Genomic DNA, 226232 nt, shown 5'->3' with positions numbered 1-226232 from the left:
CGAGCCTGCGCGGGCGGGCCTGAGCATCGCCGAGGCCGCCCGCCGCACCGGGGTCAGCGTGCACACCCTGCGCTACTACGAACGTGCCGGCCTGGTCGTCACCGCCGTCGACCGCACCGCCGGCGGCCGGCGGCGCTACCAGCAGCTCGATCTGGACTGGATCACCGTCTGCACCAGGCTGCGGGCCACCGGCATGCCGATCAAGACGATCCGGCGCTACGCCCAGCTCGTGGCCGCCGGTCACGGCAACGAGGAGGAGCGGCTCGCGCTCATGGAGTCCCACCGCGCCGACGTGCTCACCAAGCTCGCCGAGCTCCGGGAGAACCTCCAGCTCATCGACCACAAGATCGACGTCTACCGGGGGCGGCTCGCCGCCGGCGACGCCGACCGGCTTTGGGCGCCCGTGCGCTAGGCGTTCGGACGGCTCAGGCGGCTCTGCCTCGGTGCGCGGCGCGACGGCGCACCAGGTCGGTGACGGAGGGCAGTTCGGCCGGGGGTTTGAGCCGTGAGTGGTCGGCCAGCAGGCGGTGTTCGAAACGTTCGAGCACGACGGCGGCGGCCAGCAACGCGGGCGCGAACAGCAGGACGAACCACACCATGGCCGGGCTCCTCACTCGCGCGCGGCCGGATGGCGCGGTGCGCGACCAGTGATCACGATCGACATGACCCGCCAGTACCCCGGTCGGGCCTGGGCTATGCGCTCGGTGACCAGGTACGCCCGGACGGGTGGCGCCCAAGTGAGGCTTTTGACGAAGGCGGGCGATCCTCTCCTTACGGTTTGCGCTCGCACGAGCAAACCGCCTGTTCAGAGCCCGTGAGTGGTTAGCGGTGCTATGACACCGCTAACCACTCACGGGTTCTGACCTGCGGATACGTCAACGGTCTGGTGCTGGTCGGACGTCGAGCGGGACGCCAGTCCGGTAGTTCCTTGATCGAAAACGGACTTGCGTCCCGTTCGACGATCAGCTCAGGCTTTTGGTGAAGAAGACGCGGTTGAAGCCGTCCTGCGCGGCGCGATGGGTCTCGACGTAGCCGCGTCGTGGGTAGTAGGCGAGGTTCTCCGTCATCGCCTCGTTCGTGTAGAGCCGGATCGCGTTGAGCCCGAGCGACCTGGCCTGGGTCTCCGCGAGTGCGAGCAGCTCGGCGCCCACGCCGGTGCCCTGGAAGTCCGGGTCGACCGCCACGTTCTCCAGCAGCAGGTGGTCGGCCTCCGGGATCAGCACCAGCAGGCCGGCGATCCGGTCACCGTCCTCGGCGACCCAGACGTGTCCGTCGGCCACCGCGGCGGCGTAGTCGGCCGCCATCGGCGCTGGCTCGCGGCCGATCCTGGGGACGTATGCCGCGTACGCTCGCCGGGCCAGCTCGCGCAGCGCCGGCACGTCCTCGGTGTGGGCAGGTCGATGAGGCATGGTCACACGCTACGACGAGACCCGGCGTGGCGGCGGCGGAACGCGGCCGCGCGGGCACGGTTCTGGCAGGTCGTGGAGCAGTAGCGGCGGTCACGGGTGGGCGAGGTGTCGATGTAGACGTCGGCGCAGCGGCTGCCGGCGCAGGTGCCGAGCCGGGTGAAGCCGTGCCGGTCCAGGTGGTCGCGCAGCGTCAACGCCGCCGAGGCGAGCAGCGCATCGCCCGGCCGGTCGACCGCCCAGAGCGCCTCGGGCCGGCCGTCGGCGAGGACGACGAGGGGGACCACGGCGGTCTCGGTGAGCAGGACGTTCACCAGCTCGGCGGCCTCAGCGGCGGTGGCCGAGGCGAAGATCGGATGGACCCGGTCGGCCACCCGCCGCGGCGCGTCGTCGTCAAGGCCTCGGCCCGATGGATACGGCCGGTCCCGCTCGCCGGCGACCTCGCGGGGGACGGTCCCCCACTCGTTGACGATCTCCACGAGCGTCGCGGGCGCCATCGCCCGAACCGTGACGGCCACGCCGACACCGTAACGCACTGGCTCCATCTTGCGCGTTGCGACGGGCGCTCGATAACGTACAGATGACGTCTAGTGCGTTACTTGGAGGGCCGTCATCCTCGACCCCGCGGTGTTGCCCGGATTCCTCGCCGCCGTGCTGGTGATCGCGATCGCGCCGGGGCCGGACATGGCCTACATCGTCGCGGTAGCCGCCGACCGCGGCCGGCGGGCCGGGGTGGTCTCCGCGGCGGGCATGGCGCTGGGCATGGCGGTGCACGTGACGGCGGCGGCGCTCGGCCTCGCCGCCCTGGTCTCCAGCGCCTCCTGGGCTCTCGACGTCATCCGACTGGCCGGCGCCGGGTATCTCGGATGGCTCGCGGTCGACACCCTGCGGTCGGCCAGGCGCGCCGGGCTGACCGCCCGCACCCCGCCGGCCTCCCGGCGAATCCTGCGCCGCGCCGTCCTGACCAACCTCGCCAACCCCAAGATCATCCTCTTCTTCGCGGCGTTCCTACCGAGCTTCGTCAGGCCCGGTCACGGCCCCGTCACCGGGCAGCTGTTGACGCTCGGCCTGCTGTTCCTGCTGGTCGGGTTGGCGGTCGACAGCGTCATCGGCCTGGCGGCGGGGCGGCTCGCGGCGACCCTGGCGCCCGGCGGCGCCGCCGCGACCGTCGTGAGCGTCGGGGCGGGGGTCGTCTTCGGCGGGCTCGCCGCCGTGCTGCTGGCCGACGTCCTCGCCGGCTGAGCCCGGGCGCAGCCCTTGACACCCCTGCAACCCGTCCTCAAAATGTAAACTGTTTACACTTTGCGGCCTCTGGAAGGAGCACGATGGCTCAGCTCGGCGGTGTGATAGGCGCGTTGTCGACCCCGTTCACCGAGAACGGCGAGCTCGACCTGGCCCGGCTGCGTGACCACGTCGACTTCCTGATCGACAACGGCGTGCACGGCCTCGTGCCAGGCGGCAGCACCGGCGAGTTCGCGGCGCTGACCCTGGACGAACGCAAGCGGCTGCACGAGGTGGTGCTGGAGCACACCAACGGCCGGGTGCCGGTGGTGCCGCAGACCGGGGCGACCAGGACGGCGGACGCGGTGGAGCTGTCCCGGCACGCGGGCGAGCACGGCGCCTCGGCGGTGCTGGCCGTGCAGCCGTTCTACGAGCCGCCGACCCGTGACGAGGTGATGGACTACTTCGAGGCGGTCGGCCGGGCGGCGGGCGTGCCGGTGGTCGCGTACAACCTGCCGGCGGTGACCGGCATGAACCTGGATAGAACGTTCTATAACGATCTTCTCGCCCGCACCGACGCCGTGCGCTACGTCAAGGACACCTCCGGTTCCCTGGAGCAGGCGTTCGACCTGATCTTCAACCTGGGCGACCGGCTGTCCGTGTTCGTCGGCTGGGACACGCTGGTGCTGCCGGCGTTCGCGGCGGGGTCGGACGGCACGATCCTGGGCGCCGTCAACTTCGCGCCGAAGGAGTGCGTGCGGCTGTGGGAGCTGGCCAGGGAGGGGCGGCAGGCCGAGGCGCACGAGCTGTTCCGGCGGCTGTGGAACGTGCTGGACTTCCTGGGCAAGGAGGGCTACGCGGCCAGCGCCAAGGCCGCCGCCGAGCTGGTCGGCGTGCCGCTGGGGCCGCCCCGCGAGCCCTACCGCCGGCTGCCCGAGCACAAGATCAAGGTGCTGACCGAGCTGCTGGAGCGGGCCGGCCTGCGCGGCTGAGCGGCCCACCTGCCAGGCCGTGTTGAGGAAGTCCAGGTCGATGGGCTTCGTGATCCAGGTGGTTCCTGGCAAGGCGGAGGTGAGCCCGGGTACCGGGGTTGTACCCGGGCTTGCCGACAACGCCGCCAGGGGCCGCCTGGGCGCGAAGACCGCGATCAGGGGCTTTCTCAACACGGCCTAGCTCCGCCGCAGCGAGATGGTGATGTCCCCACCGAGCGGGTCGGCGGAGCTGAGCAGGTCGCTGGGGACGCGGAAGACTCGGCCGGGGGAGGCCGGCCAGGGCAGCACGCGGTGCGCGATCCGGCGGCCGCCCTGGTGCAGCTCGACGCGCGGCAGGCGCACGTGCTCGTCGGTCCACAACAGCAGCCGGTGCCTCGGCGGCGCCGGGTCGTTCGCGCGCAGCAGGCTGGGGGCCACCCAACGCAGCGGCCGCTCCGCCCGGATCCCGATGGCCGGTGCGGCGAGCTCGCCGGGACGGTGGAGGTAGCGCAGCACCTGGTCGGCGACGTGCCGGCCGTCGAGGGCCGCCACGTCGGCGGTGTCCACGGCGTGCACCAGGTTCCCGGCCGCGAAGACCCCCGGCCGGCTGGTGCGCAGCGCGGTGTCCACCCGGGGGCCGAGGGTGGCCCCGTCCAGTTCGAGCCCGCCGAGGCGCACCAGCTCGTGGTCCGGGATCCAGTCGCCGGTGAACACCACGATGTCGCACCCGACCCGCCGGCGCGCCCCGGTTGCCAGGTCCTCCAGCTCGACCGCCTCCACCGAGGAGCCGCCGATGATCCGCGCGACCCGGCTCCGCGCCGCCACCGGCGTGCGCAGGCCGACCCGTCCGAGCAGGGTGAACGCCGCGTAGGCCTTGGGCCGGCGGTGGCGGCTGACCATGAGCACCGTCCGGCACCCGGCCGCCCGCAGCGTCAGCACCGCCGACCAGCTGACCAGCTCGGCGCCGACCACCACCGCGCGCTCGCCCACCCGGCCGTGGTGCAGGTGCACCAGGTTCTGCAGCTGGCCGGTGGTGAGCACGCCGCTCGGCCGGTCACCGGGTACCAGCCGCGCCGCGCGGGGCCGCTCGCGGGCGCCGGTGGCCAGCACGATCGCCTCCGGTGTGAGCAGCGCGCGCCCGTCAGGGCCGGTCACCTCGAGGGTCCGCTCGCCCGCCCAGCCGGTCACGCTGGTCTCGGTCCGTATCGTCGCCCCGGCCCGGACGGCCGCGCGCACCAGCCGCCGCGCGTACGCCGGCCCGCTCAGGAACGTCCGCAGGTCGCGGATGCCGTAGCCAGGGTGGTCGCTGTGCCGGGGGATGCCGCCCGCATGGCGTTCCCGGTCCAGGACCAGGACCTCGCCGCCCACCCGACCGGCCAGCCGGGCGGCGGCGGTGAGTCCGGCCGGCCCGGCACCGACGATCACCACGGCGGGTCCGGTCACCGGTGCCCGCCCGCAAGCTCGGCCACCCGGGCGGCGCAGTAGAAGCCCTGGCAGCGCCCGTTCATGGCCCGGGTCCGCCGCCGCAGCCCGCCCAGCGTGGCCGGCGGGATGGTGGCGGCGTAGGCGTCGCGGATCTCGCCCTCGGTGACCCGCTCGCAGAAACACACCAGCCGGCCGTACGCCGGGTCGGCGTCGATGCGGTCGGCATCCTGGTAGGGCCGGGTGGACGCCTCGCCCAGGTTGGGCATGGCCGGTGGCGGCGGGAGCCCCCGGCGCGGGCGCAGCGGCAGGCCCGCCCCGGCGAGCAGGTCGCGCACGTGCTCGCCGATGGCCATCGACGCGGTCAGCCCGGTGGAGCGGATCCCGCCGACCAGCACGTACCGCCGGGCGGGGTCCGCCTCGACGAGGTAGTCGGGGCGGTCGATCGCGGCCCGCACCCCGGCGTAGCTCGCGGTCACCTCCTCGTCGAGCAGGGTGGGCATCAGGGCGCGTCCCTTTCCGAGCAGGAACTCGACGCCGCGCTCCGAGGTCGCGGTGTCCGGGCCGCCGGTGAGGTCCTCGGAGGTGGGGCCGAGCATCACGTTGCCGTAGATCGTCGGGCTGATCAGCACGCCCTTGCCCCGGGAGCTGGGCACCGGCAGCACGATGCGCGGGGCCAGCGGGCGGGCCAGCTTGTCGAACACCAGCAGCTCGCCCCTGCGGGGGGTGACGGTGAACCTGCCGTAGCCGAACATCCGGTCCAGCTCGGCGCCGGCCAGCCCGGCGGCGTTGACCACCCACCGGGCCCGCACCTCGCCGCCGGTGGTGGCCAGCACGGTGGCGTGCTCGCCGACCCGAGCCGAACCCACCGAGTGGCGCGTCAGCAGCGCGGCGCCCCGGCGGACCGCGTCGGTGGCCAGCGCCAGGGTGGCGGTCCAGGTGCAGGTGATGGACTCGTCGGGCACCGTCAGCCCGCCGAGCGCGCCCGGGCCGAGCGCGGGCACCTGGCGGTACACCTCGGCGGTGTCCACGATCACGCACTCGCGGTAGCCGTTGCGGATCGCCTTGGCGCGCAGCTCGGGCAGGGCGGCCAGCTCCTCGGTGGTCCAGGCCACCAGCAGCGCGCCGGTGCGCTCGACGGGGATGCCGGTGCGCTCGGCGTAGCGGCTGAGCAGGTGGAACCCGTCGCGCACCAGCCGGGACTCCAGCGTGCCCGGGGTGGCGTCGAACCCGGTGTGCAGGATCGCGGTGTTCGCCTTGCTGGTGCCGTCGCCGACGTCCTCGCGGGCCTCGACGAGCGCGACCGTCAGGTCGTGGCCGGACAGCTCGCGGGCGATCGCGGCGCCCACCACGCCGGCGCCGACCACCGCCACGTCGTAGGTCGTGGCAGCGCTCATCGGCGCACCGGCAGCGTCGCCTCGGCGGTGGCCAGCCAGCGCTCCCGGAACTCCCGCGTGCGCCGCTCCGGCCACCGGGGTTCGAGCACCCGCGATGGGCTCCACCCGGGCACGGCGTCGGCGAGGGCCAGCCCGGGTTCGACGGCCAGCCTGGCCAGCGCGGCCGCACCGAGCGCGGTGGCGTGCGGCGAGGGGTACACCTCCACGGGTATCCGCAGCAGGTCGGCGATGGCCTGGGAGACGGCGGCCGAGCGGGTCAGCCCGCCGTCCACCCGCAGCCGGTCCGGCGGCGTGCCGAGGTCGCGCGCGACCAGGTCGACCAGCTCGGCGATCTGGGCGGCGATGCCTTCGACCACGGCCAGAACCAGGTGTTCGGCGCGGGTGCTCAGGCCCATCCCGACGAACGCCGCCCTGGCGTCGGACCGCCACCACGGCGCGGCGAGGCCGGCCAGGGCGGGCACGCAGAGCACGCCGTCGGTGTCGTCGACGCCCAGCTCGTCCAGGTCGGTCAGCCGGTCGAGGAGGCCGAGCTGGCGCACCCAGTCCAGCGCCGAGGCCGCCGTGTACACCTGCCCGTCCACACACCGCGGCGTGCTCCCGCGCGCCCGCCAGGCCACCGAGGTGGTCAGCCCCGTCGCCGAGGGAACCGTCCGCTCACCCACGTTGACCAGCAGAAACGCACCCGTCCCCAGGGTGCACTTGGCGTCGCCGGCCGTCGTGCAGCCCTCCGCCAGCAGCGCGGCCTGCTGGTCCACGACGAGCCCGGCCACCGGAACCAGGTCACCGAACGCGCCGGTCTCGCCGACCACCTCGTCGCAGCCGACGATCCGCGGCAGCCGCTCGTCCGCGAGCCCGAACAGCTCCAGCAGCTCGCCGTCCCAGTCCGCCGTGTCCAGCCCGGTGAGCAGCGAGCGGCTCGCGGTCGCCGCATCGGTGACGAACTCGCCGGTCAGCTTGTGCACCAGCCAGGTGTCGGTGGTGGTGACCACGCCCCGGCCGGTCAGCGTGCGCCGCAGCCAGGCCATCTTCGGCGCGGAGAAGTAGGGGTCCAGCACCAGGCCGGTGCGCTGGGCGATCCGCTCCGCGTGCGCGGACAGCTCGGCGCACACCGCCTCGGAGCGCCGGTCCTGCCAGACGATCGCGGGCGACAGCGGCTCGCCGGTGGCCGGATCCCAGGCCAGGACGGTCTCGCCCTGGTTGGCCAGCGCCACCGCGCGCACCTGGCCACCGGCCCGCGCCAGCGCCCGCCGCCCGGCGGTGAGCACCGAGTCCCACAGCGCGCCAGGATCGTGCTCGACGCCGCCGCCCGGCAGGTACCTCGGCCGCACCGGCTCCTCGGCCACCGCGAGCGCCGCGCCGGCGTCGTCGACCACCACGGCCTTGGTCGCCGACGTGCCCTGGTCGATCGCGAGGATGCTCACGAGCCCACCGACCCGGCGTGCACGGCCGCCCCAGCCCGCTCCAGCGCACGCGCAAGCTCATCGTCCGGCGGTCCGTCGGTGATCAGGCCGGCCAGCGCGTCCAGCCCGCACACCCGGTGCGGCGCCACCCGGCCGTGCTTGGCCGCATCGGCCAGCACGAACGCGCGCTGCGAGTTCGCCAGGATGGTCCGCCGGGTGGCCACCTCGTCGAGGTGGTAGTCGGTCAGCCCGTGCGCGGCGTCCAGCCCGCCCGAGCCCAGGAACGCCACGTCCGCGTGCAGGTCGGCGAAGAACCCGACGGCGTGCGCGTTGGACAGCGCCAGGTCACCGCCCCTCAACCGGCCACCGGAGACCAGAACCGTGAGACCCGGCCGGCCGACCAGCTCGGTGGCCGCCAGCAGCGAGCACGTCGCCACGGTTCCGTGGAAGTCGGCGGGCAGCGCCCTCGCGACCTCCAGCGCGGTGGTGCCCACGTCGATGATCACCGTCTGGCCGGGGGAGACCAGCCCGGCCGCGAGCCGCCCGATGACGACCTTGGCCTCGGTCCGGGTGACCAGGCGCTCGCCGAACGAGGCCTCCTCGCCGGTCGCCGCCTTCGCCTCGACCGCCCCGCCGTGCACCCGCCGCAGCTCGCCCCGCCGCTCCAGCTCGGCCAGGTCGCGCCTGATCGTCTCCGGTGACACGTCCAGCCGTTGCACCAGGTCGTCGGTGCTGACGGTGCGCATCGAGCGCAGCAGGTCCAGGATCCGGCTGTGCCGTTCGGCGGGTAACACGCGGCCGGCCTCCGTGGGTTTTCGACGTTTTCTGCCTGAATTTGCCTGGAACTGTGGACTATCGAGGACTTGGCTGTCAAGCTGTGGCCGCTTGCGTTGACAGCCGCCCGGCCACCGGACACGATCCGCTGTCAACAGTTTGCACTTACGTCCCGTCCCCGGAGGGCTCTCGGCACAAGGCCAAGGGAGAATCATGAAGTCGTCGAAGAAGACGTCGCTGCTGATCCTGGCGATGATCGTCATCAGCCTGGTCTGCGGATATCTCGGAGCGGGGGCCCGAGGCGGCGGTGGCGGTGGCGGGTCCGAGTCGCCGAGCGGGGACTGGATCGCCCAGGTCAAGCAGCGGGGCGAGCTGCGGGTCGGGGTCGCGGCCTTCCCGCCGATGGTCACCCAGAACGCGGACGGCTCGTGGAGCGGGCCGATGCTGTTGCCGCTGCAACAGCTCGCCGGCCAGCTCAAGGTCAAGCTGACCCCGGTCAGCGCGACCTGGGGGACCATCGTGGCCGGCCTGCAGGCGAACCGCTACGACATCGCGGCCGGCCTGGACGTGACCCTGGAGCGCTCGCTGTCGATCCAGTTCGCCGACCCGTTCTACAAGGACCCTGGCGTGTTCGTGGTCCGCAGGGACTCCGAGTTCGCGACCAGCGAGCAGATCCTGGGCGCCAAGCAGCTCATCGCCGCCTCGCAGGGCTCCGCGCACGAGGCCGCGGTCAAGGCGGCCGGCGCCACCACCCTGAGCGTGGACACCTGGCCCAACGCCATCCAGGCTGTCAAGGACAAGAGGGCCATCGCCGAGTTCACCGACCTGGGCACCGCCGAGGGCCAGGCCAGGGCCGACAACGCGCTGGCGATCGTGCGGGCCGACCCGCCGGTCTGGCTGGCCAACGTGGGCTTCGGGCTGCCCGCCGGGGTCGACCGCCGCTCGCTGGACACCATCAACGCGGCGATCCTGATGGCCCAGGACAGCGGCCAGCGTGACCGCGCCTTCGAAGAGGTCGGGTACGTCGGCGAGCACAAGCTGGGAGGCCTGGCGAAATGACGCTGCTGCTCGCCGCCGGGGACTACCGCCCGGACTGGTCGGTCGCGGCCGACGCGCTGCCGTTCATCCTCGAGGGCCTGCGCACCACGTTCCTGCTCACCGTGATCACCGTCGCGATCAGCATGGTGGCGGCCGTCCCGGTGGCGATCGCCCGGATGTCCGACTTCGAGCTGGTGCGCTGGGTCGCGCAGGGCTACATCGAGATCTTCCGCTGCACGCCGCTGTTGATCCAGCTGTTCTGGATCTTCTACGCGCTGCCCAGCCTGGCCGGCATCACCATCCCCGGGTTCACCGCCGCGATCATCGCGCTGAGCTGCAACCTGACCGCGCAGATGGCCGAGGCCTACCGCAGCGGGTTCCAGGCCGTTCCGGTGGAGCAGATCGAGGCGGCCCGGATGCTGCGGATCAGCCGGGTCGACCAGATACGCATGATCATCGTACCGCAGACGCTGCGCCAACAGCTGCCGGTGATCCTGTCGTTGAACATCAACTCGTTCAAGGACACCGCGCTGGTCTCGACGATCGGCGTCGCCGACCTGATGATGGCCGCCAACACGCAGGCCGTGCAGTCCTACCGGTCCCTGGAGATCCTGACGGTGGCCGCCGCGATGTACTTCGTGGTCGCGTTCCCGGTCTCGCTCGTGGTCAGCGCGCTGGAGCGGCGCCGGTCCGGCGGCGAGCCACCGCCGCGCGGTCGGTTCAAACTGCCGACCCTGGCGCGCGCGGGGGCCGGGACATGACGCCGCTGGTGTCGCTGCGGAGCGTGACCAAGTCCTTCGGCGAGCGGCCGGTGCTCGACGACGTGTCCTGCGAGCTGCGCGCCGGCGAGATCACCGTGGTGGTGGGCCGCAGCGGGTCCGGCAAGAGCACGCTGCTGCGGGTGATCGCCGGGCTGACCGAGCCGGAGGACGGCGTGATCGAGCTGGCCGGCGAGCGCGTCTTCGCCGACGGCGAGCACACCCCGGAGTGGGCGCGGGCGCGCGCGGTCATCGGCATGGTGTTCCAGAGCTACACGCTGTGGCCGCACATGACGGTGCTGGAGAACCTGGCGCTGGCGCCGACCCGGGTGCTCAAGGAGTCCCGCAAGGCGGTGCGGGCGCGGGCCACCGAGGTGCTCGACGAGGTGGGCATGAGCGGGCACCTGGAGAGCCGCCCGGCGCGGCTGTCCGGCGGCGAGCGCCAGCGGGTGGCGATCGCGCGCGCCCTGATGATGCGCCCGAAGCTGCTGCTCTGCGACGAGATCACCTCCGCGCTGGACCCGCCGGTGGCCGCCGAGGTGCTCGGCGTGCTCAGCCGGCTCAAGCGCGACGAGGGGATCAGCGTCGCGCTGGTCACCCACGACATGGCCTTCGCGGCGAAGGCGGCGGACCGGGTGCTGCTGTTCTCGAACGGCTCGATCGCGGTGGACGCCGACCCGAGGGAGGCGTTCGAGGCGTCGGAGAACCCGGAGCTGCGGTCGTTCGTCGACGCCGTCCGGTTCTGAGCGGAGGGACGCCTTGCACGACAGGGTGCACGACGTGGCGGTGATCGGTGGCGGGCCGGCCGGGATGGCGGCGGCCTGGCACCTGCGGGACCTGGACCTGGTGCTGCTGGAGGAGCGCCGGCGCCTCGGTGGCCGGCTGTACTCCGAGCCGCGCGGCGAGTACTGGCTGAACCTGGGCGGGCACCTGTTCCCGTCCGGCCGCTCGCACGTACAGGAGATCATCTCCGCGCTCGGGCTGCGGACGGTGGCCATTTCCGGTTCGAAGACGTCGCTGGAGTTCGGCGGGACGGTCTACAGCCCGCGCCGCGTCGAGTCGTACCCGTTCGTGCTGCCGATGACCGTGCGCGAACGGGTGGCGCTGGCACGGGCGGGGCTGCGGCTCGCCGCCGGCGTACGCGGGCGCCGGCCGCCCCCGGACGGCAGCTTCGCCGAGCTGCTCGGCCCGCTGCCCGCCCGGGTGGACGCGATCCTGCGCGCCGCCGGCCGCCGCGCCTGCGCCGAGCTGGAGCAGCAGAGCGCGAGCGTGGGGCTGTCGCTGTTCGGCACGCTGTGGGGCGACGGGGCCGACGGCGTCTCGCTGTCGGTGAACCTGGACGGCGGCTCCGGGCGGTGGGCCGAGGCGATGTCCGGGCTGCTCGGGGAGCGGGCGCGGCTCGGCGCGCGGGTGGTGTCGGCGGCCGAGCGGGACGGTCACCAGCTCGTGGTGTACCGGCGCGACGGGCGGGAGGAGAGGCTGCGGGCAAGGCAGGTCATCCTCGCGGTGCCCGCCCCGGCCGCGGCGGCGATCGCGAGCGAGCTCCCGGAGCCGGTGGCCCGGTGCCTGGCGGGAATCGGCTACGGCGCGTTCGTCTGCGCCGGAGTGATCACGAAAGAAACCGGCGCCATGCCGTGGGACGACATCTATGCCCTGGTGTCCGCCAGCTCGTGTTACGACATGTGGTTCAACCACGCGAACCCGCTTCGGACCGGTGGACATCGGGCGGACGGCGGCAGCCTGATGTGTTATGCCGGTGGCGCCCCGGCGGCCGCTTTCCTGGAAATCGAGGAAAGCGAGATTGCCTCGCTGATGCTCGCCGACATGCTCCGGATATTCCCTCGGCTGGACGGGAACATCGACGAGGTAAAGGTACAGAAATGGGAGCGCGGAAACGTCTATCGTCGCCCGGGTGAGGACCGTTCCGCGTTGCACGACTACGCGAACGCCCCCGGGCGGGCCGTGCACCTGGCCGGGGACTACTTCGGCGACCTCGGCAACATGGAGGTCGCGGCCGGCGCTGGTGCGGCGGCCGCCGGAAAGGTCCGCCACGAGCTGTCCCGCGCGAGCTGACATGGACGGGTTCGACCTGAACCTGCTGCGGACGCTGGATGTGCTGCTGCGCGAGCGCAACGTCAGCAGGGCCGCCGCCCGGCTCGGGCTCAGCCAGTCCGCGATGAGCGCCTCGCTGGCCCGGCTGCGCGCGGCGTTCGACGACCGGCTGCTGGTGCGCCGGGGCCGCGAGATGGTGCTCACCCCGCACGCCGAGCTGCTGCGCGAGCACGTGGCCGAGGTGGTGTGCGCCGCCTCCCGGCTGCTCGCCCTGGACCCCGCGTTCGAACCGAGCACCGCGCGGCGCACCTTCACGATCATGACCAGCGACTACGCCGCGCTGGTCGTGGTCCCCGCGCTGCTGGCCCGGCTGCGCACCCGGGCGCCGGGGGTCTCCGTCGACGTCCTGCCGCTGCGCGACGACCTCGCCGACGCGCTGCGCCGGGGCGCCGTCGACGTGCTGTTGATCTCGGAGTCGATCCGCCGCAAGGACGTGCCGGACACCGCCCGGCGGCCGCTGTTCACCGACCGTTTCGTGTGCGCCAGGTGGCGCGAGCACCCCACCGTGTCCGGTGACATCGACGCCGCCCAGCTCTCCGCCCTGCCCTACGTGGAGTACCGGCCCGGCGGCCTGACCAGCGCCGTCGACCGCGAGCTGGACGAACGGCGGATACCGCGCACGGTCGTGGCCCGCGCCGAGAGCCAACTGCTGGTGCCGCACCTGCTGCGCGGCGGGCCGCTCATCTCGATCATGCCGGAGCAGGTGGCCCTGCTGGCCGAGAGCGCGGCGCAGATCCGCTGGTCGCCCTGCCCGGTCCCGCTGCCGCCCATCGAGCAGACGGCAGCCTGGGACGCGCGCCGCGCCGACGACCTCGCCCTCGGCTGGCTGATCGACCAGCTCTGTGCGGCCTAGGCCGACTCGAGTTGTCGGACCGGCACCGCACAATGCCGGTGGCAACGAGAAGGAGGCCACGATGGCGGAGAACGTCCGGGACACGACCAACGACGTCGACAGCATCAACAGGCTCACCGGGAGCAGGAAGGCACGCCGCCCCCAGATCCCCGACAGCCACGCCGACCTGCTCGAGAAGAAGGGCTTCGCGCATGTCTCGTCGCTCGGGCCGGGCGGTGAGCCGCAGTCACATCCGGTGTGGTTCGACGCCTCCGGTGGACAGCTGCTCATCTCTACCGGCACCGACCGGCAGAAGTACCGCAACATCCGGCGGGACCCGCGAGTGTCGGTGTCGATCCTCGACCCCGACAACCCCTACCGCTACCTCGAAGTACGTGGCCGTGTGGTCGAGGTTGAGCCGGATCCGGACACAGCGTTCCTCGACCGGTTGGCGCGCAAGTACCTCAACCAGGACACCTACCCGTACGAGGAGAGGCGAAGTGTCGAGCGGGTGATCATCCACATCCAGCCCGATCATGTGGTGGCGGGCTGACCGTGCTAGAGCTGGTCGAGCCTGCGGTGGGCGGTCTCCTTCAGGGTCAGTGAGGCCGCCAGGGAGACCAGCGCGAACGCCACCAGCAAATACCCGGGCGCGATCGGGTCGGACAGCCGGTCGGCGACCCAGGTGGACAGGTACGGCGCCGTCCCGCCGAAGGCGGCCGAGGCCAGGCCGAACCCGAGCGACATGCCGGCGTAGCGGCGGCGGGTGTTGAACTGCTCGGGGAAGGTCGCGGCCGCCGCGCCCATGAACGCCCCGAGCGGGACGGTCAGCACGGCGGCGGCCAGCAGCGCCAGCGCGAACGCCCCGGTGGCCGCCACGTGCATGAGTGGCACGGCGGCCACCGCGAGCGCGACGCACGACCAGACCAGCACCGGCCGGCGCCCGACCCGGTCGCTGAGCGCACCGAACGGCGTCACCACCACCATCGCCACCACCACCGTGAGCATCGTGACGGCGGTCCCCGCCCCGGCCGAGAAACCGGCCTGCACCTGCAGGAACGAGGCCAGGTACACGAAGATCGTGTAGAAGCCGAACTGCTGCACGGCTGCCACCAGAAGGGTGCGGACGACGGCGCCGCCGTCGCGGCCGAGCACCTCCCTGGCCGGCGCGGCGGCCGTCTCGGACGCGGCCTCCAGGCGCCGGAACTCCGGGGTGTCCTCCACCTTGAGCCTGATGTACAGGCCGATGAAACCGGCCGGCAGCGCGAGCAGGAACGGCACCCGCCAGCCCCAGGCGAGCATCTGCTCCGGCGTCGTCACCGCGGTGAGCAGCAGCACCAGCCCGGACGAGCAGATCAGCGCGGCGAAGCTGGAGACGTGCCACATGCTGGCGTACCTGCCGCGCCGCCCGGCCGGCGCGTACTCGGTGAGGAAGGTCGCCGCGCCGCCCGGCTCGCCACCCGCCGCGAACCCCTGCACCAGCCGCAGCGCCAACAGCAGCAGCGGCGCGGCGACGCCGATGTCGCGGTAGCCGGGCAGCAGCGCCACCAGGAACGTCGCCCCGGACATCAGCAGGATCGTGACCACCAGCACCCGGCTGCGCCCGATCCGGTCGCCCACCGAGCCGAAGTACACCGCGCCGAGCGGACGGACTCCGAACGCGGCGGCGAACACCGCGAACGTCGCCAGCAGCCGCGCGACCGGGTCCTCGCCCGGGAAGAAAACGCTGGCGATCGTGGTGGCCAGATATCCGTAGAAGCCGAAGTCGAACCATTCGACGAAATTGCCGACGGAAGCGGCCAGCGTGGCCCTCTTGGCGTCCGCGCGAGACGGCGCCGAGCGGACGGAATCGTCACTGACTGCCACGACCGTCATCGTAGGGCGCGCCGAACACTCGCGGAACAGGCGTGTGATGGATAGCAGGTATTGACCGGACAGGAGCCTTTACGGATCGGAACCCTTTCGTCCAATAATGTGAGAATGCGGATGGACGCCCGGACATATGTGGCTCGATGGCTGGTCGACGGGCTCGGCGAGCGGGTGCGCGAGCATGGGCTGGTCACGGTCGAACGGGGGCGGATCGTCGAGGTGGGATCCGCCCGCTCGGGCCGGGTGTCGTCCAAGCACGACGTCGACCTGGGGGAGTGCACGCTGCTGCCCGGGCTCGTCGACGCGCACGTGCACCTGGTGTGGAACGCCGGGCCGACCCCGCACGAGGAGGTCGCGCTGGAGCCGTCCCCGGCCCGGACCGTGCTGCGCATGGCCCGCCGCGCCCGCGCGATGCTGCGCTCCGGCATCACCACCGCGCGCGACCTCGGGGCGACCGACTCGCTGTCCATCCCGCTCGCCGACGCCATCGACGCGGGCGACGTCGAAGGACCCACCGTGCTGGCCGCCGGCCGGGCCGTCGCGATGACCGGCGGCCACGCCTGGCACATCGCCAGCGAGGCCGACGGCCCCGACGCGGTCCGCCGCGCGGTGCGCGAGGAGATCAAGCGGGGCGCCCGGGCGATCAAGCTGATGGCCTCCGGCGGCGTGTACGACAGGACGGCGCGGATCGACCAGCCGCAGCTCACCGCCGACGAGCTGGCCGCCGGGGTGGCCGAGGCGCACCGGGCGGGGCTGGTGGTCGCGGCGCACGCCTACACGCCCACCGCGATCAACCTCGCCCTGGACGCCGGCGCCGACACCATCGAGCACGGCAGCTACCTCGACGAACCGACCGCGCTGCGGATGCGCGACGCGGGCCGCTACCTGGTGCCCACCATGATGGCCGCGCACCTCATCGCGCGGCGCGCCGAGCGCCTCGGTACGCCCGAGTACATGCGCCGCAAGGCCGAGCGGGTGCGCGACGCCGTCCGCGCCGCGGTGACCGCCGCACTCCGGATCGGCACCCCGATCGCGGGCGGCTCGGACTCCGGCGGCGCCGGCATCGACCACGGCCGGCTCGCGCACGAGGCACGCCTGCTCACCGAGTGCGGCGCCACGCCGCTCCAGGCCGTCGCCATCTGCACCAGCCACGCCGCCACCGCGATCGGCCTCGGCGACAGCCACGGCTCGCTGGAGGAAGGCAAGGCCGCCGACCTGCTGGCGGTGCGCGGAGACGTCTCGGCCGACATCGGCGCGCTGGCCGACGTCGTCCTGGTCGTCAAGGGCGGCTCGCCGACCGACCCGTGACGTGCGAGGCCGCGACGAGTGCGACGCGGTTCGGGCGCGAAGAGCGCCGCAATCGTGTGGCGTCGACGGGCTCCGACGCGACAGACTGCACGGCGCGACGCCGCACCTGCCGTCGAGGGGGACGATGGACGCGACAACACCCGAGGGCACCCGGTACCACCGGCTCGGAGTGGACCTCCGGTACCGCTGGTGGTCGCCCCTCGTCGAGCTCGTCATCGTCGGCGCGGTCGGGCTGGTGCTCTACGCGGTGGTCCTGTTCCTGGCCTTCGTGGCGTCCGGCATGGGCCCGCCGCCCGGGCCGTTCACGCAGTTGATCTTGGCCGTGGGATGGCGCGTCGTCCTGCTGCCGGCCGTCCTGGTGGCCGTGCTCGGGGTCAGGCGGCGCCTGGACACCGTGATCGGTGTGGCGGGCCACATCCGCTGGCGATGGCTCGGGTCCTGCGCCGCGCGGGCGCTGGTCGTCGTCGCGCTCGTCGCGCTCGCAAGGGTGTGGACGACCGGCGGTTGGAGACCGGAGAAATGGCCGGGCGACGCGGCCTTCGCGGCCTCGGTCGTGGTCACGCTCGTGGCCGCGCCGCTGTCGGCGGCGGGTTGGGAGCTCGCGCGCGGCTGGCTGCTGCAGGTGTTCGGCGCGTGGACCGGCCGGCTGTGGCCCTCGGCGGCGCTTGCGACGGCGGTGCTGATGGCCACGATGACGAGCACGTGGACGTGGGACGCACCGCTGGTCGCCACCAACCTGGTCGTGGGCCTGGCGATGTGCTGGCTGGCGTTTCGGACCGGTGGCCTGGAGGCCGCGGTCGGGCTGTACGCCGCCCAACAGGTCGTCTTCGCGCTCCTGCGGCAGAGCCAGGGAGTGCCGGCCCTGGCGGAGCTGGATCCCACCTTCCTCGAGCTGCTGCCGTTCGTGCTCGGGGTCCTCGTCTACGTGTGGTGGACAGCCCGTGCGGCCCGCCCCGCGCCGGCACCGTTCGGTGTGTTCAGCCGCTGAAGGCCACTCACGGGTCCGGTTTCAGCCAGGTGTCGGACAGCCGGTAGCCCTCGGGGAAGGGGTCGCTCGGGTCCAGGCCGACCTGGCTGATGTCGGTGATCCACGCGCTGCCGGCCACGCTCGTGATCGTCGCCGGGTAGCTGCCCACCGCGGTCGTCTCCTCCACGCGCGCCTCGAACCGGCTGCCGATCACGGACTCGTGGACGAACTCCTCGCCGGCACGCAGCTCGCCCTTGGCGTGCAGCACGGCCAGCCGCGCGCTGGTGCCGGTGCCGCAGGGGGAGCGGTCCAGCCGGCCCGGCGAGACGACGACCGCGTTGCGCGAGGTCAGCACCCCGTCCTCGCGGCGCAGCGGACCGGTGAACTCGGTCTGGGTGATGCCGGCGTGCCGAGGGTTGTCCGGGTGCGACACCTCAAGCTGCTCGGCGGCGGCGCGCTTGACCCGCTCGCCGACCACGCACAGGTCGCGGCCCTCGTCGGGGGTGAGCCCGAAGCCGAGGTCGGCCGCGTCGACCAGCGCGTAGGTCATGCCGCCCCAGGCCACGTCGACCCGGACCGTGCCGTGGCCGGGCACCTCGACGTGCGCGTCCAGGTGGTAGGCGAACGAGGGCTGGTTGGTGAACCGGACCGAGAGCACCTTGCCGTCCTGGCAGCGGCAGCGCAGCCGGATCAGCCCGGCCGGGGCCTCCAGCGCGAGGTCCGTCCACGGCTCGGTCATCGGCAGCATGCCGGTCTCCAGCAGCACGGTGGCCGTGCAGATGGTGTTGCTGCCGGACATCGCCGGGTACTCCTCCGACTCCGCGATGACGTAGCCCAGGCTCGCCTCCGGATGCTGGGTGGGCAGCACGAAGTTCACCACCTGCACCACGCTGCCGCGCGGCTCGTTGAGCAGCATCCGCCGCAGCTCGTCCCGATGCCGCTCCAGGTAGAGCTTCTTGTCGAACATCGTCTCGCCCGGCACGTCGCCCACCCCGCCGGTGACGACCCTCCCGACCTCACCGGCGGCGTGGCAGCCCACCACCGTCAACGTCCGCGACCAGCGCACCCGTCCTCCTCCCTCGTCGAACCCGGCCCCACTACGCCTTGCACAGCACCCCGCCGTCGACCACGAACGCGGTCCCGGTCATCGCCGACGAGCCGTCCGAGAGCAGGAACGCCACCGGCTGGGCGATCTCGACCGGCTCGATCGGCCGGCCCAGCGGCTGGAAGTCCGGCAGCGCCGCGTCCAGGGCGGCGCGGCCGCCGAGCCTGGTGTAGTGCGGCACGTTCAGGTCGGTGTCCACGAACCCGGGGCACAGGCAGTTCGCCCGGATGCCCTGCTCAGCATGGTCCAGGGCGATCGCGCGGGTCAACATCAGCACCGCGCCCTTGCTCGCGGTGTAGAGCGCGAGCTGCTTCTCGGCGGCCAGCGAGTTGATCGAGCCGAAGTTGACGATCGACCCACCGCCGTTGGTCGACACCATCGCCGGCACCGCGTGCTTGCACCCCAGGAACACGCCCTTCACGTTGACGTCGAACGTCGACTCGTACTCCGCCAGGTCGGCCGACACCGTGTCGTTCGGGATCAACACACCGGCGTTGTTCACGATCCCGGTCAGCTTGCCCCACCGGCCGACGGCCGACGCCACCGCGGCGGCCACGTCGTCCTCGACGGTGACGTCCGAGGGCAGCGTGCCGAACCGCTCCGAGTCCCCGACGGCGGCCGCCAGGTCGGCAAGGCCCTCCTTCGAGCGCCCGGTGGCCAGCACCGCCGCGCCCTGGTCGTGGAGGTGGGTGGCGATCGCCGCGCCGATGCCCCTGGTCGCGCCGGTCACGATGACGACCTTCCCGTCAAGCAGCCTCATCCCACGCCCTTCGCCTCGCTAAAGTGCAAACTGTTTACACTTCTTGATAGTGCCCAGCCGGGGAGGGCCTGTCAACAGAGGGGGCTAGTCGTCCAGGTCGCGGGCGATCTTGCTGGCGTGCACGGCGGCCCTCTCGACGTGGTCGGCCACCTCGCGGGAGATCTCCTGGAGGTCACCGTCGAGCAGCAGGGCGGTGAGCCGCTCGTGGGCCTTCACCAGGTCGTCCAGGCTGGTGAAGGTGGACGCGTCGAGCGCGAAGTAGACGCGCAGCTGCGACTCCCAGGAGCGCCAGCTGTCCAGCAGCAGCTTGTGCCCGGCGCGCTCGTAGAACATGCGGTGGATGCGCAGGTGGCAGTCGATGCAGGCGGCCACGTCGGCGGTCCGCGCGGCGGCGGTGAGGTCGGCCAGGCTCTCCGACAGCGCGGTGCGGCCGGCGGGGGAGCGCAGCCAGGGCAGGGCCAGCTCGATCGCGAAGGGCTCCAGCCGGACGCGCAGGGAGGCGATCTCCGCGATGGCCCGGGAGCCGACCTCCGCCACCACCGGGCTGCGGTAGGGCCGCCGGACGACCAGCCCCTCCTCCTCGAGCGCGCGCAGCGCCTCGCGCAGCGGGCCCCGGCTGAAGCCCAGCTCGGCGGCGACCCGCACCTCGTTGATGCGCGAGCCGGGCGCGAGGCGGCCGTCCAGGATGGCCGTGCGCACCGCATCCGCCGCCCTGGCCGAACGGGACTCGTGGTCAGCGGGCCCCACGCTGGTCACAGCCTCACCCGAATCAACTCCAGCCGGTGTCCGAACCGAGCCTCAGGGTAGCTGTCAACTGTTTGCTATCTCGCGGGGCCTGCCCCGGCTCGCGCCGGTCAGGTGTCGAGCAGCTCCTCGGCGGAGATGTCCTCGCCGAGGCGATGCGCGCGCGGTCGGTGTCGCTCAGGTCCGCGTTCTGAAGGAACCGCCGGGCGCCACCCGCGGGCGCGAACTCGAACGGGTAGTCCGTCGCGAACAGCAACCGGTCGACGCCGACCAGTTCGCGCGCCCAGCGCAGGTAGCGTTCGCTGAGCATTCCGCCGGGGTGAGCCCCACGTTGTGCCGGAAGCAGTCGGCCAGCGGCCGCCGCAACGTCACGAACGCGTCCAGCTTCTGGAGCCGCTCCAGGTAGAACAGGACCACCTCGCCCCAGTGCCCCACGATGACCCGCGGCCCGGGGAACCTCGAGGCCGACCGTGCGCACCGGGCCGCCCTACTCAATCCGGACGTTTTCCTCCGCATAATCTACCACCACGGAGGCCAGCTCGGCGAAGTCCTCGACCTGCAGGTCGGGGGCGTACTTGTCGTTGCCGAACGGGCGCCGTCGGCGGTTCACGAACGCGGTGCGCATCCCCGCCGCCTTCGCCCCGACGCAGTCGAAGGCATGGTTCGCCACGAACAGCACCTGATCCGGAACAAGATCTACCAGTTTCGCGGCGGTGGTGTAGGTGTCGCGGTGTGGCTTGAAGGACCGCGCCTCGGCGACCGAGATGACGCGGTCCCACAGGTGGTCGGTGCCCGAGTAGGGCACGCCGGTGGCCAGCATGTCCGGGTCGCCGTTGGAGAGAATCACCAGGCGCATGCCGTGCCTCTTGATCGCGGTCAGGGCCTCCACCACGTCCGGGAACGGCCTGAGCCGCTGGATCTCGGCGACCAGGTCCCTGACCTCGTCGTCGGTGTGCTCGATGCCGGCGCGCTCGAGCGTGTAGTGCACGGTCTGGCGGCCGATCTCCCGGTACGGGGTGTGGTCGCGGTGCAGCAGCGCGTCGATCATCGAGTTCTCGAAGTGGTTGCGGCGCCACCAGGTCACCACCCGCGACGGTGGGTTGTCGGTGTAGTTCTTGGCCCGCAGGTACGGTGTGATGGCCTCGGTCAGGCCGCCCTGCATGTCGACGACCGTTCCGTAGAAGTCGAACATCAGGGCTTTCGTCCCGGCGATGGTGTCCACTGCGCGCGCTCCTTAGGTTGATCTCGGCGGCCACGCTAGGTTCGGCGTCCGGGCCGGTTCATCGGACGATCGCCAGAACCCGCCGCCCCGGCATTGGGGGACCGCACATCGCCGCGCGGCGACTGGGCGGGGGAGGCTGCGGGGCGTGTCAGATGACGACAGCGCGCGGCGCGCCGCCCGGTCGGCGGTGGGCACGTTCCGCGCGACCGGGGCGCCGCCGCTCGCCGCCCTGCTCGGCACCGAGCGGCTACGGCCGGGCGGGGGCGACCTCGAGCTCCGGTTCGATCCGGGCCGGCCGGAGGTGGCGCGCCCGCTCGGTGTGCTGGACGCGGCCATGCTCGCCGATCTCGCGCTCGGGGGAGCGCTGCGGTCGCGCCTGGGCGGCGGGTTCACCATGCCCACCGTGTCGCTGACCGTCGGGCTCGACCTGGCCGGGGTGCCCGACGACGTCCGGTTCAGGGCGTGGGGCCACGACCCGGTCGACAACCTCGCCGATGCGCACGGCCAGTTCCTCTCCGGCGAGCGGGTGGTCGGGCGCGCCGATGCGACGTTCGGGCTGGCGGCGAACGCCACGGCGGCCGGCGTGCTGCCCTGGGAGCGCCCGTCCGGTTCGTACCCGCCGCGCCGGTTGGATCAGCTCGACATGCCGTTGCTCGCCGAGCTGGACGCGGCCGCCACCGCCCTGCTCACGAACCCGGCAGGGCGGTCGTGGAGCGAGGAGATCCTCGCGCGGGCCTGTTCGGGCTCGGCCGGCACCCTGCTGTGCACCCCGACCGAGGCGATGGTCAACCGGGCCGGCTACGTCCAGGGCGGCGTGCTGTTCGGACTCATGTGGGCGTGCGCGCGGCCGGGGCGGCTGGTCCGCGGTCACGCGGTGTTCATGGCTCCGGCGAGCGCCCGGGAACCGGTGGAGGTCTCGGCCGCCACCACGGCCACCCGGCGACTGGCGTTCGTGCACGTCGAGGCGCGGCAGGCGGGGCGGCCGGTCGCGATGGCCACCTTCACCCTCGGCCGTGCGCCAGCGCGCGCAGCTGCAGGGACAACGCCAGCCGCTGAGCCGGTTGCCCGAGGTCGATCCCGGAGAGCTCGGTGAGCCGCGCCAGCCGGTGCCGCAACGTGTTCGGATGCAAGACCAGCTCGTCGGCCGAGGCGGAGATGGAGCCGAACTGCTCCAGGTACACGCGCAGCGTCTTCACGAACTCGGTGCCGTTGCGCTCGTCGTGCACCAGCAGCCGGTGCAGGCGCCCGCCCAGCTCGGCATCGAGGGCCTCGACCGCGCGTTCGGCGGGCAGCACGACCAGCTCCGCCCACAGCGAGCCCCGGGTCCCGACCTGCCCCGGGGCGCCCCGCCGTTCCAGCACCACCAGCTGGTCGTCGACGTCGCGGCGCGAGTCGGGCAGCCGCGCCAGGTCCGTCACCCGCCGCCCCACCGCCGCGCGGGCGTCGATGTCCAGCCGCACGAGCTGCGCCAACGCCGGGGCCAGCCGCCCGGCAAGCCGTTCGTGGATCGCCTCGGTGCGGGTCGGGACGACCGCGTAGTAGGCGCCGTCGGTGTGCACCACGCCGGCCGCCGGGTCGAGGCTGCCCATCTGCAGCGACAGCAGGTGCACCAGGCGCTCGGCGAACACCTCGCGCACGGTGGCGTCGGCGCGTTCGTCGGCGTGCACGGCGAACCCGACGACCGCCAGGCCCTTCTCCGGCGCCAGCCCCGCCTGGGTGGCCTGGCTCGCCACGCCCGGATCGCCCGCCAGCAGCCCCCGCAGCATCCGCCACCGGGTGCTCCGGTCGGTGTCCTCGGCGGTCCGGTGGCGCAGCATGAACGGCACGGCCAGCGCGGCGGCCCGCTTGAGCGCCTCCTCGGCCTCGCCGCCCAGCGGATGCCGTCCCTCCGCCACCGAGATCTCGCCGAGGATCTCCCCGCCGGCGTGGATGGCGATGCGCAGCCGGGTGCGCAGGTTCGGGTACTTGTCGACGCGGATCACGTCGTCCGGGTTCTGGTAGGTCTGGTACGCGGAGCGGTCGACGGTGAACCGCTTGATCCACTGCTCCGGCGTCCGTTTCCCCAGGATGGCGTCCCGGCGCACGTCGTCGATCTCGTGGCCGCGCACCGAGTACGCGATGACCCGGTGCGCCCGGTCGTAGAGCACCACCGTGCCCCCGACCATCACCGCTATCGCGTCGGCCAGCCCGTGCATGCTGCTCGGCGGCGTGCGCTCGGGGGTCTCGGCGAGCTGGTCCTGGGCCGCCGAGGTCAACGTCCGCAGCAGCACCAACAGCTGCGCCCAGCCGATGTGATCCTCGGCGAACAGCACCGAGGTGCCGCCCAGCCCGGTCACCTGGCGGCCGCCCGGTGACCGGAACACCACGGCCGCCACCCCGGCCCGGCCCGCCTGGTCGAGCACGTCACGCGCGGCCGAGGTGCACGCGTCGACCCCGACCGCCAGTACCAGCTGGCCGGGAGCCATCGGGCAGGCCGCGTCGGTGATCACGACGTCGCCGACCGTGGCGCGGCCGCCGTCGAGGAGTAGGTGCGTCCGCAGCGGCGCGGGCCCGACCGCGGCCAGCAGCTCGCTGAGGTTCACCCGCCCATCCTTCGTCCGGCACACCGTCCTGGCCGGCCAGGCTAACCCACCCGGCGCGCACCCGGCGTCGTCGAGAACCCCAACCGCGCGCCCGATACGTCGTGGGATCGCCCGAGGACTCCCGGGAGGCCGCGTTCCTAGCGTTGCCCCACACCCGATCCCCGACGAAGGGCGCCGCCACGATGGTCCCCGACCCCGGTGCGCCGCCGCTGCACGGTGTGCGCGTCATCGCGCTCGAACACGCGGTGGCCGCGCCGCTGTGCTCGCGCCACCTCGCCGACCTCGGCGCGGACGTGATCAAGATCGAGAAGCCGGACGGCGGCGACCTCGCCCGGCACTACGACTCGGTGGTCGAGGGCCGCTCGGCGTACTTCGTGTGGGCCAACCGGGGCAAGCGCAGCGTCGCGCTCGACCTCAAGGGCGACCGGGGCCGCCGGGCGCTCGACGCGCTGCTCGGCACCGCCGACGTGTTCGTCCACAACCTCGGCCCCGGGGCCGTCGAGCGGCTCGGGTTCGGCCGCGACGCCGTGCGGACCCGGTACCCGCGCCTGGTGACCTGCGCGATCTCCGGCTACGGCGACGGCGGCCCCTACCGCGCGCGCAAGGCGTTCGACCTGCTCATCCAAGGTGAGGCCGGGCTGCTCTCGGTCACCGGGGAGCCGGACCGGCCGGCGAAGGTGGGCATCTCCGTCGCCGACATGTGCGCCGCCGTCTACGCCCTGTCGTCCATCCTGGCCGCCCTGCTGCGCCGCGACCACACCGGGGAGGGGACGTTCGTCGACGTCTCGATGCTGGACTGCCTCAGCGAGTGGATGATGGCCCCCGCCTACCACCAGATGTACGCCGGCCACCAACTCCCGAGGGCCGGGGCCAGGCACAACATGATGGTTCCCTACGGCGTCTACCCGGCCGGCGACGGCGGCCAGGTCAACTTCGCGGTCCAGACCGACCAGCAGTGGAACGATCTGTCTACTCGGGTGCTGGACCGGCCGGACCTGGCCTCGGACCCTCGGTTCGCCACCAACGAGGCCCGCGTCGCCCACCGCGACGAGCTCGAACCCTTGATCGAGGAGCGGCTCGCCGAGCTCGGGGCGCGGCGCGCGACCGAGCTGCTGCTCGCCGCCGGCATCCCCACCGGTGACGTCAACACCCTGGCCGACCTGGTCGCGCACCCGCAGCACCGGGCCCGCTCGCGGTGGACGCGGGCGGCCACCTCGACCGGCCCCGTCCGCGTGCTGCGCGCTCCCTTCAACCTCGACGGCGTCGACGAGCACGCCACCGCCGTCCCGGACCTCGGCGAGCACACCGCCGAGGTACTCGCCGAGATCGCCCGGCCCTGACCACCGACCGGAAAAGAGCCCGCCCATGTCCCTCGACGAAGAGGCCACCGTGCAGCCCGCGACCGGTCGTTGGTACCGGGAGGTCACCCGCACCAACTGGCGCACGCTCGGCGCGGCGTTCCTCGGGTGGGGGTTCGACGGCTACGAGACGTACGCGCTGGTCGTCGTGCTCATCCCCATGCTCGGGCAGCTGCTGCCCGCGCACGAGCTGGCGAACCTGCCGCTCTGGGGCGGCATCGCCGTCGGCATCACGCTGGTGGGATGGGCGGTCGGCGGGGTCGTCGGCGGGATGGTCGCCGACCGCGTCGGCCGCAAGCGAGTCATGATCGCCTCCATCGCGGCGTACTCGGCGTTCGCCGGCCTGACGGCGCTGTCGTTCAACCTCGAAAGCCTGCTGGTGCTGCGGTTCCTCACCGGGCTGTCGCTGGGCAGCGAGTGGGGGACGGGGACCGCGCTCATCGCGGAGACCTGGCCGACCCGCGCGCGGGCCAAGGCCGCCGGGTTCATGCAGTCGGGGTTCGGGTTCGGCGCCCTGCTCGCCTCGGCCACCTGGCTGCTCCTCGGCGGCCTGGGGCCGTCGGCGTGGCGGTGGGTCTTCCTGTGCGGGGCGGTGCCCGCGTTGTTCACCCTGTACGTCCGTCGCAACGTCAGCGAGTCCGCCGTCTGGTCGGACGCGCGGACCGCCCGGCCCTCGCCTCGACGGGTCTTCGCCGAGCCCGCGCTGCGTTCGAGGGTGCTGCTCACGCTGGTGCTGTCGCTGTTCTCCATCGGCGCGTACTACACCGTGTCCACCTCGCTGCCGCTGTTCGTCAGGCAGCTCGCGGCGGCCGGCGGGCGCTCCGACGTCAACCACCTGATCAGCCTGTCCGGCGCCAACTACAACCTCGGGTCGATCGTCGGCTACATCGTGGGCGGGTTCGTCGCAGACAGGATCGGTCGACGCAGGTACATAGCCGTGTACCTGGTCGGCTCGGTGATCTCCACGCTGGTGCTGTACCTGGGTGTGCACGACGTCGGGCTCGCGCTGGCCGTCGCGGCCGTGAACGGGTTCTTCACCCTGGGCATGTTCGCGGCGTTCGCCATCTACCTGCCCGAGCTGTTCCCGTCCGGGCTGCGGGCGACGGCGATCAGCTTCGTGTTCAACTCCACGCGACTGGTCGCGGCGGCCGGCCCCGTCGTGTTCGGCACCCTGGTCCTCGCCCTGGGCGGTCCCGCGCAGGCCGCGGCGATCATCGGATGCCTCTATGTCGTCGGCGTCGCCGTCCTGCCGTTCCTGCCCGAGACCGCCGGGCGTCCGATCCCGCGATGAGGACGCGCGCGCGGTGCGTCAAGGAATGTTCGCTGGTCGGCAAGGCATCCGGCGGTGCGGCTGCGATGCTCGCCGGATGGAGCTGGGGCTGCGGGGCAGGGCGGTGGTCATCACCGGGGCGGCGTCGGGGATCGGCCGAGCCTGTGCCAGGGCGTTCGCCCAGGAGGGCGCCAGGCTGGGCCTGCTGGACGTCGACGTCGAGGGTGGCCGCGCGGTCGAGGCGGAGCTGGTCTCCGAGCTCGGCGCGCGGGCGGTCTTCGTCGCGGCGGACGTGACCGTCGAGGACGAGATCGCCTCCGCCGTGCGGTCGGTGGCCGGGCGCTACGGCGGGCTGGACGTGGCGGTCGGGTGCGCCGGGGTGTCCGGTCCGTTCGGCCTGGCGATCGAGGACATCACCGCGCAGGCCTGGGACGCGGTGATGGCGGTCAACGTGCGCGGGCCGTTTTTGCTGGTCAAGCACGCCAGTCGGTACCTGTCCGGCTCCGAGGTGGGTTCGGTGGTGCTGCTGGCCTCGGACTCCAGCTTCGTCGCCGCCCCGGGCATGGTGCCCTACAACGCCTCGAAGGGCGCGGTGCTGCAGTTGACCCGCGCGCTCGCGGTGGACCTCGCCGAGCGGGGCATCCGGGTCAACTGCGTGTGCCCGTCCATCGTCGACACCCCGATGTCCCGCGCGGACCTGGGCACCGGGCCGGACGGTTTCGCCGGCGCCGACTTCCCCGTCCAGTCGCCGGCTCAGGTCGCCAACCACGTCCTCTACCTCGCGTCGCCCGGATCGGGGCCGGTCAACGGCACCAGCCTGGTGTCCGACTTCGGCTACCTGAGCCGATCGTCGTTCCCCGCCTAGGCGGCCTAGCCTAGCGTGGCCCGGACGGTGTCGCGGTGCTCGCGCATGGTCTGCTGGCCGTCCAGGCCGGGCTGCCGGCCGAAGCCGCAGTACATCGCCACCCCGAAGTCGTCCAGGTAGCGCGACGCGGTGGCCCGGCGGCGGCGCAGGCCGGGGACGCCGTCGATCGGCAGCACGATGCCCAGGAACACACGGGTGGCGTCCACCTCGAGGTCGGTGAGCGGACGGAAGAAGCGCCTGTCCTCGCTGCGCAGGTATCGGGGGCCGGCCAGGTGCAGCCAGTCCACCGGGCGGCCCGACTCCGCGACCGCGTAGTTGGCCATCCGCACCAGCGTGCTCATGTCGTGCGCCTCGAACATCGGCCACTCCGGGAATGTTCCGTAACAAAGGTGGTAGCCGACCAGCACCTCCTCGGGGATCAGCCGGGTCAGGGTCCGGACCGGGCGGGCGAAGCGCTCCCACGCACCTTCCGGCGTCCACGCCAGCACGCCGCTGATGTCCTGCGTCTCGTAGGCCATGTCCCACTGGATCGCCAGGTCGCGGACCGGGATCGCGTCCAGCAGTCGCGCCAGCTCGCGCCTGACCAGGTCCTCGAACGCCCGCTCGGCGATCGGGTAGTCGCGCGCGAAGTCCGCCTTGAACGCGTTCAGGGCGCTGGACGGGAACGGCAGCCCGACCTGGAAGCGCAGCCGGCTGGGGATCACGCCCCGCTCGCGCAGATCGCGGAACACCGCGTAGGAGGCGATGGCGTCGTCGATGCGCGGCCAGGTGTCCCAGTGCAGCTCGCGGACGCCCTCGCGCACCGCGAACACCGGCGTCTCGTAGGCGTGGCGGGGGATGCCGGTCGGCGACGCGGTCTCCTCGACGACGACCACGCCCGGGTTCGGCCGCGCCAGGTGCTCACGCTCGTACCCCACCCACGCCGCGCGCGGCCCGGTCTCGCCGTCGGGCAGCGCGAACACCAGGTCGCCGAAGAGGTCCGCGCCGGCCCGGAACGCCGCCTCCGTCGAGTCCGCCGGCAGGCTGCCGACCAGCAACAACTCGCTGTCCACCCGACGCGTCATGTCGTATTACCGTCCTCTCGTCCGAGCCCCGCCACATCGTGTCGAAACCGTCGACATGTCGCATCCCGAGGTCACATTCCTCCAAGCCGGGGGCGATCACCGCCGCGTAGCGTCCGGAGCGTGGCGGGAGTCGACCATCTCATCGTGGGCGCCGGGACGGCCGGCTGTGTGCTGGCGGCCAGGCTGTCGGAGGACCCGTCGCGGCGGGTGCTGGTGCTCGAGGCCGGGCCGGACTTCCCGGACGAGGCGTCGCTACCGGCGAGCCTGCGCGACGGCGCCGGCCAGGGGTTCGACGCCGGGCTGACGGCGAGGATCTGCGCCGGTCGGGTCGCCGAGGTCGCGCGCGGCCGGGTGGTCGGTGGTTCGTCGCAGGTCAACGCGTACGGCGCGGTCCGGGCGCTGGCGGCCGACTTCGACGCCTGGGCCGCGCTGGGCCTGCCGGCCTGGGAGTGGCCCGAGGTGCTGGAGTCCTACCGGCGGCTGGAGACCGACCACGACTTCCCGGACGGTGAGTACCACGGCGGGCGCGGCCCGGTGCCCATCGTGCGCCCCCGCCGCGACGAGCTGACCGCGCCGATGGACGGCTTCCTGACCGCCGTGCTCGCCGCCGGCCACCCCTACCGCGCCGACATGAACGCCCCGGACGCGACCGGCATCGGCCCGTACCCCCAGAACCGCCGAGGCCGGGTGCGGATGTCGGCCAACCTCACCCACCTGGCCCCGGCCCGGGGGCGGCCGAACCTGACTGTCCTCGGCAACTGCCCGGTCGAGCGGGTCCTGGTCCGCGACGGCAGGGCGGTGGGGGTGCGGGCCGGGGGCCAGGAGATCACCGCCGGCGAGGTGATCCTCTGCGCGGGCGTGCCGATGACGCCGGCGCTGCTGCTGCGCTCCGGGATCGGGGCCGCCGGGGACCTGCGCGCGGCGGGCGTGCCGGCGCTGGTGGACGTTCCCGGGGTCGGGCGCGGCGTGCGCGACCAGCCCGGCGCGGTCATCCCGGCGCGCCCGGCCGAGGGCTCCGTGTCCGGCGAGGCGATGCTGAACCAGCTGATCGCGCGGCTGGAGGCGATCCCGGGCCATGCGACGGACGGTGCGTTCTACCTGAACCTGTTCACCGGGCCGGACCCCTACGCGGGCCAACCGGTGAGCGCGATCATGGTCGGCGACATGCGCCCCGGCTCGCTCGGCACCGTCCGCGTCGCGGGTCCGAGCCCGGCCGAACCGCCCGTCGTGGACCTGGGCTTCTACCGGGAGGCCGGCGACCTGGAGCGGATGGTGGCGGCCTACCGGCATGCCTGGGCGATCGCGCAGCACCCGGCCTTCACCAGGACGATCAGCGGGTTCGAGATGGTGGACGACGCCCTGGTCGCCGACGACGACCGGCTCCGGGAGGCGCTGCGCGCGATGACGTTCAGCCGCCTGACGCTGCACGGCGGCGCCGCGATGGGTCCGCCGGGAGATCCCGAGGCGGTGGTCGACGAGCGGTGCCGGGTGCACGGCGTCGGCGGGCTGCGGGTGGTCGACCTGAGCGTCGTGCCCGTGCCGCTGCGCGGTCCCACGGCGCTGGACGCGATGATGCTGGGCGAGCACGCCGCCGGGTGGATCGCGGCCGGCGGATAGCGGCCCCCGATGCATCCGGGGGCCGCTACCGCTACGTCCGGCTCACCGGCGAGGTTGGCTCGCGGTGATCAGTACGACGCGCCGGGAGCCGCGCCGCCGCCGTTGGCGCCGGCGTTGCACTGCGAGTTGCCGTCGGCCGAGCCGTTGCCGAGGATCCCCAGCCCGGCGGCGATCGGGATCGCGCACCAGGACTGGGCGGTCCCGCCGCCGCCGGCGGACCCGCCGCTGGTGTGGTTGCTCCCGTTCTGGGCCGCCAGCGCGGTGGCCCCGAACAGGACGGTCCCACTGGCCGCGAGGGCGGTCGCGGCGAGGGTCAGCGCGGCGCGCTGACCGTACTTGCGAATCATTGCCCTTCCTTCCTTTTCAGCGGTCGTTGCGTGTGTTCGCATCGACCGGGGCACAGATTTAGTCCTATTCGAACCGGGTTGTCCAGCGCCGCCGGAGGGGTCGGGCGAAAGCACCTTTCGGGGTGATCTCTATCAGGTGAGAAGGCGATCCCTTGCCACGCCTGATTGACGCGTCGAATGCGCGCCCGGACCTGGAATTATCTACCTCAATCCAAGATGGAACGATAGGCGCGACGCCCGGCCGCCGCCGCGACACCAGTTTGTCGTGACGGCGAATTACGGCCTGAATAGGGTGAAATGCGAGCATTCGGTCGGCGGGAGTCCAAGGCGGTAAATATGGCCAGATTGGTAGACTTTCGGCTCGGTGCGTGTTAGCGTCGCCACATGGGTGACGGTGGGTGGGTGCCCGGGCGGCCGGGTGTCGCGCCGTTGCACGTCACGCTGTTGCGCAGCCGTCGCCATGTCGATCTCTGCCGCACGGCCACCGCGCTGTGTCGGCCCTTCTGAGCTCCGTCAGCCCACCTCACCGGACGGGCCTGGCCGCTGGGCAAGCGCGCTCGGCATCGGCATGAGCGCGATTGGCGGTCACCGGTCCCGCTGACCGAAGGACCCGAGATGACTACCGCACCAGAGCTCACCGACCTGTCCATCCGCCCGGTCGCCGGCCACATCGGCGCCGACATCGACGGCGTCGACCTGTCCAGGCCGCTCGACCCGGCGACCGTCGAGCGGCTCACCGCCGCGCTGCACGTCTACAAGGTCATTTTCTTCAGGGACCAGGACCTGGATCACGCCGCGCAGATCCGGTTCGCCCGCCACTTCGGCGAGCTGACCTATGCCCATCCGCACGACGACGCGCCGCCGGAGGGCCATCCGGAGATCTTCACGGTGGATCCTCGGCGCTACGAGCAGCGCTACGGCAAGGACAACCCGGTCAGGACCCGCCGGCGCTACAGCTACTTCGCCGGCTGGCACACCGACGTGACCGCGGCGGTCAACCCGCCGGCCGGGTCCATCCTGCGCGCCGAGACCGTCCCGGAGTTCGGCGGCGACACGACCTGGACCAACCTGGTGGCCGCCTACCAGGGCCTGTCCGCGCCGCTGCGGGCGTGGCTGGACACGCTGCGCGCCGAGCATCGCTACGGCGGCAGCGAGCAGCCGGCCGGCGGCGACAGCTACAGCCGGCGGGTGAACGACAACCTGCTGGTCGCGGTGCATCCGGTGGTGCGGGTGCATCCGGTCACGGGGGAGCGGGCGCTGTTCGTCAACCCCGGCTTCACCGGCCACATCCTGGACCTCACGCCGAGGGAGAACCGGGCGTTGCTGGACCTGCTCTACGCCGAGCTGACCCGGCCCGAGTACACGGTCCGGTTCCGCTGGCGCCCGGGCAGCGTGGCGTTCTGGGACAACCGGGCCACCGCGCACCTGGCGCCCACCGACCTGGACCACCTGGACGTCCAGCGGACCCTGCACCGGGTGACCCTGATCGGCGAGCGCCCGGTGGGGCCGGACGGCAGGGCGTCCGAGCTGATCGCCGGGCGGGAGTTCACCGCCGACCACCGGGTAGTGGTCGGTTGAGGGCCACGGCCCCGGTCGTCGTCACGGCTGTCGTCACGGTTGTCGTCGCGGCTGTCACCGCCGCGCTGCTCGGCGCCTGCGCCGGCCCGAACGCGGCGGCCGGCACGCTCGCGGCCGACGCCCCGCTGCCCACCCAGGTCCCGCCCGGCACCAGGCTGGTGATCGCCGACCAGGCCGAGTACCAGCAGGTCGCGCTGCGCGAGTCCGGGGAGCAGGCGCGGCTGCCGTTCGCTGCCGAGTTCGCCAACTTCACCGGCGGCCCAGCCATCCTGGAGGCGTTCCGGGCCGGTGCCGCCGACGTGGCCTGGGTCGGGGACACCCCGCCGATCCAGGCGCTGGCCGCCGGCGAGGACGTGCCGATCATCTTCGCCCGGCAGACCGCGCCGGCGAGCAGCCAGCTCGCGGTCACGCCCGGCAGCCGAATCCGGCACCTCGCCGACCTGCGCGGCGCGAAGATCGCCTACGCGGAGGGCACCGCGCAGCAGGTGATGGTGCTGCGGGCGTTGGAGAAGGCGCGGCTGCGCACCTCCGACGTGCGGTTGGTGCGGCTGCAGCTCGGCGACTTCAACGACGCGGTGCGCACCGGTCAGGTCGACGTGGCCCCGCTCAACGAGCCCCGGTTGACGCGGTTCCTGGCCGAGGCGGCCCCGCGCGGCGGCGGGGTGATCGACCCGGCGGAGACGGCCGACGTGGCCACCGGGCTGAACTACCTGTACGCCCGGCGGGCCGCGCTGGCGGACCCGGCCAAGGCGGCGGCGTTGCGCGCCTACGTCGGGCACTACCTGCGCGCGCTGCGCTGGGTGGACGAACACCCGGCCGAGTGGGTGCGCGGCTACTACGTCCGCAACCAGGGCGTCAGCGCCGCGGACGGCCAGCGGATCGTGGACTCGCTCGGGCGCTTCGGCTTTCCCAGGTTGGACGCAGCGCTGGTCGACCGCCAGCAGGGCACCGTCGACGTGATCGACCGGGCCGGCGAGCTGCCGCGCCGGGTGAGCGCGGCGCGCGGCTTCGACCTCCGGTTCGACCAGGTCACCGCGGACGCCTCGGGCGGGGGTGGGTGATGACTGACCTGTCGGTGCGGCGGGCGCGCGCGGTCGCCGACAACGACGCCCGGCTGGCGGCTCGCCCGTCGGCCAGACGCCGCCTCGGGCCGGGCCCGCGGGTTCCCGGCGCGCTGGCGCTCGGCCCGCTGTTGTTGCTGCTGGCCTGGCTGGTCGCCTCGGCGACCGGCGTGCTCGACCCGCGAACGCTGTCCGCGCCCTGGACGGTGGTGACCACCGCGGCCGAGCTGGTCGCCGACGGCCGACTGCAGTCGAACCTGCTCACCTCGCTGCGCCGCGCCGGCCTCGCCCTGCTGCTCGGGGTGGGCGCCGGCGTGGCGCTCGCCCTGGTCGCCGGGCTGAGCCGGATCGGGGAGGCCGTCGTGGACGGGCCGATCCAGGTCAAGCGGGCCATCCCGACCCTCGCGCTGATCCCGCTGGCCATCGTGTGGTTCGGCATCGGCGAGGAGATGAAGATCATCCTCATCCTGACCAGCGTGTTGGTGCCGATCTACCTGAACACCCACGCCGGGCTGCGCGGCATCGACGAACGCTACGTCGAGCTCGCCGAAACCGTCGGGCTGTCGCGGTGGCGGTTCATCCGGCGGGTGGCGTTGCCCGGCGCGCTGCCCGGGTTCTTCACCGGCCTGCGGCTGGGCGTGACCATGTCCTGGCTGGCGCTCGTGGTGGTGGAGCAGGTCAACGCCACCAGCGGCATCGGCTACCTGATGACGCAGGCGCGCACCTACGGCCAGACCGACATCATCGTGGTCGGGCTGGTGGTCTACGCGGTGTTCGGCCTGGTCGGCGACGCCGCGGTGCGGATGGCGCAACGGAGGGCGCTGGCGTGGCAGCGGACGTTGGGCGGCTGAGCGCGGTCCGCGCCGGCGGGCTGACCCGGGGCTACCACGGCCGGGCGGTGCTCGACGGGATCGACCTGGACATCGCGCCGGGGGAGTTCGTCGCGCTGCTCGGCCGCAGCGGCTCGGGCAAGACCACGCTGCTGCGCGCCCTCGCCGGGCTCGACGCGGGCGTGGCCGGGTCGGGGGCGCTGCGGTGCCCCGAACCGTCGCGGGTGGCGGTGGTCTTCCAGGACTCCCGCCTGTTGCCGTGGGCGCGGGTGCTGGACAACGTGATCCTCGGCCTGGACGGACCCCGCGCCCGGGAGCTGGGCCGCGCCGCGCTGGCCGAGGTCGGGCTGGCCGATCGGGAACGGGCGTGGCCGTCCGAGCTGTCCGGAGGCGAACAGCAACGGGTCGCGCTGGCCCGCTCGCTGGTCAGGGAGCCGCGGCTGCTGCTCGCCGACGAGCCGTTCGGCGCGCTGGACGCCCTGACCCGGATCCGGATGCACGCGCTGCTGCGCCAGTTGTGCCGGCGCCACCGCCCGGCCGTGCTGCTGGTGACCCACGACGTGGACGAGGCGGTCCTGCTCGCGGACCGGGTGCTGGTGCTGGACGCGGGCAGTATCGTCGTCGACCGGCGCATCGACCTGGGCCAGCCCCGCGCCCACGGCGACCCGGCGTTCCTCGCCCACCGGGAGAAGCTGCTCGACGCGCTGGGGGTGGACGGGAGCTAGCCGGCGCGCAGCGCCTTCTTGTCGACCTTGCCGAAGGCGGTGACGGGCAGGGAGCCGAGCAGGCGGTAGGCCTTGGGGCGCTTGTAGGCGGCCAATTCCGCCCGGCAGCGGGCTACGGTTGCCGGCTCGTCGAAGTCCTCGCCGTCGGCGGGCACCACGAACGCGACCACCGCCTCGCCCCAGTCCGGGTGCGGGACGCCCACGACCGCGACCTGGCCGACGCCCGGGCAGGCCTGCAGCACGTTCTCGACCTCGGTGGAGTACACGTTCATCCCGCCGCTGATGATCATGTCGTTCTTGCGGTCGAGCAGGTGCACGTAGCCGTCGTCGTCGAGGATGCCGAGGTCGCCGGTGTGCAGCCAGCCGCCGCGCAGCGTCTCGGCGGTCTTGGCCGCCAGCCCGTGGTAGCCGGCCATGACGTAGGGCGCCCGGGCGCAGATCTCGCCGGGCGTGCCGGGTGGGACGGGCTCGCCGGCCTCGTCGAGCACCGCGATCCGGACCATCGTGGCGGGCCGGCCGCAGCTGGTCAGCCGGTCCGGGCGGGCGAGGTCGTGCTCCTCCCTGGTGAGCCTGGTCAGGAAGTTCGGCGCCTCGGTCTGCCCGTAGAGCTGCATGAACACCGGGCCGAGCCGCCGCAGCCCCTGCTCCAGCCGCTCCAGGGTGATCGGCGCGGCGCCGTAGAGGATGGTCCGCAGCGAGGACAGGTCCACCGTGCGGCGCTCGGCGGCGTCGAGCATCCGGTAGATCATGGTCGGCACCATGAACAGGAAGGTGGCGCGGTCGCGTTCGATGCGGTCCAGGACCAGGTCGGCGTCGAACCGGGGCTCGATCATCGCCAGCGCGCCCTTGAGCAGCCCGGCCTGCGCGAGGAAGCCGGCCGAGTGCGGCAGCGGCGAGGTGAGCAGCAGCCGCTCGTCGTCGAGCAGGCCGGTCTCGACCACGTGGGCGAGCAGGTTCACCGCCAGGCCCCGCTGGGTGTGCACGACACCCTTCTGCCGCCCGGTCGTCCCGCCGGTGTACATGATCAGCCCGACGTCGGACTCCGCGACCTCGACCTTCGGCGGCCCTCCGGTCGGGGCGGCGGCCAGCGCGGCGTCCCAGTCCGGACCGACGGCGATGACCCTGCGCACGCCGGCGGCCCTGGCCGCGTCCGCCATCCCCTCGTCGGCGAGCGCGACGACCGCCCCGGAGTCGCGCAGGACGTAAGCGATCTCCGGGGCGGAGAGCATGTCGTTGACCGGCACCTTCGCCCCGCCGGCCCGGATCACCGCCTGGTCGGCGACCACCCATTCCGCGCGGTTGGACATCATGATCGCGACCGGGGCGCCGGGCGTGACCCCGGCGGCGACGAGCACGTGGGCCAGCCGGTCGGCGTCGGCGACCAGGTCGGCGTAGCTCGTGACCCGGCCGTCGAACCGCAGCGCCGGCCGGCCGTTGAACCGGTTCAACGCGGGTACGAACAGCGACCTCAGCGTGAGCGACATCCGCGTCAGTATCCGGTGCTCAACGGCTCGGCCTTGACGCCGGGCACCACGCGCTGGCGCAGCTCGCCGAGGTGCTCCACCACCAGCCGCACCTCGTCGCCCGGCCGCAGCCAGCCCCGGAAGTTGTCGCGGTCGATCGAGTAGTGCTCGAACAGGCAGCCGGTGTCCACCGTGCCCGACCCGATCACGTCGCCGACCCGCAGCGTGGTGCCCCGCGAAGTGTAGGTGATCATGTCGGGGAAGCCCCAGTCGATCGTGTTCCACCGGCCCCTGCTGACCAGCTCGCCGTTGACGTAGCCGGTCATCTCCAGGTCGAACGCGTTGCGGCTGCGGTAGGGCTCCAGCTCGTCGGGGGTGACCAGCATCGGGCCGAGCGTGTTGGCGGTGTCCTTGCCCTTGGCCGGGCCCAGCCGCAGCGCCATCTCGTTGACCTGCAGGTCCCGTGCGCTCCAGTCGCACAGCAGCAGGTAGCCGGCGATGTGCTCCTCGGCGCGGTCCAGCGGGATCGTCGAGCCGGCCCGCCCGATGACCGCGGCGACCTCCAGCTCGTAGTCGAACATCTCGCTGTTCGGCGCGATCGGCACGTCGTCGTGCGGGCCCACCACGGCCGCCGGGTTGGAGAAGTAGAACACCGGGAACTGGTGGTGGCGCTCGTCCACCGGCAGGTCGGCGGCGCCGGCGCAGTTGCGCAGGTGTTGCAGGAAGCCCATGCAGTCGCGGATCGAGCGGGGTTGCAGCGGGGCGCGCAGGACCAGCCCGTCCAGCGGCACCGTCTCGGTCGGCGAGGCGAGGGCGCGCTCGCCTGCCTCGCGCAGCTCGCCCCTGTCCAGCACGTCGAGCAGGGTGTCGCCGGGTGCGAACCCGTGGACGCGCTCGCCGGCCACGATGCCGACCCGGTCGCCGCCGGCCGGCGAGGCGTAGGTGACGAAGCGCATCAGCCCGCCACCTCCTCCGGAGCGCCGAAGCCCTCCAGCACGGCGATCCGCTCCAGCACGGTCAGCCGCTCCGGGCGGGGCAGCGCCGGGTCGAGCTGCTGGTAGACGTTGAGCACGTTCTGCGCCAGGCGCCCGTGTTCGGGCATGCCGGCCCAGCGGCCCAGGTCGATGGAGGCGATCGCGTCGTCGACGGACATGCCGTCCTCGAACCGCTTGCGGGCCTCGGCGCGCACGAACACCAGGTACTCCCGCATCGCCGCGACCTCGGGCTTCCCGCTGACCGGGCCGTGACCGGGCACGATGGTGGTCACGTCCATGTCCAGGATGCGGTCCAGCGCGCCGATCCAGCGCTCGATCGGGCCGGCCCAGGCGATCGGGGTGCCCCCGACGAACAGGATGTCCCCGGCGTAGAGCAGCCGCGCGTCGGGCACGTGCACCAGGGCGTCGCCCGGGGTGTGCGCCGGCCCGACCTGGATCAGCCGCACCTCGCGCCCGCCCACGTCGAGCGCCGTCTCACCGGTGAACACCCGGTGCGGGCCGGTCGCGGTGATGCCCTCGAACTCGAACGGCGCGAAGATGTGCCTGGCGAACTCCCCGATCACGCCGCCCAGCTTCTTCTGCCTGGCCAGCGCCTCCACCGCGTCCTGGGTCATCAGCTCGGCGGCCGCAGCGGAGGCGATGATCTCCACGTCGCGCTCGGCGAGCAGCTCGTTGCCGAACACGTGGTCGCCGTCGGAGTGCGTGTTGACCAGGGCCCGGACCGGATGGGCATCGGTCACCGGCGCGATCCCGGCCAGCATCTCCCGGGTCAGCGCGAGGTCGAACAGCGTGTCGACCATCAGCGAGGCACCCGAGCCGGTGACCAGGCCGGAGTTGCTCCAGCCCCAGCTTCCGTCCGGCAGCAACCAGGCGTGACAGCCGTCGCCGAGGTCGTGCAGGCCCTTGCGGTAGCTCATGACGGCTCCTTCGAAAGGGTCGAATATCGGCGTTATTGGTACGATTAATGCCGATATCAATGAGTGTCACGGGCCGAAGTCGGGGGTGTCAAGATGGCCGGGCGGATCCGTCGCAGCGAGCTCGACGAGGTGGACCGGGCGCTGGTGGCCGCGTTGCGCCAGGACGGGCGCGCGTCGAACGTCGAGCTGGCCAGGCGGGTCGGGATCTCGGAGAAGACGGTGCGCGCCCGCATCGCCCGCCTCGCCGAGGAGCACGGGCTGACCGTGACCGCGGAGCTGGACGACCCCCGACACCGCAGCCGGATGGTCTACCTGGTCGAGACCGAGCCCGGGCAGCGCTTCCCGGTTGCCGAGTCCCTGGCCGACCGGCCGGAGGTCACCCGGGTGCACCTGGTGACCGGGTCGGCCGACGTGCTGGTCGCGGCGTCGTTCCCGGACGATGCCGAGGCGCTGCGGTTCCGGGCGCGGGCGCTCGACGCGCATCCCGGCATCCGCGCGGCCCACCCCTGCCACCTCATCCACGAGGTCGGGGCGCCGGCTCGGGGCGGCCGTCCGGCCGGGCCGAGCGTCGACACCGAGACGCTGGCCGCGCTGATGATCGCCCCGAACCCGCACGGGGGGTTCGACGAGCTCGCCGAGCGGATCTGCGACGCCGTGACCGACGGCCTCGGCGCGGACCGCGCGATGATCACCACCGCCCGGCCGGGGGACCGCGACCGGCCGGCCGCCCCGGCCAGGCGCCGCGGCATCTCCGAGCCCTACTTCGAGGCGCTGACCGCCCGCATCCGCGACGGCCGGATCGAGGGCGTCATCAAGCGGGTCTGGGACACCCGCCAGCACGTGCTGGTCGCCGACGCCCGCGTCGACCCGCTGATGGCGGCCGCGCACGACCTGGTGGTGGCCGAGGGATACGTCACGCTGCTCACCCTGCCGATGCTCTACGGCCCCACCCTGCTCGCCACCGTGAGCCTGTACTACGACCGCCCGATGTCGGTGGGCGACGAGTACGTCGCCACCGCGCAGGGCGTGATCGACCACTTCGCGGTCGGCATGGCCCGCGCGCTGGGGCTCGCGCCGTCCCCGTTCCCGGACGCCCAGCGGTGACTCAGCGGTGACTCAGCCGTGACTCAGCGGTGGTGCAGCGTCGCCAGCGCGGTCCGGCAGGCGGCGTCCATCTCCGGACGGTGCCGCTCGGTCGACTGGCAGTTGAGCGTGTACTCGGTGGCGCCGTCGAACATCGACACGTACCGGCTGCGGATGGGCGGGGGCGAGGCGAGCGAGATCATGTACTCCAGGCCAGGGAGCCCGGCCACCTCGACCTCGGTTCCGTGCACGACCGTGCCCGCGAGCTGGGAGACGACCTGGTCGCTCTCCAGCCTGACCCGGTTCAGGTTTGCGTCGGTGACGGCGTACCGAAGCTCGCGCCGTTCCACCATGATCGCATTGTCGTCGTCGAGCATGAGCGCGACGAGGGCGTCCGGACTCGCTCCCGCCGTCTCGTCGTATCCGACGTCCGTGCGCATCTGGAGATGCCGCGGATAGTCGAAACGGACGGCATAGTCCGGCCGGTCGAACCGGGCGTTTCCCGGCGCCGGGGGCGCTGTCGAGGTGGACGGCGGGACTCCGTACGTCGGTCGCGAACTGACCGGGGTGGACGGGCCGGTGGTCCAGACCGAGAACGAGCAGCCCGACAACGTCAGCGAGAGCATGAGGAGCACCGCCGCGAGCGCACGGACGGAACTGGTCACGTTCGACATGGCGCTCATCCCCGCACCGCGTAGTCGTCACCGTCGGATAGTGTGGACGGTATTCCGCGCCGGTCGGGAGAGGTCCCCGTCGGGCGGCCCGGTGGCGGGGAGGCCCGCCGGGCGGGGGACACGTCTTTCGTCACCCAAGAGTGCCTTATCGCCGATGCCGCGCGCCGTTGACCAGCTCCTTCACGAGACCTACTAAAGTATGCCTATCCTAAGTTGATCGATGCGGGGAAGGTCGATGGTGCGCGGTAAGGCGCCGCGCCATCGAGTGAACCAGGAGGATCTGTGCACCGTATCGTTCGTACCACCGTGACGTCCGTCGCCGCCGTTGCGGCGGCGCTGCTCATCGGGGCCGGCACCGCGAGCGCCGCCACCCCGGACGCCGCGGTCACCAGCGCGGCGGTCGCCCCCGTTGCGGCCGCCGCGGACGCCGGTGGGGCCGCCGGAGGAGCGGCCGGCGGCGGCTCGGCGGGCGCGGCCGGCGGCGGTGGCGCCGGCGGCGGACTGGTGGGTGGCGTGAAGAACTTCGTCACCGGACTGCTCGCCCTGATCGGTATCTGACCCCCGACCCCGTTCGGCGGCGCGGCGCGCCGGGGCCAGCCTCGGTGCGCCGCGCTCCGGCGTGACGGTGTGACGGTGTGACGCCGCCGACTCCGCCGCGCGGCCCTTCCGCGCACTATCTGATTAGGTTAGCCTAACTTACCGCTGCTCATTCGTGATGTCCGATTACTCAGGGTGACGTCAAGGCAATGACCGGGAAGAGGGGCTGGCAGTTGTCGTTCGAGATCACGGCGTGTGCATCGGCTGATCAGGGGCATGCGCGTACGGGGTGGCTGCCGACGCTGTCCGTGCGTTGATGGTGACCATCGCCGATGGGCGCGCCGAGACGGTCACGGCGCTGCCCGCGCCCTCGGTGCTCGCCGCCCGGTTCGATGTCGATGCCGAGACGCGGCGCCGGGTCGCGGCGAACCGCCGGGCCGTGCGGGACATCGTCGAGGGGGTCGACGACCGCCTGCTGGTCGTGGTCGGCCCGTGCTCGGTGCACGACCCGGTGGCCACCTTGGACTACGCGTCGCGGTTGTCGGTCGCGGCGGCCGGGCATGCCGGCGAGCTGCTCCTGGTGCTGCGGGCCTATCTGGAGAAGCCGCGCAGCGAGCTGGGCTGGAAGGGGCTGTTGCACGATCCCGGCCTGGACGGGCGCGAGGACCTCGCGCTCGGGTTGGAGGTGGGCCGGCGGTTCCTGACCACCGCCGCGTCGACCGGCCTCCCGCTGGCCTACGAGTTCGTCGACCCGTTCCTCGCCCCGTTCGTGCTCGACCTGCTGTCCTGGGGCGCGATCGGCGCGCGGACCGTCGCCAGCCAGCCGCACCGGCAGCTCGCCTCGGGCGTGCCCATCCCGGTCGGGATGAAGAACACGCTGGACGGTGACGTCGGCGTGGCGGCGTCGGCCGTGCGGAGCGCCTCGGCGACGCACACCTACCCCGGGCTCGGCGCCGACGGCACGCCGGTGGTGCTGGCCGGGCACGGGAACCCGGCCTGTCACGTCGTGTTGCGCGGCGGGCGCGAGCCCAACTACGACGCCGCCTCGGTCACCGCCGCGGTGCGGGTCCTGGAGGCGGCCGGGTTGCCGGCGCGGGTGGTGGTCGACGCCTCGCACGGCAACAGCGGCAAGGACCACCGCCGGCAGCCGCTGGTCGTCGCGAACCTGGCCGAGCAGGTGGCCCGGCGGCAGCGGGGCCTGTTCGGCGTCATGATCGAGTCCTTTTTGGAGCCCGGCTGCCAGCGGTTGGCCCCGGGCGGTGGCGAGCTGCGCTACGGCGTGAGCGTCACGGACGCCTGCCTGGGCTGGGCGGAGACCGAGCGCTGCCTGGACGCCCTCGCGCACGCCGTGCGGCGGCGCCGGGAGCGCACCGACAACGGGGGATGGGGGTGACCGCGTGGCGGGCTCGTGGGGGGAGCCGTTCCCGCTCACCGCGCTGCAGCAGGCGTACGTGGTGGGCCGGGGGGACGGGCTGGAGCTGGGCAACGTCTCCACGCACCAGTGCATCGTGGTCGAGGGTCCGCTCGACGTGGACCGGCTCGAGTCGGCCTGCCGGCGGCTGGTGGAGCGGCACGACGCGCTGCGCCTGGTGATCGATCCCGACTCCGCCACCCAGCGGGTCGGGCCGGTGCCGCCGGCGCCGCTGGTCGAGCGGGTGGACCTGACGAGGGCGGGCGATCGGGAGCTTGACGCCCTGTGGGAGCGCCTGTCGCACGAGGTGATCCCGCTGGACGGGCGCCCGCTGTTCCACCTGGTGGCGGCGCTGTTGCCGGGCGGGGTGACGCGGCTGTTCGTGAGCGTGGACGCGCTGGTCATGGACGGCGCGAGCCTGCAGAGGCTGATCGACGAGGCCGCGGTGCTCTACCGGGATCCTGGGGCCGAGTTGCCGGAGTGCGGGATCGGGTTCGCCGAGTACGCGCGCCTGGCCGCCGGGCAGCGGGCCCCGGTGGAGCACGAACGGTACTGGGAGCGGCGGCTGGCAACGCTGCCCAGGGCGCCGGCGCTGCCCGCCGGGCGGCCGGCCGCCGAGGTGCGCCGCCCCCGGTTCACCCGCCGGCTCCAGCGGGTGCCGGCCGAGGACTGGGCGCGGTTGCGCAAGCGGGCTGCCGCGCACCGACTGATGCCGGTGGGGCTGCTGGTGAGCGTGTTCGCGGAGGTGCTGGTGCGCTGGTCGCGCGAGCCGCACCTGCTGCTGAACGTGCCGAGGGGCGGCCGGCGGACCGGGCTGCACCCGGGGGTCGGCGAGCTGGTCGGCCCGCTGTCGACGTTCTCGCTGCTGGAGGTCGACCACCGGGACGAGCGCTCCACGTTCGCCGAGCGGGCCGCGGCCCTGCAGCGACGGCTCTGGACCGACGTCGAGCACGGCGGGGTGGACGGCGTCGACGTGCTGCGCGGGCTGGCCAGGGCGCGCGGCGAGCTGGGGACCGCGCTGGCGCCGGTGGTGTTCACCAGCATGCTCTCCTGGGGCGGCGGCGAGCCGGCGTGGTCGGGGCTGGCGCGCCGGGTCGGCGGCGTGGCGCAGACCCCGCAGGTCGGCCTGGACCTGCGGGCGAACCTGGACGGCGGCGGCCTGGTCCTGGAGTGGGATTCGGTCGACGAGCTGTACGCGCCGGGGCTGGTGGACGAGCTGAGGTCCGCGTTCGGCGCCGCGCTGGACGCCCTCGGCGCGGACGACGAGGCGTGGCGGCGCGCCGAGCTGGTGCGTGTGCCGGAGGCGATGCTCGCCCGCCGCGCCGCGCCGGAGCCCGATCCGCCGCCGGGGCCGGCGACGCTGACCGAGCTGGTCGAGCGGGCGCTGCGGGCGGACCGGTCCGAGCCCGCCGTGGTGTGCGGCGACACCACCCTGAGCTACGCCGAGCTGGGCGAGCGTGCCGCCCGGGTGGCGAGCGGGCTGCGCGCGAGGGGCGTCGGGCCGGGGGACACGGTGGCCGTCCTGCTGCCGCCGGGGGTGCCCCGGCTGCTGGCGGTGTTGGGCACGGTGCTCGCCGGCGCGGCGTACCTGCCGATCGACCCGGCCGCCCCGGCCCCGAGGGTGGCGGCGGTGCTGCGGGCCGGCTCGCCTCGCCTTGTTGTGTCTGACGCGGACGAGCTGCCGCAGGGCCGGGGGTTCGAGCCGGTGCGTCCCGATCCGGGCGACCCGGCGTACGTGCTGTTCACGTCCGGGTCGACCGGGCGGCCCAAGGGCGTGGAGGTGGGCCACCGGGGCGTCGTCTGCTGCCTGCTCGCCACGGTGCGGCGGTGGGGGATCGGCCCCGGGGACCGGGTGCTGGGGGTGACGGCGCTGCACCACGACATGTCGGTGTTCGACGTGTTCGGCACGCTGGCCGCCGGCGCCACGCTGGTGCTGCCCGAGGCCGAGGCGGACCGCGACGCCGTCGCGTGGGCGGAGCTGGTGCGGACCCGGGGGATCACGGTGTGGAACTCGGTGCCGGCGATGATGCGGATGACGCTGGACGTCGCCGCGCCCGGTGACCTCGCCTCGCTGCGGCTGGTGTTCCTCGGCGGCGACTGGATCCCGCGCTCGCTGGTCCGCGAGCTGGCGGGGGCGGTCGGGCTTGTCACGATCGTCTCGGTCGGCGGCCCCACCGAGACGACGCTGTGGAACATCTGGGCGCGGGTCGACCCGGACGCCGACGGCCCGGTGCCCTACGGGCGGCCGATCCCGGGCAACGGCTACCGCATCCTGGACCATCGCGGCCACGACCGCCCCGACCTGGTGCCGGGGCGGATGTACTGCGTCGGCGCCGGCGTGGCGCTGGGTTACCGGGGCGACGCCGCGCTGACCGCCGAGTCCTTTGTGGACATCGACGCAGCGGGTGGCGGGCGGGTGCGGGCGTTCCGGACCGGCGACCTGGGGCGCTACCTGCCGGACGGCACCATCGAGTTCGTCGGGCGGACCGATGCGATCGTCAAGGTGCGCGGGATGCGCATCGAGCCGGGCGAGGTCGAGGGCGTCCTCACCCGGCATCCGGAGGTGACCGCCGCGGTGGTGCTGCCGGTCGGTGGCGCGGAGGACGACCCCTCGCACGACGGCCTGGCGGCGGTGCTCACCGTGCGCGGGCGGGTCGAGGACGACGAGCTGGCCGGGCACGTGCGCCGCGAGCTGCCCGAACACATGGTGCCGCGAGCGTGGGTGCGCGTGCCGACGGTCCCGCTCAACGCCAACGGCAAGCCCGACCGCGCCGAGCTGGCCGCGCTGGTGTCTGAGCGGCGGGCATCACCGAGGGTGCGCGGACTGCGGGGCCGGGCGCCGGCGCTGCTGCGCCTGGTCACCTGGGCCTACGGGGAGGCGCTCGGCCGTCCGGTCCGGCCCGACGAGGACGTGCTGGTCGCCGGGGCCGGGCCGGCGGCGCTGCGGCGGGTCGCCTCGGAGCTGCGGGAGCTGCTGCCCGGCGTGCGGGTGAGCGAGGACGACGTGGCCGCCGGCGACGCGGTGGGCACCTGCGAGCGGCTGCTGGACGGACGCGGGAACGCCGAACGCGTCGCGGCCGTGGCGGTCAAGGTCATCGAGATGAGCGAGAACGAGGTAGACGCCATGTTGGCCGGAACGGGAGACGTTTGATGGGGGAGTTCGGCGACCGGAGGCGTCGGCTGATGGCGCTCATGCTGGAGCGGGAGGGCCTCACCACCGATGCCGCCCCGACCGAGCCCGAACCCGACCCGGAGACGCCGAACGCCGGCACCGAGGTGCTGTCCCCCGCCGAGGAGCGGCTGTGGATGCTGCACCAGCGCGACCCGCTGGGGGCGGCCGGCGCGTTCACCGCGGCGCTGCGGCTGACCGGCCCGCTGGACGCCGCGCGCCTGCTTCGTGCGCTGCGGGCGCTCGCCGAGCGGCACCCGGCCCTGCGCACGGTGTACCGGTTCGACGGCGAGGGCGAGCTGCGGCCGCACCTGCTCGACCCGGACGCGGTCGAGGTGCGCCTGGTGGAGGCCGACGGGCCGGACCTGGAGGACGCCGCGCGGTCGCTGGCGCGGCGGTGGGCCCGCGAGCCGTTCGACCTCGCCGAGCACGCGCCGCTGCGGGCCCGGGTGGTGCGCGGCGGCGAGCGGGACGCGGTGCTGGTGCTCACCGCGCACCACATCGCCGTCGACGACGCGTCCTGGCCGACGATCTTCCGGGACCTGTCCGCGCATTACGCCGCCGCCGGTGGGGCTGCCGCCGCGCCCGCCGACTACCGGGCGTACGCCGCCGTGCGAGCCCGTGTGGTGGGGGAGCGGTCGCCGGGGCAGCTCGGGTACTGGCGGGAGAGGTTCCCCGAGCCGCCGCGCCCGCTGCCGCTGCCCACCGCGTGGGCACCGCTCACCGCCACGGAGACCGCGGACACGGCGGGAACCTCGACCGTGGACGTCCACCGGCACCGGATCACGGTCCCGGACGGGGAGGGGCTGCGCGAGCTGGCCCGGCGGCTGGGCGCGAGCCCGTTCCATGTGCTCACCGCCGGGTTCTGCCTGCTGGTCAGGGCCGCGACGGGGGCGCGGCGCTGCACGGTGGCCACCCCCGTGGTGGACCCGGAGGTGATGCGCGAGGCCACCATGGTCGGGGCCACCGGGAACACGGTGCTGCTGGCGCTGGGCCTGGACGACGGCGACACGTTCGCGGGCCTGGTCGGGCGGGTGCGGGCCGAGGCGGCCGGCGCCCTGGCGCACGCCGACGTCCCGTTGGAACGGGTGCTCGGCGCGGTCGGGGCGGCCGGCGCGCGCCCGTACAACCTGATGGTGCTGCAGCGCCAGGACCTGGTCTCCGAGCTGAGCCTGCCCGGTGTGGAGGTCGCCGAGCTGGCCCTGCAGCCGATCGCGACCGACGCGGACCTGACGTTCGCCGTCGCCGTGACCGGGGACAGCCTGGTCTGCGACCTGACCCACCCGGCGACGATCACGCCCGCCGTGGGCCGGCTGCTGCTGGAGGACGCGCTCAGGCTGCTGCGCCGCGCGGGCACCCACCCGGACGACGACCTCGCGACCCTGCTGCGCGGCGCCGACCTCGCGCTGGCCCGGAACACCTCGGCGCCGGTGCTCGATCCGGCAACAGAGCCCGCCGAGCCGACCGCCCGCGCCGAGGAGTCCACCGCCGACCCGGAGACCGTCCAGGCCATCGTGGACGTCTTCGCCGAGGTGCTCGGCGGTGTCCCGGTCCGGCCGGGGGACGACTTCTTCGCCCTCGGCGGGCACTCGCTGCTGGCCACCCGCGCGATCGGCCGGCTCACCGCGCGGCACGGGCTGAACCTGCGCATCCGGGACTTCTTCGACGCGCCCACCGCGCTGGCGCTGGCCGCCCGGTGCGCCGCGCCGGCCACCCGTGAGCGCCCGGCCGTCCGTTCCCCGCAACCGGAGCCGGAGACGCCGTACCGGGTGCCGCTGTCCCAGGCCCAGCGCGGCCTGTGGTTCCGGATGAGCCTGGAGGACTCGTCGGCGGCGTTCACCATCCCGTTCGCGCTGCGCGTCGCGGGCGAGCTGGACCCGTCCACCCTGTCCGCCGCCCTGGAGGACGTGCTGGCCCGACACGACGCCCTGCGCAGCCGGGTCGTGGCGGCCGACCCGGAGCCGATGCTGGAGGTGACCGCCCCGGCCGCCCCGCCCGTCGCCGAGCACTCTGCGAGCGAGGCCGAGCTGGACGGCCTGATCGCCGCGCTGGTGGCCGAGCCGCTGCCGCTGGACCGCGAGGTGCTGCGCTGCGCGCTGGTCCACCTGACCGACTCGGGCGACCGCGTGCTGCTCCTGCTCGTGCACCATCTGGTCTGCGACGAGGAGTCGGTCGGCCCGCTGGGCCGCGACCTGGCCGAGGCGTACCGGTCCCGCTCGCGCGGGCAGCGACCGCCGTGGGACCCGCCGCCGATCCGGGCCGCCGACGCGGCGCTGCTCGTGGACAAGCGGGCGGCGGACGCGCGGCCCGCGCTGGACTACTGGCGCGACCGCCTGGCCGGCGCCCCCGAAGAACTTGTCCTGCCCACCGACCGGCCGCGCCCGGCCCGCCCGAGCGCGCGCGGGGCCGCCCTGCGGTTCACCCTCGACCGAGACGTCCGCGCCGGGATCAAGCGCCTGGCCCGCCGGCACGGCGCCACCGAGTTCATGGTGGTGCATGCCGCGACCGCCGCGCTGCTGTCCCGGCTGGGGGCGGGCGAGGACGTGGTGCTCGGCTCGCCGGTGTCGCTGCGCGAGGACGAGGAGATGGCCGGGCTGGTCGGGTTCTTCGTCAACTCCGTGGTGCTGCGCACCGACCTCACCGGCGACCCGACATTCGCCGAGCTGCTGGCCAGGGTCCGGGAGACCGACCTGGGGGCGTTCGAGCACCAGCGCGCGCCGTTCGAACGGGTGGTGGAGGCGGTGAACCCGCCGCGCTCGGCGGCCCGCCACCCGCTGTACCAGGTGATGATCGCCTACCAGCACGCCGAGGGCTCCGGCATCGGCGAGGGCGGCCGGTTCGCCGGGCTGGCGGCCGAACCGGTGTTCCCGACCATGGCCAACGTCCGCTTCGACCTGGAGCTCAAGCTCGCCGAGTACGCCGACGCGCAGGACGTCGAGGGCGTGTGCTGGTACTCGGTCGAGCTGTTCGACGAGGCCACCGTGCTGGCGCTGCTGGAGCGGCTGCGGGCGGTGCTCACCCAGGTCGCGGCCGACCCGGACGTCCGTGTCGGCTCGCTGCGGGTGCTGCTCCCCGGCGAGGAGGGCGGGATGCGCGGGCCCGCGCCGGTGACCGCCCCGGACGCGTTCCCGCTGGACCTGATCGCCCGCACCGCCGAGCGGTTCCCGGACCGGCCGGCGGTGGACCAGAGGACCTACCGCGAGCTGCTCGCCGACGCCCACCGGCTGGCCCGGTACCTGGTCGAGCGCGGCGCCGGGCCGGAGACCCACGTCGGCATCGCCGTGGACCGCGACGCCGACCTGGTGGTGGCGATGCTCGCGGCCTGGGCGGCCGGCGCGGCGTACCTGCCGCTGGACCTGGACCTGCCGGACGAGCGGCTGCGGTTGATGGTCGAGGACACCCCCGTCACGCTGACGCTGGTCGCGCCGGGCAGCGCCGAGCGGCTGGCCGGCATCACCGGGACGCCAGTGTGCGAGCCGGCCACCGATGAAAGCTGGTCCGCGACCCCGCTCACCGATGCGGACCGCCGGGCACCGCGCGACCTCCGGCATCCCGCCTACACCATCCACACCTCGGGGTCGACCGGCCGCCCCAAGGGCGTGGTGATCACCGCGCGGTCCCTGACCGGGTTCCTCACCGGCGCGGTGGCGCGGCTCGGCCTCACCGAGCGGGACCGGGTGCCGGCGCTGGCCACCACGGCGTTCGACGTGTCCGTGCTGGAGATCTTCGCGACGCTGCTGGCCGGCGGAACCGTGGCCGTCGTGCCGAGGTCGGTGGTCCGGGACCCGCGCGCGCTGGTGGCCACGCTGCGGGAGCTGGCGCCGACGCTCGTGCAGGCCACGCCGTCGTTGTGGCAGATGATCGCCGAACGGCTCGCCACCTCCGGCGACGCCGACCCCCTCGGGGACGCCACCGTGCTCACCGGCGCCGAGCCGCTGCCGTTGCCGCTGCTGCCGACGTTGCACGGGGGCGCCCGGCGGCGGGTGCTGAACCTGTTCGGGCCGACCGAGACCACCGTCTGGGCGGCGATGGCCGAGGTCGAGCCCGGGCGCACCCGCCCGCCCTCGGCCGGCGGCCCGCTGCCCGGCGTCGTGTTCCACGTGCTGGACGCGCGGCTGCGCCCGGTGCCGCCCGGGGTGGCCGGCGAGCTGTACATCGGCGGCCCCGGGCTCGCGCGGGGCTACGCGTCGGCGCCCGGCCGCACCGCGGAGCGGTTCGTGGCCGATCCGTTCGGCGCGCCCGGTGCCCGGCTGTACCGCACCGGCGACCTGGTGCGCTACCGCCGCGACGGCGAGCTGGAGTTCCTGGGCCGGGTCGACTTCCAGCTCAAGGTGCGGGGCTTCCGGATCGAACCGGGCGAGATCGAGTCGGTGCTCACCCGGGTGCCGGGCGTCCGCAGGGCGCTGGTCACCGGCGTCGAGTCCTCGGGCCGTACCAGGCTGGTCGCGCACCTGGAGTGCGATCCGGACGCCGTGGACGCGGCCGCCGCGCGAGCGTTCGTCGCCGACGCGCTGCCCGAGTACATGGTGCCCTCGGAGCTTGTCGCCCACCGGGCGTTCCCGCTCACCCCGACCGGCAAGGTGGACCGCGCCGCGCTGCCCGCGCCGGACCGGCCCGAGGACAGTACGAGAGCCCCGATGACGGACCGGGAACGGGCGCTGGCGCAGGTCTTCGCCGACTGCCTGGACCGCGCGCCGGTGGGCGCCGACGACGACTTCTTCGCCCTGGGCGGGCATTCGCTGATGGCCGCCCAGCTGGTGGCCAGGGCGGGCGCGCTGTTCGGGGTGGACCTCGGGGTCCGCGACCTGTTCGACGCCCCGTCGGTGGCGGCGCTGGGCGCGCGCATCGAGGAGCTGCTCTCCCAGGGCGCCGCAACTGCCCGGCGCCCGTCCCGCCCCGAGCCGGCGCCGCGCGCCGAGGGTACCGAGATCGAGCTGTCCCCGGCCCAGCGCCGGCTGTGGTTCCTGGACCAGCTCGGCGGCCCGAGCCCGGTCTACAACATCCCGCTCGCGCTGCGGATCGACGGGCCGCTGGACGTGGACGTGCTGCGTGCGGCGCTGGCCGATGTCGTCGGCAGGCACGAGGCGCTGCGCACCCTGGTCGGGGAGGAGAACGGCCGGCCCCGGCCCGTGATCCTGACCGCCGCCCAGGCCCGCCCCCTGATCCAGGTGACCGAACACGGCGCGGGCACCGTCGACGACGAGGAGCGGGTGCGACAGGCCGCCCGCCGCCCGTTCGACCTGGCCACCGACCTGCCGGTGCGCGCCGACGTGTTCAGTGCCTCACCCGACCGGCATCTCCTGCTGCTGCTTCAGCACCACCTGGTCAGCGACGAGGCGTCGTTCCCGCCGTTCCTGCGCGACCTCGCGGTGGCGTACCGGTCCCGGTTGACGAAGAACGAACCGGACTGGGCGCCGCTGCCCGTGCAGTTCGCCGACGCCGTGCTGGCCGACCTGCGCGCGCAGCGGGAGGACCCCGGCTTCGGCGGCTCGCTGGCCTACTGGCGCGGCGAGCTGGCCGGCCTTCCCGAGGAGACCCCGCTGCCCACCGACCGGCCCCGCCCGGCCCGGCCCACCGGCGAGGGAGGCCTGGTAGAGTTCGCCCTGCCCGCCGAGACCGCCATGACCCTGCGCGCCCTCGCCGCCCAGGTGGGCGCCACCGAGTTCATGGTCGTCCACACGGCCGTGGTGGGGCTGCTGAACCGGCTCGGAGCGGGTACGGACATCGCGATCGGCACGCCGGTCACCGGCAGGTGGGACGAGTCGCTGGCCGAGCTGGTCGGCTTCTTCGTCAACACCCTGGTGCTGCGGGCCGACGCCTCCGGCGACCCGTCGTTCCGGGAGCTGCTGCGCCGGGTCCGCGACCGGGACCTGTCCGCGTTCGAGCACCAGCGGGTGCCGTTCGACCGGGTCGTGGAGGAGGCCAACCCGGTGCGCTCGCCGGCGCGGCACCCGCTGTTCCAGGTCATGGTGGCCTACCACTACCGCGACGCGTCGCTCACCCCGCTGCCCGACACCACCGTCGAGCCGGTGATCTGCGACCCCGGAGTGGCGAAGTTCGACCTCGACCTCAACGTCGGCGCGGACCCGGACGGCAGCCTCGCCGGCACCCTGGAGTACTCGGCGGACCTGTTCGACAGGGCCACCGCGCGGGAGCTGTCCCAACGGCTCACCGCGCTGCTCACCCAGGTCGCGGCGCAGCCGGACCTGGCCCTGTCCGAGCTGGACATCCTCCTGCCCGGCGAGGCCGCGCCGCTGCGCGAGGGCGGGCTGCGGCGGGTGGACGTGCCCGAGCTCTCGGTGGCCGACCTGTTCGACGCCCAGGCAAGGCGGACCCCGACCGCGCCCGCGCTCAGCGACCGGGACACCGGCATGGACTTCGCCGAGCTGGCCGCGCGCTCGCACGGCCTGGCCAGGATGCTGGTGGCCCGGGGCATCGGGCCGGAGTCGGTGGTCGGCCTGGCGCTGCCCAGGGACGCCGAGCTGGTGGTGGCCCTGTTCGCGGTGCTCACCGCGGGCGCCGCCTACCTTCCGCTGGAGCCGGACCTGCCGGCCGGGCGCGTCGAGGCGATGCTCGCCGACGCCAGCCCCGGCCTGGTCCTCACCAAGGGCCGGCCGCCGTGGCCGCCGCCGACCGACACCGCGGTGCTCGACCTGGACGACCCCACCGTCCGGGCGGAATGGGACGCCGCCGACGGCGCCGAGCTCACCGACGCCGACCGCACCGCGCCACGCCGCCCGGAGCACCCCGCGTACGTGATCTTCACCTCGGGCTCCACCGGCCGGCCCAAGGGCGTGGTGGTGCCCTACGGCGGGCTCACCAACATGGCGGTGAACCACGACCGCGAGGTGTTCGCCCCCACCCTGGAGCGGGCGGGAGGGCGCACTCTCCGTATCGCGCACACCACCGCGTTCTCCTTCGACGCCTCGTGGGAGCAGCTGCTGTGGCTCATCGCCGGGCACCACGTGGTGATCGTGGACGAACGCACCCGCCGCGACCCGGACGCGCTGCTGGAGCTGTTCGACCGCGAGCGCATCGACGCCTTCGACGTCACGCCCACCTACGGGCTGCGGCTGCTGGAATGGGGGCTGCTCGACGAGGGCCGGCACCGTCCGGTGCTGATGTCGCTGGGCGGCGAGGCGGTGCCCGACGCGCTGTGGCAACGGCTGCGGGAGGCGCCGCACACCTGGGGCTACAACCTCTACGGCCCCACCGAGTACACCATCAACGCCCTCGGCGCCTCGGTGGACGACTCGGACACCCCGGTGGTGGGGATCCCGGTCACCAACACCCGGGCGCTGGTGCTGGACGCCCGGCTGTGCCCGGTCCCGGACGGGGTGATCGGCGAGCTGTACCTGAGCGGCGCGGGCGTGGCGCGCGGGTACGTCGGCCGGCCGGCGCTGACCGCGGAGCGGTTCGTCGCGACCGGCGCGGGCGAGCGCATGTACCGGACCGGTGACCTGGTGCGCCGGCGCCGGGACGGGCTGTTGGAGTACCTCGGCCGCGCCGACGACCAGGTCAAGCTGCGCGGCTTCCGGATCGAGCCGGCCGAGATCGAGTCGGTGCTGCTGGAGTCCGAGCACGTGGCCCAGGCGGCGGTGGTGTTGAGCGCGGACGCCGACCGGCTGCTCGGCTACCTGGTCGCCCCGACCGGCGGCGCCCCGAACGACACAGCCGACGACACGGCGGTGCGCGCGCTGCTGGCGCGGCGGCTGCCCGCGCACATGGTGCCGTCCACCCTGAGCTGGGTCGACGAGCTGCCGCTGACCGTGAACGGCAAGCTGGACAGGGCGGCGCTGCGGGCGCGCGAGCCCGAGGCCGGCCCGGCGCGCCCGGCGGACCGGGCCAGGCTGCCGGACGACCCGGCCGCCAGAGAGGTCGCGCTGGTCTTCGCCGAGCTGCTCGGCCTGGACGTGGTCGGCGCCGACGACGGCTTCTTCGACCTCGGCGGGCACTCCCTGCTCGCCGTGGAGCTGGTCGCCAAGCTGCGCGCCCGGGGAGCCACGCTCGGCATCCCGGAGGTCATGGTCGGCCCCACCCCGCGCGAGCTGGCCGGCCACCTCGGGCACATCGCCGACAAGCCGAGGAACACGCCGAAGGACATCGGCGGCGGGCTGAGCCCGATGCTGGCGCTGCGGTCGAAGGGCGAACGCACCCCGCTGGTCTGCGTGCACCCCGCGCTCGGGTTCGGCTGGCCGTTCGCTGGCCTGGCTCGCGGCCTGGCCGCCGACCAGCCGCTCTACGCCCTGCAGTCGCCGCTGCTGAGCGACCCGCACTGGCACCCGGCGAGCCTGCGCGAGGTGGCGGAGGAGTACCTCGACCGGGTCCGCCGGGTGCTGGGGAACCGCCCGGTGCACCTGCTGGGCTGGTCGTTCGGCGGGGTGGTGGCGCACGCGATGACCGCGATCGCCCACGAGCGCGGCGAACCGACCGGCCTGCTGGCCGTCATGGACGGCTACCCGCCGCTGTCCGGCACCCCCGACGACTCCCACGACCCGGTATCCGCGCCCGGCCCCTCGCTGTTCACCGACCGTCCGCCCGAGGACGCCGACGCCGAGGTCGCCGCCCTGCTGGGCGGGCTGGACCGGGACGACTCCCTGCTCGGCCCCGAGCTGCGCACCGCCGCCGTGGCCGGCTACCGCACCGTGCACCGGCTGCTGGCCGCGCCATGGGACGGAACCGTGCGCGGCGACATGCTGTTCTTCACCGCCACCACCGGAGGACTGGTCACCGGCGCGCACAAGCTGTGGGAGCCGCAGGTGGACGGCGTCATCTGGAACACCGACATCGACTGCGGCCACTACCAGATGGCCGACGAGAAGCCGCTGGCCACGATCGCCGCGAGCCTCGCGCCCGCGCTGGCCGGCTACGAGGCGGGGGTGACGCCATGACCTGGCCCGAGGAGCTCGCCGAGCGCTACCGGCGCGAGGGCTACTGGCGCGGGCTGACGCTGGGCGAGGCGTTCCGCGACTGGGCACGTGCCCGGCCCGCCGCCACCGCGCTGGTGGCGGGCGCGCGCCGGTGGACCTACGCCGAGCTGGACCACGCCGCCGACCGGATGGCGGCCGGCCTGGCCGCCAGGGGCATCGAGCCGGGGGACCGGATTGTGGTCCACCTGCCCAACACCGCCGAGTTCGTGCTGGTGCTGCTGGGCGCGGTGCGCCTGGGCGCGCTGCCGATCCTGGCGCTGCCCGCGCACCGCTCGGCGGAGATCGTGCACCTGTGCCGGCACGGCGAGGCGGCGGCCTACGTAGCCCCGGCCTCGTTCGGCGGCTTCGACTACCTGGCGCTGGCCGACCAGGTGCGCTCCGAGGTGCGCCAGGTCCTGGTCGCCGGGCCGACCGAGGACCTCCCGTCCTGGGCGGTGGACCTCGCCGAGGTCGACGCCGAACCGCGCGACCTACCGCGACCCGACCCCGGCGCGCCCGCGCTGCTGCTGCTCTCCGGCGGCACCACCGGCCTGCCCAAGCTCATCCCGCGCACCCACGACGACTACCTCTACAACGCCCGGGTCAGCGCCCAGCTCACCGGTCTCGGCCCGCACTCGGTCTACCTTGCCTCGCTCCCGGTGGCGCACAACTTCCCGCTGGCCTCCCCCGGTGCGCTCGGCACCTGGTCCGAGGGCGGCACGGTGGTGCTGGCCCGCAGCCCCGGCCCGCCGGAGACGTTCCCGCTGATCGAACGCGAGGGCGTCACGCACACCGCCCTGGTGCCCGCGCTCGCGCTGCTCTGGATGGAGGCCGCCGCGTACACCCGCCGCGACCTGTCCAGCCTGACGCTGCTCCAGGTGGGCGGCTCGCGCATCAAGGACGAGGACGCCAGGCGGGTCACCCCGGCGCTGGGCTGCGCGCTGCAGCAGGCCTTCGGGATGGCCGAGGGCCTGATCTGCTTCACCCGGCTCGACGACCCCGAGCACATCGTGCACACCACCCAGGGCAGCCCGGTCTGCCCCGACGACGAGATCCGCGTCGTGTCTCCCGATGGGGCCGACGTACCGGACGGTGAGGTGGGCGAGCTGCTGGTGCGCGGCCCGTACACCATCCGCGGCTACTACCGGGCGGCCGAGCACAACGCCACCGCGTTCACCACCGACGGGTTCTATCGCACCGGCGACCTGGTCTCCCGCACCCCGTCCGGGCAGCTCGTCGTCCAGGGCCGGGTGAAGGACACGATCATCAGGGCGGGCGAGAACGTCTCCGCCGAGGAGGTCGAGGCCGGGCTCTGCGCGCACCCCGCCGTGCGCGAGGCCGCCGTGGTCAGCCTCACCGACCCGGCGATGGGCGAGCTGGTCTGCGCGGCGGTGGTGTTCGGCGGGCCGCCGGTGGAGCTGTCCGAGCTGCGCGACTTCCTACGTCACAGAGGGCTGGCCGAGTTCAAGCTCCCGGAACGGCTGGCGGTGCTCGGCGAGCTGCCGCTGACCGCGATCGGCAAGTACGACAAGAAACGACTCCAAGCCCGCATCGGCCAGGACTAGACGAGCAAGTCCGAATCCGATCAGTCCGGCAGCGTGATCCGCTGGCCATCCGGTCCGACTGCGACCGTCCAGTCGGTGACCGTCGGTTCGCCGGCCTCGCGCCACCACCGGTAGGCGTCGGCCACCTCGTCGAACAGCCGTCGCGGGCCGCCCTGCCGCACCCGGTACGGGGCGGTTCCTCTCCGGCCTCGACCGACGCCCACGACCGGCTAGCAGGGTCGAACAGCCACACCGTCCCTTGCCCTGGCGCGGTGCCCTTCTGCCACTGCAACCGCACCCCGTCGCCGAGGCGCTGGCCGATCGCCATCGCCGCGTCCCGTCCGCTGCCCCATAGCCGCGGGTGCAGGTCGGTCTCGCCGGTGACCGCCGGTTCGCCGACGATGCTCGCCGGGGCGACACGGGGAACCCGGGCGGCGCGTGTTCCCATGAACGACAGCGGCCAGCTCAGCCGCCCGGACGCGGTGCCGTCGCCGTTGGCGGCCAGGGTGAGTAGACCGGGTTGGTGGTAGCTGTTGTAGAGCGGAGCGACCAGCCTGCCCCCGGGTGCTGTCTGCGCTACCCATGCGTAGGGCACCTCTCGGATGCCAACGGTGGCGATCACCCGGTCGTACGGCGCGGCGTCCGGGTAGCCGAGGGTGCCATCTCCGGTCACGACGGTGACCTTGCCGAGCCCTGCCGCGGCCAGCGACCCACGGGCCTGAATCACCAGCTGCGCATCGATCTCGACGGTGGTCACGTTCTCGGCGCCCACCTTCCATGCCAGCAGGGCGGCGTTCCAGCCGGTGCCGGCGCCGATCTCCAGCACCCGCATGCCCGGCTCGGCGTCCAGGGCGTGCAGCATCGTGGCGACCACGCTCGGCGCCGAGGTGGACGACGTGACCTCCCATCCGCCCTCGACCGGTGGGTTGCCATCATCGACCTGCGTGTGGACCGGCTCGTTCCGGTAGGCCAACTTCGACCAGGTGTCGGGGTCGGTGTCGCGGCGCAGCGGCAACAGCCGCCCGCCCGCCGCCTCGCTGACCTGCCACACCGTGCCCGGGATGAACTCGTGGCGGGGCACCTGCTCGAACGCCGCCCGCCAGTCGTCGCCGAGCGACCCGGCGGCCACCAGATCGGTGACCAGCCGGGCACGCTCCCGTTCGAGGGTCACTTATAGGCGGGCTGGCTCTGGCGGAGGCTTGGGGTCGTTCGGTCCACGCATGGCGAACGCTGGAGCGTGGTTGCTCATGGTGTGCACCTTCCTCCTGTGTTGTTGAACTATCTATCCGGCTCGCGCGCCGTCTGCCGCGTGCGAGACGCCTTCCAGCCGGTTAGGCGGCACGGGGCCACCCCGTTTCCACAGCGACACGGATGCGGAGGTCAAACTGCCGCACCAGGCGCCTGCGCCAGAACTCCAACAGCGGCCACGGGACGTAGCCCGGCTGCGCGGCCTCGTACCGGTGCCGGGCAGCGGCTGCCGGGTAGACCTTGATCTTGCCCGGGGGAAGGTTGTGGATCGCCCGGCCGCAGTACCGACACAACCTGGCCGGGCCGGCCGCGGCCGGCAGCCAGTACGCCGGCTGGATCGCAAGCCCACACACGGGATTCGGGTAGGGCTTGCTCGGGTCGTCGACCGCGTGGACACAGAAGTCAGTCAGACACGGCAACAACCCAAACGTGGCAACCGTCGAGGAGATCGACGTGGGTTCGTGGTCCCGTCCTGGTCCGCTTCCGTAGTCGATCACCACGAACCGTCCCCTGACGGGTACAGCCGTGCCATCTGTCCGAGTAGCGGGTTACCGGGGCCGGGACGGGGCTCCACGGCCCCGGTCAGGCTCTCCAGCGCGGTGACACAGCCACCGTGCAGCTTCGCGTTCCTGGCCGGGAGGTGCCCGATCGGGTGCACTCTCGCGCCGCGGACCGCCGGTAGGCCCTTGCCGAGCGTGCCTTCGTAGAAGGCGTTGCGGATGATCCCGTCAAGGACGGCATGCACACCGCCTGTTCTGGACGGGATGACGCTGTACGTCTGCGGTGGCAGTTGGCGGTCGACATAGCGATGCACCTAACAAGCATGATCACCAACTCGGCGGCCAACCCATCCCATGACAGGTATCTCACCGTGAGATGTAGCTTTGTCGGGTGGCTGACGTCGCGGTGCCGCTTGCGCTGCCAGACTGGGCATGGGGTCGACCCGAAGTGCGGCGGGCGTTGCGTGAACGTGACGTGGCCGGCCTTTTCCGCGCCGCCCAGCGGTACGCGGGGGCCAGCCAGAGCCGGATAGCGACCGCCACCGGCGTCCTTCAGGGCCGGGTATCCGAGATCATGCGCGGTAGCCGCTCGGTCACGACGTTGGAGCTGTTCGAGCGCATCGCGGACGGTCTTGGCATGCCGGACGACGCACGGATGCAACTCGGCCTAGCTCCGCGACACCCCGCTGGGCTGGACCACCTCGGCGCGTCCGGGCGAGCTGAGATCCTGGCCGTGTACCCCTCGCAGTCCACCGCATTGAACGACATCCACGGCTTGGCACCCACCGCCCGCGAGATCGAGGTGCTGGCGGTCCGTGGCCTGGGCATCCTGGGCTTGTGGTCATCGGTCTGGACTCCACGATGTTCGTGTCCGCGTTCGGGGAAAGCCACGAGGGCCACACCAGCCCGATGTACCGGATAACCGGATCTCCCCATGGGGCGCTACACCGGGGCTTCCGCCGGTTCATCGAAGAGTTGCGCCGTACCGCCCGCCGGGTCGTTTAGGGTCCCGACCGTGGCGACGATCGAGGCGGAACTGAAGGCCGTCGTGCGTGACCCCGACCGGCTGAACCGGCTGCTGGCGAACCGCGCCGACAGCATCCGGTCCACCTATGCCGACCGGTATTTCGACTTCCCTGACCGGCGGTTCACCGAGCAGGGCCGGGAGCTACGGGTCCGCACCGTCACCGACGACACCGGCGAGCGTCGGGTACTGCTGACCTACAAAGAACCCGCGGTGGACGACGACAGCGGCTCGAAACCGGAGCACGAGACTACGGCGGCCGAGGCCGACGTGTTGGTGACCGTATTAACGACTCTCGGTGTGGAAGAGGTCATCTCGTTCGAGAAGCGTTGTGTGAACTACCGGTTCTCCGCCCGGGGATGGGAGCTGTTGGCCACCGTGGTGACCGTGCCGGAGCTGGCCGGCAAGACGTTCATCGAGCTAGAGACGGCCGCGCATCCGGATGACGTGGACGCCGCGCTCAGAGCGGTGAAGGCGGTGCTCGGTGAGCTGGGCATCGGCCCCGGCGATTACACGCGCGAGGCGTACACCGACGCCGTGGCTGCGCAGCGCGGCTAAGACCCGCTCACCCGCCCCGCCGAGGCCCCCATCGGACTAGTTCGCGAGGAGAACCTAGACGGCCTCCGGGACGACGTAGGGGGCCACGCTGCGCAGCTTCTCGCAGCTCTCCTCGTACTCGCGGAACGGGTCGGAGCCGGCCACGATCCCGGCGCCGGCGCGCAGCCAGGTGCGCTCGTCCTTGTCGTAGATCGCGCGCAGCACCAGCGCCGCATCGAGCGCCCCGTCCGGCTCGGCCAGCAGCACCGCCCCGCCGTAGAGCCCGCGCGGTTGCCGTTCCAGCTCGCGCAGGTGCCGCATCGCCGACGCCCGAGGAATCCCGCAGCAGGTCACCGCCGGGAACACCGCGGCCAGGCCGTCCCAGCCCGAGCGCCCGGACGCCAGCCGGCCGCGCACCGTGGAGGACAGGTGCTGGGCGCTGCCGCGCTCGATGGGCACCATGAAGTCGCTGACCGACACCGAGCCGGGCTCGCAGATCGGCACCAGGTCGTCGTGGGCGAGCTTCACCGAGACGGCGTGCTCGTAGATCTCCTTCGGGTCGTTGCGCAGCTCGTCGCGGTGCCGGGAGTCGCGCTCGGTGCCCTGGCCGTTGGCCCGCGTCCCGGCCAGCGGGTGGGTGACGATCCACCCGTCGCCGTCGATCTCGGCCACGGTCTCGGGGGAGAAGCCCGCGCTGTGCCAGTCGCCCAGCCGCAGCAGGTACGACCGCGCCGGGGTGTTGCCGGCCCGGCCGCGCCGGTACGTCGCCGGCAGGTCCGCCCGCAGCGGCAGCGGCACCGCGCGGGACAGGATCAGCTTGGCCAGCGCGCCCTCGTTGATCGATTCGACCACCCGCCGCACGTCGGTCCGGTAGCCGCCCGGGTCGCCGGCGTCGGTGCTCACCGCCATGCCCGGCCTGTCGTCCGCCATGATCGGCCCGCGCGCCAGCTCGCGCAGCCGCTCCAGCCGGTCCCGGCCGGTGGTGCTGATCCACACCGTCGAGCCGGTGATCCGCACCACGGTGGCGGGCAGCATCAGGTGCGCGAGCGTGGCCTCGTCGAGCAGGTGCCGCTGCCCGGCGAGCGCGTAGCCCAGCTCGAACGTGGCCCAGCCCAGCATCGGCCGGCCGGGCGACATCAGCTCGCCCACCACGCCGCCGAGCACGCCCAGCGGGTCGTCCGTCCAGGTCACCCGCCGGGTGCCGGCCGACCCGTGCACCCGGACGCCGTCGCGATCGAGGACGACCTCGGCCGACGGATCCGCGGCCAGGATGATCTCGCTGTCCCGCTCGTACACGACGTACTGCCCGAACTCCCCGCTGGCCGCCAGGTGCGCCGCCAAACCGACCGGATCGTCGTGCCCGTCCAACGTGACCTCGTGGCTCGTCGCCATCTTCCCGGCGTCCCCCTCCGCTGTGTCCGCCCTTGTAACTAAAGTAAGCCTCGCCTAATCTCTTGGGAAGTGTGCAACGACTGGTTCCCGCTGAACGAACAGCAACAGGCCTATCTGATCGGCCGGGGCACCGCGTTCCCGCTCGGATCGGTGTCGACCCACGGCTACTACGTGTTCGAGGGCCGACTGGACCTGGACCGGTTCCGGGCGGCGTGGCGGCGGGTGATCGAACGGCATGACGCGCTGCGGCTGGTCATCGACCCGGTCGCGATGCGCCAGCGGGTGCTGCCCGAGGTGCCGGAGCTGCCCATCGAGGTCGACGACGCGCGCGGACTGGGCGAGCGGGAGCGGGCGGCGCTGCTCGACGGGCGGCGGGAGCGGATGTCGCACGAGGTGCGCCCGCCGGACGCCTGGCCGCTGTTCGGCGTCGCGGTGACCCTGCTGGACGAGGACACCAGCCGGGTGCACATCAGCTTCGACGGCCTGACCCTGGACTACCTGAGCTGGAAGCTGCTCGTGGCGGACCTCACGGCGTACTACGACGACGCCGACCTGCCGCCGCTGGGGTACACGTTCCGGGAGTACGTGCTCGCCTCCGACGAAGGCGCGCGCCCTCGGAGCGAGCGCTACTGGGCCGACCGGGTGCCCGTGCTGCCGCCGCCGCCCGCGCTGCCGCACCGCACCGCCCCGGAGCTGGTGCGCCGGCCGAGCTGGTCCACCCGGCCGTTCACCGTCGATCCGGAGCGCTGGGCCGTGCTCGCCCAGCGGTGCGCCGAGCGCTCGCTGACCCCGACCGCGCTGGTGGTCACCGTCTTCCTGGAGACGCTCGCGCGCTGGGCGGACCGGCGGCGGCTCACCGTCAACCTGCCTCGGATGAACCGGCAGCCCCGGCATGCGGACGTCGACAGGGTGCTCGGTGAGTTCGCGTCGTTCACCCTGCTCGCCGTGGAGCACGAGCCGGGCGCCGACCTCCTCACCAGGGTCAGGGCCACGGCGCGCCAACTGCTGCGCGACCTGCAGCACGGCGACGTCTCGGGTGTCGAGCTGCTGCGCCTGCTCGGCGGCGCCGGCAGCACGATGATGCCCGTGGTGTTCACCAGCACCATCGGGTTCGAGTCCGGGCCGGACGCGCTGCTGGGCCAGCGGCTGCGGCCGGTCTACGCGATCTCCCAGACGCCGCAGGTGTACCTGGACGTGCAGGTCGAGGTAGACCCGCGCGGGGCGCTGGTGGGCAACTGGGACTTCGTGACCGAGGTGTTGCGCCCGGAGCTGGTGGACGACATGGCCGAGGCGTTCGTGAGCAGCCTGCACGCGCTGGCCGAGCCGGACCCGTCCGGCTGGTCCGCCGCCGACGTCGTTCCCGGCGGCGGGAGCGGGCTGGCCGGGCCGCCGCTGGGCATCCCGGACGCGCTGGTGCAGGACGGTTTCCTGGCGCGCGCGGTCGCCGATCCTGATCGGGTCGCGGTCCTCGCCGGTGACGAACGGATCGGGTACGGGCGGCTGCGCCGCTACGCCGACCGGGTCGCGTGCTGGCTGCGCGAGGCCGGCGTGCGGCCCGGCGAGCCGGTCGCGGTGGTGCTGGACAAGGGCTGGGAACAGGTGGCCGCCGCCTACGGCGCGCTGTTCGCCGGCACCCCGTACGTGCCGATCGAGGCCGGCCAGCCCGCCGCGCGCGTTCGCTCCCTACTGGAGCGGGTGGGCGCCCGCGCGGTGCTCACCCGCTCCGGCCTGCATGAGGAGCCGGGCGGACGACCGGTGTTGGACGTCGACCAGGTCCGCGACGGCGGCGCCCGCGACGACCTCGCCGACGTCCACCTGCCCTGCCCGGCCGGCCCGGACGACCTCGCCTACGTGCTGTTCACCTCCGGCTCCACCGGCGAGCCCAAGGGCGTCATGATCGAGCACCGGGGCATGGTCAACTGCCTGCGCGCCACCGCCGAGGAGTTCGCGCTCGCGCCCGCCGACCGCGCGCTCGCCCTGACCGCGCCGCACCACGACATGTCCACGTTCGACCTGTTCGGCGTGCTCGGCGCCGGCGGCAGCGTGGTGATCCCGGACCGCGATCGCGCGCGCGACCCGGCCCACTGGGCGGAGCTGCTGGAACGGCACGAGGTGACGCTGTGGAACTCGGTGCCGGCGATGACGGAGATGCTGCTGGCCCACCTCGGCGACGACGGCGCGCCGCTGGCGTCGCTGCGGCTGCTGCTGCAGGGCGGCGACTGGATCCCGGTCCGGCTGCCCGGACGGCTGCGCGAGCTGGGCTGCCCGGCCGAGTTCGTCAGCGTCGGCGGGCCCACCGAGACCACGCTGTGGAACATCTGGCACCGGGTGCGGCCGGACGAACCGAGCACCGGCAGCGTCCCCTACGGGCACCCCATCGCCAACACCCGATACCACCTGCTGGACGAGCGGCTGCGCGAGCGCCCGCTCTGGTCGGTGGGAGAGATGTACTGCGCCGGCCCCGGGGTGGCCAGGGGCTACTGGGGCGACCCCCGGCGGACCGCCGAGCGGTTCGTCTGCCACCCGCGCACCGGCGAGCGGCTCTACCGCACCGGCGACCTGGGCCGGCTGCTGCCCGGCCAGGTGATCGAGTTCGTCGGCCGCGCCGACAGCCAGGTGAAGGTGCACGGCCAGCGCGTCGAGCCCGGCGAGATCGAGGCGGCGCTGCGTACGCACCCAGCGGTGGCCGATGCGGTGGTCACCCCGCTGGCCCGCGAGGACGGCCCCGGCCACGACGGCCTTGCCGGGCACGTCATCGCGACCGGTCAGCCGCCGCCGGACGAGGAGCTGCGAGCGCACCTGCGCGAACGGCTGCCCCCGCACCTGGTGCCGGCCCGGATACGGGTGCTCGACAGGTTCCCGCTGACCGCGAACGGGAAGGTGGACCGTGCGGCGCTCTCGGCGGTGGCCGACGGGCCGCGCGAGGTCGAGCCGCCGGACACGACGCTGGAGCGCGCGGTGGCCGACGTGTGCCGGCGCACGCTGGGCATCGACGAGATCGGTCGGCACGACGACTTCTTCGCCCTCGGCGGGCACTCCGTGCTGGCCATGCGCGCGATGGCCGAGATCCGCGACGCCCTGCTGCTGCCCGACCTGCCGATGACCGCGCTGTTCGCCGCGTCCACGGTGGCCACGCTCGCGGAGGCGGTGGCCGAGGCGGCGGGTGACCGGGCGCGGCTGGACCGCGTCGCCGAGGTGTACCTCGAGGTGTCCGGCCTCAGCGAGGACGAGCTGGCCGGCCGGCTGGAGTCGACAGTTTGGGGGGAAGCGCGTGGGCAGACCGGATGAGCTGACCATCGACGGCGTGCGCCGGGCCGTGGCGGAGCTGCTGTCCGAACGGCCGGAGGGCCTCGGCGACGGCGACAACCTGTTCGCCAGGGGGCTCAACTCGATGGCCATGATGCGCCTGGCGTCGGTGTGGCAGCGCCACGGCGTGGAGGTCGACCTGGTCGCGATGTCCGAGGAGCCGACCCTGTCCGCCTGGGCGCGCCTGATCGACGAGGCGTATCCCTCATGACCGAGCCGCCGATGGTACGGGCGGAGCGGCTGGTCAAGACCTTCGGCGACACCCGGGCGCTCGACGGCCTCGACCTGACCGTCGAGCGCGGCGAGATCGTCGGCGTGCTCGGCCCGAACGGCGCCGGCAAGACCACCGCGCTGAGCATCCTGAGCACGCTGGAGCGCCCGGACTCCGGGCGCGCCGAGGTGGCCGGCTTCGACGTGCTCACCCACCCCGCCGACGTCCGCGCCCGGATCGCGCTGACCGGCCAGTACGCCGCCGTGGACGAAAAACTGACCGCCCGGGAGAACCTGGTGCTGTTCGCCCGCCTGCTGGGCCGCCGCCCCGCCGACGCCCGCGCCCGGGCGCGGGAGCTGCTCGACGAGTTCGACCTGACCGAGGCCGCCGACCGCCGGGTCGAGACCTACTCCGGCGGCATGCGGCGCCGGGCCGACATCGCGGTGAGCCTGGTCGGCGCGCCGTCGCTGCTGTTCCTCGACGAGCCGACCACCGGCCTGGACCCGAGGAGCCGGCTGGGCATGTGGGAGCGGGTGCGCGCGCTGCGCGACGGCGGCATGACCGTGCTACTGACCACCCAGTACCTGGAGGAGGCCGACATGCTGGCCGACCGGGTGGTGGTGGTCGACCATGGCCGGGTGATCGCCGAGGGCACGCCGGACGCCCTGAAGGACAAGGTCGGCGGCACCCAGTGCGAGGTCCGGCCGCTCGCCGCCACCGAGGTCGAGGACGCAGCCCGCGCCCTGTCCGCGCTGGCCACGCCGTTCGTCCGGGACGGCGTGCTGTCGCTGCCCGCCCCGCGCGGCGCCGAGGACCTCACCGAGGCGGTGCGGCTGCTCGACGCCGCCGGCATCCGGGTCGCCGACATCGCCCTGCGCCGCCCGACCCTGGACGACGTGTTCCTGCGCCTGACCGGCCACCCCGCGTGAGCGCGCCGGCGCAGTGCCGCGCGCTGGCCGGGCGCGGCGTCCAGCAGGCCGTCCGAGACCGTGGCCAGGTGGTGTCCGCGCTGGTCATCCCGCTGGTGTACCTGCTCGGCTTTTACGGCCCGATGCACCGGGTGATGCAGGCGCGGGGCATCGACTACGCGCAGTACTTCCCGGTCGTGATCGTCATCCAGTCCGCGTTCTTCACCGCGATCGGCTCCGCGCTCGCGGTCGGGGAGGACCGGCGCCTGCTGCGGCGGATCCGGACGATGCCGGTCGCCGGGATCGCCCCGCTCGCCGGCCGGCTCGCCGCGGACCTGGCGAAGTTCGCCGCCGGGCTGGTCGTGCTGCTGGCCGCCGCCTCGATGCTGGGCTTCCGGTTCCACAACGGCCTCGCCGGCGCGGTCGGCTTCGTCGCGGTCGCGGCCTGGTTCACGGTGGCGACGTGCACGGCGGCCTCGGCGCTCGCGGCCGGGCGGGCGCGGGCCGAGGCGGTGGCCCAGGCGCTGATGGCCGTCCAGATGGTGCTGGTCCTGCTGTCCACCGGGTTCGTCCCGGCGACCGACTTCCCGGCGTGGCTGCAACCGCTGGTGCGCTGGCAGCCGGTCTCGGTCGCGGTGGACACCATGCGCGGGCTGGCGTCCGGTGTTCCCGCCGCCGGTGCCGTGGCCGCGACGGCGTGCTGGCTCGGCGTCGGCACGCTCGCGGCGGCGCTGCTCGCGGCGCGGTCCTTCCGGTCGGGCGGGTGGTCCGGGTGACCGCACCCTCCGAGCGGGGCCTGCACAGCGCCGTCGGGCATGCCCTGATCCAGGCCGGCCGGGTGCTGCGCCGCTGGTCGCGGGAGCCCGAGGTGGTCATCCAGACCGTCGTCTTCCCGATCGTGCTCTTCGTCGTCTTCCGCGTCGTGCTCGGCACAGCGCTCGACCAGGTCACCGGCGCCGGCAGCGTGACCGGCCACCTGGTGCTCTGCGTGCTCATCTCGGTGATGTTCGGCGGGGCGTCGGCGGCGCAGTCGCTGCTGGCCGAACGCCGCTCCGGGCTGCTCGGCAGGTTCCGCTCGATGCCGGTGCACCGCGCGTCGGTGCCGCTGGGCTGGCTGCTCGCCGAGGTCGCCAGGGTGCTCGCCGGGGCGGTCGTGCTGGCCGCCGTCGGGCACGGGTTCGGCTTCCGGTTTGCGGGCGGGCCGCCGGGGGCGCTGGTGTTCCTGCTGGTCGCGGCCTGGGTGGCGGTCGGGCTCGGCGCGCTGGTGTTCGCGTTCGCGCTGGGCGCCCGCTCGGCGCAGTCGGTGGCCGGGGTCACGATGGTGTACCTGCTGCTGATGTTCTACAACACCGGCTTCGTCCCGGCGCAGTGGTACCCCGACGCGCTGCGCTGGCCGGTGCGGGTGATGCCGATCAGCATGGCGGTGGACGCGATGCGCGGCGGGGCGCAGGGCGCGCTCGACACCGGCGCCCTGGCCGGCACCGCGCTGTGGTTCGGGGCCATGGCCGTCGGCGGCGTCGTATGGGGAGCCCGCCGGTTCGCGAAGGTCAGCCTTGCCTAATTGCTAGGGTCGGCGTGCCGAACCGAGGGGAGTCGCGTGCTGGGGAGACGTTGTCGGGTTCTGGTCGGTGTGTTGGCGGCCCTCGTGCTCGCCGGTTGCTCCGCCCGCGAGCCGGCCGGGGGCCAGGCGGCGCCGGACACGGACGGGGGCCGGTTCCCGGTGACGGTGTCCACCGGCCAGGGCGAGGTCACCATCCCCGCGCGGCCGAAGCGGGTGGTGGCGCTGGGCTACGGCGACGTGGACACGGTGGTGGCGCTGGGCGTCGCCCCGGTCGCCGTCTCCAAGGACTTCTACAGCCCCGACGGCATCCCGGCCTGGCTCGCGGGCCAGCTCGACCCGGCGCGGACCACCGTCCTGGACATCGCCCAGGGCGCGCCCATCGAGCGGATCGCCGCCCTGCGCCCCGACCTCATCGTCGCGACCTCCGCGCTGAGCCTGACCGACAGCTACCAGCGGCTGTCCGCCCTGGCGCCGACGATCATGGGCCTGCCCGGCGAGGGCGACAACATGGACCGGCGCACCATGCTGATCGGCGAGGCCCTGGGCAAGGAGGACGCCGCCCGCGTCGCGCTGGAGCAGACGAACCGCCGCATCGACCAGGTGCCGGAGGCGATCCCCGGCCTGCGCGGCAAGACCTACGCCTACGGCTACGTGCGCGCCGCCGACGACATCGGCCTGGTCACCGCGAAGAACGGCTTCACCGGGCGGCTGTTCAGCCGGTGGGGGATGAACGTCGTGCCCGCGCTCGCCGACGCCCCCGTCACCCCGGCCGGCTACACCCAGATCAGCCGGGAACGGGTCGGCGACCTCGACGGCGACCTGCTGGTGCTCGGCTACGTCAACGACGGCCTGCGCGGCTCGCTGGAGGCGTCCCCGCTGTTCCAGAAGCTCAACGTGGTGCGCGGCGGGCACTACACGGCGATCTCGCAGAGCGTGACCGTCGCGCTGCAGGTCCCGAGCATCGCCAACGTGGGCTGGGTGCTCGACCAGCTCCAGCCGTTCCTGAGCCGGAGCTTCCGATGACCCTCACGCTGGCCGCCACGCTGGTCGCGCCCGCCTCCAGCGGGGTGGGCGGGGACTGGTCGGGGCCGAGGTCGAGCCCGGAGCGGCTGCTGGACCCGTCCTTCTACCTGGAGCTGGCGCTCAAAGCCGAGCGCGCCGGGGTGCACTACGTGTTCCTGCCCGACAAGTACACCCTGCACGACGCGAGCAGGGCCGGCCTGCGCGGCGCGGTGAACGTCTGGCCGGAGCCGATCACGCTGATGTCCGCGCTGGCGATGGTGACCGAGCACATCGGCCTCGCCGCCACCGTGTCCACGACGTACCACGAGCCGTTCCACCTGGCGCGCATGTTCGCCTCGCTTGACCACCTGAGCCGGGGCAGGGCGGCGTGGAACGTGGTCACCTCGCTCGGCGACATGGACGCGCACAACTTCGCGGTGAACCACCGCCCGCCGCTGGCCCGCCGGCACGAGCACTCCGACGAGTTCCTGGGCATCGTCCGGGCGCTGTGGGACAGCTGGGAGGACGGCGCGCTGGTCGTCGACAAGGACGCCGGCGTCTTCGCCGACCCCGACAAGATCCGCACCCTGGACCACGAGGGGGAGTGGTTCCGGGTCCGGGGCCCGCTGACCGTCCCGCGCCCGCCCCAGGGGCACCCGGTGATCATCCAGGCGGGCGCCTCTGAGGAGTTCCGGGAGCGCGCCGCCCGGACCGCCGATGTGATCTTCACCCGGCTGACCTCGATCGACGAGGCCCGGGCGTTCGGCGACGACCTGCGCGACCGGCTGCGCCGCCACGGCAGACAACCCGAGGACGTGCTGGTCATGCCCGGGCTGAACCTGATCGTCGATGAGACCGAGGCGCTCGCCGCCCGGAGGCTGCGCCGGCGGTTCCGCGACGCGACGCCGCCCCACCTGGTCGTCGCCGGCACCCCCGAGTCGATCACGGAGCGGCTGGCCCAGTGGCACGACGCCGGCGTGGTGGCCGGGTTCACCCACATCCCGCACGTGCTGCCCGGCGACCTCGAGGACCTGACCGACCTGGTCGCCCCGCACCTTCGCCGGGCCGGCCTGCTCGAACCCGTCCGCCGCGGCGGAACGCTGCGCGCACGGCTGGGGCTGCGTCGCCCCCAGAGTCGCCCCCAGAGTCGCCCCCAGAGTCGCCCTCAGTAACGCAGCGCCTGGATCGGGTGCAGCCGGGCCGCCCGCAGCGCCGGGTAGCCGCCGGCCCCGAGGCCGATGAGCAGGCTGGCCCCGAACGCGACGGCGATGGCGACCACCGAGATCTCAGGCGCCCCGAACTCCGGCGCCACGGTCGGCACCACCCAGCCGCCGGCCAGCGTGAGCCCGATCCCGACCGCGATGCCGGCCAGCCCGCCGAACGCGGCGAGCATCGTCGACTCGATCAGGAACTGTTTCATGATCGCGCTGTCCCGGGCGCCGATGGCCTTGCGGATGCCGATCTCGCCGGTCCGCTCGGTGACCGTGACCAGCATGATGTTGGCCACCCCCAGCGCGCCCACGAACAGCGAGATCCCGGCGACCCCGGCCACGAACAGCGTCAGCAGCGACAGGAACTTCCTGACCTGTTCGAGCTGGATGAGCATGGCCTGGGTCTGGTAGTCGCGCACCCCGGGGTCCTTGACGTCGTGCTGTTTGTCCAGGACCTGGTTGATCTCCTGGATCGCGGCGGGGACCCGGTCAACGCTGGCCGCCACCACACCGATCCCGTTGATCGTGTTCGCGCCGGCGAACAGCGCGCGCGCCGAGTTCAGCGGCACCAGCGCCGTCCCGTCGGCGTCGTCGCCGGCGGACTTGAGGATGCCGATCACCTTCATGGTCAGCCGGCCGACCTTGACCTCGGAGCTGAGTGCGGTGGCCACGTCCCCGTCGAACAGGGCGTTGAGCACCTTCGTGCCGATCACGATCACCCTGGACCGGCTCTCGTTGTCCTGCTGGGTGAACATCTGGCCGGCCATGATCTCGCGGTTGCGGACCTGCAGGTAGCTCGGGAACGCCCCGCCGATCGCGGCGCGGAACTCCTTGGTGCCGTACCGCATCACGGCCTGGCCGTTGCGCAGCGGCGTGACGTGGGTGATGCTCGGCGCCGCGCCCGGCTTGGACAGCGCCTCCAGGTCCTGCTCGGTCAGGCTCTTCGCCGCGTGCGCGCCCGGCAGTGACGTGTTCGCCTTGGTCACGATGATCGCGGTGCTCAACGGCCCGAACGACTCGTCGAACCCACTGCGAATCCCGGTGCCCAACCCCACCAACAGGATGACCGCCGCGACACCCACCACGATGCCCAACGCCGTCAACGCCGTACGCAACCGCGCCACCCGCATGCTCTGCAACGCAATGGCGAGGGCTTCCCTGAGGTGCATCGACGCGTTCTCCCTTGAAGGTCCGAGGCGAGAGCCGACTAAGGTCAGGCTTACTTTACTTGGTGGCCTCGGCGAGCGCCGACCGGCAGACCACACCATCCTGGAGCCATGACCGAGCCCGCAGCGCCGAGCACCGGCTACCTCGACGAGCTCTACGCCGCGACCGGCCGGCGCGCCGAGCTGGCGAGCCCGCCTTCGTCGCCGTACCGGGGCGCGGAGGACGGCCTGGTCGCGGCGGTCACCGCCTCGGTGGAACGCCGGCGCGCCGCGCTGCTCGCGCTGAGCCATCGGGTGCACGACCATCCCGAGACCAGGCACGAGGAGCACCGCGCCGCGGCGGCCGTCGCCGAGCTGCTGCGCGCCGAGGGCCACGCCGCCGAGGTCGGTGCGTTCGGGCTGCCGACCGCTGTGCGCGCCACGGTGGGCACCGGCGCGCCCCGGCTGGCGATCCTGGCGGAGTACGACGCGCTCCCGGAGATCGGCCACGCGTGCGGGCACAACATCATCTGCGCCGGCGCCGTCGGGGCCTGGCTCGCGGTCGCCGACCACGCCGCGTCACTGGGCGGGACCGTCGAGCTGATCGGCACGCCGGCCGAGGAGGGCGGGGGCGGCAAGGAGCTGATCGCACAGGCCGGCGGCTTCGACGGCGTCGACGCCGCGCTGATGCTGCACCCGTTCAGCTACGACGTGGCGACGCATGCGTTCCTCGGCCGCCGGGTGGTCGACGTCGTCTTCCACGGCGTCGCGGCGCACGCGGCGGTCATGCCGTTCATGGGCCGCAACGCGTTGGACGCCGCCGTCGCCGCCTACACCGGGATCGCCGCGCTGCGCCAGCACCTGCCCTCCACCGACCGCGTGCACGCCACCTTCACCGACGGCGGCGGCCGGCCGAACGTGGTGCCCCGGCGCGCCGCCCTGCAGTGCTACGTCCGCTCGGCCCACCCGTCCACGCTGATCGACCTCAGCGCCCGGCTCGACGACGTGTTCGCCGCCGCCGCGCTGGGCACCGGCACCGGCGTCGAGGTGACCTGGGACCCGGTGCCGCCGTACCTGCCGATCCGGCACAACCGCGCGCTCGCCGCCCACTGGTCCCGGCACCTCACCGGCCGGGGCCGCACAGTGCTGCCCGACGGGGTGGTGCCGGACACCCTCACCGGCTCGACCGACCTGGGCAACCTCAGCCTCCGGCTGCCCGCCATCCACCCCATGCTCGCCGTGGCACCGCCCGAGGTCTCCCTGCACACCGAGGACTTCGCGGCCTGGGCGCGCGGCGAACGCGGCGACACCGGGGTCATCGACGGCGCGGTCGGCCTGGCCGCGACCGCCGCCGACTACCTCTCCGACGCCGAGCTGCGCGCCGCCGTGCGCGAGGAGTTCGAGGCCGACGGCGGCGTCGTCGACGTCCCCGCGATCTTCCGCCGCTAGCCCCCTTTACCAGAGAAGTACGCTGCTCGCGAGTTGTTGAGTGGTCAATCACACTTCTCGAGCTAGGGAAAGGGCGCGTCATGCCCGACGTCACCGACGCCGTCGAACGACCACCGGAACGGACCATCTTCGGCCACCCGATCGGCCTGGCCAACCTGTTCGGGGTCGAGCTGTGGGAGCGCTTCTCGTTCTACGGGATGCAGGGCATCCTCACCTACTACCTGTACTACACGGTGACCGACGGCGGCCTGGCGCTGCCGCAAAGCACCGCGACCAGCATCGTCGGCGCGTACGGCGGCGCGGTGTACCTGTCCACGGTGTTCGGCGCGTGGATCGCGGACCGGCTGGTCGGCATGGAACGCACGGTGCTCTACGGCGGGGTCGTCGTGATGCTCGGGCACATCTCGCTGGCGGTGGTGCCGGGGCTGGCCGGCGTCGGCCTCGGACTGGTGTTGGTGGCGCTGGGCTCCGGCGCGCTGACGGCGAACATCACCTCCCTGGTCGGCACCCTCTACGCCGAGGGCGACACCCGCCGTGACGCCGGCTTCACCTTGTACTACCTCGGCATCAACGTCGGCGCGTTCGTCGGGCCGCTGCTCACCGGGCTCGCGCAGGTGCAGCTCGGCTTCCACTACGGGTTCGGGCTGGCCGCGATCGGGATGGCGGTCGGCCTTGCGCAGTACGTCGTGTACCGGCGGAACCTGGGGGCGGCCGGTCGCGCGCCGACGAACCCGCTGCCCGAGTCCGCGCGGGTGGCCACGGCGGCGATCGTCCTGGTCGTCGCGGCGGCCGTGGTCGCGACGCTGTTCACCGGCGTGGTGACGCTGGCCAACCTCGCGTGGGTGATCACCGGGGTGATCGCGGCCGCGTCGGTCGTCTACTTCGCCGTGATACTGGCCAGCAAGAAGGTCACCGGTGTCGAGCGCGGCCGGGTGTGGGCGTTCGTCCCGCTGTTCATCGCGAACGCGGTGTTCTGGACGATGTTCCAACAGATGTTCACCGTGCTCGCGGTGTACTCCGACGAGCGGATGGACTGGAACATCCTCGGCTGGACCGCGCCACCGACCTGGCTGCAGTCCGAGGAGCCGATCTGGATCATCCTGCTGTCCCCGGTGTTCGCCCTGATCTGGACCAAGCTGGGTACGCGGGCGCCGACCACGCCGGTCAAGTTCGCGCTCGGGGTGATCGGCATGGGCGCGGCGTTCCTGCTGTTCCTGCCGTTCACCGGGGGCACCGGTAAGAGCACCCCGGCACTGGCCGTGCACGGGATCCTGGCGGTGTTCGCGATCTCCGAGCTCATGCTCTCACCGATCGGGCTCTCGGCGACCAGCAAGCTCGCGCCGGACGCCTTCCGCGCCCAGATGATGGCGCTGTACTTCTTCTCCATCGGCGTCGGCAGCTCGATGGCCGGCGTGCTCGCCAGGTTCTACTCACCGACCGACGAGCTCGCCTACTTCGGCACCTGCGGCGTCGCCACCATCGTCGTCGGACTGGCCGTCTACGCGCTCAAGCCGTGGATCTCCCACCGGATGCAGGGCGTGCACTGAGGTCAGGCCTCGTCCAGGTGCGGGCGGCCGGGGGGTTGGTAGAGGTAGAGCAGTGCGCGGCGGTCGGTGTCCGAGCGGTTGGGGTCCGAGCGGTGCAGGAGCCGGCTGCGGAAGAAGATCACGGTGCCGGCGCTCGCGGTGAGGGTGACGGGCGTCGGGTCGGGCGCGGGGTCGTCGAGGTGGCTGCCCGGGACCAGGGTGAGGGCGCCGTTGCCGGCGTGGGCGTCGTCGAGCAGCACCATCGCCGTCACCACCTCGCGCGCGGCCGCGCCGAGGAACCGGGCCAGGAACGTGTGGTCCCGGTGCCAGTCGAACTCCGAGCCGACCCGCGCGCGCTTGAAGCTGATCTTGGAGGTGAGCGGCGCGACGGCGGGCGTGCCGAGCAGGTCGGCGGCCACGGCGGTCAGCCGGGGGTCGTCCCAGCGGGCGGCGAGCCGGTCGTCGAGGTGGGTGACCGGGCGGAGGTTGCGCAGGGTCGGGCGCTCGGTCTCGGGCTCCCAGTGCACGGACGTCGGCGGGTCGCCGGGGACCGTGCGGAGCCGGTGGCCGTCCGGGGTGATCGTGTCGGTTCCGGCGGTCGAGGCGAGCGCGGTGGCGCGGCGGGCGGCGGCCTCGACCCCGGCGCGTAGCGCGTCGACCTCGGCGGCGTCGAAGCAGTCGTGGGCCACCGCGTAGCCCGTCGCGCCGGTGACCGATGCCATTGCGTCCCTTCGTAGCGGTTCTGGACCGGTGAGCCGGCCCTGTTGCAGGATAGTTGCGACAGCGACAGGGTTGCGGGCGACGAGAGTGAGAGTGTTGGTGCGCCGATTCGTGGCGTTGGTGATCGCCCTGTTGTCGATCGGTGGCTGTTCGTCGGGTTCGGGCGCGAGCGACGACCCGTCCACGCTCACCCTCGCGGTGTCCAGGATCAACGCCAGCCTGGACCCGACCGAGCCGCTGGTGACGAGCTTCCTGCGGGCCTACGGCGCGGGCGAGTCGCTGGCCAAGATCCGAGCGGACGGCACGGTCGCGCCCGAGCTCGCGGGCTCGGTGCGGCAGAGCGCGCCCAACCGGTGGACGGTCGAGCTGCGCGCGAACGCCGCCTTCCAGTCCGGTGTCCCGGTGGACGCGGCCGCGGTGCGCGCGTCGCTGGAGCGGTCCAGGGAGCGCAACCCGCTGGCGGCGAACCTGCTGGCCGGGGTGCGGATCGCCGAGGCGGGGCCGAGGAGCCTGCTGTTCGACACCGACGGCCCGTCGCCGTTCCTGGACTACACGCTGGCCCACTACGAGCTGCAGATCCACAACGTGGCCGGCTACGCGAACCAGGCCACGCCGCGCGAGGTGGACCTCACCGGGCCGTTCCGGGTGACCGGGTTCAGCTCGGAGCGCGAGCTCACCCTGGAGCGCAACCCGCGCTGGTGGGGGCCGGCGCCCTCGGTGGCGCGGATCGTGGTGCGCCAGGTCGCCGACCCGCAGGCCCGCGCGCAGATCGCGCTGTCCGGGCAGGCCGACGTGGTGGACCTGCTGCCCAGCGCGTCGGTGGCCGAGCTGCGGTCGGCGGACGGGCTGACGCTGTCCGGGGCGCCCGCCGCGAACACGGTGGCCGTCTACCTGAACCCGGCCACGCCCGCGCTGGCCGACCAGCGGGTGCGCCAGGCCCTGGCCTGGGCGGTGAACCGCGAGGAGGTCGCCGAGGTGGCCGGCGAGGGGCTGTCCGAGCCGTCGCCGAGCTGGCTGGCGTCCAACCCGGCCTACCCGCAGGCCGACCGGCAGGGCTTCACCCACCACGATCCGGCGCGGGCCGCGCGGCTGCTGGACGAGGCGGGCTGGGTGGCCGGTCCGGACGGCCGGCGGGCCAAGGACGGCCGGCCGCTGCGGCTGCGCCTGCAGACCTGGGGTACCGAGCAGCCCACCGGCGAGGTGCTGCAGGCCCAGTGGCGAGAGCTCGGCGGCACCGTCGAGCTCTCCCACGTGGACAACGCGCTCGCCCAGCAGGCCCGCCAGCGCGGCGACTGGGACGCCCAGACCGCGGCGTTCACCACGCTGGGCAACGTGCCGAGCCTGATCGCCGTGCAGGTCGGGCCGGACGGGTCCGCCAACTACGGCCGCTACCGGATCCCGGCGGCCGGTCCGCTGATCGACAAGGCCAACGCGGCGCCCACCGCCGAGGAGCGCACCGCCGCGATCCTGGAGCTGAACGCGCTGATGGCCGAGGTGGTGCCGTCGATACCGGTGCATCCCCGGCCACAGGCCACCGCCGTGTCCAAGCGCCTCACCGGGTTCGTCCCGCACCCGCTGCAGTACGAGAACCTGGTGCAGCCCGGCTACCGGCTGGACGGCGGTCCGTGACGGTGGCCCGGGCCGCGCTCCGGGCCGCGGCCGGCGCCCTGGCCGTGCTGCTGATGGCGTCGATGTTGGTGTTCGCGCTGGTCCGGACCGCGCCGGGGGATCCCGTCGACGTGCAGCTCGGCGAGGCCGGCGGCATCGGGCTGAGCACCGCCGACGAGGCGCGCATCCGTGCCGAGCGGCTGGCCGAGCTCGGGCTGGACCGGCCGCTGCCCGAGCAGTACGCCCGGTGGCTGGGGCGGATGGCCACCGGCGACTGGGGCGTGTCGTACCTGAGCGGACTGCCGGTGAGCACCGAGATGGCCGGCCGGTTGCCGGCCAGCCTCGCGCTCGGCGCCGCCGGGTTCGCGGTCGCCCTGGTGGTGTCCGGGGCGCTGGCGTTGCTGGCCAGCCGCCGGCCGGGGGCCGCCACGGACCAGGCGGTGCGGCTGGCCACGCTGGTCAGCATCACCGTGCCGTCCTTCCTGCTCGGCACGCTCGCGCTGCGGGCCGGCACCGACCTGGTCGGCTACCCGATCGCCGGGCCCGCCTCGGCGCGGCGGCTGTGGCTGCCCGCGCTGGTACTCGGCGTCGCCGTGTCGCCGACCATGTCCCGGGTGCTGCGGGCGTCGCTGATCGCCGAGCGCGGCCGGCTCTACGCGGTGGCCGCGCGGGCCAGGGGAGTGCCGCCGGGGCGCACGCTGCTGCGACACGTGCTGCGCCCGGCGCTGAGCCCGGTGCTCACCCTGGGCGGGCTGGCGTTCGCGTCCCTGGTCACCGGCTCGATCATCACCGAGGCGGTGTTCTCCTGGCCGGGGATCGGCAGGTACGCGGTGGAGGCCATCGCCGCGCAGGACTACCCGGTCATCCAGGCGTACGTGGTGCTGGCCACCGCGCTGGTGGTGCTGGTCAACAGGGCGATCGACGTCGCACAGCGGCTGCTGGACCCGCGCGAGCGGGCCAGGGCGGAGGCCGTTGCGTGACGGTTCTGGGGCTGCCGCGCTTGTTGACCACCGGGCGGGGGCGCGGGCTGCTGCTGGTCGGGGCGGCGCTGCTCGGCGGGGTCGTGCTGGTCACGCTGGCGGCGCCGGTACTGGCCGGCTTCGACCCGACGGCGCAGCGGGTCGGGCCGAGGATGGCGTCCCCGGGCGGCGGCCACTGGCTGGGCACCGACAGGTTCGGCCGCGACCACGGCTCGCGGGTGCTGTACGGCGGCCGGCAGACGCTGCTGCTCACCGGGGCCACCATGGCGCTGACGGTGGCGATCGGCACCGGCGTCGGCGCGGCGGTCGGGCTGGCCGGGCGCCGGCTGGACGACCTGGGCCGCAAGGCCATCGACACGGTGGTGGCCTTCCCGGCGGTGATCGTGATCCTGGCGTTCGTGGGGCTGCGCGGGCCGTCGCTGGTCACGGTGCTCGGCGGCGCGCTGCTGGTGTGGTGGGCGCCGTTCGCGCGGCTGGCCCGGTCGCTGGTGCGCGCCGCGCTGGCCGAGCCGTCGGCGGTGACCGCGCGGGCGCTGGGGGCGTCGCGGCCCCGGCTGCTGGTCACCGAGGTGGCGCCGCGCCTGGCCGGGCCGCTCGGGGTGCTGGCCGCCGTGGAGACCGGCCAGCTCGTGTCCACCGTCGCCGGGCTGTCCTTCCTCGGCCTGGGCGCCCAGCCGCCGGCCGCGGAGTGGGGCGCGATGCTCGCGGACTCCCGCGCGTCGGCGCTGTCGCACCCGCACCTGATGCTCGGGCCCGGGATCGCGGTGCTGGTGACGGTGTTCGCGCTGACCTGCGTCGGCGAGGGGCTGCGCGACGTGCTCGACCGGTCCGGCCAGGTGGTGGCGTGACGGCGCTGCTCCAGGCGCGCGGCCTCACCGTCGATTACCGGGGCGCGGTGGTGCTCGACGACGTCGACCTGGACGTGACGGCCGGCGACCTGCTGGTGGTGCTCGGCGGCAGCGGCTCGGGCAAGAGCACGCTGCTGCGCGCGCTGCTCGGGCTGGTGCCGGCGCCGGGGCGTATCCGGGCGCGGCGGCTGGAGCTGCGCGGTGACGCCGGCCCGATCGACCTGGCCGCCGGGCACGAGCGGGTGCGTGGGCGCGAGATCGGCATGGTGTTCCAGGACCCGGCGCTCGCGCTCACCCCGCTGCGGCGGGTCGGCTCGCTGGTCGCCGAGGCCGGCCGCGTCACCGGCGCCGGCGGGGACGTCGAGGCGCTGCTGGCCGAGTGCGGCTTCGCCGACCCGGCGGCGATCGGCCGGCGCCGGGCGCACCAGCTCAGCGGCGGGATGGCGCAGCGGGTGGGGCTGGCGCTCGCGGTCGCCGGGCGGCCCCGGCTGCTGCTGGCCGACGAGCCGACCACCGCGCTGGACGGCCCGGCGCGCGAGGAGCTGTGCCGGCGGCTGGCCGAGCGCGCGGCCGCCGGCCTCGGCATCGTGCTGGTGACCCACGACGTGGGGCTGGCCGCCCGGCTGGCCGATCGGGTGCTGCTGCTCGACGCCGGCCGGGTGGCCGACCACGGCCCGCCGGCGCGGGTGCTCGGGAAACCGTCGAGCGTGCTGGCCCGCTCGCTGGTGCGCAACGTGCCGTGGTCGCTGCCGCCGCGCCACCCGACCGCGGTCGGGTCCCGAGAGGTGTCCGTGCGGGTGCGCGGGCTGGCGAAGGCGTTCCCGGGCGGTGGTCGGGTGCTGTCCGGCGTCGATCTCGACGTCGCGGCCGGCGAGGTCGTCGGGGTGGTCGGCCGCAGCGGCGAGGGCAAGACCACGCTGCTGCACTGCCTGCTCGGCCTGGAACGCCCGGACGCCGGGGAGGTCCGGCTGGCCGGGCTCGACCCGCGCGCCGACGGCTGGCCGGCCGTGCGCCGCCGGGTCCAGCTGGTCCCGCAGGACCCGCGCGCCTCGCTCAACCCATGGCGCACCGCCGCGCAACTGGTCGCCGACCCGCTCGACTTCCACCGGATCGGCGACCGGGCGTCCCGGCGCCGCCGCGCCGAGGAGCTGCTGGACCAGGTCGGCCTGACCGGACTGGCCCGGCGGCGGCCCAACGAGCTGTCCACCGGCCAGTGCCAGCGGGTCGCGATCGCCCGCGCGCTGGCCGTGCGCCCAAACGTGCTGGTCGCCGACGAGCCGGCCGCCGCGCTCGACGTCGCGCTGCAGGCCGAGGTGGTCTCGCTGCTGGCGACCCGCGTGGCCGAGCGGGACATGAGCGCGCTGGTGGTGTCCCACGACCTGCACGTGCTGGAACGGCTGTGCGACCGGATCGTGGTGCTGCACGGCGGCCGGCTGGTCGAGCAGCTCCCGGTGGACCGGCTGCGCACCGACGCCCGGCACCCGGTGACCCGCGAGCTGCTCGCCGCCTACCCCACCGACCCGCTGGCCGCCCTGTCCACCCTGGCCGGCTGAGCCGCCACGCCGAGGGTCGAGAATCCGCGGCATGCGGGTTCGGCTGTCCATCGGTGACTTCTCCCGGATGACCCACCTGAGCGTGAAGGCGTTGCGGCACTACCACGACGTGGGGGTGTTGGTGCCCGACGAGGTCGACCCCGCGTCGGGGTACCGCTTCTACGGGCCGGGGCAGGTGCCGATCGCGCAGGTGATCCGCCGGTTCCGGGATCTCGGCATGCCGCTGGAGGAGATCCGCCAGGTGTTGCGGACCGATGACGTGGATGCTCGCCAGAAGCTGATCGCCGCGCACCTGCGCCGGATGCGCGAACAGCTCGCCGAGACACGCTCGATCGTCATGTCATTGCGTTCGCTGTTGGAGCGCCCGCCCGCGTCGATCGCCGTCGAGCACCGGTCGGTGGGCCCGATCCGTGCCGCGGCGATCGCCGAGCGGGTGTCGGCGGCGGAGCTGGGGGAGTGGTGGGACGCGGCGTTTCGAGCCCTGGAGACGGCCGCCGGTCATCAGGCCGCCGGGCCTCGGGGCGCGTTGTTCTCGGCCGAGTATTTCGAGCTGGGGGTCGGTGAGGTGGTTGCCTACCGCCCGGTCGCGGGTGAGGTCGGCGGCGACGGTCGGGTCGGCGTGACCGAGATTCCCTCGGCGGAGCTGGCGGTGGCCGTGCACCTGGGCAGCCAGGCCGACCTCGACCGGGCCTACGGCGCGCTGGGAACCTATGTGGCGGAGCGGGAGATCGGTGTCGCCGGGCCGATCCGCGAGGTGTACCTGGTGTCCGGGTTCGACACCGACGACGAGGCCCGCCACGTGACCGAGGTGTGCTGGCCGGTGTTCCGGCTGAACGGTTGACCCTCCGGTAACGGGAGGCTCGACGGTGGGGCGCGTGGACCGACCGCGACTGCCCGGCACGCTGTGGTGCGTGGTGCTCGGGATCTTCGTGAACTACCTCGGCTACGGCGCCGTGCTCCCTTTCGAGATCATCTACCTGCACGACGGTCGCGGCTTCGGCCTGGGGACCGCCGGTGTGGTCGTCGGGTTGGTCACCGGGGTGGCGGTCGCGAGCGTGCCGCTGGCCGGCCCGCTGATCGACCGCTTCGGGGCACGTGCGGTCGCCTCCGGCGCCGGGGTGGCCCTGGCCGCCGGGTACGCGGGCCTGGCGTTGGCCACCTCGCCAGGGCCCGCGCTCGTGGCCGCCGCGGTCGCAGGCGCGGGGAACGGCGCGCTCAACCCGAGCCAGTCGACCCTCGTGACCACGCTCGCCCCGGCGCGGCTGCGGCATCGGGCCACCGCCGTCTCCCGGGTCGCCGGCAACGTGGGCATCGGGATCGGTGGTGGTGTCGGGGGGCTGGTGGCGGCCACCGGCCTGCCCGGGTTCGTGGCCCTGTTCCTGGCCAACAGCCTCAGCTACCTGGCGTTCGCGGGCATCCTGGTCGCCGTGGTCCCGGCGGACGCGCGCGCGGAGCCGGTCGCCGGCGGGTACCGGGTCGTCGTTCGGGACCGGGCGTTCGTCCGGCTCGCGCTGCTCAACGTGGCGCTGATCTCCGTCGGCTGGGGTGTCTTCACCTGGCTGCTCCCGCCGTTCGCCGGCGCCGAGCTCGGCCTGCGCCCGGAGTTGATCGGGTTGCTGCTGCTCGCCAACGCCGCCACCGTCGCGGTGGCCCAGGTGCCCATCGCCAGGATCGCCGAGGGCCGCCGGCGGGCCGTGCTGATGGCCGTGGCGGCCTGGCTGTTCGCCGCGGCGTGCCTGCTCGTGCTGGTCGGCGCGTACCCCGCGCTGCTCGCCGCCGTCATCGCGGTGGGCGTCGGCGAGTGCTGCCACACCACCGTCCTGATGCCGCTGGTCGCCGATCTCGCCCCGGACGGCCTGCGTGGGCGGTACATGGCCGCGATGGGCCTGTCCTGGTGGGTCGGCCTGGCGATCGCGCCGGCGCTGGGCGCGACCCTACTTGGTGTCGCACCCGAGGCGGTGTTCCTGACCGCGGCGGGAACCTCGCTCGCGGCCGGCGCCTACGCCATGCTGCTGGAGCGCCGGCTGCCCGCCGCGACCCGGCTGACCCCGGCGTGAACCGGCGTCAGGTCCTCGGCCGGCAGGCGTTCGCGTCGGTGATGAACCGTTCGATGGTCCGGCGCAGCCAGACCCGCACGCCGCCGATGTGCCCGTCCGGCTCCGGCAGGTCGTCGACGGCCGTCACGGCGACGGCCTCGGGCAGCAGCGTCCGCAGCAGTTCGACGGCGTCATCGAGCGTCACCAGGTCCTGGACCTGCCCGGGAGGCGTCCAGCCCTCGGCCACTAGCTCGGCCGCGGTCTCACTGTCCATTCCATGCGCGGTCCCGCCGCTAGGAGACGTGCCAGACAACTCGGGTTCTGCTCCTAGTCGAGACGTACTACGTGTGACTCACGACGCTAGCGAGGCGGAAGTGGCACGGGGAATACGTCATCTGACCCATCCCGTCACCCCAGGGTGACGAGTCCGTGCGTCACCGCCAGCACGGCCGCCGAGGTCCGAGACGTGCATCCGAGCTTCTCCAGGACGTGCTCGACGTGCTTGGCCACCGTCTTGGTCGACACGAACAGACCCGCCGCGATCTCCGGGTTGGACCGGCCGGCGCACAGCGCGGTGAGGACGTCCAGCTCGCGCGCGCTGAGCCCGCACGGAAGCGGGCACTCCCGCTCGATCACCAGCACGCCGCCGCCGACGGTCGTCGTGTCGATCCGGTGCCAACCGCCCTCCCCGTCGACCCACCGGAACCGCGAGGGCAGCTCGCCGCGCCGCACGGCGTTCGCGACGGCCGTGACCAGCGCCCGTCCTGGCTCAAGGTGCGGCCCGGGGTCCCGGCCGGCGACGGGGGTCACCGACGCGTCCTCGGTCACGATCGCGGCGTGTACGCCCGCGCCCGCCGCGAGCAACGCGCGCAACGCCGGGCGCAGCAGGTCGCCGAAGCCACCGAGCAGTTTCTGCAACCGGACCATGTCCGTGATGTCACCCGGGAACCTCGCCTCGTCCGTGCTCAGATGCAGGTTCCCCGTATAACGGTGGTCGCCACGGGTGTGCATGCAGATCGTCACGCCCTCGCGGTATCCGTCCGGGAGAAACACCTCCCGCGCGGAATACATGTAGCGATACTCGAAAGGCGCGTCGGACCAGCGAAGCGGAGTCTGGTTCACGGTACGCATGTAATGGTAGGCGGCGTCGTTGGCAATGAACCACGTGTCCAGGTGGTCCACCACCCGGTCGCTGTAGCCGGCGCGCGCGATCGTCCGGTGGCCGCCCTCGACCGGGTCGAACACCGACAGGCTCGCCGCCGCGTACGGCACGACACGGTGGATCAGCCTCAGCACCTCGTCCGGGGCGCCGGGTTCCTCGGCGGCGGACGAGCCGAGCAGTGCACCGATCTCCAGGAGTGCGTCGACGTTCGTACCCGCGGCGACCATCTTGCCTCTCTTCACGACTGCCCATACCGGCCACAGGAGCCACACAGCATCGTCGTCCACGCTCGTCGGCCGGCCGACCTCGGGGGGATGCCCGCCGCTACGCCCGCCGGGTCGTGCTCGCCCTGACGATCAGCTCGCCAGGGATGACCCTGGTCGACGCCGTGCGATCGCCCTCCACCCGGGCGAGCAGCAGCTCCGCCGCCGCGCCGCCGCGCAGCTCCGGACGCAGGTCCAGCGCGGTGATCGGCGGGTCGTGCTGTACCAACGGGTGGCTGTCGACGCCGCTGGCGATGAGCAGCTCCCCGGGCACCCGGACGCCCAGCTCGCGGGCGGCCCTGGCCGCGGCGGCGGCCTGGTGCTCGGCCAGGGCGAGGATCGCGTCGGGTCGACGCGGGCTCCGCAGCAGCGCGCTGGCCCGGTCGTGCGCGCTGCGCTCGAGGTCGCTCATGCTCGTCTGCTCGACGATCACGTCACGACCGCGCCGGGACGCCCACTCCGAGTAGGCGTCGGTGGCCTCGGCCGCCCACGCCCAGTCCGGCTCCGGCGCGAGCAGCGCGATCCTTTCCGCGCCGGCCGCCGCGAGGTGGTCGAGCAGCCGCCCGGTGTCGTTGCGATTGTCGCCGGCGACGAACCAGCCCGCGTCCGGCCGGCCCTGGTCCCGCTCAACAGTAACGACCGGTACTCCCCATTCGGCAAATGCGTCGACCCTCGGGTCCGCCCGCCCGGGATCGCAGATGATGGCTCCGTCGGTATTGAGCTGGCGAAGCTCACGCAAGTTTGTCGGCCGGGGCGCCAACAACAGCGAGCAGCCGGCCAGGAATGCGCGCTGCGCGGCGCCGATCGCCAGGCGCATGTAGTAGTCGAGGCTCAGCATCTCGATGTCCGCCGGGTCCGAACCGGTCGCCGGCACCATCAGCGTGATCGTCCCGGAGCGGCCGCCGCGCAGGGCGCGCGCCGCCGCGCTGGCCCGGTAGCCCAGCCGCTCGGCGACGTCGACCACGCGCCGCCGGGTCGCCGGGTCGACCTCGCCCTTGTCGTTGAGCGCGTGCGACACCGTGGTGATCGAGACGCCCGCCTCGTTGGCGACCTCCCGGATCGTGACGCGCTGGGCAGCCATGGCCGAACCCTAGTCGTTCGATGGACGCCCAAAACGTTTTGGGTTACAGTCCGTCGCCATGTCCTGGAACCTTGGCGGCCCCGCGGACCTGGTCGTGCTGGGTGCACGGATCCGGACCCTCGATCCGTCGCTGCCGGCCGCCGAGGCGCTGGCCGCGCGGCGGGGCCGGATCACGGCGGTCGGGGACCGGGCGGAGGTCCGTGCCCAGATCGGCCGGGGCACCGAGGTGCTCGACGGGCGCGGCATGTGCCTCGTCCCTGGCCTGATCGACGCGCACGCGCACCCGGTCTGGGGCGCGGAGCTGGCCGTCGGGGTGGACCTGGGCGAGATCACGGACATGGCCGAGCTGGTGGCCGCGCTGGGCGCGCACGCGCGGCGCCTCGGCCCCGACGAGTGGGTCCGGGGCCGCAACCTGCGCTACGAGGTGTTCGGCGGCCGGCCGATCGACAACGAGGCCATCGACCGCGCCGTGGCCGGGCGCCCCGCGCTGCTGCTCTGTTACGACCTGCACACCGCCGTGGCCACGCCGAGGGCGCTCGCGCTGGCCGGGCTGGACGCGCCCCGGGACTTCGGCGACGCCTCGACAGCGGTGTCCCGGGACGGCGGGCTCACCGGCGAGCTGCGCGAACCGAGCGCCTACCGGCCCGTCCTGGCGGTGGCCGGCGAGCCGGGCGAGGATCCGCCCGCCCGGCGCGTGGCGCGGGTGCTGCGCGACTTCGCCCGCGCCGGCCTGACCGGCGCGCACGTGATGGACGGCACGGAGTCGACGCTGCGGCTGCTGCGCGAGCTGGAACGGTCCGGCGAGCTGTCCAGCAGGCTGGTCGTGGCCCTGTGGCAGGAACCGGCGGCCAGCGACGAGGACATCGCCCGCGCCGTGGACCTGTCGCGCGAGCACGGCAGGCGCTGGCGCTGCGGCATGGTGAAGCTGTTCGTCGACGGCGTGGTGGAGACCGGGACGGCCTGGCTGGCCGAGCGGGACTGTTGCGGCGGCGGCCGCGCCTCGTTCTGGCCCGACCCGGCGCGCTACCGCGAGGTGGTCGGGAGGTTCGCCTCGGCCGGGATCGCATGCGCCTCGCACGCCATCGGCGACCGGGCGGTGCGGGCCGCCCTGGACGCCTACGAGGCCGCCCCGGTCGGCAGCCCGGACCGAGACCGAGCACCGCATCGCATCGAGCACCTTGAGATCGTCGCCGACGACGACATCGAGCGGCTCGCGGCCGACGGCCTGGCGCTGTCGATGCAGCCGGTCTACCTGCGCTACCGAGCGGCCGACGGCCGCGACCCCTGGACCTCGCGGCTGCACCCGCACCAGGTCACCCGAGGGTTCCGGCTCGGCGAGATGCTCGCGGCCGGCGCGCGGATCGCGCTCGGCTCCGACTGGCCGGTCGCCCCCTTCGACCCCCGTCTCGGCATGGCGTGGGCCCGCCTGCGGCGCCCGCCCGGTGTGCCGGACGCACCGGTCCTCGAACCCGAACAGCGGCTCACCGGGCTGCAGGCGCTGCACGGCTACACGACGGCCGCAGCCGCCGCGGCGGGGGAGACCCGGCTCGGCCGCATCGTCGTCGGCCACCGCGCCGACCTCACCGGCTTCGCCGCCGACCCGGTACTGACCGGCGCGGACGAGCTGGTCGACCTACCGGTCCGGCTGACCGTTGTGGACGGCGAGGTCGTCCACCACAGCGACTGAGAAACCGAGGTGCGAGATGACCCCCAGCGATGTGGATCAGACCCCGACAACGCGACTCCGACGCGGTTCCATCGGCATGTGGGACCTGGTCTTCTTCGTGGTGGCCGCGGCGGCGCCGCTGTCGGTGATGTCCGGCGTCGCGCCGCTGGCCATCCAGTTCGGCGGCATCGGCGCCCCGGCCGGCTACCTGGTCGCCGGGCTGGTGTTCGTGATCTTCGCCGTCGGCTTCACCGCGATGAGCCGGCAGGTGCCCGACGCGGGGGCGTTCTACGCCTACATCGGCGTCGGGCTCAACCGGAGGATGGGCGCCGGCGCGGCGGTAGTCGCGGTGGTCTCCTACAACGCGATAGCCATCGGCTTCCTCCCCGCGGTCGGGGTGTTCGCCCAGGCCACGCTCGCGGACATGCTCCATGTCGACGTCGCGTGGTACTGGTGCGCCGCCGTCGCCCTGGTCGTCGTCGGGTTCCTCGGGTACAACCGGATCTCGCTGAGCGCGAAGGTGCTCGGCGTGTTCCTCGTCCTGGAGGTGCTGGTCCTCCTGGTGCTCGCCGTTCCGGTGATCGTCCAGGGTGGGGCCGAGGGGCTGAGCGCGCTCAGCTTCGAGCCGTCCCAGCTTGTCGGGCCGGGCACCGGCGCGCTGTTCGTGCTGTCGTTCGGGGCGTTCCTCGGCTTCGAGTCCACCGCCATCTACAGCGAGGAGGCCCGCGACCCGGTTCGGACGGTGCGGCGCGCCACGTTCGCGGCGGTCGGCTTCATGGCGGTCTTCTACGCACTCATCGTCTGGTCGGTGCTCATGGCGTTCGGCCCGGAACGGGCGCTCGCGGAGGCGGTCGCCGACCCCACCGGGATGTTCTTCACCGCGATGAGCCGCTGGGTCGGGACGCCGGCCACCGACGCCATGCACGTCCTGATCGTGGTCAGCGCGCTGGCCTGCACGCTCGCCTTCCACAACGCCTCGGCGCGGTACCTGTTCGTGCTCGGCAGGTCGGGCCTGCTGCCGTCCTGGTTGGGGCGGGCACGGGCCGGGAAGGGCGGTCCCGCGAACGCCAGCCTGGCCCAGACCGTGTTGACGGCCCTCGTGGTCGCCGTGCTCAGCGCGGCGGGGCTGAAACCCTACGAGCAGACGTTCCTCTGGCTCAACGGCATCGGGATCGTCGGCGTCATCGCGCTGCAGGCCGTGTGCTCGCTGGCCGTCGTCGCCTACTTCCGCCGCCGGCGCGGGCTGGTGCACCCGCTCCAGGGCCTGGTCGCGCCGACGGCCTCCGGGCTCGCCCTCGCCGCCGTCGTCGTCCTCATCCTGCGCAACTTCGAGCTGCTCACACAGGCCGGGCCGCTGGTCAACGTGCTGCTCCTGCTGCCGTTGCCCCTGGCGTTCGCATACGGCGCGCTGCGCGCCGGACGGAGGTGATCCCGTGAGACACATCGTTCCGGCCGGTGGCGGCCTGGCGGTGCCGCTGGCGAAGGGTCAGGTGCTGCGCGTGGTCAACACCCACGGCGGCCAGGTCGTCGACCTCTGGGCGTTCGCCCGCGCCGGCGGCGACGAGCACCTCTCCATGGGGCACTGCCGTGAGCTGCTACAACGGGTGTACTTCGCCCCCGGAGACCGGTTGGTGACGAACAGGTACCGCGCGGCGCTCACGTTCACCGCCGACACCTCACCCGGCCTGCACGACACGCTGATCGCGGCCTGCAGCCCCGCCATGTACGCGCACCTGGGAGCCGACCCCGCGCACCGAAGCTGCACCGCGAACCTGGAGGAGTCGCTGAACCGCCCGCTGCCGTTCGTGCCACAGCCCTGGAACCTGTTCATGGTCGCCCGCCTCGACGACCGAGGGCGGATCGAGTACGAACGCCCGGTGTCACGGCCCGGTGACCACGTCGAACTCCGCGCCGAGATGGACCTGCTCGTCGGCCTGTCCTCGTGCCCGGACGACGTGTATCCCACCAACGGCGGCGACGGAAGCCCCCGGGACGTGGCGGTCGAGGTCGTGCGCCTCTAAGAGGGTTGTTCACGCTCCTGGCGCGAGGGCGGGCCGGAGGCTCGTCCGAGCGGCTGGATCAGGCGGTTTGATCGCCGGAGGCGATTCGTGAACAACGCTCTGAGCAATGCTGCTAGTCCACACGCAGGCCGTGGGCGGCGGCGAAGGCCACGGCGGTGGCCAGGTCGACCCGGGCGCCGGCGAGCTTGGCCTGGACCAGCGCGTGGGCGTCGATGCGGGCGCCGCGCAGGTCGGCGTCGTGAAGGGTGGCGTTCAGCAGCCGGGCGCCGGTCAGGTCGGCGTCGGTGAGGTTCGCGCCGCGCAGGTTGCTGTCGGTAAGGTTGGCCTCGCGCAGGTGCAGACCGGTCATGTCGACCTTGCAGAGGTCGGCGCCGCCGAGCGCGGCCAGGGTCAGGTCCGTCTCGCGCACGGTCAGCGGGCGCAGCCGGCACTCGACGAGCGTCGAGCCGAGCAGGCTGCAGTTCTCCAGCGTGGCCCCGGCCAGCGGGCCCGGTAGAAGACGCACGAACGGAACGCGGTAGTGGTGTGGCGCGACTCGCCGATGTCGGCCCGGGTGAAGTCGCAGCGGGTGAACGTGCAGCCGACCGTGACCAGCCCGCGCAGGTCGGCCTCGGTGAAGTCGCAGTCCTCGAAGGCCCTGCGCTGCCAGTGCTGTCCGCCGAGCCGCGCGTCGGTGAAGTCCTCGCCGACGACACTCTCCATCTCGTCCGTGCCCACCGCGCGATTCTGTCGCACACCCCCGACTCGACAGCACCGGCGGCCCGGGCATACCGTGGCCGAGGCGCGATTCCAAGGTGCGGCGGTGACAGCCCGCCGGTTCCTCCCCGCGAGGAACGATCCGGCGCGATTCCGGAGCCACGCGGTGACACCCCGCCCCTTCTCGGACCCGATGTGGGTCCCTGCCCTCCTCAGCGGATGAAGGGTGCCGGGCATGTACACGGGGAACATCGACGAGATCGGGCTGATCGAGTCCGCCGACGGCGACCGGGTGGTCGTTCGCGCCGCCAAGTCCTCGGGGCGGCTGGTCCCGGGCGGCTCGTTGAGCGTCGCGGGCGTCTGCGTCACCGCCGAGCGGCTGGACCAGGACCTGGTCACCGCGTCGGTCAGCACCGAGACGCGGCGGCGGAGCACCTTCGACGACGTGCTGGTCCCCGGCCGCCGGGTGAACCTGGAGACCCCGCTCGCGGTCGGTGACCCGCTGGACGGGCATCTGGTGCAGGGCCACGTCGACGCCGTCGGGAAGATCGTCGGGGTGGACGACCTCGGGGCGGGGCGGCGGCTGTGGATCCGGCCCCCGGCCCGGTTCGTCCCGCTGGTGACGCCCAAGGGCTCGATCGCGGTGGACGGGGTCAGCCTGACCGTCGCCGAGGTGATCAAGGACAGGTTCTCGGTGGCGTTGATCCCGTCCACGCTGGCCGAGACGACGCTGTCGGACCTGGCGGTGGGGGACCGGGTCAACCTGGAGTCCGACCTGGTCGCCCGGCTGGCCGGCGACCGGGCCGCGACGGCCGGCGCGCGGGTCGCCGGGGCGGTCTCGGCGCTGGGCTGGGCCGGGCACGTCTCCGGGCGGATCGGCGTGGAGAAGGTGGTCAGGCAGCTCGCGGCGGGCGGCGCGGTGGTGGTCTGGGACGGCGACCGCGAGGTCGAGGGCGACGTCATCTTCGCCGGCGCCGAGCTGCGTCCCGCCGCGTTCACCTTCCTGCTCACCGAGGTGTACGGCTACCCGTGCGTGCCGTGCGCGCCGGAGGTCCTGGAACGGCTGGAGATCCCGGCCCTGCCCGGCCGAGGCGACCGCCAGGGCACCGCGTTCCACGCCCCCGTGGACCTGGCCTCGGTCGATCACAGCCCGGCGACCGGCACCGGCGTCAGCGCCGCCGAACGCGCCGCCACCGTCCGGCGCCTCGCCCGGCCCGACGCGCGCCCGGCCGAGTTCACCTCGCCCGGCCACGTCATCCCGGTCGCCGCCCGCCCCGGCCTCCTTGCCGAGCGGGCCGGCCACACCGAGTCCACGGTGGCGCTGTGTCGGGCGGCCGGCCTGGCGCCGGTCGGCGTGTGCTGCGAGGTGATGAACACCGACGGCACCATGGCCGACGCCGCCGACCTGGAGGCCTCCGCGCTGCGCTGGGGCCTGCCCATGATCGACGTGCGCGACCTGCGCACCTTCCTCTGAACGGGTGGCGTCAGCGGGACAGCCGCTCGGCGGCCTCACGAGCGGCCCGCCACGCCCGCCAGGCCTGCTCCACGGCCCGAACGTAGGCGTTGGCGGACGCCTCGGCCGGCTCCTGATCCTCGTGCTCGCCGTGCAGTGCCAGTGCCTCGGCGAATGCATCCACGAACCGCCCGGTGGAGGCCACGGTGACGTCGGCGAGCGCCGGAAGCCGCAGCACCGCCGACGGATCGCACTCGTAACCGGCGTACTCGTCGCGGAGCTCGCGGAACCGCTGCCTGGCCGCCCGCCACTCGGCAAGCCAGTCCGGCGGGCTCGGACGCGGTATTCGCCGACGACGAATACGGTCGGCCAGCAGTTCGAAGAAGATGAATATGGCGATCATCCCGGCCAGCACCACGAGCTGACCGCCCACGAACACCAGCAGCAAGAGGAATCCGCCCATCACAGCACCGCGTCCTCCGGTCCGATCGGGACGTCGCGGCCCCAACCATGCCGCGCGGAGCTCGGGACCGGTCCCGGATGCCGTCCTCCCTCAGCCCGGCATCGAGGCCCCTTTGGACACGCGTCCGAGATAGTCACGAACCGTCTGTACGGACTCGGTGATGACGCCGATGTAGCCGTCCGGCCGGACCAGCACCAGCGCGGAACCGGCCACGTCGTACGCCTCGGACCTGGCCACCCGTACCACCGGCAGGTCGAACCCGTCGGCCGCCGCGCCGCCGAACGCGAGCAGCGTGAAGTGCGGCCCCCGGAACACGTCGAAGAGCCGCCTGCCGTCCTCCAGCGGAGCGTCGGGCGCGCGGTCGCCGGCCCGGAGCCGCCCCGGCTCGGCCCGATCGTCCACGGCGAGCGGGCCACCCCGGTAGGTGACGTCGAGCTGGTGGATCGCGGGCGTCGGGTCCGTGGAGGGGAGGAAGTCGCGGCGGTGCATCTCGGTGGTCATGCCGAGCACGTGGGCGGCGACCGGCATCCGCTCGGCCTCGTAGGTGTCGAGCAGCTCGTCGGGGGCGCCGGCGAGCACGGCGGCGAGCTTCCAGCCCAGGTTGTAGCCGTCCTGCACGCTGGTGTTGAGCCCCTGCCCGCTGGCCGAGGAGTGCACGTGGGCGGCGTCCCCGGCGAGGAACACCCGCCCGACCCGGAACCGGTCGACCATCCTGACGTTCACCTGGTACAGCGAGATCCAGCGCAGGTCGTGCAGCCGGATGTCGTCGCGGCCGGAACGCTGGACCATCAGCTCCTGGACGCCCGCCAAGGTCAGCGGCGGCACCTGGTCGGTGGGCATGGTCGCGACGAACTGGTAGTAGGGGCTGTTCGGCAGGTTCCACAGCCCGAACCGCTCGGACAGGTCGCCGGCCCTGGTCAGCATGTGGCAGAAGACGCCGTCGAGGCCCTCGGCCCGCACGTCCCCGATCAGCGTCCGCTCGGTCTCGAAGGTCTCGCCGGCGAAGCCCACCCCGAGCGCCTTGCGCACCGCGCTGCGCCCGCCGTCCGCGCCCACCAGGTAGTCCGCGCGCTCCCGCCGCTCGACACCGCCGCGCACCACCGTGACCGTCACCCCGTCCGCGTCCTGCTCGAAGCCGGTGACCTCGGCCCCGAACTCCACGGACCCGCCCAGCTCGACCAGCCGGTCCCGCAGGATCTCGTCGGTGCGCCACTGCGGCAGCAGCCAGATGCTCGGATACGGCACGTCCGGACCGCTGGGCAGCTCGGCGCCGAGCATCTCGGCGAGCGTGCGCTCGGCGACGATCTCGCGGCCGGAGTACATCCGGAAGGACGGGAACGGCATCCCGCCCGCGCGCACCGCGTCCCCGACCCCGAGGTCGTCGAAGACCTCCTGGGTACGCGGGGACAGGCCCTTGCCCCGGGATCCGGGGAAGAGCCCCGGCGCCTTGTCCAGGACCCGGCACGGCACCCCTCGGCGAGCCAGCTCGCAGGCCAGCGTGAGGCCCGTGGGCCCCGCCCCGGCAACGATCACCGTCACGACTTCCCCTTCTCGATCAGGACCATCAGCACGTCGTCGACCAGCCGATCGACGAACGCGTCGTCCAACGAAACCCTGAGCCGCAGCCGGTGGACGATCATCGCCTCGGCCACGTCGTGCACCAGCTCGCCGTCCACCTCCCGGCGAACCTCACCCCGCTCGACCGCGCGGGCGAGCGGGGCGTGGAACGGCGAGAGCTCCTCGTCGGCGAGGTGGCGGCGCAGGGCGGCGGCCAGCTCGGCGTCGTGCTCCATCAACCGCAGCATCTCGACCGCCACGTCCGGCGGGAACTCGCGCGCCTTGCGCCGCAGCATCTCCAGCACCGCGACCAGGTCACCGCGCAGCGAGCCGGTGTCGGGCACCTCGTCGTTGAAGGCCGCGTCGTGCGCGTCCAGCGCCGCCTCGACCAGCTCGGCCTTGTTGCGCCAGCGCCGGTAGATCGTGGCCTTGCTGGCGTGCGCCTCGGCCGCCACCGCGTCGATCGTCAACGCCTCGTACCCACCGCCCGCGAGCAGCCGCATCGCGGCACCGAGGATCGCGTCCTCCCGCTCCTTACCCCGTGCGATCACGTCCGTAAGTGTACGGTACGCGTACCGTACACATCGCCGCCGCATACCTACCTGGGGTTCCGCACACTCCAGACCATGCGCGACATCCCAACAAGCTATGCGGCGCCCGAAAAACATCGCGTATAGCGATCGAATCGATCGAGAACTATCGCTTTTTCTTTATGACTGTGCTGCTTAGCGTCTCGGTCATGACTTCCACACTTTCCCGGCCGCGCCTGCGCCTGCCGGGTCTGATCGGGGCACTGGCGACGGTGCACTTCGTGAGCCGGGCCGGCGGGTTCGCCCAGACGTTCCTCGTGCTGTACCTGACGCAGGACCGGCAGCTCTCGCCGGCGACCGCCGGTGCGGTGGCCGCCGCGGTGGGCGCCGGCACGGCGGGGTCGCTGTTGCTCGGTGGCTGGTTGAGCGACCGGATCGGCCGCCGGCACACGATGCTGGCCGGGTTCCTGGGGACCGCGTTCGCGCTGGTGGCGCTCGGCTCGGCGGACACGCTGCCGGCGATCGTGGCGTCGGCGGTCGGGGTCGGCCTGGTCTCGGAGTTGGCCCGGCCGGCGGGGACGGCCTCGGTGGCGGACCTGCCGGGCGCGCGGGAGCGAATGCGCGCCTTCGGGCTGCTGTTCTGGGCGACCAACCTGGGCTTCTCCGTCTCCGCGATCATGGGTGGGGTTCTGGTCCGCTACGGCTACGGGCTGCTGTTCTGGCTCAACGCCGCCGCCTCGGCCGGCGCGGCGCTGGTCGTGTGGCTGCGGGTGCCCGAGACCCGGCCGGCGGCATCGGGGGCGAGCAGGCGGGCGCTGCTGCCGGTCGTGCTCCACGACCGCCTGCTGATCACCACGGCGTTGATCTTCGTGGCGTACTTCTCGCTGTTCTTCCAGGCGTTCTCGACGCTCCCGCTGGCCATGACGGCCGACGGGCTGCCCTCGGCGATGTACGGGACGATCCTGGCCGTCAACGGGGTCGTGATCCTCATCGCCCAGCCGCTTGCGGTGCGGCTGCTCGCCGGCCGCGACAAGTACGTGGTGCTGGGTGCCTCGATGCTCCTGGTCGGGCTGGGGTTCGGGCTGGGAGCTGTCGTGCACGGCGGCGTGGGATACGCCGGGGCGGTTCTGGTGTGGACGGCGGGCGAGGTCGGCATCGCCGTGATGTTCGGTGCCATTTTCGCCGACCTGGCTCCGGCCGACCTGCGCGGCGGGTACATGGGGATCGCCGCCACCACCTGGGGCGTGGGCGGTGCGCTCGGGCCGCTGCTCGGCACCGCAGTGCTGGAGCGGGCCGGCGCCACCGCGCTGTGGCTGGGGTGCGCGGCGGTCGGGGTCGCGCTGTTCGCCGTCCTGCGTGCGGCCGCTCCGGCGCTGCGCGTGCGGGCCTCGGTGCGCGGGGGTGACCTGTGATGGCTCCGACGAACCTGCCGACGAGCGTGTCGCGCGAGGTATGGGTGGCCGCCCGCAAGCGGCTGCTCGCCAGGGAGAAGGAGTTCACCCGCGCCCGGGACGAGCTGAACGCCGAACGGCGCAGGCTGCCGATGGTCAGGATCGACAAGGAGTACGTCTTCGAGGGAACGGAGGGGCGGGTCACCCTGGCCGACCTGTTCGACGGGCGCCGGCAGCTGATCGTCTACCACTTCATGTTCGACCCGAGCTGGGACGCGGGCTGCCAGGGGTGTTCCCTGCTGGTCGACAACATCGGCCACCCGGCGCACCTGCACGCCCGGGACACCTCGCTGGTCCTGGTCTCCCGCGCCCCGCTGGCCACGCTCCTGCCGTTCAAGGAACGGATGGGCTGGACGGTGCCCTGGTACTCCTCGTACGGCGGCGACTTCAACTACGACTTCCACGTCACGCTCGACGAGTCGGTGGCCCCCGTCGAGTACAACTACGAACCGCTAGCTGGCAACGAGGCCCACGGCGAAGGGCCCGGTATCAGCGTCTTCCTCCGCGACGGCAGCGACGGCGGGGACGTCTTCCACACCTACTCGACCTACGCGCGGGGTACGGACCTGCTGAACGGCACGTTCAACTACCTCGACCTGACCCCGCTCGGGCGCCAGGAGCCCTGGGAGGAACCGCCCGGGCGCTCCCACCTGCCCGATGGTGTCTGGTGGTGGCGGCTGCACGACGAGTACGAGTAGCTCAGATGGTCATCTCCGGCTGGGGGACCGGCCCCTCGGCGAACCGGGCGAGCCGGAACTCCTCGATGTCGCGCGCGGTGCGGCCCTCGGTGGCCAGGTCGGCGGCGATCTCGCCGAGCACCGGCCCGAGGGTGAAACCGTGCCCGCACAGCCCGGTCACCAGGGTGAGCCCGCTCGGGCCGGCGCCGCCGTCGATGATCGGCAGCCCGTCCGGGGTCATGTCGACCACGCCGCCCCAGTACCGGGACACCGCGACGCCGCGCAGCGCGGGCACCACCGACGCGAGGCGGGCCAGCGCGGAGTCCACCAGCGGGCGGTCGCACGGCGGTTCGGGCGAGACGTGCGGGACGTGCTCGGGGGACAGGGTCGAGCGGGTCCTGACCTGGTGGGCGATGCGCGCGAGGTCCACGGACAGGCGCAGGTTGCGGCGGAAGGCCAGCGCGCGGGGCAGCCAGTAGCGCAGGCCGTGCAGGTCGGCCAGCGAGACGCCGTGCGCGACCCTGGCGTTGAGCCCGGCGCTGACGATCAGCTTGCCGTTGGGGCGCTGCACGGCGCCGAACCCGAACGCCCGGATGCTCTGGGCGAACAACGGCTCGGCGGGCTCGGTCTCCAGCTCGGACATCACCACCGGCATGATCGGCACGGACAGCCCGACGGTGCGGGCCAGGTGCGGCGTCCAGATCCCGGCGGCGACCACGACGGCGCCGGCGCGGATCGAGCCCTCGGTGGTGTCCACGCCGGTGATCCGGGCGCCGGCCGCGAGCAGCCGGACGGCCTTGACGCCGTAGGCCGGGTGCGCGCCGGCGGCCCGCGCCCGGCGGGCGTAGAGCTCGGTGCCCTTGCGGGGGTGGCAGTGCGCGTCGCCGGGGCTGCACATCGCGCCGAGCAGCGGGCCGGTCGCGGACGGCATGACCTCGCGGGTGGCGTCGGCGTCGAGCAGCTCCACTCCGGTAAGGCCGGCGCGGTGTGCCTCGGCGACAAGCGCGCGCAGCCTCGCCAGCTCCTCCGGCCTGGTCAGCAGGTAGAGGTTGCCGCCCGTGACCAGCTCGAAGTCGCCGTCGGCGGCGGCCTCGGTCCACAGCCGCAGGGCCTCCTCGGCCAGCCGTAGCTCGGCGCCGTGCCGGCCCTGAACACGCAGTGAGCCCTGCGCCCGCCCGGACGCCTCGCGGGCGGGGCCGTCCTCCTTGTCCAGCAGCACCACGGTGGCGCCCCGGGCGGCCACGGCGGCGGCGGTCGCGGCGCCGGTGACGCCGCTGCCGACGACCACGACGTCGGCGCTCGCGGGCAGGCTCATGAGCTTCTCCTGGCGTCCAGGCGGGCCAGCTCGCGTTCGTCGACGGTCACGCCGAGCCCCGGACCCTGGGGGACGGCGACGTGGCCGTCGATCACCTCCAGCGGCTCCTCGGTGAGCCGCTCGCGGTACTTCAGCGGGCCCATCAGGTAGGACGGATAGGCGAGCCGGGGGAGCGCGGCGGCCAGGTGCAGGCCCATCGCGGTGGCCAGCTCCATCTCGATGACGCTGCCGACCATGACCTCCAGCCCGGCGCCCAGCGCGATGTGCGCGGCGTGCAGCGCGGCGGTCGGGCCGCCGAGCTTGGAGTGGCCGAGGTTGACCACCGTCGCGGTCCGGTCCCTGGCCACGGCGGCCGCGTCGGTCACCGTCCGCACGCTCTCGTCGGCGGCGACGTCCACCCGCAGCTCGCCCACCAGCCGGCGCTGGAAGTCGGCGGCGGCCGGCGGCAGCGGTTGTTCGAGCATGCGCAGCCCGATCTCCTCGACCCGGGGCAGCGCCCGCACCAGGTCGCTGGGCGTCCACATGCCGTTGACGTCGACGAACAGCCCGATGTCCGGGCCGACCGCGTCGCGCACCGCCGCCAGCCGGTCCAGGTCGGCGTCCAGCTCGCCTCGGCCGGCGTAGAGCTTGAGCCAGCGGTAGCTCGCGGCCTGCTCGCGGGCGGTGTCCGCGACCTTGCCGGCGTCCGCGTCCCAGCCCACCGAGCCGTGCACCTCCGTCCGCTCCCGGTAGCCGCCGCCGAGCAGCACGTGCACCGGCACGCCGAGCGCGCGCCCGAGCAGGTCCAGCAGCGCGGTGTCCACCGCCGCGGTGGTGAACGGCGCGAACCTCAGCGCCCGGCCCAGCTCGTCGAGCAGCGGCAGCCGCCGCTCCGGGTCCTTGCCGACCAGCACCGGCGCCACCCTGGACTCCACCAGCTCCACGATGGACGCCTGGGTCTCGCTGGTGAACGCCGGCACCGGGCAGGCCTCGCCGTACCCGGTGACGCCGTCCTCGGTGCGGACCACGACCACGACGTTCGGCGACGTGGTGCGGTCGGTGGTGCCGAACCGGAACGTCGAGCGGAACGACGCGGCGATCGGGACGGCCTCGACAGATTGGATCTTCATAGCGGTGCGGCGGCTCCTCTCGGTCTGGGTTCGGTGACACCGTAGAATTGGGTCACCCAATTGTCCAGTGCCGGTTCACTGGACGGGGAGCTACCGTCATGTCCTGTTGATCATCGGCAACAGGCACGCGCGTCCCCCGAATCGGACAGTTCGCGGGATGAGTCCGGTGATCCAGGCGCCGGCCTCGGCTCGTGCCGAGGGGAGTCGGCCTGGGTGCCAGCCGCGTGGCGTCCTAGTCCGTGTCGTCGGCCGACGTGATGACGGATCGGGTGCGTTCCAGGTGTCGCTCGACCAGTCGCCGGGTTTGGGCCTCGTCTCGGGCGGCGATGGCCAGCGCGATTTCGTGATGCTCCGTGCGCATCCGTTCGAGCTCGTTGTGGTCGTCATAGCGATCCCGGGGATGCAGGGCGCCCTGTAGCTCGGCCTGCTGGCGGCACATCCGTTCAAGCGCGAAGTTGTGGCTGGCGGCCGCGATCGCGGTGTGGAACTCCAGGTTGTCCTCCCACGAGGAGAGCGTGGCGGCCAGCTCGATGAGCCGCTGCGCCTCGTCCCTGGTGCGCCGTTGGCACGCGAGCACGGCGACGTGAGCTTCCAGGATGATCCGCGCTTCGAGCAGGTCCGCGATCGAGGCGACCTCGAGGGCCGACGAGCTCACCCCACGCTCGGATCCGCTCACGTCCCGGAGGTACCGACCGGCGCCACGTCGCGAGACAACGATGCCGCGCTCCTCCAGCACGCCGAACGCCTGGCGCAGGACGTTCCTGCTGACCCGCAGGGTCTCGGCGAGCTCGCGTTCGGTGGGCAGCGCGCCGCCGGGCTGGATGCCCCGGGACTCGACGACCTCGAGCACCCGGTCCACGACCGACTCGTACAGGCGCGGGAGGCGCTCCGCGGCCGCCGGCGCGGGGGCGAGCGAACCGCGGTCCATCAGCGCTCTCCGATCCGTGGTGGTGCCGACAACCCGAGAACAACGTAACCCACTGGGGGCAGCTGGGAGGTCCGCGTGGCTCGGCAATCGAGGTCCGAACGTCAGACCTGGACATGTGGGTGACCCAATTTGTAGGCTTCGGCGGACCGATCGGGATTACCGGGGCACCTCCCAGCGACGCGAGGAAAGAGGCGATCATGGAACTTCTGGCCCGGCTCGAACGGTTACCGCGCTCGGCGGTGCAGCGCAAGATTCTCACCCAGGGCGGCCTGGGCTACATGTTCGACTCCATGGACTCCGGGATGGTGGCCTTCGTCCTGCCCGTAATCACCGCGACCTGGGCGCTGAGCTCGGGTCAGACCGGTGTGCTGGGCTCGGCCCTGTACATCGGCTACATGTTCGGGGCGCTGTGCGCCGGCCTGCTCGGGGACAGGTTCGGGCGTCGTCGGGTGATGATGTACGCCCTGGGCATCTACACGCTGTCGAGCCTGGTCGCCGCCTGCGCTCCGACGTGGGAGTTCATGTTCGCGTTCCGGGTGATCGGGGGGTTCGGCACCGGCGCGGAGAGCGCGATCATCGCGCCGTACGTCGCGGAGTTCTTCGCCGCCCGGTACCGGGGCCGGTACCTGGGGCTGCTGTCGGCGTTCTTCGCCTACGGCTTCATCCTCGCCTCGGTGATCGGCTACCTGGTCGTGCCGGCGTTCGACGCGGGGTGGCGGGTGGTGCAGGTGGTCACGGCGGTACCGATCGTGCTGCTGCTGTGGTGGCGGCGGGGGCTGCGCGAGTCGCCCCGGTTCCTCATCGCGCGCGGTCGCTTCGACGAGGCCGAGCGGGTGGTCGCGGGGCTGGAGGCGGACGTGCGCGCCGCGACCGGTCGCGAGCTGCCGCCGGTGGACCCGCTCGCGGGGCAGGTACGAGGGCCGGGGCCGGCGGGGGCGAGCGACCGGAAGTCGATCATGCAGACGGCCCGGGCGCTGTGGGGTCCGAAGATGGCGAGGACCACGGCGCTGTCCTGGGTCGTGTGGATCACGACGAACTATTGCTACTACGGCTTCCTGACGTTCATCCCCACGCTCCTGGTGAACGAGGGCTTTTCCCTCACCCGCAGCTTCGGCTATTCGATCTTCGTTTATGTGATGCAACTGCCCGGCGTATTCGGGCTGTCGTACCTGGCGGATCGGATGGAACGCAAGACGGCGCTGCTGATCTTCGGCGCCGGCGCAATCCTCGGCGCAGGCTGGCTGGCGCTCGCCGGCGGGCCGGTGAGCATCCTGGTCGCCTCCGGCGTGCTGTCGATGTTCATGAAGGGGGTGTTCGCGCTGCTCTATATCTACACCCCCGAGGTCTACCCCTCGGCGATCCGGGCCAGCGGTATGGGCGCGGCCTCGGCGGTGGGTCGGGTCGGCAGCATCGCCGCCCCACTGGTCATCGGTTTCTCGTACCCGCACCTGGGGTTCGCCGGGGTCTTCGCCGTCACCGCCGGCGTGCTGCTGCTCGGTGTGCTTGCCGTCGTCGCGCAGGGCAGGTCAACCACCGGGCGCGCCCTCGAGGAGATCAGCGAGGGCGCGCCCCCACTCACAAGGAGGTCCGAACGATGAGCGTCAGCCCGGAGAAGGTCGCCTACTCCGCGTCCAGGGTGCTCCCCGACGCGCACGCCGAGCCGATGGTGGATGCCTCGGTCGTGGTTGAGGACGGACGGGTGGTCGCGGTAACCCGGCGCGCCGGGATTCCGAGCGGCTATCCGGAGGTGGACCTGGGGGACAGGTGGCTGCTGCCCGGCATGATCGACCTGCACGTGCACCTGGTGTGGGACGGCAGCGCCGAGCCGTTGCGGGCCATGCAGTCCGAGTCCGCCGAGCTGACCGCGATCAGGTGCGTCCAGCGGGCGCATCGGCACCTCGTCAACGGCGTGACGACGGTTCGGGACGTGGGCGGACCTCACCGGATGGTGCTCGCGGCCCGGAGCGCCATCGAGGACGGCGTCGCCAGCGGGGCGCGGGTGCTCGCGGCGGGCAGCCCAATCGTGATGACCGGCGGTCACGGTCATGAGATGGGTGTGATCGCCGACGGTGTCGACGGCGTGCGGTGGGCGGTGCGCTCGATGCTCGCCGAGCACGTCGACCTCATCAAGGTGATGGCCGGGGGCGGGGTGTTCCCCCGGGGCGAGCGCCTGGACAGCGTCCAGCTCGGGCTGGACGAGTTGACCGCAGCGGTGACCGAGGCGCACAACAACGGCCGGCGGGTGGCGGCGCACGCGCACGGGCTCAGGGCGATCAAGAACTCGATCGTAGCCGGGGTGGACACGATCGAGCACTCGTGCTTCCTGGATGCGGAGGCGGCGGCCCTGGCCAAGGAGAACGACCAGGTCATCGTGCCGACGCTGGTGGCCTTCCACCGCTACGTGGAGCTCGGCACTGAGAACGGCCTGCCCGCGCACCCGGTCGAGAAGGCCGGCCGGGCGCTCACGGGTGGGTTCGAGGCCGTCGGGCACGCCCGCGCGGCCGGGGTGCCCGTCGGTGCCGGCACCGACGCCGGAGGCCGGGGCAAGCCCCACGGCTGCCTGGCGGCCGAGCTCGAACTGCTGGTCAAGGCCGGGCTGACCCCGCGGGAGGCGCTCGCCGCCGCGACCACCGTCGCCGCCTCCGCGTGCGGACGCGACGACCTGGGCGCCCTGCGCGCCGGCGCGGCTGCCGACCTCATCGCCACCGAGGCGGACCCCACCGCCGACATCGGCGCGCTCACCCGGATCGACACGGTCATCGCGGGCGGCACGCCGGTCGTTCGGGACGGTCGGCCGGTCCTCGGCACGGTCGGGGGGTGACCTCCGCGCGGGTCAATCCTCGCGGCCGCCGACGACCGCACGCGCCGATTCTGGTCCGCCATACGCCGGCCACGAAGCGATTTGGGAGGCGCAGGGTCAGGCGCGTCCGGCGTCGGGTGCGGCGGACCCGACGAGGGCGGAGATGTTGCCGAAGACGTCCTCGCCCCGGCCCATGGCGGCGTGGGCGGCGCCGATCTGGTCGAACGCGATGGTCCGGCCCAGGACGGGGTCGATCTTGCGGTCGCGGACCAGGTCGTTGTACGCGGTCGCCTGGGCGTCATTGGTGCCGTGCGAGCCCTGCAGGCGCTTCTGGCGCGTCCAGTGGTAGCGCAGGTCGACCATGGCGTCGTAGCCGGTGGTGCCCGCGCAGATGACCACCATCCCGCCGGGGCGGCAGACGAAGATGCTGGTGGGGATCGTCGCGGCACCGGGGTGCTCGAACACGATGGCCGGGTCCTTGCGTTCCCCGACGATGTCCCAGATCCTCTTGCCGAAGGCGCGGGCCTGGCCGGTCCACTGCTTCTGGCCGGCCTTGTCGTCGACCAGCGGCGGGATGCCCCAGTGGTCGAACTCGCGGCGGTTGATCCAGCCGGCGGCGCCGAACTTCTCGGCGTAGGCGCCCCGGTCGGGGTCGGAGACCACGGCGACGGGCGTGGCGCCGGCGAGGCGGGCGAGCTGGATAGCCTGGGTGCCGAGGCCACCGGAGCCGCCCCAGACGAGCACCACGTCCCCGGGCTCCACGGTGTTGCCGGCGAAGCCGTGCAGCATCCGGTAGGCGGTGGTGCCGACCAGGGTGGGGGCGGCGGCCTCGGCCCAGGACAAATGCTCGGCCTTGGGCAGCACCTGGTGCGCCTGCACGCGGGTGAACTGGCCGAACGAGCCGTAGTTGGTGTCGTAGCCGTAGATCCGGGCGGAGTTGGCGATCATCGGGTCGCGGCCCTCACGGACCCACGGGTCGTCGGCCTCCCACCAGCCGGGATGGGTGACGACGTGCTGGCCGACCTCGACGCCGGTGACGTCCTCGCCGACGGCGTAGACGATGCCCGAGGCGTCCGAGCCGCCGACGTGGAAGTCCTCGGTCTCGCCGCGCTTGCGGCGCACGGCGACCTGGTCGACGGGGTAGCCGCGGGCGGCCCAGACGTTGTTGTAGTTGATGCCGGCGGCCATGACGGCGATCAGCACCTCGTCGGGGCCGATCGGCGGGGTCGGCACCAGCTCCGGGGCGAACGCGGTCGCCGGGTCGCCGTAGCGGTCCGGGCGCACCACCTGCGCGTGCATGTGCGAGGGGACCCGGCCCACCGGGGGCAGCTCTCCCACCGGCACCGCCTCCACACCGGCGGTCACCACGGGACGACGCTCAACGGCTGACACCACAAACCTCCATCTTGTTCTTCATGTTGGCCAGGCGGACCCGGCCGAGCGCGGCGATCGCCCGGTCGACGGAGTCGAGCAACGGGACGCCGTGCGCCGCCGCCTCCGCGCGCAGCGTCCGGACCAGGGCGTCCTGCTCGGCGCTGAGGCCGCTGCGCAGGACCAGGGCCAGCGGGACGGCGCCCCGGTCGGCGGTGAGCAGGTCGTTGGTGAGCGTCCGGACCAGCTCGGCGGCGGCCTCGCGGGTCGCCATGTCGTAGACGGTGCCCAGGTCGAGGTACGCGCACAGGCAGTCGACCGCCGGGTCGGCGGCCAGCGCCTCGACGAGCGCTCCGGTGAACGGGCCGGCCTCGTCGTAGAGGGACCAGATCGGGATGTCCACCGGGTTGGACAGGCTGGTGCCGGGGGCATCGAACCGCGCCAGGGCGCTCGCCGTGGCCGGCGAGACCGAGGGCAGCCGCAGCCCGTGCTCATGCGCGGTGTCGGAGCCGACGACGGCCACCCCGCCGCCGCTGCCGACCAGCCCGAGCCCGGCGCCGGCCAGCTCCGGCGCGTACTGCGCGACCAGCAGGGTGTCGAGCAGCTCGTCGAGGCTCTCGACCAGCACCACGCCGGCGGCCGAGGCGGCGTCGCGCGGCAGCCGGGGGTCGCTGGCCAGCGCGCCGGTGTGCGAGGCCGCGGCGGCGCCACCGGCCGCGCTGCGCCCGCCCTTGAACAGCACCACCGGGGTGGTCATGCTCGCGGCCAGCCGGAAGAAGCGCCAGGCGTCGCGGTCGTCCTCCAGGTAGAACGCGGCCAGGGTGGTGCGCGGGTCCGCCTCGCAGAACGCGAGCAGCTCGGCGGGGGACACGTCGTCGCAGTTGCCGACCGAGCTGACGAAGCTGAACCGCAGCCCCAGCTCGGAGCCCCGGCGGACGACGTCCCCCGCGTAGGTGCCGGACTGGGAGATCACCGCGATCGAGCCGGGTTCGTCGGCGGAGGCGTCCGGGCCGATCATCGTCAGCCGGGAGTGCGGGGAGTAGTGGCCGATGCAGTTCGGGCCGAGCACCCGCATCGACGTGCCCGCGACCACCTCGGCGAGATCGGGGGTGTCGGCGGTGTAGACGTGCGCGGTGCGGGTGCCGAGGGCGGCCAGCTCGCGCAGCGCCTCCGGGACCGCATCGGCGGGCAGTGCGACTACCGCGCGGTCGACGTTCTTCGGGAGTTGAGCGACGGCCGCGACGGCGGGGCGGCCGAGGATCTCGGTGGCCGAGCGGCTGACCGGGTAGAGATCGCCGCCGAAGCCCTGTTCGAGGGCGGTGCGTACCGCCCGGTGGCCCATCTTGCGGGGGTCGGCGGACGCGCCGAGGACCGCGAGCGAGGTCGGGTAGATCGCCGGCCGCAGCTGGTCGTACGCGTCCTCGGGGCGGGGGAGCGCGGCCGGTGTGCCGCCGGAGCGGGCGACCGCGCGGGCGTCGACGGCGACGATCCGCTCGGGCCCGACGACTATCGGGTTGAGGTCGACCTGGTCGACGTCCTCGGACAACAGCAGGTCACCCAGGCGCACCAAGAGATCGGCCAACGCATCGCGGGCCGAGGGAAGCCGGCGCCGCAGCACGGCGCCGATCCGGGTGCTGTCGATGAGCGCCTCGGCGGCCGCGCGCGCGAGCGGTACCAGGCCGAACGCCACGTCGCCGAGGACCTCGACGTCCACACCCCCCGAGCCGACCATCACGATCGGCCCGAACCCCGGGTCGTGCAGGGCGCCCGCGACGACCTCCAGCCCCGGCGGGACCATCGGCTCAACGGTCACACCGCGCACCTCGACGCCGCGCGCGCGTTGCTCGGCGAACAGCCGCTCGACGGCGCCGCGCACGTCGCCGGGCTCGACGCCGAGCAGGACACCTCCGGCCTTGCTCTTGTGCACCACTCCGTCGGCGACCAGCTTGATCGCGACGGGCCCGTCGAAGGCGGCGCGTTCGGCCTGCTCGGCGGTCTCGGCGAAGGTCACCGGGTTGGCCGGGATGCCGTGGCGGATGGCCAGCTCGCGGACCACGTCCTCGCGCAGCCGAGTGCTCACGCCAGCACCTCGCCGAGCCGTCGGTGCAGGTCCTCCGGCGGGTCCGGGTAGGCGGGCGGGCGCCGCTGGAGGAACGACTCGACCCCTTCGGCCCCGTCCGGCAGCTCGCGGACCACCGCCGCCAGCGCAGGCTCGGCGGCACGGCCGGCGTCCAACCCGTCCGACAGGGTGTGCGCCAGCCCGGCCTTGATCGCCGCCACCACGGCGGGGGACACGGCGGCGATGGACCCGGCGAGCGCCAGCGCCCCGTCCAGCGCGTCGTCGTGGACCTCGGTGACGAACCCGTGCCGCAGCGCCTCGGCCGCGTCGAACGGGGCCGCCGTGGCCAGCCACCGAAACGCCACCGGATAGCCGACCACCCCGAGCAGCCTGCTCAGCTGCCCACCCACCGGCACCAGCCCGATCGCCGCCCCAACCGCGCAGAACCGGGCGCCCGGCGACGCCACCCGCAGGTCGCAGTTCAGCGCCAGGATGAACCCCGCCGCGTAGGCGGGGCCGTCCACCGCCGCGATCACCGGCGTCCGGATCTCGGCGGGCCGGGTGAACGCCGCGTTCGCGACCGGGTCGCCGGCCGTCTCCGGGTCGTCCAGCACCTCGCGCAGGTCGTGCCCGGAGGAGAACGCCCCCTCGGCGCCGGTCACGACGATCACGCGCACCGCCGGGTCGGCGTCCGCGCGGTCCAGCTCGCGCAGCAGTGAAGGGGCCATCTCCCCGGAGAAGGCGTTGCGCTTGGCCGGGTTGTCGATGGTCAGGACGCGGACGGCGTCCCGGTCACGGACACGGATTCCTGGAGGCACTGTCTCTCCCTTCTTCTGGTCGGCGGGACGGCCCTGGCCAGCACGCTGCCCACGACGGTCACCAGTAGGTTGAGCACCAGCGCCGAGATGGCGATGTAGATCGGGCTGGTCAGCGGGTAGGCGACGGCGGTGGACCCGCCGAACGGGGCGCCGCTCGCGGTCTTCACCTGGTACGCGGCCCATGTCCCGTACGCGACGCCGGCCAGCAGCCCGGCGAGCAGCGCGCGGCGGTCCGCGAACCGCGTGGTGAACAGCCCGAACAGCACGGCCGGCAGGGTCTGCAGGATCCAGATGCCGCCGAGGAGCTGCAGGTTCAGCGCAAACCTCGTGTCCAGGGTCAGCACGAACACCAGGGCGCCGACCTTCACCAGCACCGACACGACCTTGGACACCCGCGTCTCGGACTCGACGCTCACCGGCCGGCGGGCGAACTGGCGGTAGAGGTTGCGGCTGACCAGGTTCCCGGCGGCGATGGCCATGATCGCGGCGGGCACCAGCGCGCTCATCGCGATCGCGGCGAAGGCCAGCCCGACGAACCAGGGCGGGAACATCTGGGCCAGCAGCTGGGGCACCGCGTACTGCGGGTTGCCGCCGACGGGCTTGATCCCCGCCGCGAGCGCCATGACGCCGAGCAGCGCCACGAACCCGAGCAGCACCGTGTAGACCGGCAGCACCGACATGTTGCGGCGGACGGTCTTCGCGCCCCGGGAGGCGAACACGCCGGTGATCGCGTGCGGGTAGAGGAAGAACGCCATCCCGGAGCCGAGGGCGAGCGTCAGGTAGACGCTCGGGTTCACGGCGACGGCCGGGTCCAGGTTGGGCGGCGCCGCGGCCGCTGTGGCCCCAGCCCGCAGCGCGTCGGACGCACCGCCGAAGATCGCGCCGAACCCGCCGAGCCTGATCGGGATGACCACGACCGCCGCGATCACCACGACATACGTGAGGCCGTCCTTGACGAACGCGATCAGCGCCGGCGCCCGCAGCCCCGAGGAGTACGTGTAGGCGGCCAGCACGCCGAACGCCACCAGCAGCGGCAGGTCACGCAGGAACCAGTTCGTGGCCGCCGACCCGCCGATGCCCAGCGAGCCGAAGATGACCTCCAGCCCGACCAGCTGCAGCGCGAGGTACGGCAGCGTCGCCAGCAGGCCGGTGAGCGTGATCGCCAGCCCCAGCGCCCGGGAGCCGAACCTGTCGTTGACGAAGTCGGTCAGGGTGACGTACCCGCGCCGGTGCGCCAGCGCGACCAGCTTGGGCAGGAACAGGAACCCCAGCGCGTACAGCACGATGGCGTTGGGGATCGAGTAGAACCCGAACGCCCCCATGCTGAACACCGCCGCCGGGACCGCGATGAGGGTGTACGCGCTGTACAGGTCGCCGCCCAGCAGGAACCAGGTGACGAACGGCCCGAACGCGCGGCCGCCCAGCGCCCATTCGTCCAGCTCGTTGCCGCCCGTGGCGCGCCGCCACCTGGACGCCACGAAACCCATCCCAGTGATCAGCAGCAACAGCGCGACGAAGACGGCGAACGTGACGGCGTTGAAGCTCATCCGTCGTCCTCGCCGGTGAACAGCAGCCGGTAGACGGTGCCGGTGCCGACGGCCGCGAGCACGGCCATGGCCATCTGGAACCAGTAGAAGAACGGGATGCCGCCGAGCGTGGGCTCCGTGCGCTGGTAGAGCGGGACGGCGAGCCCGAGGCCGACCGGGATCGCGATCAACGCGGCCGAGACCGTGAGCTTGAGTGCGTTCTCACCCATTGTGGACTCTCCTATGAGTCGAGGCGTCGGAACGCTAAGGCCGGCGGGCAGCCGGCGACATGAGGAATTGCGAGAACTTTGACCGTGAGAACTCGCGATATCCGCGAAGGGTCAGGCCAGCGGCGCGGTGGTGTCGTGCAGCCGCAGCCCGAGCGCGAGCAGCAGCAGGTCGTCGACGACGGCCGGGTCGCGCCCGGTGAGCGCGTGGATGCGGCGCAGCCGGTAGACGACGGTGTTGGGGTTGACCGACAGCCGGGCCGCCGCCTTCGTCAGGTTGAACCCGGACGTGACGTAGGCGCGCAGCGTCGCCAGCAGCTCGGCGCGCCTGCGCTCGTCGTACTCGGTGAGCGGGCGCACCGTCTCCTCCAGCAGCGCGTCGGTGTGCTGGGTGCCGCGCAGTATCTGGTCGAGCAGCACGTCGGCGAACCTGATCGCGCGCCCGGGCTGGCGGGTCGAGGAGCCCAGGTCGGCGGCCTCGCGGCCCTCGGCGTAGGACCTGCGCACGCCCGGCAGCCCGTGGTGCGCCCGGCCCAGGCCCACCGTCCAACCCCGCCCGGAGGCCACCAGCTTGTCGGCGGCCAGGGCCAGCTCGCGCACGTCCTCGTCGGTCTCGGCCGTACAGATGCAGACGACCTCGGTGTCCCTGGCGCCGACCAGGCAGTTCCTGGACAGCGGCGCGAGGGTGTCCCTGGCGACGCGCATCGCGGCCCGGGCGCCGGAGAACTCGTCGTCGCGCCGGGGCAGCTGGATGACCACGACGACCAGCCGGGCACGCAGGTTCACCGCGAGCACCGCGCTCTGCCGGCGGGCACGCTCGTTCACCGGCTCGCCGCGCAGCAGCGTCTCCAGCACGTCGGCCCGCAGGGCGAACCCGTCGGTGGAGACCATCGAGGACTCGCGGATGTACGCCTCGGTGACCGCCGCCGACACCCGGTCCACATAGGACATCACCTCGCCGGCCATGTCGATGGCCAGCGCCCGTCCGACCTCGTCGTCCCCGGCCAGCTCGGCCATGGTCCGCCACAGGTGGTTGCCCCACAGCCGGAAGGTCCGCAGCAGCGACGGCAGGCTCACCTGCTGGTGCACCCGGCGGGTGGCGCTGCGGCGCAGCCACTCGTCCTCGTCGATCGGCTCCTCGACCCGGTCCCGGAACGCGCGCACGAGCTGCTCGATGTTGAACACCGCGGACTCGGTGACGTCGCGGGTGAGCACGGCCTCGGGCAGGTCCCGGTACTCGGGGACGACCGTGCGGTACTCCTCGACGAGGTGCCGGGCCAGCTCGTGGCGGCGCGCCAGCACCTGGCGCAGGACGTCCTGCCGCCGCGACTCCGGTGTGGCTGCCATTCGAGCACTGTAGCTTCCGAAACAAACCCCGGATCGTCTCTTCGTTATCCGCAATGACCTGGGTGGCCGCGCGGACCTAGCTTCGCCGCGTGATGTTGACCGCCGGGGTTCAGCGGGCCGCCGTTGCGCTGGTCCAGGTGTTCGGTCTCGCCGTGTGGTTCTCGATCTCGGCGGTGGTGCCGAGCGTGAGCCGGGAGTGGGGCATCGGCGCCTCGGCGGCCGTGTGGTTGACCGGCGCCGTCCAGCTGGGCTTCGTCGCAGGCGCGGTCGGGTCCACGGCGTTCAACCTCGCGGACCGCCTCCGCCCGCACCGGCTGCTGGCCGCCTGCGCGGCCGCCGCGGCGGGGTGCACGGTGTTGGTGGCGCTGTTCGCGGACGGCATGGGCGGCGCGGTGGCGCTGCGGTTCCTGACCGGGGTGTTCCTCGCGGGGGTGTACCCGGTCGGGATGAAGCTGATGGCGTCGTGGGCGCCGCCGGCGGCGCGCGGGCGCGCGCTGGGGATCCTGGTGGGGGCACTCACCCTCGGCTCGGCGCTGCCCCACCTGATCGGCGGGCTCGGCGAGCTGCCCTGGCGCGGGGTCCTGGTGGCCGCGGCGGTGGTCGGCGTCCTGGGGGCGGCGGTCGCGGCCACGGTGGTCAGGCCGGGTCCGTACCTGGCCGCCGCCGCGCCGGTGACGAACGCCCGCTACGCGCTGACGATGTTCACCCAGCGCGGCCCTCGGCTGGCCAACCTGGCCTACTTCGGGCACATGTGGGAGCTCTACGCGCTGTGGACCTGGATCCCGACGTTCCTGCTCGCCGCCGCGTCCGGCCGCTCCTTGCCGGCCTCCACCGGCGTCGTCGTGTTCGTCGCGATCGGGGTGGCGGGGGCGGCCGGGTGCCTGGCCGGCGGGTGGGCGGCGGACCGCTACGGCCGCTCGGTCGCGGCGGTCACCGCCCTGGTCGTCAGCGGGGCGTGCTGCCTGCTCTCACCGCTGGCGTTCCGGGCGGGGCCGGTGGTGCTGGTGGCCTTCTGCCTGGTGTGGGGGGCGTCCGTGATCGCCGACTCCGGGGTGTTCTCGACGGCCCTGAGCGAGGCCGCCGACCAGCGCTTCATCGGCACCGCGCTGACGGCGCAGACCGCCATCGGCTTCGCCCTGACCGTGATCAGCATCCAGCTCGTACCCCTGCTCGCCGCCGTGACCGGCTGGCGCTACGCGTTCCTGCTCCTCGCGCCGGGCCCGGTGGTCGGCGCGCTCGCAATGCGAGCCCTCGGCGCCCGGTCCGCCGTGTCGAAGGAGGCCAGATGAGCACATGGACGCAACGGATGCCGGCGGTGGGCGAGACCGCCGAGCTGTCCCGCACCGTCACCGACGAGGACATCACCGCGTTCACCGCGATCAGCGGCGACCGCAACCCGCTGCACAGGACTTACCGCCAATGACGTTCGTAACGTTGCATTCTTAAACCCTCGACGCGCAACAGCCGCCGGACGGCCACGCTCCGCCGTATCCGCAGGTCAGGATCCGTGAGTGGTTAGCGTCGTCATAGCAACGCTAACCACTCACGGGGTCCTGTCTTGGGTAACGGACCGACCTTGTCCGCGGCGGGAGATCCAGTACCGGGTCGCGGCGGCGATCAGTACGAGCGCCAGGATGGCCAGCGGTAGGAAGGTGGCGGCGGCCGCGAGGAACCGGTAGGCCAGGCCGGTGGCGGCGGCGGTGGCCAGGTACGCGGTGACCACCAGCGCCTGCAGTTTCAGCGAGCGGTCGGCCCGGCGGGCGAGCAGCGGGCCGATGCTCGCGCTCACGGTGGTCCACGTCCCGGTGATGTACGTGGTGGACACGGCCACCCCGAGCGAGCGGGTCATGGCGCTCTGCGCGCCCATGGTCGTGCCGGCCAGCGCGATCAGGCCGTAACCGGCGGCGCCGTCCGGTGCGTCGACGCGAAGCCACAGCCACCACCCGGCGAACGCGGCCATCAGCACGACCTCGACCGCGACCACGGCGAGGAGCATCCGGTCGGGACGGCGGCGGTGCCCGGACGCCACCGCGCCCACCACCGCGGCACCGAACACGAACGCGCCCAGCGCGGTCGCCGACCGGGCCGCCGCGGTGAGGTCGCCGGTCGCCAGCCCGATCCCGAGCAGCACCGTGTTGCCCGTCATGTTCGCCGGGAAGACACGGCCCAGCCCCAGGAAGCTGAGCGCGTCCACCGAGGCGGCGACCACGGTGAGCCCGAGCAGCAACGCGCCATGGGGCTGCCTCGCCACCGGCGCCTCACCCCCGATCCGGTCCCGGTCCCGCACAACTACCAGGAAACCAGGGCCGGACGGGGGAGGCGCGCGCCTCAGGACGAGAGCACGCGGGCGATCCGCGCGGCGGCGTCGGTGAGCACCTCGGGCTGGGTGGCGTAGTTCAGCCGGACGAAACCGGCACCGCCGGCGCCGTGGTCGGGTCCGGGTGTGGTCGCCACGCCGGCGGCGAGCAGCGGGCGCGAGGGGTCGTCCAGGCCGAGCCGGCGCAGGTCCAGCCAGGCCAGGTATGTCGCCTCGGAGGGGCGGTAGACCTCGTCCAGCCCGGCCTCGGTGAACAGCCGGGCGAGCAGCTCGCGGTTCGCTGTCAGGTATCCCATCGCCCGCTCCAGCCACGGCCCGCCGTGCTCGAACGCCGCCGCCGAGCCGACCATGCCCAGCGGGCTGATCCCGCCGGTCGCGGCGCCGGGCAGGGCCGCCCACCGGGTGCGGTCGTCGGGGTTGGTCAGCGCGATGAAGCCGGCGCGCAGGCCGGGGATGTTCCAGGCCTTGCTGGCGCTGAACAGCGTGACGGTGTGCGCCCTGGTCTCCTCGGACAGCGCGGCGTACGGGGTGAACTCCTCCTGGTAGCGCAGTGGTGCGTGGATCTCGTCGCTGATGACGCGCGCGCCGTGCCGGGCGACCACCCTTGCCAGCGCGGCCAGCTCGTCGGGCCGGAACACCCGCCCGACCGGGTTCGCCGGGTGGCAGAGCAGCACGCAGCGGGCGCCGGCGGCCAGCGCGGCGTCGATGCGGTCCAGGTCGAGGCGGTAGCCGTCGGGGCCGGTCGCCATCGGCGCCTCGATGGCCTCGCGGTCGGCCAGCTCGATGGCGCCGAAGAAGCTGCGGTACGTCGGCGTCGGCACCACCACCGGCGAGCCGGGCGGGGTGAATAGCCGCAGCGAGTTGGTGATGCCGCGCATCAGCTCCGGCAGCAGCCCCACCCCGTCGGGCTCGGTGGCCAGCCCGTGCACGGTGGTCAGCCACTTGGCGGCGACCTCGGGCAGGCCGGACCTGGCGGGCGGGACGGGGTAGCCCATCGCCTGGCGCTCGACGGCGTCCCGCACCGCGTCCATGATCGGCTCGGCGACCGGGAGGTCCATCTCGGCCACGGTGAGGTCGAGCACGTCGGGCCCGTACACCGACCAGCGCTTGGTGCGCCGCGCCCGGGAGCGGGTCACGTCCCAGTCGAGGTCCGGGTAGGGGCTGTCGGTCATGCGGGTACTCCTCGTGGTTGTGCCGTTTCCGTGGTGTCCAGCTTGTGCCGGTACGCGATGCCGGAGCGGTGCGCCAGGACCCAGGCCCAGGCGCTGGCCACGCCGGCGAGCAGCGTGTCGTAGGGGGCGGGGACGATCCGCAGGCCGCCGAACGAGCCGAGCAGCGACAGCGCGCCCAGCACCACCATCCAGCCGAGCAGCCAGCCGCCGAGCAGCGCGGGGATCGGCTCGCGCCCGGCCATGGTGTGCCGGCGGACCAGGAAGATCACCACGCCGATCAGCAGCAGCGGCAGCGCGATCCGGACCTTCGACCAGCCCGACCAGTACAGGATCAGCCCGGACAGCACGAACGACGCCGCGCCGACCGGCACCGTCCAGCGTCCCAGCCAGCCACCGGCGCCGCCGTCGGACCGGGACAACACGGTCGCGGCCACCGAGACCGCCGCGTAGCTGAGCCCGTAGAAGAAGCTCAACGCGCTCGCGATCGACTCCCAGCTGCCGAACGAGAGGATCACCACCACCCCGACCACGACGTTGAGCAGCAGCGCCGTCCACGGCACGCCCCACCGCGAGCTGACCCGGGTGAACAGCCGGGGGAGCAGCCCGATCTGCGCGGCGCCGTAGGTGTAGCGGGCCTTGATCGAGGTTCCCATCAGCATGCTGCCCGACGGCGAGAACACCGCGTCCGCCATCAGCACGGTGGCCAGCCAGCCCATCCCGAGCAGGCCCGCGAGCTGGGCCAGCGGGGACGACATGTTCAGCCCGTGCCAGCCCGACCCGAGCAGCCCGGTGGGCGGGGTGAACAGCATCGCGGCCTGCAGCCCGAGATAGAGCAACAGCGACCCGGCCAGGACGATCAGCGTGGCCCGGGGGACCGAGCGCCGGGGGTCGCGGGCCTCGCCGGACATGACCGCGGCGCCGTTGATTCCGGTGAAGGCGTACACCACGCCGCCGCCGACCACCGCGGAGAGCGCGGCGGAGATCCCGTAGGGCGCGAAGCCGCCGCCGGCGGTGTAGTTGGCGGTGTCGAAGCCGCTGGCCAGCAGCAGGATCACGGTCGCGGCGGGAATGATCAGCTTCACCGAGGTCACCACGTTGTTGATCCGGGTGATGAACACGACGCCGAAGAAGCTGGCCGAGCAGAACACCACCAGCAGCGCGGCGGCGAACGCCCGCCCGGCCCAGCTCAGCGTGTCGCCGGTGAGCAGCACCGGCCACCAGGTGCCCATGTAGTGGGCGACCGCCGTCGACTCGCTGGGTCCGGCGAACACCGCCTGCAGCAGCACCGCCCAGCTCACCGCCGTGCCGACCAGCGGCCCGCCGGACATCCGGGGCCACCGGACGTTGCCGCCCGACAGCGGGTTGCGAAAGGCCAGGTCGATGAAGACCAGGCACACCAGCAGGGTGGCGAACCCGCCGATCACCCAGGTGAGCATCGCCGCCGGGCCCGCCGCCTTGGCCACCGTGTACGGGGAGAGCAGCCAGCCCGACCCGATGACGCTGGAGAAGGTGAGCATGGCCAGCGACGGGGTGCCCAGGGCACGGCGGAGGCGGCGGTCGTCGGAGGCGGAGACGGTGCCCTCGGCCTCTCCGCGCGGCTTTGCGGGCGCGTCGTTGCGGTCCATGGCTCCACGGTCGGTCACCTGGCGGCCTTTCGGAACCCCGAAGCTGGCTGGCGCTCGCGTTAGGCCCTGCCTATGGTTCCGCCTATGACCCGGACGCTGTCGACCCCGCCGATCGAGACCGCCGACCTGGTCGTCTTCGCGGCGGCGGCCCGGCTGGGGAGCTTCTCGGCGGCGGCGGTGGAGCTGCGGCTCAGCGGGCCGTCGGTGAGCACCCGGCTGGGCGCGCTGGAGCGTCGGCTGGGCGCGCGGCTGTTCGAGCGCGGCGCCCGGGGCAGCGTGCTGACCCCGGCCGGCGAGCGGCTCGCCGACTATGCCCGCCGGTGTCTGGGCCTGCTCGACGAGGCGGCGGTCCAGGTCGGGATCGAGCGGGCCCAACGGATGGTGCTGGCGGCGCCGGCGAGCCTGGCGGCCACCGTGTTCCCGCCCGCGCTGCGGCTGTTGGAGGGGTGCTCGGTTGCCGTGCACTGCCGGGTCGCGCACAGCGACGAGATCGTCGGCGCCCTCCGGGACGGCACCGCGCACGCCGGGTTCCTGCTCGCCAACCCGCCCGGCGACGGCGTGCGCTCGGTGCGGGTGCTCTGGTCGCGGATGGTGATGGTGGGCCGCCCGGACCACCCGCTGGCCGCCCGGCGGCGGGTGCGGCTCGCCGAGCTGGCCGAGGAGCCGGTGGTGGTCTACCGCTGGGGGCCGGAGGCCGACGCGGTGCTCGCGCACGTCGAGGACCCTCGGCGCGGCGGCGGCCACCCGGTGCACACCGTGGGGCTGCCGGCCGCCGCCGTGGACCTCGCGCTCGGCGGCGACTACCTGGCGGTGGTGCCGAGGTTCGCGGCCGCCCGGTACCTGGACGAGCGGCGGCTGCGCGCGATCCCGGTGCCGCTGGGCGACCGAGGCGTGGAGATCAGGTTCGCCCACCCGGCCGGCGCCGGGCGGCGCGACGGCGTGCGCGTCCTGCTGGAGCGGCTGCCCGCGATGCGCGCGGCAGTGGACGGCTCAGGCGCGTGACCGGCGCCGGGTCGCGGCGATGCTGCCCAGCAGGCTCAGCGCCGTCGCGCTCGGGCCGCCCGGCTCGGCGTGGTACACCACCAGCTCCTGGCCGGGCGCGGAACGGACGTCGAAGGTCTGCATCGCCAGGGTGATCCGCCCGACCTCGGGGTGCTCGAACGTCTTGGTCTCCAGCGCCTTGCCGCGCGCGTCGTGCCGCGCCCACAGCTCCCGGAACTCCTCGCTGCGTTCCAGCAGCTCGGCGAGCACCGACCGGATGCGCGGGTCGCGCGGGGCCGCCCCGTGGCCGAGGCGGAAACCGGCCACCGAGTTGGCCGCGACGCCCGGCCAGTCGACGTAGAAGCCGCGGGCGCGCTCGCTGAGGAAGACCAGCTTCATCAGGTTGCGCTCGGGCCCGTAGTCCTCGAACAGCGCGTCGGCGATCTCGTTGCTGGCGAGCACGTCGTACGCGCGGTTGTAGACCAGGGCGGGGTTGTGCGGCCAGGCGTCCATCAGCTGCAGCAGCGACGGGTCGACCCGGTCGGTCACGGCGGCCGCGGACGCCCGGGGCGCCAGCCCGGCCAGCCGGAACAGGTGCGCGCGCCCGTCCTCGTCGAGCCGCAGCGCCACGCTGAGCGCCTCCAGCACCTGCGCGGACGGGTTGCGCTCGCGCCCCTGCTCCAACCGCACGTAGTAGTCGACGCTCACCCCGGTGAGCATCGCGACCTCCTCGCGGCGCAGGCCGGGCACCCGCCGGTGGCCCACGACCGGGATGTTCGCCTCGGCCGGGGTGACCCGGGCCCGCCGGCCGCTCAGGTAGTCGCCCAGTGCCGACGTCATGACGACCATGCTGCCACCCGCGCGGCCGGCGAGAGGGGGTGTGGCACTCCCAGGAACACGGCGTCCTGCCATCCCTCCCGCCACGGCCAGACCCTGGATCACGTCAACGAGTGATCGGGAGGTCGGGATGTCGGATCGCAAGGTCGTGCTCGTCACCGGGGCGAGCAGCGGGATCGGGGCGGCCGTCGCGGCGCGCCTTGCCGACCAGGGACACCACGTCGTCGCCGTCGCCCGCCGCGCCGACCGCCTCGCGCGGCTCGCCGACCGGACCCGGGACGCCGCCGGGACCGTGGCCGCGGCGCAGGCCGACGTCACCGACCTCGCGGCCCTGACCTCGGTGGTGGCGCGAACTCAGGACGAGCACGGCCGCCTGGACGTCGTCGTCAACAACGCCGGCGTGATGCCGCTGTCCCGGCTCGACGCACTGCTCGTCGACCAGTGGAACCGCATGATCGACGTCAACGTGCGCGGGCTGCTGCACGGCATCGCCGCCGCGCTCCCGATCTTCCAGGAGCAGGGCGGCGGGCACTTCGTCACCGTCGCCAGCATCGGGGCACACCAGGTCTCGCCGTCGGCCGCGGTGTACTGCGGCACCAAGCACGCGGCCTGGGCGATCACCGAAGGGCTGCGCCAGGAGGTCGACCCGTCCATCCGGGTCACCACCATCTCGCCCGGCGTCGTCGAGTCCGAGCTGGCCAGCACCATCACCGACCCGCACGCCGCCGAGGCGATGCGGACCTACCGCGCCGCGACCATCCCGGCGGCGGCCATCGCGGGCGCCGTGTCCTACGCGCTCGACCAACCCCCGGACGTCGACGTCAACGAGATCGTCGTGCGCCCCACCCGGCAACGCTGAAAGGACCACATGAACACCAACACTTGGGACCTGGGCGGTCGCGTCGCCGTCGTGACCGGCGCCGCGCGCGGCATCGGCGCGGCCACGGCGGCGCTGCTGCGCGAACGCGGCGCGAGCGTGGTCGCCACCGACCGGTCCGAGTCGGTCGACGACCTCGCCGGCGACGGCGTGGCGACGCTGGTCGGCGACGTCGCCGACGAGGACACCGCCCGGGCCGCGACGAAGCTGGCCGTGGACCGTTTCGGCGGGCTGGACATCCTGGTCAACAACGCCGGCCGCACCCTCAACAAGCCGATCACCGAGACCACCGTCGCCGACTTCGACTCGATCCTGGCCGTCAACGCTCGCGGCAACTTCGTGCAGGCCCGGGAGGCCTTCCGGATCATGGAGGCCCGCGGCGGCGGGGCGATCGTGTCCGTCGCGTCCATCTCCTCGGTGGTGGCGTTCGCGACCCAGACCGCCTACGCCGCCTCCAAGGGCGCGATCGCGCAGATCACCCGCGTGCTGGCGATCGAGGGCGGCCCGAAGGGGATCCGCGCCAACGCCGTGCTGCCCGGCGTGGTCGACACCGACGTCATGGAAGGCGTCGTCGAGAACGGCCGGGAGATGCTCGCCGGCTTCGGCGACGCCCACCCCATCGGCCGCATCGGGCGCCCCGAGGAGATCGCCGAGACCATCGCGTTCCTCGCCTCCGACGCGGCGAGCTTCGTCACCGGCGCCCTGGTCGCCGTCGACGGCGGGTGGACCGCCCAGTGATGGCGTGACGCCCAAAGCTTGCGTCGCGGATGGTGCGTCCGCACAACGGCTCGGCATTGTTACTGGTCAGACGGACGACGCCGCTCCGACGCGGTGGCCGGGCGGATGCGAGGATGGCCGGGTGAGCGTGGCACCCGGCGACCGTGGCCCGGCCTGGATCGAGCTGTCCGTGCCGGATCCGGAGTCGCTGGCCGCCTTCTACGGCTGGCTGTTCGGGTGGAAGACCGGTGACGGCCGGCTCCCGGACGGCGCGACCGGGTTGTACGACGAGTCGGGGCGCCTGGTCCTGCTGCTGCGCCGCGGCCGGGGTGAGGGCGCCTGGATCCCGGTGTTCCAGGTGCCCGACCCGGCCGCCGCGAGCGCCCGGGCCGTCGAGCTGGGCGCGACGGCGCACCGCGAGACGTCGGTGGCGGACTGGCGAGCGCGGATACTGCGCGACCCGGCGGGCGCGCTGTTCGGCATCGGCGGGCCGGCCGGGGGCGCGGGCGCCGAGCTGGGACTGCCCGAGCGGCTGCTGGTGTGCGAGCTGGGCACCAGGGACCTGGTCGGGGCGGCGGACTTCTACCGCGAGGTCCTCGGGGTGCGGGCGCTGGGCCTGCGCCCGGACCCGTTCGACTACCACCTGCTGGTGCGGGGAGGAGCCGCGCTGGCCTCGATCCTGGACATGACCTCGTTCCACGACGCGTCGACGCCCCAGCACTGGGTGGCCTACGTCGACGTCGCGGACGTGAGCTGGGCCTCGGCCCGGGCCGCGGAGCTGGGCGCGCTGGTCAGGGTGCCGCGCGCGGACTCGCCGTTCGGTGAGTACGCGGTGCTGGAGGACCCGGACGGCCTGCTGTTCGGGCTCGGCACCCGGCCGGCGCCCGAGCGGCTGGCCGGGCTGCGGCTGCAGGACCTCGCCGGCGGCCCGCCCATCGACATCGACGAGGTCCTTGCCATCGAGCCGTGACCGCCCGGTCTGCGTTCGCAGAGCGCGTGGTCCACGAGTGCGGTGGCGGCCCGCTGCTGGTGGAAGCCCTTGCTCTCCAGCACGGGCTCCTCGGCGGCGAGCGCGGTGGTGGACGAGACGACGACGCCGCGGCGCCCGTCCTCGGTGACGCCGTCGTCGATGCCCGACGCTGGTTACGGCAGGAAGACGAGCTTGCCGAACTTTCCGGGGCCGGCGAGGCGTTTGTATGCGGCGACGTGATCGTCTAGCCCGTAGGTGGAGTCGACGGGAACCCGGACCTGGCGCTGGCTCAGGAGCGGGACGACGGAGTCTCGAACCGATCGCGCGAGCACGGCCTTCTCGGCGTGGCTACGGCCGCGGATCGTGGTCCCGATGATCGTGCCTCGGCGCAGCATCAGGTCGAACATGGGCAGCGGGGCGGACGTCCCGCCCTGGACGCCGACGATGACGTACGTGCCGCCGGTGCGCAGCAGCGCGATCCGTTCCAGGCAGTCCGCGCCGCCGACCAGCTCGACGATGATGTCGAACGGCCCGTGTCGGTTCTCCTGGTCGGGGGTGACGGCGTCGAGCGTCCGTCCGGCGGGCGCGAGCGACCTCACGCGGTCGTGCAGCTCGGGCCGCCGGACGCTGGCCACGACCTGGGCGCCGGAGGCGAGCGCCACCTGCACCATGGCCGTTCCGACCCCGCCCGCCGCCCCGGTGACCAGCACCCGGTCGCCCGCGCGCACGCGAGCCTGGAGAACCAGCGCGTCCCACGCCGTGCTGAAGATCTCCGGGAACCCACCGGCCTCGGCCCAGGCGAGCCCGGGTGGGACCGGCATCAGCAGATCGGCGGGGACCACCACCCGCTCCGCGTGACCACCACCGCCGATCAACGCCATGACCCGGTCGCCGGGGGCCGGGTCGCTCACCCCGTCGCCGACCGCCAGGATCTCCCCGGCGATCTCCAACCCCGGGACGTCGGGCGGCCAGCCGGCCGGGGCGGGGTAGTCGCCGCGCGCCTGTTGCAGGTCGGCCGCGTTCAACCCCGCGGCCCGGATGCCGACGAGGGCCTCGCCGCGCCCGGGCACCGGCTCGGCCCGCTGTGCAACTGTGAATCCTCCGTCGGGCTCGATCACCACGGTCCGCACGGGGCGAGTCTAGGAGCGGCTGGCGTTCGCGACGCGGAGGTGGTCAGAATGCGCCGATGGAGCACGGTGGGTCCGCCGAGTGGCTGGCCAGGACGCTGGGCGAGCTGGCACGGGCGACCCGCTCGCAGGCGCGGCTGCAGGTCCTGGTCGAGGTGCTGCGGCGCCGGCTGTGCTGCGAGGTCATGGTCATCGACCTGCGGGGCAGCATCCTGACCTCGTCGCCGCCCCGGATCTCGTCCAAGCCGAAGGCGGTGCTCGGCGCGTACCGCGAGGGCGGCGGCGCGGACGGCTTCCGGATCGCGCCGGTCGAGATGGCCGGGGAGGTGCTCGCGCTGGTCGCCGCGAACACCGCCGAGCCGGTCCAGGAGGTCCTCGAGTTCGCCGCGTCGCTGATCTCGCTGGAGCTCGGCAGGCTCCAGGCCCGGCTGGTTGGGCGCCGCGAGATCGCGGGGCGGGTGGTGGAGGACGTGGTGCGCTCGCGGGTCCCGGACACCGAGGCGGTCGCCCGCCTTCGCTCGGCGGGTGTGGACGTCGAGGTGCCGTTCCGGGTCCTGGTCGGGCGGGTGGACTGTTCGGTGGAGCGGCTCACCTCGATCCCGTGGAACCTGCACGCGCTGCTCACCGACCACGGCGACCCACAGCTGCGGGTCGTGCTCGGCGAGGAGATCGTGATGGTGCTGCCCGACGACCAGCTCGCCGAGCGCACCGCCCGGCTGACCCTGGACCACCTCAACCGGCTCGGCCCCAACGGCCGGGTCGGCCTGGGCAACCGGCGCAGCGGGCCGGTCGGCCTGCGCGTGGGCTACTTCGAGGCGGCCGCGGCGGCGCGCCTGGGCAACGGCGTGCAGCACTCCGGCGCGTTGCGGCTGAGCAGCGTGCTCGCGTTGTCCGCCCCGAGCGTGCCGCTGCGCGACCTGAGCCGGATGTTGCTGCGGCCGCTGCTGGACTACGACGAGGAGAACGGCGGCGAGCTGGTGCGGTCGCTGCACGCCTACCTGCGCCTGGACCGCGCGGTGAACCCGACGGCGGAGCAGCTGTTCGTGCACCGCAACACGCTGCGGTACCGGTTGAACCAGATCGAGGAGCTCACCGGCCTACGCCTGGACTCCACCGCCGACACCGTGGACCTGTGGATCGCGCTGGAGGCGCTCTCCGGCCACTGAGCCGGGTCAATGTGCTCGGGCCTAACGGCCGGGGTCGACGTTGTTCGCCGAGCCATGGGATCGGGGCGCCGGGTGACCCAGGCTACATCGCGTTGCACCGAGTGAGGCCCCGGCGGGGTTCTCCAGTCCAACGGAGGGCACGATGGCGAACCTGACGTCGGAGCAGACCCGGCTCACCCTCGGTGCCCGGGGGCTCGGCCTCACCGACGTCGTCGCCCAGGCGCTGGGGGCCGTCGGCCCGGTGTTCGGCGCGCTGACCTTCCTGCCCCTCATCGCCGGCGGCGGCGGGGCCGGGGCGGGCGGGGCCGTGCCGTTGTCGATCCTGTTCTCGGCGGCGGCCGTGTTCGGGGTGGCCTGGACGCTGTCGCGGTTCGCGCGGCGGCTGGACACCACCGGCTCGGTGTACGACTACATCAGCCGGTCGTTCGGGGACCGCGCCGGCACCGCGTTCGGCTCGCTGTCCTACTTCGCCACGATCCTCGGCATCGCCACCACGCCGCTCATCTTCGGCGGTTACCTGGAGGACTTCCTCGCCAGCCGGTTCGGGCTGACCGCCCCGTGGTGGCTGATCAGCCTCGGGTTCGTCGTGGTCGTCGCCGTGGTGCTCGCCCTCGGGGTGAGCATCTCCACCCGGGCGCAGCTGGCGTTGACGCTGCTCTCGATGCTGACGGTCATCGCGTTCTCGGTCTCGGTGATCGTGCGGGGTCTCGCCGGGGGAGCGGTGCCGGCGCAGGCCCCGTTCGACGTCGGCTCCTCGACCGGCGGCTGGCTGGGGGTCTGCTGGGGCCTGCTCTACGGGCTGTTCATCTTCTCCGGCTTCGAGTCCGCGGCGAACCTGGCCGAGGAGACGCCGAACCCGAAGCGGTCGGTCCCGCGCGCGATGTTGATCACCGTCGGACTGGTCACCACGTTCCACCTGCTCGTCGCCTACGCCACGGTGGTCGGCTTCGGGCTCGACGGCGGCGAGGTCGCCCGGTACCCGGTGCCGCTGCTGGCGCTGGCCGCGCCCGGGTCGTTCGGCGCGGCCTGGCTGGTCGACCTGCTGACGGTCATGGTCCTGCTGGACATCTTCGCGCTGACGGTGGCCATCTGCGTCGGCGGCAGCCGGGGCCTGTTCGCCCTGGCCCGCGACGGCCGGCTGCCCGCCGCCTTCACCAAGGTGAGCCGCACGCGCAACATCCCGGTGCTCGGCGTGACGGTCCCGGTGGTCTGGATGGCGGTGGTGGTGATCGCCGTGCACGTCACCGGCGGGCTGCTGTCCCGCGCCCAGGAGGGCAGTGACCAGCTCGCGCCCGAGTACATGCCGGTGTTCAGCTGGCTGGGCGGCCTGCAGGGCCTGGTCACCGCGATCACCTGGGGCACCGTCTGCCTCGGCGCGCTGGGCTGGCTGCGCCGCCGCGACAGCCGCCGCGGCTACCTCGTCGGGGCCGCCGGCCTCGGCGTACTGGCCGGGTGCGGCGTCCTGTTCGCCTCGCTCTACCACGCCCCGGCGTCGGTGTACGTCGCGCTCGCGCTCGTCATCGCCTTCTTGATCTTTTCCGTTGCCCAGAGCACCATCCAACGCCGCCGTGGCCGGTTCACCGTCTCCGCGGCACGCCTCGTGGACTCCGAAGAGGACTGAGTGTGGACGCACCGACGATCCTGAAGAACCTCGACGCCCTCGGCCCCGCGGTCGAGGAGGCCGCCGACGAGGTCGACCGCCTCGGACACCTGCCCGACGAGCTGCGCGAGTCCCTGCGCGCGGCCGGGGCGTTCCGGCTGGCCTGGCCGGCCCGCTGGGGTGGCCCGGAGGCGGCGTTCGAGGACCAGATCCAGGCGGTCGAGTCGCTGGCCTACCACGACGCCTCGGTCGCCTGGAACGTGCAGATCCTGCTCGACTCGGGGTTCTACGCCGGGACCCTGGCCGACGACGTCGCCCACGAGCTCTACCCGAGCATGGACCTGGCCACCGCCGGCGGCTTCTACCCGCCGTGCCGGGCGGTCCGGGCCGGCGGCGGCTGGCGGATCACCGGGAGCTGGCCGTTCGGCAGCGGCATCCACAGCGCCGACCGGGTGGTCGGCGGGGTCCACCTGTACGACGGCGACGCCGTGCTGCGTACCGAGGACGGCGAGCCGGAGTTCCGGGTGGCCTACCTGCCCGCCGACGCGGTGGAGATCCTGGACACCTGGCACACCACCGGCCTGCGCGGCACCGGCAGCACCCGCTACCACGTCCGCGACGTGTTCGTGCCCGATCGCCACCTGTTCTCGTTCTTCGAAGCCCGGGGCGCGGACGCTCCGCCACTGTCGCGCCACGCCGACCTGGTGGGGCAGAAGCTGGCCGGGGTCGCGCTCGGCGTGGCCCGCCGGGTGCTGGACGAGACGCGCCGGCTGCTGCGGGGCCACGCCGGCGACCGCATGACGCGCATCCAGTTCGCCGAGGCCGAGACGCGGCTGCGCGCCGCCCGCGGCTACGCCTACGACGTGGCGCGGCGGCTCTCCGAGGTGCTGTTCTCCGGCGGTGACCTGTCCGACGAGCTGCAGGCGGAGGCCACCATGGCCACCGTGCACACCGGGCTCACCGCCCGGGAGGTCACCGAGAGCGCCGTCGAGCTGGTCGGGTCGAGCGTGATCTACCGCTCCAGCCCGCTCGAACGGCGCCGCCGCGACCTGCTCACCCTCAACGCGCACATCGGCAGCCGGCGCAAGGCGCTCGAGGTACCCGGCGGCCTGCTGCTCGGCGAGACCGCGCTGCCTCGGTTCGCCTGAGGCGTTCGGCGTACCAGCAGAAGGAGGAAACCGTGCCCATCATGGTCGTCATCCACTTCCCGATCGACTTCGACGAGGTCGAGCGGCGCACCGGCGGCAAGATCGACTGGGGTCCCGTGGTGGACGCCTGGGAACGCGCCGGCGCCCGGCACTACCACCAGATCACCCGGGACGGGGAGTTCATCGACCTCGACGAGTTCCCCAGCGAGGCCGCCTACGCGCGGTTCAAGGAGGAGGCCGGGCCGACGATCGAGAAGTTCGAGGCGCTGCTGGGCGTGCGCTCCACCGACGTGGTGTGGGACGTCGCCGACCGGCGCGGCGCCTGAACCATGACGATCGACATCGACCTCAGCCTGCACGTGGTGGGGCGGCGCGCCGGGGAGGTGGTCGGGGCCGCCGTCGCCGCCGAGGAGTTGGGGTTCGCGTCGGTGTCGCTGTCCGACGAGCTGTGCGACTTCTCCGGGGGCGGCGGCCACAGCCACGAGCCGTGGACGCTGCTGTCCGCGATCGCGGCCCGGACCAGCAGGATCGCGCTCGGCACGCTCGTGCTCAACGTCGCCAACCGCGACGCGGGCACCATGGCGGTGGCCTCGGCGACGCTGCAGGACCTGTGCGGCGGGCGGCTGTGGATCGGGCTGGGTGCCGGCACCGACCGCTCCAGCGTGTTCGCCAGGGACCAGCTCGCGTTCGGCCGCGTCCCGCCCCGGGCGCCGGAGCGCAGGGCGGCGCTGGAGGCCCACCTGGCCGGGATCCGCGCGATCTGGGCCAACACCACCGACGGGTTCCTGCGCCCGGACCCGCCGCCGCCGCTGGTGGTCGGCGGGTTCGGGCCGAAGACGGCCGCCGTCGCGGGCCGGGCGGCCGACGGGCTGGCCTGCCCCGTCGACGGGTTCGGCGACCACGCCCGGCCGATCGAAGACCTCGCCACGGTGGCGCGGGAGGCGTTCGCGGCGGCCGGGCGCGCCGGCGAGCTGGCCCTGATCGCGCACACCGGCCCCCACGACACCTGGCGGGAGCCTCGGTTCGCCCGGGGCGCGGAGCTGTACGACCGGCTCGCCGCCGTGGGGGCCGGCCGGCTCACGCTGTTCTGCGAGCCCGACCCCGCCGAGATCGAGCAAGCGGCCAGGTTCCTGCCGGTCGGATGACCAGATTCAGGAGGACGACATGTCACGCAACCTGCCGAGCGGCGACGTCGGCAGCGTCTACCTGCGCGGTCTCGGACCGAGCGACCCCACTCCGGGAGACATCGGCGTCGTGGTCGGCCGGGACGGGTCCACCCGCGAGCGTCTGGAGGGACTCCTCGCCGCCGCGCGCGAGCTGCGCCCCCGGCTGCTGGCCGAGCAGGCCGAGACCGAGGAGCGCGGCGCCTACTCGCCCGAGATGCACCGGGCGTTCGTCGAGGCCGGCTTCTTCCGCGTGCTGCTGCCCAAGGCGCTCGGCGGCTTCGAGCTGGGCGCGGAGGCCTTCTACCAGGTGATCGCCGAGGTCGCCAGGGGGTGCCCGTCCAGCGCCTGGTGCCTGTGCCTCGCCGCCGGGCACACGCTCACCCTCGCGTCCTACTGGCCCGAGCGGGCGCAGCGGGAGATCTTCGGCGAGCACGGGTACCTGGTCAGCCCGGCGAGCTTCAACGGCCAGCCGGACGTGGTGATCACCCGCGAGGAGCGCGGCCTGCGCGTCTCGGGCACCTGGAAGTACTGCTCCGGCGCGCCGTACTCCACGCACTTCATGCCCAGCTTCGTGCTGCCCCCGGCCGGCGGCGGCGAGCCGTCGATCCACTGGGTGGTGGTGCCGCGCTCGTCCTACACGGTGCTCGACGACTGGGGCGGCATCATCGGCATGCGGGGGAGCGGGTCGCACAGCATCCGCGTCGACGACGCCTTCGTGCCGGAGCACCACGTCGTGGAGGCGACCTGGTCGTCGTCGGTGTCGGGCGAGACCGCCGGGTCCCGCCTGTACGGCAACCCGACCTACGGCGGCCCGTTCACGGCGTTCGCCGAGGGGGAGATCGCCGCGATCGTGGCCGGCATGGGCCTGGCCGCCGTCGACGAATACGAGCGGATCATCACCACCAGCTCGGCGCCGTGGAGCGGCGGCGCGGTTCGCCGCGGCGAGCACCCGGTCTGGCAGGGCAAGTTCGGCACCGCGCTCGCGCTGGTGGACTCGGCGGTCGCGCTGTCCGCGCGCGGCGGGCAGCTGTACGAGGAGCTCGCCAGGCGCTCGGTCGCCGGCCTGGAGCCCTTCACGGCGGAGAAGGCGCTGCGCCTGAACAACCTGTTCCTCGTCGCGGAGAACCAGGTGTGGGAGGCGATCGAGATGATGCTGCGCTCGGCCGGCTCCCGCCACAGCGCCGACGGCGCCCGCCTGCAACGCTACTTCCGTGACATGCTCGCCACCCGTACCCGCACCGACCAGCTCGACCTGTTCGCGGTGACCACCACCCAGGCGCACCTGGGCGGGTGAGTCAGCGGCGCCAGATCTGGGCGTAGCGCTCGGCCTGGGCGCGCCGCTGCCGGGCATGCGCCGCGTCCTGCACCGCCCGGGCCGTGCCGACCGGATACCCGGCCTTGGACGCCCGGTGCTCGACGATCTCGTGCATGTAGGCGAACGAGTAGAACAGCCCCAGCAGCAGCCCCGCCGCCACCGCCGCCGACCTGATCACCAGCGAACCCGGAACCACCAGCAGCAGGATCGCCGCAACCGGCGCCACCTGCACCAACGCCCGCACCAGATGCCGGGCCGGCCAGGTGCGACAGGTCAGGTCGTGCAACACCCAGCCCCGATACCTGACCGGGAGCCCGCCGCCGAAGGCGTACCACACCCAGCGCACCGGATCGGGTCGTCGCACCGGCTCATCGGGCAACGTTCGCTCCTCCCGCTCAAGCGTCGCATGGCACACCAACCGTTGGTGCACCAACCGAATGTACGCTGACCGGATGGCGACCACCGACGTCAGTGACCCAGCCGACATCGACCTGCTGGCGCTCGACAGGCAGGTGTGCTTCGCGCTGGCGGTGGCGGCGCGGTCGGTCATCGCGCTGTACCGGCCGCTGCTGGAGCCGATGGGGCTGACCCACCCGCAGTACCTGGTGATGCTCGTGTTGTGGGAGCGCGACCCGCGCTCCGGCCGCGAGCTGGCGTCCCTGCTGCGCCTCGACCCCGGCACCCTGAGTCCGTTGCTCAAGCGGCTGGAGTCGGCCGGCCTGATCACGCGGCGGCGCGACGCCGCCGACGAGCGGTCCCTGGCCGTGACCCTGACGCCGGCCGGACGCGCGCTGCGCGAACGGGCGCTGCGCATCCCGCCGGCGATCATCGACCGGCTGGGCATGCCGCTGGATCAGCTCGACGAGCTGCGCACCGTGCTGAACGGGGTCATCGCGGCCGCGCAGGACTAGGCCGAGTCCAGCAGGGTCTCGGCGGCGGTCACGATGTGCTCGTGCAGCGCGCGGTGCAGGTGGTCCCGGCCGTCGTCGCGGATGGCCTTGACCAGCGTGATGTGCTCGTCGGTGATCGAGTGCAGCCGGTGGGCGGGCTCGCCGAGGCGGTGGAACTGCACCCGCAGCCGCCACTGGATGCTGCCCCAGAGCTGGCTGGTCTGGGCCGAGCCGGCGGCGTCGACCAACGTGCGGTGGAAGCGGACGTCGGCCTCGGTCACCGCGCGCAGGTCCGCCCGGTCCGCGGCGGCGCGCATCTCCGCGGTCACCTGGTCGAGCTCGTCGCACAGCCGGGCGCGGTCCCGTTCGACGGCCCGGTCGAGCGCGTACCGCTCCAGGTGCAGCCGCAGCGGGAGCAGCACGTTGCGCAGCTCGTCCTCGGTGATCTCCGCAACGAACGAACCCCGGTTCGCGTAGTGCACCACCAGGCCCTCGGACTCCAGCTGCCGCAGCGCCTCCCGCACCGGGGCGGCGCTCGACCGGAAGTCCGCGCTGAGCTGGTCCTGCCGTAGCTGATGCCCCGGTGGCAGCTCGCCGGTGATGATCGCCTCGCGCAGCGCACCCGCCACGTAGCCGCGGGTCGAGCGGGGGCCGTCATGGGTCATCACGAGCGCAGCATACGTCATTGCCGATTGACGATTATCGATAATCGTCTTAGTGTCTGCCGCTGACGCGGAGGACGGCCCCGGCAGAACGGACGCGAGATGAGCCGACGAATGGTGATCGTCAGCGGCGGCGGTTCAGGCATCGGACGCCAGGCGGCCCTGCTGGCCGGCGCTTCGGGCATGTCGGTCGCGGTGTTGGACGCGGACGGGGTAGCCGCCCGGCGGACCGCGGCCGAGGTGTCGACCGACGCGGGCGCGCTCGGTCTGGAGTGCGACGTGACCGACGAGGACGCGGTCCGGCGCTGTGTGGAGCGGGCCGGGCGCGAGCTGGGGGCGCCGCCCACCGGCCTGGTCGCCGCCGCCGGGGTGGACATCGGCGGGCCGGCGCACGCGATGCCGGCCTCGGACTGGCGGCGGGTGCTCGACGTCAACCTCACCGGGTCCTACCTGCTGGCCCGCACGGTGATCGGCGCGCTGTTGGAGGCCGGCGCCGGAGGGTCGCTGGTGCTGTGCTCGTCCCCGGCGGCCTTCGTGGCGTTCGCGGCCGGCGGGGCGAGCGCCTACGCGGCCAGCAAGGGCGGGGTGTCCGCGCTGGTGCGCACCCTGGCGGTGGACTACGGCCGGCACGGCATCCGGGTCAACGCGATCGTGCCGGGGCCGACCGAGACCCCGCTGATGTGGGCCTCGGTGCCGGCGGGCGAGCGGGCCGCGATGGCCGCCCAGGTGTGCTCCGAGGTGCCGCTGGGCCGCATCGCCGACCCGGTCGAGCCGGCCCGCGCCGCGCTGTGGCTGCTCGGCCCCGACTCCTCCTACGTCACCGGCTCGCAGCTGGTCTGCGACGGCGGCGTGCTCGCCAAGGCCTCGATCAGCGTCTGAGCTGCCCCGCCCCTCGGTTCAAAGGAGACCCGACCATGACCGACCAGCCAGCGCTGCGCCGCGACGCGGTGTCGATGACCGGCGCCACGGTGATCGGGATGTCGTTCATCGCCCCGGCGGCGGGGATGGCCTTCCTGCCGCAGGTCGTCGCCTCGCAGGCCGGGGCGGCGGTGCCGTTGGTGTACCTGCTGGCGGTGGCCGGCTCGATGTGCCTGGCGTACACGATCGCCCAGTTCACCAGGTGGGCGCCCAGCGCGGGCTCGTTCTACACGTTCAACTCCCTGGGTCTGGGGCCGGCCGCCGGGTTCGTCTCCGGCTGGCTGCTGCTGCTCGGCTACCTGGGCGGGTTCCCGCAGAACATGCTCGCCTTCGGGTCCAGCCTGTCCGCCGTGCTGGCCAAGCAGGCCGGGGTGGCCGTGCCGTGGTGGGTGTTCACCGCGGCCGGCACCGTGCTGATCGCGGCCATCGCGATCGGCGGGCTGGGGTTGTCGGTGCGGGTGGACCTCACCATGCTCGCCATCGAGGTGCTGGTGATCGCGGTGCTCGCGGTCGTGATCGTGACCGCCGGCGGCGCGCACGGCAACACCGCCGAGGTGTTCACCCCGAGCGCGGGCGGCGGGCAGGCCGGCGGGCTGTTGTTCGCGCTGGTGTTCGCGTTCAACACCATGGTCGGGTTCGAGTCGGTGGCCACCGTGTCCGAGGAGACCAGGGACGCCCGCCGCACCATCCCCAGGGCGGTGATCGGCTCGGTGCTGCTGACCGGCGTGTTCTTCGTGTTCGTCACCTACGCGGTGACCATCGGCTTCGGCGCGGACAACGCCCGGGCACTGGCCGACGACCCGCTGCCGCTGGACACCCTGGCCAACCGCTACCTCGGCCGGGGCTACTCGGTGCTGATCGACCTCACCGTGATCTTCTCCGCGTTCGCCGTCGCGGTGGCCGCCGGCAACGGCCTGACCAGGGTCATCTACGCCATGGCCCGGGACCGCGCGCTGCCCAGCGCGCTCGGGCGGCTGCACAGCCGCCGGCGCACCCCGCACGTGGCCGTCGCCGCCGTCGCGGTGCTGGCGCTGGTGCTCGCGCTCGGGCTGGGGCTGGCGTTCGGGCCGTACCCGAGGGCGTACAGCTACCTCGGCGCCTTCACCGGGCTGCCGGTGCTGATCCTGTACGTGCTGGTCGCGGTGTCGCTGGGCAGCTACGTGTGGCGCCGGCGGCGCGCGGAGTTCCGGCCGGTCAAGCACGTGGTGGTGCCCGCCGCCGGCGCGATCCTGGCCGGGCTCGCGGTCTACGGCTCGTACCACCCGCTGCCGGAGGGTCCGTTCCTGTGGATCAACTTCGGCTTCCTCGGCTACCTGTGCGTCGGGATCGCGCTCGCCGCGGTGCTGCGCCGGCGCCGGCCAGAACTGATGCGCGACATGCGAAAGGTGGTGGCGGAATGACCTGGTGGCGACGAGCGGTGATCTACGAGATCTACCCGCGCAGCTTCGCCGACGGCAACGGCGACGGGATCGGCGACATCCGGGGGATCATCGGCAGGCTGGACTACCTGGCCGGCACGCTGGGCGTGGACGCGATCTGGTGCGGCCCGCTGTACCCGTCGCCGCAGGTGGACTTCGGGTACGACATCAGCGACATGACCGACATCGACCCGGTCTTCGGCGACCTGGCCGACTTCGACGAGCTGGTCGCCGCCGCGCACGCCAGGAACCTGCGGGTGATCATCGACTTCGTCCCGAACCACACCTCGGACCGGCACCCGTGGTTCGTCGAGTCCCGGTCGAGCAGGGACAACCCCAAGCGCGACTGGTACGTCTGGGCCGACCCGAAGCCCGACGGCTCGCCGCCGTCCAACTGGACCAGCGAGCAGGGCGGCTCGACGTGGGAGCTGGACGAGCACACCGGCCAGTACTACCTGCACTCCTTCCACCGCGCCCAGCCGGACGTGAACTGGCGCAACCCGGAGCTGCGCGCCGCGATGCTGGACGTGTTGCGGTTCTGGCTGGACCGGGGCGTGGACGGGTTCCGGATCGACGTGCTGCACATGATCGCCAAGCACCCGGAGCTGCGGGACAACCCGGTCCGCGAGCATCCGGAGCCGAACCCGACCGACCGCCAGCACCCCGACTACGACACGCAGTGGCACGTGCACGACCGCATGCACCCCGACCTGCACGGCTACATCCGCGAGATGCGCGCGGTGCTCGACGAGTACAGCGAGCGCACCGGCCGCGAGCGGATCGCGATCGGCGAGATCGAGGCGATGCCGTGGGACGCCTGGGTGGCCTACCTCGGCGAGGAGCTGGACGGCGTGCACTTCACGTTCAACTTCAACTTCATCGAGGCCGGCTGGGACGCGGAGTCGCTGCGCGGGAGCATCGAGGCGCAGGAGGCGGCGCTGCCCGCCGGGGCATGGCCGAACTACGTGCTCTCCAACCTGGACCGGCCCCGGCTGGCCACCCGCAACGGGCCGGACAGCGTGCGGGTGGCCGCTATGCTGCTGCTGACCCTGCGCGGCACGCCGACGCTGTACTACGGCGACGAGCTCGGGCTGGCCGACATCGACATCCCGCCGGCGCAGTGGCAGGACCCGCTGGGCCGCGACCAGGAACGGGCGCCGATGCCGTGGACGGCGCGCGACAACGGCGGCTTCACGGGGCCGGGGGTGCGTCCCTGGCTGCCGGTCACCGCCGAGTACCTGTCACGCAGCGTCGAGAGCCAGCTGGCCGACGAGGGCTCGGTGCTCGGTCTCTACCGGCGGCTGCTTGCGGTGCGCCGAGCCAGCCCCGCGCTGGTGGACGGCGACCACGAGCCGATCGACACCGGTGCCGCCGGCAAGCACTGCCTGGCCTACCTGCGGCGGCATCCCGACCAGACGCTGGCCGTGCTGCTCAACCTCGGCCCGGACGAGACGACCATCGAACTCCCGGCACCGGGCGGCGTCGTGCTGTCCAGCCACGACCCGGTCGCCACGACCGGCCCGGGGACAGCCGTGCGGCTACGCGGCTACGAAGGAGTGATCGTGGAGATCGCGCAATGATCGGCCGGAACCGGTGGGTGATCGCGGACGGCTGGATCCCGCCCACCAGCACCGGCCCGGAGCCGGACATGCTCAGCCACGACAGCGTGTGCATGCTCAACCCGAACGACGCCGACGCGGCCGTCGAGCTGCTGGTCTACTTCACCGACCGGGAGCCGGCCGGCCCGTACCGGCTCACCGTGCCGGCCCGCCGCGCCCTGCACCGGCGGATGAACGACCTCACCGACCCCGAACCGATCCCACGCGGTGTCGACTACTCCGTCGTGATCACCGCCGACCAACCGATAGTCGTCCAACACACCCGGCTCGACTCCCGCCAGCCGGAGAACGCCTTGATGAGCACGATCGCCTACCCGACCTGACCGGGTGGCGGAACGGCCGGTGACGACCGCATCCTGGCTTGTCGGGCGTTTACACAGGTCAGCGAGGGTGGCGTAACTCTGGCGTAATGAGAGCGGGTTAGCGTGGCCGTCATGCAGCCAGCCGTCGATGCGCCCGGAGCCCGATCCGACTGGGTGTCCTCCCGGCCCAGGGCCGAGCGGGCCCGGCGGGTGGCGGACGGGTTGCGGCAGCAGGTCACGGCGGGCCGGTTCGCCGACGGCATGCTGCCGGACGAGCGCGAACTGGCCGCCCGGTTCGGGGCGTCGCGCAACGCGGTGCGGGAGGCGCTGGACCTGCTGCGCGGCGAAGGGCTGATCACCCGCCGGCGCGGGGTGGGCACCATGGTGGCGCTGCCGAAGTACGGGCACGGGCTGGACCGGCTCGCCGGGCTGGCCGAGACCCTGGCCGGCTACGGCACCGTCACCAACCAGGTCCTGGTGGCCGAGGCGGTGACCGAGCTGCCGGCGGCCATCGCCGAGCGCCTGAACGTGCCCGTCGAGGCGGGCGGGGTGCACCTGGAACGGCTGCGGTGGCTGGACGGGTCGCCGCTGTCGCTGGACACCACCTATCTGACCGCCGACGTGGGTCGCGGCGTCCTGGAGGGCGACCTGGCCGGCCGGGACGTGTTCGGGTTGATCGAGGAAACCACCGGCCGGAAGCTGGGCCACGCCGAGGTGACCGTCCACGCCGTCACCGCCGATCCGGACACCGCCGCGCTGCTGCGGGTCCCGGCCGGGGCGGCGCTGTTCGCCCTGGAACGCCTGACCCACCTCGGGGACGGCCGGCCGGTCGACGCGGAGTCCATCCGCATCCGCGCCGACCGGATGGCCCTGCGCGCCACGATGCACCGCGGCGCCCGATCATGACGGTTCTCGTCGCTCTGGCGCTGTTCGGGTTCGTCGGCGGCGTGGGCATCACCGCCGTGGGCCCGGGCGGGATCCTCCCGACGATCGGGTTGTTCGCGTTGACCGGGCTGCCGCCCGCCGTGGTGGCGGGCACCGCGATCGTCACCCACGTCGCCACCGGGGCACTGGGCACCGCCGCCTACGCCCGCTCGGGTCACCTGCGCGAGCCCGGTACCCGCCGGGTGGCACTCGTACTCGCCGCCACCGCGGTGATCGGCACGCCGGCCGGGGTACTGGTCAACACGCTGGTGTCCAAGCGGGTCTTCGGGTTGATGCTCGGGGTGTTCGTGGCGCTCGTCGCCGCCCTGGTCTGGTACCGCGAACGACACCGTCCGTCGACCGCGCCGGCCCGCCCGTCCACCCCCGTGGTCGCAGGCCTCGGCTTCGCGGTGGCCCTCGCCGCCGGGATCGTCGGCATCGGCGGGCCCATGCTCACCGTCCCGCTGCTGGTCAGCCTGGGGGTGCCGGTGCTGGAGTCGCTCGCCTCGGCCCAGGCGCAGTCCGTGGTCATCGCCGGCGTCGGCACGCTGGGCTACCTCGCCCAGGGCGCCATCGACTGGCCGCTGGCCGCGCTGGTCGGTATCCCGGAGCTGGCCGGTGTGCTGCTCGGCTGGAAGATCGCCCGCTCGCTGCCCACCCGCCGGCTGAAGCTCGCCCTGGTCGTCACCCTGTTCGCCCTGGCTCCCTACCTGGCTCTGCACGGCTGAGGCGAATTCAGGGTCCAGCCCCGCAGCGCCGCGTAATAGGTGGCGACCATTTTCCGGATCGCGCCCTCTTCGGAGAACCCGGAGTCGAGCAGGTCGAGTATCTCGCGGGGGTCGAACAGGATGTTGTACAGGAACAGTGCGTAGTCGAACTCCTCGTCCGGCACCCCGATATCGCGCATCACGCTGCGAACGGGACGTTCCCAGGCATCGCGCACGGTGGAGATGACGACGTCGTTGTCGCGCAGCCGGTGCAGGAAACCTTCCCGGGCGCGCAGTTGCACCATGGCGCTGCCGTAGAGCCGCAGCAGCCGGAACCACTCGTGCACCACGTCCTCGAACAGCGCCTTGCCGGTGCGTGGGCAGTCGTGGCTGTAGTCCCGCAGGGCGACGATCACGCCGTGCAGGTACGCGTTGAGCAGGTCTTCGAGGCTGGAGTAGTAGCGGTAGGCGGTCGCCACCGACAGCCCCGCCCGCTCCGCGATCAGCGGCATGGCGGCCCGGTGCGGTTCGGTGCGCAGCACCTCGCCGGCGGCTTCCAGCAGCAGGCGCCGGTTGCGCCGTGCGTCGCTGCGCATCTTGGGGGGTTTGCCCGCATCCACGATTCTCAGGGTGTCTCCCTACGCGTGAGCACGGCCTCGATGCGATCGAGGCCTCGGTCGAGGGTATCGAGGTCGGCCGCGAACGACAGGCGGATGTGCCCCTGCCCACCGGGCCCGTATTCGCTTCCCGCCCGGACCGCGACGCCGCCGCGCAACAACCGCCGCGCCATCTCGACCGACGGCAGGTCGCCGCCGTATCTCGCGAACGCATAAAACGTGCCGCTCGGTTCGTTGATGTCGACGGCATCCATGGCGCGAAGCCGTTTCACCACCAGGTCGCGCCGCTCCCGGTAGGCGTCGAGCGCCGAACTGGCGAGCCGGGGCCCGAGCCGTAGCGCGGCGAGCGCGGCGCGCTGGGCCACCGCGTTGATCGAGGAGTTCATCGTCCGGTGTGCCTGCCGGATCACGTCGGTCAGCTCCGGCGGCGCCACGACGTATCCGACCCGCCACCCGGTCATCGCATAGGTCTTCGACAGCGTCTGGCAGTAGATGAGCCGCTCGCGCAGCGACTCGATGCGCAGCGTGGAGACGAACTCGGCGTCGTAGACGATGTCGGCGTAGGCCTCGTCGGCCATGACGAGGGTGTCCGTGCCCTGGAGCAGGTCACCCAGCGCGGCCAGCTCGGCCCGCCCGAACACCGCGCCGGTCGGGTTGACCGGGTTGCACAGCATGATCATGCGCGCGCCCCGGACGGCCCGCCGCAGCGCGTCGAGGTCGAGGCCGTGGTCGTCGGTGGTGGGCACGAACACCGGCTCGGCGCCGGCGAGCCTGGCCGCGTCCGGGTAGAGCGAGTACGTGGGTTCGGGGATGACGACCCGGTCCCGCGGGTCGAGGGTGGCCAGCACGGAGCTCGTGATCGCGCCCGCCCCGCCGTGGCTGACCAGGACCGACTCCTCGGTGTAGTCGTGCCCGGACAGCGCCGTCGCCCGTGCGGCGATCTCCGCGCGCAGCTCCGGGTCGCCGTTGAGGTCGCCGTAGTGGGTGTAGCCGTCCCGCAGCGCTTGCACCGCCGCCTCGACGATCGGCTCCGGGGTGGGGAAGTCGGGCTCGCCCATCGCCAACGAGACGGTGCCGGACGGGTGTTCGCCTCCGTGCGGACGCAACGAACCCCGGCGCACCCGGGTGATCGCCTTGGATGGCCGGAGCAGCACCTGCGGGTCCCTTCGTTCGAGTCTGACCGACCAGGCCACCGTAGCTCCCCCGCCCGCCCAATGCGAGAGCAAGCTCTTAGTTCTTGGCGCATCACTAGGGTTGACAAGCACGACAGCGGCGCCCAAAGTAGCTAGCTAACTGAGAGCTGTGTCGCAGATAAGGGGTGGGTCGTTGGGTGCGAAGGTGGACCTTCTCGCCGACCTCGGGGAGAGCTTCGGCGCGTACTCGATGGGCGATGACGAGGCGCTGCTGGAGCTGGTCACCTCGGCGAACGTCGCCTGCGGGTTCCACGCCGGCGACCCGAGGGTGATGGACCGGACGGTGGCCGGGTGCGTTCGGCGCGGGGTGGCGGTCGGGGCGCACCCCGGTTTCCCCGACCTGGCCGGTTTCGGGCGACGCCACCTGGACCTGAGCGGGCACGAGGTGGTCACCGACGTGCTGTACCAGTTGGGCGCGCTGGAGGCGTTCGCCCGCGCGCACGGCACCCGGCTGCGTCACGTCACCCCGCACGGCAAGCTGGGCAACCGGGCGATGGCCGAGGCGGACTATGCCAAGGCGCTGGTGGAGGCGGTCGCGCGCTTCGACGCGTCGCTGGTGGTGGTCACCCAGGAGGGGGTGCTGGCGCGGGCGGCCCGTGCGGCGGGCCTGGCGGTGGCCGTGCTCGGCCTCGCCGACCGCGCCTACCTCGACGACGGCACCCTGGTCCCCCGAGGGCGTCCCGACGCGGTGATCACCGACGACGAGGCGGTGGCCGGGCGCGTGGTGCGGATGGTGACCGAGGGCGTGGTCGAGTCGGTGAGCGGCGCCGAGATCCCGGTCGCCTGCGACACGGTGCTGGTGCACGGCGACACGCCGGGGGCCGTGGTGCTCGCGCGCCGCATCCGCGACGAGCTGGCGCACGCCGGTGTGCGGATCGCCCGGTTCTCCGGAGCGAGCCCGAGGTGACGGCCACCGTCCGTCTCGACACCCGCCCGTACGGCGACTCGGCGGTCCTGGTTCGCGCGCACGGTGGCGACGCCGAGCAGCGCTGGCGGCGGGTCCAGTCGCTGGCCGGTGCGCTGGGCGCCGGGCTCCCGCCGGGCGTGGAGAACGTCGTCGCCACCTACGACTGCGTGCTCGTCGAGTTCGATCCGGACGTCTCGGCGCATCGGGACATCGCGCGCGCGGTGTCTCGGGCCGCCGGTGTAGAAGGCGACGCCGCGGCCCACCCGCCGCGTCGGCTGTTCCGGGTGCCGGTCGTGTACGGCGGGGAGCACGGACCGGACCTGGACGACGTCGCGGACTGGCTGGGCATGACCGCGACGCGGCTGGTCGAGTGGCACGGCGGCGTCGACTGGATCATCCGGTTTCGGGGCGCGCCGGTCGGTGCGCCGATGATGGAGGGACCTCGGTTCCCCCGGCCGGTGCGGCGCCATCCGGAGCCCCGCATCGCCGTGCAACCGGGATCGGTGGCGCTGGCCGGCGAACAGGGAGTGATCTATCCGGTGCTGTCGCCGGGCGGCTGGCGGATCGTCGGGCGAACGCCGCTGGCGCTGGTCGACTTCGACCGGAACCCGCCCATGCCGTATCGATCCGGCGACCGCATTCGGTTCGTCCCGATGGACCGGAGTCGATGGGCCGAGCTCGCCGACCGGCCGCTGGAACCGGCCGATGGGTGAGGCGCTGGCCGTCCACCTGGCGGGCCGGGCGGCCGTGACCGATCTCGGGCGGCCGGGCATGGCCGGGCACGGCATCCCGGTCAACGGCGCCGCCGACCAGTACTCGGCGCGGATGGCGAACATCCTGGTCGGCAACGACGAACGGGCCGCGCTGATCGAGATCACCGCCACGGACCTGGTGGTCAGCGCCTCCCGGCCCGCGCTGGTCGCCGTCACCGGTGCGCCCGCGACGCTGACCGTGGCGGGCGTGGCACATCCGCGGTGGCAGCCGCTCTGCGTCGACGCCGACCAGCCGGTGGCGATCACCCAGATCAACAGCGGGCTGCGCGCCTATCTCGCGGTCCGGGGCAGGCTGGACGCCCCGAGGGTGTTCGGCAGCTGCGCGCCCGACCCGGTGTTGGGGGTGGGCCGCTGGCTCGCCGAGGACGACCGGCTGGGCGTGGACTCCGACTACGAGCCGGTCAGCCATCCGCTCACCCAGCCGGTCCTGCGGGTGGGTGACGAACCGCCGTGGCCGTCGGACCCGTGGACGGTGGACCTGGTCGAGGGGCCCGACCTCGACTTCTTCGCCGACCCGCTGGCGGTGCTGGAGTCCGGCGAGTACGTCGTCGGCTCGCGCAGCAACCACATCGGCATCCGGCTCGAAGGCCCGCGCCCGACCCGGCTGCGCGACGCGGAGATCCTCTCCCGGGGATCGCCGCTCGGGGCGCTGGAGGTGCCTCCGGTGGGGGAGCTGCTGGTCCTGCAGCGGGGGCGCCCCATCACGGCCGGATACCCGGTGGTCGCCGTCGTCACCCGGTGGTCGAGCTCGCTGCTCGGACAGGCGCGACCGGGCCAGCGCCTGCGGCTGCGCGTGCGCGAACTCGACGACGCCGTGCGCGCCCACCGCGCCCGGGAACGCCAACTGCGCGACGTCGCCCGCCGCGTGCGCGTCGCCTTCTCCAGCCTCGGCATAGCTGTCGCACACGGGACACAGGAGGAACGTCCATGACCACTCAGGCACAGCTCGGCGCGCTGCGTCGGCTCGGGGCCGCCACCGTGCACGAGGCACAGGGCGGAACCGGCGCCATGGACAGCGCCATCAAGCCGCTCGACCCCACGATGGTGCTGGCCGGACCCGCGCTCACCGTGGACACCCGGCCGTCGGACAACCTGGCGATCCACCGTGCCATGACCGTCGCGCGCCCCGGGGACGTGCTGGTGGTGGACGCCAAGGGGTTCACCGAGGCGGGCCCGTGGGGCGATGTGCTCACCGTCTACGCCCAGCAGGTGGGCCTGGCCGGGTTGGTGATCGACGGCTCGGTGCGCGACAGCAGGGCCATCGTCGAGCTGGGTTTCCCGGTCTTCTCGCGCGGGGTCTGCATCAAGGGCACCGCCAAGAACCAGCCGGGCGCGGTGGGCCGGCCGATCACCTGCGCGGGCGTCGCCGTGCACCCGGGCGACGTCGTGCTCGGCGACGCGGACGGCGTCGTGGTGGTGCCCGCCGCCGAGCTGGACCGGGTGCTCGCCGCCGCCGAGGAACGCGAGCGCAAGGAGGAACGGTTCCGGGCCGCGCTGCGCGACGGCGAGAGCCTGCTCGACCTGCTGAACCTGCGCGACCGCCTGACCGACAAGGGGAACGAATGAGCACCGCACGGCTGACCGGGAAGGTCGCCATCGTCACCGGCTCGGGCCGGGGGATCGGCCTGGCGATCGCCCAGCGGTTCGCCCGCGAGGGCGCGAAGGTGGTGGTCGCCGACATCCGGGAGGACAACGCGCGCGCGGCCGCCGAGGGCATCGAGTCCGAGCTGGGCGCGGGCACCGCGATCGCCGTCGGCGCCGACGTCGGGCTCGCCGCCGACGTCGACCGCATGGTCACGGCCACCACCACCGCGTTCGGCACCGTGGACGTGCTGGTGAACAACGCCGCCGACACCAGCGGCCAGAAGCACTTCTTCGAGGCCGACGAGCGGTGGTGGGACGACATCCTGCGGTCCAACCTCAAGAGCCAGTACCTGTGCATCGACCGGGTCGCCCGGATCATGGCCGCCCAGCGGTCCGGCTCGATCATCAACCTGTCCAGCGGCGGCGCGACCAGGTCGCACCGGGGCATGATCGCCTACGACGCCTCCAAGGGCGGCGTCGAGGCGCTCACCAGGTCCACCGCGCTGGAGCTCGCCCCGTACGGCGTCCGGGTCAACACGATCGTGCCCGGCCTGATCGCCACCGGCCCGGACGAACCGGAGTGGTCCCTGCAGCGGCGCGACCGGACGGTGCCGCTCGGCCGGGGCGGCACCGCCGAAGACCTCGCCGGCCCGGCCGTGTTCCTGGCCTCCGAGGACGCCGCCTACGTCACCGGCAGCAAGCTCGTCGTCGACGGCGGCGTGCTCGTCCAGCAGCGCAGCCCCCAGGTCGACACGCTGCGCCCCGAGGACTACCCCGACGTCCCGCCCGGCCCCCGATGAGCACCGCCGACGTGGTGGTGCTCGGCGCCGGGATCGTGGGCGCGAGCTGCGCATACCACCTCGCCGCCAGGGGACGGCGGGTGGTGGTGCTGGAGCGGCGGGACGGGCCCGCCCAGGGCAGCACCGGGCGGTCCAACGCCTGCGTGCGCGCGCAGTGGACCGACCCGACGAACATCGCCCTGTCCTGGGGCGGGATCCAGGCCTACCGCGACTTCGAGGCCCGACACGGCGTCGACGTCGGCTACCGGCCGTTCGGCTACCTGCTGCTCGTCCCGGAGCACCGCTGGGACGACCACCTGCGCGCCATGGAGCTGCAGCGTTCGATGGGGGTTCCGGTCAGCGCGGTCACCGTCGCGGAGGCCGGCGAGCGGATCCCGTTGACACCAACCGGGCTGGCCGGCGCGACCTGGTGCCCGGCCGACGGCGGGGTGGACCCGCACCTGGCCACCACCGCCTACCTCGGGATGGCCCGCCAGCACGGCGCGCGCGTGCTGGCGCGCAGTCCGGCGGTCACGATCGAGCACCGAGGCGACCGGTGGGCGGTCCGCACCCCGGACGCGGTCGTCGAGGCCACCGCCGTGGTCAACGCCACCGGAGGCTGGGCGGGTGAGGTCGCCGGCCTCGCCGGACTGACCGTGCCCGTGCACCACTCCCGCCGCATGATCTTCGCCAGCGCGCCGGTGCCGGACCGGAGCCGGGTGCCGATGACCATCGACCTCACCACCGGGTTCTTCATCCGGGGCGAGAACGGCCGGCTGCTCATGGGCTACGGCGGATCCCACGAGCCCCCGGTCTACAACGACTCCCTGGACTGGGACTGGCTGGAACGGGTCATGCTCGCCGGCATCGACCGCTTCCCCTGGCTCGGCGACCTGCCGATGGACCGCGCCGCGTCGTGGGCCGGCACCTACGAGGTGACCCCCGACCACCTGCCGTTCGTGGGCGCCATGCCCGGCGCCGAGGGCTGGTTCAACGCCTGCGGGTTCTCCGGTCACGGGGTCATGCAGGCACCCATGGCCGGGCTGCTGGTCGCCGAGGAGGTGGTCGACGGCCGGGCGCACACGATCGACATCGACACCCTGCGGATCGAACGGCTGTGCCAACTACCAGGCCAACCACCAGGCCAACCACGAGCCGGCGCCGCCGAGCTCGTCTTCTGACTTTCTTCCAACGATGGAGAAAAGCCCATGCACGATCATTCCCCGTTGGCGGGGTTCGAGGCGTCCGACGCCGAGCTGAAGAAACGGATCGGGCTGTGGGGCCTGATCGCGCTCGCGGTGAGCCTGCAGATCGGCTCCGGGTGGCTGCTGGCCACGCTGGCCGCCGCGAGCATCGCCGGCCCGGCCTCGATCGTGTCCTGGTTCCTCGGCGCGGTGTTCTTCGGCGTGATCGGGGTGGCCTGGATGGAGTTGGGCACGATGTTGCCCCGCTCGGGCTCCACCGTGCGCTATCCGCACCTGAGCCACGGCTCGTTCGTCGGGTGGTTCAACGGGTGGGGCTACCTGGTCGCCGCGGTCGCGCTGCCCGCGCTGGAGGCGCAGGCGGCGCTGGCCTACCTCGGTGGGCGGTGGCCGTCGCTCGGGCTGCTCGCCACCGACGGCGGAACCACCGTGGTCGCCTGGCCCAACGGCGTGCTGGCCGGGTGGTTCCTGCTGGCGGTGTTCTTCGTGCTCAACGTGTTCGGCGCCCGCCTGCTCAGCGAGGCCAACAAGTGGGTCACGCTGTGGAAGATCGCCATCCCTCTTGCCACCACAGTGTTGCTGTTCACCGCGTTCCGGAGCGCCAACCTGACCTCGTTCGGTGGCTTCGCCCCGCAGGGCCTGGCCGCGGTCCTCGGCGCCGTGTCGAGCGGCGGCATCGTGTTCGCCTACGGCGGGCTGCGGCAGATCCTCGACTTCGGCGGTGAGGTGCGCAACCCCCGCCGGAACATTCCGATCGCGATGTACGTGGGCGGCCTGGCCATCCCGCTGGCCATCTACGCCCTGCTGCAGGTGGGCCTGCTCGGCGCGCTGGACTGGGGCTCGGCCGGCGTCGCGCCCGGCGACTGGGGCGGGTTGCTGCAGGGCCGGTGGGCGTCGTCGCCGCTGTTCGCGGCGTTGACGGTCGCGGGCTTCGGCGGGTTCGCCACCATCCTGCTGGTCGACGCCATCGTCGCGCCGTCCGCGACCGGTTGGGTCTGGTTGGGGATCGCGGCCCGCACCGTGTACTCGTCCTCGGTGAACCGGGACCTGCCGTCCGGCTTCCAGCGGCTCAACCGGTTCGGCGTGCCGGGGCCGGGGCTGGCGGCCTGCACGGTCGTCGGGTTCGTCTTCTTCGTGCCGGGGTCGGGCTGGTACCGGCTGGTGGGGATGGTGTCCTCGGCGCTGGTGCTCAGCTACCTGCTCGGTGGGCCGATGCTCGCCGTGCTGCGCCGCACCGCCCCCGACCTGCACCGCCCGGTCCGGGTGCCGGCGCCGCACTTCTGGGCGTGCGCCGGCTACGTCGCCAGCCTGTGGGTCATCTACTTCTCCGGGTGGGCGACCCTGACGACCCTGCTGACGGCCGTCTTCCTGGGCCTGCCCATCTACGGCGCGCACATCAGCGTGCGCAACGGCTGGTCCGCGCCGACCCCGACCCGCGCCCTCTCGGCGGTGTTCACCCTCGCGTGGCTGGTGATCGCCTGGCGGGGCGGTTGGGTGTTCACCGGCGGCGAGGGGAGTTGGGGCTTCGGGCTCTACTTCGGGGCCTTCTGCGTCTGCATCTGCGCGTTCCTCGCCGCCCTGTGGTGGCTCAGCACCGCGACCGGGCGGCGGCACGTCACGGCCGGCCTGTGGGTCGTCGCCACGCTGCTTGCCACGTTGCTCATCGAGTACCTGGGTCAGTTCGGCCCGCTGCCCGAACCGCCGCTGGCCTACGGGCTGGACATCGCGTTGGTCGGCCTGGTCGGGTTCGGAACCTACTTCTGGGCGGCGCGAAGCGGGTTCGCCACCGACCGGATCGCGGAGATCCTCGCCAGCCGGCCGGCGATGGCGGGGGAGGCCAGGTGAGGGTCGCGAACACGGCGCCGCCCGCCGGCAGGACCGTCAACCGGGTCACGCTGGCCGGCACGCTCGGGATGTACCTGGAGTTCTACGACTACGCGATCTACGGATTCCTCGCCGGCAACATAGCCACCGTCTTCTTCCCCGGCCACGATGCGACGGCGGCGCTGCTCGCCACGTACAGCGTGTTCGCGCTCACGTTCATCTTCCGCCCGCTCGGCGGCCTGGTTCTCGGTTCGCTCGCGGACCGGATCGGGCGGCGTACCGTCCTCGTGCTGTCGCTGACGCTGATGACGGTCTCCGTCGCGGTGATCGGCGTGCTGCCCGGATACGCCAGCATCGGGGTCACCGCCACGGTCCTGCTCATCGCGATGCGCCTGCTCCAGGGGTTCTCGGCGGGCGGCGAGGTGGGCGCGGCGATCACATTCGTCGCGGAGTACTCACCGAGCGGCCAGCGCGCGCTGCGCATCGCCTGGGTGCAGATGGGCTCGTTCTCCGCGCTGCTGACCGGAACCCTGCTCGCGTGGGGCCTGAGCGGCGCGTTGGGCGAGCCCGCCATGGACTCCTGGGGGTGGCGGATCCCGTTCCTGGTCGCCGTTCCGCTGGGCGTCATCGGTTATCTCATCCGCGCCCGGCTCGACGAGACCCCGGTGTACCGCGAGCTGAAGCAGACCGAGCGGGTCGCCAGCTCACCGGTGAAGGAGACCCTGCTGTCCGGCCCGGGGCTGAAGAACCTGTCGCGGGCGCTGCTGATCCCGCTGCTCAACAGTTCGGGCTACTACGTGCTGTTCGTCTACATGCCGACCTACCTGAAGACATCGCTGCATTTCAGCACCGGGAAGGCGCTCGCCCTCACGGCCGCCGGGCTGATCGTCCTCATCGCGTGCATGCCGTTCGCCGCCGCTCTGTCCGACCGGATCGGGCGGCGCCCGGTGCTCCTGTCCTCGGCCGTGGCGATGGCCGTGCTCGCCTGGCCCGCCTACCGGCTCATCAGCCTCGGCAACCTGGCGGCGGCGCTGGCCGGCGTCGTGCTGCTCGCCGTCGCGTTCTCCGGGCACACCGGCGTCGTGCACGCGGCGCTCATCGAGCTGTTCCCGACCCGCGTCCGCAACACCGGCTACTCCATGGGCTACAACATCAACACGGCGGTGTTCGGCGGCGGCGGGCCGCTGCTGATGACCTACCTGATCGCCCACACCGGCGACACCGGCTTCCCCGCCTACTACGCGATCATCACCGCCGTCGGCACCGGCATCGCCGTGCTGCTGACCCACGAGACCGGCCGCAAGGAACTGGTTGCCTAGCTCGCCGCCCGCCGGCGGAGGACCTGGGCGAGCAGGTCGGCCGCCGCTCCGGTCGGCCTGGTACCGCTGCGCCACACCGCCCGCAGCGCGCGGCCGAGCTCCATGCCTTCGGTCGTCACCTCGACCAGCGAGCGCGTCGCCAGGTCGGAGGCCACCTCGAGCTCGCTGATCAGCGCGGGGCCGGCGCCGGCGGCGACCGCGCTGCGCACCGACGTGCTGGACCCCAGCTCCAGCAGCGGGCGGGCCAGCTCCCGACCGCTGGCGGCCACCGCCCGGTTCGCGGCCTCCCGGGTGCCCGAACCCGGCTCGCGGCTGACCAGCGCGGTGGCCGCCAGCTCGTCCGGACCCACCGGACGCCGCCGCCGAGCCCACCGGTGCTCCGGCGGCACCACCAGCACCAGCCGGTCGCGCGCGACCGTGCGCGAGCGCAACCCGGCGAGCGGACCCGGCGACTCGATGAAGCCAAGGTCCACCGCGCCGTCCCTGACCTGCTCGCAGACCAGGGCGGAGTTCATCACCCGCAGCCCGACCCGCAGCGTCGGCGCGGACCGGCGCAGCTCGCCGAGCCAGGCCGGGAGCAGGTGCTCGGCCACGGTCAGGCTCGCGGCCACGCTCAGCTGCGCCGCGCTGTCCCTGGTCAGCGCCCGCACCCCGTCGAGCAGCGCGGTGACCTCGTCGAGCACCCGCTGCGCCCAGCCGCCGACCAGGACCCCGGGCTCGGTCAACGCCGAGCCGCGCCGGCTGCGGTCGAGCAGCCGCAGCCCGAGCCGCCGCTCCAGCGCGCTGATGCGTTTGCTCGCCGAAGGCTGGCTGATGCCGGCCTCGGCGGCAGCGGCGGTCAGGCTGCCGCGCTGTGAGACCAGCACCAACAGCCGCAACGACTCCACGTCCGGTAGGGCTGTCATGCACTCAGGTTATGACGTGAGGCCGAGGTCGCGGCTACCACCTGCGCGTTGTGGGCCGCATCGTCGGTTACATGGCAACGACACCGTTGAGTGTGTCCGGCGAGCGGGTGCTCCCCGGGCTGTGCGCGGCCGCCGTCGGCACCGCGATCGCGTTGGCGCTGAACCTGGCGCTGCCGTCGGTGAGCGCGCTGACCGCGGCCGTGGTGCTCGGGGTCCTGGTGGGCGGGGCGCTTCCGGCGTCGACCCGCCCGGGGCTGGGCTGGGCCACGAAGAAGCTGCTCCGCCTCGGCGTGGTGCTGCTGGGCCTGCAGCTCGGCCTCGCCGACGTGGCCGGCCTCGGGTTCACCACGGTGCTCGCGGTGGTCGCCACCGTGCTGCTGGGGTTTGCCGGGACGCTGCTGCTCGGCCGGCTGGTCGGGGTGTCGCCGGGGCTCGCGCTGATGGTCGCGACGGGGTTCTCCATCTGCGGGGCGTCGGCGATCGCGGCGATGGACAGCGTGACGCGCACCGAGAAGGAGGACGTCGCAACGGGGGTCACGCTGGTCACGCTGTACGGCAGCGGGGCCATCGCGCTGGTGCCGCTGCTCGGCGACCGGCTCGGGCTGCGGGGCCCGGCGCTGGGCACCTGGGCCGGGCTGAGCGTGCACGAGGTCGCGCAGGTGGTGGCGGCCGCCTCGCCGGCGGGCGCGTCGGCGGTGGCCATCGCGGTGGTGGTGAAGCTGACCCGGGTGGTGTTGCTGGCGCCCATGGTCGCCGGCGTCGGCATGGTGCGCCGGCGCCGGGGCGTGGCGACGGGGGAGCGCCCGCCGCTGGTGCCGCTGTTCGTGGTGGGGTTCCTGGCCATGATCGCGGTGCGCAGCTCCGGCGTGCTGCCGGCGTTCGTGCTCTCCGCCGGGCAGACGCTGACCACCGTGATGTTCGCCGCCGCGCTGTTCGGCCTCGGCAGCGCGGTCCGGCTGGGCGCGCTGCTGCGCACCGGCCGGCGTGGCCTACTGCTCGGCGCGCTGTCCACCGTGCTGGTCGGCCTGGTCGGGCTCGGCGCGCTGGCGGTATCCGGCGGGCTGTGAGCCTTCGCCGGGCCTCCCGAAGAGCATGTCGAGCTGGTCGTCGAGGGCGGCCAGCGCGGCCTCCGGGGTGCACTGCTCGGCGAGGGTGTGCGCGGCCAGCCCGTCCACCATGGCGACCAGCGCCGCCGCGGCGTGCCCGGGGTTCGGCCGGTGCGGCCCGTTGGCGAACCGGATCTTGTCGGCGATGAACGCTCGCAGCTGGTCCATCCCGTCCCGGAGGGATGCGGCGATCGGTGGGGACACCGCGGCGCGGGCGCCGAATGCCACGGCTACGTGCGCCTCCAGGCGCCGCTGCTCGTCGAGGGGCAGCATCTCGACCATCAGCGTACGCACCGCCTCCCTCGGCGGCCCGTGCTCGAGCACGTCGAGGTGCCGCCCGATTCGCGCCTCGGACTGCTCGCTCACCGTCTGCAGCGCGAAACGCAGCATCTCGTCCTTGGTGCGAAACCAGTGCTGCACCATGCCCATCGAGACGCCCGCCTCGGCCGCGACGTGCCGCAGGCTCACCGCGTCGAGCCCGTGGGTGGCCGTCACCCGCCACAGCGCCCGCGCGATCTGCTCGCGCCGCGCGCGCGGATCAACACTCTTCGGCATCGCCACATCCTGTCACCATGCAATTGCATTGCTTCCCGAGGCGTGACGCGTGACAATGCGACTGCATCGTTACGGAGGGAAGCCATGGCCACAGACATCCACGACCGACGCCTTCGCCGCGGCCGACGCTGGTGGGACCTGGTCAGCCCGGTCCACTCGTCGGCGGGCGGGTCGAGCACCCAGGCGACCGTACTGGCGCTCCGCTATCTCGATCTGAGGAAGGGCCACTCGGTGCTCGACCTCGGCTGCGGCAGCGGTGCCGCGCTGCCCACGCTGTCGGCGGCAGTCGGCCCGTCGGGTCGGGTCGTCGGCATCGACTACAGCCCCCGGATGCTTGCTCGTGCCGACGCGGTGCTCCGCGAGCGGGGAATCCAGAACGTCGAGTTGCGACGCGCCGACGCCACCCGCGTCGCGCTCGAACCCGCCTCTTTCGACGCCGCCTACGCCTGCGCGTCGATCAGCGCGATGCCCGACATACCCGCCGCCCTGACCACGGTGCGACGCGCGCTGCGGCCCGGCGGGCGGCTGTTCGTCTTCGACATGCGCCTGGTCCCACGCGGGTGGTCTACCCCACTGATCTGGCTAATCCAGGGAATCTACCGGGTCAGCGCGGGGTGGACGGGGGTCGACGTGCTCGACAGCGCACGAGACATCTTCGCCGAGGTGACGCTGCCCGACCTCCCCGGCAAGGAAGGCGTGGGCCAGCCGAGCGCGGGCTGGCCGCCGTACACCGTATTCGTCGCCACGGTCAGCCCTTGAGATAGACCTGTTCGAACTGGCCGTTGCCGAACGTCCGGCCGCCGAAGTCGTTCTTCGGCCAGCCGCCGGTCTTCTCGTTGTAGGCGTTCACCACGTTGGGAAAGAACGGAATGATCCAGCCGCCCCGGTCGAACTCCAGTTGGTACATCTGTTTGGTGATGTCGTCGCGTTTCGCAGGGTCCGTCGTGTGCTGCGCCTGCTCGTAGAGTGACTGGAGCTCCGACCGGGTCGCGGCGTCCATGTGGGTCAGGTCGCTGGAGCTCAGATCGGTGAGCGCGGTGAGCGTCTGGAAGTCGCCCTGCGCCGGCCACTTGTCCACGGAGAACTGCCAGGAGTGGAAGTTGGGGCCGAAGAGCGTTCCGGTGTCCACCTGACGGACCTTGATGTTGAAGCCCGCCTCGGCGGCGTTGTTGGCGAGCACCGTGCACATCGACACCGCTTCGGTGGACACCGGGCCGGCGACCAGTTCGAGTGGAACTCCGGCTTGGCCCGATTGTTTCAGCAGCGATTTCGCCTGTTCGATGTCGCGGTGCCGGGTCAGCTCGGCGGGATATCCCGGAGCGAACGGTTCGGGCAGGTCGTGGGCGACCACCCCGTGGCCGGACAAACACGACTGCAACGCCTGCTCGCGGTCGAGCGAAAGCCGCAGCGCCTGGCGGACGCGGACGTCGTTGAACGGGGGCGTGGCCATGTTCATGTAGATTCCGGTCCACGCCCCGGTCTTGGACTCCAGCAGTTTCAGCTCGCCCCGCTGCGCAACGGTGGGAATCTGCGCGTACTGGACCAGGTTGATCGCGTCGACCTGGCCGGTCACCAGGGCGTTGAGGCGGGCGGAGTCGTCGTTGACGACGTTGACCACGAGTTCGTCGACGTACGGCCTCGGGCCGAGGTCGGCGGGCGCGGGGGTGTCGCTGTCCTGCGCCGGGCCGGTGCCGTTCCAATAGTTTCCGAACCGTTCGAGCACCCATTGCCGGTTCGGGGTGAAGTTCTTGTACCTGAACGGGCCGGTGCCCACCGGGTTGTTCGGGTCGAAGCCGACCGGCACGATCTTGAACGGGCTGGCGAGCGTGGTGTGGAATGTCGAGCTGGGCCGCAGCAGCTTCATGCGCACCGTCCGCGCGTCGAGCTTCGTGAAGCCGCCCATGTCCACGAACGTCTTGAACTTCCCGACGGTGACCGCGCCGGGGAGGCTGAACGTCCGCTGGAACGTGAACACGATGTCGTCCGCGTCCAAGGTCTTGCCGTTGTGGAACTCGATGCCCTGCCGGAGGCGGATCGTCCATTCGTCGCCGGCGGCGTTCGACTCGATCGCCTCGGCCATCTGCAACGTGTACTTCATGTCGTTGGAGAAGTCCGCGAGCTGGCCGTACAGATTGCGCGCCATGAAGCTCACCGGCACGCTGTTGAGCAACATCGGATCGACGGTGTCGGAGCCTTTCGCGCCCCCGGTCGCCACCGTGAGGCGGCCTCCCCGGCGGGGCGGTCCGACCGGTTGTCGAGAACCGCCGCCGCAGGCGACCAGCACGCCACTCCCGGCGATCGCCGCGGCCGACACAAGAAACCTGCGCCGGTTCATTCCGGAACCACTATCTGAATTAGCCCGCACAAATGCCCCGCAATGCGACACGAGACCCCCACGACGTTGTGGCAGAGGTGATGCGGAGGTCATCAACTTCGGACGCACCAGAGGATGCCCTCGGCTGTTGTCCCTGTCAACAGGCGCTCCGACCTCGGCCGTCGCCGCGCGACCCCCGGCAGTCACCGCCGGCTGCCGGCCCGCTCGGACCGGCTCACCCTGTTGACAAGTACAACAGCGGAGAGGCATGCTTTTGCCGATCAAGGGAGGGCTCGTCTTGGACGACGGCCAACACAAAAAGGCCAGATTCTCCGTCGGCGTACCCAACAGCCCGGATGCGCTGGCGACGTTCGCCCGGCGGGCGGAGCGGTTGGGTTTCAGCGGGCTGTGGACGCAGGACACCTTGAGCGCCCAGAGCTTCTCGCTCGACGGACTGCACGTCCTGTCCTTTATGGCGGCGGCCACGGAACGAATCGGTCTCGGCATTTCGGTGCTGTATTCCGGCCGGCGAAACCCCGCCGTTCAGGCGCGTGAGCTCGCCACCATCGACCAGCTTTCCGGGGGGCGCCTGACGGTCGGTCTCGGCGTCGGCAACGACTATCACCGGGAAACGCTGGAATCCCTGGGAATTCCCGTCGACCGGCCGGTACGGCGCCTGGTCGAAGGAATCGACGTCATGCGGGCATTGTGGCGCGAGGACGCGGCCAGCTATCGGGGCGAGATCTACTCGTTCTCCGATGTCCGGTCCCAGCCCAAACCGGCGCGGCCCGCCGGTCCGCCGATCTGGATCGGTGCCCGGTCGGCGCCGGCGTTGCGGCGGGCGGTGCGCATCGCGGACGGCTGGACCGGCGCCGGGCCGGTGTCGACCCAGGACTTCCTCGAGCAGCTCGCGGTGGTCCGGGAGGCCTTGGACGAGCAGGGGCGGGACCGGTCCGGCTTCACGGTGTCGAAGGGCGTGTACCTGGCGGTCGAGGACGACGTGCCGACAGCGCGTGAGCGGCTGGTCCAGACCTTCGACAGGGCGTTCGCCGCGAACCCGGTCTACGACGCCGCCGGCATGGCCGATCGGGTGGCCGTGTTCGGGCCGCCCGAGCACTGCGCGGAGCAGCTTCGGGTGCTGGTGGACGCGGGTGTGGACGAGCTGATCCTGCACGCGAGGTACGACGAGCTGGCCCAGCTCGAACGGTTCCCGGAGGTGGTCGCGGCGCTGGAGCGTTCGCGATGAACGTCCAAGGAGTCGACCCCGGCCGGGTGGCCGCGCTGCTCGAACGCGAGCGCGCGGCGTGGGTCGAGGCCAGGCCGAAGGCCCGCGCCCTGCACGAGCGGGCACGGCGCTCCCAGGTGCACGGCACGCCGCACCCGTGGGTCGCGCAGTTCCCGCCGCCGGTGCCGCTGGTCGTCGAGCGGGCCGCCGGCGCGCGGCTCCACGACACCGACGGGCACGAGTACGCGGACTTCGGGCTCGCCGCCACCTCGGCGCTGTGGGGGCACACCCATCCGGCGGTGGTCGCCGCCCTGCGCGACCAGCTCGACCGGGGCACCGTCACGATGTGGCCGCACGAGGACCAGGTGTGGGTCACCGAGGCGTTGGGCCAGCGGTTCGGGCTGCCGTTCTGGCAGTTCACGGTGTCCGCGACGGACGCGAACCGGTTCGCGCTGCTGGTCGCGAAGGCGTGCACCGGCCGGCGCCGGATCCTGGTGTTCAACCGGGCCTACCACGGGGCGGTCGACGAGGCGCACGCCGTGCTCACCCCGGACGGCGTGGCCCGCACCCCCGGGGTCGACCCGCACGGCGCGGACATCTCCGAGACCACGAGGGTGGTGGAGTTCAACGACCTGGGCGCGCTGGAACGCGAGCTCGCGCACGGCGATGTCGCGGCCGTCCTCGCGGAGCCGGTGCTGACCAACGGCGGCGCGGTGATCTGGCCCGAGCCAGGCTTCCATCGGGGCCTGCGCGAGCTCACCCGCCGCTGCGGAACGCTGCTGGTCATCGACGAGACGCAGACCATCCCGGCCGGCCCCGGCGGGTGCACCCGCGAGTTCGGCCTGCGGCCCGACATCATCACCATGGGCAAGTGGCTCGCCGGCGGCATCCCGGCCGGCGCCTACGGCATGACCGACGAGGTCGCGGCCGGGGCGGCCCGCTACACCGAGGTGGGCGACGGCGGGCTGGGCAGCACCCTGGTCGGCGGGGTGCTCGCGGTGCGAGCCATGCGCGCGGTGCTCGAACACGTCATGACCGAACAGGCCTACGCGGTGATGGACGGGCTGGCGCAGCGCTACGAGAAGGCGGTGGGCGCGGTCATCGACGAGCACGAGCTGCCGTGGCACGTGGCCCGCCTCGGCGGGCGCGTCTCCTACGCGTTCCTGCCCCGGCCGCCCCGCAACGCCGGCCAGATGTACCCGCAGGTGGGCTCCGAGCTGCGCCGGGCGCTCTGGCTCTACCTGGCCAACCGGGGGATCGTGCTCAACGGCATGAGCGGGGCCGCGCTGTTCTCGCCGCTGACCGCCGAGGCCGACGTGGACCTGCACAACCGGCTGTTCGCGGAGGTCATCGATGAGCTCGCCGAACGCTGAGCCGACCGGCCCGTTCACCGCCGAGGAGACGCGGCGGCTGCGCGCGGACATCGACCGGCTGCGCGCGCCCGGCGCGTACCGGCCGGGGCGCTGGTCGGTCTCGCCGCTCAACCGCGACCCGGAGGTCACCGGCCCGGTCCCGGAGCGCATCCGGCTGCGCGACACGACCCTGCGCTCGGCCGGCACCATGCCGGGCGTGTTCGCCCCCCGCGAGGACACGCACGCCTTCCTGCGCGCGCTGGTGGCCTCCGGGGTGCCCTCGATCGTCACCGCCGGGCTGTCCGGGCGCGCCGACGACGAGGTGCGCGAGGACCTGGCCGCCATCGAGGCGGCCAACCCCGACTGCGTCGCCGTCTGCCCGTTCGTGACCACCACCGACGACGCGGACCGGGCGCATCGCCTCGGCTACCACGCCGTCCAGATCCCGGTGGCCGGGTTCGGGCCGGCCTCGCTGATCTACGAGTCGTCCATCTACCCGATGGCCTGGCAGGGCCGGGACTGGCGCCGCGCGGTCACGGCGCGCGAGCGCGCGGACTTCGTGGCACGGGCCGCCACCGTCGTGGCCCATGCCCGCGGGTCGGGGCTGCGCGTGATCGCCTCGACGATGATGGTGTCGTTCGCGTCACCGGAGATGCTGGCGGAGACGGTGACCCGGCTCGGCGCGGCGGGCGCTGGCGAGATCACGCTGTTCGACGGCCCTGGTTCGCTCGGGCCCGAGGCGTTCGCGCGGCTGGTCCGCGACGTGAAGTCGGCCGCCCCGGACGTCGAGGTCGGCCTGCATCCGCACAACGCCTTCGGCCTCGCGGTCGCCTGCGCGGTCGCCGCCGCGAACGCGGGGGCCGACGTGGTGGAGGCGTCGGTCAACGGCTACTGCGGTGGCCCCGGCAACGCGGACCTGGCGGTCACGGCCGCGGCGTTCGAGGCGGTTTACGGCGTCCGCACCGGCATCCGGCTCCAAGCGCTGACCGCGCTGGCACGAAGCGCGGAGGAGCTGACCGGCTATCGGGTGGCCTGGAACCATCCGATCACCGGGACCGACACGTTCTGCTGGGGCGGCGGCGACTGGATCGCCCAGGAAACCGAGATCGACCCGTTGCTGCACAACAGCATCGAGCCGGCCTTGGTCGGCAACGCGCGCCTCCTGCCGCTGACACCGCAGAGCGGGGCCTATGCAATGGCGGCCACCCTGCGGCGGCTGGGCGTGGACGTCGACCCGGTGAATGTCCCCGCCGTCCTTCGCCGCTGCCAGGAGGAGTCGCGCGCGCGGCGGCGCCTTCTCAGCGACGAGGAAATTCGCGAAATCGCGCGCCATTCGCACCGGTAATACGAGTGTTGACAATGACAACAGCGGAGATGCATTCTCTGGGCATCTGATGTGTGTAAACGTACGTCAGACAACCACCACAAGGCCAGGGAGGCTTCATGCCCGACCCGGTCGACCCCCCGTCCTCGGCCGGCGTCCTCCGGCGGCAGCTGTGGATCGTGCGCCGGCTGGTGCTCGGGTTGGTCACCCTGCTGTTGGTCTCGATCCTGGTGTTCGTCGCGACGCAGGTGCTGCCCGGCGACCCCGCCCGCGCCGTGCTCGGCCACGACGCGACGCCGGACCGGGTCGCGCTGCTGCGCGAGCACCTCGGCCTGGACCGCCCGCTGGCCGTCCAGTACCTGAGCTGGCTGGGCGACCTGTTGCGGGGCAACCTCGGCGACTCCCTGGTGACCCAGGAGTCGGTGGCCCGGCTGATCGGCGACCGGACCGTCAACTCCGCGATCCTGGTGCTGCTCTCGGCCGCGATCGGCGTCCCGCTGGCGACGTTCGTCGGGGCGGTGTCCGGCCGCCGCCGTGACCGGTGGTTCGATCACACCGTGCTCGCGGCGGCGCTGGCGCTGACCGCGCTGCCGGAGTTCATCATCGCCCTGATCCTGGTGATCCTCTTCGCCACCACGGCGTTCCAGCTGCTGCCCGGCACCGTGCTGCTGTTCCCCGGCCAGAACCCGCTGAGCAACGTCACCCAGCTGATCCTGCCGGTCGCCGCGCTGGTGCTGGGCATCCTGCCGTACCTCGCGCGGCTGGTGCGGGGCTCGGTGATCGACGTCTACCAGTCGGAGTACGTGCGCAACGCCCGGCTCAAGGGCGTCTCCGAGCCGGTGGTGCTGCGCCGGCACGTGCTGCGCAACGCGCTCGTGCCCGCGATCCAGGGCACCGCGCTGGCCCTGGCCTTCCTCACCGGGGGCGTGGTGATCATCGAGCAGGTGTTCAACTACCCCGGGCTGGGCAGCGCGCTGGTGGACGCGGTGAACAACCGCGACCTGCCGGTGATCCAGGTGATCTGCCTGATCTTCGCGGCGTCGTATGTGGTGTTCAACCTGCTCGGCGACGTGCTGACCGTGTTCGTGACGCCTCGGCTGAGGACGGCGGGCGCATGACGCGGGCCGCCGCGCCGCCGCCGCCGACCAGCGCACTGGTCCTGCGCCGTTGCCTGCGCGAGCCCCGGATGCGGGTGGGCATGGCGCTGACCGGCTCGCTGCTGCTGATGATCGTGCTCGGCCCGCTGCTCGCGGCGCACGCGGAGGGCGACATCGTCGGCGCGCCGTACACGCCGCCGTCGCCCGGGTCCCCGCTCGGCACCGACTACCTGGGCGAGGACGTGCTCTCCCGGGTGCTCGAGGGCGGCGGCAGCATTGTGTGGATCTCCTGCGTCGGGACGCTCATCGGCACCGTGGTCGGCGCCGCGATCGGGATGCTCGCCGCCTACAGCGGTGGCCTGCTGGACGAGCTGCTGATGCGCGCGATGGACGTGCTCAGGGCGTTCCCGCCGCTGGTGCTCATCCTGCTGCTGGTCTCGATGGTCAGGGCGGGGACCGGCCTGATGCCGCTGATCGTGGCCATCGCGTGGGTGCCCCAGGTCGTGCGGATCACCTACGGCGCCGCGCGCGAGGTGGTGACCCGCGAGTTCGTCGAGCTGGCCGAGACGCTCGGGGCACCGAGGCGCTGGATCGTGCGGCGCGAGGTGCTGCCGAACATCATGACTCCGCTGATGGTCGACTTCGGGCTGCGGCTGACCTGGTCGGTCGGCATCGTGACGGCGATGAGCTTCCTGGGCGTGGGCCTGCAGCCACCCACGGCGGACTGGGGGCTGATGATCAAGGAGAACTACCAGGGGCTGACGCTGCAGCCGTGGGGCGTGGTGGTCCCTGTCGTCTGCGTGGCGGTGTTCACGTTCGGCACGAACCTGATGGCCGAGGGGCTGTCCAGGGCCGTCGCGCGGATCGACCCGAAGGCGGAGTCGTGACGACGGCGCTGGTCAAGGGGCTGCGCGTGGACCTGGACGGTCGCGGCGCGAACGTGGTCGACTGCATCGACTTCACGGTGGACAGCGGCCAGGTGCTCGGCCTGGTCGGCGAGTCGGGGTCCGGGAAGAGCACGGTGGGCGTCGCGCTGCTCGGCGACACCCGGCCGGGGGCGCGCATCGTCGACGGCAGCGTGCTCATCGACGGGCGGGAGGTGGTCGGGCTCGCGCACGAGAAGCTCTCCGCGCTGCGCGGCAGCACCGTCAGCTACGTGCCGCAGGACCCGTCGAGCGCGCTGAACCCGGCGCTGCGGATCGGGCGCCAGCTCGACGAGCTGTTCGAGTTCCACGAGCCGGGCCTGTCCGCCCCGGCCAGGCGGGACCGGACGGCGGCCACGCTGGACGAGGTCGGGCTTCCCGCCGACGAGGCGTTCCTGGCGCGGTTCCCGCACCAGCTCTCCGGCGGCCAGCAGCAGCGGGTGTCGCTGGCGATGGCGTTCCTGCTGCGCCCGAAGATGATCGTGCTCGACGAACCGACCACCGGGCTGGACGTCACGACCCAGGCGCGGGTGCTGCGCACCGTGCGCGAGCTGTGCGCCAACCACCGGGTCGCGGCGCTGTACGTCACCCACGACATGGCGGTGGTGGCCGGCCTGGCGCACCGGATCCTGGTCATGTACGCGGGCCGGATCGTCGAGGCCGGCACCAACGCCGAGATCTTCGAGCACGCCGTGCACCCGTACACCCGCGCCCTGATCGCGGCGGTCCCCGTGGTGTCCGAGCGCCGCGCGCTGGCCGCGATCCCCGGCGACACCCCGCTGCCGGGCCGGCGTCCCTCCGGGTGTGCGTTCCACCCGCGATGCCCGGACGCGGTCGCCGCCTGCCCGACCCGGGAACCGGAGCCCGTCGAGATCGGCCCGGGGCACACGGCGAGATGCCTGCGCGCGTCCGAACTGGCGGCCAGGCCGGCGCGGCGTGCCCCACTGACCGCGCCGTCGCCGGACACGGGCGGGGAGGACCCGCTGCTGCGCGTCTCCGGGCTGGACGCCTTCCACGGCAGGCGCCAGATCCTGCACGAGGTGTCGTTCGAGCTGGCGCCCCGCGAGTGCCTGGCGCTGGTCGGTGAGTCCGGCAGCGGCAAGACGACCCTGGCCAGGGCCGTCATCGGTCTGCATCGCCGCTACCGAGGCGCGATCAGCCTCCGGGGGGAGGAGCTGGCGCGCCGGTCGCGGGACCGGCCGCTCGCGGCGCGGCGGGCGATGCAGTACGTCTTCCAGAGCCCGTACAACTCGCTCAACCCTCGGCGGCCGATCGGCGAGATCCTGGCCGACCCGCTGGCGATCCTGTTCGGCACCCGGGGTGCGCAGGCCCGGACGCTGGTCGCCGAGGCGCTCGAACGGGTCTCGCTGTCGCCCAGCCTGGCCGCCAGCTACCCCAACCAGCTCTCCGGTGGGGAACGGCAGCGGGTCGCGATCGCCCGCGCGCTGGTCTGCAGGCCCGAGGTCCTGATCTGCGACGAGATCACCTCGGCGCTCGACGTGTCCGTCCAGGCCTCGATCGTCGCGCTGCTTCAACGCCTGCGCGCCGAGGAGGGGCTGGCGCTGCTGTTCGTGACGCACAACCTCGCGCTGGTCCGGACCGTCGCCGACAACGTGATCGCGATGCGGGAGGGCCGGCTGGTGGAGCGCGGGCCCGTCGACGACGTGCTGGAGCGACCGGCGGACCCCTTCACCCGCGCGCTGGTCGAGGCCAGCATGCCCGCCGGCTTCGAGTGAACGCGCGCCGCTCGCTGGACTTGGCGGTCTTGAATACTATGTCGACAGCTCCCGGTACAACACCTGAAGCGCCTCCTCGGCGAGCTTCCGCCAGTTGCACGGCTAAATCTTTCCGCAGCTCGCGCAGACGTCATCCGGCTTCGCGTGCACATGTTCGTTGAGCAGGGGCTCGACATACCCCTCATGTGCCAAGAAGTCGATGAATTCGCTCAGCCGTTCCATGCGGATGTCCCGCGCGCCGCGGCTCACACAGGAACTCAAGCGAAGACCAGATCGTCAGTCCACCGCGGCTGCTCCGCGCCAACGCTGCATTGCTTGGGCCGTCTCGAATACTCGAGCTGCTGGACGAGCTGATTCCGCCGCTCATCGGTCGCTACGAGAAAGAAGGACCGCAGCGCCTTGTGCCAGAGGGACGCGTACGCTCGTGCCGTGACCGCATTCCCTGCCGATCCACCGGCCCTCCTCGACGATGCCGAGACCATCAAGGCCCATGACTGGCAGGCGTACCGGCAGCTGGACCAGATGGAAAACCACTGGAACCGGCCCGGCTGGAAATCTGGCCAGCGCTCTTATCACTGGATGCTCACGTTCGCCAATGCCGAGAACGTTCGCCAAATTGCGAAACACTGTCAGGTCCAGCTGCAATCCACCGAGCTTGACCTGGTACCGTTGGATACCCTGCATGTGACAATTGGCCGGCTTGGTTTCGTCGAGGAAATGACGGCTGACGAGGCACGCGCGGCAGCAAATGAGGCCAGGGTGTCGCATCTGATGCGCTCGCACCTTTTCCGCTCACCATCGGACCGCTCGCTGGCTCCATGGGCGCGGTCCGCTTCAGTCTTTACCCATGGACGGAACTGGTCGAGCTTCACCGGTTCCTGACCAACGCAACACGTGCGGTCCGTGGTGATCACTGCCCGATGGACACGCGCCAGTTCCGACCGCATTTGAGCATCGCCTACGCCAACACGACAGTACCAATAATGTCCATCCTTCCGAGGATCGAGCAACTCCGAACCTTGCCCACCGAGGCCAGTTCTATTACGTCGGTTGAGCTTGTGGAATTGCGACGGGAGGAGCGAGCCTATCGCTTCGATGTCCTGGACAGCCTCCAACTTGGCGGGTAGGAGGCGTGTGCGTCAGGGACCGCGCCGAGCTGGGCCAACCTCGCGGAATCGGTTCTAGGGATCGCGGGCGAGCAGCTGGGCCGCGAGGGTGACGATCGGCTCGCGCAGCCCGGGCAGCCCGGCCGGGTCGTCCTCCACGAACCGGGCGGTGACCAGGGAGACCAGGGTCGCGACCAGGGCCTCGCAGGCGAAGCGTTCGCGCTCGGTGCGGGCTCCGACGATCTCGGCGAGCCCGTCGATGAACCGCCGCTGCAGCGCCAGGCGGCGGCGCATCGCCTCGGGGCCGGCGGCGTAGGTCTCGATCAGGAACAGCCGGGCGGTCGCGGGCTCGGCGGCCAGCGCGTCGAGGTAGGCGCCGACGATCCTGTCCAGTTGCTGGACGGGGGTGCCGCCTCCCGGGCGTGCCGGGGCCAGCGCGGCGGCGAGCCGCTCGATGGCGGCCTCCAGTGCGGCGACGAAGCAGTCCTGCTTGGAGGCGAACTGCTGGTAGAACGTCTCCCGGGAGACGCCGGCGCGCTTGATGATGTCGGCGACGACGGTCCCGGCGTAGCCGTTGTCGGTCATGGCGTCGGCCATCCCGCGCAGGATGCGCGAGCGCTGGGCGGCGGCCACCTCCTCGCGGCTGAGCTTGTGCCGTCCGCGAGGCAGCGAAGTAGTTGTCATCGGCGTACCCGGTCGGGCTCGATTCGCAGCGTGGTGAGGAACGTGGCCAGCATGTCATAGTGCCCGACCAGCAGCAGGAACTCGATCGCTGCCGGTTCGTCGAGGTGTCCGCGCAGCGCGTCCCAGGCCTGGTCATCGAGGTCGTGGGCGGCCAGCAGCGCGTCCGCCGCGGCCAGCAGCGCCCGTTCCCGGGGCGTCCATCCGGCGGCGTCGGGCCCGGCCTCGACCCGCCTCAGCTCGTCGGGGGTGAGGCCGGCGCGGCGGCCCAGCCGACGGTGGTGCGCCGTCTCGTAGGCGCAGCCGCGCAGGTGTGCCACCCGGAGGATGACCAGCTCGGTGTCCCGGCGCGGCAGGGCACCGCCGGGCATCAGCCGGCCGGCGAACCGCAGCCAGCCGCGAAAGAGCCGGTGCTGGCGGCCCATGGTGAGGAACAGCTTCGGCGGCTCGGTGCCGGTGACCAGCCCGCCGATCCTGGCCAGCGTCCAGGCGAAGGGTCCGGCCCCGGTGATCCCGCCGGGGGCGATCCGGGGGACCGTCACGACACCACCGGCAGCGCACGCCGCATCGCCACGCCCAGCGCCCGCATGGCCGCCACGTACAGCGGCGGGCACAGCCGCTGCGCCAGGTGCACGAGCCTGATGTCCGCCGACGTGTACACCAGGTAGCGGTTCTTGCGGATGCCCTTAACGATCGCCCGGGCCGCCGCCTCCGGGGTGACCGCGTGCCGGCGGAACCGCTCCAGCGCCCGGCGCAGCTCGGGGCCGTCCCGGTCCACGCCGACGATCTCCACGGTCTCGGTCAGCGGCGTCCGCACCGCGCCAGGGCAGACCAGGCTGACGCCGATCCGGTGTTCCCTCAGGTCGAACCGCAGCACCTCGGACACCCCGCGCAGGCCGAACTTGCTCGCGCTGTACGCGGCGTGCCAGGGCAGCCCGAACAGGCCGGCGGCCGACGAGACGTTCACCAGGTGGCCGCCGCGACCGGCCCGGATCATCGGCGGCACGAACGTCTCGATCACGTGGATCGGCCCCATCAGGTTGACCTCGACCAGCTTGCGCCAGTGCCGGTGGGTGAGCCTGTCCACGGTGCCCCACGTCGACACCCCCGCGATGTTCATCACCACGTCCACGCTCCCGACGCGGGCGTGCACCTCGTCGGCCAGGGCCTGGACCTGGGTCAGGTCGGACACGTCGAGCGCGCCGTGGTGTCCCACCGCGCCGCCGGCGGCCACCACCGCCTCGGCGGTCGCGGCCAGGCCGTCCGGGTCGAGGTCGGTGAGGTACAGCTCGGCCCCCTGCCGCGCTGCCAGCAGCGCGGTGGCCCGCCCGATGCCGCTGGCCGCGCCGGTGACCAGAACCCGCTTGCCGGTCAGCTCCACGGCCGGACCCTATCTGCGAACATTTTTGTTCGTCAATAAGGATCCTCGGCCTCCGCCAGGGCGCGGGAGATGCCGGCCGCCGCGGTCCGCACCGCCGGCCGCATCCGGTCGGCGGTGTCGGGGGAGGAGTGCACCACCAGCGACAGCGCCGCCACCGTGCGCCGGCGGGAGTCCAGGATCGGCGCGGCCACCGAGACCGCCCCCGGGGTCAGCTCCTCCACGCAGGTGGCGATCCCGGTGCGGCGGACGTCGCCGAGCACCCGCCCCAGCGTGCCCGGCCTGATGATCGTGTTCGGGGTGAACCGCCGCAGGCCCGCGCGCATCACCCGCTCCTGCAGCGCGGGCGGCGCGAACGCCAGCAGCACCTTGCCCGCGCCGGTCGGGTGCAGCGGCAGCCGCTCGCCGATGTGGGTCGGGACCCGGATCGAGCGCCGGCCGAAGAACTTCTCCACGTAGAGCACCTGGGCGTCGCGCAGCACCGCGAGGTGCACGTTCTCCCGGGTGGCCTCGTAGAGGTCCTGCATGAACGGCCGGGCGATCTCGCGCAGGGTCCGCGACCGCGGCGACAGCGAACCGATCTCCCACAGCCGCATCCCGACGCGGTACCGGCCGTCCTCCAGCTTGTCCAGCGCGCCCCACTCGACCAGCTCGGCGAGCAACCGGTGGGCGGTCGCGGCCTTGAGGCCGGTGACCCGGCAGATCTCCACCAGCCGCAGCCTCGGCCGGTCGGGCGAGAACGCCCCGAGGATGGCGAATGCCTTGCTCATCACCGACGGCCCCGGCGTGCGCTGCGACACCCAAACACACTGGCAGCCGCGCCCCGCACGGGTCAACGAACCGCGCGCCCCCGGCGGAACGACTCGAACCATTCGTTGCTGGGCCGCTGGTACCGCAACACGACGGCGGGCATCACCCACAGCAGTGCATTTGGTACCACGGTTCCCTCGACCACGGGCCCGGCATAGGGCGCGGGCGCCCCCTCGGGTTACTCCTCGCTCTCCGTCGGCTCGGGGGTCGGGACGTCGTCGACCGGCACCAGCAGCACCGGGCAGCGCGCGTGGTGCACGCAGTGCTGGACGACCGAGCCGGCGATGGCCCCGGCGATCGCGCCGCGAGACTTGTTGCCGAGCACCAGCAGCTCGGCGTCCGAGGCGCGCTCCAGGAGCACGTCGCGCGGGTTCCCGCCCTCGACGGTCGGTGTCACGGCGTCGCCGTCGGAGCCAGGGGGCAGGTCCTCGAGCGCCTCGTCGAGCCAGTGCCAGGCCTGCGCCTCCAGGTCGGCGTCCGAGGTCAACGGCACCATGCCGCTGCCGTCGGGGGCGGCCATGGTGGACGGTAGCCGCCACACCGCCACCGCGTTGACGCGGGCGGGAGCGGGCGTGTGCTGGGCGTACCGCGTCGCCCAGCGCAACGCCGCTCGGGACGCCTCGGTTCCGTCGATGCCCACCACGATGGTGGCGTGATCGGGCGTGCTCATCTGACATTCACCCCTTTCGGCCGCTCACGGCCTGCCGGGGTGCGGGTACCCGGGCCGGCGCCCGTCACACCCGAGGCGGCGGAGGTTTGGCCGCCGTCCCGCCGGGGATGGGGCTCGGCGCCTGCCGCGCCGGGGCTGACCCCGGGTTTGGTCGCATGCCGTGCGGGTAGCTGCCCGGCATGGCTGATGAGACACACGTGCTGGAGAACCGCAGGGTCGCCTTCCTGGCCGCTCCGGAAGGGGTCGAGCAGGTTGAGCTGACCGAGCCCTGGAAGGCGGTCCAGCGGGCCGGCGGCACGCCCGAGCTGGTGTCCACCGACCGGGGCGAGATCCAGGCGTTCCACCACCTGGACAGGGCCGACCGGTTCGCCGTCGACCGCCTCGCCTCCGAGGCGAGCAGCGACGACTACGACGCACTGGTGCTGCCCGGCGGGGTGGCGAACCCGGACTACCTCCGTACCGACCCCGACGCGGTCGCCTTCGCGCGCGGGTTCTTCGAGCTGGGCAAGCCGGTCGCGGTGATCTGCCACGGCCCGTGGACCCTGATCGAGGCGGGCGTGGTCGCCGGCCGGCGGCTCACCTCGTGGCCCAGCCTGCGCACCGACCTGCGCAACGCCGGGGCCGAGTGGGTCGACGAGGAGGTGGTCACCGACCGCGGCCTGGTGAGCAGCCGCAAGCCCGACGACCTGCCGGCGTTCTGCGCCACGCTGGTCGAGGAGTTCGCCTCGGCGGTGTCGCCCGCCTAGCGGCGCTCGCGGGTCGCCGCCAGGAGGCCGGCCAAGCCTGGCGGCGCCCGCGGTGGATCACCGGCCCAGCCGGCCGGCCAGCAGCTCCTTCGCCTGCTCGGCGCCCTTGCGGCTCTCGCCCTGCGCCCGCTGGAAGAACTTCACCAGCTCGTCGTCGCCGGTGCGCTCGGCGTCCTGGATGTAGGTCTGCAGCCGAAGGGCGTTGCTCAGGCAGGCCTCGGTGAACCAGATCAGGTTGTAGTCCTTGTCCAGCGTCCCGGTGACCTGGCCGCCTTCCGCGCTTGTCATGGCGCTACACCTTTCCTCGATCGTCTCTGACAGCGGCCGCATACCCGGGCCGGCGCGCGCTATTCACCGGCGAGCGTTTGACCTTGCCCGGACCGGATATCCGCCGGAATGCGACGGATCGGGTGGCTCTGGGCCTCGGGCTTCCTGGCCTGGGTGCTGCTCACCGGCACGTTCACCGTCGAGCACCTGGCGTTCGGGGTCGGCGCCGCGGCCCTGGTCGCGGCCGGGCTGGCCCCGCTGTACCCGACAGCCGGGTTGCGGCCACGGGCGCTGGCCCGCGCGGTCGGGACGGCGGTGGTGACGCTGGGCAGGGTGGTGGTGGCGAACATTCGGCTGGCCGCGCGGATCTGGCGGTCCGGCAGGCCGTCGGCCAGCGGGATGGTCGTGGTGCGCACCTCGGTGCGGTCGGTGGCGGGCCTCGCGGCGGTCGGTGTGATGAGTTCGCTGGTGGTGGACAACCAGCTCGTGGACGTGGACCGGCACGGCGGCGAGCTGCAGTACCACACGGTGACCGGGGGCGATCGGCGGTGAGCGAGGTCTACCTGTGGGCGGCGCTGGCCGAGCTGGCGGTGGTGCCGGTGCTGGGGGTGCGGCTGGCGCTCGGGCCGACGATCTCCGACCGGATCGTGGCGCTCAACGCCACCTCGACGCAGGCCACGCTGGCCGTGCTGTTCTTCGCCGCCGCGTCGGACCGGACGGTGTACCTGGACGTGGCGCTGTGGCTGGCCTCGTTTTCGTACCTGGGCGCCATCGTCTGGTCCCGCTACCTGGAGCGGGGGCTGCTGTGACGGTCGCGGTGGTCGTCGCGCTGGCGGCGCTCGGGCTGGTGTTCTCGCTGTCCGGCGCGGTCGGCATCGTCCGGATGCCCGACCTGTACTGCCGGATCCAGTGCTGCACGATGACGATCACCATGGGGGCGCTGCCGGCGCTGGTCGCGCTGGTTGTCGGGGCGGGGCCGCTGAGCATGTACGGCTCGCGGGCGCTGCTGGTCGCGGTGCTGCTGCTGGTCATCGGCCCGGTCTCGTCCCACGCGCTGGCCCGCGCCGCGTACCGGACCGGGGTGCCGACCTGGCGCGGCGCCGCGGTCGACCAGGTGAAACGGCGCCGGTGAGCCATGTTCTGGGTGATCGACTACCTGTTGCTGGCGCTGGCCCTCGGCGCCGGCGTGCTGGTGCTGCGGCTGCGCAACCTCAACGGCGCGGTGATGGCGCTGTCCGCGCTGGGCACCGTGCTCTCGGTGCTGTTCGTCGTGCTGGGCGCGCCGGACGTGGCGCACTCCGAGGTGGTGGTCGGCGCGATCGCGGTGCCCGTGCTGTACCTGGTGGCGATCGGCAAGGCCCGCACCGTCGTCGCGGACTCCCGGGACCTCGGCGAACGGGACGGCGAACGGGACGGCGAACGGGACGGCGGCGATGGCTGAGCGCGCCGCGACCCACCGGATCGGCGTCGCCGCGCCACTGGTGCTCGCGGTCGCGGCGGTGCTCGGCGTCGCCATGGCCGGCATCCCCCGGGATGACGCGCCGCTGCCGGCGATCGCCCGCTACGCACTGAACATCGCGCTGCCGTCGTGGAACCTCACCGAGCCGGTGAACGAGATCGTCTACGGCACCCGGGCGTTCGACACCTTCGGCGAGACGTTCCTGCTGCTGGCGGCGGTGATCTGCGTCGTCGTGCTGGCCAGGACCAAGGAGCCGAGGTCCGGCTACCTCGGCGAGCACGAGGTGGGGGAGCGCGAGCAGCGCGAGTTCGACCCGGCGGAACGGAGCACCGCGGAGGAGCGCCGGACCCGCCGGGCGGAGCGGCGGGAGGAGGGCTACCGCCCCGGCCGAGGCCCCGCCACCCCGGACCGGGAGCCGCTCGGCTCGCCGGCGCCGGAGCTCGCGCAGGGCATGACGGTGGTGGTCCGGGGCGGCGTCCGGTTCGTGCTGCCGGTGCTGGCGGTGGCCGGGCTCTACCTGGTGGCCCTGGGGTACGCGCCGGGCGGTGGCTTCCCCGCCGGCGCCGTCGTGCTCGGCGTCGTCCTGCTGGCCTACGCGGCCTTCGGCTACGCCCGGATCCGCGGCGTGGTCAGGCAGTCCGTGCTGGAGGTCGTCGAGCTGGCGGGCGCGGCGGTGATCATCGCCACCGAGCTGCTCGGCCTGGTGCTGCGCGGCTCGTTCACCGCGAACTGGCTGCCGCTGACCGCCCCGGAGACCATCCGCGGCGGCGGCGTCGTGCAGCTGTTCTCCGCCGCCGAGCTGGTCGAGGTGGCCACCGGCCTGGTCATCGTGGTGTTCGCGCTGCTGGGCATGCGTCACGACTGGGCGCCGGACCGGGACGAGGAGGACGCATGATCCTGGCCAACTACCTGGCGGCGGCCGGCCTGTTCTGCCTGGGCCTGTACACGCTGCTGACCGGGCGCAACCTGATCAAGATCGTGATGGGCCTGTCGCTGATGGAGGCCTCGACCTACCTGCTGATGGTGTCGCTGGCCTACCGCGCGGGCTCGACGGCACCGGTGCTGTACGGGGTCCCCGAGGGCGTCGATCCCGGGCGGCTCGCGGCGGGCAACGTGGCCGATCCGGTGCCGCACAACTTCTGCCTGACCGCGATCGTCATCGGCGTCGCGCTGACCGCCGTGTTCCTGACCGTCGTGGTGCGGATCGCGCAGCACTACCGGACGCTCGACCCCGACCGGGTGCGGGCACTGCGCGGATGAACCGGGGATGAACGCCGCGGCGCTGCTCCCGCTGGCGGTGGCCGTCCCGATCGGCGGGGCCGTCGCGGCGCCGTTGCTCGCCCGGCCGTGGCGGCACCTGCCGGTGATCGTCTCGGTGGCCGCGCTCTGCTCGACCACGGCGATCCTGCTCCTGGTCGCGCCCTCGGTGTTCTCCGGAGCGGTGCCGGTGCACTTCCTGGGCGGGTGGGGGCCGGTGAGCGGCGCCGTCCTCGGGATCACCATGGTGGCCGACCCGTTCGGGCTGGTGTTCGCGCTGGCCAGCGCCGCGATCGGGGCGCTGCTGCTGCTCTACACGCTCTCCGAGCTCGGCGGCCTGGGCGCGCGTGAGCTGGGCGGCTACGCGTGCCTGTTCCAGTTGCTGCTGGCCGCGCTGGTCGGCGGCGCGCTGACCGCCGACCTGTTCAACCTGTTCGTCTGGTTCGAGGTCGCCGCGCTGGCCAGCTACGGCCTGACCGGCTTCTTCCTGGAGCGGCCGATCGCGCTGGAGGCCGCGTTCAAGATCCTGGTGCTGACCACCGTCGCCGGCTTCGCGATCTTCGTCGGCATCGGGCTGCTCTACGCCGACCACGGCGCGCTCAACGTCGGCCAGCTGCACCAGGCCCTGGCCGGGCGCCCCCGGGTGCCGGACCTGGTCGCGCTGGGGCTGCTGGTCGCCGGGTTCGCCACCAAGGCCGGGCTGGTGCCGTTCCACGGCTGGCTCGCCGACGCGCACACCGCCGCGCCCGGGCCGGTCTCGGCGCTGTTCTCCGGGCTGATGGTCAACTTCGGGATCGTCGCGATCGGCCGGCTGGTCTTCCAGGTCTACGGGGTGGGCACGCCGGCCGTGCTGGTGGTTCTGACGGTCACGGGCGCGATCTCGGCGCTGGTCGGGGCGGCGCTGGCGCTCGCGCAGGACGACCTGAAGCGCCTGCTCGCCTACGACACCGTCTCGCAGATGGGGGTGCTCGCGATCGGCCTGGGCACGGCGACCGCGTCCGGTGTCGCCGGCGCCGCCTACCACCTGCTCAGCCACGCGCTGTTCAAGGCGCTGCTGTTCCTGTGCGCCGGCGCGATCGTGCACGCCACCGGCGAGACCAGGCTGTCGCGGATGGGTGGGCTGGCGCGCCGGCGACCCCTGCTGGCCGCCGCCTTCGGGCTCGGCGTGGCCTCGATCGCGGGCGTCCCGCCGTTCACCGGCTACGTCTCGCTCGGCCTGATCCACCAGGGCCTGCTCGAGAGCGGCGACGGGGCCGCGCTGGCCGCCATGCTGGTCGCCCAGGTGATCACCCTCGCCGCGCTGGGCCGCGCCGGATGGCTCGCGTTCGTCCGCCGCCGGGCGGCGGGGTACGAGCGGGAGGTACGGCTGCGGCCGGGCATGATGGTCGGGTTCGCCACGCTGGCCGGGTGCTGTGTGGCGTTCGGGGTGCTGCCCCGGCTGTGCCTGGACCGGCTGATGGCGCCGGCGGCGAGCGCGCTGATCGACCCGAGGGCCTACCTGAGCGCGGCGCTGGCCGGCCCGGGCATGCTGGCGCCGCTGTCGGTCCCGTTCCACTACGCCGATGCCGGCGAGCTGCTCCTGGTCGGCGCCGGCGTGCTGCTCGGCGCCGCGCTGGCCTGGTGGTACCTGCGGGCGCGCGAGCCGGCGCCGATCCGGGCCCTGCGCGCGGCGCACAACGGGTCGGTGCAGGACTACACCTGCTACGCGATCGCCGGTTTCCTCGTGGTGACGTCGGCTTTTGTCCTTTCTTGATCGGTTAGGTAGCGACCGGGCCTCACTTTCCGTCGATCCCATTCGTCTATACGTGGGGAGAGGAGGGCATCGTGCAGGACGAGGACAGCAAGCGCGCGGCGCAGCGAGCCCTGGTGGATCGAGTGCGCAGCGGCGATGGCAGGGCATCGGCGGAGCAGCGGGCGCGCGCCTTCGACAACGAGGGCCTCGCCCCGCCGTTGGGCACGCTGATCGCCAAGGTCGCCGATGCCCCGGCGCGGGTCACCGAGGCGGACCTGGCCGAGGCGAAGGCGGCGGGCCACACCGAGGACGAGCTGTTCGAGCTGGTGGTGTGCGCCGCGGTGGGCAAGTCCACCCGGCTGTACGAGGCCGGGCTGGCGGCGCTGGCCGAGGCGACGGCCGACGGGAGGTCGAACCGTGCGACTTGACATCCTCAACCACGGCTACCGCCCCGGGCCCAAGCTGCTGTTCGCGCTCATCCGGTTGTTCTCCGGGCACCCGCCACCGGACGCCGCCAAGCTGGTGTTCTACCGCCCCGACTTCTACGGCACGCGCGCCAAGGAGTTCACCCACGAGGCGATGCGCGGGCCGTCCGACTGGTCGGTGGGCGACCGGGAGCTGATGGCCGCCTACGTGTCGGCGGTGAACGAGTCGGCGTTCTGCGTCGGCGCGCACACCGCGACCGCCACCCAGGCGTACCAGGACGGGCCGAGGGTCGCCGCCGTGCTGGCCGACCTGGATACGGCCCCCATCGCCGAGCCGCTGCGCGCCACGCTGCGGATGCTCGGCACCCTGACCCGGGAGGGAACCGTCGGCGCCGAGGACATGCGAGCGGTGCTGGCCGCCGGCGTCTCGCCCCAGCAGGTCCGGGACGCGCTGGCGGTCTGCGCCGCCTTCAACACCACCGACCGGCTCGCCGACGCCTTCGGGTTCGAGCTGCTCACCCCGGAGGGCTTCGACGCCGGGGCCAAGTACCTGCTCAAACGGGGCTATCGCTAGGCGGCGGTGAGCCAGTGCTCGGGCACGCCGCCGTACTCCCGGCGCAGCGCGGGTAGCAGCTCGTCGCGCGCGTACTCCAGGAACTCCGGTTGGCTCTCGCCGCCGATCTGCACCAGCGCGACGTGGCTGTACCCGGCCTGCGCCCACGGCCGCAGGGCCTCCACGTGCCGCGCGGTGTCCGGACCGCACGGGATCGCCTCCGCCACGTCCTCGGGACGGACGAACCGGGTGGCCGCCGCGAACCCGGCCGGCCCCGGCAGCTCCGCGTTGACCTTCCAGCCGCCGCCGAACCAGCGGAACTGCTCGTGCGCCCGCCGGATCGCCTCGTCCCGGTCGGGATCCCAGCAGATGGGCTGCTGGCCGATCTTGGGCAGGTCCATCCCGGTCACCGCGTCGAAGTGCCGCACCAGGCCACGGTCGGGCTGGACCGCGATCATCGCGTCCGCGCTGGCCCCGAACAGCCCGACGCCCTGCGTCCCGCTGACCGCGACGCCCAGCGGGACCCTCGTCTCGGGCAGGTCGTGCAGCCGGGCCGAGTCGGTGCGGTAGTGCTCGCCCACGAAGCTCACGCTCTCGCCGTCGAGCAACTGCCGGATGATGATCAGGGCCTCGCCGAACATCTCGTGGCGGACGTTCACCGGCGGCCACCCCCTGCCCACCACGTGCTCGTTCAGGTTCTCTCCCGAGCCCAGCCCGAGCAGGAACCGGCCCCCGGACATCTGGGCCACCGTCGCCGCCTTCTGCGCCACCACGGCGGGGTGGTAGCGGAAGGTCGGACAGGTCACGTAGCTCATCAGGCCCATCCGCTCGGTGCCCGCGGCGACGGCGCCGAGTACCGCCCACGCGTAGGGCGCGTGCCCCTGCTCGCGCAGCCACGGGAAGTAGTGGTCGCTGCACGCGGCGAAGTCGAAGCCGGCGCGTTCGGCCAGCGCGCCGTCGGTGACCAGGCTCCTCGGATCGCGCTGTTCGGTCATCAGGGTGTATCCGATTGCCACCATGCGCGCGGCTACCCGCCCAACCGGCGGCGAAACCGTGGTTACCTCGTTCGCGACGGGGAACCCGGGGCGGATGAAGACCGAGATTTACCTGCGGGTGGACGGTGTCGGACACGCGGTGGCCGTCGACGCGCGCTCCACGGTGCTGGACGTGCTGCGGGAGCGACTCGGGGTGACCAGCGTGAAGAAGGGCTGCGACCACGGCCAGTGCGGGAGCTGCACGGTGCTCACCAACGGCCGCCGGACGCTGAGCTGCCTGAGCCTGGCCATCGCCCAGGACGGCGCGGAGATCACCACGGCGGCCGGGCTCGGCTCCGGCGGGCGGACGCACCCGGTCCAGCAGGCGTTCCTGGAGCATGACGCCTTCCAGTGCGGCTACTGCACGCCGGGGCAGGTCTGCTCGGCGGTGGGGGTGATCGACGAGCTGGCCAGGGGCTGGCCCAGCGCGGCCGCCGCCGACGTCGCCGCCGACCCCGAACCCAGCGCCGCCGAGGTGGCCGAGCGGATGAGCGGCAACCTCTGCCGGTGCGGCGCCTACGCGCACATCGTGCCCGCCGTGCTCCAGGCCGCCACCGACCGGGCGCCCATGGACGGGGCCGGGCGATGAAACCGTTCGCGTACCACACCCCGATCGACGCCCGGACCGCCGCGCGCACCGTCGCCTCCGACCCGAAGGCCGTCTTCCTGGCCGGCGGCACGAACCTGGTGGACCACCTCAAGCTGGGCGTGGCCGAGCCCGACCTGCTGGTCGACATCACCGGGCTCACCTCCGAGGAGATCACCGAGGACGACCACGGCGGGCTGCGCATCGGCGCGGCCGTGCGCAACAGCGACCTGGCCGCCGACCACCGCGTCCGCGAGCGCTACCCGGTGCTCGCCCAGGCGCTGCTGAACGGTGCGTCCGGGCAGCTGCGCAACATGGCCACCACCGGCGGCAACCCGCTGCAGCGCACCCGGTGCGTCTACTTCCAGGACGTCACCACGCCGTGCAACAAGCGCGACCCCGGCTCCGGGTGCGCCGCGCTCGGCGGCTACACCCGCTACCACGCGATCCTGGGCGCGTCCGAGCACTGCGTGGCCACCCACCCTTCGGACATGGCGGTGGCGCTGGCGGCGCTGGACGCCCAGGTGCGGGTGCTCGGCCCGGACCGCGAGCGCACCATCCCGTTCGTCGCGCTGCACCGGCTGCCCGGCGAGCACCCCGAGCGCGACACCGTGCTCGACCACGGCGAGCTGATCCTCTCCATCGACCTGCCGCCGCTTCCGCTGGCCGCCCGGTCCGCCTACCGCAAGGTCCGCGACCGCGCTTCCTACGCCTTCGCGCTGGTCAGCGTCGCGGCGGCGGTAGAGATGGACGACGGGGTGGTGCGCGATGCGCGCATCGCGTTCGGCGGCGTGGCGCACAAGCCGTGGCGTGCCCACCGCGCCGAGCGGGCGCTGCGGGGCGCGCCGGCCACTGACGACAGCTACCGGGCGGCCGCCCGCGCCGAGCTGGCCGACGCCCGCCCGCTCGGCGGCCTGGACGGCGGCAACGCCTTCAAGGTGCCGATGCTCACCGGCGCGCTGGTCTCGACCCTGCGCGAGCTGACCGGCAAGGAGGCCTGAACGATGACCGAGCTGCTCGACACCCGCGCCGTCGGCACCGACCTGCCCCGCCGGGACGGCCCGGCCAAGGTCGCCGGCGCCGCGACCTACGCCAACGACACCCACGTCGACCACCCGGTGTACTGCCACCCGGTGCTGGCCGCCGTCCCGCGCGGCCGGGTCACCTCGGTGGACACCGGGGGCCTGCGCGGGCTGGACGGGGTGCTCACCGTGCTCACCCCGGAGTACGGCGAGCGGCTGGCGTCCACCGAGGACGCCGAGCTGGCCGTGCTGCAGGACGGGCGGGTGGCGTTCCGGGGCCAGGTCGTCGCGGCGGTCGTCGCGGACACCCCCGAGCTGGCCCGCCAGGCCGCCGACCTGGTCCGGGTGGACTACGAACGCCAGCCGCACGACGTGACGCTGAGCGCCGACCGGCCCGACCTGTACGCCCCGGACAAGGTCAACCCGGCCTACCCGACGGACACCGGCGCCGGCGACGTGGACGCCGCGATGCGCGACGCCCCGGTCACGCTCGACCAGACCTACACCACGCCGATGCTGCACAACAACCCGCTCGAACCGCACGCCACCACCGCGCTGTGGGAACCGGAGGGACCGGGCCATCTGACCCTCTGGGACTCCACCCAGGGCGTGCACCCGGTCCGCGAGACGATCAGCACCGTGTTCGGGCTGCGGGCCCAGCAGGTCCGCGTGGTCTGCCCGTTCGTGGGCGGCGGGTTCGGCGCCAAGGGCACCGCGCACGCGCACGTGGTGCTGGCCGCGATGGCCGCCCGCGCGGTGCCCGGGCGCCCGGTCAAGCTCGCGCTCACCCGCCAGCAGATGTACTCCCTGACCGGCTACCGGACCCCCACCATCCAGCGGATGCGCCTGGCCGCCGACCCCGACGGGCGGCTGCGCGCGATCGCCATCGACGTGGTCGAGCAGACCTCCCGGATCAAGGAGTTCGCCGAGCAGACCGGCCTGCCGACCCGGGTGATGTACGCCGCGCCGAACCGCCGCACCACCCACCGGCTGGCCGCGCTGGACGTGCCGGTCCCGTCCTGGATGCGCGCGCCGGGGGAGTGCCCCGGCATGTTCGGCCCCGAGGTGGCGATGGACGAGCTGGCGGCGGCGCTCGGCATCGACCCGGTGGAGCTGCGGGTCCGCAACGAGCCGGAGGTCGCCCCGGAGTCCGGCCTGCCGTTCTCCTCCCGGAACGTGGTCGGCTGCCTGCGCGAGGGCGCCGAGCGCTTCGGCTGGGCCGGCCGCGACCCCCGCCCCGGCGTGCGCGCAGAGGACGGCTGGCTGGTCGGCACCGGGGTGGCGGCGTCGGTGTACCCCACGTTCCGGCAGTCGCGCTCCACCGCCACCGTGCGCTTCGCCGGCGGCCGGTACGTCGTGGAGATCGGCGCCGCCGACCTGGGCACCGGCACCTGGACGACGCTCGCCCAGATCGCCGCCGACGCACTCGGCGCCCCGGTCGAGGGCGTCGAGGTGCGCATCGGCGACACCGAGCAGCCGTTCGCCTCGGTGGCCGGCGGCTCCTCGGGCATGGCCACCTGGGGGTCCGCCGTGGTCGAGGCCGCGCGGGCGTTCCGGGACAAGTTCGGCGCTGACCCGTCCGACGGGGACGAGGCGGACGGCTCGGTGGGGGAGAACCCGGACGCCAAGCGGTACGCCTCCTACGCCTTCGGTGCCCAGTTCGCCGAGGTCAGGGTGCACGCGGACACCGGGGAGGTGCGGGTGCCCCGGCTGCTCGGCGTGTTCGCCGCCGGCCGGATCATCAACCCCCGCACCGCCCGCTCACAGCTCATCGGCGGCATGACCATGGGCCTGTCCATGGCGCTGCACGAGCAGAGCGTGCTCGACCCGCGCACCGGCCACGTGGTCAACCACGACCTGGCCGAGTACCACGTCGCCTGCTGCGCGGACGCGACGGGCGTCCAGGCGCACTGGCTGGACGAGCACGACCCGCACCTCAACCCGATGGGCAGCAAGGGCATCGGCGAGATCGGCATCGTCGGCACCGCCGCGGCCGTCGCCAACGCCGCCTACCACGCCACCGGCGTCCGGGTCCGCGACCTGCCCGTCACCGCCGACAAGCTGCTGGTCAGCGCCGGGTGAGCAGGCGCGCCCGGGGACCCACCCCGGCCAGGTCCAGCGCCAGGCACAACAACCCGGCGGTGACCAGGACGGTTGCGCTCACCGGCCCCAGACCCAGGCCGGCCAGCTGGAAGATCAACGCGATCAGGAACAGTACGGCCGCCACCGTCGCCAACATGGCTCCTCCAAGGGGACTCGTCAGATGCGCGGGTCAAGTACTTCCCCGCAACATCACCGCCAAACTCAAGAGATTGCGCGCGCGGGCAGCGGGTAGTCGGTGGCCGTGGATGTGCAATGGCTACGTGACATCGCGAGGACCAGCGGACCGTTCGCGACGGTGTACCTGGACGCCTCGCACAACACCCCGGACGCCCCGCACCTGATCGAGCTGAGCTGGCGGAGCTCGCGCGCCGAGCTGGCCGGCGCGGGCGCCGACGAGGCCACCCTGGCCGCGCTCGACACGGCGGTGGCGCGGACCGTCGAGGCCGTGGACCATCCGTCCGGGGCGGTCGGACAGGTGCTGGTCGCGGCCGGCGGGTCCGTGCTGCTCGACAGGTGGCTGCCCGCGCCGCCCGCGCAGGCCCACGCGCACTGGGCCGACGCGCCGCACCTGCTGCCGGCCCTGGCGCAGCTGCCCGAGCGGCTGGTCACCGTGCTGGCCGTGGTGGACGCCACCGGCGCGGACCTGTACACCGGGCGCCGCGCCGAGCACCTGGACACCTACCGGTACCCGCTGCACCAGGTGCGCGGGGGCGGGCTGGCCCACCTGAAGATGCGCCACCGCGTGGAGGAGAACGAGCGTGCCTCGGCGGCCGACGTCGCGCGCGCGATCGACGACGCGGTCGCCGACACCGGCGCCGACCTGCTGGTGCTGGCGGGGGAGACGCAGAGCCGGTCCCGGGTGCGCCGCGCGCTCGGCGCCGAGGCTGACCGGATCGCCGAGGAGGTCGACGCCGGCGGCCGGGCGCCCGGCACCGCCGAGGACGAGCTGGACCGCGAGGCGGCGCGGCTGGTGGACGACAGGATCCACGCCCTGCGCCGGGACGAGGTCAGGCGCTACCGGGAGGCCGGGGGCCGCGCGGTGGACGGGGTGGCCCCGGTGGCGGAGGCCCTGCGCGCGGCCCAGGTGGACACCCTCTACCTGGACCCGGAACGGGTGTCGGACCGGAAGCTCTGGCTCGGACCCGAACCGGAGCAGCTCGCCACCGACCGCGACCAGCTCACCGCGCTCGGCATCGACGCCCTCGGCCCGGTCGAGGCGGCCGATGCGCTGGTGCGCGCCGCCGCCGGCACCGGCGCGACGGTCGTCCCGGTCGACGGTGAGCCGCTTGCCGACGGCACCGGAGCGATCCTGCGCGGCGGGTGAGCCGCTACGGCTGCAGGACCGTCATGATCTGGTCGATCGTCCTCGGCTCGGCGCGGTGCTGGACCAGGGCCTGGCGCAGCTTCCCGAGGCCGGGGTCGCCGCCGGGGTAGGGCCGGTACTCCACGATGATCCGCGCCCACTTCTCCGGGTTCTCGACCTGGTTCGCGCGCAGCGCGGCGGCGATGTCCTGCACGGACGAGGTGCTGATCGACTCCTTCTTCGACGCCGACACGTCCGGCGCCGGCACACCGGGCTGGTCCGAGCCGCCCCGTCCGGTCGCGCCCCCACAACCGGCGAGGCTCACGGCCAGCAGGGCGGCGACGACGGCTTTCCTGGTATCGATCATGACGGCTCCTCTCGGGCCGGTCGGTGGGCGAGCCCGGCGATGGCGCCGCCGGCGAGGATCGTGTCGACCTGCCGCGCGGACAGCCGATGCCGGACCCGCAGCGGCGTGTCCTTGCCGAGGTTGATGACCTCGAGCTCGGCACCGGAGGACAGGGCCTCGCGCAGGTTCGCCAGGCGCAGCGTGTCGTCGGGGTCGACGGCGTCGTAGTCGTCAGGGTCGGCGAACTCGAGCGGGACCACACCGAAGTTGGCCAGGTTCTGCCAGTGGATCCGGGCGAACGACTTGGCGACGACGGCGACCAGCCCGAGGTAGCGCGGCGTGATCGCGGCGTGCTCACGCGACGAGCCCTGCCCGTAGTTCCGGCCGGCGACCACCACGTGCGCGCCGCGCTCCGCCGCCCGGCGCGGGTACCCCTCGTCCACCCCGCCGAACGTGAACTCGGCGAGCTTGGGAATGTTCGAGCGGAACGGCAACGCCCGCGCCCCGGCCGGGGAGATCTCGTCGGTGGAGACGTCGTCGCCCATCTTGAGCAGCACCGGCGCGTCGACGGCGTCCGGCAGCGGCTCGAAGTCGGGCAGCGCGGAGATGTTCGGGCCCTTCACCAGCTTCTCGTCGCGGGCCTCGTCCGCCGGCGGCGGCCGTTCCAGCATCGCGGTGTTCACCGAGGACCGGGCCGGCAGGGCAAGCTCGGGATAGGACAGGTCGGCCAGGTCCCGAGGGTCGGTGATCTCGCCGGTCAGCGCCGAGGCGGCGGCCGTCTCCGGGGAGCACAGCCAGACCGCGTCCTCCCTGGTCCCGGATCGGCCGGGGAAGTTGCGCGGGAACGTCCGCAGCGAGTTCTGCCCCACCGCCGGGGCCTGGCCCATCCCGATGCAGCCCATGCATCCGGCCTGGTGGATCCGGGCGCCGGCCGCGATCAGGTCGAACGTCGCGCCCATCCGGGTCAGGTCCTGCAGGATCTGCCGGGAGGTCGGGTTGACGTCGAAGCTCACCCCGTCGTGGGTCTGCCGGCCCGCGACCATCGCGGCCGCGATCGCGAAGTCCCTCGTCCCAGGGTTCGCCGACGAGCCGATCACGACCTGGCTCACCGGCTCGCCGGCGACCTCCCGAACCGGCACCACGTTCCCCGGCGAGGACGGCCTGGCGATCAGCGGCTCGACCGCGCCGAGGTCGATCTCGTCGGTCAGGTCGTACTCGGCATCCTCCGCCGCCGCCAGCTCGACGAAGTCGTCCTCCCGCCCCTCCGCCCGCAGGAACTCCCGCACCGCCGCGTCGGACGGGAACACCGTGCTGGTCGCGCCCAGCTCGGCGCCCATGTTGGCGATCACGTGCCGGTCCATCGCGGAGAGTCCGGCCAGGCCGGGCCCGTAGTACTCGATCACCGTGTCCAGCCCGCCGTTCACCCCGTGCCGGCGCAGCATCTCCAGGATCACGTCCTTCGCCGACACCCACGGCCCGAGCCGCCCGACCAGGCGCACCCCGAAGACCCTGGGCGTCCGCAGGTACAGCGGCCGCCCGGCGATGGCCAGCGCGACCTCCAGCCCGCCCACCCCGATCGCCAGCATGCCCAGCGAACCGGCCGCGCAGGTGTGCGAGTCGGACCCGACCAGCGTCCTGCCAGGGACCCCGAACCGTTGCATGTGGGTCGGATGCGACACCCCGTTGCCCGGCTTGGAGAACCACAGCCCGTACCGCCGCGCCGCCGACCGCAGAAAGGCGTGGTCCTCGGCGTTGCGCTCGTCGGCCTGCAGCAGGTTGTGGTCCACGTACTGCACGGACACCTCGGTGCGTGCCCGATCCAGCCCGATCGCCTCGAGCTCCTGCATCACCAGCGTGCCCGTCGCGTCCTGGGCCAGCGTCTGGTCCACCCGCAGCGCGATCTCCTCGCCGGGCGCGGGTGTCCCGCCGACCACGTGCGACTCGATCAGCTGCCGTGTCACCGACGCGCCCACCGCGACTCCTCTCCGACCGGCACGAACTACCCGTGAGCGGCTCACGCAAACTAGGTGAGTGCGGCGCCCTGACGCGGGTAGTCGCGGATGGGTCACCACACGCGCAACGGGAGGGCATCGTCATGAGCAAGGTCATGAGCAAGCCCCGGATCGTGATCGTGGGCGCCGGGTTCGCCGGGTACCAGGCCGCGCGCCGGCTCGGCGCCACGATGGCCGACCACGCGCGGATCACCCTGATCAACTCGACGGACTTCTTCCTCTACCTGCCGCTGCTCCCCGAGGTGGCCGCCGGGATCCTGGACCCGCGCCGGGTCTCGGTGCCGTTGGCCGCCACGCTGCCCCGCGTCGAATGCCTGCTCGGCGAGGTCCGCTCGATCGACAGGGACGCCCGCCGGCTGCGGGCGCGGTCACCGGAGGGCCGGGACTTCGACGTCGACTTCGACCGGCTGGTCCTCGCCGCCGGCAGCGTCAACAAGCTGCTGCCGGTGCCGGGCGTCGGGGAGAACGCGCATGGCTTCCGGGGCATCCCGGAGGCCCTCTACCTGCGTGACCACATCATCCGCCAGCTCGAGCTGGCCGAGTTCACCGAGGACCCGGCCGAGCGCGCCGCGCGCTGCACCTTCGTGGTGGTCGGCGCCGGCTACACCGGCACCGAGGTGGCGGCGCAGTGCCAGCTGTTCACCAGCGCGCTGGCCCGGCGCCATCGCGGGCTGGGCGACCAGCGGATCCGGTGGCTGCTGCTCGACCTCGCGCCCCGGGTGCTGCCCGAGCTGGACCGGCGCCTCGGCCGCACCGCCGAGCGGGTGCTGCGCGAGCGGGGGGTCGAGGTCCGCACCGAGACCTCGATCTCCGAGGCCACCCCGGACGGGGTGCGGCTGACCACCGGCGAGGACGTCCCGACCCGCACCCTGATCTGGTGCGTCGGCGTGCGCCCGGATCCGCTGGTGGAAGGCCTCGGCCTGGACACCGAGCGCGGGCGGCTGGTCGTCGACGAGTACCTCACCGTGCCCGGCCAGCCGGACCTGTTCGCCTGCGGTGACGTGGCCGCCGTCCCCGACCTGACCCGCCCCGGGCAGCTCACCGCGATGACCGCGCAGCACGCCACCAGGCAGGGCACCGTGGCCGCCCGCAACGTGGCCGCCTCGCTCGGTCACGGCACCCGGCGCGCGTACCGCCACCGCGACCTCGGGTTCGTGGTGGACCTCGGCGGGGTCAAGGCCGCCGCCAACCCGCTCGGAGTCCGGCTGTCCGGCCTGCCGGCCAAGGTCGTCACCCGCGGCTACCACCTGGCCGCGCTGCCCGGCAACCGGCTGCGGACCTCGGCGGACTGGCTGCTCGACGCCGTGCTGCCCAGGCAGAGCGTCCAGCTCGGGCTGGTCCGCTCCGGTGCCGTCCCGCTCGACTCCGAGGCACCGGAGCTGCCGAACTAGCGGCGCTGCCCGGCGCGGGCCTCGGCCCCGGTGAGCTGGCAGTAGCCCAGGTCCTCACCGGCCACCCGGCCCACGAACATCTGGTTGAAGCCGACCCCGGTGGTGGTGCCGCTGTCGGTGTGCTGGCAGTGCGCGCCGCCGATGGCCCGGGTGTTCGCCAGGTGCGGGTCGACGGCGACGTCGGGCTCCCGGTCGACCCGGGCGGCCCTGGCGGCCCGGAGCCCGCCGAACCAAGCGAGCAGCTCACGCATGGTCGTCCGGGGCCGCGGCCGTCCGCCGCCGGGCCGCCCCGGTCTGCGACGCCTCGACCTGGGCTTCCGCGACCTGGGTGCTCAGCTCCTGGTCACGCAGCTTGGACAGCACCCCGATCGTCGCCGCGTGCCCGATCGCCGTGAGCAGCAGCAGCACGCCGATGCGGGTCGTGACGGTCTGCGCCCCCACATCCGCGCCCAGGCCGATCGACGCCACCAGCGCGACCACCCCGAGCATGACCAGGTGGAACAGGACCGCCACCAGGCCGGCGAGCTGGCGCGCCCGGCGCGGGTCGTAGACCTCGTCGAGGTAGGACGGGCTCTTGCGGACGATCAGCTGGCCGTCGATGAGCACGATCACCACCCCGACGAGCATGATCAGCAGGTATCCGCCGCTCATGGCCGTGCACCTCCTTCGTCGTCGGCGTGCTTGTACCCGCCCTTGCGGCGTGCATGCACGTCCGGCCGCCGAGGCTGTGGCGTCAGCCGGTCCGCCACGAACGGAGCTTCTCGGGGTTGCGTACCGCCCAGATGTGCCTGATCCGGCCGGCGGCGAGGTCGAACGCGAACACCGTCACGGTGACGCCCTCGTGCCGGGCCACCAGGCCGGGTTCGCCGTTGACGGTGGTCTCCAGGAGGTTCAGCCGGCCGGACGCGCGCTCGGCCAGGTCGACCAGGTAGCGCGCGACCCGCTCGCCGCCCTCGATCGGGTGCAGCGACGCGCTGACCAGTCCGCCGCCGTCGGCGACCACAGTGGCGTCGGGGTCGAGAAGGCCCATCAGGGCGTTAATGTCCCTGGCCTCCCAGATCCGCTTGAACTCCCTGACGATGCCGGCGCGCTGGGCCGTCGACGCCGCCGGGGGTTGCGCCGCGCGGATGCGGCGGCGGGCCGAGGTGGCCAGCTGGCGACATGCCGCCGGGGTACGGCCGACGACCTCGGCCACTTCGACGAACGAGTAGTGGAAGACGTCGTGCAGGATGAACGCGACCCGCTCGGCCGGGGTCATCGACTCCAGCACGACCAGGAACGCCATGTTGACCGACTCGTCGAGGGTGACCCGGTCGGCGGGGTCGGCCGGCCGCCCGTCCACCCACTCCGCGGGCTCGGGCAGCGGCTCGGGGATCCATTCGCCCACATAGCGCTCTCGCCGGGCGCGCGCCGAGCCGAGCACGTCCAGGCAGACGCGGCCGGCGACCTTCGTCAGCCAGGCGCCGGGAGACTCGATGGCATCCCGCTGGTCGGGGGCCATGGCGTACCAGCGGGCGTAGGTCTCCTGCACGGCGTCCTCGGCGTCGGCCAGCGAGCCGAGCAGCCGGTAGGCGAGGTTGATCAGCTGGCGCCGCTCGCTGATGACCGCGCTCAGGCTCGGGTCGGACGGGGTGGTCATGGTGTCGGCGGCTCCCTCGGTCGCGGCTGCCCTCACCTGTTCGACGAGACAGCGTCCCGAACTGTGAGGCTGCCGGAAAGTCACTGCCGCCTCACAGTTCGGCGGGCCGTGTCGTCGGACCGTGTGACCAGGATCCGCCGTCTGAAGAGGAACCCATGAACCCCGTCCCCGCAACCGTCGAGATCCCCGGCTACCTGGCCGGGACCTGGAAGGCCGACCCGGTGCACTCCGAGATCGCCTTCTCCGTCCGGCACCTCATGATCACCAAGGTGCGCGGCCGGTTCACCGGCTACGACGTCACGATCGTCACCGGCGAGGACCCACTGGAGTCCTCGGTGTCCGCGACGATCGACCTCGCCTCGGTCGACACCGGCCACGAGCAACGTGACAACCACCTCCGCTCCGCCGAGTTCCTCGGGGTCGACGACCACCCGACGATGAGCTACCGCTCCACCGGCGTGCGCCGCACCGCCGAGGGCTGGGCCGTCGACGGTGAGCTGACGTTGCGCGGCATCACCCGCGAGGTGCCGCTGGCCGTGGAGATGAACGGGTTCGGCCCCGACCCGTGGGGCGGGCACCGGGCCGGGTTCTCCGCGACCGCGCGGATCAACCGGCGCGACTTCGGCATCGACATCACCGTCCCGCTGGACGCCGGCGGCGTCGGGCTCGGCGACACGGTCTCGATCAGCCTGGAGATCCAGGCAGTCCTGCGGCCGTGACCGACAACAAAGCGGCGTTCCGTCGCTTCCACGAGGCCATGAACACCCGTGACCCGGAGATCATCTCGAAGACGATCGACGAGCTCATCGGGCCGGACGTGCTGTTCCACGCGCCGGTTCCGGTCAACGCTACCGGGGCGCAGGCGCTCAAGCGGGTGTGGGAGGTGCTGCTTCGCGCGTTCCCGGACATCCACGTCACGGTCGAGGACACGGTCGCCGAGGGGGACAAGGTCGTCTTCCGGAACACCGTGACCGGGACGCACCTGGGCGAGTACCGGGGCCTGCCGCCCACCGGCAGGTCCGTCACCTACAACGAGATCTTCATCGTCCGCTTCGAGGGCGGGCGAGTCGCCGAGATCTGGGGCGTCGTCGACGTCTTCGCCCAGCTGCGTCAGCTCGGCGTCATTCCCGAAACACTCACCTGAAGGAGCCTGTCATGAACGCACGCCTGAACGTCATGGAGATCCCGGCCGCCGGCAAGATCGTGAAGTACATCAACTCGGCGGCCAAGGTCGTCAAGGAGTCGACGCTGCCGGACTCGACGGTGGAGCTGGTGGACATCCGCGCGAGCCAGATCAACGGCTGCGGTTTCTGCCTGGACATGCACACCAAGGACGCCATCGCCGCCGGAGAGACCCATCAGCGCCTGCACCTGGTCGCGGTGTGGCGCGACGCCACCGTCTTCACCGAGGCCGAGCGCGCCGCGCTGGAGCTCGCCGAGCAGGGCACCCGCCTCGCCGACGCGGCGGGCGGGGTCACCGACGAGGCCTGGGCGAACGCCGCCAAGCACTACGACGAGGACCAGCTGATGGCCCTGGTCGCCCAGATCGCCGTGATCAACGCCTACAACCGCATGAACGTCATGCTGGAGCGGCCGGGCGGCGACTACCAGCCGGGCCAGTTCGGCTAGCGGACGGTCCGGGCGAAGGCCCGGATGCGGGCGTTCTCGCCGTTGGCCCGCCAGACCAGGGCGAGTGACGCGTCGGGCAGGCCATGGATCGGCACGAACGCGATGTCCTTGCGCGCGTGGTAGTCCTCGATCAGGGCGGGGAAGGGCAGCACCCCCTTCCCCGCCGCGATCAGGGACAGCGCCTCCTGGAGCGTGTGGGCCGCCGGGCCGCGTCGCACCGCACGCCCGCCGGGGGTGCGGGGCGGTGCCAGGAAGTCCCGCCAGCCCGGCGGCGGCCGCCCGGCGATGTCGATCACTGTGCGGTCGGCGAGCTGCTCGGCGGTGACCGAGGCCAGCCGGGCGAACGGGTCGTCGACGGGAACGGCCAGGGCGCGGGCCTCCTTCATCACGATCGGGCCGACGGTCAGCCCCGGCTCGTCGACCGGCAGGCAGATGAACAACACGTCCACCTCGCCGCCGCGCAGCGGCCCGACCGGGTCGGCCAGCGTCATCTCGACGATCTCCACCTCGCACTCGGGATACCGCTCCCGGAACGCCCGGACGGTGCCCATCACCGCGTCGTTCGGGGTGCCGACGAACCCCACCCGCAGCACGCCCTCGACGCCTCGGGCGGCGGCCCTGGCCCGGTCCACGGCGGCGAGCAGCGCGGCGTAGGCGGGCTCCAGCTCGGCCGCGAACCGCGTTCCGGCCGGGGTGAGCCGCACCCGCCGGCTGGACCGCTCCAGCAGCCGGGTACCGATCTTGCTCTCCAGCGACCGCAGCAACTGGCTGACCCGCGCCTGCGACAGGTACAACCGCCCGGCCGCCCGGCCGAAGTGCAGCTCGTCGGCGAGTATCAGGAAGCACTCCAGCTCCCGCGCGTCCGGTGCCGCCACGACCCCTCCCACGTGCATCGATAAGCCCGACTGATCCAAGGATTCGGCCCTCGTCGTTGTTCCCGCGCCCGCCCGGACCGAACGTGGATCATGCCGGCTCGGTTCATCGGGTTCGGCACGTTCGACCGGTTCGTCAGGGAGGAGGGTCATGGCGCTGTTCGCGTTGGCCGTCTGCGCGTTCGCCATCGGTACCAGCGAGTTTGTGATCAACGGGCTGCTGTCCGGGATAGCGGCCGACGTCGGGGTGTCCATCCCGGTCGCCGGGCTGCTGGTGTCCGGCTTCGCGGCCGGCATCATCGTGGGCGCCCCGCTGCTGGCGGCGCTCGGCTCGCGGGTTCGGCGCAAGAGCGTCCTGCTCGCGGCGATGGCGCTGTTCGTGGCCGGCAGCGTCCTCGCGGCGACCGCCCCCGGGTACTGGCCGCTCATGATCGGCCGGGTGCTGTGCGGGCTCGCGGTGGGCGGCTTCTACGGCGTCGGATCCGTCGTCGCCGCCGACCTGGTCCCGGAGCATCGGCAGGCCAAGGCCATCTCGCTGATGTTCGCCGGGGCGACGGCCGGCACCACCCTGGGCGTGCCCCTGGGCACCTTCGCCGGCCAGCTGCTGAGCTGGCGCACCACGTTCGGCGTCATCACGGTGCTCGGGCTGGCCGGGCTGGCCGCCGTCGCGGTGCTGGTGCCCGGGGTCGCCGCCACCCGCCGGGCCGGGCTGCGCACGGAGCTGGCCGTCCTGCGCCGGCCGGCCGTCCTGGTCACCCTGGCTTTGACCGCCTGCGTGTTCGGGGCCATCTCGGCGACCTACACCTTCGTGGAACCGCTGCTGCGGGAGGTGTCCGGGTTCTCCCCGGCCGCGGTCGCGGTGTTGTTGGTGGTGCTCGGGGCCGGGCTGTTCGTCGGCAACCTGGTCGGCGGCCGGGCGGCCGACCGTGCCCTGATGCCGGCGCTCGGCGTGCTGTTCGCGATCTTCGCCGTGGTGTTGCTCGCGCTCGGGCTGACCGCGCGCAACCAGGTCGCGGCGGCCACCTTGATGTTCCTGTTCGGCGCCGCGGGCTACGCGCTGGTGCCCGGCAGCCAACTGCGCGCGGTGCGCACCGCCGAGGGGGCGCCGACCCTGGCCTCGGCCACCAACATCTCCGCCTTCAACATCGGCGTCGCGCTGGGCGGGTGGCTCGGTGGGCTGGGCATCGACGCCGGCCTCGGCTACGAGTCGGTCACCTTCGTCAGCGCGGCGGTGGCGGTGCTCGGCCTGGCGGCCACGCTCCTCGCGGTCGCCGTCGACCGCCGCCCGGTTGCTAGCCCACGGAGCTGAGCGCCTCGGCGCGGGCGTCCACCAGCCCTCGGTAGACGCGGGCGGTCTCGGTGGCCACCCGCGACCAGCTGTAGCGGTTGACCGCCCGGTCGCGCCCGGCCCAGCCCATGCCCATCCGCAGCGACTCGTGGGAGAGCAGCTCGCGCAGCGACCTGGCCAGTGCCCTCGGGTCGTCGCGGGCCGGCAGGTGCAGCCCGGTGACGCCGTCGACGACCGCCTCGGTGGCGACGTCCTGCCCGGCGACCACCGGGACGCCGCAGGCCATCGCCTCCAGCGAGAGCGCGTCCAGCTCGGGGGAGGGGCCGAGCATCAACACCACGTCCGCCGAGCGGATCAGCGCCGACCGCCGGTCCGGGCTCGCGGCCTCCGCCATGCTCACCCGGTCGCCGAGGCGGAGCATCTCGGCGCGGCGGAGCAGCCGGTCGCGGGCGGTCTCCTGCCCCTGACCGTCGCCGCAGGCCACCGTCAGCTCGGTGTCGGGCAGCCCGGCGAGCGCCCGGATCGCCACGTCGGCCCGGTGCCACGGCCCCAGCAGCACCAGGCGGAACTTCGCCCGGCGCCGGTCGACGGGCCCGTCCGGGCTCAGCGACTCGGAGTCCACGCCTTCGGGCACCACCGTGACCCGTTCCCGGGGCACCCCGCTCTGGACCAGGCAGTCCTGTTCCGCGCCGGTGGAGGCGATCACGCGGTCGGTGTGATGGGCCACCGCCCACTCGGCCTGGGTACGGTCCGACGGCGTGTGCTGGCCGCGCGGGTCATGGCGGTCCCGCAGCAGTTGGAGCTGGTGGAAGGTGTGCGCGACCGGGAACGTGTCGCCGCGGGTGGCCAGGTGGGTGGCCAGGCCGGCCAACCAGCAGTGGCTGTGCACCACGTCGGGCTCGTCCCGGCGCAACGCCCGGTCCAGCTCGGTGGCGAACTCGGCCACGTGCGGGATCGCCTCCGGCTCGGTGAGCTCGGTCGGCGGGCCGGCGGCCAGCGGCGCCGACTCCACGCCATCCGGGACGGGGGTGTCGACCGCCAGCCGACGGTGGTAGAGCACCACCCGGTGCCCCTGCTCGGCGAGGGCCTCGGCCAGCGGTGCGACCGGCGTGGTCGCCTCGGACGACGCGCTGCCCGAGAAGGACACCATGGCCACCCGTAGCTGATCGGGCTCCGACGGCACCGGCATCGTGCGGATGGATTCGCGACCTCGGGTTTCGCTCATACAGTCTGGGTCACCGGCCCTGGCGGGCTCGAAACCTGATCCATGCCCCCGATCCGCCGCATGCCCCGCCCGAGCGACATCACAGCTACTGCGCCAGTCATGGGCGAAGTGGGCCGACGGACCTTACAGTGACTGTGCGCTTCGCCGGCCGACCGAAATGAGGACGAGTTGCTCACCACGGAACGCGCGCTGTACTGGCTCGACCGCTGGGACCGCCAGCAGGAGTACTACATGCCCGACCGCGAGGAGCGGTTCGCGGTGATCGCCGACGTCCTCGAGGAGCTGCTCGAACGGACCGACCCGCTGATCGTCGACCTGGGTGTCGGGCCGGGCTCGCTGTCCCGGCGCCTGCTCGACCGGCTGCCCGGTGCCAGCGTGGTCGGCGTGGACGCCGATCCGTTGCTGCTGGGCCTGGCCGAGCGCGCCTACGGCGGCGAGCGGCTCCGCACGGTGTACGCGGACCTGCGCGAGGACGGCTGGTACGACCGGCTCGGGCTGGACCGGGCGCCCGACGCCTTCGTCAGCACCACGGCGCTGCACTGGATGAACCGCGCGCCGCTGCGCGCCGTGCTGGCCACCTGCGGCTCGGTCATCGCCCCGGGCGGGGTGTTCGTCAACGGCGATCATCTCTACGAGGGCCCGGGCGGTGAACGGCTCGACGCGCTGAACCGGGCGCTGACCACACGGCGCGCGGCCCGTGCCGGCGTGAGCCGCGACGAGGACTGGGCGGCCTGGTGGTCCGCGGTGCAGGACGCGCCCGAGCTGGCCGACCTGGTCGGCGTCCGCAACGGCGGCTTCTCGCACGTCGTGGAGGACCGGCCGACCGCGCGCGACTACGTCGACTACCTGCGCGAAGCTGGGTTCGCCGAGGCCGGGCCGGTCTGGCAGTGCGGCGACGACCGCATCGTGGTGGGGATCCGCTAGCCGCCGCCTGAAACGGACCGTTGACGATCGTCTTCGACGCGCAATAAGTTCGTCACGGTCGGTGCCAAGGAGGGCGCGATGTGTGAGCAGTGTGGCTCGACGGCGGAACGCACCCGGCTGACCCGGGCGCAGTTCCTGAAGCTGCTTGGGTGGGCGTCGGCGGCCGGCACGCTGGCGGCCTGCGCCGGGCCCCAGCCCCCGGCGCCGGCTCCCTCGGCGGGCGGCGAGCCGGTCCTGGTGGACAACGTGCGCGGCTACACCCTCGCCGGCGACGGGCTGCGCAGGTTCACCAGCCTGCTGGTCGACGCCGGCGGGCGGGTCTCGGCGCTGGACCCGGCCAACGCGGGCGGCGCCCGCAAGGTCGACGGCAGGGGCCGGGTCTGCCTGCCCGGGCTGCACGACGCGCACGGCCACGTCTGGAACCTCGGCGCCAAGACCACCCAGCTCGACCTGACCGGCACCCGCAGCCTCGACGAGGCCATGGCCGCGCTGAAGCGCTACGCCGGGGAGCACCCGGACCAGCAATGGATCCAGGGCCGGGGCTGGAACGAGGTGATCTGGGGCCTCGGCCGGCTGCCCACCGCCGCCGACCTGGACCGCGTGGTGAGCGACCGCCCGGCCTGGCTGGTGCGGGTGGACGGCCACGCGGCGGTCACCAACACCGCCGGGCTGCGGGCCGCCGGCGTACGCGCGGACATGGCCGACCCGCCCGGCGGATCGATCGTGCGCGGCCCGGACGGCCAGCCCACCGGCGCATTCATCGACGCGGCGAAGTCGCTGGTCGAGGGCAAGCTGCCGGCGCTGGACGAGCGCGCGCACCGGGAGCGGCTGCTGGCCGCCCAGCAGCGGCTGAACAAGGTCGGCATCACCTCGGTCAGCGACGCCGGGACGGAGGCCGCCGAACTGCTCGTGCTCAAGGAGCAGGCCGCTGCGGGCGCGCTGACCGCCCGGTACAACGTGTTCCTGTCCTGGAAGGCGTTCACCGAGGTCGGCGGCGCGGTGCGGGCGGACTCGCTGCACGACGACATGCTGCGGATCCGCACCGTGAAGATGTACATCGACGGGGCGCTGGGCAGCCGGGGCGCGGCGCTGATCGAGCCGTACAGCGACGCGGGCGGCGGCAAGGGGCTGCCGCAGATGGCGGCCGAGGAGCTCAACGGCCGGGTCCAGCGGATCGTCGACGCCGGCTACCAGTGCGCGGTGCACGCCATCGGCGACGCGGGCAACCGGCTGGTCCTCGACGCGTACGAGAAGGCCCTGCGCGGGCCGGGTGCGCTGCGGCACCGGATCGAGCACGCGCAGGTGGTCGCCACCTCGGACATCCCCCGGTTCCGCCAGCTCGGGCTGATCGCGTCCATGCAGCCGGTGCACGCCACCGAGGACATGAACATGGCCGAGAGCCGGGTCGGCCCGGCGCGGATGGCCGGCGCGTACGCCTGGCGCACCATGCTGAGCCAGGGCACCGTGATCGCGGCCGGCTCCGACTTCCCGGTGTCGCCGGAGAACCCGTTCGACGGGCTGCACGCGGCGGTCACCCGCACCGACCGGGAGGGCAAGCCGGTCGGCGGGTGGTATCCGGCGCAGGCGATGAACCCGGTCGAGGCGCTGCGCGCGTTCACCCTCGGCGGCGCCTACGCCGGGCACCAGGAACAGGTGCTCGGCTCGCTGGAACCGGGCAAGCACGCCGACTTCATCCTGGTGGACCAGGACCCGTTCGCTTTGCAGAACGGCCGCGCGCTCTGGCAGACCGGGGTGCTGCAGACCTGGCTGGGCGGCCGCCGGGTGGGGGAGTACGGCCAGCTTTAGGCCGTGCGCGGCACCAGGAACCCGGCGACGCTGTCCAGCTTCTCGCAGGTCTCCTCGAACTCCCGCGCCGGCTTCGACCCGGCGACGACGCCGCCGCCGGCGCGCAGCCAGGTGCGCCCGTCCTGCCGGTAGACCGCGCGCAGCACCAGGGCGGCGTCCAGCGTGCCCTCCTGGTCGGTCATGAACACGGCGGCGCCGTAGAGCCCGCGCCGCTCGGACTCGTGCTTGCGGATGTACGCGTTGGCCGCGGCCTTCGGCACGCCGGAGACCGTGGCGGTGGGGAAGACCGCGGCGAACGCGTCCCACGCCCGCCGCCCTTCCGCGAGCCGCCCGGTGACCAGCGAGGCCAGGTGCTGCACGGTGCCGCGCTCCTGGACGTGCATGAACTCGCCGACCGAGAGCGAGTCCGGCTCGCACACCAGCGCCAGCTCGTCGTAGACGGTCTTGACCGAGATGGCGTGCTCGAACACCTCCTTGGGGTCGGCGAGCAGCTCGGCGCGCAGGCGGGCGTTCTCGGCCGCGTCGGCGCTCAGCGCGCGGGTGCCGGCCAGGGGCTGGCTGGTGACCATGCCCGCCTCGTCCACCTTGACGATGATCTCCGGGCTGTAGCCCAGCGCGTCCAGCCCGCCCAGCGACATCAGGAACGACCGGGCCGGGTTGTTCGCCCGCCGGCCGGCGAGGTAGGTCTCGACGAAGTCCAGCTCCGCCGGCACCGGCACGCACCGGGAGAGCACCACCTTGTCCAGCACCTTGCTCTGGATGTCGGCCACCGCGTGCGCCACGGCCGCCTGGTAGTCGACGCCGTTCTGGGCGCGGACATCGACGGCGACCCTGGTGTCGAGCCGTTGCGGCAGGGTGCGGTCCCGCAACGTCTGTTCGACCCGCCGCGCCTCGGCGCCGTCCACCGAGCGGATGCGCGCGCCGGCGACGGTGAGATGGACCTCGGTCCGAGGGATGACCAGGTGCAGCAGCCGCTCCGGCCCCACTGTGCTCAGGTCGCCGCCGATGGCGTAGGACAGCTCGAACGCCGTCCAGCCGTACGCCCGCCAGCCCCGGTAGGGCAGCTCGTCGAGCAGCGAGCTCACCCGCGCCAACGGATCCGCGCCCCACCCGAGGTCGCGCCGCGACTCCGGTGACCGCAGGTGGATCCCCTCGCCGTCGAGCCACAGCTCCGCGAGCACGCCGCTCGCGAACGACCAGGTGCCGGAGTTCTCGTAGAGGAAGTACGCGTCGGCGCCCAGCCGCGAGGCGAGGCGGGCGACGGACTCCAGCGGGTCGTTCTCGAACTCCACGACGTTCTCGACGTAGACCCCAACCACCTGACGCCACCTCTCTCGGCTCCCTACCTCTCTGACGCTAACTAGCATGAGCAGGTGCGCTCCACGGACCTGGACGAAGAAATTGCCGCCCTGGCTCATACGACCGGTATGAAGAAGCTGCTGGACCGGCTGCGCACCGAGCGGGACGCGATGCGCGAGGAGGCCGACGCCGCGGTGGTCGCGGAGTTCCCCGAGCTGGTCGAGCGGGCCGACGCTGCGGTGCGCCGGCAGGTCATCGACGCCACCTTCCGCCGCGTGGTGCACCGGCTGCAGGGGCGCGGCGGCAGCGACTCCGACGCGGAGACGCACCGCGCGTTCGGCGCCGCGGCCGCCTACGCCGGCGTGCCGCTCGAACGGCTGACCACCGCCTACCGCATCGGCGCCCGGGTCGGCTGGACGCACATCCGCCGCGCCGTCCGCGAGCTGGAGCTGGGCGGGGAGTTCGCGCTGCTGCTGGCCGACGCGCAGCTCGCCTACGTCGACGAGCTGACCTCGAACACCATCGAGGGGTACGCCCGCGCGGTGGAGTCGACCTACCACCGCCAGGCCCGGGAGCGGCAGTCCCTGGTCGAGGACCTGCTTAGCGGCCGGGCCACCAGGCAGGCCGTGGCCGAGCTGGGCTGGGACCCGGCCGACGAGCCGGCCGTGGCGGTTCTCTACGGCGACACCGACCTCGACGAGCCGCCCCAGCCGGACCTGCTGGTCGGCACCTTCGACGGCGCCGTCATCGCAATCGGCCCCGCCGGGACGCTGGAGCGCCTCCTGCGCGACCGCCCCGCCGTGCTCGGCCCCCCTGTCAAGATCACCGAGCTGTCCCGGTCGTTCGAGCGCGCCCGCCGGCTGGCCAACCTCGTCACCACCGGCACGCTCACCCGCACCGGCGCGCTGAAGTGGACCGACGAGCTGGCGACGATCATCGTGCACGGCGTCCCCGAGGCGTCCGAGGAGCTCGCCGCCCGCCGCCTCGACCCGCTGCGAGACCCCTCGGCCGAGCGCGAACGGATGCTCTACGACACCCTCGCCGCCTGGCTCGACCACCCCGGCAAGCCGCGCCAGATCGCCGCGCACCTGCACCTGCACCCGCAGACCGTGCACTACCGCCTGGCCCGCCTGCGCGAACGCCTCGGCGACCAGCTCGACGACCCGCAGGCCCGCTTCGAGCTCGCCCTCGCCCTCCGCTACCGGCACTCCGCGCGATGACGGGGACCGGCGTGCGCGGGGTAAAGGCCGACACGCCGTGACCGCTATACCTTCGGCGCCAGCATGCGGCCCAACTTGAGCACGTTGACGCGGATCTCTGAGCCGAGACCTTCCACAAGCGCCCGGCGCGTCCCGCGTTGAGCTGACTGATTGACGGACAACTACTACACCCGCGCCCCGCCGCTGACAAACGCAAGGGGATAGAGATGTTCGGTCTCAAACGTTGGGCTACCTGCCCAACAATCCTGGGCGCGGCGTCGCTCTCATAGTGTCCATCCAGAAGCAAGACGGAAGAGCAACAGAAGGGCACACACGTAAGCTCCCCGAAGATCATATCGTGATAGCTCCCCAGAGAAAGAATTCTGCGTCACCCCAGATTTCGAAGCCGCCTCCGCATCGCACGCTCCACGTTCGAATTCTCCTTGCGGCATTTAGCCCATTGGTTGAGATCTTAGGAGACCAACGGAGTGAATCTTTTGCGCGCCCGATTTATGGTCATCGTAACCGCCGCTGCATTGACAGGCCTCGCCATGCACCCAACAGAAAAGGTGGAACCATACTCGTTGACCGGAGCGCCGCTATCGATTCAGCCTGGCGCCAAGCCCGTTCCAAAGCCGCTACTGGTATGCAACCCTGGCGACTACCCGAACGCAATGTGCGTGTGGCGTCATGCCAATTTTCCCGACGAAGGGGGACTATACTTCATCGGCGGTGCGCCGGAGGGGTGGTGCCAGCAAGATATTGGCGACGACGGAGGATGGCGGTCGTACAAAACCGATACTGTCGAGGGCTACTGGTATGAGGGTCCGAATTGTACCGGGCAGTCGGTACCAGTCCTGCGCCATACTGAAAATCCGGACATAGGTTTCCAGGCGTTGAGCTTCAAGGAAATGTGCGTATCCTGTCAACCGCAGCCGCGTAAGCGACAATAGGCCACGAATGCGAACGGGCGGGGTCCACACGATGAGCCTCGCCCGCTCCTACCGTGATCGCCCCACCGAGCGTTGCCCCTGATTGAGGAGAGTGGATCTTTGCGCGTGAGCTTCATGGCCATCTTAGCCGCTGTTGCGTTAGCCAGCCTTAGTGGCGTTGCATATCCTCGTGCCGTTTCGGTGCCGCCGAGCGCTGCAAATGACGCATCGGTGAGCCTCACCGCCATATCGCGAAAGGTTCCCCCGGACTCGGCGACTCCAAAAAAACTGGTATGCCCCGACGACGAGACGGCAGGGAACGAATTGTGCTTGTTTGACTATCCAAACTGGGAAGGGAACCTTCATATTATTGGCCCGGGAGTCGGCGACAGGTGTTGGCGGCTTACCGATAGCGACACAGAGCCAGGAATTCGCTCCTATCATAACCATACGATAGAAGGCTATCTTTACGAGACAACCGACTGTCGTGGCCAGGTGAAATATGTCCTGCATGATTCCGGCACGTCCGACATAGGATTTGTGGCGCGAGCCTGGAAAGAGACTTGCGTATCGTGCCTTCCTGAAAGTCGCCGCCAAGGGCGATGACACATTATGGGTGAGGTTGTCGTTTGCAAGCCTCGCCCATACTCTCTTTTGGGCGTACTGCGGTGCACTCACCGTGTGTTCGTGGGTCTCGCCCATCAGCCACGGCTGGTCCTCACACGTGACCGTCTGGTCCTCGTGCTGCTGCCGCGTCGAGGCTGACCTCCCCCCTTGGGTCGCTGGCATGCACGGCGGCGCGAGAGCGGCGGTGAGTTCGCACCAGTGACACTCGCGCACCCGTAAGTGTCTTTTCGGCATGTACGCGACGGGTCAGGCTGGGCGAGGCCGATCGGAGGTGTTCCGTGTTGGGAGGATCGGGAGTCGAGCGCCGGATCGTGCCGTGCTCCGGCGTGCCGGTGAGCGGCCGGAGGGGCAGGCTCACCGCGCCCCGCCGCGCGCGCCCGGTCTCAGCGGCCCGGTGATGGGGGAGGCCGCTGTCCGGGTGGCCGCGGCTCCGGTCGGCCGCCGCCGCGCCCGGCTGGCGCGCGATCCGGTGGTGGTCGCGGTGCCGGTCGGGGTGGTCATGCTGGTGCTGTTCGGCCTGCCCCTGCTGCGGTTCCTGTACGAGAGCTTCCTGACCAGCCTGGGCATGACGCGCGCCGAGCCGCCGCTGACCGTGGACAACTACGCCGCGCTGTTCACCTCCGGGCTGGCCGGCGCGCTGGCGGTCAACTCGGCGGTGATCGGCGCGGCCACGGCGGCGGTGTGCACGGTGTTCGCGGTGGCCATCGCCTACTGGCTGCGGTACCGCGCGGGCCGGCTGGCGGTGCCGGTGAGCATGCTGCTGGTGGCCACGATGTTCGCCAGCTACCTGGTGCGGATCTACGCCTGGCGGACCCTGCTGGGCGCCAACGGCGTGATCAACCTCGGCCTGGCGCAGGTCGGCCTGATCGACCGGCCGTTGACCTTCCTGCTGTTCAACTCGTTCGCCATCGTGATCGCCGAGACGCAGTTGTACCTGCCGCTGATGGTGCTGCTGGTCTACGCCGGTTTCCGCCCGCTGGACCCGGCCTACCTGGAGTTGACCCGCGACCTGGGCTACGGCGCGTTCCACACCTGGCGGCGGGTGATCCTGCCGCTGATGGCCAAGCCGATCACGGTGGCGGCGCTGGTCGCGTTTCTCTTCGCGTCCACCGACTGGGTCGCGCCGGCCTATCTCGGCGGCACCTCCACCGTGCTGTTCGGCGTGCAGATCCAGAGCAGCTTCATGGTGACCGGCGACTGGGCGGCCGGAGCGGCGCTGAGTTTCACCATGGCGGCCGCCTATGTGTTGTTGTATGGGTTGGCGATGGGCCTGCTGCGGCTGGCGAGGGTGGGTGACGTCGTGTGGCCGGAATGAGCCGACGCGCATCGTGGTGGGGCGGGGCGTTCGCCGCGTTGGCGTTGGCATTCCTGTACGCGCCGCTGGTGATCACCGTGTTGTTCTCGTTCCACCGCACGCCGGGTTTGTCCCTGCCGTTCACCGGTTTCTCCACCCGCTGGTACGACGAGCTGTTCGGCAGCCCCGACTTCGTCGCGGCGCTGCGGTTCAGCGTGCGGGTGGCGGTCACGGTCACGGTGGTCACCATGGTCGCGGCGGTGCCCACGGCGTACGGCCTGGCGTCGACGCGCCGCCGGCTGGGCAACGGCGTGAACGGCCTGGTGCTGCTGCCGATCGCGCTGCCCTCGGTGTTCGTGGCCACCTCGCTGCTGGTGTTCTTCCATTCGATCGGCGTCCAGAACTCCTTCGCCACGGTGGTGGTCGGCCAGTTCATCGTCACGCTGCCGATCGCCGTGCTGTTGCTGCGCGGGGCGTTCGAGCGGCTGAGCGGAACGCTGGTGGAGATCGCCCGCGATCTCGGCGCCGGGCCGGTGGGCGTGTTCTTCCGGGTGGTGCTGCCGATCACCTGGCCGTTCATTCTCGGCGCCGGCTGCCTGACGTTCCTTGCCTCTTTCGACGAGTTCCCGATCACCTTTTTCCTCATCGGCAACGACTCCACCGTGCCGATGTTCCTCCAGTCATTGTTGACGAAGGAGGTCACGCCGATGATCAATGCGGTCTCCACGCTGCTGATGGCCGTGTCGCAGGTGCTGTTCCTGTGTGCCGCCGGTGCGCTGTACCTGGCCAGGGTCCGGGACAGGGAGCTTCGTACCGGAATCGGGGACATCCATGTCGCTTGACATCGTCGGCGTCTCGCATCGGTACGGCCACGCGGACCTGGCGCTGGACTCGGTGGACCTGCGGGTCGAGCCCGGGGAGTTCCTGACCCTGCTGGGGCCGTCCGGCTGCGGCAAGACCACGCTGCTGCGGATCGTCGGCGGCTTCATCGCGCCGACCGAGGGCACCGTGCGGCTGGCCGGCGACGACCTGACCTCGGTGCCACCGAACCGTCGCCCGGTGAACATGGTGTTCCAGCGCCCGCTGCTGTTCCCGCACCTCGACGTGTTCGGCAACGTGGCGTTCGGGCTGCGCCGAGTCGGGCTGGGCCGCGACGAGCTGGCCAGGCGGGTGTACGAGGCGCTGGAGCTGGTCCGGCTGCCCGGGTACCAGCGGCGGCGCAGCCACGAGCTGTCCGGCGGCCAGATGCAGCGGGTGGCGCTGGCGCGGGCGCTGCTGCTGCGGCCCCGGGTGCTGCTGCTGGACGAGCCGCTGTCCGCGCTGGACCTGAAGGTCCGCCTGGAGATGGAGGCCGAGCTGCGCCGGATGCACCGCGACACCAGGGCCACGTTCGTCTACGTCACACACGACCAGCGGGAGGCGCTCGCGCTGTCCGACCGGGTAGCGGTGTTCGACGGCGGACGGCTGGCCGAGGTCGCCACCCCCGCCGAGCTGTACCGCCGCCCGCGTTCGGTGTTCGCGGCGCGGTTCGTCGGGGACACCAACGTGCTGCCGGTGGACGTCCTGGAACGCAACGGCTCGGTGGCCACCGTGGCCATGAACGGCTGGCGCGGCGGGGCCACCTGCGACGTGGACGACGTCGGCAGCCACCGCCGGGGCTGGCTGGTGGTGCGCCCGGAGGCGATCCGGGCCGTCCCGATGCCCGCCGACGGCCGGGCCGACGGGCTGCGCGCGGCCGTGCACGACGTGGCGTTCCGGGGCAGCTCGTACAGCTACCGGCTGGCGGTGGACGGGATGGACACCGAGCTCAAGGTGGAGGCCCCCGCCACCGACCGCCACCCGTGCCCGGTCGGCTCGACGGTGTCGCTGTCGTGGGACCCGGCGGACGGTCGGGTGCTCGCGCGGGAGTGAGGACACGGCGATGACGACCGACTCCGCGCGAGGGGAGCTACCACTGCACGGCTTCGACGAGCAGCTGATGGCGTCCGGCCCGGCCGGGTTCGCGATGGGCTCGTTCGCCGAGCTGGCGCCGTTCTCCTACGCCGCCTTCCCGCACCGCCACGAGTTCTACGAGCTGCTGTTCGTCACCGGCGGCTCGGGCACGCACGTGATCGACTTCGTGCCGTACGACGTGCGCCCGGTGACCCTGTACCTGGTGGCGCCCCGGCAGGTGCAGTTCTGGGAGTGCCGGACCTCGCCGGACGGCTACCTGGTGCTGTTCATGGAGGACTTCCTGCCCACCCGGTACGGCGAGCGCGGCGGTGGCGGCGACAACACGATGCTCACCCCGCTGGGCGCCGGCCCGGCGCTGCGCTCGCCGCCGGAGAAGGTCACCACGATCAGCACGCTGCTGGAAGCGATGGAGCGGGAGTACCGCAGGGACGGCGACTGCGACGAGTCGGTGCTGCAGGCCTACCTGCACGTGCTGATCGTCGAGATGCGGCGGATGCAGCGCATTGCGGCCGCCCCGGCCGCCGACGACCGGGCCACCGTGCTGGCCACCCGGTTCCGCCGGCTGGTCAGCGAGCTGATCCTCACCGAGCAGACGGTGCGCGGCTACGCCGACCGGATCGGGGTCACCGCCAAACACCTGGCCGACGTGGTCCGCAAGGCCACCGGACGCACCCCGGCGGAGATCATCCGGGAGGCGCTGACGGTGGAGGCCAAGCGGCTGCTGGTGCACACCGAGCTGACGGTCGCCCAGGTCGCCGACGCGCTGGCCTTCGACAACCCGTCCTACTTCGGGCGGTTCTTCAAGCGCGAGGTCGGCATCAGCCCGGGGGAGTTCCGCCGGCGCAGGTGGATCGGCTGGCCGGACGGGGCGACTACAGGTCCTTGATCCCCACCCAGCTGGCAAACCCGGACAGGCTGTCCGTGCGTCGCCTGTCCGTCTCCGCGATCGCCCCCACGATCTCACGCACCTGAGGGTGATAGCGGGTCTGTTGCGGCGTCACCTCCCGTGCCCTGTGCAACTGCTCGAACGCCCGATCACGGTCACCGTGCAGCAGCCACGCCGCCGCCATATCGATGTGATGGTGTCCGCGCCGCGACCGCATCACCGAGTCGGGCACCTCCAGGTCTGCGCCGCGAGCCACGGCCGTAGTGCCGTCGCCCAACTCGACCGCCGCCGCGACCGCGTGGAACTCGACGTTGGTAGCGGAGAACCCCGTGTCGTAGTAGTCGGCGTCAGGCCCGAGATCGGGAACCCACCGAGCGAGGTCTCTCGCCTCGGTGATGTGACCGTCCGCCAAGTCGGGTTGGCCAGCGCGGGCCGCGATGATCGCCGACTGTAGGTGCATCGCCCCGCGCACCGCGCAGACCGGAGCCTCGCCCTGCTCCTCGTCCAGCGACGCCCTGCCCCGCGCGACGACCCGTTCGGCCACCGCGTAGGACCCTCGGTACAGCAACGGAACGGCCCGATTGGCCTCGGCGAACGCCGCGAGCAAAGGATCGCCGGCGTGTCGGGCGGCAGCGGCCCCTCGTTCGGCGGCATGCCCGGTCACCGGCGACCCGAGCCGGTGCAAGCAGTACAGCGCGCAGCTGTACGCGAACGCCAACCTCGCGTGCGCGCGTTCCGACGCCCTCCCCACCGGTGCGGATTCCGCGACCCGGTGTAACCCTCTGATGATCTCCGGCAGGGCATGGGAGCTTTCCTGGTAGCGGGAGTGGCGTTGTAGGACAGCCACCCCGTCCAGCCGCGGCGACAGGTCGTCCAGGTCAGGGGCGGGGGCGTCGATCGCTACCACGTCCCGGCCTTCAACAACGGCCGTCTCAAGGTCTACGACGTGTTGGCGTTCGGTGCCGAACGCATCGGGCGGTTGGTTCCACAACTCTTCGACCGGCACCCCCAACGCCCGGGACGCCGCCGCGACGAACGCCGCTGAGGCGGGGGTGACCCCGCGCTCTACCTGACTGACCAGGCTTGTTGAGACATGCATTCGGCGGGCCAGGGCGGTCTGGGTAAGGCCACGTATCCGCCGGCCCTTGGCGACTCGCGTCCCGACCCGATCGTTGTCAGCCATTCGCAGTCCCTTGCGAGTTCTTTGCGAGTCCCCGGCCTCACACCGGTCCAGGGTTGATCTACATCTGATCACCTGTTCGAGGAGGACATGTGCCTGAGGATAGTCGCGGTGGCGTGGCGCACGGGGACGCTGTGGGTGACGAGGAGACGCTGACCTTCGCCCTGCTGCTGGACATGACCGACTACCACGTCCATGCCGTCTATGAGCCCGAAGATCCTTACCCGCTCGCTGTGTGCGGCATACACCTGGTTCCCGGGATCTTTGTGCCCGGCCCGGCCTTGCTGCATCGCGGCTGCCTCGCGGCCATCCCGGACACCGTTGAGCTTCGACCGACGTCGGCCGTTCGTCGGCGGCAGCTGAACGCTGACCTGGGTCATGCCGCCGGGCCGATCCTGAAGCTCACCCGCTGGTTCCTCGCGGCGCGTTACGACCAACGCATTGGCCGCGCGATCACAGCGGAGTGGCGTCGTGGCCGAGGCTCAGAGCGCGACAGGTGACTTTGAGCGGGACACCGTCTCGCGGTAGTGACACAGCGGCCGGCACGGGTGTCTGTCTGACCCCGGTGGGCGGTCATACCGTTTCTGTGACGTCGCAGAGGGGCACGCCGTGAGTGACATTCCCACCGGTGCGGACCAGGTGGCCGCCGTGCACGCGCGGTTCGACACCGACCGGGTCGCCGAGCTGGGCGCATCGCTCACCCCGGAGCTGCTCGCCGACTACGCCAAGGACCCCGACGGCGACCACCCGGAGCCGCTGGCCCGGCTGCTGCGGTTCCTGTCCCGCCGCCGGCCGGCCGACCGGCTGGCCGTGTACGAGTCGAGTGCCCGGCGGGAGTGGCGGCTGGTGCGCCCGCCCGCGCACCGGGGCGCGCCGTACCGGATCGCGGACGCGCGGGTGTTCGACGACCTCGACGAAGCGCGGACGGCATGCCTGCACCGGGAGCTGTTCGAGGTGTTCGGCTGGGGCGAGGACCCGGCCGAGCACGCGGTGGACGGACCGCCGGTGCCCGCCGACGAGCCGGTGCTGCTCGGCTACGCCGACCGGGTCAGCGTGGCGCCCGGCGAGCGGATCACGTTCATGATCAGCGCCGAGGGCGTCGAGCGGTACACCACCGAGCTGGTCCGGTTGCGGCACGGCGACGACAGCCCGTCCGGGCCGGGGGTGCGCGAGCAGCGGGTGGAGTCGGAGTGGACCGGCCGCTGTCCCGGCGTCCGGCAGGCCACCCAGGTCGGCTCGCACATCTCGATAGAAGACTCGGGCGGGGCGCTGGCGGGGGTGGACGGCGTGTCGATCGTGGCGTTCGTGCTGGCCACCCGTCGCACCGGCGGCCGGCAGGCGATCGTGGCCCGCTGGGACCCGGACGGCCCGCGCGGCTACGCGCTCGGCCTGGACGAGGAGGGCCGCCCGGCGTTCTGGGTCGGCACCGGCGCCGGCGAGGTCGCCGCCCGGCTGTCCGACCCGCTGCCGCTGGAGGTGTGGCACGCGGTCGGGGCCAGCTACGACCCCCGGACCGGACAGACGGTGCTGGTCGCGCGGCCGGTGGTGACCTCGACGAACAGCCTGCTCAGCCCGGTCGTGGTGGGCGCCGGCCTGGCGGCGGTGGAAAGCGGCGGCCCCGGGATGGTTCCGGCCGGGTCGGACGTTCTCCTGCTCGGCGCGCTGACCCCGACCGACGCGCACTACAACGGCAAGATCGAGGACCCGGCGGTGTGGCCGCGCGCGCTGTCGCGCCGCGAGCTGACCACCGCCGTGAGCGAGGACCCGGCCGCGCCCGCCGCCCCGTACCGCTGGTGGTTGGGGCCGCCCGAGGGAGAGCCGGCCGCCGCCTCGCTGACCGTCGAGTGCGCCGGACACCCCGAGCTGGCCGGCCGGCTGGTGAACCTGCCGGTCCAGGGCGTCACCGGCCGCCACTGGACCGGCCGCCGCGACCACTACGCCGAGGACCCCGCCGGCTACGGCGCCGTGCACCTCCACGACGACGCCCTGGCCGACAGCAACTGGCGCCCCACCCAGGTGTTCACCGTCCCGCGCGGCCTGCCCAGCGGGGTCTACGCGCTGCGGGTCGCCGACGTGGACGGCCCGGCCGAGCGCAACATCCCGTTCGTGGTCCGCCCACCGTCCGGCACCGCCACCGCCGAGTTGGCGCTGCTGCTGCCCACCGCGACCTACCTGGCCTACGCCAACGAACGCGGCCTCGGGTACGTGCCGGTGGTCCAGCCCGGCAACGCGTTCCTGGAGCGGCGCTACGACCTCGGGCACTCCGTATACGCCACGCACAGCGACGGCGCCGGCTGCTGCTACGCCTCCTGGAGCCGCCCGATCCTCACCCTGGACCCCGGCTTCAAGGTGCACCTCTCGCCGGCCTGGCTGACCACCGACCTGTACATCGTGGACTGGCTGGCCGAGCAGGGCTACCAGTTCGACGTGATCACCGACCACGACCTGCACGCCGAGGGCGCGGGACTGCTCGGCCGCTACCGGGCGGTGGTGACCGGCGCGCACCCGGAGTACGCCTCGGCCCAGATGCTCGACGCCATCGAGGGCTACCTGGACGGCGGCGGGAACCTCGGCTACCTGGGCGGCAACGGGTTCTACTGGGTGGTGTCGTTCCATCCGGAGCTGCCGCACGTGATGGAGTTGCGGCGGGCGGAGAGCGGCACCCGCACGTGGCAGGCGCGGCCGGGGGAGTACTACCACGCGACCACCGGCGAGCGCGGCGGGCTGTGGCGGATGCGCGGGCGGCCGCCGCAGAAGGTCTTCGGGGTCGGGTTCACCGCGCAGGGCTCGGGCCCGGCGGGTCATTACCGCACCGGCCCCGGCGAGGCGGCGCGGCTGCTGGACGGGGTCGGCGAGGTGTTCGGCGACGCCGCGATGGTCGACGGCGGCGCGGCGGGCAACGAGGTGGACAGGTACGACCCGGCCCTGGGCAGCCCGCCGGACGCGGTGGTGCTGGCGACGTCGACGGGCCTGGGCGACCGGTACCAGCTGGCGGTGGAGGAGCTGACCGGCACCCACCCGGGCCTCGGCGGCACCGAGCATCCGGACGTGCGCTCGGACATCGTGTACTTCCGCACCCGGGGCGGCGGCTCGGTGTTCGCCACCGGCTCGATCTCGTTCTCCCACGGGCTGTCCGCGAACGGCTACCGCAACGGCATCTCCCGGCTCACGCGCAACGTCCTGGACGGCTGGCTCGCTCCTGAGTGATCGGCAGTGATCGGCGGAGGGGGTATCTCTCATGAGGCTTCTCGATCGTCGGGGTTTTCTGCGGGTCGGTGCCGCCGCGACGGTCGCCGGCCTGGCCTCGGCCTGCGGCGGCGGTGGCCGCTCCGGCGCGACGATCAACTACATGGGCGGCACCTCCGACATGGAGGTCCTGCACAAGGTGCCGTCCTTCGAGGACTGGCTGCGGCGCGACGGCGTGGTGGTGCGCCCGCAGTTCATCCCGGACGACACCGCCGCGCTGCAGAAGCTGGCCGCCGGCGGCCCGCAGGGGGTGAACCTGGTCAGTTGGATCAACCAGTTCAGGAACGGCTGGCGGAGCCTGGACCTGTTCGCGCCCCTCGAGACCGCCCGGATCCCGCACTACGCCAACGTGATCCAGGACTTCGGCGGCCCCAGCTTCGCCGGCACCCAGCGCGACGCCCAGGGCCGGGTGATCGCGATCCCCGAGACCTGGTCGGTCAGCGGCATCGTCTACGACTCGGCGGCCATGCCCGCGCCGACCTCGTACACCGACCTGCTCGACCCGAAGTACAAGGGCAGGGTCGCGATGCTCGACGACCCCGGGGCGACGATGATCATCGGCTGCCTGATCCTCGGGTATGATCCGCCGGCCCTGACCAAGGCCCAGTTCCGTGAGGTCATCGACCTGATGGGCCGGTTCGTGAAGGCCTGCCGCGCGCTGCCGCAGGGCTCCGCGGACCTGACCACGCTGATGGGCTCCGGCGAGGTGATCGCCTGCCCGGTGGACGCCTCGTTCCTGCCCAAGATGCTCGACCAGGGCAAGAAGTCGTTCCGGGTGACGATCGCGCTCAAGGAGGGCGGCTTCAGCTACGGCACGCTGATGTCCACCCTCAAGAACGCCGACGACACCGACGCCGTGCACGCGTTCCTCGACCACTTCCTGACCGACGACGTGGCGCAGGCGATGGCGAAACGCTCACCGTCGGTGATGGCGATCAAGGGCGCGACCAAGTACCTGCCGGACTGGTACACCGAGAGCGTCCCGGTGAACGACCTGCCCAAGCTGTTCCACGACAACCCGTCGCTCGACTTCCCGCCTGCGCAGGCCACCGGCCCGGACCGGATAGGCCTGAGCGAGTTCCTCACCGGCTGGCAACAGGCCAAGGTCGGCGCGCGGTGATCGCCAACCGCCGCACCCTGTTCCGGCTGGCGGCCGCGACCGGGCTGACCACGCTGGCAACGGCCTGCGGCTCCGGTGACGACGACGGCGGCTCCGGCGGGGAGATCAACTTCATGGGCGGCAGCGACACCATGGAGCTGCTGCACAAGGTGCCGTCCTTCGAGGACTGGCTGCGGCGCAGCCGCGTGGTGGTCCGCCCGCAGTTCGTCCCCGACGACACCACCGCGCTGCAGAAGCTCGCCGCCGGCGGCACCCAGGGCGTGAACCTGGTCAACTGGATCAACCAGTTCCGCACCGGCTGGCAGAGCCTGGACCTGTTCGCGCCGATCGACACCGCCCGCATCCCCCACTACGCCAACGTGATCCAGGACTTCGGCGGCCCCAGCTTCGCCGGCACCCAACGCGACGCCCAGGGCCGGGTGATCGGCATCCCGAAGTACTGGGCGGTCAGCGGCATCGTCTACGACTCGGCGGAGATGCCGGCGCCGACCTCGTACTTCGACCTGCTCGACCCGAAGTACAAGGGCCGGATCGCCGTGCTCGACGACCCCGGCTCGATGGAGAGCGGCGCCCGGCTGCTGGGCTACGACGCGTCGAAGCTCACCAGGCCGCAACTGGCCGAGGCGATCGCGCTGGTGACCCGGTTCATCAGGCAGGCCAGGGCGCTGCCGCGCTCGGCGGCGGACCTGGCCACGCTGATGGGCTCCGGCGAGGTGATCGCCTGCGGCGTCGAGCTGGGATTCCTGCCGAAGATGCTCGACCAGGGCAAGAAGTCCTTCCGCGCGACCGTCGCGATGAAGGAGGGCGGGACCAGCTACGGCGTGCTGCTCTCCACGGTGAAGAACGCCGAGCACACCGGCGCCGTGCACGAGTTCCTCGACAACTTCCTCACCCCGGAGGTGGGCCGCGCGATCGCCGAACGCTCGCCCTCGGTGCCCGGGATCAAGGGCGCGACGACATGGCTGCCGGACTGGTACCGGCAGAGCGTCCCGGTGGACGACCTGCCCAAGCTGTTCGCCGAGAACCCCTCGGTGAACTTCCCACCCGCCAAGCCCGACGACCCGAACCTGGTCGGCCTCAACGAGTTCCTGGCCGGCTGGCAGCAGGCCAAGATCGCCGCGAAGTCCTGAGAGGGGATTCATGTCGAGCCTGACAGTCGACAGGGGGGTGCCGATCCCGCTGCGTGACGGGACGGTCACGAGGGCGGACGTCTACCGCCCGGCCGGCGGCGGGCGCAACCCGGCGCTGGTCTTCCGCACCCCGTACGACCGCTCCAGCCTGGACATGTACGGCACGTTCACGCTGCGCGCGGCCAGCGCCGGGTACGCCGTGGTCCTGCAGGACATCCGGGGGCGCGGCGAGTCGGACGGGACGTTCACCCCGTTCGTCAACGAGCGCGAGGACGGCTACGACACCGTCGACTGGATCGCCGCGCAGCCGTGGTGCGACGGCAAGGTCGGCATGTTCGGCGGCTCCTACGACGGGGTCACCCAGTGGCAGGCGGCCAGGTCAGGGCACCCGGCGCTCAAGGCGATCGCGCCAAACGTCACGTCCTCGAACTACCACCACGGCTGGACCTACCGGGGCGGCGCGTTCCAGCTCAGCTTCAGCCTCGGGTGGACCCACGCGCTGGCGCTCGCGGGGGTGCGCCGCGACGGCGGGGCGCCGGAGGCGATCCGCGAGGACCTGATCGACGGCGCGGACGAGCTGGCCGAACGGGCCGCCCGGCTGCCTCTCTCCGACCACCCCTCGCTGGCCAAGATCGCCCCGTACTACCGGGACTGGCTGGTGCACCCCGACTACGACGAGTTCTGGCGCGACATCGACGTGTCCCGCGACTACGAGACGATCTCGGTAGCGTCGTTCAACCTGGGCGGCTGGTACGACATCTTCAACGGCGGCACCCTGGAGAACTTCGCCGGCATGCGCTCGCGGGCGCCGGAGGAGGTGCGCGGGCGGCAGCGGATGCTGATCGGGCCGTGGCAGCACGCCGGCATCTTCACCGGCAACCCGGTCGGGTCGTGGAACTTCGGCCGCCGCGCCACCGGACCGGCCGTCGACGCCGACGGCATGCAGCTGCGCTGGTTCGACGCCTGGCTGCGCGACGCGGACGACGGCATCGGCGCCGAGCCGCCGGTGCTGCTGTTCACCATGGGCGCGGACCGGTGGCGGGTGGCCGACGGCTGGCCGCTGCCGGGTACGCAGTGGCAGGACTGGTACCTGCGCAGCGGCGGGCTGGCGAACACGCTGAACGGCGACGGCGTGCTCAGCCGCGAACAGCCGGCCGCCGAGCCGCCGGACAGCTACGTCTACAACCCCCGCGACCCGGTGCCGACGCTCGGCGGCGGCCTGTGCTGCAGCCCCGTGCACACCGTCGGCGGCGTCTTCGACCAGCGCCCGATCGAGGCGCGCCAGGACGTCCTGGTCTACACCTCGGCGCCGCTGGCCGAGCCGGTCGAGGTCACCGGCCCGGTGCGGCTGGTGCTGCACGCCGGCTCGTCGGCCCCGGACACCGACTGGACGGCGAAGCTGGTCGACGTCGAGCCGTGCGGCTACGCCCGCAACCTCACCGACGGCATCCTGCGCGCCCGCTACCGCGCGTCACCCAGCACCCCGCAACCGCTGGTCTCAGGCGAGGTCACCGAGTACACCATCGACCTCGGCGCGACCAGCAACGTGTTCGCCCCCGGCCACCGCATCCGGCTGGAGGTGTCCAGCAGCAACTTCCCGCACTACGACCGCAACCCCAACACCGGCGCCCCGTTCGGCGAGTCCGCCGAGGTGGCCAGCGCGCACCAGACCGTCCACCACGAACCGGCCCACCTGTCCCGCCTGGTCCTGCCCGTCGCGCCGGCCGGCGCCACCCGACCCTGGAGCCCGCGATGACCCGACACGAGCTGGGCGACACCGGCCTGAGCATCAGCCGGGTCGGCCTGGGCACCTGGGCGATGGGCGGCCCCGGCGCGATGGGCTGGGGCGCGCAGGACGACGACGACTCGGTCGCCGCCCTGCACCGGGCGGTCGAGCGCGGCGTGAACTGGGTGGACACCGCGCCGGTCTACGGCCACGGGCATTCCGAGCTGGTGGTCGGGCGGGCGCTGCGCGAGCTGCCCGAGGCGGACCGGCCGCTGGTGTTCACCAAGTGCGGGCTGGTCTGGAACGAGCGCGGCGACGAGGACACCAGCCTCTGGCCGGAGTCGATCCGGCGCGAGTGCGAGGACTCGCTGCGCCGGCTCGGCGTGGACCACATCGACCTGTACCAGATCCACGACCCGGATCCGTCCGGCCCGCCGGTCGAGGAGTCCTGGGCGACGATGCTGGCGCTGGTGCGTGAGGGCAAGGCGCGCGCGGTGGGAGTCTCGAACTTCGACACCGAGCTGCTGGCGCGCTGCGCCGCCGTCGGCCCGGTGGGTTCACTGCAGCCGCCGCTGTCGCTGGTCAACCGGTCCGCGCTGGCGGACGTCATCCCGTGGTGCGCCGAGCGGGGGACCGGCGTGATCGTGTACGGCCCGATGCAGTTCGGGCTGCTCACCGGCGCGTTCACCGAGGCCCGCGCGGCGGCGCTGCCCGAGGACGACTGGCGCTCGCGGGCCGCCGAGTTCACCGAGCCCAAGCTGTCCCGCAACCTGGCCCTGCAGGACGCGCTGCGCCCGGTCGCCGCCCGTCACGAGGTGGGGCCGGCGGTGGTCCCGGTGGCCTGGGCGGCGGCGCAAACCGGTGTCACCGGCGTGATCGTCGGCGCCCGCACCCCCGACCAGGTCGACGGCTGGGCGCCCGCGCTGGACCTGGACCTCGGCCGCGACGACCTGGCCGAGCTGCACGCCGCCGTGCACCGCACCGGGGCCGGCCAGGGGCCGGTGGCAGAGGAATCGACGAGGTAGGGGAGCCGCATGTCCGAGAGCTACATCGTCCGCAAGATGGTCCGCGAGGAGCTGCCGAACGAAGGCGTGCTCGCCTACGGCGAGGTCGAGGGCGGCACCAGCGGCGCCTTCGCCATGATGAGCGGCCGGCAGGTGCCCGCCAGCAAGGTGCACGTCGCCTACAGCTGGATCTACCGGGTGCCCACGCCCAACCCGTACGTGCTCGAACACACCCACGACTACGACGAGGTGCTGCTCTTCATGGGCAACAACCCCGACGACCTGGACGACCTCGGCGCCGTGGCGCACATCGACCTCGACGGCACCACGCACGTCATCGACACCTCGACGGCCATCTACATCCCGGCCGGCACCAGGCACTGCCCGCTGGGCTACGAGCGGGTAGACCGGCCGCTGTCGTTCATCGCCCTGTCCCTGCACCCCGAGTACCGGTAGGCGCGGGCCAGCATGAGCACGCTGGCCGCCACCCCCGTGCAGCCCAGCACGATCAGCCGGGGGTCCGACCTGTACACCCCGTAGACCCCGAAGCAGGCCAGCTCGGCGAGGATCAGCCACCAGGTCCCGACCGAGATCCCGGTCGGGCGGTCGGTGCGGTACGCCGTCCACACCGACGGCACGACCTGCAGCACGAACGACGCGGCCAGCGCGGTGCCGATCCCGGCGCGGCCGGCCACCGCCCAGGCGACCGCGAGCAGCGCGGCCCAGCCGCCGGCGACCGCGGCGTGCCGGCGCGGGACCCGCACCCGGCGGGCGAGCAGCACGGCGAGCGCGCCGGCCAGCACCGTCACTGAGGTCGCCGGCACCAGCGCCGTCCAGAACCCGGACAGCGCGAAGTAGGCGATCCAGCCGCCGTTGCTCACGCTGGTCAGCGCCGCCCACGACCAGGACAGCCCGGCCGTGTCGCCGGAGCGCCAGAGACTGGCCAGCTGCGGCAGGAACTGCGGCACCGCGAACACCGCCGCCGCGACCGGCAGCCACTCCACGATCCCGTCCACTCAGCGAACGTACGACAGATGCAGGGATGCATTCGTGCGAATCCATGCCCTGGGCGCCGGGGAGACTGAAAGGATCGTGCGCGTGGACGCGATCGACAGAAAGATCCTTGCCGAGCTTCAGGTGGAGGGCCGGCTCACCGTCACGGAGCTGGCCCAGCGGGTACGGCTCAGCGCCGCGCCCTGCCACCGGCGGCTGCGCGAGCTGGAGCGGTCGGGAGCGATCAGGGGCTACCGCGCGGTGATCGACGCCGCCGCCGTCGGCCTCGGCTTCGAGGTGCTGGTCAGCGTCACCATGGACCGTGAGGACGCCGCCACCATCACCGCGTTCGAGTCCGCGCTGGCCGCCGTCCCCGAGGTCCGGCACGCGGAGCGGCTGTTCGGCGACCCCGACTACCTGGTGCGCGTCACCGCCCCCGATCTTGACGGGTACGCGGCGCTGCGCGACGAGACGCTGGCCGCCCTGCCCGGCGTGCAGCGGCTCACCTCCACCATCGTCATGAAGCGCGTCGTCGAGGACCGCCCGCTTCCGCTCTCGCGGCCCTGACCACGTTTGTCCGAGAGCGAACTAAAAGTTGTTTCACGGTGCGCGGTCGGCAACGAACGTTCCGTCACCGGGCCAACGCGCCGTACCGTCCCGCCATGGGTCTGATCAACTGTTGCTCGGACGCCGGGGCGGGCGCGGGCCGGCTGGCAAGGCGCTCGGTGTTGTCCGGAGTCGGTGGGCTGGCCGCGCTGGCCGGGATCGCGGGCTGCGCACCCAGCGGCACCACCCCGGCCCCGGCGGGCACCACGGCACCCAGCGCCCAGCCGCCGCCCCGGGGGAAGCTGGAGCTGGTGCTGCTCGGCACCCAGGCCGGGCCGCCGATCGAGGCCGACCGCACCGGGATCGCCTCGGCGTTGATCGTGGACGGGCGGACCTACGTGATCGACTGCGGCCGCTCGGCGGCCACCCAGTACCTGCGGGCCGGGCTCACGCTGCGTTCGTTGAGCGCGATCTTCCTGACCCACCTGCACGCCGACCACATCGCCGACTACTACAACTTCTTCATGCTCGGCGGGCACATCCCGAACACCCACAAGGACAGCCTCGCCGGACCCATCGCGGTGTACGGCCCCGGCCCGGCCGGCGGGCTGCCGGCCGCCTTCGGAGGCGGCCAGGCGCCGACGGTGGCCCCGCCCGCCCCGGGGACCGCCGAGATGACCGAGAAGGCCCATGAGGCCTACGCGTACAGCACGAACATCTTCATGCGCGACATGTCCATCCGCGACCCGCGCACGCTCAGCCAGGTGCACGAGATCGCGCTGCCCGAGGTCGGCGCGAGCTACGCCACGACGGCGCCGCCCACCCAGCCGTTCCCGGTGATGCGCGACGACCGGGTCCAGGTCACGGCCACGCTGGTGCCGCACGGCCCGGTGTTCCCGGCGTTCGCCTTCCGGTTCGACACCGCGTACGGCTCGGTCACCTTCTCCGGCGACACCGCCAAGACCGACAACCTGATCACGCTCGCCCGGGGCACCGACATCCTGGTGCACGAGGCGATCAGCGTGGAGGGCGCGAACCCGAACCCGGCCGTGCTCGACCACATGCTCCAGTCGCACGTCCTGGTCCAGGAGCTCGGCCCCATCGCACAGAAGGCGCAGGCCAAGAAGCTGGTCCTGTCGCACATCGGCGACCTGGTGGAGAGCCCGATCAACATCGACAAGTGGACGAACTGGGCCCGGCAGGGCTACGACGGCCCCGTCACCGTGGGCCAGGACCTGCAGCGCTTCGTCATCGCCTGAACCACACGCTAGTCGCGGGAGAACACCTGCCGGCCGGCGAACCAGGTCTGCACGGCGTGGGTGCGCGCCAGCTCGGTGGCCGGGACCTCGAACGGGTTCTGGTTCAGCACCAGGAAGTCGGCGGACCGCCCGGGGGTGAGCGAGCCCGTCACGTCGTCGAGGCCCGTCGCGACGGCCGAGTTGCGGGTGAACACGGCGATGGCCTCCTCCAGCGTGATCGCCTGCTCCGGCCAGAGCGACCCCGGGTGCTGACCGTTCGGGTCCTGCCTGGTCACCAGCCCCTGGATGCCTTCCCAGGCGTTCGGCGTCTCGCTCACCGGCCAGTCCGAGCCGCCGGCGACCAGCGCCCCGGAGTCCAGCAGCGCCCGGTTCGGCTGCATGTGGCCGGCCAGCTCGGCGGGCAGCACCTCCGCGATCGCCGACGGGATCACCCCGGGCCACCAGATGAACGGCGAGATGTCCGCCGACACCCCCAGCGCGGCGAACCGGGGGACGTCGTCGGGGTGCACGAACTGGCCGTGCGCTATCTGGAACCGCACCTCCCGGTGCCCCTCGCCGCGCACCCGCTCGATCGCGTCCAGCGCCGCGCGCACCGACGCGTCCCCGGTGCAGTGGATCTTCGTGGACAGCCCGGCGCCGGCCACCGTGCGCAGCCAGTCCACCAGCTCGTCCGGGCGCATGGTGGTCTCGCCCCGGTGGCAGGCGCCGTGCGCGTCGTCCGGCAGGTAGGGCTCCAGGAACGCCGCCGTGCGGGTCGGCGGCACCCCGTCCAGGAAGATCTTGACGAAGTCCGGCCGGTGGTGGGTGCTCCGGTACCCGTGGCCGACCTCGATCAGGGCCTTCCCGACGGGCTCGAACCCGAAGATCTGGTCGTTGATCAACATCGAGCTGACCACCCAGGCGTGCAGGTCGCCGGCGCCGTCGAGCGCGTGCAGGGCGCCCAGGATGTCCACCGAGACCGCCGCGTCCTGAAACGCCGTCACCCCGTAGGAGTGCAGGATCTCGATCGCCCGGCGCGAGGCGGCGACGTGTTGCTCGGCGGTGGTGGCCGCCTCCGCCCGCGCGGCCCGCTCCGCCGGTTGGGCGGCGGCCTCCAGCAGCAGGCCGGAGGGCGCACCCGTCCTGGGGTCACGCACGATCACGCCGCCGGCCGGATCCGGGGTGTCGTCCGCGATCCCGGCCAGCCGCAGCGCCGCCGAGCTGGCCCACCGGTTGTGCCGGCTGTCGTCCGCCAGCAGCACCGGGCGCCCGCCGGCCGCGTCGTCGAGCGCGCGCCGGGCCGCCTCCTCGGACACCGTGCCGACCAGCCCGGACCCCCAGCCGCCGCCGATCACCCACTGGTCGGGCCCCAGCCGCGCCGCCCAGCTCCGCACCGCCGCCAGCACCTCGTCGAACCCTTGGGCCGCCGAGAGGGTCAGCTCGAACAGCTCGGCGCGCCCGGCCAGCGCGTGGTGGTTGTGCACGTCCACCATGCCGGGCTGCACGTACGCCCCGCCCAGGTCGCGCACCTCGGTGTCGGGGCCCCGGTGCGCGGCGGCGTCCGCCTCGTCACCGACCGCCAGCAGGGTGCCGGACCCGATCGCCAGGTCGGTCGCCCACGGGCGGTCGGCGTCGACCGTGTACACCGTGGCGTTGGTCAGGATCAGGTCGGCTGGCTGCGGCGGTCGGCTCATCGTGCTCCTCATCGGTGCGGTCCTGCCGGAGTATCCGGCCGCGCGCCGGGGGAGCGCTTGTCATTGCGCGCGCGGCTCTTGCGTCTGGCTGTGCACTTCCGCCTCCGGCAGTCCGTACAGACCGATCGCCACCGCGCGGCGCATGGCGTCCCAGAACTCCGGCTCGGGCTGGCCCAGCTCGATGCTCCGCAGCCCGGCCCCCTGCGCGGCGCCGGCGAAGGCTCCGACCACGGCGGCGGCGCTGATCTCGTCGAGCTCGTCCGGGTAGGCGTCGAGCAGCGCCGACGCCATCTCCTGCTGCAGCTTGAACGCGCGGTGCAGCGCCCGGGCCTGCAGCGCCGGCACCGTCATCAGCAGGCGGGCATAGGTCGCCATCACGGCGGGGTCGCTCGGCCCGACGCCGTCGGCCAGGTAGCTGGTCCTCATCTCGTCGTACACGCGGGTCAGCAGGTCCGCGACCGGCTCACCCGGCCGCCGCTCGGCGATCACCCGCAGCGGGACGACGTTGCGTTCCTCGTCGTCGGCGAACAGGACGTCTTCCTTGCTGGGGAAGTAGTTGAAGAACGTCTTGGTGGCCACGTCCGCGGTCGCGGCGATCTGGGCGACGGTGGTCTGCTCGTAGCCCTGCTCGCCGAACAGCTTGATCGCCGTCTCCGCCAGCAGCCGCCTGGTCTGCCGCTTCTTGCGCTCGCGCCGTGACTCCTCCACCAGCCAACCCTACATCAAGGCTAAATTTACATCGCGTGTACGATTTCGTGCTGTGCACGTCGGGCGAGTGAGAGGGTTCGAATGAGTCGAATAGTCATGGCGGGCATGCCGGCCGCCGGTCACGTCAACCCCAGCCTGCCGCTCGTGCGGGAGCTGACGGGTCGCGGCGTCCGGGTGACCTACTACACCGCGAGCGAGTTCCGCGAGCCGGTCGAGCGCGCGGGCGCCGAGTTCCGCCCGTACCCGCCGGGGTCGATCTCGCCGCAGGACATCGCCGAGGCCACCCGATCCGGCAGCAGCGTGCGCGTGGTCATCCGGCTGCTCACCGCCACCGAGTCGCTGCTCCCGTTCCTGCTCGCCGAGCTGCGTGCCGACCGGCCCGACGCCGTCGCGTTCGACTCCAACGCGATCTGGGGCCGGATGGCGGCGGCGACCCTCGACCTGCCCATGATCTCGTTCATGACCACCTTCATGGTGGGCACCGCCGAGCTCAAGGCCCTGAACGCCCACGAGACGGCGATCGCGATGCGGGCGGCCGTGCCGGACCTGCTGCGCGCGGTCACGGTGAAGCGCAGGGTGGTTCGAGAGTTCGGCAAGGACGTCTTCCCGCCCCAGCCGACCCTGCCGATACGCGGCGACGTGACGATCTTCCCGATCCCGCGCTGGCTGCAGCCCGCGAACAAGCTCATCGACCAGCGTTGCCATTTCGTCGGCCCCACCGTCGACCCGGGCACCCGAAACGGACATCTCGACCCCGAGCTGGCCGCTCACCTGGAGGGCCCCGAACCGGTCGTCCTGGTTTCCCTGGGCACCCTGCACGCCGGCAGCGACGACTTCTTCCGCACCTGTTTCGAGGTGCTCGGCGACGTCCCGGCGCGGGTCGTGCTCACGGTCGGCGGCCACACCGACCACGCCCGCCTCGGCCGCGCCCCGGCGAACACGCTGGTCCGCACGTCCGTCCCGCAGCTCGAGGTGCTCCGGCGGACGGCGGTGTTCGTCACGCACGGGGGCATGAACAGCGCGCTGGAGGCGCTCCACTACGGGGTGCCGCTGGTCGTCGTCCCGCAACAGGTCGAGCAGCTGCTCATCGGCCAGGCCGTGGCCGGGCAGGGCGCCGGGCTGGTGCTGCGGCACAACCTGTCGCACCGGCCGGTACCCGGGTCCGAGCTGCGCGACGCCGTCGACCGCGCGCTCACCGACGCGTCGCTGCGCACCTCGGCCAGGGCCGTCGCCGAGACTCTCACCCAGGGCGGCGGGGCCGCGGCCGGCGCCGACGCGGTCCAGGGCCTTCTGGTCGGCGTGCGGTGAACCGCACGGCGGGTGACGCGATCACTGGAATAGCGGCAGAAGAATGCGGGATCGGGCGCTATGAAGATGGCTGTGACTGACAGGGGTTAGAGGCGGAGCGGACGGTTCTCGTGGTATCGAGCACGGGGTAGTGGGTGCACCGGCCCGAGTGGGCGGGGATCGTGCTTGCCGGCGCGCCGGGCGCGGGCAAGCGCACCACGGCTTTTGCGCTCGGCGCGCTGGGCGACCGCTATGTCCGGTTCCCGGCACTGACCACCGGACGCGACGTCGCGCTCGACACCGAGCGCGTCCCGCGCGGCCGCATCACCGAGTTGCGTTCCTGGGCCCAGGTGTTCCACGAGGTCGTCCGGGACGGCGCGGTGCTCGTTCACGACCACGAACGGCTTGGGCGCATCAGGGAGTCCGGCAGGCTCCCGGTCGTGACGGTGGACGCGGTAGCCAGCCTCGACGCCTTCGCCCGCGAGTCAACGCGCTGGCTGCCGGTGCTGCTGCGCTGCCCATACGACGCCGGACGCTCTCGCCTGCCCCGGCGGCAGTGGGCCAGGGGCTATCGGGAACTGGAGCGGGCGCAGGATCGGTTCGCTCTTGCCGTGCGGACCGACCGGCTACCGGTGATGGTGGTCGCGCACCTGATCCACACCGTGGCCCAGGTTGGAGCGGATTCCCTGTGAGCATTCAGCGAGCACCGACGTCCGGCCGCACGTGCTCATACCCGCCAACCTCCTGACGGCCACCTCCCCGCGAGTGGAGCGCCACTGGCACGCCATTCGACGCGGGGCGAGCGGCCCACCGACGATCGCGGGGAGTCGCTGGCGGCCCGAAGGTCAGATGCCGTAGCTGTGGATCTTGCGGTAGATGGTGGCGCGGGACATGTGCAGCAGTTGGGCGGCCTCGGTCTTGTTGCCGCCGGTGGCGAGCAGGGCGTCCACTATCGCGTCGCACTCGAGGGCCTCGAGCCTGGTCAGCACCCGGCGGGTGGTGGCGTGGCACTCCGGCGGCAGGTCGCCCACCTCGACCACCCCCGAACGCCGCTTGGTCGCGATCTTGCGCAGCACCCGGTAGAGCTGCTCGACGTTGCCGGGCCAGCGGTTGCGCATGAGCACCCGCATGGCCGCCGGCGAGCACCGCAGCGGCGCGCCCCTGGCCAGGCGGGCCAGCAGGTGCGGCACCAGCTCGGCGATGTCCTCGAGGTGGTGGCGCAGCGGCGGCACCTCGATCGTGCGCGGGAAGCAGGCGAGCAGCTCGGCGAGGTGGTCGGCGGGCTCGACGTGCGAGGCGGTGGCCACCACCCACGGGCGGGCGGGGTGCGTGGACTCGCGTCGCGGTTCGAGCACCTCGGCCAGCTCGACCGCCGCGTCGGGGGAGAGCCGGTCGATGTGGGTCAGCACCAGCGAGCCGCCGCCTTCCAGCTCGTCGCCCACCTCGTCGAGCCAGCGCGGCCCGAAGTCGGCGGCGTCGAGCACCCGCAGGTGGCTGGCCGGCGAACGACCCTGGTGGCAGGAGCGGGCCAGCGCGACCTTGCCGGTGCCCGGCTCGCCCTGCAACACCACCCACTCGCGGGCGCGGAAGTGCCAGTCGATGGCCTGCACGCACCTCATCCACAGCGGCGTCGAGCCGACCGCGACCGGCCGGCCACGCCGCGGCGGCGCGGCGCCGGCACCGGCCTGCCCGGCGGCGGCGTACTCGGCGACCGGCGCCACCAGCTGCACGTGCAGGACGCCGCCGGTCACCCCGCGCTCGGTGAAGCTGGGCTTGCACAGCACGCGGGCCGTCCGCCCGCTCGGCAGGTCGACCATGATCTGGTGGGTCCGCCCCGAGGCGAGGACGTCGCGCGCGGCGGCGAGCAGCGGCTCCTGGTCGATCGGGTCGAGCAGGTCCCTGGCCCGGTCGCTGATCATCAGCAGGTCCTCGCCGACCGCGAGCACCGCGCCCCGGTTGCGCCGGCACGCCATCAGGTAGTCGTCCAGCAGCGCCCGCTCCCGCCGCCCGGCCTGTTCGAGCAGCGCCTCCTCGATCCGCCGGGCCAGCGTCGCCATGGTCGCCACCATCATGGTGCCGGCGTCGCGCCGCCAGCAGGTCAGGTCGACCACGCCGCAGACCTTGCGGGTGACCGGGTGCCGGATCGGCACCCCGGCGCACGCCAGCTCCTCCAGGTGCTCGACGTAGTGCTCGTGGCCGAACACCTGCGCCGGCCCACCGCTCTCCAGCGCGGTCCCGATGCCGTTGGTGCCGACGTGCTGCTCGGCGTAGCTGAAGCCCGGCGCGAGCAGCACCCGGTCCAGGTGGTGCTCCAGCGTCGAGTCGCCGGTGTGCCGGCGCAGCACGCTGCCCCTGGCGTCGCACACGATGAGGCTGACCGGCTCGGCGGCCAGCGGGCCTGCGACGTCGTGCAGCACCCGGCTGGCCGCGCGGGCCAGCACGGAGTCGAAGTCGAGGTCGGGGGCGTACGGCAGGTCGAGGTGGTCCGACGGCACGTGCCAGTCGCGCGAGCGGCTCCAGGACGCCAGGATCGGCTCGCGGACCACCCCGGGCACGATGCCCTCGTCGAGCAGGAACGAGATCCGGGCGTCGGCAAGCTCGTCGCTGCCGGGTCCGGCGGCGGCCGGTCGGTTCTCGCCGGTCAGGCGGCGCTGGCTGGAGACGGTCACCCGAGTCCTCCCCGGCTGGCGGCGGCGGCCTCGTGAGCGGCCTCGTGAGCACGGCCGTCGCCCGTGGAGAACCACGATAGGGGACCCCGAGCACACCTATGTCTCATATTGAGACCGCCATACGACTGATCCGGCGGTGTGATCTGTCCCACGAGGCGAACGCCCGGGGCTGTCCCGCGCGCGGTCCCCACCCATCATCGTGAGGAGACGACGTGAGTCGGCAGAGTCTGGCGAGGGCTCACCAGAAGATCCAGGAACTTGCCTGGGAGCCGCGGTACCACGAGCCGTACATGAAGTACGGCACCGACTACACCTTCCGGAAGGCCGCCAAGAAGGACCCGCTCAAGCAGGTGCTGCGGTCCTACTTCCCGATGGAGGAAGAAAAGGACAACCGGGTGTACGGCGCCCAGGACGGCGCCATCCGGGGAAACATGTTCCGCCAGGTGCAGGAGCGGTGGCTGGAATGGCAGAAGCTGTTCCTGTCGATCATTCCGCTGCCGGAGATCTCGGCCGCGCGGTCCATGCCGATGCTGTTCCACACGGTTCCGAACCCGGAGCTGCACAACGGCCAGGCAATCCAGATGATCGACGAGGTCCGGCACAGCACGATCCAGCAGAACCTCAAGCGGCTGTACATGAACAACTACATCGACCCGGCCGGTTTCAACAACAGCCTGCGGGGTTTCCAGGGCGACTACTGCGGCACCATCGGCCGCCAGTTCGCCGAGGGCTTCATCACCGGTGACGCGATCACGGCGGCCAGCATCTACCTGACCATCGTGGCCGAGACGGCGTTCACGAACACGCTGTTCGTGGCCATGCCGGCCGAGGCGGCGGCGAACGGCGACTACCTGCTGCCCACCGTGTTCCACTCGGTGCAGTCCGACGAGTCGCGGCACATCTCCAACGGCTACGCCACGCTGCTCATGGCGCTGTCCGACGAGGACAACCGCCAACTGCTCGAACGCGACCTGCGCTACGCCTGGTGGAACAACCACCGGGTGGTGGACGCCGCGATCGGCACGTTCATCGAGTACGGCACGAAGGACCGCCGCAAGGACCGCGAGTCCTACGCCGAGATGTGGCGGCGCTGGATCTACGACGACTACTACAGGTCCTATCTCGTGCCGTTGGAGAAGTACGGCCTGACGATCCCGCACGACCTCATCGAGGAATCCTGGAAACAGATCTGGGAGAAGGGCTACGTGCACGAGGTCGCGCAGTTCTTCGCCACCGGGTGGCTCGCCAACTACTGGCGGATCGACCCGATGACCGACGAGGACTTCGAGTGGTTCGAGCACAAGTACCCGGGCTGGTACAACAAGTACGGGAAATGGTGGGAGAACTACTCGCGCCTCTCGGTGCCGAACGGGCACAACGCGATCGTCGCCGAGGACGTCGGCTATGTCTATCCGCACCGCTGCTGGACCTGCATGGTCCCGTGCCTGGTGCGCGAGGACATGGTGATGGCCGAGGTCGACGGCCAGTGGCGGACCTACTGCCACGAGGTCTGCCGCTGGACCGACGCCGAGGCCTTCCGCCCGGTGTACCAGGGCCGGCAGACGCCGAACATGGGCCAGTTGGTCGGCCACCGGGAGTGGGAGACCCTCTACCACGGCTGGAACTGGGCCGACGTGGTGAAAGACATGGGCTTCGTCCGCGACGACGGCAGGACCATGACCGCCCAGCCGCACCTGGACCTCGACCCGAAGAAGATGTGGACGCTGGACCACATGCGCCGGATGCCTCCGCTGCAGAGCCCGAACGTCCTGCTCAACGAGATGACCGACGCCCAGCGGCAGGCCTTCCACGCGGACTACGTCCGCCAGGGACCGGCCGGGCGCCCGGCACCTTCCGACGCCTGAGCGCGGTCGGGCGAAGGGGGAGGGCCGGGCACGTCCCTCCCCCTGCCCGGGCTGCCCACCACGAGCCGAAGGGCATGGTCCGTTGGGTGACAAGCACGTCGTCCGGTTCGAACCGGTCGGCATCGAGATCGAGGTCGACGAGGACCAGACGATCCTGCGCGCCGCCGCCGAGCAGGGCGTCCAGCTCATGCACGGCTGCAAGGAAGGGCAGTGCGCGGCCTGCAAGTCGTTCGTGCTGGACGGCGACGACATCGAGCTGGAGCGCTACTCGACGTTCGCGCTGCCGGACTTCGAGCGGGACGAGGGACAGACCCTGCTGTGCCGCGCGCACGCCTACGAGGACCTGACCATCGAGCTGCTCAACTACGACGAGGAGATCATCCGAGGCGGCCTGCCGCTCCGCAAAGGCACGGTCGAGGTCGTCTCCAACGAGCCGGTCACGCACGACATGCGCCACCTCGTGGTCCGGCTCGTCGAGCCCGAGGAGATCAAGTTCTTCCCGGGGCAGTACATGGACTTCGTGGTGCCCGGCACGCGGGAGACCCGTTCGTTCTCGATGGCGAACACCCCGAACCGGGACGGCCGCTACGAGTTCGTCATCAAGGTCTATCCCGACGGCCTGTTCTCCGCCCACCTCGACCGCAAGCTCCAGGTCGGGGACCGGCTGGAGGTGGAGGCGCCGTTCGGCACCTTCACCCTGCGGGAGAGCCGCGCCTCCGACCTGCTCTTCGTCGGCGGCGGGGCCGGGCTGGCGCCGATCCTCGGGCTGCTGCGGTCCATGGCCGAGCGCGGCATCGAGCGCGGGGCCACGTTCTACTACGGCGCCCGCACCCGCCGCGACCTCTGCTTCACCGACGAGCTGGCCGAGCTGGGCGCCCGGCTGCCCGGGTTCGCCTTCGTCCCGGCGCTGTCCGAGCCGGCGCCCGCCGACGCGTGGCCCGGCGAGACCGGCTTGATCACCGAGGTCGTCCGGCGGCGCGAGTCCAGATTGGACGGTGTGGACGCCTACGTCTGCGGTCCGCCGCCGATGGTCGAGGCGGCCATCCCGACGCTGGCCGCACTGGGCGTGACCGAGGTTTTCTACGACAAGTTCACCACCACCGGTGATCCGGAAGGCGAGGAAGGCCAGTGACCACAACGCAACCAACAGCCCCACGCCCGGAACGCAGCGTGCCGAAGCCGGCCTTCACCGACGCCGAGGCCGGCGCCCGCGAGTTCCCCGACTCCGGCGCGAGCGCCCGCCGGTACAACTACTTCGTCCCGGCCAAGCGCAAGCAGACCCACTACGAGGACGTCACCGTCGAGGTCCAGCCCGACCCGCGCCACTACCTGACCCAGGGCTGGATCTACGGCTTCGCCAACGGCGAGACCGGCTACCCGCTGACCTGGACGAGGCTCAAGGCCTGGGGCGTGGACCGGCCGGAGCCGGAACGCGGGATCGGCACCGGCGGCCTGTCCGTCCAGGACTGGCCAGCGCACGGCTGGCACGAGTTCCGCGACCCCAACGAGGAGTGGGAACAGACCATCTACCGCTACAACGCCAACGTCGTGCGGCAGCTCAACCAGAACGTGGAGAACGCCCGCAACGCCAAGGCGTTCGAGCTGTGGGCGCCGAACTGGGTCCGGTTCGTGGAGCGCCACGTCGGCGCCTGGATGCACATCGAGCACGTGCTCGGGCTGTACGTGTTCGCCGGGAACGAGCGGTCCGGCCCGACGAACATGCACAACACGGCGATGGCGGTGAACAGCGCACACAAGATCCGCTTTGCGCAGGACCTCGCGCTGTACAACCTGACGCTGAGCGAGGAGATCGACGGCTTCGACGGCACCGCGCACCTCGACGCGTGGAACAACGACGCCGAGTGGCAGGGCGCCCGCCGGCTGGTCGAGGCCCTCACCGCAGTGGAGGACGACTGGGGCGAGGCCATCTTCGCCGCGAACGTGGTGTTCGAGCCGCTGGTCGGCGAGCTGTTCCGCAGCAACCTGGTGATGCAGGCCGCCGCGCCGCACGGCGACTTCGTCACCCCCACCGTGATCGGCGCGGGGGAGTACGACTACGCCCAGCGCGACCTGCGCTGGACCAACGCGTGCTTCGGCCCGCTGGTGACCGACCGCGAGTTCGCGCAGCACAACACCGTGCTGATGTCGGGCTGGCTGGGCAAGTGGGTCGGCCAGGCGCTGCAGGCGGCGCGCACCATGCAGCCGCTGTGGTCGGTGACCGACCACAAGCCGCCGCGTTTCGAGGACGCACTGGACAGGGCCAAGAACCGGTTCGCCGGGATCTGCCGCGATCTCGGCCTCGACACCCCCGAGGAGCTGAAGCAGTGACCACCACAGCGACCAGTCGTTTCCAGGCCAACAGCACGGCCTCCAACATGTGCGGGTTCACGCTGATGAACAGCCAGGTCGGGGTGCTCATCGCGCACGTGCTGGGCCGCCTGGAGAACGTGACGGTCACCGAGCTGCCCTCGATGATCCGCGTCGACGGCCGGGGCAGGTTCGACGTCGTCTACGCGGACGTCGACGAGGAGGCCGGCGAGGAGGAGGGCTGGTTCAACGCCGCCGAGTTCGAGGAGGCGATGTCCACGCACTACGGCCGCATGGTCCACCTGGACGACCGAACGATCATGTTCGCCAACCCGGAGGACGCGGCCGAGCACCTCGACTTCGACCTCAAGCCGGTCGGTTAGCACGATGGCCAAGGAGCTGCGCTTCGGCGAGGAGGGTCGGCGCCTGCTGCAGGCGGGCGTCGACCAGCTCGCCGAGGCCGTCAAGAGCACGCTCGGCCCCAAGGGGCGCAACGTCATCCTGGAGAAGATCACCGGATCGCCCGAGGTCACCAACGACGGCGTGACCATTGCCCGCGAGATCCACCTGCGCGACCCCTTCGAGAACATGGGCGCGCAGCTGGTCAAGGAAGCCGCGGTGAAGACGAACGACACCGTCGGCGACGGCACCACCACCGCGACCGTGCTGGCGCAGGCCATCGTCCGGCGCGGGATGGCGGCGGTCGCGGCCGGCGGCAACCCGGTGCTGATCAAGCGCGGCATCGACGCGGTGGTCGCGGCGCTGGTCGAGCGGCTGGCTCAGGTGGCGCATTCGGTGTCGTCCGAGGAGGACTACGCGCGGGTGGCCGCGATCTCCGCCAACGACGACGACGCGATCGGCCGGGCCGTCGCGAGCGCGCTGTACGCGGTGGGTGAGGACGGCGTGGTCACGGTGGAGGACGCGCCGGTGCCCGGGCTGTCGGTGTCCTTCGTGGAGGACTTCGAGTTCGACAACGGCTACGTCTCGCCGTACCTGGTCACCGACCCGGGCGCCATGGAGGCGGTGGTCGACGAGCCGTACCTGCTGTTCTCCGCCGAGAAGATCAAGGACGTGCAGGCGCTGATGCCGGTGCTTGACAAGATCATGCGCGGCGAGCGGCGGCCGCTGGTGATCGTCGCGGAGGCCGTCGAGGGCACCGCGCTGCAGATGCTGGTGCACAACCACGTCAACCGGACGTTCCAGGCGGTGGCCATCAAGGCGCCCGGGTTCGGCGAGAAGCGCATCCACCTGCTGGAGGACATGGCCGCGCTGTGCGGCGGCTCGGTGCACAGCCGCAGCTCGTCGTTCGCCCTCGAACAGCTCACCACCGAGCACCTCGGCCGGGCCGCCCAGGTGCGGGTGACCAGCGAGAACACCACCATCATCGGGGGGCGGGGAGACCCGTCGGCGCTGGCTACCCGGCTGTCCCAGCTGCGCGCCGAGCTCGCCCGCGCCACCATCGGCACCGACCAGGACTTCTTCGCCGAGCGCATCGCGCGCCTGTCCGGCAAGGCGGCGATCATCGAGGTCGGGGCGGCCACGAACGCGGAGGCCAAGGAGATCCGGCACCGGGTGGACGACTCGCTGCAGGCCACCCGAGCGGCGATCGCCGAGGGGATCGTGGCCGGCGGGGGAGCGGCGCTGCTGCACGCCGAGCCCGTGCTGGACGCACTCGACATGAGCGGCGACTACGGCATCGGGGTGGAGATCGTCCGCGAGTCGCTCACCGAGCCGCTGCACCTGATCGCGTCGAACGCCGGCTACGACGGCGACGACGTGGTCAAGCAGGTCACGGCGATGGGTGTGGACGACGGCTTCGACGCGCTGGAGGGCCGGTTCGGAAACATGATCGAGATGGGCATCGTGGACCCGCTGCGGGTGGTCCGCTCGGCGCTGCAGAGCGGCGCGTCCGTGGCCGGGCTCATCCTGACCACGAACTCTTTGGTGGCCGAGGAGGTCACGCCCTGGAACAAGGCCCTGATGACGGAGTACGGTCCGCTCGATGAGGGCATTCCGCAGCCCTCGCCGGACTCCAGCACCCCGCAGTCGCTGGGCCTGGGCCCGTCGATGGGCTGAGGCCATGTGCACGCGATCGGAGGAGGAGGCCGCATGAGGGCCGTCCGAGTACATCAGTACCACGCCGACCCGATGATCGACGACATCCCGGAGCCGAAGCTCGAAGGCCCCCTGGACGTCATCGTGAAGGTCGGCGGCGCCGGGGTGTGCCGCACCGACCTGCACATCCTCGAAGGGCAGTGGGCCGAGGCGATGTGCCCCGACCTGCCGTACGTGATCGGCCACGAGAACGCGGGCTGGGTGCACGAGGTCGGCGCGGGGGTGACCAACGTGGCCGTCGGCGACACCGTCATCCTGCACCCGCAGCCGTCCTGCGGGCTGTGCCTGCCCTGCCGGGCCGGGCGCGACATGCAGTGCACCGACGCGTTCTTCCCCGGCCTGTCCAACAACGACGGCGGGATGGCCGAGTACCTGCGCACCACCGCGCGGGCCTGCGTGAAGCTCGACCCGAACACCAACCCGGCCGACGTCGCCGCGCTCGCCGACGCCGGCATCACCGCCTACCACGCGGTCCGCAAGGCGGTCCCGGCGCTGTATCCGGGCACCACCGCGCTGGTGCAGGGCGCGGGCGGCCTGGGGCACATCGGCATCCAGGCGCTCGCCGCGCTGACCGCCACCCGCATCGTCGTGGTGGACCGCAACCCGGACGCGCTGGAGCTGGCCCGCCGGATCGGCGCGCACGACGCCGTCCTCGCCGACGGCGGCCAGGTCGACGCCGTGCTCGACCTCACCGACGGCCGGGGCGCGGACGTGGTGTTCGACTTCGTCGCTGAGCAGGGCGCGGAGAACGAGGCGTGGGCGATGACGGCGCCGGCCGGGTCGCTGTACGTCATCGGCTACGGGGGCGAGCTGCGGATCCCGACCCTGGACTTCGTGGCCGGGGAGAAGAACGTGATCGGCAACATCGTCGGCACCTACAACGACCTCGCCGAGCTGATGGTGCTCGCCCAGGCCGGCAAGGTCACGCTGCACACCAAGCAGTACCCGCTGGACTCCGCCTTGGAGGCGCTGCACGACCTCGACGCCGGCCGGGTCAGGGGCCGGGCAATTCTCGTCCCGTAATTCTCCCGATGACGCGAGAGGCACCCAGATGTACGAGAAGGATGGCGAAAAGTACTTCGTGGTCGACTCCCACATGCATTTCTGGGACGCCAGCCCGGAGAACTGGGTCGAGGGCCGCGAGGACCTGGCCAAGGGCTGGATCGACTGCTTCTACGGCTACCACCAGCTCGGGCCGCCGGAGACGCGCTGGGAGTGGGAGAAGTACTGCAGGTACTCCGAGGACGACCTCATGCACGACCTCTTCCAGGTCGGCCACGTCGACAAGGCGATCTTCCAGTCGACCTATTTGAAGTACTGGTACAAGACCGGCTTCAACACCGCGGAACGCAACAACCTGCTCGCCGAGAAGTATCCGGACAAGTTCATCGTCAACGGCCGCTGGGACCCGCGAGAAGGTGACGCCGGTATACGCCAGCTCGAGGAGGACGCGAAGCGCTACAACCTCAAGGGCGTCAAGCTCTACACCGCCGAATGGATCGGCGACTCGCGCGGGTACAAGCTCACCGACCCGGAGGCGTACCGGTTCCTGGCCAAGAGCCAGGAGCTGGGCATCACGAACATCCACGTGCACAAGGGCCCGACGATCTGGCCGCTGGACAAGGATGCCTTCGACGTCGCGGACGTCGACCACGCCGCCACCGACTTCCCGGAGCTCAACTTCATCGTCGAGCACGTCGGCCTGCCCCGGATCGAGGACTTCTGCTTCATGGCCGTGCAGGAGCCGAACGTCTACGCCGGGCTGTCCGTGGTGATCGGCGGGCTGATGTTCGCCCGGCCCCGGTTCTTCGCCAAGGTCATGGGCGAGCTGCTGTTCTGGGTCGGCGAGGACAAGATGACCTTCGGCAGCGACTACGGCATCTGGGAGCCGAAGTGGCAGGTGGAGGGCTTCGTGGACTGGCAGATGCCCGACGGCGAGGAGTACAGCGACTATCCCCGGCTGACCACCGCCGGCAAGAAGAAGATCCTCGGCCTGAACGCGGCGAAGCTCTACGGCATCGAGGTGCCCGCCGAGTGCCGGGTGCAGGCGCCCGCGACGACCGCCGGCGAACCGACCCGCCCCGCCGAGGAACTCACCGGCGCATGAGCCCGCCGCCCCGGGACGCCGTCTGGCGGGCACTGGAGACGGTGCGCGACCCCGAGCTCGACGAGCCGATCACCGCTCTGGAGTTCGTGTCGTCGTGCACCGTCTCCGAGGACGGCGTCGCCTCGGTCCGGCTGCGGCTGCCGACCTTCTTCTGCGCGCCCAACTTCACCTGGCTCATGGTGGCCGACGCGCACGACGCCGTGGCCGCCGTACCCGGAGTGACCAGGGCGGACATCGTCCTCGAAGAGCACTTCGTGGCCGAGGTGATCAACCGGGGGGTCGCCGCCAGGTCGGGGTTCGCGACGGCGTTCGGCTCGCAGGCCCGCGCCGAGCTGGACGAGCTGCGCCGCGAGTTCCTCGGCAAGGCCGCGCTCGCCGGCCAGGAGCGGGTGGCCCGGCCGCTGGTGGACGCCGGCCGGACGCCCGCCGAGCTGGCGGCGACCCGGCTCGGTGACCTGCCGCCCTCCCGGGACGCCGAGCGGCTGCGCGCGCGCCGCGCCGAGGCCGGCCTGCCCGCCGGCGACGACGCCCCGCTGCTGCTGCACCCGGACGGTCAGCCGGTCTCGGCCGCCCAGGTCCCGCTGCACCTGCGGCGGGCCCGGCTCACCGCGGTGAGCATCGAGGCGAACGGTGGCACCTGCCGGGACCTGCTGGCCAAGCGGTACGCGGGCTCGGGCTGATCAGCTGGGCAGGTAGGAGGCGAGGGCGCCCCGGGCGGCCCGCAGCGAGCCGATCCGGTCGTCCAGGGCGGCCAGCTCGCGGCGCAGGGTCTCGGCGAGCACCGGGCACATCTCGAGCTCCAACGGGTCTCCGGTTGCGCACGGCAGGGCCTGCCTGATCACCTCGGTGGACAGCCCGGCCGCCAGCAGGGTGCGGATGTGCTGGACGGCGCGCACCGCGTCCTCGTCGTAGCCCCGGTAGCTGTTGACGTCCCGGCGCGGCCGCAGCAGGCCCTGCTCCTCGTAGTACCGCAGCAGCCGCCGGCTCACGCCGGTGCGACGGGACAGCTCGCCGATCAGCATCCGCTATGCCTCGCCCTCGGGTTGACCTTCACATCGATGTGAGTGCTTAACGTCCGGTCATGACCGAACATTTCGCAACGGCTGTGCGCGGGTCGGGTCCGGGCCTGGTGCTCGCGCACGGTGGCGGCGGGAGCATCGCCGGCAACTTCGGGCCGATCATCGACGACCTGGCCCGCACCCACACCGTGGTGGGCTCGGACTATCCGGGCTCGGGGGACACCCCGCGCGCCACTCGACCGCTGGCTCTGGACTTTATGGCGGACGAGCTGGTGCGGGCCGCCGTCGACGCGGGCGTGGGCCGGTTCGACATCCTGGGCTACTCGCTGGGCACGGCGGTCGCGGTGCGCGCGGCGTCCCGGCACCCGCAGCGGGTCACCGGGCTGGTGCTCACGGCGGGTTTCGCGTACCCGAACGCCAGGATGCGGCTGGCGGTGGACATCTGGCGAAGGCTGCTGGACGGCGACCGCACGCTGTTGGCGTCCTACCTCACCTTGGTGGCGACGGGGGACAGGCACCTCGACGCGCTCGGCCCCGGCGAGCTGGAGGACTCGATCAAGGCGCTGGCCGAGTTCATCCCGGCCGGCAGCCGTGAGCACGTCGACCTGGTGGAGTCCGTGGACCTGCGCGCGGAGCTTCCCCGGCTGGCGGTGCCCACGCTGGTCATCGCCACCACGCTGGACGGGCTCGCGCCGCCGGCGTTGTCGCGCGAGCTGGCTGAGGCGATCCCCGGCGCGAAGCTGGTGGAGGTCGAGGCCGGTCACGGCATCGGCGCGGAGGCGCGGGACGCATGGCTCGCCGCGATCCAGGGCTTCCTGGCCAGGGAGAGGGGGTGAGCGTGGACCTTCAGGTGGTGCTGCCCGACGAGTCACCGGAGATGGAGCCGGAGTCGCTGGTCGAGCTGGGGGTGACGGCCGAGCGGCTGGGCTTCCACACGGCCTGGCTGCCCGATCACCTGTTGCCACCGACCGAGTACGGCGAGACCTACGGCGGCGTGTACGAGCCGTTGACCACGCTGGCCTACCTCGGGGCCAGGACCAGCGTGATCGGCCTGGGCACCTCGGTGCTGGTGCTGCCGATGCGCAGCCCGTTCGTCGTGGCCAAGCAGGTCGCCACGCTGGACCGGCTGACCGGCGAGCGGGTCAACCTGGGCGTGGGCGTCGGCTGGGACGAGGTCGAGTACGCGAGCGTGGGCGCGGACTTCGCCGGCCGGGGGCGGCGCACCGACGAGGGCATCGCACTGGTGCGGCGGCTGTTCCGGGGCGACGGTCCGCCCGGGGGCGTGTTCCGGCCGCTGCCGCGCCGGGAGGTGCCGATCACGGTGGGCGGGGTCTCGGACCGGGCGCTGGTCCGCGCCGCCCGGCTGGCCGACGAGTGGCAGGGGTTCGGGCTCACCGCGGCCGGCTTCGCCCGGTGCGTCGCCCGGCTGCGCGAGCTGACCGACCGGCCGGTGCGGGTCGGCACCCGGATCGAGTGGCCGGCGGACGGCACGGACCCGGCCGAGGTCGTGGCCCGGGTGGAGGAGCTGGCCGAGGCGGGCGCCGACGCGGTGGCCGTGCACTTCGGCGGCTACCGGACCTTCGGCCGGCGGATGACCGAGTTCGCCGAGGCCTGGCACCCGCTACGACCCTGACCTAGTGTTATATCATCGCCCGGGTGTCCGCCGAGGAGCCGATCCCGCAGCCCCGACCGCGCCCCCTGGTGGGCAACCTGCCCGACCTCGACGCCGGGAAGGGCATCTTCGGGCTGGTGGAGCTGGCCGACGAGTACGGGCCGATCTACCGGCTGGAGCTGCTGGACCGTGACCTGGTGGTGGTCAGCTCGCGCGAGCTGGTGGACGAGCTGTGCGACGAGCAACGCTTCGACAAGAAGCTGCACACCCCGCTCCAGAACGTCCGCGACTTCGCCGGCGACGGCCTGTTCACCGCCGAGACACAGGAGCCGAACTGGGGCGCGGCACACCGCATCCTGATGCCGGCGTTCGGACCGCCGGCGTTGCGGGACATGTTCGACGGCATGACCGACATCGCCGAGCAGCTGCTGCTGAAGTGGGAGCGCCAGGGGCCCGACCACCGCATCGACGTCGGCGACAACACCACCCGGCTGACGCTGGACACGATCGCGCTGTGCTCGTTCAGCTACCGGTTCAACAGCCTGTACACCGAGCAGATGCACCCGTTCGTCGGCGCGATGGTGCGTTCGCTGGTCGAGGCCGGCGAGCGGGGTCGCCGCCTACCGCTGCAAAGCCGGCTGATGCTGCTCACCCGGCACCAGTACGACGAGGACAAGCGGCTGATGTTCGAGATCGCCGACCAGCTCATCGCCGACCGCCGCCGGCGCCCGCTGCCGGATGGCCGCCACGACATCCTCGACACGATGCTGGAGGCGGCCGACCCGCGCACCGGGGAACGGCTGTCCGACGAGAACGTGCGCTACCAGCTGGTGACGTTCCTCATCGCCGGCCACGAGACCACCAGCGGGCTGCTCACCTTCACGCTCTACGAGCTGCTGCGCAACCCGGACGTGCTGCGCCACGCCCGCGACCACGTCGACGAGGTGCTGGGCAACCGGGCGCCTCGGTTCGAGGACCTGGTCAAGCTGGGCTACCTCGACCAGGTCCTCAAGGAGACCCTGCGGCTGTGGCCGACCGCCCCGGCGTTCGCGGTGCAGCCCTACGAGGACACCGTGATCGGGGGCCGCTACCGGGTGCGGCGGGGCGAGACGCTGCTGGTCCTGACGCCGAAGCTGCACCGCGACCCGGCGGTGTGGGGAGGGCGCCCGGAGGTGTTCGCCCCGGAGCGGTTCGAGTTCGAGCGGGCGCGGGCGCTGCCGACCAACGCGTGGAAGCCGTTCGGCAACGGGCAGCGCTCCTGCATCGGGCGCGGGTTCGCCCTGCAGGAGGCGACGCTGTTCCTGGCGATGCTGCTGCAGCGGTTCGACATCGGCGCGGCGGACCCCGACTACGAGCTGGAGATCAAACAGACCCTGACGATCAAGCCCGACGGCCTCTACATCCGCGCCCGCCGCCGCGACACCGCGATCGTCACCAACCAGGCCGACCGGGCCGACGGGGCGGCGGCGCGCGAGGAGCCAGCCAGGCCGGCGGCCGCGAACGGCATCCCGATCCAGGTGCTGTACGGGTCCAACGCCGGCACCTCGGAGGCGTTCGCCCAGCGCATCGCCAACGACGCGCGGCTGCGCGGCTACAGCTCCACCGTCGACACGCTCGACGGCGCCGCCGGCCACCTGTCCACCGAGGGCGCCGTCGTGGTGGTGTGTTCGTCCTACGAGGGGCAGCCGCCGGACAACGCCCGCGCGTTCCTGGAGTGGGTGCGCGGGCTGCCCGACGGGGCGCTGGACGGCGTCAGGTACGCGGTGTTCGGCAACGGCAACAAGGACTGGGCCCGGACCTACCAGGCGGTCCCGAAGGCTATCGACGAGCACCTGGCGCGCGCCGGCGCCCGCCGGCTGGTCGAACGCGGGGAGGCCAACGCCCGAGGGGACTTCTTCGGCGAGTTCGAGGACTGGTACGCCCGGTTCTGGGCACCTGTCGGCGCCGAGTTCGGGCAGGACACCGCCGAACCCGCGCCGTCCCCGCTGCTGGAGGTCGAGTTCACCGGCGCGGCGCGCGACCCGATCCTGCGTCAGAACGATCTTCAGCTGGGCACCGTGGTGGCCAACCGCGAGCTGGTGGACATGTCGGCCCCGGACGCGCGGTCCAAGCGGCACATCGAGATCGCCCTGCCGGACGGGGAGAACTACCGTGCCGGGGACTACCTCGCCGTGCTGCCGCTGAACCCCTCGGCGGTGGTGGACCGCGCGCTGAACCGGTTCGCCCTGGCCTACGACACCAACACGGTGATCCGCATCGGCGCCGGCGGGCGCACCTTCCTGCCCACCGACGTCCCGATCACCGCCGGCGAGCTGCTGGCCAGCTATGTCGAGCTGTCCCAGCCGGCCACCCGGGGCCAGGTCCGGCAGCTCGCCGACGCCACCGTGTGCCCGCCGGACAAGAAGGCGCTGCTCGCGCTCGCCGATGACGCCGACGCCCACGCCGCCGAGGTGCTGGACAACCGGGTCAGCGTGCTCGACCTGCTGGAACGCCACCCGGGCTGCCAACTGGCCTTCGCCAGCTTCCTCCAGCTGCTCACCCCGCTGCGGCCCCGCCGGTACTCGATCTCCTCGTCGCCGAGGTGGAGCCCGGACCACGTCAGCCTCACCGTCGCCGTCGTCACCGGACCCGCGCTGTCCGGCACCGGCGTCTACCAGGGGGCCGCGTCGACCTACCTGGCCCACGCCCGCCCCGGCACCAGGGTCGCGGTCACCGTCCGGCCCTCGAACGTGGCGTTCCGCCCGCCCCGGTCACTGGCCACCCCGCTGGTGATGGTCTGCGCCGGGACCGGGCTGGCGCCGTTCCGGGGTTTCCTCCAGGACCGCGCGCTGCGCGCCCAGGAGGAGGGCGTGGCACCCGCGCCGGCGCTGCTGTTCTTCGGCTGCGACCATCCCGAGGTCGACTACCTCTACCGCAGCGAGCTCGACGAGTGGGCGAAGGCCGGCATCGCCGAGCTGCACCCGGCCTTCTCCGCCGCCCCGGCCGACGGCGTGCGGTTCGTCCAGGACCGCCTGTGGGCCGACCGGGCACGCGTCGTCGACCTGGTCCGGCAGGGCGCGACGTTCTACGTCTGCGGGGACGGCCGGCGGATGGCTCCCGCCGTGTACGACACCTGCGTGCGCATCTACTCCGAGGCCACCGGGGCCGACCAGGCCGAGGCCGACGCCTGGCTGACCGAGATGCAGCGCGAGCACGCCCGCTACGTGACCGACGTCTTCGCCTGACCGCTCGCGACCGTGAGCAACCGCTGGCCGGGACCGGTCGCGGCAACGCCGACCGCGCGCAGCGCCGCCCAGATGCCCACCTGGTTGGCGGTCACGACCGGTTTGCCCAGCTCCCGCTCCAGGGGCGCGATGAGGTCGTAGGTGGGCAGGGCGGTGCAGCTGACGAACACCGCCTCGGCGTCCGGGTGATCGCCGGCGGTGATGAGCTCGGCCGTGGTGTCGTAGTCCACCGCACCGATCACCCGGGACTCCAGCCCGAGGCCACGGCTCGCCACGACGTCCAGGCCCGCCTCGACGAGAAAGTCGGACAGCCTGGCGCCGATCGGGGCGACGTAGGGGTGCACCACGGCGACCCGCCCGGCACCCAGCGCGCGCAGCGCGGCGACCATCGCCCCCGAGGTGGTGAGCGCGGTGGGAGCGCCGGCGGCGCGCATCGCGTCACACAGCGCGCGCTCGCGCTCCAGCCCACCGACAAAGCTGCACGCCGTGCAGGAGTACAGCACCACCCGGGAACCGATCGGCTCCCGGGTGACCTCGCGGGTCGGCCGGGCCAGCAGCCCGGGATCGTTCAGGTCGGAGACCATCCTCAGGCTGTCGGCCATGGAGACCGGGTCGGTGCGGGCCAGGTACAGCGAGACCTCCTCCGGCGCCCATCGCCACAGCTCACGGTCCCGGGTGAAGTCGAACGAGGCGACAACCCCCACGGCTGTCTGCGGTACCGGCCCTGACATCGCGATCACCATCACCTCCGGAGCCAACCTGTATACCGGACAAGCCCTGGTGCGCGTGCTTGACAGGCGCGAACGGAGAGCTATACCGTCCCGTTTCGCATTCGGAGCATCGCGTTCGATATACGGATCCCCCTGGTACCCCTGATCTACCGTCCGCCGCGATGCGGCCTGCCGTGAGGCGTGCGCCGCCATCAGCGTTCGAGTTGGAGAGGCGCCGTATGGGCAAGTTCGAGCAACCGAGCGGTGTCTCACGGCGGGTGTTCCTGGCCGCCGCCGCGGTTGGCGTGGTTGCCGGTCCGGGCCTGCTGGCGGCGTGCGGTCGCGGCCCGGGGGATGCCGCCGGCGGTGACGCCGGCCCGCCGCGCCGGGGAGGCGCGCTGCGGGTGGGGATGGTCGGCGGCGGGCAGGTGGAGACGCTCAACGTCAACCACTACACGGCCGACATCGGGATCACCCGCCAGCGGCAGCTGTTCG

General features: G+C 72.8%; 216 protein-coding genes (2 of these 216 cut by a window edge). 138 read left to right on the top strand and 78 right to left on the bottom strand.

Features of this window, described 5'->3' with window-relative positions; translation table 11 throughout:
• A protein-coding gene (locus tag N912_RS0106280) for a MerR family transcriptional regulator (protein ID WP_028921771.1) crosses the window boundary here: on the top strand, positions 1-412 show its 3' portion. The gene continues 26 nt to the left of window position 1, outside the view; only the last 412 of its 438 coding nucleotides appear in the window; its start codon lies off the left edge, out of view; it ends in the stop codon at positions 410-412.
• 13 nt (positions 413-425) lie between these two features.
• Here N912_RS0106280 and N912_RS63295 read toward each other — a convergent pair whose 3' ends face one another.
• The 3 genes from N912_RS63295 to N912_RS65050 form a co-directional block, all read right to left on the bottom strand.
• Entirely contained in the window at positions 426-599 is a 174-nt protein-coding gene (locus N912_RS63295; RefSeq protein WP_156993203.1) for a hypothetical protein, read from the bottom strand.
• A gap of 363 nt (positions 600-962) precedes the next feature.
• Positions 963-1409 (bottom strand): GNAT family N-acetyltransferase, encoded by a 447-nt coding sequence (locus tag N912_RS0106270; protein ID WP_028921769.1) that lies wholly within the window; start codon positions 1407-1409, stop codon positions 963-965.
• A 2-nt stretch (positions 1410-1411) separates the two neighbouring features.
• Positions 1412-1924: a CGNR zinc finger domain-containing protein gene (locus tag N912_RS65050; protein WP_211261136.1), complete on the bottom strand. Its 513-nt coding sequence runs from the start codon at positions 1922-1924 to the stop codon at positions 1412-1414.
• Positions 1925-2033: 109 nt separating this feature from the next.
• Here N912_RS65050 and N912_RS0106260 point away from each other — a divergent pair, with 109 nt between their 5' ends.
• Both N912_RS0106260 and N912_RS0106255 read left to right on the top strand, forming a co-directional pair.
• The gene (locus N912_RS0106260; RefSeq protein ID WP_028921768.1) at positions 2034-2648 is read left to right on the top strand and encodes a LysE family translocator; all 615 of its coding nucleotides are present in this window, start codon (positions 2034-2036) and stop codon (positions 2646-2648) included.
• A gap of 83 nt (positions 2649-2731) precedes the next feature.
• Complete coding sequence (locus tag N912_RS0106255) at positions 2732-3619, top strand: dihydrodipicolinate synthase family protein (RefSeq protein WP_028921767.1); 888 nt, start codon at positions 2732-2734, stop codon at positions 3617-3619.
• A 177-nt stretch (positions 3620-3796) separates the two neighbouring features.
• Here N912_RS0106255 and N912_RS0106245 read toward each other — a convergent pair whose 3' ends face one another.
• Genes N912_RS0106245 through N912_RS0106230 form a run of 4 tightly spaced genes read right to left on the bottom strand, consistent with a single transcriptional unit; the run spans position 3797 to position 8611 of the window.
• A complete protein-coding gene (locus tag N912_RS0106245; RefSeq protein WP_028921766.1) occupies positions 3797-5041 on the bottom strand; it encodes an NAD(P)/FAD-dependent oxidoreductase in 1245 nt (414 codons plus the stop codon).
• Entirely contained in the window at positions 5038-6417 is a 1380-nt protein-coding gene (locus N912_RS0106240) for an NAD(P)/FAD-dependent oxidoreductase (protein WP_028921765.1), read from the bottom strand. The genes N912_RS0106245 and N912_RS0106240 overlap by 4 nt, the downstream gene beginning before the upstream one ends.
• Positions 6414-7838 (bottom strand): FGGY family carbohydrate kinase, encoded by a 1425-nt coding sequence (locus tag N912_RS0106235; RefSeq protein WP_028921764.1) that lies wholly within the window; start codon positions 7836-7838, stop codon positions 6414-6416. The genes N912_RS0106240 and N912_RS0106235 overlap by 4 nt, the downstream gene beginning before the upstream one ends.
• Positions 7835-8611 (bottom strand): DeoR/GlpR family DNA-binding transcription regulator, encoded by a 777-nt coding sequence (locus N912_RS0106230; RefSeq protein WP_028921763.1) that lies wholly within the window; start codon positions 8609-8611, stop codon positions 7835-7837. The genes N912_RS0106235 and N912_RS0106230 overlap by 4 nt, the downstream gene beginning before the upstream one ends.
• Positions 8612-8804: 193 nt before the next feature.
• Between N912_RS0106230 and N912_RS0106225 the strand changes: the two genes are divergently transcribed.
• From N912_RS0106225 to N912_RS0106200, 6 genes are all read left to right on the top strand, one after another.
• The gene (locus tag N912_RS0106225; protein WP_028921762.1) at positions 8805-9650 is read left to right on the top strand and encodes a substrate-binding periplasmic protein; all 846 of its coding nucleotides are present in this window, start codon (positions 8805-8807) and stop codon (positions 9648-9650) included.
• Positions 9647-10390, top strand: coding sequence for an amino acid ABC transporter permease (locus tag N912_RS49845; protein WP_051579747.1), 744 nt, complete (start codon positions 9647-9649; stop codon positions 10388-10390). Before N912_RS0106225 ends, N912_RS49845 begins: the two co-directional genes overlap by 4 nt.
• Positions 10387-11133: an amino acid ABC transporter ATP-binding protein gene (locus tag N912_RS0106215; RefSeq protein ID WP_037062885.1), complete on the top strand. Its 747-nt coding sequence runs from the start codon at positions 10387-10389 to the stop codon at positions 11131-11133. The genes N912_RS49845 and N912_RS0106215 overlap by 4 nt, the downstream gene beginning before the upstream one ends.
• Before the next feature lie 13 nt (positions 11134-11146).
• A complete protein-coding gene (locus tag N912_RS0106210) occupies positions 11147-12460 on the top strand; it encodes an FAD-dependent oxidoreductase (RefSeq protein ID WP_028921760.1) in 1314 nt (437 codons plus the stop codon).
• 1 nt (position 12461) lies between these two features.
• Positions 12462-13352, top strand: coding sequence for a LysR family transcriptional regulator (locus N912_RS49840; protein WP_051579746.1), 891 nt, complete (start codon positions 12462-12464; stop codon positions 13350-13352).
• A 61-nt stretch (positions 13353-13413) separates the two neighbouring features.
• On the top strand, positions 13414-13884 hold the full coding sequence (locus N912_RS0106200) for a PPOX class F420-dependent oxidoreductase (protein WP_084210617.1): 471 nt from the start codon (positions 13414-13416) through the stop codon (positions 13882-13884).
• 5 nt (positions 13885-13889) lie between these two features.
• On the opposite strand, the gene N912_RS0106195 is transcribed toward N912_RS0106200, so the two are convergent.
• A complete protein-coding gene (locus N912_RS0106195) occupies positions 13890-15197 on the bottom strand; it encodes an MFS transporter (RefSeq protein ID WP_169747820.1) in 1308 nt (435 codons plus the stop codon).
• Between the two features lie 120 nt (positions 15198-15317).
• On the opposite strand from N912_RS0106195, the gene N912_RS0106190 reads away from it, so the two are divergent.
• Together N912_RS0106190 and N912_RS0106185 are read left to right on the top strand one after the other, a co-directional pair.
• A complete protein-coding gene (locus N912_RS0106190; RefSeq protein ID WP_169747819.1) occupies positions 15318-16508 on the top strand; it encodes a metal-dependent hydrolase family protein in 1191 nt (396 codons plus the stop codon).
• A gap of 124 nt (positions 16509-16632) precedes the next feature.
• The gene (locus tag N912_RS0106185) at positions 16633-17496 is read left to right on the top strand and encodes a CPBP family glutamic-type intramembrane protease (RefSeq protein ID WP_028921756.1); all 864 of its coding nucleotides are present in this window, start codon (positions 16633-16635) and stop codon (positions 17494-17496) included.
• Positions 17497-17503: 7 nt separating this feature from the next.
• Here N912_RS0106185 and N912_RS0106180 read toward each other — a convergent pair whose 3' ends face one another.
• From N912_RS0106180 to N912_RS0106160, 5 genes are all read right to left on the bottom strand, one after another.
• Positions 17504-18541 (bottom strand): proline racemase family protein, encoded by a 1038-nt coding sequence (locus N912_RS0106180; RefSeq protein ID WP_028921755.1) that lies wholly within the window; start codon positions 18539-18541, stop codon positions 17504-17506.
• Positions 18542-18572: 31 nt separating this feature from the next.
• The gene (locus N912_RS0106175; protein WP_028921754.1) at positions 18573-19340 is read right to left on the bottom strand and encodes an SDR family NAD(P)-dependent oxidoreductase; all 768 of its coding nucleotides are present in this window, start codon (positions 19338-19340) and stop codon (positions 18573-18575) included.
• Positions 19341-19424: 84 nt separating this feature from the next.
• Positions 19425-20096: a GntR family transcriptional regulator gene (locus N912_RS49835; protein ID WP_084210616.1), complete on the bottom strand. Its 672-nt coding sequence runs from the start codon at positions 20094-20096 to the stop codon at positions 19425-19427.
• Between the two features lie 13 nt (positions 20097-20109).
• Positions 20110-20394 carry a hypothetical protein gene (locus N912_RS0106165; RefSeq protein WP_028921753.1) on the bottom strand — a complete coding sequence of 95 codons (285 nt, stop codon included), beginning with the start codon at positions 20392-20394 and terminating at the stop codon, positions 20110-20112.
• Positions 20395-20571: 177 nt separating this feature from the next.
• A complete protein-coding gene (locus N912_RS0106160) occupies positions 20572-21306 on the bottom strand; it encodes a haloacid dehalogenase type II (RefSeq protein WP_028921752.1) in 735 nt (244 codons plus the stop codon).
• A gap of 145 nt (positions 21307-21451) precedes the next feature.
• Here N912_RS0106160 and N912_RS0106155 point away from each other — a divergent pair, with 145 nt between their 5' ends.
• Positions 21452-22399: a PaaI family thioesterase gene (locus N912_RS0106155; protein WP_156993199.1), complete on the top strand. Its 948-nt coding sequence runs from the start codon at positions 21452-21454 to the stop codon at positions 22397-22399.
• Here N912_RS0106155 and N912_RS0106150 read toward each other — a convergent pair.
• Entirely contained in the window at positions 22308-23888 is a 1581-nt protein-coding gene (locus N912_RS0106150; RefSeq protein ID WP_028921750.1) for a PucR family transcriptional regulator, read from the bottom strand. The two genes, N912_RS0106155 and N912_RS0106150, sit on opposite strands and share 92 nt — an antisense overlap.
• Positions 23889-24070: 182 nt before the next feature.
• Here N912_RS0106150 and N912_RS0106145 point away from each other — a divergent pair, with 182 nt between their 5' ends.
• The 3 genes from N912_RS0106145 to N912_RS0106135 all read left to right on the top strand — a co-directional run bounded on the left by N912_RS0106145 (position 24071) and on the right by N912_RS0106135 (position 27381).
• The gene (locus N912_RS0106145) at positions 24071-25228 is read left to right on the top strand and encodes a CaiB/BaiF CoA transferase family protein (protein ID WP_028921749.1); all 1158 of its coding nucleotides are present in this window, start codon (positions 24071-24073) and stop codon (positions 25226-25228) included.
• Positions 25229-25253: 25 nt separating this feature from the next.
• A complete protein-coding gene (locus N912_RS0106140) occupies positions 25254-26537 on the top strand; it encodes an MFS transporter (protein ID WP_037062880.1) in 1284 nt (427 codons plus the stop codon).
• A 76-nt stretch (positions 26538-26613) separates the two neighbouring features.
• Positions 26614-27381 carry an SDR family NAD(P)-dependent oxidoreductase gene (locus N912_RS0106135; protein ID WP_028921747.1) on the top strand — a complete coding sequence of 256 codons (768 nt, stop codon included), beginning with the start codon at positions 26614-26616 and terminating at the stop codon, positions 27379-27381.
• Positions 27382-27386: 5 nt separating this feature from the next.
• Here the strand turns inward: N912_RS0106135 and N912_RS0106130 are convergent, their stop codons facing one another.
• Positions 27387-28445 (bottom strand): hypothetical protein, encoded by a 1059-nt coding sequence (locus tag N912_RS0106130; protein ID WP_037062877.1) that lies wholly within the window; start codon positions 28443-28445, stop codon positions 27387-27389.
• Positions 28446-28565: 120 nt separating this feature from the next.
• Here N912_RS0106130 and N912_RS63285 point away from each other — a divergent pair, with 120 nt between their 5' ends.
• Positions 28566-30062 (top strand): GMC family oxidoreductase, encoded by a 1497-nt coding sequence (locus tag N912_RS63285; protein ID WP_028921745.1) that lies wholly within the window; start codon positions 28566-28568, stop codon positions 30060-30062.
• 68 nt (positions 30063-30130) lie between these two features.
• Here the strand turns inward: N912_RS63285 and N912_RS0106120 are convergent, their stop codons facing one another.
• Positions 30131-30409 carry a hypothetical protein gene (locus tag N912_RS0106120; protein WP_028921744.1) on the bottom strand — a complete coding sequence of 93 codons (279 nt, stop codon included), beginning with the start codon at positions 30407-30409 and terminating at the stop codon, positions 30131-30133.
• A gap of 384 nt (positions 30410-30793) precedes the next feature.
• On the opposite strand from N912_RS0106120, the gene N912_RS66945 reads away from it, so the two are divergent.
• The 5 genes from N912_RS66945 to N912_RS0106100 all read left to right on the top strand — a co-directional run bounded on the left by N912_RS66945 (position 30794) and on the right by N912_RS0106100 (position 34603).
• Positions 30794-30916, top strand: coding sequence for a putative leader peptide (locus N912_RS66945; protein ID WP_425415269.1), 123 nt, complete (start codon positions 30794-30796; stop codon positions 30914-30916).
• A gap of 108 nt (positions 30917-31024) precedes the next feature.
• Positions 31025-31987: a TauD/TfdA dioxygenase family protein gene (locus N912_RS0106115; protein ID WP_028921743.1), complete on the top strand. Its 963-nt coding sequence runs from the start codon at positions 31025-31027 to the stop codon at positions 31985-31987.
• Positions 31984-33048, top strand: a complete 1065-nt coding sequence (locus N912_RS0106110; RefSeq protein WP_211261135.1) for a PhnD/SsuA/transferrin family substrate-binding protein — start codon at positions 31984-31986, stop codon at positions 33046-33048. The genes N912_RS0106115 and N912_RS0106110 overlap by 4 nt, the downstream gene beginning before the upstream one ends.
• Positions 33048-33899, top strand: a complete 852-nt coding sequence (locus N912_RS0106105) for an ABC transporter permease (RefSeq protein ID WP_028921741.1) — start codon at positions 33048-33050, stop codon at positions 33897-33899. The genes N912_RS0106110 and N912_RS0106105 overlap by 1 nt, the downstream gene beginning before the upstream one ends.
• Complete coding sequence (locus tag N912_RS0106100; RefSeq protein WP_028921740.1) at positions 33875-34603, top strand: ABC transporter ATP-binding protein; 729 nt, start codon at positions 33875-33877, stop codon at positions 34601-34603. The genes N912_RS0106105 and N912_RS0106100 overlap by 25 nt, the downstream gene beginning before the upstream one ends.
• Here N912_RS0106100 and N912_RS0106095 read toward each other — a convergent pair.
• The 3 genes from N912_RS0106095 to N912_RS49830 are packed head-to-tail and all read right to left on the bottom strand — an operon-like array spanning position 34600 to position 37978.
• Entirely contained in the window at positions 34600-36087 is a 1488-nt protein-coding gene (locus N912_RS0106095; protein ID WP_037062874.1) for an AMP-binding protein, read from the bottom strand. The two genes, N912_RS0106100 and N912_RS0106095, sit on opposite strands and share 4 nt — an antisense overlap.
• A gap of 5 nt (positions 36088-36092) precedes the next feature.
• On the bottom strand, positions 36093-37022 hold the full coding sequence (locus tag N912_RS0106090) for a fumarylacetoacetate hydrolase family protein (RefSeq protein WP_028921738.1): 930 nt from the start codon (positions 37020-37022) through the stop codon (positions 36093-36095).
• Positions 37022-37978 carry an MBL fold metallo-hydrolase gene (locus tag N912_RS49830; RefSeq protein ID WP_037062872.1) on the bottom strand — a complete coding sequence of 319 codons (957 nt, stop codon included), beginning with the start codon at positions 37976-37978 and terminating at the stop codon, positions 37022-37024. The genes N912_RS0106090 and N912_RS49830 overlap by 1 nt, the downstream gene beginning before the upstream one ends.
• Positions 37979-38071: 93 nt before the next feature.
• Here N912_RS49830 and N912_RS49825 point away from each other — a divergent pair, with 93 nt between their 5' ends.
• Entirely contained in the window at positions 38072-39082 is a 1011-nt protein-coding gene (locus tag N912_RS49825; RefSeq protein ID WP_051579743.1) for an AsnC family transcriptional regulator, read from the top strand.
• Between the two features lie 23 nt (positions 39083-39105).
• On the opposite strand, the gene N912_RS0106075 is transcribed toward N912_RS49825, so the two are convergent.
• The gene (locus N912_RS0106075) at positions 39106-39744 is read right to left on the bottom strand and encodes a hypothetical protein (RefSeq protein ID WP_028921737.1); all 639 of its coding nucleotides are present in this window, start codon (positions 39742-39744) and stop codon (positions 39106-39108) included.
• Between the two features lie 297 nt (positions 39745-40041).
• Here N912_RS0106075 and N912_RS49820 point away from each other — a divergent pair, with 297 nt between their 5' ends.
• The 5 genes from N912_RS49820 (at position 40042) to N912_RS0106050 (ending at position 55326) form a co-directional block, all read left to right on the top strand.
• Positions 40042-40293: a hypothetical protein gene (locus N912_RS49820; protein WP_037062870.1), complete on the top strand. Its 252-nt coding sequence runs from the start codon at positions 40042-40044 to the stop codon at positions 40291-40293.
• Between the two features lie 268 nt (positions 40294-40561).
• A complete protein-coding gene (locus N912_RS0106065; RefSeq protein ID WP_425415268.1) occupies positions 40562-41665 on the top strand; it encodes a 3-deoxy-7-phosphoheptulonate synthase in 1104 nt (367 codons plus the stop codon).
• Between the two features lie 4 nt (positions 41666-41669).
• Complete coding sequence (locus N912_RS49815) at positions 41670-44834, top strand: non-ribosomal peptide synthetase (protein ID WP_051579742.1); 3165 nt, start codon at positions 41670-41672, stop codon at positions 44832-44834.
• Complete coding sequence (locus N912_RS49810; protein WP_051579741.1) at positions 44834-53743, top strand: non-ribosomal peptide synthetase; 8910 nt, start codon at positions 44834-44836, stop codon at positions 53741-53743. The genes N912_RS49815 and N912_RS49810 overlap by 1 nt, the downstream gene beginning before the upstream one ends.
• The gene (locus N912_RS0106050) at positions 53740-55326 is read left to right on the top strand and encodes a (2,3-dihydroxybenzoyl)adenylate synthase (RefSeq protein WP_028921735.1); all 1587 of its coding nucleotides are present in this window, start codon (positions 53740-53742) and stop codon (positions 55324-55326) included. The genes N912_RS49810 and N912_RS0106050 overlap by 4 nt, the downstream gene beginning before the upstream one ends.
• Here the strand turns inward: N912_RS0106050 and N912_RS61495 are convergent.
• The 3 genes from N912_RS61495 to N912_RS63275 form a co-directional block, all read right to left on the bottom strand.
• Complete coding sequence (locus tag N912_RS61495) at positions 55226-56476, bottom strand: methyltransferase domain-containing protein (RefSeq protein WP_084210615.1); 1251 nt, start codon at positions 56474-56476, stop codon at positions 55226-55228. The genes N912_RS0106050 and N912_RS61495 overlap by 101 nt on opposite strands.
• A 160-nt stretch (positions 56477-56636) precedes the next feature.
• Positions 56637-57053, bottom strand: a complete 417-nt coding sequence (locus tag N912_RS63280) for a hypothetical protein (RefSeq protein ID WP_028921733.1) — start codon at positions 57051-57053, stop codon at positions 56637-56639.
• Positions 57047-57298 carry a hypothetical protein gene (locus N912_RS63275; RefSeq protein ID WP_028921732.1) on the bottom strand — a complete coding sequence of 84 codons (252 nt, stop codon included), beginning with the start codon at positions 57296-57298 and terminating at the stop codon, positions 57047-57049. The genes N912_RS63280 and N912_RS63275 overlap by 7 nt, the downstream gene beginning before the upstream one ends.
• Before the next feature lie 146 nt (positions 57299-57444).
• Between N912_RS63275 and N912_RS49795 the strand changes: the two genes are divergently transcribed.
• Positions 57445-57975, top strand: coding sequence for a helix-turn-helix domain-containing protein (locus tag N912_RS49795; RefSeq protein WP_211261134.1), 531 nt, complete (start codon positions 57445-57447; stop codon positions 57973-57975).
• 93 nt (positions 57976-58068) lie between these two features.
• Complete coding sequence (locus tag N912_RS0106020; RefSeq protein ID WP_028921730.1) at positions 58069-58635, top strand: class IV adenylate cyclase; 567 nt, start codon at positions 58069-58071, stop codon at positions 58633-58635.
• A gap of 54 nt (positions 58636-58689) precedes the next feature.
• Here the strand turns inward: N912_RS0106020 and N912_RS0106015 are convergent, their stop codons facing one another.
• Positions 58690-60006, bottom strand: coding sequence for a salicylate synthase (locus tag N912_RS0106015; protein ID WP_028921729.1), 1317 nt, complete (start codon positions 60004-60006; stop codon positions 58690-58692).
• 69 nt (positions 60007-60075) lie between these two features.
• Here N912_RS0106015 and N912_RS49790 point away from each other — a divergent pair, with 69 nt between their 5' ends.
• From N912_RS49790 to N912_RS49775, 7 genes are all read left to right on the top strand, one after another.
• Positions 60076-63294 carry a non-ribosomal peptide synthetase gene (locus N912_RS49790; RefSeq protein WP_051579740.1) on the top strand — a complete coding sequence of 1073 codons (3219 nt, stop codon included), beginning with the start codon at positions 60076-60078 and terminating at the stop codon, positions 63292-63294.
• Positions 63278-63523 carry a phosphopantetheine-binding protein gene (locus N912_RS0106005; RefSeq protein WP_028921728.1) on the top strand — a complete coding sequence of 82 codons (246 nt, stop codon included), beginning with the start codon at positions 63278-63280 and terminating at the stop codon, positions 63521-63523. The genes N912_RS49790 and N912_RS0106005 overlap by 17 nt, the downstream gene beginning before the upstream one ends.
• Positions 63520-64452 (top strand): daunorubicin resistance protein DrrA family ABC transporter ATP-binding protein, encoded by a 933-nt coding sequence (locus N912_RS0106000; RefSeq protein WP_028921727.1) that lies wholly within the window; start codon positions 63520-63522, stop codon positions 64450-64452. Before N912_RS0106005 ends, N912_RS0106000 begins: the two co-directional genes overlap by 4 nt.
• Entirely contained in the window at positions 64449-65207 is a 759-nt protein-coding gene (locus N912_RS0105995; protein WP_028921726.1) for an ABC transporter permease, read from the top strand. Before N912_RS0106000 ends, N912_RS0105995 begins: the two co-directional genes overlap by 4 nt.
• Positions 65204-65992, top strand: coding sequence for an ABC transporter permease (locus N912_RS49785; protein ID WP_169747818.1), 789 nt, complete (start codon positions 65204-65206; stop codon positions 65990-65992). The genes N912_RS0105995 and N912_RS49785 overlap by 4 nt, the downstream gene beginning before the upstream one ends.
• Before the next feature lie 72 nt (positions 65993-66064).
• Positions 66065-67015, top strand: a complete 951-nt coding sequence (locus N912_RS59975) for an ABC transporter substrate-binding protein (RefSeq protein ID WP_169747817.1) — start codon at positions 66065-66067, stop codon at positions 67013-67015.
• Positions 67012-68166, top strand: a complete 1155-nt coding sequence (locus N912_RS49775) for an NtaA/DmoA family FMN-dependent monooxygenase (protein ID WP_156993195.1) — start codon at positions 67012-67014, stop codon at positions 68164-68166. The genes N912_RS59975 and N912_RS49775 overlap by 4 nt, the downstream gene beginning before the upstream one ends.
• On the opposite strand, the gene N912_RS0105975 is transcribed toward N912_RS49775, so the two are convergent.
• Complete coding sequence (locus N912_RS0105975) at positions 68160-69374, bottom strand: ABC transporter permease (protein ID WP_169747816.1); 1215 nt, start codon at positions 69372-69374, stop codon at positions 68160-68162. The two genes, N912_RS49775 and N912_RS0105975, sit on opposite strands and share 7 nt — an antisense overlap.
• 108 nt (positions 69375-69482) lie before the next feature.
• Here N912_RS0105975 and N912_RS0105970 point away from each other — a divergent pair, with 108 nt between their 5' ends.
• Both N912_RS0105970 and N912_RS0105965 read left to right on the top strand, forming a co-directional pair.
• Positions 69483-70799, top strand: a complete 1317-nt coding sequence (locus N912_RS0105970; protein ID WP_028921724.1) for a M20 family metallopeptidase — start codon at positions 69483-69485, stop codon at positions 70797-70799.
• A gap of 80 nt (positions 70800-70879) precedes the next feature.
• Complete coding sequence (locus tag N912_RS0105965; RefSeq protein ID WP_028921723.1) at positions 70880-72346, top strand: peptide MFS transporter; 1467 nt, start codon at positions 70880-70882, stop codon at positions 72344-72346.
• A 2-nt stretch (positions 72347-72348) separates the two neighbouring features.
• Here the strand turns inward: N912_RS0105965 and N912_RS49770 are convergent, their stop codons facing one another.
• Positions 72349-73047 (bottom strand): phytanoyl-CoA dioxygenase family protein, encoded by a 699-nt coding sequence (locus N912_RS49770; RefSeq protein ID WP_051579737.1) that lies wholly within the window; start codon positions 73045-73047, stop codon positions 72349-72351.
• A 91-nt stretch (positions 73048-73138) separates the two neighbouring features.
• On the opposite strand from N912_RS49770, the gene N912_RS49765 reads away from it, so the two are divergent.
• The 6 genes from N912_RS49765 to N912_RS0105930 are packed head-to-tail and all read left to right on the top strand — an operon-like array spanning position 73139 to position 80091.
• Positions 73139-74674, top strand: coding sequence for an ABC transporter substrate-binding protein (locus N912_RS49765; protein ID WP_169747815.1), 1536 nt, complete (start codon positions 73139-73141; stop codon positions 74672-74674).
• On the top strand, positions 74671-75633 hold the full coding sequence (locus N912_RS49760; RefSeq protein WP_051579735.1) for an ABC transporter permease: 963 nt from the start codon (positions 74671-74673) through the stop codon (positions 75631-75633). The genes N912_RS49765 and N912_RS49760 overlap by 4 nt, the downstream gene beginning before the upstream one ends.
• Entirely contained in the window at positions 75630-76481 is an 852-nt protein-coding gene (locus tag N912_RS0105945; RefSeq protein ID WP_051579733.1) for an ABC transporter permease, read from the top strand. Before N912_RS49760 ends, N912_RS0105945 begins: the two co-directional genes overlap by 4 nt.
• Positions 76478-78034 (top strand): ABC transporter ATP-binding protein, encoded by a 1557-nt coding sequence (locus N912_RS49755; protein ID WP_037062863.1) that lies wholly within the window; start codon positions 76478-76480, stop codon positions 78032-78034. The genes N912_RS0105945 and N912_RS49755 overlap by 4 nt, the downstream gene beginning before the upstream one ends.
• A 31-nt stretch (positions 78035-78065) precedes the next feature.
• Positions 78066-78875 carry a MerR family transcriptional regulator gene (locus tag N912_RS0105935; RefSeq protein WP_028921721.1) on the top strand — a complete coding sequence of 270 codons (810 nt, stop codon included), beginning with the start codon at positions 78066-78068 and terminating at the stop codon, positions 78873-78875.
• A gap of 34 nt (positions 78876-78909) precedes the next feature.
• Positions 78910-80091, top strand: a complete 1182-nt coding sequence (locus N912_RS0105930; RefSeq protein ID WP_037062861.1) for an MFS transporter — start codon at positions 78910-78912, stop codon at positions 80089-80091.
• A gap of 7 nt (positions 80092-80098) precedes the next feature.
• Here the strand turns inward: N912_RS0105930 and N912_RS0105925 are convergent, their stop codons facing one another.
• From N912_RS0105925 to N912_RS0105915, 3 genes are all read right to left on the bottom strand, one after another.
• Positions 80099-80344 (bottom strand): hypothetical protein, encoded by a 246-nt coding sequence (locus N912_RS0105925; protein WP_028921719.1) that lies wholly within the window; start codon positions 80342-80344, stop codon positions 80099-80101.
• Positions 80345-80478: 134 nt separating this feature from the next.
• Positions 80479-81459 (bottom strand): helix-turn-helix transcriptional regulator, encoded by a 981-nt coding sequence (locus tag N912_RS0105920; RefSeq protein ID WP_037063618.1) that lies wholly within the window; start codon positions 81457-81459, stop codon positions 80479-80481.
• 97 nt (positions 81460-81556) lie between these two features.
• Entirely contained in the window at positions 81557-82576 is a 1020-nt protein-coding gene (locus N912_RS0105915) for a LacI family DNA-binding transcriptional regulator (protein ID WP_028921717.1), read from the bottom strand.
• 58 nt (positions 82577-82634) lie between these two features.
• Here N912_RS0105915 and N912_RS0105910 point away from each other — a divergent pair, with 58 nt between their 5' ends.
• The 3 genes from N912_RS0105910 (at position 82635) to N912_RS0105900 (ending at position 86263) form a co-directional block, all read left to right on the top strand.
• Positions 82635-84263 carry an amidohydrolase gene (locus N912_RS0105910; protein ID WP_028921716.1) on the top strand — a complete coding sequence of 543 codons (1629 nt, stop codon included), beginning with the start codon at positions 82635-82637 and terminating at the stop codon, positions 84261-84263.
• A 76-nt stretch (positions 84264-84339) separates the two neighbouring features.
• A complete protein-coding gene (locus N912_RS49750) occupies positions 84340-85671 on the top strand; it encodes an APC family permease (protein ID WP_211261133.1) in 1332 nt (443 codons plus the stop codon).
• Between the two features lie 4 nt (positions 85672-85675).
• Positions 85676-86263 (top strand): DUF1989 domain-containing protein, encoded by a 588-nt coding sequence (locus N912_RS0105900; protein WP_156993191.1) that lies wholly within the window; start codon positions 85676-85678, stop codon positions 86261-86263.
• 112 nt (positions 86264-86375) lie between these two features.
• Here N912_RS0105900 and N912_RS49745 read toward each other — a convergent pair whose 3' ends face one another.
• The gene (locus N912_RS49745) at positions 86376-86768 is read right to left on the bottom strand and encodes a pentapeptide repeat-containing protein (RefSeq protein WP_342670830.1); all 393 of its coding nucleotides are present in this window, start codon (positions 86766-86768) and stop codon (positions 86376-86378) included.
• Positions 86675-86980 (bottom strand): pentapeptide repeat-containing protein, encoded by a 306-nt coding sequence (locus N912_RS66755; RefSeq protein ID WP_342670829.1) that lies wholly within the window; start codon positions 86978-86980, stop codon positions 86675-86677. Before N912_RS66755 ends, N912_RS49745 begins: the two co-directional genes overlap by 94 nt.
• A 214-nt stretch (positions 86981-87194) precedes the next feature.
• On the opposite strand from N912_RS66755, the gene N912_RS0105890 reads away from it, so the two are divergent.
• Positions 87195-88433 carry a riboflavin synthase gene (locus N912_RS0105890; RefSeq protein WP_028921714.1) on the top strand — a complete coding sequence of 413 codons (1239 nt, stop codon included), beginning with the start codon at positions 87195-87197 and terminating at the stop codon, positions 88431-88433.
• A 10-nt stretch (positions 88434-88443) separates the two neighbouring features.
• Here N912_RS0105890 and N912_RS0105885 read toward each other — a convergent pair whose 3' ends face one another.
• The 3 genes from N912_RS0105885 to N912_RS0105875 all read right to left on the bottom strand — a co-directional run bounded on the left by N912_RS0105885 (position 88444) and on the right by N912_RS0105875 (position 90983).
• The gene (locus tag N912_RS0105885; RefSeq protein WP_028921713.1) at positions 88444-88875 is read right to left on the bottom strand and encodes a hypothetical protein; all 432 of its coding nucleotides are present in this window, start codon (positions 88873-88875) and stop codon (positions 88444-88446) included.
• Between the two features lie 90 nt (positions 88876-88965).
• Entirely contained in the window at positions 88966-90414 is a 1449-nt protein-coding gene (locus tag N912_RS0105880) for an FAD-dependent monooxygenase (RefSeq protein WP_028921712.1), read from the bottom strand.
• On the bottom strand, positions 90411-90983 hold the full coding sequence (locus N912_RS0105875; RefSeq protein WP_028921711.1) for a TetR/AcrR family transcriptional regulator: 573 nt from the start codon (positions 90981-90983) through the stop codon (positions 90411-90413). The genes N912_RS0105880 and N912_RS0105875 overlap by 4 nt, the downstream gene beginning before the upstream one ends.
• Positions 90984-91171: 188 nt before the next feature.
• On the opposite strand from N912_RS0105875, the gene N912_RS0105870 reads away from it, so the two are divergent.
• Both N912_RS0105870 and N912_RS0105865 read left to right on the top strand, forming a co-directional pair.
• Positions 91172-92374 carry an MFS transporter gene (locus N912_RS0105870; RefSeq protein ID WP_037063614.1) on the top strand — a complete coding sequence of 401 codons (1203 nt, stop codon included), beginning with the start codon at positions 91172-91174 and terminating at the stop codon, positions 92372-92374.
• A complete protein-coding gene (locus N912_RS0105865) occupies positions 92374-93111 on the top strand; it encodes a DUF899 domain-containing protein (protein WP_028921709.1) in 738 nt (245 codons plus the stop codon). Before N912_RS0105870 ends, N912_RS0105865 begins: the two co-directional genes overlap by 1 nt.
• Position 93112: 1 nt before the next feature.
• Here the strand turns inward: N912_RS0105865 and N912_RS0105860 are convergent, their stop codons facing one another.
• The 3 genes from N912_RS0105860 to N912_RS59970 all read right to left on the bottom strand — a co-directional run bounded on the left by N912_RS0105860 (position 93113) and on the right by N912_RS59970 (position 96442).
• Positions 93113-94405 (bottom strand): NAD(P)/FAD-dependent oxidoreductase, encoded by a 1293-nt coding sequence (locus tag N912_RS0105860; RefSeq protein WP_028921708.1) that lies wholly within the window; start codon positions 94403-94405, stop codon positions 93113-93115.
• The gene (locus N912_RS0105855) at positions 94402-95514 is read right to left on the bottom strand and encodes a mandelate racemase/muconate lactonizing enzyme family protein (protein WP_028921707.1); all 1113 of its coding nucleotides are present in this window, start codon (positions 95512-95514) and stop codon (positions 94402-94404) included. Before N912_RS0105855 ends, N912_RS0105860 begins: the two co-directional genes overlap by 4 nt.
• A gap of 232 nt (positions 95515-95746) precedes the next feature.
• A complete protein-coding gene (locus N912_RS59970; protein ID WP_051579729.1) occupies positions 95747-96442 on the bottom strand; it encodes a FadR/GntR family transcriptional regulator in 696 nt (231 codons plus the stop codon).
• 197 nt (positions 96443-96639) lie between these two features.
• Here N912_RS59970 and N912_RS0105845 point away from each other — a divergent pair, with 197 nt between their 5' ends.
• Together N912_RS0105845 and N912_RS49735 are read left to right on the top strand one after the other, a co-directional pair.
• The gene (locus N912_RS0105845) at positions 96640-98040 is read left to right on the top strand and encodes an MFS transporter (protein WP_028921706.1); all 1401 of its coding nucleotides are present in this window, start codon (positions 96640-96642) and stop codon (positions 98038-98040) included.
• Positions 98037-99263: a metal-dependent hydrolase family protein gene (locus tag N912_RS49735; protein WP_051579727.1), complete on the top strand. Its 1227-nt coding sequence runs from the start codon at positions 98037-98039 to the stop codon at positions 99261-99263. Before N912_RS0105845 ends, N912_RS49735 begins: the two co-directional genes overlap by 4 nt.
• Positions 99264-99359: 96 nt before the next feature.
• Here N912_RS49735 and ccrA read toward each other — a convergent pair whose 3' ends face one another.
• The 6 genes from ccrA to N912_RS66410 all read right to left on the bottom strand — a co-directional run bounded on the left by ccrA (position 99360) and on the right by N912_RS66410 (position 106590).
• Positions 99360-100610 (bottom strand): crotonyl-CoA carboxylase/reductase, encoded by a 1251-nt coding sequence (ccrA, locus tag N912_RS0105835; RefSeq protein WP_245645189.1) that lies wholly within the window; start codon positions 100608-100610, stop codon positions 99360-99362.
• Between the two features lie 10 nt (positions 100611-100620).
• Positions 100621-102693 (bottom strand): acetate--CoA ligase family protein, encoded by a 2073-nt coding sequence (locus tag N912_RS0105830; RefSeq protein ID WP_028921704.1) that lies wholly within the window; start codon positions 102691-102693, stop codon positions 100621-100623.
• The gene (locus N912_RS0105825; protein ID WP_051579726.1) at positions 102690-103490 is read right to left on the bottom strand and encodes an enoyl-CoA hydratase/isomerase family protein; all 801 of its coding nucleotides are present in this window, start codon (positions 103488-103490) and stop codon (positions 102690-102692) included. Before N912_RS0105825 ends, N912_RS0105830 begins: the two co-directional genes overlap by 4 nt.
• Positions 103442-105037 carry a monocarboxylate uptake permease MctP gene (gene mctP / locus N912_RS49730; protein WP_051579723.1) on the bottom strand — a complete coding sequence of 532 codons (1596 nt, stop codon included), beginning with the start codon at positions 105035-105037 and terminating at the stop codon, positions 103442-103444. The genes N912_RS0105825 and mctP overlap by 49 nt, the downstream gene beginning before the upstream one ends.
• Positions 105034-105246 carry a DUF3311 domain-containing protein gene (locus N912_RS0105815; protein ID WP_028921702.1) on the bottom strand — a complete coding sequence of 71 codons (213 nt, stop codon included), beginning with the start codon at positions 105244-105246 and terminating at the stop codon, positions 105034-105036. Before N912_RS0105815 ends, mctP begins: the two co-directional genes overlap by 4 nt.
• 111 nt (positions 105247-105357) lie before the next feature.
• Positions 105358-106590, bottom strand: coding sequence for a PucR family transcriptional regulator (locus tag N912_RS66410; protein ID WP_051579721.1), 1233 nt, complete (start codon positions 106588-106590; stop codon positions 105358-105360).
• A gap of 92 nt (positions 106591-106682) precedes the next feature.
• On the opposite strand from N912_RS66410, the gene N912_RS0105805 reads away from it, so the two are divergent.
• Both N912_RS0105805 and N912_RS63270 read left to right on the top strand, forming a co-directional pair.
• Positions 106683-107879 carry an MFS transporter gene (locus N912_RS0105805; RefSeq protein ID WP_211261185.1) on the top strand — a complete coding sequence of 399 codons (1197 nt, stop codon included), beginning with the start codon at positions 106683-106685 and terminating at the stop codon, positions 107877-107879.
• Positions 107876-108013, top strand: a complete 138-nt coding sequence (locus N912_RS63270) for a hotdog family protein (RefSeq protein WP_156993189.1) — start codon at positions 107876-107878, stop codon at positions 108011-108013. Before N912_RS0105805 ends, N912_RS63270 begins: the two co-directional genes overlap by 4 nt.
• A gap of 120 nt (positions 108014-108133) precedes the next feature.
• Here the strand turns inward: N912_RS63270 and N912_RS64435 are convergent, their stop codons facing one another.
• The 3 genes from N912_RS64435 to N912_RS0105785 all read right to left on the bottom strand — a co-directional run bounded on the left by N912_RS64435 (position 108134) and on the right by N912_RS0105785 (position 111704).
• Positions 108134-108841, bottom strand: a complete 708-nt coding sequence (locus N912_RS64435; RefSeq protein WP_169747814.1) for a DUF1275 family protein — start codon at positions 108839-108841, stop codon at positions 108134-108136.
• 77 nt (positions 108842-108918) lie between these two features.
• The gene (locus tag N912_RS0105790; RefSeq protein WP_028921700.1) at positions 108919-110079 is read right to left on the bottom strand and encodes a MalY/PatB family protein; all 1161 of its coding nucleotides are present in this window, start codon (positions 110077-110079) and stop codon (positions 108919-108921) included.
• Entirely contained in the window at positions 110076-111704 is a 1629-nt protein-coding gene (locus N912_RS0105785) for an APC family permease (protein ID WP_028921699.1), read from the bottom strand. The genes N912_RS0105790 and N912_RS0105785 overlap by 4 nt, the downstream gene beginning before the upstream one ends.
• Positions 111705-111788: 84 nt before the next feature.
• Between N912_RS0105785 and N912_RS0105780 the strand changes: the two genes are divergently transcribed.
• Positions 111789-112706 carry a LysR family transcriptional regulator gene (locus N912_RS0105780; protein WP_028921698.1) on the top strand — a complete coding sequence of 306 codons (918 nt, stop codon included), beginning with the start codon at positions 111789-111791 and terminating at the stop codon, positions 112704-112706.
• Here N912_RS0105780 and N912_RS0105775 read toward each other — a convergent pair.
• Positions 112695-113525 carry a helix-turn-helix domain-containing protein gene (locus N912_RS0105775; protein WP_028921697.1) on the bottom strand — a complete coding sequence of 277 codons (831 nt, stop codon included), beginning with the start codon at positions 113523-113525 and terminating at the stop codon, positions 112695-112697. The genes N912_RS0105780 and N912_RS0105775 overlap by 12 nt on opposite strands.
• 127 nt (positions 113526-113652) lie before the next feature.
• On the opposite strand from N912_RS0105775, the gene N912_RS0105770 reads away from it, so the two are divergent.
• The 3 genes from N912_RS0105770 (at position 113653) to N912_RS0105760 (ending at position 116086) form a co-directional block, all read left to right on the top strand.
• A complete protein-coding gene (locus tag N912_RS0105770) occupies positions 113653-114381 on the top strand; it encodes an SDR family oxidoreductase (protein WP_028921696.1) in 729 nt (242 codons plus the stop codon).
• Positions 114382-114390: 9 nt separating this feature from the next.
• Complete coding sequence (locus N912_RS0105765) at positions 114391-115137, top strand: SDR family NAD(P)-dependent oxidoreductase (RefSeq protein ID WP_028921695.1); 747 nt, start codon at positions 114391-114393, stop codon at positions 115135-115137.
• A gap of 121 nt (positions 115138-115258) precedes the next feature.
• Positions 115259-116086, top strand: coding sequence for a VOC family protein (locus N912_RS0105760; RefSeq protein WP_028921694.1), 828 nt, complete (start codon positions 115259-115261; stop codon positions 116084-116086).
• Positions 116087-116259: 173 nt separating this feature from the next.
• Here the strand turns inward: N912_RS0105760 and N912_RS0105755 are convergent, their stop codons facing one another.
• On the bottom strand, positions 116260-117216 hold the full coding sequence (locus N912_RS0105755; RefSeq protein WP_028921693.1) for an alcohol dehydrogenase catalytic domain-containing protein: 957 nt from the start codon (positions 117214-117216) through the stop codon (positions 116260-116262).
• 56 nt (positions 117217-117272) lie between these two features.
• Here N912_RS0105755 and N912_RS49715 point away from each other — a divergent pair, with 56 nt between their 5' ends.
• The 6 genes from N912_RS49715 (at position 117273) to N912_RS49710 (ending at position 123587) form a co-directional block, all read left to right on the top strand.
• Positions 117273-118379, top strand: coding sequence for a PucR family transcriptional regulator (locus tag N912_RS49715; protein WP_051579717.1), 1107 nt, complete (start codon positions 117273-117275; stop codon positions 118377-118379).
• Between the two features lie 142 nt (positions 118380-118521).
• Positions 118522-120000, top strand: a complete 1479-nt coding sequence (locus N912_RS0105745; protein WP_028921692.1) for an APC family permease — start codon at positions 118522-118524, stop codon at positions 119998-120000.
• A 2-nt stretch (positions 120001-120002) separates the two neighbouring features.
• Positions 120003-121127: an acyl-CoA dehydrogenase family protein gene (locus N912_RS0105740; protein ID WP_028921691.1), complete on the top strand. Its 1125-nt coding sequence runs from the start codon at positions 120003-120005 to the stop codon at positions 121125-121127.
• Between the two features lie 32 nt (positions 121128-121159).
• A complete protein-coding gene (locus N912_RS0105735) occupies positions 121160-121453 on the top strand; it encodes a hypothetical protein (RefSeq protein ID WP_028921690.1) in 294 nt (97 codons plus the stop codon).
• Between the two features lie 3 nt (positions 121454-121456).
• Positions 121457-122272, top strand: coding sequence for an LLM class flavin-dependent oxidoreductase (locus tag N912_RS0105730; protein ID WP_028921689.1), 816 nt, complete (start codon positions 121457-121459; stop codon positions 122270-122272).
• Positions 122273-122291: 19 nt separating this feature from the next.
• Positions 122292-123587, top strand: coding sequence for an acyl-CoA dehydrogenase family protein (locus tag N912_RS49710; RefSeq protein ID WP_051579715.1), 1296 nt, complete (start codon positions 122292-122294; stop codon positions 123585-123587).
• A 1-nt stretch (position 123588) separates the two neighbouring features.
• On the opposite strand, the gene N912_RS0105720 is transcribed toward N912_RS49710, so the two are convergent.
• On the bottom strand, positions 123589-123987 hold the full coding sequence (locus N912_RS0105720; RefSeq protein ID WP_245645188.1) for a DUF5313 family protein: 399 nt from the start codon (positions 123985-123987) through the stop codon (positions 123589-123591).
• A 73-nt stretch (positions 123988-124060) separates the two neighbouring features.
• Between N912_RS0105720 and N912_RS0105715 the strand changes: the two genes are divergently transcribed.
• Positions 124061-124519 carry a MarR family winged helix-turn-helix transcriptional regulator gene (locus N912_RS0105715; RefSeq protein WP_028921687.1) on the top strand — a complete coding sequence of 153 codons (459 nt, stop codon included), beginning with the start codon at positions 124061-124063 and terminating at the stop codon, positions 124517-124519.
• Here the strand turns inward: N912_RS0105715 and N912_RS0105710 are convergent.
• Positions 124516-125163 carry a GntR family transcriptional regulator gene (locus tag N912_RS0105710; protein ID WP_037063594.1) on the bottom strand — a complete coding sequence of 216 codons (648 nt, stop codon included), beginning with the start codon at positions 125161-125163 and terminating at the stop codon, positions 124516-124518. The genes N912_RS0105715 and N912_RS0105710 overlap by 4 nt on opposite strands.
• Positions 125164-125262: 99 nt before the next feature.
• Between N912_RS0105710 and N912_RS0105705 the strand changes: the two genes are divergently transcribed.
• From N912_RS0105705 to N912_RS0105680, 6 genes are all read left to right on the top strand, one after another.
• Complete coding sequence (locus N912_RS0105705) at positions 125263-126039, top strand: SDR family NAD(P)-dependent oxidoreductase (RefSeq protein ID WP_028921685.1); 777 nt, start codon at positions 125263-125265, stop codon at positions 126037-126039.
• Between the two features lie 35 nt (positions 126040-126074).
• Positions 126075-127478: an APC family permease gene (locus N912_RS0105700; RefSeq protein WP_028921684.1), complete on the top strand. Its 1404-nt coding sequence runs from the start codon at positions 126075-126077 to the stop codon at positions 127476-127478.
• On the top strand, positions 127475-129076 hold the full coding sequence (locus N912_RS0105695) for an alpha-amylase family glycosyl hydrolase (protein ID WP_028921683.1): 1602 nt from the start codon (positions 127475-127477) through the stop codon (positions 129074-129076). The genes N912_RS0105700 and N912_RS0105695 overlap by 4 nt, the downstream gene beginning before the upstream one ends.
• Entirely contained in the window at positions 129073-129438 is a 366-nt protein-coding gene (locus N912_RS0105690; RefSeq protein WP_028921682.1) for a sensory rhodopsin transducer, read from the top strand. Before N912_RS0105695 ends, N912_RS0105690 begins: the two co-directional genes overlap by 4 nt.
• Before the next feature lie 111 nt (positions 129439-129549).
• On the top strand, positions 129550-130323 hold the full coding sequence (locus tag N912_RS0105685; RefSeq protein WP_051579936.1) for a GntR family transcriptional regulator: 774 nt from the start codon (positions 129550-129552) through the stop codon (positions 130321-130323).
• Positions 130320-131069 carry a sulfite exporter TauE/SafE family protein gene (locus N912_RS0105680; RefSeq protein WP_028921680.1) on the top strand — a complete coding sequence of 250 codons (750 nt, stop codon included), beginning with the start codon at positions 130320-130322 and terminating at the stop codon, positions 131067-131069. The genes N912_RS0105685 and N912_RS0105680 overlap by 4 nt, the downstream gene beginning before the upstream one ends.
• Here the strand turns inward: N912_RS0105680 and N912_RS0105675 are convergent.
• Entirely contained in the window at positions 131048-131668 is a 621-nt protein-coding gene (locus tag N912_RS0105675; protein ID WP_245645187.1) for a TetR/AcrR family transcriptional regulator, read from the bottom strand. The two genes, N912_RS0105680 and N912_RS0105675, sit on opposite strands and share 22 nt — an antisense overlap.
• Before the next feature lie 5 nt (positions 131669-131673).
• Complete coding sequence (locus N912_RS0105670) at positions 131674-132819, bottom strand: pyridoxal phosphate-dependent aminotransferase (protein WP_028921678.1); 1146 nt, start codon at positions 132817-132819, stop codon at positions 131674-131676.
• 172 nt (positions 132820-132991) lie between these two features.
• Here N912_RS0105670 and N912_RS0105665 point away from each other — a divergent pair, with 172 nt between their 5' ends.
• From N912_RS0105665 to N912_RS0105630, 8 genes are read left to right on the top strand one after another with little or no spacing between them, the layout of a single operon-like run.
• The gene (locus N912_RS0105665) at positions 132992-133765 is read left to right on the top strand and encodes a LamB/YcsF family protein (RefSeq protein WP_028921677.1); all 774 of its coding nucleotides are present in this window, start codon (positions 132992-132994) and stop codon (positions 133763-133765) included.
• Complete coding sequence (locus N912_RS49705) at positions 133762-134478, top strand: 5-oxoprolinase subunit B family protein (protein WP_037062857.1); 717 nt, start codon at positions 133762-133764, stop codon at positions 134476-134478. Before N912_RS0105665 ends, N912_RS49705 begins: the two co-directional genes overlap by 4 nt.
• The gene (locus N912_RS0105655; RefSeq protein WP_028921676.1) at positions 134471-135469 is read left to right on the top strand and encodes a 5-oxoprolinase subunit C family protein; all 999 of its coding nucleotides are present in this window, start codon (positions 134471-134473) and stop codon (positions 135467-135469) included. Before N912_RS49705 ends, N912_RS0105655 begins: the two co-directional genes overlap by 8 nt.
• Positions 135466-136104 (top strand): 4-carboxy-4-hydroxy-2-oxoadipate aldolase/oxaloacetate decarboxylase, encoded by a 639-nt coding sequence (locus N912_RS0105650; RefSeq protein WP_028921675.1) that lies wholly within the window; start codon positions 135466-135468, stop codon positions 136102-136104. The genes N912_RS0105655 and N912_RS0105650 overlap by 4 nt, the downstream gene beginning before the upstream one ends.
• Positions 136101-136922, top strand: a complete 822-nt coding sequence (locus tag N912_RS0105645) for an SDR family NAD(P)-dependent oxidoreductase (RefSeq protein ID WP_028921674.1) — start codon at positions 136101-136103, stop codon at positions 136920-136922. The genes N912_RS0105650 and N912_RS0105645 overlap by 4 nt, the downstream gene beginning before the upstream one ends.
• On the top strand, positions 136919-138082 hold the full coding sequence (locus N912_RS49700; RefSeq protein ID WP_064745156.1) for an NAD(P)/FAD-dependent oxidoreductase: 1164 nt from the start codon (positions 136919-136921) through the stop codon (positions 138080-138082). Before N912_RS0105645 ends, N912_RS49700 begins: the two co-directional genes overlap by 4 nt.
• 27 nt (positions 138083-138109) lie before the next feature.
• Positions 138110-139948 (top strand): APC family permease, encoded by a 1839-nt coding sequence (locus N912_RS49695; RefSeq protein WP_084210603.1) that lies wholly within the window; start codon positions 138110-138112, stop codon positions 139946-139948.
• Entirely contained in the window at positions 139945-141246 is a 1302-nt protein-coding gene (locus N912_RS0105630; RefSeq protein WP_028921673.1) for an MFS transporter, read from the top strand. The genes N912_RS49695 and N912_RS0105630 overlap by 4 nt, the downstream gene beginning before the upstream one ends.
• Here the strand turns inward: N912_RS0105630 and N912_RS0105625 are convergent.
• Complete coding sequence (locus N912_RS0105625; RefSeq protein ID WP_028921672.1) at positions 141243-142151, bottom strand: LysR substrate-binding domain-containing protein; 909 nt, start codon at positions 142149-142151, stop codon at positions 141243-141245. The two genes, N912_RS0105630 and N912_RS0105625, sit on opposite strands and share 4 nt — an antisense overlap.
• Before the next feature lie 71 nt (positions 142152-142222).
• Between N912_RS0105625 and N912_RS0105620 the strand changes: the two genes are divergently transcribed.
• Positions 142223-143218: a YeiH family protein gene (locus N912_RS0105620; RefSeq protein ID WP_028921671.1), complete on the top strand. Its 996-nt coding sequence runs from the start codon at positions 142223-142225 to the stop codon at positions 143216-143218.
• Here the strand turns inward: N912_RS0105620 and N912_RS49690 are convergent.
• The gene (locus tag N912_RS49690; RefSeq protein WP_064745205.1) at positions 143141-143812 is read right to left on the bottom strand and encodes a TetR/AcrR family transcriptional regulator; all 672 of its coding nucleotides are present in this window, start codon (positions 143810-143812) and stop codon (positions 143141-143143) included. The two genes, N912_RS0105620 and N912_RS49690, sit on opposite strands and share 78 nt — an antisense overlap.
• 84 nt (positions 143813-143896) lie before the next feature.
• Here N912_RS49690 and N912_RS49685 point away from each other — a divergent pair, with 84 nt between their 5' ends.
• A complete protein-coding gene (locus N912_RS49685; RefSeq protein WP_051579710.1) occupies positions 143897-144571 on the top strand; it encodes a class I SAM-dependent methyltransferase in 675 nt (224 codons plus the stop codon).
• Here N912_RS49685 and N912_RS0105605 read toward each other — a convergent pair.
• Complete coding sequence (locus N912_RS0105605; protein WP_169747812.1) at positions 144561-146198, bottom strand: ABC transporter substrate-binding protein; 1638 nt, start codon at positions 146196-146198, stop codon at positions 144561-144563. The two genes, N912_RS49685 and N912_RS0105605, sit on opposite strands and share 11 nt — an antisense overlap.
• A gap of 226 nt (positions 146199-146424) precedes the next feature.
• Between N912_RS0105605 and N912_RS59965 the strand changes: the two genes are divergently transcribed.
• The 8 genes from N912_RS59965 (at position 146425) to N912_RS66940 (ending at position 154910) form a co-directional block, all read left to right on the top strand.
• A complete protein-coding gene (locus N912_RS59965; RefSeq protein ID WP_051579708.1) occupies positions 146425-147372 on the top strand; it encodes an LLM class F420-dependent oxidoreductase in 948 nt (315 codons plus the stop codon).
• Positions 147369-148724 (top strand): transaminase, encoded by a 1356-nt coding sequence (locus N912_RS0105595; RefSeq protein WP_028921669.1) that lies wholly within the window; start codon positions 147369-147371, stop codon positions 148722-148724. The genes N912_RS59965 and N912_RS0105595 overlap by 4 nt, the downstream gene beginning before the upstream one ends.
• Positions 148705-150048 (top strand): hypothetical protein, encoded by a 1344-nt coding sequence (locus tag N912_RS0105590; RefSeq protein WP_028921668.1) that lies wholly within the window; start codon positions 148705-148707, stop codon positions 150046-150048. Before N912_RS0105595 ends, N912_RS0105590 begins: the two co-directional genes overlap by 20 nt.
• 98 nt (positions 150049-150146) lie before the next feature.
• Positions 150147-151145, top strand: a complete 999-nt coding sequence (locus N912_RS0105585) for an ABC transporter permease (protein WP_064745155.1) — start codon at positions 150147-150149, stop codon at positions 151143-151145.
• On the top strand, positions 151142-152011 hold the full coding sequence (locus tag N912_RS0105580) for an ABC transporter permease (protein WP_037062853.1): 870 nt from the start codon (positions 151142-151144) through the stop codon (positions 152009-152011). Before N912_RS0105585 ends, N912_RS0105580 begins: the two co-directional genes overlap by 4 nt.
• Positions 152008-153783 carry a dipeptide ABC transporter ATP-binding protein gene (locus tag N912_RS0105575; protein WP_028921665.1) on the top strand — a complete coding sequence of 592 codons (1776 nt, stop codon included), beginning with the start codon at positions 152008-152010 and terminating at the stop codon, positions 153781-153783. The genes N912_RS0105580 and N912_RS0105575 overlap by 4 nt, the downstream gene beginning before the upstream one ends.
• 429 nt (positions 153784-154212) lie before the next feature.
• Positions 154213-154665 carry a 2'-5' RNA ligase family protein gene (locus tag N912_RS61810; RefSeq protein ID WP_156993178.1) on the top strand — a complete coding sequence of 151 codons (453 nt, stop codon included), beginning with the start codon at positions 154213-154215 and terminating at the stop codon, positions 154663-154665.
• The gene (locus tag N912_RS66940) at positions 154602-154910 is read left to right on the top strand and encodes a hypothetical protein (protein WP_051579707.1); all 309 of its coding nucleotides are present in this window, start codon (positions 154602-154604) and stop codon (positions 154908-154910) included. The genes N912_RS61810 and N912_RS66940 overlap by 64 nt, the downstream gene beginning before the upstream one ends.
• Before the next feature lie 54 nt (positions 154911-154964).
• Here the strand turns inward: N912_RS66940 and N912_RS0105560 are convergent, their stop codons facing one another.
• The 5 genes from N912_RS0105560 to N912_RS49670 form a co-directional block, all read right to left on the bottom strand.
• Complete coding sequence (locus tag N912_RS0105560; protein ID WP_028921663.1) at positions 154965-155573, bottom strand: TetR/AcrR family transcriptional regulator; 609 nt, start codon at positions 155571-155573, stop codon at positions 154965-154967.
• A complete protein-coding gene (locus N912_RS0105555; RefSeq protein ID WP_028921662.1) occupies positions 155570-156112 on the bottom strand; it encodes a carboxymuconolactone decarboxylase family protein in 543 nt (180 codons plus the stop codon). The genes N912_RS0105560 and N912_RS0105555 overlap by 4 nt, the downstream gene beginning before the upstream one ends.
• Entirely contained in the window at positions 156109-156951 is an 843-nt protein-coding gene (locus tag N912_RS0105550; RefSeq protein ID WP_028921661.1) for an SDR family oxidoreductase, read from the bottom strand. The genes N912_RS0105555 and N912_RS0105550 overlap by 4 nt, the downstream gene beginning before the upstream one ends.
• 32 nt (positions 156952-156983) lie before the next feature.
• Complete coding sequence (locus N912_RS0105545; protein WP_028921660.1) at positions 156984-157748, bottom strand: IclR family transcriptional regulator; 765 nt, start codon at positions 157746-157748, stop codon at positions 156984-156986.
• A 188-nt stretch (positions 157749-157936) separates the two neighbouring features.
• Positions 157937-158428, bottom strand: coding sequence for a universal stress protein (locus N912_RS49670; RefSeq protein WP_037062848.1), 492 nt, complete (start codon positions 158426-158428; stop codon positions 157937-157939).
• A gap of 179 nt (positions 158429-158607) precedes the next feature.
• On the opposite strand from N912_RS49670, the gene N912_RS0105535 reads away from it, so the two are divergent.
• Positions 158608-159174, top strand: coding sequence for a type 1 glutamine amidotransferase domain-containing protein (locus N912_RS0105535; RefSeq protein ID WP_028921659.1), 567 nt, complete (start codon positions 158608-158610; stop codon positions 159172-159174).
• Between the two features lie 57 nt (positions 159175-159231).
• Here the strand turns inward: N912_RS0105535 and N912_RS0105530 are convergent, their stop codons facing one another.
• A complete protein-coding gene (locus N912_RS0105530; protein ID WP_028921658.1) occupies positions 159232-159462 on the bottom strand; it encodes a hypothetical protein in 231 nt (76 codons plus the stop codon).
• Positions 159463-159570: 108 nt separating this feature from the next.
• Here N912_RS0105530 and N912_RS49665 point away from each other — a divergent pair, with 108 nt between their 5' ends.
• The 9 genes from N912_RS49665 to N912_RS0105485 all read left to right on the top strand — a co-directional run bounded on the left by N912_RS49665 (position 159571) and on the right by N912_RS0105485 (position 164888).
• Complete coding sequence (locus N912_RS49665; protein ID WP_051579705.1) at positions 159571-159993, top strand: Na+/H+ antiporter subunit E; 423 nt, start codon at positions 159571-159573, stop codon at positions 159991-159993.
• The gene (locus N912_RS0105520) at positions 159990-160250 is read left to right on the top strand and encodes an MrpF/PhaF family protein (protein WP_051579703.1); all 261 of its coding nucleotides are present in this window, start codon (positions 159990-159992) and stop codon (positions 160248-160250) included. Before N912_RS49665 ends, N912_RS0105520 begins: the two co-directional genes overlap by 4 nt.
• Entirely contained in the window at positions 160247-160573 is a 327-nt protein-coding gene (gene mnhG / locus N912_RS0105515) for a monovalent cation/H(+) antiporter subunit G (RefSeq protein ID WP_211261131.1), read from the top strand. The genes N912_RS0105520 and mnhG overlap by 4 nt, the downstream gene beginning before the upstream one ends.
• Before the next feature lie 3 nt (positions 160574-160576).
• A complete protein-coding gene (locus N912_RS0105510; protein ID WP_028921655.1) occupies positions 160577-160882 on the top strand; it encodes a Na(+)/H(+) antiporter subunit B in 306 nt (101 codons plus the stop codon).
• Positions 160875-161795, top strand: a complete 921-nt coding sequence (locus N912_RS0105505; RefSeq protein ID WP_028921654.1) for an MnhB domain-containing protein — start codon at positions 160875-160877, stop codon at positions 161793-161795. The genes N912_RS0105510 and N912_RS0105505 overlap by 8 nt, the downstream gene beginning before the upstream one ends.
• A complete protein-coding gene (locus tag N912_RS0105500; protein WP_028921653.1) occupies positions 161792-162160 on the top strand; it encodes a sodium:proton antiporter in 369 nt (122 codons plus the stop codon). The genes N912_RS0105505 and N912_RS0105500 overlap by 4 nt, the downstream gene beginning before the upstream one ends.
• Before the next feature lie 7 nt (positions 162161-162167).
• Positions 162168-163910 (top strand): complex I subunit 5 family protein, encoded by a 1743-nt coding sequence (locus tag N912_RS66405; RefSeq protein ID WP_028921652.1) that lies wholly within the window; start codon positions 162168-162170, stop codon positions 163908-163910.
• Between the two features lie 71 nt (positions 163911-163981).
• Complete coding sequence (locus N912_RS0105490; protein ID WP_037062845.1) at positions 163982-164317, top strand: hypothetical protein; 336 nt, start codon at positions 163982-163984, stop codon at positions 164315-164317.
• The gene (locus N912_RS0105485) at positions 164307-164888 is read left to right on the top strand and encodes a carboxymuconolactone decarboxylase family protein (protein WP_028921650.1); all 582 of its coding nucleotides are present in this window, start codon (positions 164307-164309) and stop codon (positions 164886-164888) included. The genes N912_RS0105490 and N912_RS0105485 overlap by 11 nt, the downstream gene beginning before the upstream one ends.
• Here N912_RS0105485 and N912_RS0105480 read toward each other — a convergent pair.
• A complete protein-coding gene (locus tag N912_RS0105480; RefSeq protein ID WP_342670838.1) occupies positions 164885-165883 on the bottom strand; it encodes a TIGR03557 family F420-dependent LLM class oxidoreductase in 999 nt (332 codons plus the stop codon). The genes N912_RS0105485 and N912_RS0105480 overlap by 4 nt on opposite strands.
• 73 nt (positions 165884-165956) lie before the next feature.
• Here N912_RS0105480 and N912_RS0105475 point away from each other — a divergent pair, with 73 nt between their 5' ends.
• Genes N912_RS0105475 through N912_RS0105465 form a run of 3 tightly spaced genes read left to right on the top strand, consistent with a single transcriptional unit; the run spans position 165957 to position 169591 of the window.
• Entirely contained in the window at positions 165957-166490 is a 534-nt protein-coding gene (locus N912_RS0105475) for a (2Fe-2S)-binding protein (RefSeq protein ID WP_028921648.1), read from the top strand.
• Positions 166487-167488 carry an FAD binding domain-containing protein gene (locus N912_RS0105470; protein ID WP_028921647.1) on the top strand — a complete coding sequence of 334 codons (1002 nt, stop codon included), beginning with the start codon at positions 166487-166489 and terminating at the stop codon, positions 167486-167488. The genes N912_RS0105475 and N912_RS0105470 overlap by 4 nt, the downstream gene beginning before the upstream one ends.
• Positions 167489-167491: 3 nt before the next feature.
• Positions 167492-169591 (top strand): xanthine dehydrogenase family protein molybdopterin-binding subunit, encoded by a 2100-nt coding sequence (locus N912_RS0105465; protein ID WP_028921646.1) that lies wholly within the window; start codon positions 167492-167494, stop codon positions 169589-169591.
• Here the strand turns inward: N912_RS0105465 and N912_RS64430 are convergent.
• Positions 169578-169748, bottom strand: coding sequence for a hypothetical protein (locus tag N912_RS64430; RefSeq protein ID WP_169747811.1), 171 nt, complete (start codon positions 169746-169748; stop codon positions 169578-169580). The genes N912_RS0105465 and N912_RS64430 overlap by 14 nt on opposite strands.
• Positions 169749-169853: 105 nt before the next feature.
• Here N912_RS64430 and N912_RS0105455 point away from each other — a divergent pair, with 105 nt between their 5' ends.
• Positions 169854-170936, top strand: coding sequence for a baeRF2 domain-containing protein (locus tag N912_RS0105455; RefSeq protein WP_156993176.1), 1083 nt, complete (start codon positions 169854-169856; stop codon positions 170934-170936).
• Positions 170937-170940: 4 nt separating this feature from the next.
• On the opposite strand, the gene N912_RS0105450 is transcribed toward N912_RS0105455, so the two are convergent.
• Together N912_RS0105450 and N912_RS0105445 are read right to left on the bottom strand one after the other, a co-directional pair.
• Complete coding sequence (locus N912_RS0105450; protein WP_051579701.1) at positions 170941-171282, bottom strand: hypothetical protein; 342 nt, start codon at positions 171280-171282, stop codon at positions 170941-170943.
• Positions 171279-173234, bottom strand: coding sequence for an aconitate hydratase (locus N912_RS0105445; RefSeq protein ID WP_028921643.1), 1956 nt, complete (start codon positions 173232-173234; stop codon positions 171279-171281). The genes N912_RS0105450 and N912_RS0105445 overlap by 4 nt, the downstream gene beginning before the upstream one ends.
• A gap of 122 nt (positions 173235-173356) precedes the next feature.
• Between N912_RS0105445 and N912_RS0105440 the strand changes: the two genes are divergently transcribed.
• Positions 173357-174664, top strand: coding sequence for an NAD(P)/FAD-dependent oxidoreductase (locus N912_RS0105440; RefSeq protein ID WP_245645185.1), 1308 nt, complete (start codon positions 173357-173359; stop codon positions 174662-174664).
• Here the strand turns inward: N912_RS0105440 and N912_RS49660 are convergent.
• The 3 genes from N912_RS49660 to sigJ form a co-directional block, all read right to left on the bottom strand.
• A complete protein-coding gene (locus tag N912_RS49660; RefSeq protein ID WP_245645184.1) occupies positions 174661-174915 on the bottom strand; it encodes a hypothetical protein in 255 nt (84 codons plus the stop codon). The two genes, N912_RS0105440 and N912_RS49660, sit on opposite strands and share 4 nt — an antisense overlap.
• Positions 174908-175315 (bottom strand): hypothetical protein, encoded by a 408-nt coding sequence (locus N912_RS49655; protein ID WP_051579700.1) that lies wholly within the window; start codon positions 175313-175315, stop codon positions 174908-174910. The genes N912_RS49660 and N912_RS49655 overlap by 8 nt, the downstream gene beginning before the upstream one ends.
• Before the next feature lie 82 nt (positions 175316-175397).
• Entirely contained in the window at positions 175398-176303 is a 906-nt protein-coding gene (gene sigJ / locus N912_RS0105425) for an RNA polymerase sigma factor SigJ (RefSeq protein ID WP_028921641.1), read from the bottom strand.
• Between the two features lie 155 nt (positions 176304-176458).
• Between sigJ and N912_RS0105420 the strand changes: the two genes are divergently transcribed.
• The 3 genes from N912_RS0105420 to N912_RS0105410 are packed head-to-tail and all read left to right on the top strand — an operon-like array spanning position 176459 to position 177932.
• Positions 176459-177022 carry a YceI family protein gene (locus N912_RS0105420; protein WP_028921640.1) on the top strand — a complete coding sequence of 188 codons (564 nt, stop codon included), beginning with the start codon at positions 176459-176461 and terminating at the stop codon, positions 177020-177022.
• Entirely contained in the window at positions 177019-177447 is a 429-nt protein-coding gene (locus tag N912_RS0105415; protein ID WP_028921639.1) for an ester cyclase, read from the top strand. Before N912_RS0105420 ends, N912_RS0105415 begins: the two co-directional genes overlap by 4 nt.
• Positions 177448-177458: 11 nt before the next feature.
• A complete protein-coding gene (locus N912_RS0105410; protein ID WP_028921638.1) occupies positions 177459-177932 on the top strand; it encodes a carboxymuconolactone decarboxylase family protein in 474 nt (157 codons plus the stop codon).
• Here N912_RS0105410 and N912_RS0105405 read toward each other — a convergent pair.
• Complete coding sequence (locus N912_RS0105405; RefSeq protein ID WP_037062842.1) at positions 177929-178807, bottom strand: LysR family transcriptional regulator; 879 nt, start codon at positions 178805-178807, stop codon at positions 177929-177931. The genes N912_RS0105410 and N912_RS0105405 overlap by 4 nt on opposite strands.
• A 148-nt stretch (positions 178808-178955) precedes the next feature.
• On the opposite strand from N912_RS0105405, the gene N912_RS0105400 reads away from it, so the two are divergent.
• Positions 178956-180113, top strand: coding sequence for an MFS transporter (locus N912_RS0105400; RefSeq protein WP_028921636.1), 1158 nt, complete (start codon positions 178956-178958; stop codon positions 180111-180113).
• Here the strand turns inward: N912_RS0105400 and N912_RS49650 are convergent.
• The gene (locus tag N912_RS49650; RefSeq protein ID WP_169747810.1) at positions 180097-181281 is read right to left on the bottom strand and encodes a glycosyltransferase; all 1185 of its coding nucleotides are present in this window, start codon (positions 181279-181281) and stop codon (positions 180097-180099) included. The genes N912_RS0105400 and N912_RS49650 overlap by 17 nt on opposite strands.
• Positions 181282-181485: 204 nt before the next feature.
• Between N912_RS49650 and N912_RS0105390 the strand changes: the two genes are divergently transcribed.
• Together N912_RS0105390 and N912_RS0105385 are read left to right on the top strand one after the other, a co-directional pair.
• Positions 181486-182241 (top strand): class I SAM-dependent methyltransferase, encoded by a 756-nt coding sequence (locus tag N912_RS0105390; protein ID WP_028921635.1) that lies wholly within the window; start codon positions 181486-181488, stop codon positions 182239-182241.
• A 78-nt stretch (positions 182242-182319) separates the two neighbouring features.
• Positions 182320-184047: an amidohydrolase gene (locus tag N912_RS0105385; RefSeq protein ID WP_028921634.1), complete on the top strand. Its 1728-nt coding sequence runs from the start codon at positions 182320-182322 to the stop codon at positions 184045-184047.
• Here N912_RS0105385 and N912_RS0105380 read toward each other — a convergent pair.
• The gene (locus tag N912_RS0105380; protein ID WP_051579697.1) at positions 184044-185366 is read right to left on the bottom strand and encodes a salicylate synthase; all 1323 of its coding nucleotides are present in this window, start codon (positions 185364-185366) and stop codon (positions 184044-184046) included. The two genes, N912_RS0105385 and N912_RS0105380, sit on opposite strands and share 4 nt — an antisense overlap.
• A gap of 54 nt (positions 185367-185420) precedes the next feature.
• Here N912_RS0105380 and N912_RS0105375 point away from each other — a divergent pair, with 54 nt between their 5' ends.
• The 5 genes from N912_RS0105375 to N912_RS49640 all read left to right on the top strand — a co-directional run bounded on the left by N912_RS0105375 (position 185421) and on the right by N912_RS49640 (position 192237).
• Positions 185421-186566 carry a PucR family transcriptional regulator gene (locus N912_RS0105375; protein ID WP_156993174.1) on the top strand — a complete coding sequence of 382 codons (1146 nt, stop codon included), beginning with the start codon at positions 185421-185423 and terminating at the stop codon, positions 186564-186566.
• A 1854-nt stretch (positions 186567-188420) separates the two neighbouring features.
• Positions 188421-189419: an ABC transporter permease gene (locus N912_RS0105370; protein ID WP_169747809.1), complete on the top strand. Its 999-nt coding sequence runs from the start codon at positions 188421-188423 to the stop codon at positions 189417-189419.
• Positions 189416-190240, top strand: coding sequence for an ABC transporter permease (locus N912_RS49645; protein WP_064745153.1), 825 nt, complete (start codon positions 189416-189418; stop codon positions 190238-190240). The genes N912_RS0105370 and N912_RS49645 overlap by 4 nt, the downstream gene beginning before the upstream one ends.
• The gene (locus N912_RS0105360; RefSeq protein WP_028921630.1) at positions 190230-191309 is read left to right on the top strand and encodes an ABC transporter ATP-binding protein; all 1080 of its coding nucleotides are present in this window, start codon (positions 190230-190232) and stop codon (positions 191307-191309) included. The genes N912_RS49645 and N912_RS0105360 overlap by 11 nt, the downstream gene beginning before the upstream one ends.
• Before the next feature lie 10 nt (positions 191310-191319).
• Entirely contained in the window at positions 191320-192237 is a 918-nt protein-coding gene (locus tag N912_RS49640; protein ID WP_051579695.1) for a helix-turn-helix domain-containing protein, read from the top strand.
• Here the strand turns inward: N912_RS49640 and N912_RS0105350 are convergent.
• Entirely contained in the window at positions 192224-193420 is a 1197-nt protein-coding gene (locus N912_RS0105350) for a helix-turn-helix domain-containing protein (protein WP_037062837.1), read from the bottom strand. The genes N912_RS49640 and N912_RS0105350 overlap by 14 nt on opposite strands.
• A 131-nt stretch (positions 193421-193551) precedes the next feature.
• Between N912_RS0105350 and N912_RS0105345 the strand changes: the two genes are divergently transcribed.
• From N912_RS0105345 to N912_RS0105315, 7 genes are all read left to right on the top strand, one after another.
• On the top strand, positions 193552-193917 hold the full coding sequence (locus N912_RS0105345) for a hypothetical protein (protein ID WP_156993172.1): 366 nt from the start codon (positions 193552-193554) through the stop codon (positions 193915-193917).
• A gap of 109 nt (positions 193918-194026) precedes the next feature.
• Positions 194027-196624 (top strand): N,N-dimethylformamidase beta subunit family domain-containing protein, encoded by a 2598-nt coding sequence (locus tag N912_RS49635; protein ID WP_051579690.1) that lies wholly within the window; start codon positions 194027-194029, stop codon positions 196622-196624.
• Between the two features lie 31 nt (positions 196625-196655).
• A complete protein-coding gene (locus N912_RS0105335) occupies positions 196656-197783 on the top strand; it encodes an ABC transporter substrate-binding protein (protein WP_028921627.1) in 1128 nt (375 codons plus the stop codon).
• Positions 197780-198913, top strand: coding sequence for an ABC transporter substrate-binding protein (locus N912_RS0105330; RefSeq protein ID WP_028921626.1), 1134 nt, complete (start codon positions 197780-197782; stop codon positions 198911-198913). Before N912_RS0105335 ends, N912_RS0105330 begins: the two co-directional genes overlap by 4 nt.
• Before the next feature lie 10 nt (positions 198914-198923).
• A complete protein-coding gene (locus tag N912_RS0105325; RefSeq protein ID WP_028921625.1) occupies positions 198924-200669 on the top strand; it encodes a CocE/NonD family hydrolase in 1746 nt (581 codons plus the stop codon).
• A complete protein-coding gene (locus N912_RS0105320) occupies positions 200666-201664 on the top strand; it encodes an aldo/keto reductase (RefSeq protein ID WP_028921624.1) in 999 nt (332 codons plus the stop codon). The genes N912_RS0105325 and N912_RS0105320 overlap by 4 nt, the downstream gene beginning before the upstream one ends.
• 9 nt (positions 201665-201673) lie before the next feature.
• Entirely contained in the window at positions 201674-202099 is a 426-nt protein-coding gene (locus N912_RS0105315; RefSeq protein WP_028921623.1) for a cupin domain-containing protein, read from the top strand.
• On the opposite strand, the gene N912_RS0105310 is transcribed toward N912_RS0105315, so the two are convergent.
• Positions 202036-202659 carry a hypothetical protein gene (locus tag N912_RS0105310; protein ID WP_028921622.1) on the bottom strand — a complete coding sequence of 208 codons (624 nt, stop codon included), beginning with the start codon at positions 202657-202659 and terminating at the stop codon, positions 202036-202038. The two genes, N912_RS0105315 and N912_RS0105310, sit on opposite strands and share 64 nt — an antisense overlap.
• 82 nt (positions 202660-202741) lie before the next feature.
• Between N912_RS0105310 and N912_RS0105305 the strand changes: the two genes are divergently transcribed.
• Entirely contained in the window at positions 202742-203203 is a 462-nt protein-coding gene (locus tag N912_RS0105305) for an Lrp/AsnC family transcriptional regulator (RefSeq protein ID WP_028921621.1), read from the top strand.
• A gap of 95 nt (positions 203204-203298) precedes the next feature.
• A complete protein-coding gene (locus tag N912_RS0105300) occupies positions 203299-204441 on the top strand; it encodes an MBL fold metallo-hydrolase (protein ID WP_051579686.1) in 1143 nt (380 codons plus the stop codon).
• Positions 204442-204449: 8 nt separating this feature from the next.
• Here N912_RS0105300 and N912_RS0105295 read toward each other — a convergent pair whose 3' ends face one another.
• Together N912_RS0105295 and N912_RS49630 are read right to left on the bottom strand one after the other, a co-directional pair.
• Complete coding sequence (locus N912_RS0105295; protein ID WP_028921619.1) at positions 204450-206114, bottom strand: amidohydrolase; 1665 nt, start codon at positions 206112-206114, stop codon at positions 204450-204452.
• Between the two features lie 60 nt (positions 206115-206174).
• Positions 206175-206822 carry a TetR family transcriptional regulator gene (locus N912_RS49630; RefSeq protein WP_051579684.1) on the bottom strand — a complete coding sequence of 216 codons (648 nt, stop codon included), beginning with the start codon at positions 206820-206822 and terminating at the stop codon, positions 206175-206177.
• A 96-nt stretch (positions 206823-206918) separates the two neighbouring features.
• Here N912_RS49630 and N912_RS0105285 point away from each other — a divergent pair, with 96 nt between their 5' ends.
• Complete coding sequence (locus N912_RS0105285; RefSeq protein ID WP_051579682.1) at positions 206919-208130, top strand: macrolide family glycosyltransferase; 1212 nt, start codon at positions 206919-206921, stop codon at positions 208128-208130.
• A 134-nt stretch (positions 208131-208264) separates the two neighbouring features.
• On the top strand, positions 208265-208801 hold the full coding sequence (locus N912_RS0105280; protein WP_028921617.1) for a DEAD/DEAH box helicase family protein: 537 nt from the start codon (positions 208265-208267) through the stop codon (positions 208799-208801).
• Between the two features lie 153 nt (positions 208802-208954).
• Here the strand turns inward: N912_RS0105280 and N912_RS0105275 are convergent, their stop codons facing one another.
• The gene (locus tag N912_RS0105275) at positions 208955-210778 is read right to left on the bottom strand and encodes a sigma-54-dependent Fis family transcriptional regulator (RefSeq protein WP_245645183.1); all 1824 of its coding nucleotides are present in this window, start codon (positions 210776-210778) and stop codon (positions 208955-208957) included.
• A gap of 227 nt (positions 210779-211005) precedes the next feature.
• On the opposite strand from N912_RS0105275, the gene N912_RS0105270 reads away from it, so the two are divergent.
• The 8 genes from N912_RS0105270 to N912_RS0105235 all read left to right on the top strand — a co-directional run bounded on the left by N912_RS0105270 (position 211006) and on the right by N912_RS0105235 (position 219852).
• The gene (locus N912_RS0105270; RefSeq protein WP_028921615.1) at positions 211006-212643 is read left to right on the top strand and encodes a ferritin family protein; all 1638 of its coding nucleotides are present in this window, start codon (positions 211006-211008) and stop codon (positions 212641-212643) included.
• Between the two features lie 82 nt (positions 212644-212725).
• Positions 212726-213775 carry an FAD-binding oxidoreductase gene (locus N912_RS0105265; protein WP_028921614.1) on the top strand — a complete coding sequence of 350 codons (1050 nt, stop codon included), beginning with the start codon at positions 212726-212728 and terminating at the stop codon, positions 213773-213775.
• On the top strand, positions 213772-214971 hold the full coding sequence (locus N912_RS0105260) for a ferritin family protein (protein ID WP_028921613.1): 1200 nt from the start codon (positions 213772-213774) through the stop codon (positions 214969-214971). Before N912_RS0105265 ends, N912_RS0105260 begins: the two co-directional genes overlap by 4 nt.
• On the top strand, positions 214968-215333 hold the full coding sequence (gene mimD, locus N912_RS0105255) for a propane 2-monooxygenase effector subunit MimD (protein WP_028921612.1): 366 nt from the start codon (positions 214968-214970) through the stop codon (positions 215331-215333). The genes N912_RS0105260 and mimD overlap by 4 nt, the downstream gene beginning before the upstream one ends.
• Positions 215334-215337: 4 nt before the next feature.
• The gene (gene groL / locus N912_RS0105250) at positions 215338-217026 is read left to right on the top strand and encodes a chaperonin GroEL (protein ID WP_028921611.1); all 1689 of its coding nucleotides are present in this window, start codon (positions 215338-215340) and stop codon (positions 217024-217026) included.
• Positions 217027-217059: 33 nt separating this feature from the next.
• Positions 217060-218088: an NAD(P)-dependent alcohol dehydrogenase gene (locus N912_RS0105245; protein ID WP_028921610.1), complete on the top strand. Its 1029-nt coding sequence runs from the start codon at positions 217060-217062 to the stop codon at positions 218086-218088.
• A 28-nt stretch (positions 218089-218116) separates the two neighbouring features.
• On the top strand, positions 218117-219172 hold the full coding sequence (locus tag N912_RS0105240) for an amidohydrolase family protein (protein WP_028921609.1): 1056 nt from the start codon (positions 218117-218119) through the stop codon (positions 219170-219172).
• Positions 219169-219852, top strand: a complete 684-nt coding sequence (locus N912_RS0105235; RefSeq protein WP_028921608.1) for an iron-sulfur cluster assembly protein — start codon at positions 219169-219171, stop codon at positions 219850-219852. Before N912_RS0105240 ends, N912_RS0105235 begins: the two co-directional genes overlap by 4 nt.
• Here N912_RS0105235 and N912_RS0105230 read toward each other — a convergent pair whose 3' ends face one another.
• Positions 219853-220194: a MerR family transcriptional regulator gene (locus tag N912_RS0105230; RefSeq protein ID WP_028921607.1), complete on the bottom strand. Its 342-nt coding sequence runs from the start codon at positions 220192-220194 to the stop codon at positions 219853-219855.
• A gap of 59 nt (positions 220195-220253) precedes the next feature.
• Between N912_RS0105230 and N912_RS0105225 the strand changes: the two genes are divergently transcribed.
• The 3 genes from N912_RS0105225 to N912_RS0105215 are packed head-to-tail and all read left to right on the top strand — an operon-like array spanning position 220254 to position 225027.
• Positions 220254-221027: an alpha/beta fold hydrolase gene (locus tag N912_RS0105225; RefSeq protein WP_028921606.1), complete on the top strand. Its 774-nt coding sequence runs from the start codon at positions 220254-220256 to the stop codon at positions 221025-221027.
• A complete protein-coding gene (locus tag N912_RS0105220; RefSeq protein ID WP_037062827.1) occupies positions 221024-221824 on the top strand; it encodes a TIGR03619 family F420-dependent LLM class oxidoreductase in 801 nt (266 codons plus the stop codon). Before N912_RS0105225 ends, N912_RS0105220 begins: the two co-directional genes overlap by 4 nt.
• A 23-nt stretch (positions 221825-221847) precedes the next feature.
• Positions 221848-225027: a bifunctional cytochrome P450/NADPH--P450 reductase gene (locus N912_RS0105215; protein ID WP_037062825.1), complete on the top strand. Its 3180-nt coding sequence runs from the start codon at positions 221848-221850 to the stop codon at positions 225025-225027.
• Here N912_RS0105215 and N912_RS0105210 read toward each other — a convergent pair.
• Complete coding sequence (locus N912_RS0105210; RefSeq protein WP_425415266.1) at positions 225003-225758, bottom strand: maleate cis-trans isomerase family protein; 756 nt, start codon at positions 225756-225758, stop codon at positions 225003-225005. The genes N912_RS0105215 and N912_RS0105210 overlap by 25 nt on opposite strands.
• A 218-nt stretch (positions 225759-225976) precedes the next feature.
• Here N912_RS0105210 and N912_RS0105205 point away from each other — a divergent pair, with 218 nt between their 5' ends.
• Positions 225977-226232, top strand: partial view of an ABC transporter substrate-binding protein gene (locus N912_RS0105205; protein WP_028921602.1) — the beginning only. The gene runs 1331 nt beyond the window's last position; 256 of the gene's 1587 nt are visible here — the first part of the coding sequence; the start codon lies at positions 225977-225979; its stop codon lies beyond the right edge, outside the window.

Source organism: Actinospineispora acaciae DSM 45401 (genome assembly GCF_000620785.1).
In the GTDB taxonomy this organism is placed as follows: domain Bacteria; phylum Actinomycetota; class Actinomycetes; order Mycobacteriales; family Pseudonocardiaceae; genus Pseudonocardia; species Pseudonocardia acaciae.
This window is presented reverse-complemented; position numbering and strand designations above follow the sequence as displayed.

Excerpts from the sequence above, each read along its gene's own strand:
- N912_RS63295 (WP_156993203.1), bottom strand. The coding sequence starts at position 599 with ATGGTGTGGTTCGTCCTGCTGTTCGCGCCCGCGTTGCTGGCCGCCGCC.
- N912_RS0106270 (WP_028921769.1), bottom strand. The coding sequence starts at position 1,409 with ATGCCTCATCGACCTGCCCACACCGAGGACGTGCCGGCGCTGCGCGAG.
- N912_RS0106255 (WP_028921767.1), top strand. The coding sequence starts at position 2,732 with ATGGCTCAGCTCGGCGGTGTGATAGGCGCGTTGTCGACCCCGTTCACC.
- N912_RS0106240 (WP_028921765.1), bottom strand. The coding sequence starts at position 6,417 with ATGAGCGCTGCCACGACCTACGACGTGGCGGTGGTCGGCGCCGGCGTG.
- N912_RS0106225 (WP_028921762.1), top strand. The coding sequence starts at position 8,805 with ATGAAGTCGTCGAAGAAGACGTCGCTGCTGATCCTGGCGATGATCGTC.
- N912_RS49845 (WP_051579747.1), top strand. The coding sequence starts at position 9,647 with ATGACGCTGCTGCTCGCCGCCGGGGACTACCGCCCGGACTGGTCGGTC.
- N912_RS0106215 (WP_037062885.1), top strand. The coding sequence starts at position 10,387 with ATGACGCCGCTGGTGTCGCTGCGGAGCGTGACCAAGTCCTTCGGCGAG.
- N912_RS49840 (WP_051579746.1), top strand. The coding sequence starts at position 12,462 with ATGGACGGGTTCGACCTGAACCTGCTGCGGACGCTGGATGTGCTGCTG.
- N912_RS0106200 (WP_084210617.1), top strand. The coding sequence starts at position 13,414 with ATGGCGGAGAACGTCCGGGACACGACCAACGACGTCGACAGCATCAAC.
- N912_RS0106190 (WP_169747819.1), top strand. The coding sequence starts at position 15,318 with ATGGACGCCCGGACATATGTGGCTCGATGGCTGGTCGACGGGCTCGGC.
- N912_RS0106185 (WP_028921756.1), top strand. The coding sequence starts at position 16,633 with ATGGACGCGACAACACCCGAGGGCACCCGGTACCACCGGCTCGGAGTG.
- N912_RS0106175 (WP_028921754.1), bottom strand. The coding sequence starts at position 19,340 with ATGAGGCTGCTTGACGGGAAGGTCGTCATCGTGACCGGCGCGACCAGG.
- N912_RS0106165 (WP_028921753.1), bottom strand. The coding sequence starts at position 20,394 with ATGCTCAGCGAACGCTACCTGCGCTGGGCGCGCGAACTGGTCGGCGTC.
- N912_RS0106145 (WP_028921749.1), top strand. The coding sequence starts at position 24,071 with ATGGTCCCCGACCCCGGTGCGCCGCCGCTGCACGGTGTGCGCGTCATC.
- N912_RS0106140 (WP_037062880.1), top strand. The coding sequence starts at position 25,254 with ATGTCCCTCGACGAAGAGGCCACCGTGCAGCCCGCGACCGGTCGTTGG.
- N912_RS0106135 (WP_028921747.1), top strand. The coding sequence starts at position 26,614 with ATGGAGCTGGGGCTGCGGGGCAGGGCGGTGGTCATCACCGGGGCGGCG.
- N912_RS0106130 (WP_037062877.1), bottom strand. The coding sequence starts at position 28,445 with ATGACGCGTCGGGTGGACAGCGAGTTGTTGCTGGTCGGCAGCCTGCCG.
- N912_RS0106120 (WP_028921744.1), bottom strand. The coding sequence starts at position 30,409 with ATGATTCGCAAGTACGGTCAGCGCGCCGCGCTGACCCTCGCCGCGACC.
- N912_RS66945 (WP_425415269.1), top strand. The coding sequence starts at position 30,794 with ATGGGTGACGGTGGGTGGGTGCCCGGGCGGCCGGGTGTCGCGCCGTTG.
- N912_RS0106115 (WP_028921743.1), top strand. The coding sequence starts at position 31,025 with ATGACTACCGCACCAGAGCTCACCGACCTGTCCATCCGCCCGGTCGCC.
- N912_RS0106105 (WP_028921741.1), top strand. The coding sequence starts at position 33,048 with ATGACTGACCTGTCGGTGCGGCGGGCGCGCGCGGTCGCCGACAACGAC.
- N912_RS0106095 (WP_037062874.1), bottom strand. The coding sequence starts at position 36,087 with ATGTCGCTCACGCTGAGGTCGCTGTTCGTACCCGCGTTGAACCGGTTC.
- N912_RS0106090 (WP_028921738.1), bottom strand. The coding sequence starts at position 37,022 with ATGCGCTTCGTCACCTACGCCTCGCCGGCCGGCGGCGACCGGGTCGGC.
- N912_RS49830 (WP_037062872.1), bottom strand. The coding sequence starts at position 37,978 with ATGAGCTACCGCAAGGGCCTGCACGACCTCGGCGACGGCTGTCACGCC.
- N912_RS49825 (WP_051579743.1), top strand. The coding sequence starts at position 38,072 with ATGGCCGGGCGGATCCGTCGCAGCGAGCTCGACGAGGTGGACCGGGCG.
- N912_RS0106075 (WP_028921737.1), bottom strand. The coding sequence starts at position 39,744 with ATGAGCGCCATGTCGAACGTGACCAGTTCCGTCCGTGCGCTCGCGGCG.
- N912_RS49810 (WP_051579741.1), top strand. The coding sequence starts at position 44,834 with ATGGGGGAGTTCGGCGACCGGAGGCGTCGGCTGATGGCGCTCATGCTG.
- N912_RS0106050 (WP_028921735.1), top strand. The coding sequence starts at position 53,740 with ATGACCTGGCCCGAGGAGCTCGCCGAGCGCTACCGGCGCGAGGGCTAC.
- N912_RS0106015 (WP_028921729.1), bottom strand. The coding sequence starts at position 60,006 with ATGGCGACGAGCCACGAGGTCACGTTGGACGGGCACGACGATCCGGTC.
- N912_RS0106000 (WP_028921727.1), top strand. The coding sequence starts at position 63,520 with ATGACCGAGCCGCCGATGGTACGGGCGGAGCGGCTGGTCAAGACCTTC.
- N912_RS49775 (WP_156993195.1), top strand. The coding sequence starts at position 67,012 with ATGACCCTCACGCTGGCCGCCACGCTGGTCGCGCCCGCCTCCAGCGGG.
- N912_RS0105975 (WP_169747816.1), bottom strand. The coding sequence starts at position 69,374 with ATGCACCTCAGGGAAGCCCTCGCCATTGCGTTGCAGAGCATGCGGGTG.
- N912_RS0105970 (WP_028921724.1), top strand. The coding sequence starts at position 69,483 with ATGACCGAGCCCGCAGCGCCGAGCACCGGCTACCTCGACGAGCTCTAC.
- N912_RS0105965 (WP_028921723.1), top strand. The coding sequence starts at position 70,880 with ATGCCCGACGTCACCGACGCCGTCGAACGACCACCGGAACGGACCATC.
- N912_RS49770 (WP_051579737.1), bottom strand. The coding sequence starts at position 73,047 with ATGGCATCGGTCACCGGCGCGACGGGCTACGCGGTGGCCCACGACTGC.
- N912_RS0105935 (WP_028921721.1), top strand. The coding sequence starts at position 78,066 with ATGCGGGTTCGGCTGTCCATCGGTGACTTCTCCCGGATGACCCACCTG.
- N912_RS0105925 (WP_028921719.1), bottom strand. The coding sequence starts at position 80,344 with ATGGACAGTGAGACCGCGGCCGAGCTAGTGGCCGAGGGCTGGACGCCT.
- N912_RS0105920 (WP_037063618.1), bottom strand. The coding sequence starts at position 81,459 with ATGGTCGCCGCGGGTACGAACGTCGACGCACTCCTGGAGATCGGTGCA.
- N912_RS0105915 (WP_028921717.1), bottom strand. The coding sequence starts at position 82,576 with ATGGCTGCCCAGCGCGTCACGATCCGGGAGGTCGCCAACGAGGCGGGC.
- N912_RS0105910 (WP_028921716.1), top strand. The coding sequence starts at position 82,635 with ATGTCCTGGAACCTTGGCGGCCCCGCGGACCTGGTCGTGCTGGGTGCA.
- N912_RS49750 (WP_211261133.1), top strand. The coding sequence starts at position 84,340 with ATGTGGGACCTGGTCTTCTTCGTGGTGGCCGCGGCGGCGCCGCTGTCG.
- N912_RS0105890 (WP_028921714.1), top strand. The coding sequence starts at position 87,195 with ATGTACACGGGGAACATCGACGAGATCGGGCTGATCGAGTCCGCCGAC.
- N912_RS0105885 (WP_028921713.1), bottom strand. The coding sequence starts at position 88,875 with ATGGGCGGATTCCTCTTGCTGCTGGTGTTCGTGGGCGGTCAGCTCGTG.
- N912_RS0105870 (WP_037063614.1), top strand. The coding sequence starts at position 91,172 with ATGACTTCCACACTTTCCCGGCCGCGCCTGCGCCTGCCGGGTCTGATC.
- N912_RS0105865 (WP_028921709.1), top strand. The coding sequence starts at position 92,374 with ATGGCTCCGACGAACCTGCCGACGAGCGTGTCGCGCGAGGTATGGGTG.
- N912_RS0105860 (WP_028921708.1), bottom strand. The coding sequence starts at position 94,405 with ATGAGCCTGCCCGCGAGCGCCGACGTCGTGGTCGTCGGCAGCGGCGTC.
- N912_RS0105855 (WP_028921707.1), bottom strand. The coding sequence starts at position 95,514 with ATGAAGATCCAATCTGTCGAGGCCGTCCCGATCGCCGCGTCGTTCCGC.
- N912_RS59970 (WP_051579729.1), bottom strand. The coding sequence starts at position 96,442 with ATGGACCGCGGTTCGCTCGCCCCCGCGCCGGCGGCCGCGGAGCGCCTC.
- N912_RS0105845 (WP_028921706.1), top strand. The coding sequence starts at position 96,640 with ATGGAACTTCTGGCCCGGCTCGAACGGTTACCGCGCTCGGCGGTGCAG.
- N912_RS49735 (WP_051579727.1), top strand. The coding sequence starts at position 98,037 with ATGAGCGTCAGCCCGGAGAAGGTCGCCTACTCCGCGTCCAGGGTGCTC.
- mctP (WP_051579723.1), bottom strand. The coding sequence starts at position 105,037 with ATGAGCTTCAACGCCGTCACGTTCGCCGTCTTCGTCGCGCTGTTGCTG.
- N912_RS0105815 (WP_028921702.1), bottom strand. The coding sequence starts at position 105,246 with ATGGGTGAGAACGCACTCAAGCTCACGGTCTCGGCCGCGTTGATCGCG.
- N912_RS66410 (WP_051579721.1), bottom strand. The coding sequence starts at position 106,590 with ATGGCAGCCACACCGGAGTCGCGGCGGCAGGACGTCCTGCGCCAGGTG.
- N912_RS0105805 (WP_211261185.1), top strand. The coding sequence starts at position 106,683 with ATGTTGACCGCCGGGGTTCAGCGGGCCGCCGTTGCGCTGGTCCAGGTG.
- N912_RS63270 (WP_156993189.1), top strand. The coding sequence starts at position 107,876 with ATGAGCACATGGACGCAACGGATGCCGGCGGTGGGCGAGACCGCCGAG.
- N912_RS0105790 (WP_028921700.1), bottom strand. The coding sequence starts at position 110,079 with ATGACCGACAGCCCCTACCCGGACCTCGACTGGGACGTGACCCGCTCC.
- N912_RS0105785 (WP_028921699.1), bottom strand. The coding sequence starts at position 111,704 with ATGGACCGCAACGACGCGCCCGCAAAGCCGCGCGGAGAGGCCGAGGGC.
- N912_RS0105780 (WP_028921698.1), top strand. The coding sequence starts at position 111,789 with ATGACCCGGACGCTGTCGACCCCGCCGATCGAGACCGCCGACCTGGTC.
- N912_RS0105775 (WP_028921697.1), bottom strand. The coding sequence starts at position 113,525 with ATGACGTCGGCACTGGGCGACTACCTGAGCGGCCGGCGGGCCCGGGTC.
- N912_RS0105770 (WP_028921696.1), top strand. The coding sequence starts at position 113,653 with ATGTCGGATCGCAAGGTCGTGCTCGTCACCGGGGCGAGCAGCGGGATC.
- N912_RS0105765 (WP_028921695.1), top strand. The coding sequence starts at position 114,391 with ATGAACACCAACACTTGGGACCTGGGCGGTCGCGTCGCCGTCGTGACC.
- N912_RS49715 (WP_051579717.1), top strand. The coding sequence starts at position 117,273 with ATGGAGCACGGTGGGTCCGCCGAGTGGCTGGCCAGGACGCTGGGCGAG.
- N912_RS0105745 (WP_028921692.1), top strand. The coding sequence starts at position 118,522 with ATGGCGAACCTGACGTCGGAGCAGACCCGGCTCACCCTCGGTGCCCGG.
- N912_RS0105730 (WP_028921689.1), top strand. The coding sequence starts at position 121,457 with ATGACGATCGACATCGACCTCAGCCTGCACGTGGTGGGGCGGCGCGCC.
- N912_RS49710 (WP_051579715.1), top strand. The coding sequence starts at position 122,292 with ATGTCACGCAACCTGCCGAGCGGCGACGTCGGCAGCGTCTACCTGCGC.
- N912_RS0105715 (WP_028921687.1), top strand. The coding sequence starts at position 124,061 with ATGGCGACCACCGACGTCAGTGACCCAGCCGACATCGACCTGCTGGCG.
- N912_RS0105710 (WP_037063594.1), bottom strand. The coding sequence starts at position 125,163 with ATGACCCATGACGGCCCCCGCTCGACCCGCGGCTACGTGGCGGGTGCG.
- N912_RS0105705 (WP_028921685.1), top strand. The coding sequence starts at position 125,263 with ATGAGCCGACGAATGGTGATCGTCAGCGGCGGCGGTTCAGGCATCGGA.
- N912_RS0105700 (WP_028921684.1), top strand. The coding sequence starts at position 126,075 with ATGACCGACCAGCCAGCGCTGCGCCGCGACGCGGTGTCGATGACCGGC.
- N912_RS0105695 (WP_028921683.1), top strand. The coding sequence starts at position 127,475 with ATGACCTGGTGGCGACGAGCGGTGATCTACGAGATCTACCCGCGCAGC.
- N912_RS0105690 (WP_028921682.1), top strand. The coding sequence starts at position 129,073 with ATGATCGGCCGGAACCGGTGGGTGATCGCGGACGGCTGGATCCCGCCC.
- N912_RS0105685 (WP_051579936.1), top strand. The coding sequence starts at position 129,550 with ATGCAGCCAGCCGTCGATGCGCCCGGAGCCCGATCCGACTGGGTGTCC.
- N912_RS0105680 (WP_028921680.1), top strand. The coding sequence starts at position 130,320 with ATGACGGTTCTCGTCGCTCTGGCGCTGTTCGGGTTCGTCGGCGGCGTG.
- N912_RS0105655 (WP_028921676.1), top strand. The coding sequence starts at position 134,471 with ATGGGTGAGGCGCTGGCCGTCCACCTGGCGGGCCGGGCGGCCGTGACC.
- N912_RS0105650 (WP_028921675.1), top strand. The coding sequence starts at position 135,466 with ATGACCACTCAGGCACAGCTCGGCGCGCTGCGTCGGCTCGGGGCCGCC.
- N912_RS0105645 (WP_028921674.1), top strand. The coding sequence starts at position 136,101 with ATGAGCACCGCACGGCTGACCGGGAAGGTCGCCATCGTCACCGGCTCG.
- N912_RS49700 (WP_064745156.1), top strand. The coding sequence starts at position 136,919 with ATGAGCACCGCCGACGTGGTGGTGCTCGGCGCCGGGATCGTGGGCGCG.
- N912_RS49695 (WP_084210603.1), top strand. The coding sequence starts at position 138,110 with ATGCACGATCATTCCCCGTTGGCGGGGTTCGAGGCGTCCGACGCCGAG.
- N912_RS0105625 (WP_028921672.1), bottom strand. The coding sequence starts at position 142,151 with ATGACAGCCCTACCGGACGTGGAGTCGTTGCGGCTGTTGGTGCTGGTC.
- N912_RS0105620 (WP_028921671.1), top strand. The coding sequence starts at position 142,223 with ATGGCAACGACACCGTTGAGTGTGTCCGGCGAGCGGGTGCTCCCCGGG.
- N912_RS49690 (WP_064745205.1), bottom strand. The coding sequence starts at position 143,812 with ATGCCGAAGAGTGTTGATCCGCGCGCGCGGCGCGAGCAGATCGCGCGG.
- N912_RS49685 (WP_051579710.1), top strand. The coding sequence starts at position 143,897 with ATGGCCACAGACATCCACGACCGACGCCTTCGCCGCGGCCGACGCTGG.
- N912_RS0105595 (WP_028921669.1), top strand. The coding sequence starts at position 147,369 with ATGAACGTCCAAGGAGTCGACCCCGGCCGGGTGGCCGCGCTGCTCGAA.
- N912_RS0105590 (WP_028921668.1), top strand. The coding sequence starts at position 148,705 with ATGAGCTCGCCGAACGCTGAGCCGACCGGCCCGTTCACCGCCGAGGAG.
- N912_RS0105585 (WP_064745155.1), top strand. The coding sequence starts at position 150,147 with ATGCCCGACCCGGTCGACCCCCCGTCCTCGGCCGGCGTCCTCCGGCGG.
- N912_RS0105580 (WP_037062853.1), top strand. The coding sequence starts at position 151,142 with ATGACGCGGGCCGCCGCGCCGCCGCCGCCGACCAGCGCACTGGTCCTG.
- N912_RS66940 (WP_051579707.1), top strand. The coding sequence starts at position 154,602 with ATGGGCGCGGTCCGCTTCAGTCTTTACCCATGGACGGAACTGGTCGAG.
- N912_RS0105560 (WP_028921663.1), bottom strand. The coding sequence starts at position 155,573 with ATGACAACTACTTCGCTGCCTCGCGGACGGCACAAGCTCAGCCGCGAG.
- N912_RS49670 (WP_037062848.1), bottom strand. The coding sequence starts at position 158,428 with ATGAGCACGCCCGATCACGCCACCATCGTGGTGGGCATCGACGGAACC.
- N912_RS0105535 (WP_028921659.1), top strand. The coding sequence starts at position 158,608 with ATGGCTGATGAGACACACGTGCTGGAGAACCGCAGGGTCGCCTTCCTG.
- N912_RS0105530 (WP_028921658.1), bottom strand. The coding sequence starts at position 159,462 with ATGACAAGCGCGGAAGGCGGCCAGGTCACCGGGACGCTGGACAAGGAC.
- N912_RS49665 (WP_051579705.1), top strand. The coding sequence starts at position 159,571 with ATGCGACGGATCGGGTGGCTCTGGGCCTCGGGCTTCCTGGCCTGGGTG.
- N912_RS0105510 (WP_028921655.1), top strand. The coding sequence starts at position 160,577 with ATGTTCTGGGTGATCGACTACCTGTTGCTGGCGCTGGCCCTCGGCGCC.
- N912_RS0105505 (WP_028921654.1), top strand. The coding sequence starts at position 160,875 with ATGGCTGAGCGCGCCGCGACCCACCGGATCGGCGTCGCCGCGCCACTG.
- N912_RS0105500 (WP_028921653.1), top strand. The coding sequence starts at position 161,792 with ATGATCCTGGCCAACTACCTGGCGGCGGCCGGCCTGTTCTGCCTGGGC.
- N912_RS66405 (WP_028921652.1), top strand. The coding sequence starts at position 162,168 with ATGAACGCCGCGGCGCTGCTCCCGCTGGCGGTGGCCGTCCCGATCGGC.
- N912_RS0105475 (WP_028921648.1), top strand. The coding sequence starts at position 165,957 with ATGAAGACCGAGATTTACCTGCGGGTGGACGGTGTCGGACACGCGGTG.
- N912_RS0105470 (WP_028921647.1), top strand. The coding sequence starts at position 166,487 with ATGAAACCGTTCGCGTACCACACCCCGATCGACGCCCGGACCGCCGCG.
- N912_RS0105465 (WP_028921646.1), top strand. The coding sequence starts at position 167,492 with ATGACCGAGCTGCTCGACACCCGCGCCGTCGGCACCGACCTGCCCCGC.
- N912_RS64430 (WP_169747811.1), bottom strand. The coding sequence starts at position 169,748 with ATGTTGGCGACGGTGGCGGCCGTACTGTTCCTGATCGCGTTGATCTTC.
- N912_RS0105450 (WP_051579701.1), bottom strand. The coding sequence starts at position 171,282 with ATGATCGATACCAGGAAAGCCGTCGTCGCCGCCCTGCTGGCCGTGAGC.
- N912_RS0105440 (WP_245645185.1), top strand. The coding sequence starts at position 173,357 with ATGAGCAAGGTCATGAGCAAGCCCCGGATCGTGATCGTGGGCGCCGGG.
- N912_RS49660 (WP_245645184.1), bottom strand. The coding sequence starts at position 174,915 with ATGCGTGAGCTGCTCGCTTGGTTCGGCGGGCTCCGGGCCGCCAGGGCC.
- N912_RS49655 (WP_051579700.1), bottom strand. The coding sequence starts at position 175,315 with ATGAGCGGCGGATACCTGCTGATCATGCTCGTCGGGGTGGTGATCGTG.
- sigJ (WP_028921641.1), bottom strand. The coding sequence starts at position 176,303 with ATGACCACCCCGTCCGACCCGAGCCTGAGCGCGGTCATCAGCGAGCGG.
- N912_RS0105420 (WP_028921640.1), top strand. The coding sequence starts at position 176,459 with ATGAACCCCGTCCCCGCAACCGTCGAGATCCCCGGCTACCTGGCCGGG.
- N912_RS0105410 (WP_028921638.1), top strand. The coding sequence starts at position 177,459 with ATGAACGCACGCCTGAACGTCATGGAGATCCCGGCCGCCGGCAAGATC.
- N912_RS0105400 (WP_028921636.1), top strand. The coding sequence starts at position 178,956 with ATGGCGCTGTTCGCGTTGGCCGTCTGCGCGTTCGCCATCGGTACCAGC.
- N912_RS49650 (WP_169747810.1), bottom strand. The coding sequence starts at position 181,281 with ATGCCGGTGCCGTCGGAGCCCGATCAGCTACGGGTGGCCATGGTGTCC.
- N912_RS0105385 (WP_028921634.1), top strand. The coding sequence starts at position 182,320 with ATGTGTGAGCAGTGTGGCTCGACGGCGGAACGCACCCGGCTGACCCGG.
- N912_RS49645 (WP_064745153.1), top strand. The coding sequence starts at position 189,416 with ATGAGCCGACGCGCATCGTGGTGGGGCGGGGCGTTCGCCGCGTTGGCG.
- N912_RS0105360 (WP_028921630.1), top strand. The coding sequence starts at position 190,230 with ATGTCGCTTGACATCGTCGGCGTCTCGCATCGGTACGGCCACGCGGAC.
- N912_RS49640 (WP_051579695.1), top strand. The coding sequence starts at position 191,320 with ATGACGACCGACTCCGCGCGAGGGGAGCTACCACTGCACGGCTTCGAC.
- N912_RS0105350 (WP_037062837.1), bottom strand. The coding sequence starts at position 193,420 with ATGGCTGACAACGATCGGGTCGGGACGCGAGTCGCCAAGGGCCGGCGG.
- N912_RS0105335 (WP_028921627.1), top strand. The coding sequence starts at position 196,656 with ATGAGGCTTCTCGATCGTCGGGGTTTTCTGCGGGTCGGTGCCGCCGCG.
- N912_RS0105325 (WP_028921625.1), top strand. The coding sequence starts at position 198,924 with ATGTCGAGCCTGACAGTCGACAGGGGGGTGCCGATCCCGCTGCGTGAC.
- N912_RS0105320 (WP_028921624.1), top strand. The coding sequence starts at position 200,666 with ATGACCCGACACGAGCTGGGCGACACCGGCCTGAGCATCAGCCGGGTC.
- N912_RS0105315 (WP_028921623.1), top strand. The coding sequence starts at position 201,674 with ATGTCCGAGAGCTACATCGTCCGCAAGATGGTCCGCGAGGAGCTGCCG.
- N912_RS0105300 (WP_051579686.1), top strand. The coding sequence starts at position 203,299 with ATGGGTCTGATCAACTGTTGCTCGGACGCCGGGGCGGGCGCGGGCCGG.
- N912_RS0105295 (WP_028921619.1), bottom strand. The coding sequence starts at position 206,114 with ATGAGCCGACCGCCGCAGCCAGCCGACCTGATCCTGACCAACGCCACG.
- N912_RS0105285 (WP_051579682.1), top strand. The coding sequence starts at position 206,919 with ATGGCGGGCATGCCGGCCGCCGGTCACGTCAACCCCAGCCTGCCGCTC.
- groL (WP_028921611.1), top strand. The coding sequence starts at position 215,338 with ATGGCCAAGGAGCTGCGCTTCGGCGAGGAGGGTCGGCGCCTGCTGCAG.
- N912_RS0105245 (WP_028921610.1), top strand. The coding sequence starts at position 217,060 with ATGAGGGCCGTCCGAGTACATCAGTACCACGCCGACCCGATGATCGAC.
- N912_RS0105240 (WP_028921609.1), top strand. The coding sequence starts at position 218,117 with ATGTACGAGAAGGATGGCGAAAAGTACTTCGTGGTCGACTCCCACATG.
- N912_RS0105235 (WP_028921608.1), top strand. The coding sequence starts at position 219,169 with ATGAGCCCGCCGCCCCGGGACGCCGTCTGGCGGGCACTGGAGACGGTG.
- N912_RS0105230 (WP_028921607.1), bottom strand. The coding sequence starts at position 220,194 with ATGCTGATCGGCGAGCTGTCCCGTCGCACCGGCGTGAGCCGGCGGCTG.
- N912_RS0105225 (WP_028921606.1), top strand. The coding sequence starts at position 220,254 with ATGACCGAACATTTCGCAACGGCTGTGCGCGGGTCGGGTCCGGGCCTG.
- N912_RS0105210 (WP_425415266.1), bottom strand. The coding sequence starts at position 225,758 with ATGTCAGGGCCGGTACCGCAGACAGCCGTGGGGGTTGTCGCCTCGTTC.